This window comes from Marinoscillum sp. MHG1-6, assembly GCF_024714475.1.
Lineage (GTDB): Bacteria > Bacteroidota > Bacteroidia > Cytophagales > Cyclobacteriaceae > JAMZMI01.
The window spans coordinates 1-191,219 of record NZ_JAMZMI010000007.1 but is presented as its reverse complement, the minus strand read 5'-3'; the positions used below and the strand labels follow the sequence as shown (position 1 = coordinate 191,219).

The window sequence follows — 191,219 nt, the reverse complement described above, 5'->3', positions numbered from 1 at the left end:
AGCAGGTACCAAATCGACCAATAGGTCTCAAATCCTGGTTAGCGCTTGGTTCAAAACCTGCCTTTCCTATCTTTAAGTTATTAAATTCAGTTTCTTGGAATATTTATAGGAAGGGAAGCTAAAGGTTGGGGCACATAAAATTCACTCAATGAAAAAGATACCGCTAACTTTCTTTTGTTTGATCTCGTTTTCGCTCTTCCTAAAAGCTCAAGAAGTTGAATTGCCGAGCTTCATCACCGATAGCTTGGAAAGCTACATCAACAAAGGACTAGAAGAATGGAGAATACCAGGACTGGCTGTAGGTATAGCGAAGGATGGAAAATTAATTTATGCTAAAGGTTTTGGTGTTAAGAGCATTGATGGTAGTGAAACTGTAGATGAAAACACACTTTTCATGATTGGTTCAAATACCAAATCTTTTACGGCAATGTCCCTAGCAATTCTAGCTGAATCAGGTCAACTGAGTTTAGAAGATAAGGTTCAAAAATGGATGCCAGAATTTGGGTTAAGAGACACTTTAACCTCTAGAGAACTTAACCTTACGGATCTACTCTCACATAGAATTGGATTTGAGACCTATCAGGGAGATTTCACATGCTGGAACTCAAATCTAACTCGAGCCCAAGTTATTGAGAAAATGGGCCTTCTAGAAGCTCCTCATTCATTCCGAACTAGATGGGGATATTGCAATGCAGCATTCGTTACAGCAGGTGAATTAATTCCTAGAATAATTGGACGCAGTTGGGAAGAAACTGTAAAGGACAGTATTCTGAATCCGTTGAAAATGAATCAAACAATGATGCTGGACTATGAATTTAGGAACGCTCCAAATATAGCAATGCCACATTCTATAGTTAATGGGGAAATTTCAATAATTCCAATTACTAACATGAATAGTTTAGCCCCAGCTGGAAGCATGGCCTCTAATGTTCCTAACCTACTCAAATGGTTAGATTGCCTCATGAATGATGGAAATATTAATTCTGAGCAAATTTTGCCTGCTCGGGCGGTTCGCTCTCTTAAAACCCCTGCTTCGATATTGCGGCTTGATCCGGGCGACAACCAGTTTACGCATTTTTACTTATACGGATTAGGGCTAATGATTAATGATAGAGATGGTACTCTCGTGTATTCTCATGGAGGAGCAGTTGATGGATTTTTAACGCAAATGATGCTAATCCCAGAACTACAACTTGGAATTGTAGTTCTGACAAATTCGGATCAAAACAATTTCTACAACGATCTAACAAATGAAATTAGAGACGCTTTTTTAGGGATACCTTTTAAAAACCATAGTTCCAATTCCCTTGCCCGCTTTGAAGATCGGAGACAAAGAGATCAGCTCCGAATCGATTCACTCCGTCTCGTAGTTCAGGAATCAAATAATCCAACTCTTCAATTGAATGCTTATTCCGGTAATTACTCCAATGAAGTGTATGGTACAATAGATATTTCGAGAAGACAAAATCAACTAATGATTACATTTTCGAACCACCCGAATTTGACCGCAACGCTTGAGCATCTAAAGAAAGATACTTTCCTATGTACCTATTCCAATTCTACATTTGGTGTAGAAGAAATACCTTTTGAGATTGACAATAATGAGGTTCTTGGCCTGTCGCTTAAAGTTGCCGATTTCATAGAATATGGACGATACGAATTTCGAAAAACTAAATAACGTGCCACAACAAGCACTAAAATGAATATGCGAACTGAGCCCTCTGAAAGGACAATACGAGACAGAAACCTCAATGCTTCTAGCAACTGTGGCGCATACTCATTTTATTTGGTCGTTGATGTAATGCAGATGTACTAAAATGAATTAGCAGTTGTAGAAAGCAGGAACATCTAAACTTATTTAAAAGTATCAATTATGAAATATTTAATACTATTGTTTACATTCTTTGGCTTTAGCTGGATTGCTCCTGCTCAAAATAACAATGAAATAATACAAAAGGATAATATTACATTTCCTGAACTCCTGGTTTTTTCAGATCAATTTGAAGAGTTCTTTTCAAGTAAAAACAAAATCGAAAAAATAGTTTCGGATAAATTTTGGCTAGAAGGACCTGTTTGGGTTGACGCCTTAAACGGTATTTTATTTTCTGATATACCTGAAAACAAGATTTATTTCTGGAACAGTAAGACGGGCCTCTCAGTTTGGCTTGAACCATCGGGATTTGCAAATGGATTGTTGCTTGATGGGAATAGAGATTTACTCTTGATGCAGGGAAATTATCAATCAACCAATTACACAATGAGGCAGATTGGCAAAATAATTAATCCCAAATCAAATAAGAAAATTATCGACTTCGTGAAAAGTTATGAAGGGAAAAAATTCAATAGCCCAAATGACATTGCATTAGGTTCTAATGGAATTCTCTATTTTACAGATCCGGTTTATGGATTAACAAATGGGGATTGGGATGAATTAAAAGAATTATCTTTTAACGGAGTTTACAAAATCGAAAACAATAATGTACAGGTATTAATAGATTCATTAAAGTCCCCTAACGGAATTGGAGTATCTCCTGATAATAAGTTTTTATATGTTTCAGATTCAGAAACGGGAAGATTATTATGCTATGAATTAGACGATGCAGGGGATATTGTGAAATCAACTAACTTCTTTAATCTCCAAGAAATGTGGAAACATACCATCCCTTCAACCGTGCTAGCATGGGATGGGATGGCAGTTACAAAGGAAGGCGTAATAGTGGCTGCAGGATGGGGGGGCGTCTGGTTTATTTCTCCAAGAGGAGTTCTTTTAGCTCATATTCAAACTCCTAACTTTACTTCTAATACTGCAATTGATGACAAGGGAGAATATCTTTATTGGACAGCAGGAAAGATTCCATTTACGAAAGGTTCAAGTGTTCTTTACAGATATAAACTTAAATGATTGAAATTAAATCAATTCCATATTTGAGAAATAGAGTAAGAATTGCCAGTAACATATGAAGATACCATCTTACGGACCCGAAAGAAAAGTATTTTGGACTAATCTGGATATTGTAGTGGCAACTGGAAAGCACAACAGCCAACAATGTATATAAAAAATAGAGGGTAAAGTACTTACTATAAACTGATTTTCATAAATTTAAAATCAGTTTAAACTCAAAAAGTCCGTGTTTAAACCGGCTTCTTTTCATATGCCAACCGTTACTTACAATTAAAAAATTATGAACCATTAATTAAATCAAAATGAAAAAGCTTGCACCGTTTATTTGCATTTTTCTAATGGTAATTTCATGTAACAAAGAGAACACTTACAAACAGGCATCTACTTCATCATCAAGCAGTGGAAAAAGTATTATGGCAATTTATTCCCATTCAGATGATGAAAGTCCAATCTTGCCTATTCTGTCAAAATATTCCAGAGACGGTGTAACTATTTATTTGGTGACTGTAACCGACGGCTCTAAAGGGGTGACGCCACATGCTCAAATACCGGTTGGTGATTCCCTTACCAAGGTACGGGAAGATGAAGCAATGTGTATAACAAAAACTCTTGGCATTAATCCACCTATTCTGTTAAATTATGCAGACGATGAATTAGCATTAAGGGAAAACATTTATTCACTAGATGATAAAATCGACAGTTTATTTAAAAAATACCAACCTGATGTTGTAATTACTTGGGGTGCAGATGGAGGATATGGACATCCTGACCATCGAATTGTCAGCGATATTGTTACCGAAGTCTTTCAAGCTAAGGACAGTATTCCCAATCAACTACTTTATGTTGGTTGGCCAACTGAAAATCCACTTTCAGAGCATCAATTCAAAACCGATTTAGCCAATTATTTTGCAGAAAATCTCCATAAGACTCAAATGAAATACTTGACCTATCAAATACCCTATGACGAAAAGGATATACAAGTTGTGAGAGAGGCAATAAGTTGTTATAAATCTCAATTTACAACGGAAGAACAGGAAGAAGTTTTTTCGTTAATAGTTCAACCGGAAAAAACAATATATTTTCGACCTTTCTTCGGCTCCAATATAGTCGTTAAGGATATTTTTGAATAATAATAAAAGTAGGTAACACTGGCTATAATTCAGCGTGGCGATGGTGCAAAAAACAAAGGTAAAACCTATATTTAAACTGATTTCTCTGCGGAACAGTCCTTCGGACGATTCCACGCCGAAATCATAGCCAAACCGTTATCTTGGAGGTGGTTATGCTAATCTTTTATCTAGCCACTGAGGCTTTCCGCTTCTCATCAAGTAGGTCTGAACTAAAGTTGGCGCTTAATCCTCCCAACGCTAGCCCTGTTGGTTTTGAGGAAATGAAACAACGAGGTTTCAAAACCAAGGCCAGACCCACTCCAGCTCCCCGGCTCCCTCTCTTGGGAAAAACTTTAACACAAGCCACTACTTAAGGAAATTATACTGCTAGCTTGCTAATGGGCTTCAAAGTCACGCCCGCCAGGCTTGCACACCCCACGTTGTTCCCTACGCTGTAAGCTTCCCTAAAAATAGGACTGTTTGAAAGACGACAAAAATTGTACATTTAAACAGTCAAAATGAAGAAGCGAAGAATATCCGAAGCGCAGATAGTTAAAGCGCTTAAAGAACATGAATCAGGCAGAGATCAGGAGAGCATCTGCCGTGAATATGGTATCCATAAGTCTACCCTCTACAATTGGAACCGGGTCGCCGGGCGAAAGAAATATGGAGGTATGGAAGCCAATGAGTTAAAGAAACTCAAGGAGTTGGAAGAGGAAAACAGACGGTTGAAGCAGATGTTTGCTGACTTAAGTTTGGATCATCAAATACTCAAAGACGAACTATCCCTGTCCTGATAATTGGGGTACCATCACCCGAATGAGTAGCCGTACTTTTCTATAATGAACTTTTCCTTTTGTTGAACCAGCTTCACAGACTCCTCGTCATAATATTTTCGGTAGTCCTTATCTCTTTCTGAAGTGTTGGTACGTTTGGCAAAACTCCCGAGTACTTTGGTCAATTCTTCCTGGCTGCATTTCAGTTTATCGACATTTTCAAGAAGATCGCTATGGAGGTTTTCATTTCTGATGATGACATCCATGAAGTTTTCTTTTTGGTCAAAGTCTCGAAGCTCCTTCAGGGAATGAACGGAATTGAGCTTTTTGCGATAAGCGTACAGCTGAAAATAGCGAAAGGTCATGAGACCGGCGAATTGGGAAATGTTGCCGATCTTAAAGCCCTCTCCAATACCGTGCTCTTTGCTTTGTAAGACCAGTTTCAGCCAGGCATTAAAGTTTTCGTAATTGTTGACATCTGAATAAACCTGCTGCCATAGCTGAGTATCCAGTTTAGGGTATCGACCATAAGGCCCCGTGTTTATCAAATCCAGGAACCTCTTTTTTGAAAAAAGGAACAGGTAGTTGTTTAACGCCACTCTCCTGTAGAGACCCCCTCGATGCTGGCAGCCGTAGGCCCATAACGAAATATACCAGTCCCACGGGTTACGGATGTTGCCGACCTTGGTTTTGCCTTCAAAATCGCCCAGAACCTTTTTAGGAACCGTATCATAAGCATTGTGCTTTCCAATAATTTGATGATTGTCCGCATAAAGGGTCGATAATATTCTTCTGGTATGCGTGCATCCTGTCTTTTGCAGTTCAAAGAAGATTATCTGATCGGTAATGAGCATGGCGAGATATTCAAATTGGGCTCAATATTAGCGAGAATAATGCATTCGACTGAGAACTATGGAGCATTTTGATCTCAAAGCGTAAGTCCCGATGCTAAGAAGCGCAAGACGATGGTGGACAGAATCATGGAAGCAATTGGCCAATAGCTTCCCAAAGAAAATTTGAAAACGGACCCTGAATCGGTCCATTCGTTTTTGCCCAACCTGATGGCAGATGGAATCATGGTTAAACTTACCACCACTGGCAGGGCGAGGCTAATCGGAGTAGGTGCGGGTAAAGAATTGCCAAGGTTCAGAAAAGTACCAATGACAACAGGAATGAAAAAGAGCTGAATAAAGGCTTGTTGGCCATTCAGGTTAAGGGCCGTTTTGATGGTCACGAGCATTTCTTTTAGTAGTGGTGTGGCTTTTTTGAAGAAGAGGATAATTGCGAAAATAGCCAGTCCCATCAGCGGTAAGGTAACTGCCGGTGGAATCGAAAGCAGTGCATAAACCTTACCGGTGTCGCCGTAGGGAATAAATGGCCCCATCATGACATAGCCCAAAAAAACTACCGTCCCGATTACCGCCATCCACCAAAGAAAAATACCTCCGAAATCTGCTGATTTTCTTTTTCTGATCAGTACAAAGCAGATGACAGCCTGTAGCAGAGAAAACAGCGGACCATTTGCTGCAATGAGCATTTGATGTGTTTTGGACACCTGGTCGTCATCATAGGAAACATAGGAGTGGAACAAGGTAGATTCGATACCCAGGATGTTGGCTGTGAGGGCATGGGCCAGTTCATGAAGAAAAGTAGTGAGCGCAAAAGCTGTTGCAAATAGGCAGGTGAGGTTGATAACCAATAGGCGCTGTTTCATAAATATTGATAGGGGGTGAGAATGAGTAGAAATTTATGAAAATAATCATTCTTAATGCACTCAACTTCCATGAGTGGCTGTGGTAGAATCGGGAAATTTTAACGACGTAGCTCAAATGGGCTGAATGATTTTTGCAAAATATGCAACTGGATGCTGAAATGGACTGGGGTTTTGCATTCTGAACAATTGCTCGCTCTGAAGGGGAATGAATATTCAGTAAATAAGAAAGTTGGGAATGAAGACGTGAAAACCCGTTCGTGGATCACATGATGTTTAGCGTCCTTTGATCAAAAGCCTGGTCGTCATGAAAACTTTATTGAAAATTTTAATAATCTCCATTTTGGTAGCCAAAACCGGGGATTTGTACAGCCAGATTGATCCACATCAATATGACTTTGACACTGTTGGATATTATCTCATTGAGTTGGTTAATGAGGATAAAATTCTTGGAAAAGTTCTTAGCTACGATGAAACCCATGTGGTTCTTCAGACAAGTGCGCTTCTGCGGGTTGAAGTTCCACTGGATCGAATAAAGGAGGTGGAAAAGGTGAAGTCAGAATCGATAAAATCAGGAAGATACTGGTTCGATAACCCCAACCCAACACGTTATTTGCTTTCGACCTCTGCCATTCCCCTGAAAAAAGGAGAAGGGTATTTTCAAAATGCGCTGCTATTCGTCAACTCCATTAATATTGGTGTCTCCAACCATTTTGCTATTGGTGGAGCCACGGAACTCGCAAGCCCTATGAACGGTCAGAGACCACTTTTTGTAGCGCTGACCCCTAAGGTGGGATTAGAGACTACCGAGAATGTGTATCTCGGTGCAGGATTGCTCCATATGAGTTTCTCGGATTGGGAGGGTAACTGGACTCCTTTTGGTGTAGCCTATGGAGTAACAACCCTCGGAAATTTAGATAATAATTTTAGTCTTGGGATGGGATGGGGTTATGATGAAGATGGATTTCAAAGTGGAACCACCGTTACCGTCAGTGGAATGCTCCGAATCGCCCGGAAGGCATCCTTTATTTCTGAAAACTGGATTTTACAGGACGTAACCATCTGGTCGATGGGCGTTCGTTTTTTCGGAGAGAAGATAGCAGTGGACCTGGCTTTTATGGGTGCAGAGGGTGCAGCGTTTCCTTTTGTAGACTTTGTGGTAAAGTGGTGAGCTAATCTTCTATTCGAAGATCGTCATCAAGTTCATTAAAGTCTGTGGATTTTCGCACAAAGCCATTAGCTAAGAGGAGATCTTTACATTGGTTAATGGCTTTAATTAGTCCGACAGAAGTTTGTCCGGACTTAATACCTTCAATGATTAGGTTGACCACTTCTTCCCAGTCACCTGGCTTTACTTTTTCATTGATGCCTTCATCTCCAATGACAAGGACCTGATGCTCCAGTTGGCTTACAAAGATCAGGATGCCAACTTTTTCTTCCGTCTGATATACTTTTTCTGTCAGGAATGCTTCAGCAGCCCTTTGGCGAACTCGTTGTTCCTGCTTGTCTCTTGAAATGATCAGTCTTCGCGATTGAGGCAGAACCACCGGGACTAAAAATCCAATAATAAGAGAGATGAGTATAACGATAGAAACCTCCAGTGGCGTCAGATGAAAGGGAAGCATCCACGTGTAAGAAAGCAAACCCATGACAATTGTGGAAATGGCCCCCAGAGAAGCACTCGAGTACCAGGTAGCTTCTGAATAATCATCACTGCTATTCACGAAGTAGGGCACAATTTCTCCGCACGATACCTTTTCCAGATCTTTTACGGCCTGTTTGACCTGTTCCTTTTCCCCTGATGTGAATGTATATTTCGCCATATTGATTCAAAAAAATTACCAACCGCCGGAAGCGCCTCCACCTCCAAAACCGCCCCCACCACCGGAGAAACCACCGCCAAATCCTCCGCCTCCGGAAAACCCACCACCGTAGCCGCCTCCCATGAAGAAGCCTCCACCTCCGCCACGTCTACCTCCTCCTCCCGATGGAACGGAAATAAATATGCTTACAATAGCGGTGATGAAAATGGCTGCAGCAAGACTTATAAATATCCAGCTCAACAAGAAAATAATCCCTGCGAGAACCCCTGTCACTTTCCCTTTGCCATATTTTTTACCGAGTACTGACCGGGCAATTCCAGCTCCGATAAACACGACTACCATCAAGGGGAAGACAAATGCCCCCAGAGGATTTTTTCCATTGCGATTTGAACTGGAGGTTGAGGTTCTAGTGACTACAGGAGGAAGGGCCTCTCCATTGATCGCACTCAATACTATATCTAGTCCATGGTCGATGCCACGATAAAAATGCCCGGATCTGAAATCGGGGATAATAACATTCGTGATGATTCTTTTTGATAATGCGTCGGTCAAGGCACCTTCTAAGCCGTATCCTACTTCGATTCGCATTTTACGATCTTGCATGGCGAAAAGCATGATGACTCCGTCATCTACTCCATCACGGCCAATTTTCCAATCCTCTGCGAGTCGAATGCTATACTGTTCTATGGTTTCATCCCCGGTTGTCGGTATTATTACAATAACGACCTGGCTACCCTTTGCTGACTCGAAGTTTTTGAGCTTCTGTTCCAGTGCACTTTTTTCGCCACTACCTAGCGTGCCTGTTTGGTCCGTTACTCGTTGGGTGAGTTTAGGGAGTGGAATGTTCTGAGCAAATAGACTGAACCCAAAACAGTATAGAAAGAGTAGAAATAGTATCCTAATTTTCACAAAATCGTTAGTTCTCGTATTCTTGTAAAATTGAAACAAACGTAAGCTAAAAATTAAAGATCGGCCCAATGAATAAAAAATGGATAACCATAATAGTTGTAGTCATATTAGTTTTTATCATCTACAGCTTTTTTTCTGGAAAATATAACGGTATGGTAGCTAAGGACGAAGCGGTGAATACTGCCTGGTCCAATGTAGAAACTCAATATCAGAGGCGTTCTGATCTGATCCCGAATCTGGTGAATACGGTTAAAGGGTTTGCTCAGCAAGAACAGGACGTTTTGGTTGGTGTAACAGAAGCAAGGGCCAAAGCCTCAAGTCTGAATATCAATGCCGATAATCTGACCGAGGAAAACCTTCAGCAATTTCAGGCCGCTCAGGGACAGCTGAATTCAGCTTTATCCCGATTGTTGGTAACTGTAGAAAGGTATCCGGAACTGAAGTCTAATCAGAACTTTCTTGAGCTACAAGCACAATTGGAAGGAACGGAGAATCGTATCGCAGTGGCTAGAAAACGTTATAATGAGATAACACAGGACTATAACACCTTTATTCGGGTATTTCCAAATACGATGTTTGCAGGGATGTTTGGTTTTGAGCGAAAGGCACTCTTTCAGGCGGACGCCGGGGCGGAAAATGCTCCTACCGTGGAGTTCTGATCAGGTATATGATTGAAATTGAAAAAATGGCTTGGTGAAAACTGAGCCATTTTTTTGTGGCCTCCATTTGAATAGGTTAGTGATCAGGCTTCATAGGTGAAGCTTCATTCCTTCGTGAGAAGCTTTGAAACCCAATTTTTCATAAAACCGAAGCGCGCCTGGTCGCTTTTTGTCTGAGGTTAGTTGGACGAGGTGCGCACCGCGTTCCTTTGCTCGATTGATCGCCCATTGGAACATTTTCTCTCCGACTCCCATGCCTCTTTGGTCTTCTCTAATTCTCACCGCTTCAATCTGAGCCCTTACACCTCCCTGGTAGGTCAGGTACGGGACAAAGGTGAGTTGCATCGTCCCAATGATTTTCTTTTCATCATTTTCAACTACAATTAACTCCTGGTTATGGTCCTGATCAATGTTTTCGAACGCTGAATAATATTTATCAGGGAGTGGATTCTTAAAATCTTCTCTTATTTGTCCTAGTTCATCATTGGCAAGCATCCCAACAATATCAACAACATCTTCTCTTTTAGCTCTTCTGAATTTCATTTTCCAATAGTTGAATCAATTTGATAATACGTTCTGCCTTGGTCTCCTCTTTCTTCGCATCATATATCCAGTCCAAATAATACTTACGTTCTCCTTCAGAATGCTTATAAAAGGCCTCTAAAAGGTCAGGGGACGCTATGTCAAAGCAGTCTATCATCTCTTGGGGCAGTTCCAGAGGACTTTCATCGAGAGTAAGAATGATATGGACCGAATCGCCGGCCGATTTTTTGATCGCCTTTCTAATGGATGCTTTAACAGGGAGAAAAAGCTGCCCATTTCCCATTGGCATCAATTTGTAATTGTTGAGTTCGAAGCCATCTATTGAGCCTTTAACTTTCACCCACCCAAAGGGATTGTTCTTGTTTTGAGCTATCTCAGGAATTTCGGCGTAGGTCCATCCACCCTTTCCGGGGAATTTCTGAAGCAAATACTGACCGTCTACCGAAGAATGTCTCACGAATTATTTATATTTATTCCCTTTTAAATCCCAATTGAATTGCAACTATTTTGGTTACAATCGGTTCTATATTAGTATTAACTCTAACAAAACAAACGTTAAAAAAATGAAATTAGCTGCAAAATTTACTCTTGCCCTATTTATTGCCTTTTCCTTTCTGTCTTGTTCAGATAACGAGGGTGGGTCTGCTAAGATCCAAGTAAGTCTTGTAGATGCTCCTGCTGATTATGATTCAGTTTTTGTGGACATCCAGGATGTGCAGGTTAATGCCTCCGGAGATCCAGGTGGATGGATTTCACTTGAGTCCGCAACTATGGGAGTGTACGATCTGTTACAGCTGACAAATGGAGAAGAAGCATTCCTTGGGGAGGTAGAACTTCCTGAAGGGAAATTGGCCCAGGTAAGGTTGATCCTGGGAACTGAAAACTCTTTGGTTATGGACGGCGAGACTTATGCGCTTACCACACCATCGGGTCAGGAATCTGGATTGAAGCTAAATGTCCATGCGGATATTCTGGCGGGTATTACTTACAAACTGGTCATCGACTTTGATGCGGCCAAGTCCGTAGTTTCTGCTGGTTCGTCTGGTAAATACAATCTTAAGCCGGTGATCAGAGCTGTATTTGAAGCTACTACAGGTGCTATCGAGGGTGTTATCAGCCCGGTTGATTCAGCGGCTGTGATCTATGCTATTCAGGGAACTGACACTGCAACTTCAACTTACCCGGATGAAGATGGAATGTTCTTGTTGAGAGCACTTCCGGAAGGAACTTATGATGTGGTAGCTGAGCCTGCTGATAGTACGCTAAATACAGCTATTGAGTCAGGTGTTGGCGTTGTGATCGGCGAGGTTACTTCTGTAGACACGCTGTATATGGATTGATAGAGCATGTAATGCTATAACCAAAAGGGAGCCAATGGCTCCCTTTTTTTGTGTTTGAAGGCTTTATAATCTTGCAGGCTCATTGAGCCTTTTGCAAAAAAAAATGGGTCAATCCGAAACTCTGTGGGGGATAGTAAAGGAATCCAATCTATCTTAAGAATCGATAGCGCTCGTTAAATATTGGAATTTCTGATCGGAATTCCTTCAATGCCGAAGACCTCTATGACGGGTAAAAAGAAATTGTTTGAAAAATCATGATATGACTAGTGTCACTTTTAAGGGCAATCATATACAATGAAGAGATGTAATCAATTCTACATTTCTGTTAGTGGTTTTCACGTATGAATACAATCTCCCCACAATTTTATTGCTTGATCCAAAAAAAATCCCCTTTGGTATACCAAAGGGGATTTTTAAAAACTTTATTATGTGAGGCTTAAGAATTTATTTTCTCAGCCAATACCATTACTTTGTTATTAAGCACCTCTACAATTCCTCCTTCAACTTCCATGTGGATCTCTTCAACTTTCTTATCCACTTGTTTTACCAACTTGATATCACCTTTACCCAGGGTTGAGATCAAAGCAGCGTGATTGTTCAGTACCTGAAATGAACCGTCGCTTCCGGGGAATGAAGCGCTTTCTACTTCTCCTTCGAAAACTTTTTCGTCCGGTGTTACTATTTCTAAAAACATACTTTCCTATTCAATCTTCGGCTCTGTTGTTTGAGGTCGAAGCGTTAATGAAATGTTATTTTCTCAATAAATGACCTGGTGCTACGCCGCTTAAGCGTTAGCCTCAGCCATTAGTTTCTCACCTTTCTCTACAGCCTGCTCGATCGTTCCAACAAGGTTGAAAGCAGCTTCAGGAAGGTGATCGTATTTGCCATCCATGATTTCGTTGAAACCTCTGATGGTGTCTTTGATGTCAACAAGTACTCCCGCCAATCCGGTGAATTGCTCAGCTACATGGAAAGGTTGAGAAAGGAATCTTTGTACCCTTCTTGCTCTGTGTACAACCAGTTTATCTTCATCAGAAAGCTCATCCATACCCAGGATCGCAATGATGTCCTGAAGTTCTTTATATCTCTGAAGAAGCTCTTTTACTCGCTGCGCGCAGTTGTAATGCTCATCACCAAGAATGTCAGCACTTAGGATCCTTGAAGTTGAATCCAAAGGATCCACCGCAGGATAGATACCTAGCTCAGCAATCTTTCTTGAAAGTACGGTGGTCGCATCAAGGTGAGAGAATGTAGTTGCCGGAGCAGGGTCAGTCAAGTCATCGGCAGGAACGTAAACGGCCTGTACTGATGTGATTGATCCATTTTTTGTTGATGTAATACGCTCCTGCATCAGACCCATCTCTGTTGCCAGGGTAGGTTGGTAACCTACAGCAGAAGGCATACGTCCAAGAAGGGCAGATACCTCAGAACCAGCCTGAGTAAATCTGAATATATTATCTACGAAGAAAAGGATATCTCTACCTTTTCCTGTTCCATCTCCATCACGGAAGTATTCGGCAATCGTCAATCCTGAAAGAGCTACACGCGCACGGGCACCTGGAGGCTCATTCATCTGGCCGAATACGAAGGTTGCTTTTGACTCTACAAGGTCTGAAGATTCAACAGATGACAAATCCCATCCACCTTCTTCCATAGAGTGTTTGAATTTCTCACCGTAGTTTACAATACCAGCCTCGATCATCTCACGAAGAAGGTCATTACCTTCCCTGGTACGCTCTCCAACACCGGCAAATACTGAAAGACCAGAATATGCTTTTGCAATGTTGTTGATCAATTCCTGAATCAATACGGTCTTACCAACACCAGCACCACCAAACAAACCAATCTTACCACCTTTGGCATAAGGCTCGATCAGGTCAATTACTTTGATACCTGTGAATAGTACCTCTGTTGAGGTAGACAAATCTTCAAATTTTGGTGCAGGTCTGTGAATTGGAAGACCCTGGTCACCTTTCGGTTGAGGAAGACCATCAATGGCCTCACCCACAACATTGAAAAGACGTCCTTTAATATCTTCACCAATTGGCATTTTAATAGGAGAACCCAGGTCCTCAACTTCCATACCACGGAGCATACCGTCGGTAGCATCCATCGCGATCGTTCTAACCGCTTCTTCTCCAAGGTGTTGCTGTACTTCAAGAACGACAACTGTTCCGTCTTGCTTTACTACTTTGAGCGCATCTAGAATCTTAGGAAGCTTGGATCCCTCAGCGTCGAATGTCACATCGACTACCGGACCAATAACCTGAGTGATTTTGCCTTTGTTAGCCATTATTATTGATTTATAGAAAGTATAACTCGAATCGGATGCGAAATTAAACTAAATCTCTATAAGAGAAAACTAGAATGCGTAAAACTCAGGATTTTAATACGATACGAAAAGTTGTGCCTTTGCCGGCCTCGGTAGATTTCACAAATATTCGTCCGTTGTGATAGTTTTCAATGATCCTTTTGGTCAGCGCCAGTCCTAATCCCCAGCCTCTTTTTTTGGTGCTGAAGCCAGGTTTGAAAATTTGGCCAACATTGGATTTGCTAATGCCTTTGCCTGTATCGGTGATGTCAATCGTTACCTGCTGATCTTTGGCCTTTATGATCCTCACATAGATATAACCTTTACCCTCCATGGCATCCACAGCATTTTTGATCAGATTTTCAATGACCCAGGCAAATAGAGAGGTGTTGATTGCGGCATACACCTGATCATTGGGGATGGATTCTATTTCCATGGTTACCTTGGATGAAATCCTGCGTTCGAGGTAGGTTGCTACTTCACGAATGTGTTGATAGACATTCTCTTCTTTCAGTTGAGGTACGCTCCCGATGCTCGAAAACCGCTCCGTGATCATGCTGAGTCGGTCTACGTCTTTATTTAACTCATTGTAAACCTCTTTATCGTCAGGGTAATTCATTTTCAGGTATTCCACCCAGGCCATCAACGAGGAGAGAGGAGTGCCTAACTGGTGCGCGGTTTCTTTGGCAAGACCTACCCAAACCCTGTTTTGTTCTGCGGTTCGTGAATAGTTAAAAACGGCAAAGGTGATCAGCCCAAAAATGGCGATGATAGAAAGCTGAACATACGGGTAATACTTCAGCTGGGTCAGCAAAAGAGAGTTTCGGTAGTAGATGTATTTATACCCATAGATTCTTTTCTCCTGGTCTGACAAGGTGACCATAATAGGCTCTCGTTCCGACTTCATAGAAGCAATCTCATCCATAAGAAAAAGTTTGCGCTCTTTAGGATCTTCGAGTTTATCTGCCCCGGGAAGGTTTTTATAAAACTCCGGATTACCATTCTGGTCAGCCAATATTACAGGGATCGTATTGTTGGCCTGAATAATATTCTCCAATATCAGGAAGATATTAACCGCATCATTCTCATTGGCGAGGTATTCTAGTGTTTTAGCATAGAGGTCGATTTGCTTTTTCTCGCGTTCCCGTATCTGCTTGACGAGAATATTGGTATAGATCACCGAACCTGCACTGATAATCACAGAGATTGCCAGCACGACCCACTTAAAACCAGCGTTGCTGGTGTAGACATTTATATCACTAGATTCTTTCAATACAATCGATTAATGTATTTGATCGGTAATTTAGAAATTTGCGTCAAATTCATAGAAACCTTTATTGACGGTAGGAGGGGATTCAATCTGAAAGTTAGGTGCAACCTGATGATTAATTGCTCTGAAGTCAACGTAAACCTCTGGTCATCGTAGAACTTAGTCTGTGATGAGTCTGCAATTGTCGGGGCTGTTGGCTAAATTGCAGAGGTTTTGAAAAGCCTGAATATCAATGAACATAGATAGTGAAACCTTACAAAAGATTGCTCATTTAGCTCGATTGGAGTTGGATGCTTCTCATGAAGGGCAGATGAAAAAGGATTTGGAAGAAATCCTCGAATGGGTGGATAAGTTGAATGAGTTGGATACCGATGGAATTGAGCCACTAACTAATATGTCATTTGAGGTTAATTCCTTAAGAGAGGATAAGGTGACAGAACCGCTATCTCAGGAGCGAGGTCTTCGAAATGCTCCGGATAAAGAGGGTGATTACTTCAAAGTTCCGAAGGTACTCGAGTAAACTCAATGTCCTCAGATAATATAACTTCACGCATACTTATTGGCGTCTACCTTGTGGCTATAGTAGCCATGAGTTACTTCTATTTGCAAGGAGCCGAAAATTACATTGACTGGAAAATCACGGCTCATGCGGAAAAGGAGGACTACTCTGCCCTTGTTTTTGATAAAGGACCCTTTCAGCTCGCTATTCCGGGTTCTTTTTATACGATTTCCGAATCCTTTAGTGCAGGCCCTGTTGAAAGGCATTTTACCTTAGATGGCATATTACTTTTTGCTACATGGCTGGGGCTTTGTATGATCCTGGCGTTATCTACGCTTTTGAGTCGAACCTGGTTTACCGGAGTCGCAGCTTTATTCATTTTTTTACTCATTCGCCTTGAACTTTCAGAAGTGTCGCTTTTTGGGTTTGGGTACACCGAAAAAATTTGGAGCAACGCGATACTCATATTGCTCTTTATTGGCCCGGCCTATCTTTTCCAATCCTACCTGAAAAACATCGCATTTGGCTATCGCTTTTTGAGCCTGACTGTGGCTTCGGTGATTGTTTTGATTTTCGGTGGAGTTGATTTGGTGACATTTCAGGAGCAACTGACGGTGGGTCTGCATTTTAGTATGATAGTGATCCTCCTGATTTTTCTGTTGATAGTGGCAGAAGAAAACGTCTTTGGAATACTCTACCTGATTACTAAAAACCGGGGATCAAGCGGCAATGAGAAGCATTTTCCGATTTTCTCGCTTTTCTATGTAGGTTTTATCGGATTGGCTTATGCGAAAAAGGCGGGCATGATCAGGATGGAACTACCATTTTTTGATCCGTATGTTCTTCTGATTATTTCATCTGTTGTGGCCCTTTGGTCACTAAAATATAAAAAGGAGCTTTATCAGCAGATCCTTTCTGAATCACAGGTAAACATATTGCTAACCGGATTGGGGCTGGCAGTATTTGGGTATTTGTCACTGGCCTTTTCCAGAGGCAATGATCCCATCTTTGAAGGCTATCACTATTTCATTCTTTATGCTCACTTAGGGTTTGGTGCCTTCTTCTTTTTCTATGTGATCGTCAATTTTGTGAACCCGTTGGTTGAGGGGTTGCAGATTTATAAGATTGCTTACAAAGAACAAAACTTCCCATATGTGACAGCCAGAATTGGTGGGCTTGTGGCGGTGGTCGCGTTCTTCTTATTGGCAGGGAAGGAGCCTTTCAAGTTGTTCAAGGCCGGGTATTATAATTATGCAGGAGCACAACAAGAAGTGTTGGGTGAATCTGGATTAGCAGAGCGCTACTACACCGAAGCGAGCATTTATGGTCATGACAATCATTTGTCAAATTATAAAACCGGATATCTCAACCTCCAGAAGGACAAGATCAAAGAGGCGAATTACAAGTTTGGACGTGCTACCCTGAGATTCCCATCGGAACAGAGTTATGTCAATCAGGCTGCTACCTATGGAATGCTTGGCGAAGTCACTCCCGCAATTGTGAGTTTGCAGGAAGGCCTCAAGAGGTTTCCAAATAGCGCACCGATGTACAATAATCTTGGGTTGATCTATACAGACCTTGAAAATAAGGAGCAGGCCGCCGACTATTTTGATCAAGCGACTGAGACTGGCGGTTGGAGTCAGGCTAACCTCACCAACCTCTGGCGAATTGGACAGGGCGTGGATGCACGTGAGTCTTATGAAATTGGAAATGCGGGCGTCAAGGCGAATGTGTTGGCCACCTTGCTAAAAGCCAATGAGAAGGAAGGCTCTTTGAAGTTTGATACGGGACTTCTAGCCTACCCAATGCATAAATCAGCTTATCTCATCAATAGTGTAGGATACTTTGGAAATGGAGAGGCTGTTAGTCGACTGCAGGCCACGCTAAGTACACCACAAAATGAGGAAATTTATGGCGTGGCTCAAAATACCCTGGCAGTAGGCAAATACAAATTGGGTTATGTAAGCGATGCTTTGAGACAACTCGATGAAATGGCTTATCACGCTAACCCGAAGGAGCAGGCCACCTGTTTCGATAAAATGGGGTTGATGAGCCTGAACGAACAGGCTATTGAATTGGCAATTGGATTCTTTGAGCGTGCGTCAGCATTAGATACTACTATGCCGCCGGTTAATCTCGCAGTTGCTTATTTTGAAGCACGTCAGTTTGAGGATGGCTTAGGTTTACTAGACAAATTAGGTAGCCCCGAACTTCAACCGTTGATTGATGAATTAAAGATTGTGTTCAATGCAGACAGGGGGCAACTCAATGAGGATCAAGCGGCCTTAAGAGCTTACTATCTCTATGAAGAGTACTCCCTGGCCGAATTGAGCCTGGTACTCAATGGGAAAGGGGAGAAGTACGTTTCCGGTCTTTGGAATAAAATTCTGAAGGAGCAGGGCCAACAACAAAATTACGAGGCGATCAAGGGCTATATTTCCTTATTTCAACCACTATTATCCAAGCAAGAGATTTATGAAGGGATCGCTTTGGTGTCTCTCATGGAAGGACAAAAATACGAAGGAGAAACGGCGCTTGCGAAGCTGATGCTGAGTGATGATACCCTTAAGTCTCAAGGGATGTATCAGTTAGCTAATCGAAATGCGCTGGATGCCGGATTCGTGCTGGCGGTGGCGAATTACCTCAGTGAGGTTGATCCACAAAAGGCCTATGACCTGTTGGTACACGCTATAGACATAAATAATAAGAATGTTGCTTTACTCAAGGCCTATGTATTGGCTGCGGTAAGCATCAACCTAAGTGACTATGCTAAACCCATATTGGAGCGTTTATCATCCCTTATGACCCCGTCCGCATATGATTCCTTTTATGGGGAATACGCCAAAGCCCTGGAGCAATCCAACGCTGAAGGATGGTGATGAGCGCAGGTTGTTACTGTGTTGAACTGAAAGCCTGCGGTGTGACACCCCGATATGCCTTTTGGGAGCAACTAATATTCTGTTAAATATTAGCAAAGAAGGGAGGTGGCATGACTTCTTCCATTGACTCATATGTATTCGGCCATAGGCCGTAATCATCTCAATTTTGTGGAGCTTGACTGACTATGGTACTAATGGAAATCATGTAGTAACTTTTTAAACAATTTTTTCCTGCCTGACATAGAGGTCTTCGGCATTGATGGAATCCCGATCAGAAATTCAAATAGTTGGATGCCCATTTTTGAATCCGTTGTTTGAGTCCCGATAACGTCGGGATGAGTTTCGGATTCATTACCTATTGAATTTGAATTTCCGGAATTACTTCACAGCCTTGATTTTTGGCTTCCCTTTGCATCAAGGCAAATGGAAGGGATATTCCACAGGTTTTCGGATTGATCCCTTTTATCACGAAAGAAAGACGCAACAAAAAAGGCCTGCATTTGCAGGCCTTTTTATTAATGTTTTGATCTGTATTAGTTGCTAAGCTTGAATACAATCGGAATAACCATTCTTTGCTTAACTGGTCTTCCTCTTTGTTTTCCCGGCTTGAATTTAGGACAGTTTTGAAGTACTCTTTCAGCTTCTTCGTCACAACCTGCTCCGATTCCTTTTACCGCCTGCACTTCTGTTACCGTACCATCTTTATCCACAACGAACTGAACATAAACTCGTCCTTCGATACCCATTCTCCTTGCTTGAGACGGGTACTTCATGTTGTCACCAACATATTTGTAGAAAGCTGCCAATCCACCAGGGAATTCAGCAGGATCCTCAACAATGGTAAACACTTCTTCAACTACCTCCTCTTCAGGGCCTTCTTCGAATACGATATCTTCTATTACTGTTTCTTCAGTAATCTCAACATCTAATTCAACCTCAACCTCTTCTTCAATTTCTTCCTCATCCGGCACCTCTATGATTTCAGGTAACTGGATTTTTGGGGGTGGGGGAGGTGGTTGCTCTGTGGGTGGTATCTCGAGGATATCTTCAAAATCATCTGCAACCTGTCCCAAATCAACAAGATCACCGCCTTCATAGGTCTTCCATTCGAAAGCCACTATAACCAGCAGCAAACTCACCGTCAACCCTATATTCATGAATAGGGCCGATTTTTTGGTCAGATCAGCTTTTGGGTTCTTCTTAAGTTCCATATTCTTATAAACTATAAAAGGTCAAGATTTCAAATATATTGCTATTCGTACTTATTATCGACAAGAATCAGCCGCTTTTTTATGGATAAAACCGTGATGATTGCTGCGATAGTTCCCAAAAGGTCAGCGATAAAATCATTCGTGTCCATCGTACGATAGGGAATATAGCTCTGTAACCACTCGGTTCCTATCCCGGTTCCTATTCCTAGCAGTAGTACAATTAGAAGACTGGTGATGCTATACTGATTTTTTTGGGATACAATAACCAGAGAATATAACAGGGTGATCCAGACAGTAAATAGCCCGCCGTGAACCAGTTTGTCTTCACCAGCAAACAGATGAATGGTATTTTTTCCCGAACCGGGCATCAATAACAATACCCCTAAAAGTACTGTCCAGACAATAGACAAAATCAATAAAGATCGCCTAAATGGATTAGCCACCGGTTACTTCCAGGTATTCTGCCGCAGATAGCAGCTTGTCTCCTTTATCTGATACCTTCACCTTGATCATCCAACCTTCGCCATAAGGGTCTGAGTTTACTAGTTCGGGATTGGCCTCGAGCGATGGGTTGATTTCCAGTACTTCACCGGAAACGGGCATAAAAAGATCCGAAACAGTCTTAACTGCTTCTACTGTCCCAAACACTTCGCCGGCATCAAGGGATTCGCCTTCGGTTTCGATCTCCACGTAAACAACATCACCCAGTTCGCCCTGAGCAAAATCAGTTACGCCAATAAAGGCTTCATCTCCTTCGAACCGTACCCATTCGTGATCTTCGGTATAGAATAAATTTTCCGGTGCGTTCATACTTTATCTTGTGATTTAAAAATCCAAAATTAAATTAAAAATGGAGTTCACAAATTACTGAGCCAGACTAAATCTCAGCTGAAATCCAAAAGCGGTAGTAGCAGTCTTATAAGCGGTTCTTCCCTTAGGCTCATTAACCGTTCGCTCAAAGTAAGCGGTCAGGTCAAGTTGATCATTGAATTTATAGGCCACTGTCGGTCGGAACTGAAAACTGGTATTACCGTTTGTAATCTTACTTCCACTTTCCAGGCTTCGCTGAATGTTTTCAGAATCTCGTAATGTCATGGCCATTCGGAAAGTAACGTCATTTTCGATTCCTACGGTTCTTCCTTTGATTTTGAATGGAAGCTTAAAATCAGCCTTGGTAAAACCTAAATCGAAAGTAAAGTCCTGATTCTGTGTTTCGTTCACCTGGGCATTAGACATTTGCAATGATAGATTCCTTCCTCGTTTGTATTCAAATTTGGTTGAGAGATTGTTTTTTGTTCTCAAATTGATACCTAAAAGTGGAGTGAACTGCTCTGCAATTGACACCTGGTTTACGATGTATACCGGAATGAAAACATTGGAGTCCGTAGCATAATATGCTTGTGGGTAATTCAGAATATTATTGTCCAGGGCAATATTTTCGGTATACTGAAGTGAGTTGGTGTAGTTGTTCACATTATAAACCGATCGGTAACCATGAGATATCGTCACGGAGCTAAATACTTCTTCCAGAGCAGGAATCTTGGTAAGCCCCGAATAATCTACTCGCCAGTTCGGAAGAGGTATTTTCGGGAACGGACTGGTTTTGTATTGACTGGCATCCTGATCTGTATATGCTGCCAGAAATGCAGGGATGAGCACGTCCTGTGATAGGGCACTGTAGACGCCAGGGTTTTCATTGGCCTGATTTTGCCTTGATTGCATGATTGCGATATTTTCCACGAATTGATCAAATGTAGCATTGCTATTATCTGCTCGGTTTTTCTTGAATGCTGTCTTAAACGTAATAATGGAAATGGAGTAGCTTCCCGATCTGGACGGCGTCAAGGATCGGAACCCATTATTTGGTGCATTTGCGGTGGAGGCTGTGTCATATCTGAATATCTCCTGGAAGCGTGCACTATTTGTTCTGGTGGCATCAAGCTGAATTTTCAGGTCCTTTAATGGCTCTAATGATGCTCGAATTCCCAAATCCGTGGCGAAACTTTGCTCGAAAGGTGCTGTAAGGAAGGAACTGGTACTCAACCAGTCGTTATTGGCAGCCCTAAAGCGATAAGTCGGATCCTGACTACCAAGCAGGAACTTCCATCCTGGTGCACTCCACGAACTGTCCATTCCTAACAAGAATGGTGTTTTGTTGAATCCTGGCAATGTTGTGCTTTCCCTGATATTATAGCTGACATTAACGGACTTTAATGACATCAAAATTTTCAGGAACCGCTGAGCCGGAGTAGGCTTTTCATCTCTTTTGATATTATTGGCAGCCTGAAGAAAGGTCACTTTATCATAAAGTTTGTTCATATCCACTTTTCCAGTGGCCCCTCTGTTTCTGTTATTCATGATTGTGTGGCCAAAGAAGTTACCCAAAGAGTCATTTTGTGCAAGAGAACCCGCTATCCAGGTGAATCCAGTGCTATATTTCAAATCAGCACTTAACCAATCTGTGAATGGCAGTTTGTTCAATGGCGTACGGTAGGTCGCTGATATGTCCTGATCGAAATTTTTCATTCGACCCAGGTCCGTGATCCGATCAATGATGTAATCTTTTTCTTCCCGAGTGTCAATATCGCCCTCAATGATGTCATTAGGCTCGTCAATTACTGCATTAACTCCGGCACTATAGTCAATCGCCAGGCTTTTGAATGGATTATATCTTAGTCCGTAACTTCTCTTGAAGGTGAAGAGTCTCTCATAGTAAGCATCCTCCAGAGGTACAGGATTTAAATCGTCATCATACAGACGAGTCATCCTGAAGTTTCTATTCAGATTTGCTCTAAATGAGAGGTTGCTTGGCAATGGAGAGAAATTGATGTCTTTGATCAATTTCAAGTATGGACTGCTAAAGGCATCACCTTTCGTAAAAGGTTCAATTCTGAATTCTGGTGGCGAATAATTGTAGGAGACACCACCCGAAACAGTCTTTTGCAGATAGGTCTGAGTATTCACGTTACTTGAAACCGCCTCGCTAAAAGCATAGGAGAAGGCGAGGTTTTCTACGTCATAGAAATGCTGCTTAGCCTCGGGGTTAACTTTTTCCTTTCTGACATTGGTGAAATTGAGACTTCGCCGTTCGGTCCGGTCTTCAACCAGTCTTTTGTAGTTGTCACGTTCCTCCTGTGTATCAAATGCCTCAAGAGAAGCTTCTAAAGGAGTGTCAGGGTCAAGCGGATCAAATTGAGGGGTGGAGGTTGTCTTTTCATAACTGACGAACATCGGTACCACCAATCCTGTTCTATGCGGAAGTAAGAATTTGTCTACGTTCACACTTGCCGAAACGTCATAACCGAGAGTCTCTTCCCTGGTACGTTGCTGAATCGTCTGCTGAATACTACCAAAACCAATAGAGGTGTATCGGGTAGATGCATTAATCGTTGCCACATCAGCTAGTTTGGTACTTACTCTGGCATTGGCGGCCCAGCCTTTATTCGTGTCAAAATCCGTAACTCTCAATTCATTGGCCCAGATACAGGCTGATTTGCTCGCCTGATCCGGGGATTCCGGGTTCCGAACCCCAATCATCATGCTGAGAAGTGTGCTCAAATCCGGGTTACCTCTTACGGTTAATTTGTATCGTTGATTATTTGAAATGGTGGAATATGGGATAGAAAGATCGATATCTCTTCTATTCCTTTCCGATTTAAGCGCCAGTAACTCGTTGATTGAAAGATCCAGTTCGTTTTCTTCCGGCCATACCAGTCTCTGAATGTTGGCTTCATTTGGCGATAATTCCAGCGGAGTTACTTTTAGAGGGATCTCTATTTCGTAATAGTTGTCGGCCTGCTCTGTACCCATTCTTAAGAATGCACTGACCTCCTTATCAAGGAGAGTCTCATTATTGTTAGCGTGCGCATGAAAATACATTTTGAGTCTACCATAGTTCAGAAGGTCGAGTGAGACATTTTTAAAAACCGCTCGGGCATCCTTGTCCTCAAGGTCATCGACACAAATTTGAAGTGACTGCTCATTAAGTAGAATGTTGTAGAATGTGGTGTTGTCCTGATCCCGGTTTACCCCTGGAGGGATTACATACGGAACTTTATCTTTACCTCCTGCGCTGTTTCCTTCAATGTTTACTGCGGAAACCGTAAAGTCGGATTCCGAACCTTCCGGGATAGGGTTAAGGCCTGGCTCAGTCAGGTCACTTTCATATTTCCTCCAGGCACTTTTCACCAGTTGTAGATCTACCATTCGAAGTACCACAGGAGTTCGGAATCCGGTCAGGTACATTCTCATGAATCTTATCGTTTTATATCCCGAGATGCCGCCAAAACTTCTTTCCCATTCTCTTACCGGTATTCTGAATAGGTACCAGGAAGCCTCATTATTGTCACTCTGAACTTTATCCACAATATAATTCTGTCCGATCTGCAATCCGTCAGCATTGAGATTAACAGAATACTCATAATACTCTTCCAGAGAAGTAACGGTGTTGTCCTGGTTCAGGTCTTCATTATCCGGGAATGGATAGGCACCGGTCTGAGGGAACGCGCCGGATGTAAGAGGGGTATTCCCATCCATACCATTAAAATTCTTGTAACGTTCGAGAATTTTAGCGTTGGCAATGTCGTAGGATTCGTCCAGGAAGTGACGGAAGTTGTCCCCGGATGGGTCCTCAGATAAAGAAGGTCGCGTAGCATTGGCGCTAAGGAAGGTAGCATGTTTGTTTACCTCTTCATCATCACGCAATCCATCCAATCCAATATCCTGATTCAATCGCGCGGTACGTCCCGTTTGGAATGCGTTGGTCAGGAATGGTTCAATAGGGGTTTCACCCCAGGCACTCGGGCTTGTTTTGGTATCATCTCCATCTGCCGGCATACCACTCTCAAACATATGGCGATCATCGTCAATCACGTCTTCCGAAACGCTACCCAGGTTGAAAACAAGCTTTCCTCCCGTAGGGCTACTTGAAGTATTAAACTGACCATCCAGTACCCGGCCATTGGCTGACTGAATGAATGGGTCCATGAGCCAGAATTCAATATACTCTACGTTGTTCTTTTCAAAATCGACTTCTGTGCCAATGGATCGGGTGATGCCTGCCCAGTTTTTCTCGGGGTTATTCTCAAAGTTGGAGAGATTGGTGTTGTAGTTGTAAGGCCCTCGCTCCGTGGGGTAATAGGCAATATCAAAGGAGTTTTCATAGCCTGTAGTATAGTTAGGCAGGCTCCTTTGCTCATAGATTTCATTAAACCCAATCGGACGAACGTAATGGTTATTCAGGTCATCTCGGGTGATGTTGTTAGGCTTGTTAATCCCTCCGGTATTATAAAATACACTGGCATCAATGGAATACCAGGCTAGTTTAGCTCGAAAGTCGTTTACAGGAAGCGGAGCTTCGGTAGTGATAGTGGCACCATTGGTGAAACGCTTATCATTGGTCTGAGGAGTGGCTGCTAACCTCCATGCGGCAACTCCGTCCATACTAAGATTATTGACGGCGCCTTCAAAATCGTCGATATAGGAAGTTCCTTCACCATTTACCACATTAGAAGTAGCAGGAATAAGTTGAGCAAATTCCGCATTGACAGTGATCGTGGATGGCTCTTTGGTACTAACCAAAGGGAGGAAGTCCATGGCCTTGGTCAAAAACGGTACCTCTTCCTGGTAGCTGATGTCAAAACCATATTTGGTATTGCTGGTAGGCTCGTCACCAATCTGATATCTTGTAATGCCCCCACGACGTTCGTTGAGGTGCATAATGGTGGCACCAATGTTGAACTTTTCATTGAACTTATAATCAAAGCGAGCGCCATAAAGCCAACGTGCCTGGAAGTTGAAAACATCTGCCTTTTCATAAGCGATATTGATCGTTTTTCCCGAACTCAGAATCCCTTCGTTAAGTATTCTTACACGCCCCAGATTGTAATCTACTGTATAGTCCAGTCCTTCCGTTAAAGGCGTATTACCTGCTGTTACCAGAACTGAACCTTGTGCGATGTTGATCCCGGGCAATGCAATTTCACTGGATGAACCGGCATTGAATCGGCCTGTTATGAAGAATTTGTCCTTTTTAGGTATCTGCTGAGCATCATTTTGAGTCTTGTCATACAGCTCCTGGTATACGTATTTTTCCTTAAACTGGGCCTCGTCATTATCAAAGTAGCTATTCAGGGTCGACCCGAAAGGCTCCAGTACCGGGAAGATGATATATCCACTTTTGGTATTGATGGTGACCCCTTCAATAAAGTCAAAGTTTCCATCTTTTTGATAGTCGTTATTTTGGTTGAGCTGATCAAGTTTTAATAATTCAACCAGTGGGATATCTGTGGTGTTGCGTCCTTCGTGCAAGGAGGGGTTATCGATACCGGAGGCATCATCTCTGTACCTTACCCGAAGGGTAAACCCTTCCCGATCAATTTGGTTGGCATTCAGGTAATAGATGTTTTTCATCATCAGGTCCCAGGCAGGTATGTCCACATTGATCTTGTTGGGACGAAGCATCTTCAGGAAAATGACGTCATTTTCAGATTGGCCGGCGTAGTCTTCGGTAAGCTCACCTACCTTATATACCTCTCCATTGAAGGTATACTCATAAGATACGGCCAGCATTTCATCATTTTGCAGCTTCCTCAACAAGGAGACATAACCGAGTTGCTTGTTGATGGAATATTCCGAGTCATCGAGCTTTCGAGCCGTACCAATCTTAACGTAGTCAGTACTTTCCACCATGTCTCCTAAACCCACTGAAGGTAATTCACTGATCACATTGTCTTTATTCCGGGTCAAGCCTGATATCGCAGTAAAGAGATTGTTAGCAGCGTTGTTATTCGGTGAGCCTCCGGCAGCAGATGAAGTTACATTGGTGCTATGGATCTTAGAAGGTTCTCCAAGGTCCTGGAATGCCATGATCTGTCTGGTAGTCTGAGTCTCGTTGTTTCGGTTGATAACGTAAACTTCTACACGGGTGATGTTTACACCGGATACAATTTGAGGCAGGTTACCATGCCATTTCTGATAATTGTCTCTAAAGAAATGTCCAAGGAAGAAATGCCTGTTTTCATCATACTCAGATCCCCGCACTTCAAATTCTCTTCCCTGAAAACCATTCTCCACTGTAATCACCTCGCTTTGTCCTTGCTGTCTTGACATCACAGTGGTGACAAACAATTTCCCGAATTGCAATTGCGTTTTGAGACCAAATAGCGACTGAGCCCCTGTCATCAGGCTGTTGGACACCGGCATGCTTACGTTACCGATTTCGATCTTCTTGACAATGTCCTCTTCGTACCCGGTGTACTCTATTTTCAGGTTGTTCTGGAAATCGAAAGTGTTGTTATTATCAAAGTTGGCGGTCACCGTCAGTTTTTCTCCCACCTTTCCGACTAAGTTCATAGAGATCTGCTGATCAAAGTTGAAGCCACCGTAACGTTGTTGACGCTGGTTACCCGACGGGTTATCATTACGCTGAAAACGGCCTCCAAAATCGAGGTTTACGAATCCATTCGGTTGGATATCCACATAGCTTCCTCCAAAAAGGCGATCAAGCATTGGGCTGATGTAAAGTCTTGGTATCAATGATCGCCCACTAACGGCACTTTCACCATCCAATCCGGCAGAACGCTCATGGAAATATTCTTTGGTGATCTGCTTGTCATTGTAGTCGTCGTATTCCTCAAACGACATGGTGGTCATGGGACGGAAGTTGGTTTCCCCAATACGCTCGTATACATTGTACTGTACACCCGACGTATCAACTTCCACTTCCAGGTCGATGGTACTAGGATCCGCTAATTGAAGAGGGGACTTGCTTTTCTGGTCGGAGAAAGGGTCGCCATATCGATACTTCTCCTGATGTGTTGGCGTCTTCGAAGGCTTATAGGGTTCTGGTGGAACACTATCTTTTGGTATGGTATCCTGCTGTATTTGAAAATGGCTACTTGTTACCGAATAGGCACGACTTTCCTCCAGAAAGGTGACCAGCCCAACGGCGACAAACAGTTGTAATATGTATGATTTTCCCGTCAATGAATTGGAAATGAATCAGGCCCTCTTCAATACCCTTTTGATTAATTCTTCTAGACTTACCTCGTGACCGGTTTCTTTGAGCACCAAAGCTATATTTTTTTCTGCAACAGCCTTGTTAAAACCTAAAGTAGTCAGGGCGGATAACGCCTCAATTTGCATGGTATTGCCACCTTGCTGGGTGAATTGTGTGGATTTTTCTATTAATCCTTCCTTTCGCATCTTGTCCTTAAGTTCCAGTACGATTCTTTGCGCTGTTTTTGAACCAATGCCTTTAACCCCCTGAATGGTTTTGACATCCTCATTAGCGATGGCTGATTGAAGTTCTTCCGGTGTAAGGGATGATAAAATCATCTGCCCGGTAGACGGCCCCACTCCCGATATTGAGATCAAATCCAGAAATCGGATTTTTTCTGATTCCTCTGCAAATCCATAAAGTGTGTGAGCATCCTCTTTAACGTGAAGATGAGTAAATAAAAGTACGTCGTTCAGGTTTTTGATAGCGCCATAAGTAGCTAATGATATTTTGGCTTCATAGCCTACCCCTCCGTTTGTTTCTACCACGACATGGGTTGGATCCTTTTTTACAAGTCTCCCTTTCAGGTAATTGATCATTTTATCCCCTTTTCTTCAGTGATTTGAGCGTCTAAAACTGCAATGGTAATCATATTAAAGATATCACGCACGGAGCTCCCCACCTGCAGCACATGGACTGGTTTTTTCATGCCCAAAAGTATTGGACCTATGGCCTCGGCGCCGCCTAACTCCATCAGGAGTTTGTAGGCAATATTTCCTGAATCCAAATCAGGGAAAACGAGAGTATTAGCCGGATTTTTCGCCAGATCGCTAAAGGGATAATTTTTACTCAACAACTCCTTATTCAAGGCCACATTGGCCTGAATTTCCCCATCAATGATCAGGTCTGGCCATTTTTCTTTGGCGAGTTTGGTGGCAAGGGCAGTCTTTTCGGGGATTTTTCCCTTAGCTGAACCAAAGTTGGAGTAGGACAATACGGCAATTCTTGGCTCCGAGTCAAAGACCTTGACAGCTCTAGATGTCAGGCCTATGATATCACATAATTCCTCCGCAGTCGGGTCCAGGTTGACAGTTGTGTCGGCAAAGAAAAAGTTACCTTTTGGTGTGCTGATAATATACATGCCTGCTACACGCTTCATACCTGGTTCAACACCGATGATTTGCAACGCAGGAAGGATGGTTTTCGGATAGTCATTGGATAATCCGGATATGAAGGCATCCGCATCATTATGCTCTACCATCATGGCTCCGAAGTAATTCTTGCTACGGGTCATCTGCTTGTAGGCATCATTTAGCGTGACTCCTTTGCGTTGGCGTTTTTGATAATAGGCCTGGGCATAAGTGTCCACCAACTTGTGCTCTTTGAGCGGGTCAACGATCTGACAGTCAAGGAGGCCATCCAGCTCGTTTTCTTTTATCATTTTGATGATCTCATTCTTTTCTCCAATAAGGATAGGAATGGCCACCCCTTCATCCGCAGCCATGTTTGCGGCCTTAAGAATATTGAGATGACCTGCCTCTGCAAAAACCACACGTTTTGGGTCCTGCCTGGCACGAATTACCAGTCTTGAGATTAATCTTTGGTCAATGCCAATACGTTCCTCCAGTTCTCTTTTGTATTCGTCCCAGTCCTTGATTTTTTTCCTTGCTACACCACTTTCGATGGCTGCATTTGCCACAGCAGGAGAAATGGCTGTTATCAGTCTTGGATCCAGAGGTTTTGGGATGAGGTATTCTGGGCCAAATTTCATGTTTTTCACACCATAAGCCTTCAGTACCATTTCAGGAACCGCCTGCTTGGCAAGCTCTGCGATGGCATAAACGGCGGCCAGTTTCATTTTTTCATTTATGGCTGTTGCTCGTACATCCAGAGCTCCCCTGAATATATAAGGGAAACCAAGAACGTTGTTCACTTGATTGGGATGATCAGAGCGTCCTGTGGCCATAATGATGTCCTTCCTTGTTTTTATGGCCAAATCATAGGCGATTTCCGGGTTTGGGTTGGAAAGTGCAAAAACGATAGGCTGATCAGCCATTCCCTCTAACATCTCCGGACTCATGATGTCAGCAATCGATAATCCCAAAAACATATCGGCACCAACGAGGGCATCTTCAAGGGTATGAATATCAAGGGAGGTGGCGTATTTGGCTTTGGTCTCGTCAAGATTGGATCGATCAGCACGAACAACTCCTTTGGAATCTGTCATGATGATGTTTTCTTTTTTCGCTCCAAGAGAAACATAAAGATCCGTACAGGCAATGGCTGCTGCACCGGCCCCACTCACGACAATCTTGATGTCTTCTATCTTCTTCTCTATTACCTCCAGGGCGTTGATAAGCGCCGCACTTGAGATGATAGCCGTTCCATGCTGATCATCATGCATGACCGGGATATTCATTTCCTCACGGAGGGTCTGTTCGATGACAAAGCTTTCCGGAGCCTTGATATCTTCAAGGTTGATGCCACCAAATGTTGGCTCAAGACTTTTAACTATCTGGATGAATTTCTGAGGGTCTGTTTCAGCTATTTCAATATCAAAAACATCAATGCCCGCAAATTTTTTGAAGAGCACACCTTTACCCTCCATGACTGGCTTTGACGCTTCAGGTCCAATGTTTCCAAGCCCTAACACCGCTGTGCCGTTCGAAATTACTCCGACCAGATTACCCTTTGCGGTGTACTTATACACGTCTTCGATGTTATCTGCGATGGCCAGACAAGGTTCCGCAACGCCTGGTGAATAGGCTAGCGCCAGGTCGTGCTGACTGCTAAGGGGTTTGGTTGGATTAACCTCAATCTTTCCGGCTGGCTTTTCAGAGTGAAAATCCAGTGCTTCTTTTTTTCTGATTTTAGCACACATTGTTCCGAAGGTTAGGTGAAAATGGGTTGTTAACTCTTCTGAAGATCAGAAGGGCATCTAAAGGTAGAGATCACAGCTTCAACTTCCCTCACCATTTTCTTCTTTTTTGTGCCCGGAGAATAAACATAACCCTCTACGTAGTAGATCTTTTGATTTTCCTCATCTACAAAGGTGTAACTCACGAATGGTCCACCTCCGGAATTGTCACTGATTTTCCACAAGCCACGTCCCTCCACCGCAAAGTGTCCGTTGAAATTGACTCTTTCAGTAAAAACTGGGATTTCGAATTGTCGGGTAATATGAATGTCAGGTTTATCACTATCGGTCAGGTAGCGCTCCGTAATTTGGTCACGGTATTTCCCTACATCGTTGAAGATGGACTGGTCAGTATAATCCGCTTCGTGAATAAATATGGCCCACTCCATATTATGTTCCAGTTTCCTTATCCAGACAAAATCATTCAGGTTTTTAGCCATATCCCAGCCGAAAGGGATGTTGATTGAATAGCCGTGATCTTCCTCTATGGATTTCATCATTTGCTTTTCCTTCTCCTTAAAAAGCGAAGCTCTGACACGTTCCCGTACGGCGCTTTCGAATATTTCAGTAAGATATTTTTGATTGTCTTTGATCTTCTCGATGAGGATTTCTTCAGATTTGGAGAAGAGATACAGGACAAGCTGACCTTTTGCAAATACGTCTTTTCTCAAAGTCATGTATAACGAAGTGTCACCCTGTATCTTTTTTAGAGAAGCATCCGAAAAGTAAGACCGGGCCCTTTTGCTTTGACTGCTCTCATTGTCCAAAGTCATTACAAACACCATGTTCACCGCCGATCTAAGGGTGGTGTTAAGCTCGGATGGATTTACCTGATGTACACTGAATTTCGGTTCATCCTGCGGTAATCCAATCAGATATGAGCGATAAGTGTCTTTGACAGTCTGCCCAAGAGAGCCATTCCATTGAGTAGAATCCATCACGATGATCATCTCATCGGCCTCGCCTTTGGCATTTTTTTGAAACTCTTTTTGAACCCGCTCTTTCGTCTGTTGACAGCCGAGCAAGTAAATCAAAATAGTGAATAGGGTGATATGGGTTAATTTCATGAATCGCATAGCTACAAAAATAAAATTTTAAAGGGGTGACTATACGTTCACAACGAATTTATTGGGAAGATATGATGAGTGGTTGACCGGGCTTAATGGTATTGGAGGTCAGTTTATTGAGTTCCTTAAGTTTTTCGATGGATAAGCCAGGGTGGTTTTTAGCTATGGTCCACAAGGTATCTCCCGGCTGTACATAGTATACACTTTGCCCATCCTTTAGCACGGGGCCAACTGTGGTGCCTGTTTTTGTAGAAGCGTACAGTTTTTTTGTTTCAGCAGTATAGTTGGGGAGTACCCAAACATTCAGGTGCTGACCGACACGGATCATATTACCGGACAAATTATTCCATGCTCGAAGGTCTGAGATTCTGACTCCATATTGCTGCGCAATTGTGCCTAACACATCCCCGCTTTTCACACGATAAGTCATACGCTGGCGTCCATAGGTGCTTCCAGGAGTATTACGTGCCAGGTATTCAAGGTGTGCTTTCCCTACTTTTCCTGCAGTATCATATAAGAAGCTTCTGTTAGCTACCACATATTCTTTGCTATGCTCTGGTATTTTAAGTGCAAAATCTTTTGTTCCTTCCGGCAGTGCGCCTCTTTTGATTTCAGGGTTCAGATTAAGCAGATCCTCAAAGTTGATCTTCGAAGTGCTTGCGAAGGTTTCCAGGTGCAAATACTGACTTACCATAACCGTATCAAACGGTGGCAGGGTGTGGTAATTTTCTACAAAAAGATTGTGATCCTCAGCATACTGGAAAGCATAAGTCACGGCTACGAATTGAGGAACATAGGATCTGGTCTCTCTTGGAAGATAAGGATAGATATCCCAGAAATGCTTTTTGTAACCGCTTCTTCTGATTGCCTTTCGGACGTTACCCGCACCGCAGTTGTAGGCTGCAAGTGCTAACTCCCAATCATCAAAAATGCGATAGAGATCTCCCAGGTGACGTGCAGCAGCATCTGAAGCTTTGTAAGGATCCATGCGCTCATCCATGTACCAATCATTGCTAAGGCCGTAAATTTTTCCTGTTGCCGACATAAACTGCCAAAGCCCTACTGCGTTTGCTCTGGAGATGGCGTTGGTTCTCAGGCCGGACTCAACGATGGAAAGGTACTTGAGCTCCTCGGGAACTCCGTGTTTTTCAAGCGCCTCTTCAAATATTGGGAAATAAAGCTGTGTCCAGGACATTACCGCCCGGGTATACTCGCGATCACGAACAGTGAAATAATCCACAAAGGATCGTACACGTTCGTTAAAGTTCAAGGGAACCTCTGAGGCTATACAACCTATTCTGTCTTCAATCTCTTCATAGGTTACATCAGGGACATAATCATATGACGGAGCTTCCTGAGCCCAAAGGTTTAGGCTCAGAATAGTTGATAGAAGGAATATGTTGATAGAAAGTCTCATGGTATTAAATAACCTATTTAGCTTCTAATAAGTATTTTGAAAACGCTAAAAGTTTGTCTTCAGCAAAAACCTTCGTCATCACCTGAAGGCCAATAGACATTCCGTCGCTATCTTTTGCAATAGGGATGGATATCGCCGGTGCTCCTGCTACCGATGCCTGAACCGTAAAAAGGTCAGCAAGGTACATTTCCATTGGGTCACTGGTCTTAGCACCCAATTCAAAAGCTGTAGAAGGCGCCGTAGGTAATAAGACGAAATCGTATTCCTTGAATAGCTCTTCTAACTGATTTTTGATCAGTCTCCTTACCTTTTGTGCCTTGATATAATAGGCGTCATGATAACTTGCCGATAAAACAAAGGTGCCAAGCATGATCCTTCTGAATACCTCATGTCCAAAACCCTGCGTACGCGTCTTTTTGTACATGGATTCGAGGTTCCTGGGCTTATCAATTCTGAAGCCATACTTAACGCCATCATACCTTGACAGGTTTGAGCTTGCCTCGGCTGTAGTGAGTATATAATAGGTTGGAAGGGCATATTCCATCAATGGAAAAGATACTTCATCCACCTGATGCCCTTCAGCCTTTAACTTTTCGCCGATTGAAACCACCGCTTCCTTTACTTCCTCATTAAGTGCAGGGCTCTCCAGGGTCTCCTTTAGGTATGCGACTTTTACTTTTCCATCGAAAGCTAACATCCTGGAAAATTCCGGAACTTTCTCTGTGGAAACTGTGCTGTCGTGCTCATCTTCTCCTGCGATCGTCTCGAGGATAAGTGCCGCATCTTCAATAGAGTTGGAAAAAATTCCAATGGTATCGAAAGTGCTGGCATAGGCCGCCAGGCCATGACGAGATATTCTTGAATAGGTAGGCTTTAACCCGATCACATTACAAAATGAGGCAGGTTGTCTTACAGAGCCACCGGTGTCAGTTCCCAATGAGATCGTACACATATCCGACTGGACGGCTACTGCTGATCCTCCTGATGATCCCCCCGGAACCCTCGAAGTATTATCTGCATTTTTCACTGGTCCAAATGCCGAATTTTCGCAAGAAGAGCCCATAGCAAATTCATCACAGTTATTTCTTCCTATGATGATAGCATCTTCAGCAAGGAGACGCTCCACGCAAGTGGCAGAGAACTGCGAATGAAAATCGTCAAGAATTTTACTCCCGCAATTGAGTGGGTGATCCTGGTAACAAAGAACATCTTTCAGTCCTACCACTAAGCCCGCGAGTTTTCCGGCAGATTTATTAGCAATCTTTGTGTCGATCTCGGCAGCCCTGTCAAGTGCTTCCTGCTCATAGATGGTCAGGAAAGCATTGAGCTCATCATTTTTTTGATGGATGTTTTTTAGGTAATGGTTGACTATATCAACGCACGTAAATTTACCTTCATCAAGACCTGCCTTTAGCTGATGGAAAGAGGAATTGGCTTGCAATGGCTATTATTTTTTGTCCTCCCCTTCAGGAGCGTCTTCGATCTCTTTTTTGATTTCCTTGGTGGCATCTTTGAATTCTCTGATGCCTTTACCCATGCCTCGGGCGATTTCCGGTATTTTTTTCGCTCCAAAAAATACTATAAATACAAGTGCGATGACCATCATTTCCCATGGCCCAGGCATCCATACTAACACCGTGTTCATATTAACTAGTCTTTTATATGGGTTCAAAGATAGGGATAAACCGCGCTACCATTAAAAGAAATCGGGGGTATTTATCAATAGGCTGAGTAGACCAACGACCCATCATGCATTGGGCTATTTCATTGATAGCCAGCTCTCAGGGTTGAGTTTTTGGTACTCTTTCCATACTTCGAAATGGACCTCAGAGACTCCGTCCTTGTCACTAAAGACTGTTCCCAATGTCTCATTTGAAGAGACATTCTGACCTTTTTTGACTTTGACATCTTTTAGTCGCGCATAAAGGGTATAATAGTTACCATGCTGAAGTAGCACCACGTTATTCATCCCAGGCACGATGGCCACCGCCACTACCTTACCTTCAAATACGGCATTTACAGGGGCATTTTGGCTGGTTTGAATATCTACACCGGGGTTGTCCTCAATGATCCCTTTAATCACCGGATGCGGGTGCTTTCCGAACTTGGAGCTAATAAATCCGGTGGCAACCGGCCACTTTAACCTGTTTTTATTGCCTTCGAAGAGTGATGAAATTTCTTCTTCACTAGCCGCAGCTGCTGAGGATAAGGCTTTGGATCGCTCCATTTCTTTTCTCACTATTTCAGCAATAAGGTTGTCGAGTTTTTCAACGGCCACTTTTCGCTGAGCCAGCTCTTTTCGAATTTGTTTTTCTTTCTTACTCAGCTCGGTTACCAGGCTGTTCTGTTTGACTTTGAGGCCTAATAATTTTCTGTTTTCTGCAATTTGCTGATCGAGAAGTAGTTGTTGCTCAGATTTTTTGATCTCTACCTGGCTTTTTTGTTTGATCAGTTCTTCTGAAACGATCTCAATTTGCCGTACCTGAAGTTGTCGGGCTTCAGAGTATTGCTCCAGGTATTTCAACCTCATGAATAGCTGATTAAAGGTATTCGCTGAGAATAAGAAAGTCAGCTTACTGAAACCCCTGTTGGCTTTATAAGAGGAATAGATCATTTGAGCATACTCATCCTTGAGATCTTTGAGGTCGCTTTGCAAAGCACTAATAATGATATTAAGATCTCCAATTTCACCATCGAGTAGCCCAACTTCCTGATTTAATCCTGAGATCAACCTTTCTCTGGCTTTGATTTGCTGGTTGAGCGCATTGAGCTGACCGATACTTGCCTTTTTTTGGTGCTCTGTATCCGAAAGGATTTTCTCAGCCTCAGCTATTTTTTTGAGGTTTTCGCGTTTTTCCTGCTCAAGTTGGCTTTTTGTTTTTTGGGCCAAAGAGGGGAAGCAAATGAAGAAAAACAGGAGAAGTCCCAGTACACTAGTAAGCTTCACTACGCTCGTATTTCTGTGGCACATTGAATGGAAACTTGAGTGGTTTGTCTTCGATCTCTGCTTTTGTGTATTCAAGGTCAACACTAGTGGAAATAGTCTCAGAAGTGCCCTTTCTCAACTTTGCTCCAATTTGATGAGGCATGATCTGATCTTCCACGGGTTGAAAACTTCCGTAATTTACATAAATGGAACTTTTTGAAAGGGTATCCTGAACTTCCAATCTTTCTAATTTCATAGAGCTGGATCCAATTCCATTTTTGAAGTAAAAATTATTCTGTTGTTGATCGTAGGTTAAGAGGGTGTTTGACTTTCTCAGCTTCTCCCTGCGATAGGGATAGATGGGGTTGCCTAGGAGTACTGCTTCCACCATTTCGTAGCTGATATCAAAGTCGAACTTTTTACTCAACCCCTTAAAATCCATCACAATGTATTTCTTGTTGAATTTGTCAATTATGGAAATGGAATCTTTATTGATATGAATTCGAGCCACTTCAACGCCCAATCCCGGGGACAAGGAAATCCAGATGAGACTGTCTTTTTTCATCCGCATGTTTGCAGTTCCTGACAATTTCTTGTCTCCATCGTAATCTATTTTGATCTTCCCACTGAAATAATCAAAGGAGACCTCATTGATAGACAGGACTTCTGGATTTCTGGAAAACATCTTACCGATCTTCTTCCCACACCCAAAAGTGCAAATGCATAAAATAATTAATACCAGCGTGCTTTTACTCATAGAGCTTCCTCTCCGCAATCTTCTTTTCAATGTTTTCTGAAGCATCGTCTAGCGAACTGGCTTTCTCCCATTGCTTGACAGCCTCTTCTTCTCTACCCAGTTGATAGAGTACATCACCGTAATGCTCAATGATGGTGCCATTTTTGTCTAGCTTGGCTGCTTTTTCCAGAAATCCCAGCGCCTCCTCGTACTTGCCGAGGGTATACAATACCCACCCGTGCGTGTCCATGTAAGTAGGGTTGTCCGGAACCAGCTGTATAAGTTTGGTACTCATCTCGAGTGCTTTTTCAAGATCGGACTTATCCAAACTCAGGTAATAGCTGTAGTTATTCAGAACATGGTCATTTGTTGGATTGTTTTCTAACGCCAACTCGTAAGACTCGTAGGACTTTTTCTTGTTCTTGAGACTGTTATAGGCGTCTCCCAATTGTCCGTAGAAAATGGTTAAGATGCCCGGCTCAGTAGCATATTTAGTTCCGGCGTTGAGCATTTGAATGGACTTCTTATAGTCTTTAAGTATCAAATGTCCTGTTCCCGAGAAGTAATAGAGTATGGCTTGATTGGGGAAATACTCAAGTGCCTCGTCTGCATGCATTACCAAGCTATCATATTGATTCAACTCTGATTCAATATTCAGGATGTTCTGCCAGACGCTGTAATTGTCCGGGTTGATTTTAAGAGCTCGTAGATAATAATATTTAGCCTGTTGCTTAGCTGTCATTCGGTAGAGCACATCACCGGCATACGCCTGAGCTTCAAACTTGTCTTCATAGGTGTCACCAAGAGAAGTGGCCATTTCGATAGCAGATTCAAACTGCTCAGGGGTGATGGCTTGTTCCAGATAGGTATTCAGAATTTGAATTTTAGCTTCAAAATTGAGGGTAGGGGATTCGAAGGCCTCGGCTGCTAATTTCATGGCCGTTTCATTGTTTCCTCTCCTCATTTCAATTTCACTTTGAAGAAGGTTTCGCTGAGCCTGATCGATAACAACATTTTCCAGTCGTTTTTCCGCTTCATCGATCATACCCTGATTGATAAGGAACTGAGTAAGCTCAATGGTAAAATCGGTTTCATCAGGATTTTCTTTGATAAGTTGATCCCAGTCCTCGATCAAGGACTGGTAGTCCCGCTTAGCCAGATAGATCTTCTGTTTTTCCCTTAGGGCCATTTCGTTCATGCCAAACTTCTCGTCAGCCTTTTTGTAGGTTGAAAGGGCCAGGTCATATTTTTCCAGGTATTGATAGAGAACTGCCAGATCATATAGATATGAGTCAGTATCTGGAACCTTATCAATCATCTCAGCATAGAGATCAGCCGCAGTTTCAAGGTCGCCCTGTGCCTTGTATATTTCGGCAGTAAGCAGATAATAGTATTTGTTTGATCGGTCAAGATTTAAAGCTGCGGTCGCATAGGCCAGCGCATCATTCATTCTGCCTGTTTTGGTTAGTGTCTCTGCAAGCTTGAAATTGGCGGCTGCATTATCAGGGTCAATATCAAGAACAACCTGGAAGAGTTCAGTGGCTTTACCATAATTGTCCAGTACCAGCTGTTTCTCAGCTTCAATTAAGGTGGCTTCCATCTTGATTTGATCCTCTTCTGAAAGCTGCTGCTCCGTCCCTTTTTCTTTTTTATCCTTTTTCTTTTTGGAGACAGACTGCTTCTGTGACCATCCCGGAGAATAGATAATTAAGCTGAATAATATGTAAAGTATGATCCTCATTCCTGACCCTTCATTTCACAGTAGTCCCCCAGACTAAATTCACCGCTGGCGGATGACATAGATACGAAATTTCCAATCATTGAGTTAGCAAGCTTAACAGCTTTTAGGTTTGCCTGTGTTTGAATCAAAGATTTGCTAATCACCGCATCCTCAATGATGCTATTCTTTCCAATGGAAACGCCTGGACCGATTTCAGAGTTGCTGACTTTGCTACCGGCACCAATATAAACTGGTGGATGGATGGTAGTGTTTTGTATCTCTGCGGATTCGTCGATTAGATTATCACCAAGAAATCCCAGGTACCTGCTGTTAGAATCTACGGTTATGTTTTTATTCCCGCAGTCCAGCCACTCATCTACTTTTCCGGAAGTGAATCGAGTACCCTTTTGCTTTAGGTTCTCAAGTGCGGTGGTAAGTTGATATTCTCCACCAGCCATGATCTTGTTCTCAATGATACCTTTCAATTCATGATGTAACTCATCACCGTTTTTGAAGTAGTATATTCCAATGATGGCCAGATCCGATACCGGAGTTTTTGGCTTTTCAACAAACTGGGTAATGACCCCATCCCGATCAAGATTGACCACTCCGAACGCACTAGGGTCATCTACCTGCTTTACCCAGATGATCCCATCATCTTCTGTGTTAAGGGTGAAGTTGGCTCGAAAAAGTGTATCCGCAAAAGCCACTGTAACCTTTCCATTGAGTAAGGGCTCCGCGCAAAAAACGGCATGGGCAGTCCCCAATGCTTCCTCCTGATAAAAAATATGTCCTTTAGCCCCGGCTTCTGCGGCGATCCTTAATAAATCCTCTTCTACTTCACTTCCAAAGTCGCCAATTACAAACCCAATGTTTTCAATCGGTTCCGGAGTTACCCCGGCTATATCCTCAACCAGACGCTGCACGATCGGCTTTCCTGCAATGGGGATCAAAGGTTTTGGGGTGGTTAAAGTATGTGGCCTCAGGCGTTTGCCCATCCCGGCCATTGGAATGATCAGATTCATCTTTTTACTGGCAATTTTATAAATCCGGTGCGTACCTCCATCAACCATACCGCCAACAAATACGCACCTACAGCAAGACTGGCAAGTAAGTATCGAACCAGTCCCTCTAACGCGCAAAAATAGAAAGGCAATATGAATGCAGCTGTTAAAATGATATAAAAACTCCCCCTTCCGGTGTAATAGGGGACAGGATAATGCTTTTTCCCGATGAAATAGCTCGCCAAAGTCATCAAAAGATAGCTCAGAAGCGTAGTTATGGCACTTCCGATATAACCAAGTACCGGAATTAGAAGGATGTTAAAAAGCACTGTAATGATTGCACCTCCAACTGACAAATAGGCGCCATACTTCGTTTGGTCCGTCAGCTTGTACCAAACGGATAAATTGTAATAGATACCTAGAAATAAACCGCCTCCCAGGAGCCATGGTACGATGTCCAGGGCAAAAAGGTAGCTCTCTCTTCTCAAAAAAATCGGTGCGATATCCGGCATGAAGACGGAAAGGACAAGCCAGGAGAAACTACCGAAAAGAATAAAGCCATGCATGGTCTTGGCAAATAGCTCATTGGAATTTTTATCTTTTGATTTTGAAAAAAAGAAGGGCTCAAACGCATAGCGAAAAGCCTGGACTGCTAATGTCATAAACACCGAGAGTTTGTAGCAGGCCCCAAAGATTCCGAGAATGTCAAGGTTTGTCTTTCCGGGGTAGAAACCTTCTGGTAGCAGGTATTTAAGTAAGGCCCGTGAAAACATCTCATTTGTTACCCCGGCAAACCCCATAATCATAAGTGGGGCTGCATAGATGAGCATCGCACTCCATTCTTTACCAAGTGTTGGCTTGAGATTACGGAAATACCCAAAAAAGAATGGAATCAGTAAGGCATTCGCCACCAGATTTGATAAGAACACATAACCTACACGCATGGAGGGGTCATAATATTCTGTCAACTTTGGTAGCATTCCTGACTCAATGCTATACGGGAGCACCACCAGGAAAAGGAGGTTGAGTCCAATATTTATGAGAATATTAAAAATTTTTAGCGAAGCAAACTTCAGGGCTTTTCCTTCCAGTCTGAGCCGGGCAAAAGGGACCGCAAGTATGGCATCAATTCCCAGTATGATGGCCAGCCATTGGATGTATTGTCCTTGATCCGGATACTCTAATAATCCTGCAATGGGATCTGCCAGAAGAAATAACAGCCCGCTCAGCGCAACCGAAGAAACCAGCAGGCTGGTCTGGGTGATGTTGAAGATATTTGAAGACTCATCAGACTTTGTTGCAAAACGAAAGTAGGCGGTCTCTAAACCATAGGTGAAGAGGATGTTGAGAAATGCAACGTATGCATACAGCTCAGTGATGATGGCATAGTCCGCTGGAATAAAAACCGTTGAGTATAGCGGAACCAGTAAATAATTGAGTACCCTGCCAAGTACGCTACTGACGCCATACATCAGCGTTTGATTGGCTAGCTGCCTGAATAGACTCACTTATGATCCGGTAAATTTTGGAGCACGTTTTTCAACAAATGCGGCTGCCCCTTCTTTAAAGTCTTCGGTTCCGCAGCATCTCGCAAATGCATTTGCTTCGGTTTGAAAACCGTTTTCTTCTTTATTAAAATGTGCATTCACGCAATCCATGATCAAGCCGGTTGCAATGGGTGCTTTGTTTATTATTTTTTCTAATAACACATTGGCCTTTTCTAATGCCGCAGTTTTATCTGGCTCAACGTAATTTGCCAGTCCATGCGCCAAGGCCTTCTCTGCGGGAATCATTTCACCGGTCATGAGATATTCAAACGCCAAACCTTTTCCAATTAACTGGGTCAGTCTTTGGGTTCCCCCATAACCCGGGATGATTCCAAGATTCACTTCCGGCTGTCCGAACTGAGCGTTACCGGTAGCGATCCTCATGTGGCAAGCCATTGCCAGTTCACAACCACCCCCAAGAGCAAAGCCATTCACGACAGCAATAATAGGTGTATGACAATTTTCTATCAGATCGAAAATTTCCTGCCCCTCTTCCGCAAACTTGCGCGCATTCATTTCATTCAGCTGTGAAAACTCCGTAATATCTGCCCCGGCTACGAAAGCCTTTTCTCCCGCGCCGGTCAGGATCACTCCGGAGATTTCTTTATCATCATATACTGATTGAATTATTTCTTTCAACTCAGCTAATGTCTCCATATTGAGGGCGTTCAGTTTATTCTCCCGGTTAATGGTGATGGTGAGAATAGAACCATCTGTCGAGAGTTTGAGGTTTTTAAGGGTTGACATCTGGATGGTCGTAGGTTTGAGCGGGGAAAGAAAGAGTAAAATTCAGACTATTTCAAATAATTGGTCAAATATGAGTGCTTACCAGACCTGTTTTGAAAGGTTATTTTCTGATCAAAGAATTGCCTTGGTTTTTATTTGGCTCTGATCAGGTGATGTTTATGTGTTTTATGACGTTAATTTTACCCTATGGAATTCGGTGAATATTTAGAGAGTAAAAAAATCAGTTCAAAATCCTTTGAACAGGGTGAAGGTGAATTGTATAAAAGCTTCGAAAAGGAGTTTATGCAAATGCACCCGAATAGTTTTACAGCTCAAAAGCTCTTCTCGATCAATAAACTGCGACGAAAATATCCTATTCAGGCTCAAACTGAAGAAACTAAAACTTCTTCAAAACCAGCGGCAGCAAAACCTAAAATGAAGCCTCGCCCTAAGCTTTAATCAACTGGCCTGCTTTTCCCTGGACTTTGGTGTAGTCGGTTCTTTAGACTTGGTTTCTTTGGGTACTTGCTTGTTAGAACTGGATGATTCCTTCGCTTTCTGAAGCGCATCGGACGCTGGAACAGCTTTTTTGGAGTCTTCCTCAGCAAGATATTCGGTAATTTTTTTTCTGAGCTCCTGCGCAGACAGGTTATGAAACGATTCGCCATTGCGCATTACTGAGAGTTGTCCGGTCTCTTCGGAAACCACCACTACCAGTGTGTCTGTGCTTTCAGACATCCCAATCGCTGCACGGTGTCTGAGGCCGTACATGGCAGGAACTTCTCTTTCAGTAACGGGTAGAATACATCTCGCTGCGACGATCATGTTATTATACACAATCACAGCGCCATCGTGAAGAGGACTGTATTTGTTGAAGATCGCGAGTAATAGACGTTTTGAAATGATGGCATTCAGTCGGTCTCCGGATTCTACATAAAACTTGAGTTCCGAATTTTTGGAGATGACTATCAGCGCACCGGTATTAGATCCACCTAAGGTTTTACAAGCATCGATTAGTGGAGTGACATCCACCTTATTGTATTTGCCATTGGCGCCCCACATGGATTTGAAATTTTCAATGAGGCTTCCTTCATTGAAGAGACTGGTACGTCCGACCAGCAGCAAGAATTTTCTAATCTCTTGCTGGAAGAGGATGATTACTGCCAATACTCCAACACCCATAAACTGTCCAAGGATGTTACTTAGGAGTTCCATTTTGGCAGCATTAACCACCAGGTAAGTGAGATAAAGGATCAGGAAGCCGGAAAATACCTTAAAGGCCACGCTCCCTTTCATTAGATTATAAACCTGATAGAGTAATACTGATACGAGTAGGATATCCAGGATATCTACCCATTTCAATTCCAAAAACCCTATGTTAAAACCTAAAATCAATCCCTTAATAATTTGATGAGCTGAATAGCCTCAGAGGCTTCTTTCACATCGTGAACCCTGAGTATAGATGCACCTCCAAGCAAAGCTACTGTATTTAATACAGTTGTACCATTCAATGCTTCTGATGGATCAATATTCAGTGATTTATAAATCATGGATTTTCGAGATAAACCAGCTAAAACCGGGTGACCAACCTGAAGCAAGTAATCCATTTGGGCAAGCAGTTCAAAATTTTGACTGATGCTCTTGGCAAACCCAAATCCCGGATCAATGATGATATCCTTTAATCCCAGTTTTTTAAGTGTGCTGATTTTCCTAACGAAGGAATCCGCTATTTCTTTTAACAAATCATCATAAGTAGTCAGTTCCTTCATCGTCTGCGGTGTACCGCGCATATGCATCATGATATAAGGAACTTGCAGTTTGGCCGTGGTTTCGAACATTTTCTCATCCAGATCACCTCCCGAGATGTCGTTGATGATTTCCGCCCCAAGATCTACGGCAGCCTTCGCAACGTTACTTCTAAAGGTATCGACCGAAATGATTAGCTCGGGAAATTCACGTTTGATTTCATAGATGGGGTGTGCGATTCTTTCAATTTCCTCTTCAGTCGGTATGTCGGTGGCTCCCGGTCGTGAAGAGTATCCACCGATGTCGATAAAGGTGGCTCCCTCGGAAAGCATCTTTTCCGCCTGGGTCAGGATGCTTTTTATTTCTGATTTTCGGCTTTCACGATAAAAGGAGTCGGGGGTAATGTTAATAATACCCATGATCCTGGGAGTGGATAAGTCGATCAGAGAACCTCGAACATTGATGGTTTTTTGAATATCCAATTGTGTTAGATTTGTTTGAAAATTAATCTGATCCAATATTAACGAATTCACAAATTGAAAAGCGAAACGATCGAGCAATACCAAAAGATAGTAGGGCAGTGCAAGGAGATTTTTGAGAAAAAGACGAAAGATTATGGGACAGCCTGGAGGGTGCTCCGATTGCCGTCCATGACAGATCAGATTTTTATTAAGGCTCAACGGATCCGGTCCATCCAGGAAAAGGGAACACAAAAGATTGATGAAAATATCGAATCGGAGTTTTACGGTATTATCAACTATTGCCTGATTGCGCTGGTGCAAATGCAACTGACAGATACGGATCCTATGGAGTTGCCTTATGAATTTGTTGGGCCAAAGTACGATGAAGCAGCAAAAAACACTTTGGAGCTACTTACCAATAAAAATCATGACTATGGCGAGGCCTGGAGAGATATGCGCGTTAGCTCTATGACGGATATTATTCTTATGAAGCTTTTTCGTGTGAAACAAATAGAAGACAATCAGGGTAAAACACTCATATCTGAGGGAGTGGATGCCAATTATCAGGATATCATCAACTATTCAGTCTTTTGTTTGATTAAACTCGGCGAGGAAAAATAACATACAATGAAGTACATCTATGAAGCAGCCAGGTATCTGGTAGGAGCATTATTTATTTTTTCCGGATTGATTAAGGTTAATGACCCGGTGGGAACGGCCATCAAACTGGAAGAATATTTTGATGTGTTTGCCTATGATTTCGCACCGTTTTTTGAATGGTTTGTACCTGCTGCCTTATTTCTTTCTGTGGTGCTCAGTGTGTTGGAGATTGTACTTGGGGTAGCACTGATCCTGGGTTTTCAAATGAGAGTCACTGCCTGGGCGCTTCTTGGTCTTATTGTGTTTTTCACCTTTCTGACCTTTTATTCCGCCTACTTCAATAAAGTGACAGATTGCGGTTGCTTTGGAGATGCGATCAAATTGACCCCCTGGGAGTCATTTACCAAGGACATCATTTTACTAGCATTGATCATTTTGATATTTATTAATCGAGGTAGCTATCAATCTCATTTTTCTTCCTGGTTTCAGTGGATGAAAGTTGGGGGGGCAACGTTGTTCTTTGTGTTGTTTGCCATCTACTGCATCCGTCATCTTCCTGTCATTGATTTTAGGGCCTACGCTATAGGGAACCATCTGCCAAGCCTGATGGAGCCATCCGAGCCGTTGGTTTATGAGTACATTATGGAAAAGGACGGGAAGGAATATGCTCTGGAGACCTACCCGACAGGATCAGAATATACTTTCAAGGCTATGAATCTGGTGAATCCGGATGCACAACCGAAAATTACTGATTTGAGTGTCTGGACAGATGAGGGCGAGTATACGGAAGAACTTATGCTTGGCGACAAGCTGCTCATTGTCATCTATAGTGCGGAGAAGGCGAATGTGGATCATTTTGATGAGATCAATGAACTGGTTGGATCATTGGGAAATGTAAAGCCCTGGGTATTGACTGCTTCTGGTTACGATATTTTTGAACCCTTTAGGCATGAGGTACAATTAGCCGTGCCTTACTACTATGCCGACGCAACCGTCCTAAAGACTATGGCCAGATCTAATCCTGCTATTCTATTATTGTCCAATGGTACGGTGCTTGGGAAATGGCATTATAATGACGTGCCTGATATTGCAGAAATCAAAGAGCTATTGAATTGAAATCACGGAACAGAATCTACCTGATTGGACTTCCAGGTACAGGTAAGTCTTATTTTGGAAAAATACTGGCAGAGGAAACGGGGCTTCCTTTTTACGACCTTGACCATATCATTGAGGAGAAGGAAGGGTGTGAGATTACCGAAATTTTTGAGACAAAAGGGGAGGATTACTTTCGTGAAGTCGAGGCCGGGTGTCTTTCTGGGTTCAATAACAAAGAAGGATTCATATTAGCTACAGGAGGGGGAGCTCCGTGCTTTCATGATGGAATTGAGGTAATGAATGCTCACGGGGTGACTATCTACTTAACCCAGGAACGCGCTGTGTTGATCGAGCGCTTGTCTGCAAAATCTCATCGACCGCTACTTCAAAATAATGTAGCCGAAAAGGTAGACAAGTTACTTGAGGTTCGAGGTCCGATTTATGAGCAGGCGAACATCACGATTGCCCATAGAGAGGCCGACAAGGTCATGGCAGAAATTGCATCAAAGTTTTGATGTCTTATTCCGATCGATTATCCTCCCAGATCAATTTTTCGTTAGTACTGTCGTCAAAGAAATTAGGGCATTTGCCATCTCCACCTCCGGTTAATCCTCCGTCAGGGGCGCAGATTGCTTGACAGGATTCATTGTAAAGAGTACCTGGAATGTCGCAACATCTTTGCGGCACGAAATAAACAGTTTCTCCTTCAAATTGGTACTGATAAACCTTAGCTGGAGGATTCCACACCGGCTCAGCTTTTATTTCTTCAATGAGCGCGTTGATGCAATCAGGAACCTCTTTAATATCTGCATTCTCTTCTTTGCACGAGGAGCTCAAGAAAACAATCCCGAGAATTAATAGGCCTACTAGTCTCATTTTTGATTAGAACGTAAATCCTACTGTAGCTGATATAGCGGTGTTTTGATTGTCGAACTGCACCTGTGGTTGACTGTTATCCGGCAAATAATATGGTGAGTAGATGTCTTTATACAAGGTGTTTACCACAGCCAGATCGGTATAGAAATTCTTTTTTCTGATCCCCACACCCAATGTTAAGTTTTGTCTTGACCGATCAAACTCAGCATCACGATACGGATCGGCGGTGTAAGCATATCCCGCACGGAAACGGAAGATGTCCATTCTTACCTCAGCGCCCAGGCGGTAGTTCAGCGTATTTCTATATAGATTAATAATTTCTTGATTATCCGCATTCATATTTAACTCTGGAGTATTGGATTGGAATTGCGCAGAAGAATAATCCACATACTCGACGTCCCCGGTGATAAACCCAAGCTTTCCAAGAAAGAATGCAGCACCTACACTTAATTTGGACGGTGTGCGCAGGTTGTAGTCACTTACAGTAATATCGCTCACATAACTTTCCTGATCTAATATAGTGCTGTCATCATAGGCGAAATTGTTCCAGTCAACATCCATGATAAAACTGGACTCGTCTCTAAGTGCCAAATAAGTTGGGGTAGTATAGGAAATACCCATCGTAAGTACTGAAATTGGTCTTAGGATTAAACCAAACGTACCATTGATCCCTGCTCCATTGATGGTGTATTCATCACTCAAATAGAGTGAATTAATTCGATCATCATCGTAAGCGGTGCCATCCACATAGTAGATGAAATCATCTTCATAATAATATCGGCTTCTTTTGAAGTTCAAAGTCTGCACTCCTAGTCCCGCTCCAAAATAGACCTTGTCATTGTAGTTGCCTCCCCAGGAAAAATTAAGTTGATTCTGTCCGCCGGAAGTAATGATTTTTTCTGTTTGATAAGGTTCAACACCAACGTATGTTTGATATTCCGTAAGGTTGCCACCGCCATCATAAAACGGGTCAGTTAAATATGTATAATATGCAGCATATTCCATTTCCGACAGATTTCCAGGTGCGATGGTGCCTGAGTTAGATAGAAAGGCATCTACGATAGAGCTTTGAGGGCTATATCCTCCATAATTGGATACCTGATTGAAATCATTAATCCGGGTAAAAGAAATCGCAAAAGAGCCTCCCTTGAACTTATCCTCCGGAATGTCACCGATCGTATGGTTTAATACAATTCCAAAATTTGGAAGATTGAAGTTGGGCTGGTAGCTTGGAATGATTTCACCACCATAGTTTCCATCTGAGTTGTGAAAAGTTACTGTTGGGGTAAACGAGAAGACACTTCTGTTAAAGAAACCCAAACCAGCGGGATTTGATCCGGCGGAGCTGATGTCTCCACCCAGAGCGATTTGTGAACCCCCTAAGGCCTGAATTCGTGCTGTGGAACCAAAAGGGTTGGTCTGACTGAAGCGTAGTGCATCTTGATAGTAACCGTATGGTTGACCAAAACCTTTTAGTCCGAACAGAGCTAGTCCTCCTATTAATATTATACTAAGCGATTTCATAGTCCTAAGTCTTAAAAGTTAATAACCCGATTATCTGCCACCACGTCTGGATGAAGAACTGCTACTTGAGCTACGACCTCCTGAACTGCTACCGGAGCTTCTTCCTCCTGAGGAGGATGAACTTCTTGATCCTGAGCTGTAGCTTGATCCCGAAGAGGATGATCTACTGCCACCACCTGAGGAACCTCGGCTGTAGCTGCTACTGCTACCCGAACTTGAGGAAGAGCCTCTATTGTAGTTTGAAGAGCCGGAACTTGATGATCCTCGGTTATAGTTTGAAGAATTTGAGCTTCCGCTACTGTAGCTTCTATTGCTGTTACTGTTTGCCTTATAGGTCCTTCCATAATTGGAATTCCCTGATTTGTAAGATTGGTTTCCAGTGTTGCCTTTATATCGACTCGTATTATGAGAAGAATTGCTTGAACTTCTTACCGTTCCATTACCAGAACTGCGCGTAGTGTTTGGTCTGGTAGTATAGCCCGTTTCACTCGTAGAACCTGAACTGGTAGTTCGGTAGGAGGTTTTACGATTAGTGCTCGTTGATGATACAGAGGTTCTGGACCTGCTGTAGTATTCATTTTGAGTTCTGGAATAATCCCGACTATTAGCAGATGAGACAGCGGTGCTGTTGCTTGCCGTAGAAGACCTTGAGGGTCTGTCCAGATTTGCAGTACTTGTTGACCTGTTCGTAGTGGCTCCACCACGTGAATATCTTGCTCCTTGCACTACTGTTCTGCTATTTCCAGAATCACCATAATAATAACCACCATTATAACCGCTATAATAAAGCCCGTTATAGAAGCCGCTGTTGTAAGCGTAATTGTATCTTCCCCAGTTATTGTATCCGTAGCCATAGTAAGAATAATACGGGCTATTCCAACCCCATCCTCCCCAGTAGGGATCATACCATGAAGAATAGTAGTTATAACCCCATGGATTACACCATGAGTTCATGCGATAAGGGTTCCCCCAACCAAGTGAAACCGAAAAACCGGAATTCCAACCCCAGTAAGGGTCGTTCCAGCCCCAGTAGGGGTCATTCCAACCATTATAACCCCAGTTATTATTCCACCTGGTTTGTGCGTAGCCATTAGTGTAATAGTTGTTATTGATTATGGTCGTGCCATTAGGGTCGTTATTTGTCTGTGTATTGCTATACTCTTCCGGGTAGTAGGAATAGGAAATATTTGAAGCTGATGGAGTGCCATCTTCGTAATATTCTAGTGTGTCATCAGGATTGTAGGAAGAAGCGTCGGTACCCGACTTATATCTGGCGATGTATTCAGGGTTTACCTGGTGAGCCGAATAATTATCCGAATAGTTATTGTTCGTGTATGACTCATAGGTAGTCTGTGCATCATCTTTTTCATCAGTAGATGCCCTTTTGATCTTTTGCCTGTCGTTAGAGTTGAAATACATATCATCATATTCCTGTGCAGTGGCACCGAATACAACAAATAGCATCAAAGAGCCGACAAATACTTGGGATAATTTTTTGATAGCTTTCATGGCATCTTCCTTTATTGATATTACATCTTGCCGGGTCAAAAGATTCAACTTAGTCAAGTTATATTTGCCACCGGCTTTTGGCTAATATAAAAGTAGCAATTACTATACCAAAAAAGATTTTTAAACATGAGCAAGGGACTCCCAAGTCGATCGGAAGATTATTCACTATGGTACAATGAGTTGGTAAAGCGGGCAGGATTAGCTGAAAATTCGCCCGTAAGAGGCTGTATGGTGATAAAACCCTATGGTTTTGCGATATGGGAAAAGATGCAGCAGACCCTTGATAAAATGTTTAAGGATACGGGGCATTCGAACGCCTATTTTCCGCTTTTTATCCCTAAATCCTTTTTTAGTAAGGAAGCGGATCACGTAGAGGGTTTTGCAAAGGAATGTGCAGTGGTAACACACTATCGTTTAAAAAATGACGAAGAAAATGGTGGCGTGACGGTTGATCCGGAGGCTAAGTTGGAAGAGGAGCTGATTGTGAGGCCAACATCTGAAACGGTGATTTGGGACTCATACAAAAACTGGATCCAGTCCTACAGAGACTTGCCATTGTTGATCAATCAATGGGCAAACGTGGTGAGATGGGAGATGAGAACCCGCCTGTTTCTCAGAACAGCAGAATTCCTTTGGCAGGAGGGCCACACAGCTCATGCTACCAAGGATGAAGCTATCAAGGAAACTGAGCAAATGCTTGAAGTCTATGGTGACTTTGTAGAAAATTTCATGGCTGTGCCTGTGATCAAGGGAACAAAAACGGAAAATGAAAGATTTGCCGGGGCGGTAGAGACCTATTGTATTGAAGCAATGATGCAGGATGGCCGTGCATTGCAGGCCGGGACCTCTCATTTCCTTGGTCAGAACTTTGCCAAGGCATTTGATGTGAAGTTTGCAACGAAGGAAGGAAAAGAAGAGTTTGTCTGGGGAACTTCATGGGGAGTGAGCACACGTTTAATGGGAGCCTTAATTATGGCGCATTCAGATGATCAGGGTTTGGTGCTTCCGCCGAACTTAGCCCCAACACAGGTGGTCATTGTGCCGATTTATAAGCGTGATGAAGAATTAGCTAATATTTCTGAAGCGGCCAAAGAAATCATAGACGGATTGAAAGCGAAAGGCATCAGTGTGCAATTTGATGATCGCGACACCCATAAGCCCGGATGGAAATTTGCAGAATATGAACTAAAGGGCGTTCCTGTAAGGATTGCCATTGGGCCAAGAGATATGGAGAATGGTACCGTGGAGGTGGCTAGAAGGGATACCAAAGAAAAGCAAACTGTCAATCGAGATGCTGTGGTTGACCATATAGGGTCGTTGCTTGACGTGATGCAGAAAAGCATTTTTGAAAAAGCGGCCACTTTCAGGAACGAGAATACCCATACGGTGGATACTTACGAGGAGTTTAAGGAAATTCTGGAGACCAGGCCTGGGTTTATTTATGCACACTGGGATGGTACTTCAGAAACAGAAGAAAAAATTAAAACAGAAACCAAAGCAACAATTCGTTGCATTCCGTTAAATTCCAGTCCCGAAGAAGGTAAATGTATTTATTCGGGAAAACCTTCAAAGCAGCGCGTGCTGTTTGCTAAAGCTTACTAATGGACTGGTTGACCGTCATCGGTTTAATAGTATTTGGGATTGCCCTCATTGTGGTGGAGGTGGTGTTCATACCCGGAACCACTGTGGTGGGGATTCTAGGATTTTTGATCTCAGGCTACGGCATCTATTTAGGATATGATTATTTTGGTCAAACCACAGGAAGTGTGGTATTGGCCGGAGCTTCATTGATAGGGTTTGGTATCATCCTGTATGCACTTAAATCTGGAGCGTGGCAGAAGTTTTCGCTCAAAGAAGTAAATGCGGGGCGAACCAATGAAGATCAAAAAGTGGAGCTTAATGTAGGGGATGAAGGCGTGATGGTCTCTTCAGCTAAGCCTGTTGGGAAGGCCCGTTTTGAATTAGGTGATGTGGAGGTTAGGAGTAAAGGAAGTTTCATCACTGAAGAGACACCTGTAAAAATCGTTAGGATTGAATCCAACAAAATTTTTGTAGAACCAATTAATTAAAAATAATGGAAATGTTGCCCATGTTAATTTTCCTCTTTGCCGGTATCATTGGCCTTTTTGTGCTGCTGTATTTTATTCCGGTAAATTTGTGGATCACTGCCCAATTCTCGAATGTGCGGGTCGGTTTGTTCGAGCTGATGTTTATGAGGATTAGGAAGGTGCCACCGTCAATAATTGTTAACTCTCTAATCACAGCGACTAAAGCGGGTCTTACGCTTCAGGAGGTAGTTGATGGTCCGAACAGACCACTCAAAACACAAGAGCTTGAAACTCATTATCTGGCGGGAGGAAATGTTCCCCAGGTGATCAAGGCCTTGATATCTGCAGATAAGGCAAATATCAATTTGACCTTCAAACAAGCTACTGCGATTGACTTGGCAGGTAGAGACGTTTTTGAGGCGGTTCAAATTTCGGTTAATCCGAAGGTGATCAATACCCCATCGGTTGCTGCGGTTGCAGCAGATGGAATTCAGTTGATTGCCAAGGCGAGAGTGACGGTAAGAGCTAACATCCAGCAATTAGTTGGAGGTGCCGGGGAAGACACCATTCTGGCCAGAGTGGGTGAGGGTATTGTGACTTCTATTGGTTCTGCGAATTCTCACAAAGATGTTCTTGAGAACCCAGATAAAATTTCAAAACTTGTACTTCAAAGAGGACTGGATGCGGGTACTGCATTTGAGATCCTGTCAATCGATATTGCAGATGTGGATGTAGGAGCCAACATCGGTGCGAAACTTCAGACTGATCAGGCATCTGCCGACTTGAAGGTGGCCGAGGCGAAAGCTGAGGAAAGAAGAGCCATGGCTGTGGCGGAGGAACAAGAAATGGTTGCGAAAGCGCAAGAAGCCCGGGCGAAGGTGATCCTTGCGGAGGCGGAGATACCTAAAGCATTGGCAGAAGCCTTCAGAAGCGGAAACCTTGGTGTAATGGACTACTATAAATTCCAGAACATTCAGGCGGATACGGATATGAGAGAATCTATTGCGGGAACAGGTAAGAAAAGCTCAGGAAAGAAAAAGGATTCCTGATCAATCAGGACTTCAAAATAAATATAAAGGGCTGTCGCAAGACAGCTTTTTTTGTTTTAGGAGATATCGGAAATGTCTACCTCTACGTCTTCGAGGTCCAACATGGAATTGATCAGGCTCACCTTCGAAAAATAGTTAAGATCTGAAGGGGCTATGAAGGATTCTCTTATGACGCCATGACTTAAATAGAACTGTCTTTTAACCCCATTGAGCAATGGTGTTTTTGGGGTCACCCAGGTTTCTCCATCCCAGAATGCCAGGTTGAAGTAGCTCCCATCGGTAATCCTGTTTTTCTTGATGATAACGATATCATCGGCAGTTCCACGATCTTCATAAAGTACTTCTAAAGCCTTTCGATTTTCGGATTTATAAGCATAATCGATGTCGTCATCTTCCACCATGCGAAGGGATTTGATCGGCCTGGGGCGATATTCTGCAAACTCGACATCAATGGACTCATTGTCGTACAGTACGCGAACCTTGTAAGTTTCCTCAAAATCCAGTTGGGGAAGATGTGATTCAAGATTGAAAGGAATGTAAAGAGGGAAATGCTTTTTAAAGGTCAGATTGATTCGCCTTTGATGAAAATCCAAAAGTTGATAGTTGGCTTTCTTGAAGCAAACACTTTCAATGAATCGGGACATAGACTTTATCAATAAATTCCTGATATTCCTTGTCAGCCTGGGAGAACGAAGTTATTCCACCTCCGCTTTTATAGTACAAATTTCCATCTTCTTTTTCAATAAATCTGATCATCACACCGGAGTTCAGATTTTTTCCGTCAAAATACCCACAAACCCCTGTATAATACCCCCTGTCATAGGTTTCTGCACTTTGAATGATTTCTACTGTTTTTGGTTTCGGAGCTCCTGAAATGGAGCCTGCCGGGAGCAACTTGAAGAGGATAGTTCCCAGATGCTGCAGGTAATCTTCAGGCAAGGTTCCTTCGATCTCTGAGCTGACTTGCAAGAGCTTCTTTTCATGGGTGTTCACCTCGGTAACAAATCGAAATTTGTTCACATTGACCTGCTCCGCCACCTGGCTTAAATCATTTCGTATCAGATCGGTAATGGTTACGTGCTCTGCCAGTTCCTTAGGGTCATCGAGCAACTTCTCTTTGGCGTTGGGTAGAGAGGCATCAATAGTGCCCTTCATTGGATAAGAATAAATTTTTCCGTCTATGATTTTTACAAAGGTTTCAGGCGAGAAGACCACAAACCGATCCTCAAATAAGACCTTATATTTTGCACGGCTGATCCGGTAGATGTCTTTCAGAGAGAGGTCCGTGAAAATAGGTGTTTTGAAGGTCAGGTTAACCAGGAAAGAATTACCGATGTTGATTTGTCTGACCACCTGGTCAAAGCTTTTTTTAAAGGTGATGAAATCGGCGGGTTTCTTTGAAAAGTCGAATGCAGGAGTACTGATTTTTGAGTCAGCCTCATCAAAGTCAAATGATAATTTTTCAGGATCAATTTGGTCTGAAGGCGCAATCCAGGCTTTTGTGCCTAAAAAATCTGTAAAGAAGAAAAAGGGCCTTTTTTTAGGCGCGAGGGTATTGATTTGTGAGATCGCATCATTCCTGCTCAGGATCATTTTGCTTTCTTTTGAATCTGCTAAACATCTTTTTTTCAAACTCCCAGAAGAAGCGGAACTGGCCAAATATTAGTCCGTAGAAAAGGAGCACCACATTATATACTGGTAATATCAACAGGTAGTAGATAACTGAAAACCAGAAGTTTTGATCACTATCCGATGTGAATAAGTCGACTATCGGTTTTTTGAGAAACATGACTGTAAAACCCGTACAGGCAAAGACCACCAAAACCAGTATGACTTGTGTGGTGTTTTTGAGGTTCCATCTTTGCTGTAGTTTTTTAATCCAACTCATTCACGAAGCTGCTGTAGTCAGGCCATTCAGGTTTACAAGTGATTTTTACTGGTTCTTGTTTTACGGGGTGAGTAAAATTAATCTGGAATGCGTGCAAGCTAATGCTTTTGTCAGGATTTGCTTTAGGATACCCGTATCTCAAATCACCTTTTATGGGACAATTGATTTTTGAAAGCTGTACTCTGATTTGGTGAGGTCGTCCGGTTTTAGGTTTCACTCGGAGGAGAGAGTGACTGTCTCCAATGGCTACCACATCGTAAGTGAGTTCAGCCCTTTTGGCGTTAGCTTTTGCCCGAGTGAAGGCCCTTACCGTATTTTTTTTCGAATCCTTTTCTATGTAATGAACCAGTGTTTCTTCCGTCTCTGCTGGCTTGTCCTTAACTATAGCCAGATAAACTTTTTGTACATCGTCGTCTCTGAAAAGCTTGTTCATTCGCTCTAGCGCTTTGGAGGTACGCGCAAAAACGATCACCCCGCTCACCGGCCGATCCAGTCTGTGAGTTGGATGAAGAAATACATCTCCCGGTTTGTCATACTTTCGCTTGACATAAACTTTGGCCCAATCGGTAAGTGTACGGTCTCCCGTTTTGTCACCTTGCACCAACCAGCCTGATGGCTTATTGATGATCAAAAGGTGGTTGTCTTCGAAAAGTACTTTTGGGTCTTTCATGGTGATGTAAATTAAGTCAGAACGTAATACCAACAAATGCGTCTATTTCGCTTTATGATCAAGGTATTACAACAGTGATCCAAATGTTGGATGTTTGGTGTTTGTATTGCTTTAAAACTCGCTGATGTAATGGAAGTCAATGTCCGGAAAGTTTTCCTGAACCATCTGCAACCATGCCTTGCTTTCAGCCATGAAAACTAGTTTACCTTCTTTGTCTTTGGCTATATGACGGTACTTGTCTTTGACGAATGCATCCAGCTTGTCTGAATCCGCCGCACTTATCCAGCAGGCTTTGTAGATATTGACCGAATCAAATCGTGCTTTGGCATTGTATTCGTTCAGCAGGCGGTGTTGAAGTACTTCAAATTGAAGAGCACCGACAGTACCTACCACTTTTCGACTACCCATCTCATAGGTGAAGAGCTGGGCTACACCCTCATCCATTAGCTGATCCAGTCCTTTTTCCAATTGCTTGGACTTCATGGCGTCCAGGTTGGTGACTTCTTTGAAAAGTTCCGGTGAGAAACTTGGGATCCCTTTGTAGAGTCCTTTCTCTCCTTCGGTAAGGGTATCGCCAATTTTAAGATTTCCGGTATCATAGAGCCCCACGATATCTCCTGGGAAAGCCTCATCAATGGTCTCTTTTTGCTGGGCCATAAAGGCTGTCGCATTAGAGAATCTGAAGTTTTTGTTTTGCCTTACGTGAAAGTAATTGCTGCCTCTCAGGAACCTTCCCGAACAGACCCTTGCGAAGGCAATACGGTTTCGGTGCTTCGGATCCATGTTTGCATGGATTTTGAATATGAAGCCGGTAAACTTACTTTCGGTAGGCTCAATTTTTCTTTCTTCTGTTTCACGTGCTTTTGGGGCGGGAGCCAGATCAATGAAACAATCCAACAGTTCACGTATTCCGAAGTTATTAACGGCACTACCGAAGAAAACCGGAGCCACATCTCCATTCTTGTAAGCATCTACATCCAACTCATCATATACACCATTTACAAGTTCCACCTCTTCTCTTAAAGTGGCTACCGCTGATTCCGGCAGGTGCTTTTCGATTTCAGGGTCATTAATCCCCTTAATCTCCACCACATCGGTGACCTTTTTTGTTTTGTTAGGCTCATATAGGTTGAGGTTGTTCTCATACATATTATAAACCCCCCTCAGGGATTTACCCATCCCGATCGGCCAGCTCATCGGACGGACTTTGATACCCAGCTTTTCTTCGATTTCATCCAACAGGTCAAAAGCATCTCGACCCTCACGGTCAAGCTTATTGATGAAGCAGATTACTGGTGTATTTCTCATACGACAAACCGCCATTAGTTTTTCGGTTTGCTGCTCAACCCCCTTCACACAGTCAATGACCATGATCACACTATCGACCGCAGTAAGTGTCCTGTAAGTGTCTTCTGCAAAATCTTCGTGACCAGGAGTATCCAGGATGTTGATCTTAAGATCTTTGTATTCAAATCCCATAACAGATGTAGCCACGGAAATGCCACGTTGCTTCTCTATATCCATCCAGTCGGAGCGTGTACCCATATCGATTTTGTTCGATTTGACGGCACCGGCAGTTTGTATCGCACCTCCGAAAAGCAGAAGTTTTTCGGTAAGTGTGGTTTTACCCGCATCCGGGTGAGCAATAATGCCAAAGGTTCGACGCTTCTTAATTTCCTGTTCTAAAGTCATGGGAATTTGGATTTCAGCGCGAAGTTAATGCTTATCCCTGCCTCGCGAAAATGGGAGTCTAAAAAGCATATTGAATTGGAAATTATTTTGATAATGTTTGGAATGATTAGGTTTACAGTCCTATGAATGTAAAGGCTTATAGATACCTGCTTTATTTTGGCATTGGGGTAATGATGTACTTCGTACTGAAGGAAGAAGGAGGAACGGGGATTCAGGAAATTCATCGTGTGGCTCCATGGATTATTCTTTCGATAGTTGTCTTGATGATGGTGTTGCGTTTCATTGTTGAGAAGAAAAGGAATAAAGATGAGTAAGAAGAATCCCTGGGTCAAAAAGAGTGGTAAACTCATCTATGAAAACCCATGGATCAGACTGGATGAGGATAAGGTGATTAATCCGGGTGGTGGGATCAGCATGTACGGAAAGCTCCATTTTAAAAATCTGGCTATTGGCATTGTTCCTCTGGATGAAGACATGAATACCTGGCTTGTTGGTCAATGGCGATATGCGCTGGACGAGTATTCCTGGGAGATTCCAATGGGAGGTGGTCCATTAGGTATTGATAAGTTGGAGTCAGCCAAAAGGGAGCTCAAGGAGGAGACAGGACTCAGTGCAAATAAGTGGACCGAATTTTTAAAGATTCATACTTCCAATTCTGTGACTGATGAATTGGGCTATGCCTTTCTCGCCCAGAATCTAACCGAGGGAGAAACTGAATTTGATGAAACTGAAGACCTCGAAATCTGGAAATTACCCTTTCAGGAAGCCTATCAAATGGTTCTTGAAGGTAAGATTACGGATGGACTAACAGTTGCGGCTATTCTTCGACTTGCTGTGATCCTGAAAATGGGATGAGCGGTCAAACCTAAGACCCACGCGTTCGTATCCTAAGTGCCATATCGCTACATCGACCAATTCATGAACCTTTCTATAAAAGAGCATTTTAGAAGAAACATTATACTGGCATTTCCTGTAGTTATCAGTCAGCTGGGGCACATCATGGTAGGTGTGGCTGATACAATGATGGTGGGGCGGGTAGGAGTAATCCCATTAGCAGCTGCGACTTTTGGAAGTACATTCTATCATGTCTTGATGGTATTCGGAATGGGAGTCAGTTTTGCGGTTACGCCCCTAGTCGCGGCTACAGATAGCAATGAAAAGAACCTGCTGGCGAAATATTTACAAAATGGGGTTTTCATGAGCATCCTAACCGCTTTAGCACTAACAGGTGTTGGGCTATTGGCTGCACAGTTTCTGGATTACTTTGGTCAGGAAGAGGCGGTAGCTCAAATGGCTCAGCCCTACCTGATCGTGATGACCATTTCACTTATCCCCATGATGTATTTTCAGGCGTTGAGGCAATACTCCGAAGGTTTGAGTGATACATTTTATCCGATGATTGTGTCTATCGCGGCTAATTTGCTGAATGTCTTTTTGAATTATATTCTGATCTATGGTGTATGGGGTTTTCCCGCGCTGGGCTTATTGGGAGCGGGATATGCCACTTTGATATCAAGAGTGATTATGGCCATGGCTATGCACCTGGGGAAGCGGAATAGGATGAGACATTTCCAATGGAAGTTTGACTGGCTGATAATAAAGAGAATGTTTCGAATCGGCGTGCCATCAGGAATGCAATACGTCTTTGAGATTGGCGCCTTCGCTACTTCAGCCATCATGATTGGCTGGATCAATGCAGAGTCTCAGGCGGCGCATCTGATAGCAATCAATATGGCGGCCGTCACCTACATGGTTGCGTCTGGTCTTGGAGCTGCAGGCACGATACGTATCGGAAATCAGATGGGATTGAAAAATAAGCATGACCTACAGGTTGCAGGGTATTCTCTGCTCTTAACTGTTGCGGGATTTATGGGAACCTGTGGTTTGCTCTTTATTCTATTCAGACACGAGTTGGTTTCGCTTTACATTGATGACTACCAGGTTGAAACAATTGCGGCCGGGTTGTTGATCATTGCCGCGGGATTTCAAATCTCTGATGGTATTCAGGCAGTTGGGCTCGGCATCTTAAGAGGGCTGACGGATGTGAAAATACCGACTCTTGTGACCTTCATTTCTTATTGGGTGATCGCCATACCCATGGCCTATTTTTTAGGCTTTATATATGAGCTTGGCGTGGATGGAGTGTGGTATGGGTTGCTTACAGGATTAAGTATGGCAGCATTATTGCACTTCATCAGATTCAGAAAATTGACTCGACAGTTAGATTTTTGAATAATATTTAGAACAGATTAAACTATTTGATGGTTTAATGTGTCAAATAGGTATAGCCCAAGCATCATGAATCGAATTTTGCCGCTCTTGATTTTGATTGCTCTTTCGGCATGCAACTCGGAAGAGAGTCTTACACAGGAGGAGGTTCAGACTATAAGGTATGGAACCTCGTTCGGTCAGTGTATTGGGTATTGCCTTTCCGACATGGAGGTAAGTGCCGAATGGGTTTACTTCACCAAGTATGGTTGGCACGAAGATGTGGACGCTAAATCTACGACTATAAATTTTGATAAAGATGCCTACCAGGAGCTGTTGGCCTCAGTTGACAAAGAAAAATTTCTAGCCTCTGAACCCGTCATTGGTTGTCCGGACTGTGCTGATGGTGGCGCTGAATGGATCGAAATGACCATCGACAATCGAACTAAAAAAGTGACTTTTGAATATGGAAAAGCCCCTATGGGTTTAGAGGCCACTCTTACTGATCTTCGTGTTTTGGCGAAGCAAATCAATAACGGTCTTTAATCTGAGATCGGGATCAATTTGAATATATATCCTGGATTTTCAACGGACACATAAATAAAATCTTCCGGCCCCATTTTCACATTCCTTACCCTGCCGATATTTTCCATCAGTCGCTCTTCCTTAGTAATCTGATTTCCATCCAAATAACAAAGGTTGAGGTATTTGAAACGAAGCGATCCAGCTAGCAGGTGACCTTTCCAGCCCGGATACCGCTCTCCTGTAACAAAAGCTAAGCCACTTGGAGCGATAGACGGAACCCAATAAAGGTTCGGTTGTTCCATTCCTTCTTTCGCTAGCAAGTTGGTAAAAGTGGTGCCATTATAGTTGAGGCCGTAAGAGATGATCGGCCAGCCATAATTCAGGCCGGATGAGATTTCGTTGATTTCATCCCCTCCCCTGGGCCCATGTTCGTGGGTCCATATCTTGCCTGTTTCCGGATTGAGATCCATTCCCTGAGGGTTTCTATGGCCGTATGAATAGATGCTAGCGACAGCGCTATCCTGACCAATAAATGGATTGCTTTCCGGAATGCTACCATCAGGATTGATTCTATGCACCTTACCACAATGGCTGGCTAATGATTGTGGGTTTTGGTCTCTGGCCCCTCTATCTCCAACAGTGACATACAAATACCCCTGATTATCAAATTCTAAACGACTTCCATAATGATGACGGGTGCCTGAATAAGGGGCTGCTTTGAAAATGGTTTCACGGTCATAGATGGTCAGGCTATCGGAAAGTTTCATGCGATCGACCGCGGTACCTGCAGGATCTCTTTCCCCCTCAATGGGTTCAAAATCTGAATAGGACATATAGATCCAGCCGTTTTCGGCATAGTTCGGATCAATGATCACATCCAGTAAACCACCTTGACCATCGTTCAATACCTGTGGTCCTCCGGATACTTCTGTGATCTTTCCGTCAGTTCCTACATGAAAGATGGTTCCCGAACGATCGGTAACAATCATGGCCCCGTCAGGAAAGAAATCCATGCCCCATGGAATTTCCCCTCCGGTGAATACAGTATCCAGGTGAAATGAAAATTGTGCTGTTTTGAAGGTGTCTGATTCCAGTGCTACGTCCTGAAACTTATATGCCTCAACGTTTTCTATTCCATATCTTATGTAATCAGCGAGGCCGGCAATTTGCTCAGGAGTAAATGAGGCCCCGAAAGTGGGCATGCCTGCCTCTACATTACCATTGGTAATGGTGTTGATCAGTTCCTCTTTGCTATTTCCAAATTTCCAGTTCCTGTCTACAAAGGCCTGCATTTGACCTCCGTGACATCCTGAGCAGTAGGTGGTGAAAGTAGTCTCCTCCTCGGTATAGTCTTTTTCCTTTTCCTGCGGTTGGCATTGTACTATCAGAATGATCAATGCCGCGAACGTAAAAATGATTGCTAGTCTGGATTTAGGGTACATAGATCTTGTTTAAATGCAAACCCTAAATATAAAAACATGTTTGGTTATTGTTCCCTTAAAAACTCCTTTAACAACTGGCCGATTTGAGGTGCTTCAACCAAAAATCCATCATGACCGTAATTGGACGTGATTTGTGCAAAAGTTGCATTTGGAATTTCGTTGGCAATTAATTCCTGCTCATGTGGAGGGAAAAGTATATCAGAATCTACCCCAATTACTAATGCCTTTGATTGGATTCTTTTCAAGGCCGCTTGTATCGATCCGTAATGTCTGCCCACATTATGACTATCCATTGCTTTAGAAAGAGTATAATAGCTGTCCGCAGAAAACCGCTTTCTCAACTTTTCTCCCTGGTAGTTGAGATAAGAAGAAGCAGAGAAATCCTCCCACCTGTGATCTACATCCTCCTGGGTATTCTGGAAGGTGTTATAATGTCGGTAGGAGAGCATAGCAATGGCTCTAGCCGCTTCCAGACCTTTGGAAGGGTCAATATTTTCCAACGCCATTCTCTGTGCTTCATTAAAAGCGATACCCCATGGAGAGTGTACGGCATTGGTTGCCATTGGAGCAATATTTTCGAAAAGCTCCGGTTCCTGAACAGCCCACTCAAGCAGTTGCTGTCCGCCCATAGAACCTCCAAGTCCAAGGTGGATCTTAGTTATACCAAGCTCTTTGATCAGAATCTGGTGCAACTTGACCATGTCTTTAATGGTCACCAAAGGAAACTGTCGATTTGAAGGGCCGGTAGTGCCGTAGCATGAACCCAACATGTTGGCGCAGATGATAAAATGATCCTGAGGGTTTATCACGCACCCTTCTCCAACAATCCCGGGCCACCATTCCATCGGGTTGCTATTGGCAGTCAAAGCATGGAATACCCATACAGCATTGGTTTTCGTTTTGTTGAGCTTGCCGTAGGTGGTATAGCGAATTTTAACATTCTGGAGTGCTTCACCGCACTCCAGAAATAGTGACTGTTTTACCTTCAATAGATGAGGTTTTGGCTCCGCTATTTTAGATGGTGACTGTATCGTCTGCATATATTTTTTCAAAAGCTTGTTCGAAATCTGCTACTATATCATCAATGTGTTCTATCCCTACTGATACGCGAAGTAAGTTAGGGGATACACCGGTTGCCAACTGCTCGTCCTCAGATAATTGCTGGTGAGTCGTAGCTGAGGGCTGGATAATCAAGGTTTTTGCATCGCCCACATTGGCCAGGTGACTAATCAATTCTAGGCTATCCACAAACTCGGTGGTTTGATCTTTTTCGCCTCTTAGCTCAAAAGAAAGGACCGCACCAAAACCATGTTTCAAATACTTGTTGGCCAGGCAATGGTACTTATTGGTCTCCAATCCGGGATAATTTACTTTTTTCACCAACGGATGTTCATCTAACCAATAAGCCAGTTTCAGGGCGTTGTCAATAGATTTTTGTACTCTAAGTGAAAGCGTTTCCAATCCCTGCAATAGCAGGAAGGAATTAAATGGGCTCAAAGCCGGTCCGAAGTCTCTCAGTCCCTCTACCCGTGCTCTTATTGCAAATGCAATGTTGGGCAAACCGAGAGGGTTGTTCTCTCCAAAGACATCCCAAAAAACCAACCCGTGATAGCCTTCAGCGGGTTCTGTGAATTGCGTAAATTTTCCATTACCCCAGTTGAAATTACCACCGTCCACGATGACTCCTCCAACGGAGGTTCCATGTCCTCCGATCCACTTGGTTGCAGAAGCGGTTACAATGTTTGCGCCATGCTTCAATGGCTGAAATAGGTACCCGCCTGCACCGAAGGTGTTATCCACGATCAACGGAATATCGTGACGTTGAGCAACCGCTGCAATGGCTTCAAAATCCGGAATATTGAATTCAGGATTACCAATGGTTTCCAGGTAGATTGCCCTTGTTTTTTCGTCGATCAGCGCTTCGAAAGACTCAGGATCGTCATTTGGTGCAAACCTCGTTTCGACCCCAAGCCTTTTAAAAGCAACCTTAAACTGATTATAGGTTCCACCATACAAATGCGAGGTGGAGATAAAATTTTCTCCCGCCTGAAGAATATTATTGAGTGCTATGAATTGGGCAGCCTGGCCCGAAGCTACCGCTACAGCAGCCACACCCCCTTCCAACGCCGCGATGCGTTTTTCAAACACATCGGTGGTTGGGTTCATGATGCGGGTATAAATATTTCCGAATTCTTTTAACCCAAACAGGTTGGCACCGTGCTCAGAATCTCTGAAAGTATAAGATGTTGTTTGGTAAATCGGCACCGCTCTGGAGCGGGTCGTTTCATCTATTTCTTGTCCTGCATGTAGTTGCAGTGTTTCAAATCTTAATTCCTGTGACATTGTTAATGGCTTTTAATTTTGTGTAATTGTTAATGATGGATTGTAAGGTGAGCGTAAGATGGTCGCTCTCATTTGACCACAAAATCCTGAATGGGTCAAAGGTGATTAAAGGCCACACATACAATAACCGTCACTGGTCAGTACGTGATAGAACAATGTGATTGGGCTACATGAGCCAGCAAATGGCGTTACGTTTTTTCTAATTTTCATAATTGTCAATTTATCATTCAGGCATTAGCACCTTCCCTTTTTGGGGTGGGGGTTGCTAGCGCGTCATAGAGCCTGTCTCTCAGCGCTTCTTAATAAATCGATCGTTTACCGATTTGAGATGGCAAACGTAATATGTAAATTTTAGTTTACCAACAATTTTGAATCTGTTATTGTGATGAAGACATACACAGTTGGAGGTCTATTGGCCGGAAATCCGCCTTCCAACTTGTATCTGTGTTTTACCCATTATGATTTTACCGGTTTTACTTAGGCCTTCCACGACCACATCGTAAGAGGTTATATCATCTCCTACATAAAAACTGGCCGTTGCTTTGCCTTCTGCTGTCTTAAGTTCAGGCTTCCAACATAATTGGAGTCTGTAATCTGGTTTGACAATGTCCTGATTACCATAATCCGGAGTGTAAAAAACACGTGCCTTATCGTATCCTGTATGAATTACGTACCGCAGCCCCAACTCCTCAATTTCGGATTCAGGGGTTGTGATACTATTGGTGTTTTTTAAGTAGATATACAATGCCGGTAATCCGAAAACATTGGTTGAACCACTTCGATCCATATCAATGAAATAGACATCCCTTACCAAGGTTGATTGCAAAACATTCATAGCAAAGGAGCTTTCAATCAAATTACCATCAACATAGATCTGCGGGGCCTTACTGCGTATGGTAAATTCCTTTCCTGCAGTTAACTGAACACTGGGCATTCGATAAACCAGATCAATCAGGTAATTTGGAGCGGTTTCAACAGAATCCGGTATGAGACGATATTCGGGTGATCCGTATCGACCTCCTACTGCAGATTGATATTTATTATTCACGGCTTCAATCGTAACTGCCTCCAGTACAGTTACATCGTCACCATATGACTGCTCGATCACAAAATTTTTGTTGCTTTTCTGAATAAAGCCAGCAATTACCTCTTCATTACCAGATGTGTCCTGTGGAACTTTATCGGTCATGGGAGGAAGGTTGGTGTCCATCTCGATATAGTATCGATACAGCCTGTCTGTAATCTTCCTTTTTGATTTCAGGACATATTTTACACTATCGTAATGGTAATTGTTGTTGAAGACGAACCTTCCCTGATCATCGGTATGTGTATCGAAAAAGCCTGGTGAGGAGGAGGTGTTATCCTCCAACGGCAAGGTGGTAAGCTGCACATAGCCCGTTTCTATCTTGTCTCTCATTAAATTATTTTTTAGGCTTCCTGAAAGGGTGATTCCTTGCTCAGCCCTCATTTTTATTTGGGAAGTATCGCTTGCTATTACTTTGTCCCAATCAAACCTTCTCCACCCGTGAGTAAGCATAATGGCATCAAGCTCACGTGGGTTTATGCCTGCACTTTTTGTCACGTAGCTTATAGGTATATTTACATTGCCTGGTATGTCCGAACCAATGAGTAAATAAGTTGCTAAATAGTCATCATTATCTGTTCTGGAGATGACTTTATTGTTAGTGACCGACAGTGTGAGGGTTGCTGCCGTTGTATCAGGCAGGGATATCTCCAGATCAACTTTTTCTCTTTTTCCCAGGGCCATTGGCTGTGCATTGATTTTTGCTTCCTGGATTTGATCATCATGATTTATAAAAACAATTCTCTCTGCTTCAGGCCTTCCTGATCGGCTGAAAAAGGTGAAATGGGCAATGCCCGTGGGCATTATCTTTTTAGGGATGGCAACCATTTTTTGATTGACGGGTCCTGTTCCCTGAAGCTTGAAAGAGGTAAAAATTTGTCCTCTTGTATGTCCGATTAGGTACCCACCTTCAAGTCCGCCAGCTATATCGGTACGAATTGAAAGGCGCAAAACCGGAGCGGCGGGATGGTTGATCAATTGAATATTGTAGCTGTTGGTTTGCGCTTTTGGGAACTCATATTTGACATTGGCTGCTGGAGACTCAAGTTCGACTACATATTCGGCTGATGGGTCAAAAAGAAACAAAGTTCCAATCCCCTCTTCATTAGTTTCAAATTTAACAACTGCTTCAGGGTTATTTCGGTTGACGATCTTTCCCTTAACACTGATTTCCTGTCCAGAATCATTCGTTGACTTTACTCCAACCATGGAGGGGTGTCCCGCGACTAGTTGCCCTCCTTCAGGAAAGAACCCGAGATTAATTACCTGTGATTCTTTTACAGAACTTGCAACAGTGGTTAGAGAACCTGAATTCTCCACATTTAAGGGTTCATTGTCAGGCCATATGTCGTAGATATTAATTTTTTTCTTAAACAGGTATTCTTCAGGAAAGTTGAGCATCCAGTTGGTGTACGCCCTAATCATGTAGGTGCCTGGTTTCTGCTTAACAGATACGGGAAACTCTCCTGGAGATGAGCCCTCATTGCAAAAGAGTGTTTTCTTTGAGATCACCTCCCCCTCAGGAGATATGAGTTCAACATACAACGTATTACTGAATGTAATTGGCTGATGGTTAAAGGCATTGACCAAAAAACTCTCGAACCAAATGGTGTCTCCCAATGCATAGTAAGGCTTGTCAGTAACTATATAGGCCTTTTCAGGCATTGTGGTGGAGATGTATTTGGAGAGCTTGATCCCTAGACTGTCAAGAGAATTCTGGGCGAGTAGTGAGTGAAAAGCAGTACAGGTAAATAGAAAAAATCCCAATACTGAATAGAAACATTTTCTTTTAGACATGAATTTATTGATAACGGTGAATTCTTCATTTCTAAAAAAGGGGAGAAATGGCTTAATGAGTCATGATTTTTTTTAGAAAATTAAAAAAAATTACAAATCATGTTATGGCGATAGCACCTTTAACGATCGATTTGGAATGCTAGATCGTAAAGGTTGATCCGTGCTCATTTCGAATTTAGCCTGTCGAGCACTCACACCAAAAATATTATCAATCGCGGCTTGCAAAAGTGGCTCATCCATACTGCCTAATGGATAGAGAACTTTAAAGCGATCCTCTATTGGGACTTCTGGTGTAAACCCGTTCGGATAATCTTCTTCAAGGTCATTGACGATTTTAACAATTATGGGCTGCAGGCCAATTCGGTTATTGCTATGGTTTTCATCATATATTGTAATTGAGCCTACGTCTTTTCCGACTGTGGTATCTCCGACTACATGGATCGTTTGAAATGGTTTGAGTGAATTCATTAAGGCCTCACTTGCTGAAGCGGTATGATCAGCGGTAATAAACGTAATGCCATTGCCCGAAACCTGATCTCCGATATTAGCTGATTTATTGGAAAATTGAATTTGGAGATAATCCGTACCCAGGCTTGGCTCATTGAGGATGTAATCTTGAACTTCTTGATTATACTGCTTTTTCATCACAAACCTTTCTGTGTAAGCTGACGGAACAAGGTAGCTCGCCAGGTTGCGTATAGAACGCTCGCTTCCGCCACTGTTAAATCTCAGGTCTACAATGATGTGGGAGAGCCCTGCGGCCTGATAATTCTGAAATATTTGATCCATTTGATCAGTATATTCTGAGGACGTCTCTGTGGCTCCCGGTGAGAAAAAGGTATACACCAGGTATCCCACCTTATTTCCACTGATATCCAGAATTGTATCTAAGAGGAATGGGTTTTCAGCAAATTGAATTGGTGTGAGGTCAAGGTCTGGTTGTTTGTCAAAGGTCTGGTTTTGAAAATTATATCGCTCATAGGATAGGGTATAAGGAGCCGACATGGCCTCCCGAATGGAGGAAAAATTGGATTCTGTAATATCCGTCCCATTAACTTGTCGGAACAGGTCACCTCGTTTGAGTCCGGCCTGATCCGCAGGTGAACCTTGTTTGATATAGAGGATCACACCGTATACTTTTCCCGGGTTATCTGAGTCTTTGTAAAGCTGATATTCAAAACCCGATTCCAGACTTACACCATTGAGTAGATTAATCAATGTTTCATAGTCTTCGTAGTAAAATGAAAACCGATCTGCTTCATAAAGAAGAGCGTTGTAAAATGCCGGGGCAGATAACGCATAATCAGGATCTGAGGGCAGGAAATCGGTCCAATAATACCAATCGGTCATTTCGCTGTAGATCCATTCATTAACTTCCGTAGCACTGATTTTATCATTTTCCTTTTTACAGGAGACAAAAGAAATCGAAATGGAGAGGAAAAGAATTAATACAGAATGCTTCATGAAATAACGATCTACACAAAAATATAAAACGAAAAAACCCCGAAATGTTCTTCCGGGGTTCCACTTTATTATTTTCAGATGACTTCTTAAGCCAACGCTTTTTTGATGGTTTCACCAATATCTGCTGGTGATTTCACAACATGAATACCATTTTCAGCCATGATCTTCATTTTTGCTTCCGCAGTATCATCTGCTCCACCGATGATTGCTCCGGCGTGTCCCATTCTTCTTCCCGGAGGGGCTGTTTGCCCGGCAATGAAACCAACGACTGGTTTCTTGTTGCCGTTTTCTTTAACCCATCTGGCGGCCTCTGCTTCATAGTTACCACCGATTTCACCAATCATTACGATTGCTTCAGTTTCAGGGTCATTCATCAGAAGTTGTACGGCTTCTTTGGTAGATGTACCAATGATTGGATCTCCACCAATACCGATAGCTGTTGTGATACCAAGACCTGCTTTTACTACCTGATCGGCAGCTTCATAGGTCAAAGTTCCTGACTTTGATACAATACCCACATTTCCTTTTTTGAAGACGAAACCTGGCATGATCCCAACTTTAGCCTCTTCAGGAGTGATAACTCCAGGGCAATTAGGGCCTATCAAGGTAGCCCCTTTTGACTTTGCATATGGCTTTGCAACCATCATGTCTTTTACCGGAATACCTTCAGTGATAGTAATGATCACTTTAATCCCTGCATCGGCTGCTTCCATAATGGCATCAGCCGCAAATGCTGGTGGTACAAAAATGATTGTTGTATCAGCTCCTACAGCCTCTACTGCTTCTTTTACTGTATTAAATACAGGTTTGTCCAGGTGAGTTTGGCCGCCTTTCCCCGGAGTTACTCCGCCTACTACGTTGCTACCATACTCGATCATCTGTGAGGCATGGAAAGTACCTTCTGATCCAGTGAAACCCTGAACGATTATTTTGGAATTTTTATTTACTAGAACACTCATCGATGATAATTTTCTTTCGCTGCAAAAGTATTTCAATTGGGCTGATTGCCAAATGGTTTCTGAATTTAAACTATTACTATAGTTTTGCGACAACCTACCCTATTAAGATTTAAGAGCTACGAATGCACGTAGAGAGCAGAATTTTTCGGTTGACAGCAAGTGACGGACACCATGTGGGGGCATGTCTTTATCAGGGAAATTATGATGTGAAACATCTGATTATCATTGCGTCAGCAGAAGGGGTTCTTCAATCTTATTATACCAAGTTTGCCCAATATGCGGCTTCAGGTTCAGATTTTGACGTTGTCACTTTTGATTATCGCGAAACGGGTGAGTCTGTGGAAAAGCCGGTTGTGACAGAAGAATCCTGTTTATCCGACTGGGGTAAATATGATCTTGATGCGGTTATTGCCTGGGCCTCTGATAAATATGATCAGATTTTTCTGCTTGGTCATAGTGTGGCTGGGCAGATCTTCCCGCTCGCAGAAAGCAGAAAAAGAATCTCGGCAGCTTACTTTGTAGCTTCACAGGATCCCCATTTTAGTTATTGGACAGGTTTTTCGAAATTGAGAGCTTTGGGTTTTTGGTATTTTTTTGTTCCGGTGCTCACCACAGTTTATGGGTTTCTCCCTGGTTACGCGATCAGAGGAAGATGTTCACTGACCAAAGGGGCAGTTAAGGAGTGGCGAACATGGGGTACGAATAAAAACGGGATCAGGCTGTCCGATCCTGAATCAGATGAAAAATACCATGATCTGAATATACCGATTCACTTTGTCAGTTTGTCCGATGACCGGGACTTTGCTCCTGGTGAATCCGTTCAGGCCTTGATGCGGAAGTATGGCAACGCAAAGACTTCTTACCAGCACATTCGCCCTCAGGACATTGGTTTGAATAAAATCGGGCATTTTGGATTTTTTCGTAGCCGGTACCAGGAAAAGTTATGGTCTATGCCCCTGTTTTACTTCACACAGTTCGTCAATACCTTCTAAACCAGAAGGTTTTACCATTAGTGAACACTTATTGTTCGCTGGTGTACAGCGCAAAGCCGTTTTTCTCAATCAATTGGCATAATTGAGACCTATTTAGCATGTTGGCACATTTTTGGAGTTAAACCCTGTATTAGATTGTTAAAGTCTGTTAATTGGAAAACTACAAATCGTGGTCCGCGTAACAGTCTGATAGTAGAATTCTCTTCATATTATATTGGGCAGCAATCGGGTAGTAGCGGTTGCTGCTTTTTTATGGTCTAATCTTCTCACGATTGACAACCATCCCAACACCAATAAATACCAGGATTGAGGCAATTAAATGTTTCAAGGTGAACAGCTCTTCAAAAAATAATGTAGCTACAAGAACGGCAAATACGGGTTGAACATAGATGTATACCCCGATGGTGGAGGGACTTGTTTTTTGCATGGCCCAAATATTGACCAGGTAAGCAATGATGGTTACCCCAACAACAACATAACTGATGCTAAACCAAATTGTAGTATCAAAAGATGACCAGTCTGTCGTCATGAATTGGGAAAACCCTACCGGGATTACAATAAAATTCCCAAGCGTAAAAGCCCACTTGATGATCGTAATGGGGTGGTATTTATTGAGTAGTGGCTTGACCAGTACCAAATAGCTGCCATAACTCACTGCATTTAGAAAAATCATAAGGTCTCCCAACCAGTCTCCTGTGATAGGGACACCTTTCGGTTGGTAGATGATTATTGATGCACCTACCAGGCCAATCAGAAGTCCACTCACCTTTAACGGAGTAATTTTTTCCCCAATAAGAATAACTGACATGGTAAATACAATAGTGGGGGTGAGGGTCATGATCAGGCTGGCATGAATGGCCGATGTGAGACTTAAGCCTTTAAAGAAAAAGAGCATGTTAATGCCTACCCCGAGAATAGCACATAAGACCAGACGCCTTCCGTCAACCTTCCAGTTGATCTTTTCCCTGATGTTTCGAGAGATCATCCAGAAAAAAAGAGTGGCAACCACCACTCGAATAAAAATTAATGCAAAGGGTCCAATGTGATCGGGAACCGAGATTTTGGCGATAGCAAAATTGGCCCCGTAGAGTAGCCCAACAGTTAGTAAAGCAAGATGTCTCAGGAGCCGGTCTGTATTCATGGCGACAAAGTTATGGACCCGCTTGGCAATTATTGACATGAAGAGAAATGAAGGTTGCAAACGTTTGCTTTTAAATGATCTTTTATATAATTTTTTGATTGAATTTGACACTTATGATATTCAACGATCTGGACAAAGCAGTAACTCGACAATTATGTACACTGGCAACTTTAGTTGGTGATACTTCACGCTATGAAGAGGGATTACTTTACACAGGTCAACAATTAGGAGCTTCGAATGAAGAGATTATGGAGATTCTGAGCGAATGGGATGATCATGATGTGATCTCTTTTAAATCGAAAATTGAAAAGGAAAAATTCGTTAAGGAATGTTTCTTCTTCGTCAGTCAAAATGCGCACAATGCTCCTGAAAATTTACTTTATCAAGAGGTATTGAGGGCGCTTCAATTGTATCAACCCTCTCTCAATTAATATACTTTCGTTCCAGCTTAAATGATTACGGAGGCGTGAACCACATGTCTCCTTTTTTTATTTCAGCCTTTTCTGAGCGTAGACCTGATTAACTTGTGGTTCTCCTGTGGTTTTCTCGTCCAGGTAATAGTTGACAGGGAGTGTTATTTTCCCATCCCATGAAGCAGTGTAAACTTCCAAATGAAGGTGAGGCCCCGAGGCCCATCCTGTTGCCCCACTGAGGCCGATTAGGTCGCCTGCCTTCACCCGGTCACCAACTTTAACTATTGCCCCGTTTTTTTTGAGATGAGCATAGTTGGCAATGCTTCCGTCTTCATGGGTTACGAGTACAAGGTTGTTGTATTGTTCACAGCTTTCGTCCGGACAACCCTTATCATATCGCTCAATAACCTTGGTTACGATGCCATCTCTGATCGCCGTGATTTCAGCCCCAACATCCATATTGAAATCCAGAGCATAGAGGTTTTCATGCGTTTTATTCCCCAGATAGCCCTGGTCTATGTTATATGATGTTCCTTTTGGGTAAGGTAGCAGGTAAACATAGTTATCGTCATGTTTGGCCTGGACATCTCCCTCTACGTACAGTATGGATGTACCGTATCCAAATGGTTTATAAATGTCTTTAGGGGCGAGCGTTGTAAAGAGCACTTTTTCTCCTACCTCCAGAAATTTAGTGATAGGTAATTTTTCAGTGGAAGTCATCCCTTTTAATTCACAATCCAACAGAACCGATTGTCCCTGAAATGTTTGATTATGAATGTAGAGCTCGATTGACTTGTCTTTAAGTACAACGGGAACAATTTTCACCTCCTGTGCCAAAGCACACGAGAGGCTGAGGATGAGCGACAGACAGGTGATTATTTCTTTCAATTTTCTTTTTTTTCTTCCTTAACGAATTTGCCGGTTGGAGGTCGATATTTTTGGAAGGGAATAGCCAATAAGTTTCCCAAATTATCATTTTCCGATGGTTTGGTGTGGGTATCTATCCCGTAAATCAAGTCTCTTGAATCTTCGACCTGAGCGAAGGTGCCGAAAACGCGGTCCCAAATGGAAAACATGTTTCCATAATTTGTGTCTGTAAGTGGCTGGGTGTAATGATGATGTACCTTGTGCATGTTGGGAGTAACAAAGACCCATGAAAGCAACCGGTCTAATTTATCTGGCAAACTAATGTTGGCATGGTTGAAATGGGTAAATAAGGCTGATAAAGACTGGTAAATCATAAGCATCCATATCGGAGCACCTGTGATTATTACTCCCAGTATCGTAAATGACATTCTGAAGATGCTCTCGCCTGGGTGGTGTCTAAGTCCTGTGGTGACATCCACATGGGTATCTGTATGGTGGATTAGATGGAAAAGCCACATCCATTTTATTTGATGTTCCAGCCAATGGATAAACCAGGCCCCAATTAAGTCCATCAGGAGCACACACAATATGGTTTTTACCCACAATGGCGCTTCAAAAAGATAGAGCACTCCGATCTCATGATTGGTCACGAAAACAGAAGATCCAACCAGTAAGCTCGCCAGTCCCAGGTTGATTAAAGCTGTAGTGCCATTGAAAAATAAGTTCAATCCGGCGTGACGGATTTTTCGATAAGGGATGGTGAATAATGGTATTATCATCTCAATGATCCAAAAGAAGGCAATCCCTCCTAATAGCATGGTTAACCGAAACCAAAGGGGTGTGTCGCTGAAAAAATCAACCAGTGAATTCATCATTTTTGAATTTCGATCTATTAAAATAACGAATTTGATTTTGAATTAGTCCCTAATAGGAAAACGATTGTACCCAGGCAATTGTAACTTTGACACTCATTCAAAAGACGAACGACATTTGAACCCAAGTAACTTCAGCCTTAGTAATCTGTTTGTTGCATTTCTTATTTTATTCACTTTCCGGTGCGATTCCCCAGCGACAACTGAAGTGGGGAAAGTCCATTTTGATACGAATGATGATCAGCCATGGGTCTTCTGGTACTGGATGTATGCCAGTGTCTCTAAAGAGGGTATTACCGCGGATTTGGAAGCTATGAAAGAAGCTGGTCTGGCCGGGGCTTACATGATGCCTATACTTGGAGAACTGGACCCACCGGTGTATGAGCCCACAGCCCTTCAGCTAAGTCCTGAATGGTGGGGGATGGTGGAGCATGCCATAAAGGAGGCAGGTCGTTTAGGGCTTGAATTAGGCATTCATGCCTCAGATGGGTTTGCGGTAGCTGGTGGTCCCTGGATTAAACCTGAACAGTCCATGCAAAAGTTGGTTTGGTCCGAAACTGTTGTGAATGGCGGGAAGCAGTTCAATGATACGCTTCCTCAACCTCCAACAATCGAAGGTTACTATCGGGACATAGCTATTATAGCTATTCCGAATTTGGGTGGTGAACCGGTATCTTCTTTTAACCTAAACCCTTCTGTAATAAGTGAAAATGCTGAGAATGTAGCTTTTCTTGGAATAGATCAAACGGAAGAGAAGTTTAAATCTGATGATCCTGTATGGATCCAATTCGAATTTGATGATCCATTTACCTGTCGATCAGTACGTCCCACCGGGCCCTCTTCCAACCTTCAATGGCAAAGGCTGACCATGCTTGCCAGTCAGGACGGTGAACAATTTGATACAGTCGCACAAATGAAACCCGCAAGGCAGGGGTGGCAAAACTGGGATGAAGGCTCTACGTTTTCTGTACCTCCTACCACTGCCAGGTATTTTCGATTTGCTTATAATCCTGAAGGTACCGAACCGGGATCAGAAGACCTGGATGCAGGTAAATGGAAAGCCAAATTGGTTGTTCAGAATATTGAATTAATGAATAGCCCTAAAATCCACCAAATTGAAGGTAAGTCCGGATTGGTGTGGAGGATCAGTGACCGAACTAGTGAGAGCCAAATACCAAAATCTCTGTGCACCAGTCAAAACCAGGTTATTCTACTTACAGATTCCCTGGATGAAAATGGTGTTTTGAACTGGAACGTTCCTGATGGGAGTTGGACAGTGCTCAGAATGGGGCATACTTCTACCGGTCATACGAACTATACCGGGGGAGGAGGTCTAGGACTGGAATGTGATAAATTCAGTAAAGAAGCGGTGGCGCTTCAATTCAAAAATTGGTTTGGGGCCATACAGCAAAAGGCAGGTTCGGAATTAGCCAGAGAGGTAATCACTAGGTTTCATGTGGATAGCTGGGAGTGCGGCAGCCAAAACTGGAGCAGCACCTTTGCTGAGGAATTTCTGACCAGACGGGGTTATGAAATCACTCCATACCTACCCGTTTTAGCTGGAATTCCATTGGAGTCTCCCGAGGTTTCTGAACGTTTTTTGTATGATTTTAGGGAAACCATTTCGGAGCTGTATATTGAGAACTTCTACCAAACATTGTCTGAATTGGCTCATAACAATGGGGTTCAGTTTAGCGCTGAAAATGTTTCGCCAACCATGCTCAGTGATGGGGTAAGACATTTTGCAGAGGTGGATTTACCGATAGGGGAATTTTGGCTTAGAAGTCCTACACACGATAAACCAAATGACATGCTGGATGCCATTTCAGGCGGGCATATCTATGGGAAAAAGATTATTCCTGCTGAAGCATTTACCCAGTTAAGAATGGATTGGGATGAGCATCCGGCTAGCCTGAAGGCGCTGGGAGATTATCAGTATACCCTGGGGATCAACAGGTTTGTCTATCATGTCTTTGCGCATAATCCCTGGATGGATCGGAAGCCGGGAATGACTTTGAATGGAGTAGGGCTTTATTTTCAAAGAGATCAGACATGGTGGAAACCAGGGAGAGCAATGGTGGACTATGCGACCAGATGCCAGGCTTTGCTGCAAAATGGCATCCCGGTCCGTGATATTGCGGTTTTTATCGGAGAAGAGCTTCCAAGGCGCTCTATGTTGCCAGATCGTTTGGTAAGGATCTTACCCGGACTTTATGATCAGGAACTGAGGGAAAGAGAAAGCACTCGGCTAAGGAATGAAGGGACACCCACGATGAAGCAGCCAGCTAATGTAACGCTCACAGCCAATATGGCGGTAAATTTTCCCTGGGTTGATCCGCTGAATGGTTATCAGTATGATTCATTTAATCCGCATGCGTTAATGACTTTGGCTCATATAGAAAAGGGTAGAGTGGTTTTTGCGGAAGGTTCAGGCTACGGGATACTGGTGATTCCACAAAATACTTTGATGAATCCTGAGGGCCAACGAATGAGTGTGGCCGTGGCGAGTAAATTATTGAAACTCATAGAGGAAGGGGCAACGGTTTATTTTCAGGGGGAGATGGACCAAACTTTAGGCTTGAAAGGTTCAGATAAGGAACTCGATGCGGTCATGAACCAGATTTTTGGTGGGAAATTCAGCCAATTGGGAGGTTCCTTAAAAATGAAGGCCCTGGGGCAGGGTAAGGTGCTTACAGGAAAATTTGATATTGCCAGTCTTGAGCCTATTGGTATAAATCGGGACTTTGTGGCGATGGATCAAAACGGGAAGCAGGTTGAGGAAATCTCATGGACTCACCGAAAGGATAAGGGCTTTGATCTGTACTTTCTTTCTAATCAAACAGAAGAGGTTAGGGAAATTTACGCTTCGGTGAATTTGGAGGGATATCAACCTGAAATCTATGATCCTGTGGTGGATGAGCTCATTGAAGCTCGGGATTGGAAAGTGATTGAAGGTCGGATTGAGCTACCGCTGAGGTTAGAGCCAAACGGGTCGCTATTCCTGATTTTCAGTAAGGCAGGAGAACCAACCCGGTCTAAAGGAAAAAACTGGAAGGATTTTACCGAGGTCATGCAACTTCAGGAAAGCTGGCAGGTGCAATTTGATACTGCTGATTTTGGGCCAAAAGGAGTTTTTGACTTTGATCGTTTGATCAGTTGGACCGAGCATGAGATTTTTGATATCAGGTATTTTTCGGGGACGGCTACTTATCAAACAACCTTCGAATTTGATAAGAAGAAAGGGGATGCGAGGTACTGGCTGAATCTCGGGGAAGTAGGCAATATCGCAGAGGTTAAAGTAAATGGAGTGCAATGCGCCATCGCATGGACTCCGCCATATCAAGTGGAAATCACTGATGCTCTAAAAGCGGGTATAAATGACTTGATTGTTGAAGTGACCAATACCTGGCAAAATCGACTCATAGGTGATCAGGAATTACCTGAGGAGGAGCGGGTAACTTTTACACCCAGAGCACCTTATTTGTTGGAAGGTCGTCCTTTAATCAGGTCAGGATTATTGGGACCCGTCAGTATATTAAAGGAAGATTAAGCATTGATTTCAGGCATTCTTTCTTTTTTTGGAGGCTTTGGCGTCTGGGTTGAATAACAGGCATTGATCTATCCAGTATTCAAGGTCTGCTTCCATGTCAAAGCCATCGGGTGTGACAAAAATGTATCCTTTCATCGGTCTTCCGGTAAAATCCATCGGCAGGCAAACTTCTTTCTCCAATTGCTTTTCATAGGATGCCTCACCAATTCTGGCCATCAACAGGGAATGTCCTAATTTTTTATCCGTATGAATTCCACAAAGCATCTTGTCATCCACCAGGAAGCATAGGCCTCCCATCATAGGTTTCGATGAAAAATTGGCTTTTTTGGTCTTGAGTATGTTAGAGATCCGCTCTCCCAGATATTCGTCGTATGCCATGGCCTAAGTCTTTATCTAAAAGTAGTTTAACCCTTTTGAAGTTCCTATGATCCCTGTTATTCATATCTTAAAGAATGTGCAGGGTTAACCTGGGCGGATCTGATGGTTCTCAAGCTGGCGATTGACAAGGATACAACAATGATCGTAATGGCTGGAATGCTGAATGTCAGAGCATCCATGGATTTATAATAGCTGAAAATAGAGGCTATCATTGAATCAATCAGATAGTAACCAAGTCCAACACCTAAACAGCTGGAAATAGCCAGTAGAATAAAATATTCTTTGTTGATGAGGTAAATAATATGCCCCAAACTACCTCCCAGCACTTTTCGGACGCCAATCTCTTTTATCCTTTTGATCAGGTTAATAGAAACCAGTGTAAACAATCCCAGACACGACAAAATAAAGGCAACAGTCCCCAGGAAACTGAAGATCATAATAATATTGCCGTTTACTTCTCTGGCTTCTCTTAACAAGTCATCCTGAAAAAAGCCAGCAAACACTTTGTTTGGAACGTTGGCATTCCAGTCTTTCTCTAAATAATCATACACCTCTCTGACATTATCTAAATCCGTGCGAGCAATCATGTAGCTGTAAGTTCCATCATCTTCAAATTTCAGACTTTTGAGGCGCATGCCCACTGGTTCTATTGGTGCCCAAAAACCATACATATAGAAGTTTTTCACCACGCCAACCACAGTTAATTTGGTGGTGTCATTAATGGCAATTCTTTTTCCAACAGGGTTAGTCCAACCAAATGCCTCTGCCATTTTTTCATTAATCAGCATCGAATGCTGGCTATCTGTGGCTTCCAGTTCTTTTGAAAATGATCGCCCATCAACGATCTTAAGTCCCATTGTTTCAATGTAATCGTTGCCAACATCCAGCATATTCACTTCCAATTCAGTGTCTTCGCTGTTAACAGTTAGACCGTAATCGCCTCTTCCAATATGGTTTTTTGCGCTGGAAATCTGTAAAATATTGGGATTGGATTGCATGGCAGCTCTGGCTTTATGATACTGGTTTTCGTTTAGTATGCTCACCCCAATAATTTGCTGCCTGTTGTACCCCATGTCCAGCGTATTCTGATACCTGGCATTTTGTATAAAAGCAATGCTTGCGAATATGGCAATGACAGTAAAGGTGTATTGCAGCCCTAGAAGGATCTTGGTAAGTCTTCCGGCTCCGCCAATGCTCAAACTTCCTCTGAGAATACGTACCGGCTCATATTTGCTGATGTAAAGAGCAGGGTATAAACCTGCTAATAATGTGGTAATAATGAGCATTACTATAAGAAAAAGATAGATTTGAAAATCTTCGGTAAAACTGAGTTCGAAGTCCATCTCTTCCCACATGGCACTGTATGCTGGCACCAAATAATGTGCAATAGCCACTGACATTAAAACCGCCAGGAAGCACACGGTAAGGTTTTCGGCCATGAACTGCAATATCAATTGTCTCCTGCTTCCGCCCATGACCTTTCTTATACCGATCTCCTTTAACCTCCTGTTGGAAGTGGCGATGGCCGTATTGGTGAAATTAAAACAAGCTACCAGAAGGATTAGAATAGCCATGATTTGAGGAGTGAGGATCGCTGCTTTCGGCATGGCGTTTTGAAGGTTGTCCCATCGGATATCCCGGGAAATGTGCGCATGGTTATTCATCGGGGAAAGCTTGTACTTTGCTATCAGGAAGTCAGGTCTGGCCTCATTTTGGACCGATAGGTACTTATCTAATAATGGCTCAACATCTTTCGCCTTTGCTGGATCCTTAAAATAAAGGAAGGTATTCTGAGCCAGGGCTGCCCAATTGCCTTTGACCTGATCGTCGTACATCCGAAAGCGGTTCTCAAATGACAATAAAACCTCAAAATGGACTGATGTATTTTGTGGAGCTCTTTGGACTACTCCCCCAATGACGAAGTTGAAGCTCATGCCCGTATCATCAAATACGGTCAGTACCTTTCCAACAGGGCTTTCATCACCATAAAACTTACGGGCATAGTCCCGGGTAACAACTGCTTGTTCTAGTTTATGGTAAGCCGAGGGGTCTCCTTCTATCAATGGAAATGTGAAAGATTCTAAAAAACCAGGATCAGCATAGGAAACACTTGTATGAAAAACCTTGTCGAGGGTTACGTCTCTTGCTGTAAAGGCATGGCTTTCAAACCTGAAAACTTTGTCGATGCCGGCAATATCATTTTTGATGGCATCAGCCATGGGCATGGGTATACGCCCATATTCTCTTAACTCCCCCTGGCTTTCTCTAAGGTTGTGAATTTTGTAAATGTGATCGACGTTCACATGATGTTTATCAAAATCCCAGTTGAATTTTGAATTGAGGTAAGCAACGATACAGCAGGCCAATGCAAGTCCAAGTCCAACAATATTGATAGCTACAAAGACCTTGCTCTTAAGAAGGTTTCTCAGTGCAACCTTTAAATAGTTTTTGATCATGAGCGGTTTAGGTTTGGCTTGATAATAAGACGCTTTTGTGGGTCTTTAGGTTATAAAGACTAGAGATTTCGTTCATAGTTGCACCTAGGGGACCGCATTAATTGCATGTCGAGAACAAAAAAAATCCCCCACGAAAAGGTGGGGGATCATTTTGCTGGTTGAACCGAGCTTTTACCTCACCAGAAGAGGTAATGTTTTAGTCACGCCTTCGAATTGAACTTTTGTGATGTAGTATCCTGCCGTCATGTCTTCAATGTTTAATTTGATTTCCTGACGCCCGGCGCTCATTTCCCTCGATTCAGAAAAATGAAGTTTTCCCTGAATATCAAAGATTTTCACATTGACAACATTGGCCCCTGGTAGTTCAAGGTTCATGGTGAACTGACCTTCAGAGACTGGATTAGGGTAAAGATTAGAGATCCCAAATGCAGAGATTTCTGCATTGCTACTTTGTGAGAGATCGACGGGGGAGCCTAAACGAGCACCACTTCCGCTGCTATATTCTACATATTCGTTTGCTTTCACATAAACAGCATAACCCCTTGCAGGAGCTTCTACCCAAACCCGACCATCTGCGTATACCTGAGCAGTATCAGTATTGTCAAATGCATTGACCAGAATGGTGCTACTCCAGTCATCCCAACCAGCAGGTGAGCTATCTACCCAAAGCCCTTTGGTTTGGCTGTCGTGATTGTTGATCACCACAATGGCACCACTTTTAGCCTTAATTCCATTTAATCCATTTTCGTCCCTTCTTGCAACATAGACGTTATAAGCGTCGGCTGAAGGATAGGGGTTTCCTACCTCGCTAAGAACAGATAGCGTACCCCCGAGATAAGTGTTTCTGGCGAAAATTAGCTTTTTGATGTCCTCGTCAAGGTCCGGATCCGGTGTCACGGTATATGAACTGTTATGGCTATCGATCATTATATCGCCGAAGAAATGGTTGTAAAAAACACAAGGCTTTCCTTCATGAGTCAGGAGATAGGCGTATCCCATTTTCCAGTCTTTGGTTACCCACTTGTCATGTTCTTTACCAGTGTCGTGATTTTCCAGCCAGGTAACCACTGACGTGCCCGGTAGGCCGTTGCCCTGATCATTTCTAACCATTCCTGCGTGGTTGAGTGACCTCATGTCAAAGGAGCCATCACCATTACACATCGAAGTCAATGAAAACTTTAAAGGGAAATCGAATCCGTCTACATCTGCTCCGTAACCGGCCACATTGTTAACCCATTCCTTAATTCGGTAGTCAGGACCCCAGTACTCTCCAACAATGAACCTTTGTTTACCTTTCTTTAGTGGGAGGTTGCCTACCCAATCAGCGACATACTGTTCTTGAAAACCTCTTACAAAATCTAGTCGATAACCATCAAAGCCAATTTCATTGGTGAGCCATTCACCCCAGTCCTTATACCTGTCGGTTACTGTAGTATTAAAAGTGTTTAGGTCATTTCCAAAGAATTTGGTGTTGGTGATTATTTCATCCGTTCCTGCATAACCTAGCCAGTCATTATCGTCAGCCGGGTGAAAATGTGTGTAATCCCAGGTATAGTTTGGTTCTCCGATACCCGTATGAGTTACGTAGTTGACCCCCGTGTTCGTGTGTGCTTCAAGTTGTGTGGTAAGTGCTATGTTGGTTCCGTTAAACCAAATGGCTTTAGGATAATAACCGTTAGTCTGGTCAGCCCAGGCCCACTCCCATGGGTTAGTGTTTTCCCTTCTTGCGGTTAATTTGATTTTCACATTTGTGGTCGAAGTGACGGTCACCTTATATTCGTCAATGTCTCCAACTTCAATGTGTCCTCTGACGGTATTTCCAGAAGCAGGAAATACATTGAAATTGCCACTTCCATTGTTGGGTTCGGCTTCCCAGGAATAGTTGCCATTAAATCCGGAGTCGCTGTAATCAATTTCAAGATCGTAGCCACGTTCGGTTTTGGTGGTGCTAGCAAGGTGATATCCGGCTATCTGAATATAGTAGTCACCTGGGGTCGCATTGTTAATTTCCCAGATGATTTCATTAGTTGGGTAAGGTGAGAATTGCTGTCCGTTTCTAAAGGCCTCATCAAAGACATATTGTTTCACAGCAGGGTTGGATTCATCTTCGCTGCTTCCTGTGTAAATATGATTGAGCACAATGTCAGCATAGACATCAATGCCATTGTTATGCATTGCTGTCATCATAGCTTCTAACTCGGCTCTAGAGCCAAATCGTGTTTCAGTCGTTCCCTTTTGATTGTAATTACCCAGATCGTAGTGGTCAAATATTCCATAGCCCATGTCCCAGATTCCAAAGTTGCCTTTAGCGGGAGAAGGGATCCAGATTCCGGTGATCCCGGCATCGTCAAGTGTGGTTGCTTTGCTGTTGAGATTGTCCCACCAGGTGCCGTTGAGGTTTTGATCATCCACGGGTACATCCCAATAGAACGCCTGCATCATGACATCATCCTGTGCGTATCCCTTTTGGATAGCACTGAATAAGATTAGAGCAAGCACTAAGACAGATAGATGTTTTTTCATTTTGCTTGTGTTTAGAGTTACGTTGTTTCTGTTTGCCTTCAAAAGGCGACATCGAAACTCTTACAAGCCACTCTAAAAAACGTCCTAATTTTAAAAATCAGACAAACTACACGCGTTTATTGAGTGTGTTATTGATGAATATTCAATTCAAGAGGCCTATATTTTTATTTATGAGGAGGGTAAAACGGTGATCAATTTTACGAGATGATCAAATGGTACAAAAAATCCCCTGCCTTAAATAATAAGACAGGGGATAACTGCTGGCTTAAAAAGTGTTTTATCTAATTAGTAGCGGAAGAGTTTCTTGTTGGGTGCCATGCTCGACTTTCGTGATATAATATCCCGGTGATAATTCTTCCACATTCAGACTTACATCCTGATTTCCTGCTTCAATCGTATATGATTCAGAAAAGCGAAGTTTACCCTGAACATCATAGATTTTAATATTGAGTAGGCGGGATGTAGGGGTCTTTAGGTTTAGTATTAAACTTCCATGACCCAGAGGGTTGGGGTATAGCCTTGCCATAGCAGATTCGTCAAGGTTTAATATTGAATTTTCCTGCTCATCAATATTCCCTAACTGGACCTTTGAGCTGTCCATGGCGTAGTTTACAAATTCACTTTCCTTAACATAGACCGCATATCCTCTGGCCGGTGCTTCGATCCATACGCGGCCATCTGACATAACCTCGGTGGTATCTGTCATATCAAATGCATTAATCAATTTTGTGTTACTCCAATCTCCCCATCCCTCAGGTGAGCTATCTACCCAAAGGCCTTTGGTCTCGCTGTCATGGTTGCTGATTACGATGATCGCCCCACTTTTGAGCGCTTCTCCTTCCAATCCATTACCATCTCTTCTGGCTACATATACATTATATGCATCCTCAGCAGGGTAGGGGTTTCCAATCTCACTCAAAACTGTTAGGGAGCCACCGAGATATGTTTTTCTTGCAAAGATGAGCTTCTCAATATCATCACGTAAACTAATGGCTGGATATATTTTATAATAATTATCATGACTGTCCATCATTTGATCCCCAAAAAAATGGTTGTAGAATACGCATGGTCTTCCTTCGTGAGTAAGGATATAAGCGTACCCTAACTTCCAGTCTTTGGTCACCCATTTGTCATGCTCTTTACCTGTGTCATGGTTTTCCAACCAAGTTACAACTGAAGATCCGGGAAGACTGTTACCTTGATCATTTCGGACCATACCAGCATGGTTAAGCCATCTCATGTCATAACTGCTTCCATCGCCATTGCACAAATCATTGAGTGACCACTTGAGCGGAAAGTCAAACCCATTTACATTGGCTCCTCCACCTGCAACATTGTTAACCCACTCTTTTATCCTATAATCCGGGCCCCAGTATTCTCCCACAATGAATCGCTGCACATCATTTTCCAATGGAAGATTTTTCACCCAATCTGCTACATATTGCGACTGGATACCCCTCACAAAATCAAGTCGATATCCATCAAAACCGATTTCATTAGTAAGCCATACGCCCCAGTCCTGAAATCTTGTAGCTACGGTTGAGCTAAAGGTATTGATGTCATTACCGAAAAACTTGGTGTTAGTTACGATTTCATCCGTGCCGATGTATCCCAGGTAGTCATTGTCATCAACAGGGTGAAAGTCGTTGTAGGTCCAGGAGTAATTTGGCTCTCCGGTGCCGGTGTGAGTTACGTAGTTAACACCAGTGTTTGTGTGGGCCTCCAACTGTGCTGTTATGGCAATGTTTGATCCTTCATGCCAAATGGCCATGGGATAATACCCGTTAGTTTGATCAGCCCATGCCCACTCGTAGGGATCGGCAATTTCTTTTCTGGCCGTTAGTTTTATTTTAATATCGGTGGTTGACGATACGGAGACCTTGTATTCATCAATGTCTCCCACTTCTATGAAGCCGCGAATGGTATTTCCCGATGCTGGAAAAGTATTATGATCCCCATTCCCATTATTAGGTTCTGATTCTGATGAATAGGAGCCGTTGAATCCTGATCCGGTGTAATCTATTTCAACGTCATAAGCGCGATCTTCTTTATTGGTGCTACCCAGATGGTATCCCGCAATTTGAATATAATAGTCACCTGCTGTGGCATTTTTTACCACCCAAATAATCTCATTGGTTGGGTAAGGGGAGTATTGTTGAGCATTGCGATAAGCCTCGTCAAAAACGTATTGTTTCACCGCCGGATTCGATTCATCTTCACTGTCTCCGGTATACATATGATTCAGTACAATGTCAGCATAAACATCGATGCCCTTATCGTGCATGGTGGATAACATTGATTCGAGCTCAGCGCGAGATCCAAACCTGGTCTCCACGGTGCCTTTTTGATCATAATTACCCAGATCATAGTGGTCAAAAATGCCGTATCCCATGTCCCATATTCCGAAATTACCTTTAGCAGGAGAGGGCACCCAGATGCCGGTGATCCCTGCACTATCCAGGGCAGCTGCTTTGCCACTAAGGTTATCCCACCAGGTACCGTTTTTGTTCTGATCATCTACTGGTACATCCCAGTAAAATGCCTGCATCATGACATCATCCTGAGCCATGCAATATTGGGTGGCCAGGACCTGGGTCATGACAAGCAAGCTGAAATAATATGCTCTTGTCATTAGCTTTAGTTTAATTGAATTGGATATGAAACGCAGACTCGAAAGTCCTAAACGGGGTGTGAAAAAACGTCCTATTTTTTAATATAGGACGAATTAAAGTCGCTGAAAAGGACTCTTGTTGGAAAAGAAAAATGGTCATTTCCTGATTCTTTCCTTGAAGTAATCGCGCGGACTTTCGTTAGTGTATTTCTTAAAGGCCAGGTTAAAGGTGGATTTTGAATTGAAGCCAACCTCATGGGCCAGAGCAAGAAATGTGAATCTTTCTAACTGCCCCTCCTCAGCGAGTTTGATGAACGCCATGATTCTGTAGCTATTGATATAGTCTCTGAAATTCTTACCGTAATAGTCATTGATCATTTTGGAAAGTACGTGCGGCTTGGTGTCGAGGAGTTGAGATAATTCAGCTTTGCTTAATTCCGGATTTTTGAATGCCTGCTCTTCAATCATTAGCTTTTCAAGCTCTTCCTTTAGCTCGAGGGCTATCGGCGCTGATGGTGCAGGGGCTTCACTCAGGATTTCAGGGAACCGCCACAAATAGTACATTTCCACAATGACAAGAGCCGATAGTATTACAAAGATCGGATCATAGTCTTCCATCATTAGTTCAGGGATTTGAAATGCAAATCCACAAAAACCTCCAAAAAGGAGGATTGCTACAAGTAGGTTTAGGTTAAAGAACCATTTGGTGAATTGATTTGTGACTTTTCGATTAGGATTGATATCGAAAATGGTTTTATACGAAAGCCATAAGCAAATAGCCGTGTTGATGGCCGCCGCAGAGCAAATTCCGACGTAGCCATGGTTAAGGCCTCTCCAGTGCGAATTCATAAAATTGACCAGCTCCAAGTTCTTAATTTCCATTACCGTCAACACGATCATGCCAAAAGCAGGCAGAATTAACCAGCTCATTTTGACCTTAAATGGATTTTTTCTGAATCCCAGAAGAAATGAGTAAACCAATGGCCCCCACAAAAACAGAGTAACCTGAAGGATCATTTCCACATGGTTAATCCAAATGGCGTTTGCCACCTGGAGGACGACGGCGGCACTGAAAACGGTCACCATGAAGCCGTTAAAAATGGTAAAGACCTTCATGCGCACCGGATCTTTTTTATTGGTTCTGTAGATTAAAAACAGCAGAATGGAAGCAAGAAACGCTACGGATGAATAATAAAATGCAATCAGGCTTATAGGTTGAGCTCCACCTAAATCCTGCCAGTTGTCAATAGTTGTATACACTACCGGTGACTCCTCGGTCACGACTAGTTTTCGGTTAGGCATGTATTGATTGGATGGGCTTGACTCAACTTTCACCCAACTGCCTCTGGTAAACTTATATTCTATTTCTGTGTACGCAGGTTTATCGAAGCGAAAGGCTAGTTTCCCATCCAGTTGCTTTCGTAGTATATACTCGGGGTCATTTGTTCTCCAGTTGTTAAAATTCCCGGTTAGGAAAATAGTATCTGAAGGTGGTGTTGCATTTGGAATTGACTCAACCACAATGGTTACCTGACCAAAACAAGTCTGGGTGATGACAATGAAAATCGTAATCATGAAAAGACGTAACCCAATCTCAATGAGGTTTCGGCACCAGAGATACTTCTGGTAGTTGGATGCTGGATTGGGGTTGGTGGGGTGTAAATGCACTTTTCTTACTTAAAAGAGAGTGGACTAATGTTTTAGGAGCGGGAAATCAATTCTCAATTTAATGGAGTGAGGACAAAATAGATGAATGGGAAAAGCCATTTCTCTGAGATGTTAACGAATTGTAACCGCCTGACGAACGGTTGACAATATGAAAAAGGAGTCAAAATCGCGCTTAATCTGCGACAGCGAAAGCTCCAATATCCATCGAGCTGAACGATCCAGCCACTGTGTTCGGGTAGGTATCGAACTAATTGACTGTGGCGCTCCCCCAGTAATTAAAGCAGGCGGGCTTCCATCCGGGAATGTACATGGTGTCCAAATGGTTGATTTTAAATCCATTCGCTTTGATTATCTCCGGTATATCCCTGTTCAGGTTACAACCTCCGCCAAGCCTCTTCCATACAGGGTTGATAAGATTTTGCCATTTTTCAACTGCTTTGTCCGGAGCCTTGCCGTGTTCACAAAATATCAGCGTACCATTCGGTTTCATTACTCTCTTGAGCTCCTCGAAGGTGGCGGCCAAGTTCGGGATGGAACAAAGACTATAAGTGACTACAGCAGAGTCAATAGAATGGTTATCAATGGGAGTATGCTCTGCATAAGCCTTAATAAAATGAAATTCAAATGGAAGTGAGTGAGCATCGACCTCATTTTCTCGCCATATTTCCTCGGCTGGATCTACGCCAATGAGACTTTTGACTTTTTCTTGGTCATAAAAGGGGAGATTGAGTCCTGAACCAATTCCAATTTCAAGAACATTTCCGTAGGCGAGTGGGACCACTTTTTCCCTTTGCTTCATGTTGGGCCTTTGCTGGCAGGTCCAGTCTATGACTTTCGGCAATATGTATTTGTCATATAGCCCCATGACATTTTTCGATGATCAGAAGGTCAAAAAGAGGCATACAGATTCGTCTGTATCATTTACTAATTTACTTGATTTAGCTAACTTCTGACTGCCGAAAAGTATACCCAGGCTATGAACAATAACTGTAAGGGTATCCTGAACCATAGGTAGGTGAGCCCGGGCCCCGTGAGTTCCCCTGTTTGGTAATTAACTCCGTCTATTGCAGCTTTTACATTTGCTGGAAGAATAAGAATAAAAAACATGATGAGTAACCAGCCGGTATAGCCCGTGAAATTTGGAAGCAGCAGGCCAATAGCGAAAAGCAGTTCCGCGATTCCGGTAGCGAATACCAATTCGGTTTTATAAGGCAGAAAATCGGGAATCATGGCGGCCATTCCGTCGGTAAAAGCAAAGTGTCCAATAGCCGTGAATACAAGCATACAAGCCATAGCAATTCTGCCTGCAAGCGCAGCATTGAACTGTCCTGAAGAAAGTTTAATGACCCCAAGAGCAAGCAGAAAAACGATAATGAGTAGAATGAACGGTTTCATAGCGGAGTTTTTTGTTCAAAATTCCACTTATGTACGCTAAACCGCAATGAACCTGGGTTAACTAATTCGTTTCCTGATCCTGCTCAAAGCCTGTGGGGTGACTCCAATATAGGAGGCTATATACTTGAGCGGAACCTTCTTCAGCAATTCGGGTCTCTCAGTAAATAGATTTAGATAGCGCTCTTCGGCTGTATTATTTAATAATGAAAGCTCTCTTTTAGATTTTATCAGAAACTGCTCTTCGCTTGCCTCCCTTCCGATCAGGTTTCCGATTTCGCTTTCCACATAAACGGTCTGTAAATCGTCATAAGTTATTCTCCATAGTATGGTATCTGTAATAGCTTGCACGGCATATTTTGAGGGAGATTGGGTGATGAAAGAGTCGTAACCGCTCATGAAGGAACCCTCAAAAACAAACCCAAAAGTGAGATCGTTATCGAGCTTTGGAATATAAAGTCGTACAATACCACTTTCTACGAACGAAAGGTAATTTTCTGTTTGTCCTTCATTCAGAATGGGCTCGTGTTTTGAGAATTTTTGTTGAATCAATTTAGACGAGAATATTCCCCAATCCTTCTCGGATATATCAAAGCGTTCTTTATAGTAGGCGTGTATTTGTTCCAAAGGCTAATCGATCGTCTGTACTTCTTTTAAATCTTGCTTAGGCTACTACATTTTAGCTTTTTCTAGCAAAAGCCAAAGTAATGTTTTCCTGCTAATAATAAATAGCACTTACGAAATAAGGCATTACTCCTGTTTGGTATTTTATAATGCGCAATCATTGCAACTTTTTAATTGACTAACCGTTCAGTCATAAAATGAGTCCAAGGTCTAAACAACAGTTTGAAGAGTTAAGAGAGGCATCTATCAGGAAAATTCTGGATGCTTCACTTGAGCTATTCGGTACTACAGGATATGAAAACACTTCTATCGCCCAAATAGCGAAAGTTGCAGGTGTTTCGAAAGGGTTGATCTATAACTACTTTGAGAGCAAGGAAGCAGTACTAAAGGTGCTCATTGAGGATCTCACGGCGATTGGTGATCAGATGATGGCCGACTTGTTTGATGAAGACCCTAAGCAGACCCTTAAGAATATCTTTCGGATGATCTTTCGATGGCTGAGAGATCATGAAAAAATGAACAGACTCATATTTGGCATGACTCTTCATGTTGATCGATTCGATTTTGTGCACGAGTTGGCAACAACCAAGATGAAAGGATACGTGGAACTCCTTGAGCAACTGTTGCAGCAAATTGGCATGGAGGATTATAAAACGGAGGCCAGGATTTTGTCGACGATTTTTGATGGTATTGGTGTTCAATACCTGGTTATCAAGGAAGATTATCCACTAGACGAAATAGAAGAAATGCTGATCAAAAAATACTGTGCTTAAATAGTAAAGGCCATGAAACGAATATTGATTTTATCCCTGTTTTTTATTGTTGGTCAGCTCGTCTTTGCTCAGTCGGCCAGTGAGATTATAGAAAGAGCCAATCAAAAAATGCAAGGGGAGACTAATCGGGCAGAGATGGTCATGAAGATTATCCGCCCGGATTGGTCACGAGAAATCCAAATGAAGAGCTGGACGAAGGGGACGGAATACAGCCTGGTGTTGATCACGGCTCCGGTTCGGGATCAGGGATCGGCTTTTTTAAAGAGGGAAACAGAGCTATGGAATTGGCAGCCGACCATTAACCGGGTGATCAAAATGCCGCCATCGATGATGATGCAGTCCTGGATGGGGTCAGATTTTACCAATGATGATCTGGTCAAGCAATCTTCGATTGTAGAAGATTACGACCATGAAATGCTTGGGGACACAATTATTGGAATGAGGGAAGCATGGAAAATTGAATTGATACCGAAGCCCGATGCGGCAGTGGTTTGGGGCCGATTGGAGGTATACATTGATAAAAAGGATTATCTCGAGCTACTAATAAAATACTATGATGAAGACGAGTACCTGATAAACACCATGATCATGTCTGATATCAGGGAGATGGGTGGGCGTGTTATCCCAACAAAGATGGAGGTCATACCCGCTGAGAACCCGGACCAACGAACAGTGATTACTTATAAGGATATGGAATTTGATCAGCCAATGGATGATTCCTTCTTTTCCTTACAAAATATGAAACGAGTACGGTGAATCATTTAACTCTTCAGTGATGTACATCATACTGGCATGGCGAAATATTTGGCGAAACAAACGCAGAAGTTATATAACCATTGGTTCTATTGCTTTTGCGGTGTTATTGGCCTGTTTCATGCGTTCGATGCAGCTAGGTTCATATGAGCGTATGATAGAAAATGCGGCCAGATTTTATACCGGGTACGTGCAGGTGCATCAGAAGGGATACTGGGATGAAAAGACGATCGACAACAGTTTTTCTTTTGACAGCGGCCTTATTGATAGCATTTCCCGAACACCGGGGGTTCAGGAAGTGGTGCCAAGGGTAGAGTCTTTTGCACTGGCTTCTTTTGAGCAAAAAACGAAGGGTTGCCTGGTGTTAGGTATCGACCCCGAACTGGAAAACAGGTTGACACAATACGGCGAGAAACTGGTTGAAGGTGCAGGTATCACTCCTGAGGATAAGTCGATTTTGATATCGGAAGGTCTTGCCAACTATTTGAAAGTAAGCAAAGGAGACTCGGTGGTACTGATGGGGCAGGGGTATCATGGAGCCACTGCTGTGGGGATATATCCGGTGAACGGCATCATCAAGTTTCGTTCACCTGCACAAAATAATCAGACCATTTACTTACCTCTCAGGGAGGCACAGTGGCTCTATGCTGCACAAAATCGATTGACCACGCTTGCCTTGGTGATTGATAAGGCTAAGCATGTTGATCGTGTCGTCTCTCAAATTTCGGAGAAGATTGATCCGGAGACCATGGAGGTAATGGGATGGAAAATGTTGATGCCTGACCTGGTTCAGGGAATCGAAATAGATAATATCAGTGGCAAATTGATGACATGGATACTTTATACGGTCATCGGTTTTGGAATGTTCGGCACGTTTCTGATGATGACCGCGGAGCGTATGTATGAATTTGGTGTGTTGATTTCTGTTGGGATGAAGCGCATACAGTTGCAAGTCATCATATTTTTAGAGATGGCCATGATGTCGGCCATCGGAGTGGGGATTGGGGTATTGATCACCCTTCCTTTTCTCATCTACTATCATTATCACCCCATTTATTTCTCGGGAGAATCAGCGGAAGCCATTGAGAAATTTGGGTTTGAGGCAGCCTATTTCTTTTCACTGCAGCCTTCCATTTTTTATAGTCAGGCCTGGGTGATACTGATTCTGGCGATGATCCTTGGGTTGTATCCTTTGATTGTATTGCAGCGACTGAAGCCGGTTAAAGCCATGCGAGAGGCATAAATACTAATAAGATGTTGTTCATAATAGCCTGGAGAAATATTTGGAGAAATAAGGGCCGTAGCCTGGTGGTTATGGGATCCATCGTGGTCGGGATCTGGGCATTGATTTTTGCCACCGGTGCCATGAATGCCTTTATGGTAGGGTATATGGCCGATATTATCAATCATGATGTTTCCAATCTGCAGGTGCATCATCCAGATTTTAAAACGGATAGAGATGTGCAATTCACCATTCCGAATGGAGAACAAAAAGCCGATGAGCTGAGACACTGGGAGGGAGTGAAAGCAACGACCACCCGTACATTGGTAAATGGAATGATCGCCTCTCCCCGGAAAGCATCAGGAGTTCAGATCCGTGGTGTGGATGTGGCTAACGAGACAAGGGTGACCGCTGTGGATTCCCTGATCACCGAGGGGAGTTTTTTTCAGAATGTTCGCCGTAACCCGATTGTCCTTGGAAATCAACTGGCGGAGGAACTGAGAGTGTCCGAACGATCCAAAGTGGTGCTTACTTTCAATGATGCCAACGGAAACATTACCTCAGCAGCTTTTCGTGTGGATGGCATTGTAAAAAGTTCCTCGGTTAACATCAGCAAACAGTATGCATTTGTGAAGCAAGAGGATCTGACCAGATTACTGGGATTGGGTGGGCTGGTTCATGAACTAGCCATACTGACAGAACCACATTTTGATGAAAAAATAGTGGTGGACGAGTATCAATCAAAGTATCCCGACGATTTGATTGAAACCTGGAGGGAGATCTCTCCTGAGATGGATATGATGCAGGAAATGTATGGTAGTATGCTATACGTTTTGATGGTCATTATCATGCTTGCATTGGTCTTTGGAATCATCAATACGATGCTGATGGCCGTATTGGAACGCACAAGGGAATTGGGAATGCTAATGGCGGTGGGGATGTCCAAGGTGCGTGTATATTCCCTGGTGTTATTGGAAACCATTTTCCTTGGAATATTGGGAGCTCCTATAGGTTTAGGCCTCGGGTATCTAACCATTCGTTATTTCTCCGAGACCGGGGTCGATCTTTCTCAATACTCAGAAGGACTAGAGTCATTTGGGTACAGTTCTATCCTATATCCCTACATAGAATCCGGTACCTATTTTCAAATTGTTATTGCCGTATTGATAACGGCTTTTGTTGGAGCCGTCTACCCGGCCTGGAAGGCAGTTAGGCTGAAGCCGGTTGAAGCATTACATATGATTTAGTATCTAATTTTTTGATCATGAGCATCATCAAAGCAGAAAACATCACGAAAATTTATAATCACACTGTAGTTCCCGTACATGCGCTGAATGGCGTAACTCTGGAAATTGATAGGGGTGAATTTACGGCCATCGTGGGGCCTTCCGGGTGCGGTAAAACCACATTACTGAATATTCTTGGGGGACTGGACCACCCCACTTCGGGTAGCGTTGAATTGGCGAATACGGACATCACATCCCTCAATGATGGCCAGTTGATTGACTTTCGGTTGAAGAACATAGGTTTTGTCTTTCAGGCCTACAACCTCATTCCGGTACTGACGACTATGGAAAATGTAGAGTTCATTATGCTACTTCAAAAAAGGACTAAAAAGGACCGTGAGGCCCGGGCAATGGAATTGCTAAGCCAAATGGGAATAGCCGAAAAGGCTAATCAACGACCTTCTCAGCTTTCCGGAGGTCAGCAACAACGTGTGGCGGTTGCTCGTGCCTTGGCATCAAAACCTCAATTCATATTGGCTGATGAACCAACCGCCAATTTGGATTCGAAGTCTACGAGTTCCCTTCTGGATATCATGGCGGACATGAACCGGGAAGAAGGTGCCACTTTTGTTTTTTCCACGCATGACCAGCGTGTGATTGAAAAAGCCAGGCGGGTTATTACGTTGGAAGATGGACGAGTAGTGAAGGATGAGCGAAAATGAGGTATTATCTACTCGTTACGTGCTTCTTATTTCTTTTATCTCTTAGAGGGTATGCGCAGTCTGAAGACGAAAAAAAATGGCTCTTAAAAGGATACCTGAAGGATATGTCCACTTTCAATTTTGTTGATAGTGATTCCACCCTCATTGACAATCTCATTCATCACAGGTTAAATGTGGCCTGGTATCCCAATGAACATCTCACCGGTAAAATAGAATTCCGAACCAGGGTCTTTCATGGAGATGTGGTGGGCCTTATTCCGGATTATGGACGTTTCATTGACGTGAATGATGACTACTTTGATCTGTCATGGATGTCTGTCAATAACAACCGGGTGGTCATTCACACCATGATCGACCGCCTTTATTTACAGTGGAACAAGAATGATTGGGAGGTTACCGCCGGCCGTCAACGTATCAATTGGGGAGTGAACCTGGCCTGGAACCCTAACGATCTATTCAATACCTATTCATTTTATGACTTTGACTATGAAGAGCGCCCGGGAAGTGACGCTTTGAGGATTAAGAAATACACGGGTTTTGCTTCAGAGGTAGACTTTGCAATCAAGGTCGCTGACAGTTTTGAGGAACTCACAGCAGCCGGTCGTTATCAGTTCAATAAATGGAATTATGATATTCAGTTTCTGGGTGGTGTCATGCAAAACCATCTGGCCCTGGGTTCTGGATGGGCCGGGAATCTTGGAAACGCCGGGTTCAAAGGGGAGCTTACCTACCTAAATCAATTTAACTCTAATGAACAGGGCTGGTTGGTATCCACCACCTTGGACTACCTGTTTTCAAATTCACTTTATTTCAATGGTGCGGTATTGTATTCCTCTTTCGGACAGAAGAAATCCGATCTATTTGTTGTGGATACGAGGTCTAACCTCGATATTAAATCGCTTTCTCCCTATCGCATGTCCACCTTTGTGCAGGCTTCCTATCCCGTGCATCCGCTGGTAAATCTGGGCCTTTCGAATATTTTCTTTCCTTCGGACGCATCCGTTTTTATCAATCCTTACGTTACTTACTCAGTTCTGCAAAACCTGGACCTCGATCTTATTAGTCAACTTTACTTTGGTGAGAACCTCAACGGTGATTATCATGCTGTTTCCAAGGTTGTTTATTTCAGGGTTAAGTGGAGTTATTGAATTAGTTCCGTTTAAAGGAAGATTTTGCAACTAACGTCAATGACTTTAAGGAAAAAAGAAATATTTTAACGCAACATTTAACCCAAACCGATCCTATATGTCCGAATGGTGGAGTTCATTAACAAACCTTCAACAAATTTATTGGGGCTTTGCTATTCCATTTAGCCTCATTTTCCTGATCCAAATGATTATGACTTTCGTGGCTGGAGACCTGGATGCCGAGGGTCCGGTTGATACGGATATTGAGGCTGATCATGGAGCGGGTTTTCAGTTTTTTACCCTCAAAAACTTTGTTGGCTTCTTTACGCTTTTTGCATGGACGGGGTTGGCATGCCTGGAGTCAGGTTTTTCAGAATTCAGTTCACTCATGTGGGCCTTTTTTGCAGGGTTGGGTATGATGGTGTTGATGGCAGCTATTTTTTATTATTTCAGTCAATTAAGTGATTCTGGGACCTTGTCAATCAATAACGCAATTGGTGGCGTTGGACAGGTGTACCTCCCCATAAAAGCATCTCGTGAAAATATCGGTAAGGTTCAGATCAAAGTTCAGGGATCGCTCCGTGAGTTGGAAGCCATCTCCGATGACGAACAAGACCTTCAAACCGGAACGGTCGTATCTGTAATCGATGTAATTAATAACAATACTCTCGTAGTTACTAAATCTAAAAAGTAAATGGCAGGACTATTTATCCTCATTGTTGCAGCAGTTGTCATATTTGTTTTCATACTGCTGATAGGACTCTTTCGTCGTTATAAAAGATGTCCTTCTGATCGTATTCTGGTTGTATATGGAAAGGTGGGCAAAGGTGCGGATGACCTAGGAAGATCTGCCAAGTGTATTCATGGAGGGGCGGCTTTTATTTGGCCGATCATTCAGGATTATGAATTTTTGGACTTAACCCCAATATCTATTGAGGTGATGCTGACGAATGCCTTGAGTAGACAAAATATCCGTGTGGATGTGCCATCAAGGTTTACTGTTGGTATCTCTACAGAAGAAGGTGTGATGACCAATGCAGCAGAGCGTTTGCTTGGACTTTCGCAGGAGAGTATTCATGACCTGGCTAAGGATATCATCTTCGGTCAATTGCGTTTGGTTGTAGCCACTATGGATATTGAGGAGATTAATAGTAATCGGGATAAGTTCCTGGCGAATGTCGCGTCAAATGTGGAAGCCGAACTCAAGAAGATTGGTTTGAAACTGATCAACGTGAACGTTACGGATATTAAAGATGAGTCAGGATATATTGAGGCACTTGGAAAAGAAGCAGCAGCAAAGGCGATCAACGATGCTCGTAAAAGCGTAGCAGAGAAAGAAAGGGATGGATCAATTGGTGAGGCCAATGCTCATCAGGACCAAAGAGTGAAAGTGGCATCAGCGGACGCCATGGCGGTGGAAGGAGAAAATACGGCCAAAATTAAAATCGCACAATCCGATGCGGCGAGAAGAGAGAAGGAGGCTGAGGCGCAAAAAATAGCGATCGCTGCTGAAAAGGTACAATCTGCGAAGGCATTGGAGGAGGCCTATGCAGCGGAACAAGAGGCGGAAAGAGCCAGAGCAGAGAGAGATCAGGCAAGTCAGACCGCTGATATAGTCGTTCCGGCGAGGATTGATAAGGAGAAAGTAGAGATTGCTGCTGAGGCGGAAGCGGAAATGATCAGACGCCGGGCACGAGGTGAGGCCGATGCGATTCTATTTAAAAAGGAAGCAGAGGCGAAGGGTATTTATGAAGTTTTGACGAAGCAGGCGGAAGGGTTTAAACAGCTGGTTGCAGCCGCAGGAAATAACTCGAGGGATGCCGTGCTATTGATTGTTGCGGATAAACTGGATGAACTGGTTAGACTGCAAACAGAAGCGATCAAAAACATTAAAATCGATAAAATCACTGTTTGGGAGAGTGGTAATGGAACCAATGACAAGTCTTCCACTGCCAACTTCATCTCCGGACTTTATAAGTCAGTGCCGCCGCTTCAGGAAATGTTTGGAATGGCGGGGATGGAGTTGCCGGAATACCTGAAAGGTAAGTCTCCGGATGAAATCAAAGCCATGGCTGCAGAGGTCAAAGAGGCTCAAGAGGTGGTAGCGCCACCTAAGGAAGAAAAACCTAAACCTCCTAAACCGAAGGAGAGTGGGGATAAGAAATAATGAAAGGGGCGAGAGCCCCTTTTTTATTGAGATAATTTAAAAAATTTTCTTGAGCTTCCTTCCGCAGGCTACGGAGCAACTTTCTGTTCATTTTTGGCTTGACCCAAAAAGAACCAAAAAAATCGAGGCTGTGAGAAAATTGGCTAAAATTTCCTTCGCTCCGCTGAAAATTCATAAACTCCCTTTGGTCAGACAGTATGAATTTTCGACGCTCTGCTCGGAACTTTCTTAACGCATTTTCTCAAGGCCGCTTATACCTTTTAAACCAAAAGGCGTGATGTTCTTTGATCGACTTATCTCGTCGTGCGATTAGCTGATTTATTAACACAAATAATAAGAATACAAGAAGGAGTATCTCCATACAATCAACCCGCTGATAATGAGTGTTTTATGATAAAAAATCATAATTTTTTCATATTTTATAATAAAGGCGAATAATCGATATATCAATCTGTCATGAACCTCAAGGCCTGCCTTTCTCACAACAAAAAACCCTCTATCAACGATAGAGGGTTTGTGATTTATAACATTGGTTTACTTCGAGAATTTACCCACCGAGGTGGGACGATCCGGTTTTGACCTATGTATGGTCTGAAGTATTCGTGTCGCGTTGCGACTTACTTCTTCTCGTCGTTAACCTCTTCGAATTCTACATCTGATACATCAGAGTCAGAACCGCCAGCAGCATCTCCTCCTCCTTCTGCATCGGTAGATTGAGCTTTCTCAGCGCCTTCAGCAGCCTGTTGTGCTGCGTAGATTTCCTGAGAAGCAGCTTGCCATGCGTTGTTCAAAGCTTCCATTCCTGCATCGATACCTTCAGCATCCTGAGCAGCATGTGCTTCTTTCAACTTGGTCAATGCCCCTTCGATAGCCGTTTTATTACCATCAGAAAGTTTATCACCATAGTCTTTCAACTGCTTTTCAGTTTGGAAGATCAATGAATCAGCCTGATTCACTTTCTCTACCTTTTCTTTTGCCGCTTTATCAGAGTCAGCGTTGGCTTGCGCCTCTTGCTTCATTTTTTCGATTTCCTCATCTGACAATCCGGAAGAAGCTTCAATTCTGATTTTCTGCTCTTTACCAGTTCCTTTGTCTTTAGCTGATACATGAAGGATACCATTCGCATCAATATCAAAAGTCACTTCTACCTGAGGTACTCCTCTAGGTGCCGGTGGAATTCCATCCAGGTGGAACCTTCCGATTGATCTGTTGTCTTTTGCCATCGGACGCTCTCCCTGTAGGACGTGAATCTCTACAGAAGGCTGGTTATCAGCGGCAGTTGAAAATGTCTCAGATTTTTTACTAGGGATTGTCGTATTCGACTCAATCAATTTGGTGAATACACCACCTAGTGTTTCAATACCCAGAGAAAGTGGAGTCACATCTAGAAGAAGTACATCTTTTACTTCACCCGTTAGTACACCTCCTTGGATAGCTGCTCCGATTGCAACCACCTCATCCGGGTTAACTCCCTTTGAAGGCTTCTTACCGAAGAATTTCTCAACTTCTTCCTGGATCTTAGGAATACGAGTTGAACCACCCACAAGAATCACTTCGTCGATTTCTGAAGCAGAAAGTCCGGCATCAGCCAAGGCTTTTTTACAAGGCTCCATAGATCTTCTGATCAGGTCATCACTTAGTTGTTCAAACTTGCTTCTGCTCAGGCTTCGTACAAGGTGCTTTGGCACTCCGTCTACCGGCATGATGTATGGCAAGTTGATCTCCGTAGATGAAGAAGAAGACAACTCGATTTTAGCTTTCTCCGCAGCTTCTTTTAGTCTTTGAAGGGCCATTGGATCTTTTCTTAGATCAATTCCTTCATCGCTTTTAAATTCTTCTGCCAACCAGTTCATGATTACAGAGTCGAAGTCATCACCACCAAGGTGAACATCTCCGTTGGTAGATTTTACTTCAAATACGCCATCACCAAGCTCTAGTATTGAAATATCGAATGTACCACCACCAAGGTCATACACCGCGATTTTCATGTCAGCATTTTTCTTATCCAAACCGTAAGCCAGTGCTGCAGCAGTAGGCTCGTTGATAATTCTTTTTACATCAAGTCCTGCGATTTGACCAGCTTCTTTGGTTGCTTGACGCTCAGCATCGTTAAAGTATGCCGGAACGGTGATCACAGCTTCTGCTACTTCCTGACCCAAGAAGTCTTCTGCGGTTGACTTCATTTTTTGAAGGATCATTGCAGAAATTTCCTGTGGTGTATAATTTCTGTCACCGATTTTAACTCTTACCACGTCATTGCTGCCAGACTCCAGTCCGTATGAAACGTTTTTTCTTTCTTCTGCAACCTCACCAAATTTCTTACCCATGAAACGCTTCACTGAGCTAATGGTGTTTTGTGGGTTAGTGATCGCCTGACGCTTAGCCGGGTCACCAACTTTTCTTTCGCCGTTACCATTGTCCAGGAACGCGACGATAGATGGTGTGGTTCTTCGCCCTTCGCTGTTTTGAATCACTACAGGCTCGTTACCCTCCATTACCGCCACGCAGGAGTTGGTGGTACCTAGGTCTATGCCGATAATTTTTCCCATGTCCGTTTATTTATTATTAAGATTTTCTAAAATTCAAATTCAATTCCAATTGATCAATGGTTGTGCCAACCGCGTTTTGATTGGTTTATGTCAGACAGATTGTGACACATTGTCAGAATTTATTACTTAAATGCTGCTCCAATGCGTCCAATTGTCTATACCTGAAGGCAGGTTTAGGTGCTGACAAATCAGTATTGTCATTTCCACTTTAGGAGGCGGATGGCTAGTGGAATCTTACTTTAAACTATCGGTTTATCGAAAGAGGAAGATCCCTCATTTTTGGATAAACCAATAAAGTTGCGGGGCGATTGTGCTTTTTTAATAGAGACATTCTGAGATGAGAATTCCCTCCTTTTCTCTCACCACGGAGATGGCCGAGAGAACAGAGACGGTGGTGACTAAAGTCTTATTGGAGAATTACAGCCTTCTTTCTCTGAATGAAAAGTGGTTTTATCTAATAAAGGAGAATCGAGATTTACCAAAAAATAGTCCTTTGCGCCCTTAGTGTTCTCGGCGGTAAAAAGGCTGATTGTGCTTTTTCAAGTTACACTAAAGGTTTCCAGATTGATTCCTCATTCTTCGGGGTGACAAATAAAGCGTAAAATATAATATAACTGAATTGTTATTTGGATAACAAAAAATCCCACCCGATCAATCAGGTGGGATTCGATTATTAACGGTCACATTTCAACCAGCCGATTCATGGCAGCTCAATGTGACATTGCTTCCTAAATTTTATAAACCCATCCGTGTTTATCTTCAATTTCTCCGGTCTTGATCTTGTTGAGGGTGTCAAGAAATCCGTTAGAATATTTTCTGGTCTCGATAGCAGGTAGCTCGTAATCAATACCATCATTGCTGATCGTTTGAATTTGCGCCACTGTCGCAGCAGTACCCGCACCAAATGCCTCCTGAAGTGTACCTTTTTCAATGGCAGCCACGACTTCCTTCACGCTCACAGGCCTTTCTTCTACCTCCATGCCCATATCTTTGGCAAGGGTAAGAATACTATCTCTGGTGATCCCATGAAGAATAGTGTCTCCCGCAGGAGCTGTCACCAGAGTGTCATCAATTACAAACATCAGATTCATGGTGCCTGATTCCTCAACATACTCATGCGTTTTAGAGTCCGTCCAGATCAATTGGTCATAACCCTGTTTTGCCGCATCGACAGCAGGCTTCAATGCCGCAGCATAATTTCCACCTGTCTTGGCAAAACCAGTACCACCTTCAGCAGCACGGGTATAATGTTTTTCAATCTTCACCTTTACAGGCTTAGAGTAGTAAGCACCTACTGGGCCTGTAATAATGATAAATGAATACGTGTCAGACGGGCGAATGCCAACGTAAGGATCCATCGCAATTTCGAACGGACGAATGTACAAGGAGGTGTTCGGCTCACCTGGCACCCACGAAGAATCCAGTTTCAGAAGCTCAGTCATAGCTTGCATGAATAGCTCTTCCGGAACGGCCGGCATGCACATACGTTCCGCACTTTTGATCAAACGCTTTGCATTTGCTTCAGGTCGGAAAACAAGTATTTCATCATTTTTTCCTCTGTAGGCTTTCAGTCCTTCAAAAATGGTTGAAGAGTAGTGCAGTGTGGTGTTGGCCGGGCTGATACTCAGGTTGCCATAAGGAACAATCCTTAGATCACCCCATTCGCCATTGGCGTAGTCTGCAATAAACATGTGGTCGGAATAGACTTTCCCAAAAACAGGATTAGTCAGATCCGTACTCTCCAATTTGGAATTGGTTGTCTTCTTGATTTTAATTTCCATTGTCTCAGTCATACCACTAAATTTTAATCGTCGAGCTGTGGCTTCCACGGAACTTCAGCGATTTGTAATATCTGACTCATTTTTCTTGACATCACAAAAAAATAATCCGAAAGTCGGTTAATGAACGGAATGATATGTTCATCAACGGGCTCCTCGGAATGGAGTTGGGTAATGCTGCGTTCCGCCCTGCGACATACAGTACGACAAACATGACACAAAGATACAACTTGGTGACCTCCCGGAAGTATAAAATTCTTTAATTCAGGCAGTTCAGTAGTGTATTTGTCAATCCAAACTTCTAGTTGTTTAATATGTGTTTCCCCAATTTGAGGTAATTCAAATCCCGAAAAGCCATTTTCAGAAGCCAAAATGGAGCCGATGGAAAACAAATGCTCCTGGATCCAATAAAACTGCTGTTTGATTTTGGCTTCCACCTCGGGTTGATCTTTGAGTAGTCCGATAAATGAATTGAGCTCATCGATATTGCCATATGACTCAATTCTTATACTCGATTTGGCCACTTTTTTTCCTCCGAGTAAAGATGTCTGGCCTTTATCGCCGGTTTTGGTATAAATCTTAATGGACATAGAGGGTTAAACAGGTACAGCCTGTCTGATGTTTTCGTTTTTTATATCGGACTCTATTAATCCGTCTTTGAGTCTGATAATGCGATGAGCATATTCTGCAATATCTTCTTCATGCGTAACCATGATGATCGTGTTGCCTCTATTATGAAGTTCTGCGAAAAGATCCATAATACTGTAGGAGGTCTTGGAGTCCAGGTTTCCGGTAGGTTCGTCCGCAAGGATAATACTTGGATTATTAACCAAAGCCCTGGCGATAGCCACACGCTGTCTTTGTCCCCCGGAGAGCTCATTGGGTTTATGGTCTGCACGGTTTTCCAAATCCACATTAGCTAAGGCCTTTCGAGCCATTTCGTCACGTTCTTCTTTGTCGTATCCTGCATAAATGAGCGGTAATGCCACATTTTCCAATGAAGTTGACTTTGGCAGCAGGTTAAAGGTTTGAAAGACGAATCCTATTTCCTTATTTCTGATTTCGGCCAGTTCATCATCACTCAGATCACTGACATCGTGTCCATTGAGGATGTATTCTCCCGAAGATGGCGTGTCCAGACAACCTACAATATTCATAAGGGTGGATTTGCCGGAACCGGATGGTCCCATGAAGGCAACATATTCCCCTTTTTTGATTTGTATTGAAATAGATTCCAGAGCATGAATGGTCTCACTACCCATTTCATACATTTTGGAAATGCTTTTGGTATCAATAATGTTCATTGCGTGATAAAGCTACTAAGAATTATATTTTTCAGTTATAAAGAAAAGTACGACGAATGATTAGTTTTGAATATCTCAGATAGGCTATGAGGTTAATTTTTCTTTTGTTTTTAATGCTGGCTACCGATCCTCCCTTTGAGGGTTGGGATACCTTAAGTAAGCTCAAGATAGACCGTCAATTTGATGAAATTTTGAGCGAATCAATTGATGTTCCTATCTTCTCAGATGACCTGAAAGCATTTGACGGTAAAATTATTGAGCTTGAAGGTTATGTCATTCCGCTACAGTCCAGGGCCAATCAAGAGTACTTCGTACTTTCCCGTTTCCCATACAGCTCTTGCTTTTTCTGTGGTAATGCCGGGCCGGAGACGGTCGCAGAGGTCTATACCCCGGAAACTACTCGCTTTAAAGACGAAAAGGTGAAGATCAAAGGACGTCTCCGTCTCAATGCAGGCAGCCCTTTACATCTTTTTTATATAATCGAAGAAGCTGAAGTTGAGAAGGTAGACTAACTATTACCATATAACTTAAGCACCGTGTCCCGTAGCTTATTTCCCTTTTCCGAGATGAGGAAATAGATACTTTCAGCGATAGATTCGGGAGTCACCCAGTCAGAGAAATTGGCTTTTGGCATAGCTTCACGGTTGACCGGTGTATCGATGATGCTTGGGATGATGACAGAGGTTTGAATATAATCATCCTGACCGGTTTCATTGAGCAGCTCAGCTAATTTCATGACGGCATTTTTCGAAATCGTGTAAGGAAGCATAGCGGCACCGCCCCCTTCCAATGCAGGTTTGGCTCCCACCACCACCATCTTTCCACCTCCGTACAATTTCAAGTGAGGATATAAGTTTTTGGTGCAGTGAAAGGCAGTCAAAAAATTGAGGTTAAACATCTTGTGAATGTCTTTATCCTCAGTGTTTTCGATATTGCTCATTCCGAAGCCCCCAACCAAAAAAATACCCGCAATTATCGTATCATATTTCTTAAATGCTCTTTTAAAGAATTCCTTTGATGAATCTGGGTTGGTGAGATCCGCCTCGAAATAGTCTACACCATCGTCAGGTGTGCTTCTGCCTGGTGTAGAAGAGCCAAGGACGTGATAGCCTTCGCTGATAAATTTTTTTGCCACGGCTGATCCGAGATTGCCAGTGGTACCGGTTATAATTATGTTTTTGCTCATCTTTGAATTGTTGGGTGTTATTCAAAGTTATGGCAAAAGATCAATCCGGTTTTTTCAATGATATCTATGAAGTCGCAAAGCTCATTCCCAGAGGGAGAGTGACCAGCTATGGGGCCATCGGGGAATACCTTGGATTAAAAAGTAGTGCCAGAATGGTGGGTTGGGCCATGAACGGCGCTCCGGAGGGCGTGCCCGCACATCGCGTGCTTAACCGAAAGGGACTTTTGACCGGAAAGCATCACTTTGCTACTCCAACCCGAATGCAGGAGTTACTCGAGGCTGAAGGAATTAATGTGATAGACGATCAGGTGGTGGGTTTTGAAAAACTATACTGGGAACCGATCAAGGAGTTGTTGTAGCGTCAATACCTGAGAATATCATCCAAACTATTTTTGAGTTGTGTCAACTGGTCCTGCGTGATTTTTCCAACTTTTCTGACCAACCTGAATTTTGAAACAGATCGAATATGAAAAATAAGTGTTTCAGAAGGAGAAGTAAGGTTGTTAACATTGTCCGGCTGGAGTATTATATTTCCTTTATAGCCTTTTACATTGGAGGTCAATGGGCATACAATCACCACTTGCAACAACTCATTCATCATATTACCACTCAGAATGACTACAGGACGTGTGCCGTTCTGTTCGGACCCTTCAGTTGGGTCAAGCGAGGCAATCCAGATTTCTCTTTGCTTCACTCTTCGATTTGTTTGAAATAATCTGCCATGCCCTCTTCGGCGATATTCATAATATCAACATCCTGACCGGCCTGCTTGTAAGATTTGATGTATTCAGCTTTATTGAGTTGATCCAGGTAAATAGTCAGCGCTTTTTCAATCAGCTTATTTTTTGGAATAGAGAGTTCAGTAGCCTTTTTATTAAGCTCTTGGAGTAGGCGATCCGGTAGTGAACTGGTGAATGTGGTCATTTTATATTTATAAAATGTAAATATAATTAATACTTACGTATTGTAGCTAATCCCACAAAGGTCAACAGTCCATTTAGGATCAATATCTCAAAACCGAATTTATAGCCGCCTAGCCAGGCCACAGAGTTTAGATTGATGATATAGGAAAGTATCGGGCTGATCAGACAGACGGCAGGCACATATTGATCTTTGAGTTGCCATTTGGTGAAAATCCCAAAAGCAAATAGTCCCAATAGGGGGCCATAAGTATACCCGGCAGCTACAAAAACAGCGGTGATCACACTTTGGTCATTGACGGCGTGAAATACCAGAATCACCAAAAACAACACGATTGAAAACCCAAAATGAATGAGCATCCGAAGCTTTTTCCTTTCACCGTAATTTTCTTTGGTGAAGCCCAGGAAGTCAACACAAAAGGACGTGGTCAATGCCGTCAATGCTGAGTCAGCACTGGAATAAGCGGCTGCTACAATCCCAAGAAGAAAGACCACAGCCCCAAGCATGTGAAAATGGTCAATGGCGATGGTAGGGAAAAGGTAGTCGGTCCTTTCGGGAATGGCTATCTGATTGGTCTCTGCAAATTGGAAAAGCAATAATCCCATGCTCAGAAACAGGAAGTTGACTATCACCAGTATGATACAAAACCAAAAGATGTTTTTCTGGGCATCTTTGAGTGTGCGGCAAGTGAGGTTTTTCTGCATCATATCTTGATCCAGTCCTGTCATCACAATGGCTATGAAAGCTCCTGCAAAAAACTGTTTAAAGAAATTTCTGCCGCTTTGCCAGTCCCAATTAAAAATAGTACTTCGCTGATCTTCCATTAATCCGTAGATCATTTCACCCATGCTAAGGTTCATTTCGCCGGTTATGAAAGAAATGCTGATCACTACTGAAGCAATCATAAAGGTGGTCTGAAGGGTGTCTGTCCATACTACTGTTCGAATCCCCCCACGAAAAGTGTAGATCCAGATCAATACCACCGTGGTAAGCACAGAAACCCAAAATGGGAGTCCAAAGGCATCAAAGAATGATATTTGCAGCACCCCTGCCACAAGAAACAAGCGGAAGGAAGAGCCTATGATTCGACTAAGGAGGAAGTAAAACGCACCTGATTTATAGGACCAAAAGCCAAAACGCTGTTCCAGGTAAGTGTAGATCGAAACCAGATTCAAACGGTAATAAATAGGGAGCAGAATATGGCTGATGACCGCATACCCAACCAGGTAGCCGAGGACGACCTGAAAGTAGTGAAAACTACTCGTGCCTACTTCGCCCGGAACGGAGATAAATGTGACCCCCGACAGGGAAGCCCCAATCATTCCAAATGCTACAAGGTACCAGGGAGACTGTCTTTGGGCTGTATAAAAATCCTCATCCGATCCCCCTTTGGATGTAAAATGGGAGATGATAATGAGGATAAAAAAGTAGGTTAATATGATTGTGCCGACGAGTATTGGGCTCATTTGATCAAGGGCTTACGAAACGAAGTTTGCAATATAGATTCTTGTAAGTTATCCACATGCATTAAATTTGCAAGATGGTCACAACTATGGAATTTGATTACGAAATAGAAGAGCTTGTTGAGGTTCTGGAGGACCAGGATAGCGACGAATTTAAGGATCTGGTAGTTCATAATGACGATTTCAATACCTTCGAGCATGTTACCAATACGCTGATCAAGGTATGTAAACACGATGTCCACCAGGCGGAGCAATGCACTTACATTGTTCATTACAAGGGTCGGTGTTCTGTAAAAAAGGGCCCCTTTAATAAGCTGAAGCCGATGAAGGACGGCATAACCGATGCAGGTATCAAAGCCACAATAGAATAGATGGAATATCCGTCCAAGTTGGTCGAAAAGGCCGTAGAAGAAATAGCCAAACTTCCGGGGATTGGCAGAAAGACGGCGCTAAGGCTGGTATTACATTTATTGAAGCAACCAGAAGAGGCCTCAACTTCCCTATCCTCATCACTTACCGAACTTCGGAAAAACATAAAGTACTGCCGTACCTGTCACATCATAGCAGACACAGAAGATTGCACCTGCAAAACAATGTCTCGTGATGTGTCTACAATCTGTGTGGTTGAAGATACCCCTGATGTGCTGGCTATCAGGAATACAGGTCAATACACCGGGCTTTTCCATGTGTTGGGTGGCCGCATTTCTCCTATTGATGGTATTGGGCCTGACAATGTTAAAATAGACTCGCTGGTAGAACGGGTAAAATCCAGTAATGAAGAAGTTAAGGAGATCATTCTAGCCCTTAGTTCTACCATGGAAGGTGATACCACCGCTTTTTATATTACTAAAATGCTGAAGGAAACCGGAGTTAAAGTGACTACCATTGCTCGCGGAATACCGGTGGGTGGTGAGCTGGAATATGCAGATGAGCTGACACTTGGTCGTAGCATCGCTACAAGAACGGCCTTCGAGACAGACTAATACTCTCTTTTCTTTAGTAGGTTGATCCCTAAGAGGATCGCAATACCGAAGCCCAGAATGACAAAGTTATACTTGGGGTCACCTTCAGAATAGCTTTTATAGCTATACCACAGGCTAACAATCATCACGATAGTCAAGCCCACATAACTCAGCTTCTTTAATGTATTTGGATTCATTAGCTGTAAGATACTACCAAGTTAGGGAAAATGGATAGGTAGAGGTATTTCTCCTGCCCGCCACCATGCCGCACGTCCCCTCGGGAATCTTCGATTTGGAACTTAATGAGGGGTTAAGGCCGATCAGATTGGTGTTACAATACCTGAAAACAGGTATTGTACTAACATTGATTAAGCCATACCTTTATTATGCTGATAATATTCTACCGCTTAACTTATCTTACCATGAAACCTCATATTCTACCGCTATTTCTATTGAGTTTGATCTTATCAATTTACACCGTCAGATCTCAGGATTTCGATCGCGATGGTGTAGATGCTGCATTGGATTGTAATGATTCAAGTGCTGCGATTTTTCCAGGTGCTCCCGAAATATTGGATGGAGTAGATAACAACTGCAATGGAGAGGTTGATGAAAATACTGCTCAGGTGTTGGAAAAGCATCTTCCTTCTGTATCAGGACCAGTGTTCTCAATGGTTCATGACTCCGTCAATCACCTGCTATACCTTGGAGGAAGTTTTGCAAAGGCCGGGAGATTTGGTCAATATGGAGTCCCTGTCAGCAAAGAGGAGGGTCAGGTTCCTCTGATATATCCTTATCCGAATTATGCTGTCAACGCTGCTTCCCCGGATGGCTATGGCGGATATTATCTGGCCGGAGGGTTTTCGATCCTGGGGGACTCCACGAGAAGTGGCATTGGTCACATTGATGAAAATGGAATGGTGACAGACTGGGCTGCCGATACAAAAATAATAGGGAGTGTAACTTCAATGCAGATGAATGGAGATAGTATTTTATACTTGGGAGGTTCCTTTTCATCAGTAAATCCTTTAGAAAATACAAGAGGCGCTTTTTTGGATCCTTTAAAGGGAGAATATCTCCCTGAGACTCCGATGTTTAACTCAACCGTACAAGTGTCGAAAAAGGATGAGAAGGGCGGTTTATATGTTGGAGGTTCATTCACTTCAGTAAGTGATTCATCGATTAATAAAATTGTTTATCTAGATGAATTTGGAGAAATAAAAAATGAGGTAGTAGGACTTAATATTGATGGGGCAATTAATAGTTTGGAGGTTGTTGGCGATATGCTATATGTGGGAGGTAGTTTTAAAAATGTAGGTGAAGAGAAGTACGATCGAAGAGGGGTTGCTGGGTGGGATAATCATGGGCTTTTACTACCTGAAACTCCAATTGTCTATGGAACAGTTAATAAAATTATTGATGATAATAAGGGAGGCCAAATCCTTGGAGGTGATTTTTCATATGTTAATGCAGTTCCCGTAGTTGATGTTGCTCATGTAGATTCAACCGGTAAGGTTACAGCAATGCTTAATGATTTCAATCTTGGATATGGAAGTGTAAACGATATCCAATTGTATAATGATACGTTGGTGATCGCCGGGAACTTCAATTTTCAAGATACTCTTGGGACCTACCGAGATTCTCGTGTTGTACGGTTGAATGATTCATTTGAAGTGGATAAAGGTTTCCCAAAAGTGAGTGGTAATGTAAATTCAATAGTTTCAGACAAAAATGGAGGATGGTATCTGGGAGGAAGTTTCAATAAGGTGGGAAATACTAACCAACGTGGTATTGCACATGTTGATGCGGAGGGTAATGTGACTGATTTCATGAGTGATGTGAATTTTTCAGGTCAGGTGAATAGCCTGATTTTGCAGGATCAAGACTTGTATATTGGAGGCAGTTTTAACATTGCTGATGCAACTAATGCAACTACAAACACTCGATCGGGAATAATTTCAACTCGCTCTGGATTATCAATGCCAACATATCCTAAGAGCAATAATTCGGTTAATGCGGTGATTTCTGATGGCAATGGTGGCTGGTTTATGGGGGGGAGATTCGGTTATGTTGGTAACCAGTATCGAAATAAACTTGCACATATCGATAGCGAGGGACGAGTAACTGATTTTTTTGAGGGTCAATATTTAAATAATGATGTAAATGCCCTGGCGCTTGATGGATCAACGTTGTATGTCGGGGGAGCATTCAATATTAACGATACACAAGGAGCTCTAACAAGTTCAAATGGAGCCAAAATAGATAAGAATGGACTTCCGGACTTAGCCTTTCCACGAGTAAGTGGCACGGTAAGGGAGGTTATCGATGATGGAAAAGGAGGGTGGTACTTGGCCGGGGATTTCTCTCGAATTGGTTCTGCCACCACATACAAAGTGGCACGTATCGATGCTTATGGTAACGTGAAGCAGTTTTTAGATGGGGAATCACTTAATGGGTCTGTTGAGTCGCTGGCACTTCAGGATAGTCTGCTTTACATAGGAGGCTCTTTTACCTATACAGATAATCAGAATGGTTTGTCAGGGACTTATGGAACAAAGATTGATGGGATCGGTCTAATTGATAAATCATTTCCAAAGGTTAATGGCTCGGTTTGGGATGCCATTGAGGATGGCAATGGGGGGATTTTCATCGGTGGGCAGTTCAGCAATGTAGGAGGTGTTTCAAGAGATGGTCTAGCGCATATCAACTCCAATGGAGAGGTAAGCGAACTATTTGATAACACGCCACTAGGCGGTGGAGTGTATACCCTAGCCTTGAAAGGAGACAGTCTATTGATAGGAGGTAATTTCAATTTTTCCGGAGATTCCTTGACATTTCCTGACAGTAATGGGGCATTAATTGATCCGGATACAGGTATTCCAATTCAGTCACCGTTTAAAATCAATGGTGACATCAATGCAACCATACCTGATGGCAATGGAGGATGGTATATAGGAGGCAGTTTTTATTCCTCCTCATATGGCTCAGCTAGGTTAGCACATATTGATGCCCAGGGAAATCAGACCGGTTTTTTTCGTTCAACGACTATCGATGGTACAGTATATGATTTGGCACTTTCCGGCAATACGCTTTATGTCACCGGTTCCTTTAGGTACATTCAGGATAGCGAATCGGCGGCGGTGGGGCCTGCAATTAATTATAACAATGGCTCTTTAACCAATCTATTTGGCTCAATTACCTCAGGATACATACAAGACGCTGTTAAAGGGCCGGACGGTTCTTGGTTTTTAGGAGGACGAGATATTCTCATCAGCGGGAGCTCAAATTCCAATGACATTATAAAAATTTCTGCGAACGGTACTCCTCAACAAAATTGGGTCTTTGATACAGATGGACAAATTACTGATCTTATAGTCAGTGGGGATACTGTTTTTGTGGCCGGATCCTTCAATAAGGTAAATGGAGTATCCAAAACTGGCCTTTTGGCATTAGATGCAAATACCGGTCAATTATTGAGTTGGAATCCATCCATTAGCGGATCGGTGAATGAATTTGTGATTAATAATGGATACCTCTACGTTGCGGGCTCATATAGTGCTATTGCCGGCCAATCCATACCTTATCTGTCCAGGTTTAACCTTTCTGATGGGCAGTTGGATGAATCATGGAATATGGCCTTGAATCAATACGTTTTTACCATGGCCTTTAAAGGTGATACCTTGTATATTGGTGGCCAATTTTCAAGTTTAGCGGGTCAATATCGATACAGATTGGGGGGACTTCGTTTGTCGGACAATTCAGTCCTGGACTGGGCACCAAATCCAAATTCTTCCGTAAATGACCTTACGATTTCCGGGGATACCTTATTTGCGGGGGGACACTTCAGTTTTATTGATGGGCAGGAAAGAAAGTATATAGCCGCATTCGATGCCAATACGGGCAATCTGAATGATTTTAATCCCGGAGTTAATGGCGCAGTAAGCGAATTATATGCCAGTGGAAACCTTCTTTATGTCCGCGGAGGGTTCGGATATGTTGCAGGCAGCAGTCGAAATATCGTGGCCGTCATTGATCGAACAACTCAGTTAGCAACTGATTGGAATCCCGGACTAAGTTCAGCTAATCGTATGTATGTTGATGGATCCTCGGTGAGTATATTTAGTGCTTATTCCAATAGAATTAATTTAAAGACTAGAAGTAATGCCTTCTCCATAGATGTCACTTCCAATATCATTTCGGATTGGGATCCCGCGATGGATGCCACCGGTTACAGTATTACGCTGGATAATAGCAATGTTTTGATCGGCGGAGATTTCAAAAGAGTTGGGGTAGATAGTGTCTCAAACTTGACAGCGGTTAATGCCCTAACAGGAATTGTTCAAAATTTTCCGGAAGCAAATGGGCGTGTTAATGATATTATCTATGATGGATCCAACGTTTATATTGGGGGCTCATTTACGGAGGTGGCTGGTAATCTACGGAATCGACTGGCAGCTATTGATGGTGCCTCAGGGAACGTTACTTCATGGGATCCAAATGTTTCGGGGACTATCTATTCCTTGGATACTCTGGCAGGGACGCTGGTAGTCGGAGGTAGTTTCTCACAAATAGGAAGCAATACACATACCAACCTGGCAAAAATTGATTTAGGAACCGCTATCTCCACTGATTGGGCTCCCATTGTTGATCATCCAGTGTTGACGCTGGATGTCGATGGACCAATATGGGTGGGTGGATCATTCACTGAAATTGATGGTAGCAAACGAGAGGGCCTTGCTCGATTTGATCCTTCATCAGGTTTGCTTTCAAGTTGGAATCCAGGAGCTTCTGATAAGGTTAATACTATTCAGGCGAGTGGGAACCTGGTATTCGTTGGTGGAAGTTTTAGAGCTATAGGAGGAAAGCGGACTCAATTTGTTGCTTCATATGATTTGGTCAACGAAGAATTTCATGACTGGTTTCCAATGCCACAAGGTGAGGTTTGGGAAATAGAACATAAAAATAATGATATCTACATAGGTGGGTCCTTTTCATATGTGGGAGGGGAATATAGGAGGAGTTTAGCGTCGATAAACGGTCAAACAGGAGCATTGAATGATTGGAATGCTAATTTTAATGGAAGTCAGGTAAGAAGCATGCTTCTTTCCGGAGATACACTTTATGTAGGTGGATATTTTTCGAGCCTCCAAGGACAAACAAGATATAACCTGGCAGCAATTGATGCACCTACTGCTACCCTGATTGACTGGTCTCCCGATGTTAATTCCTATGTTCACAGTCTGCAAAAATGGGGAAATAGCCTGTTTATTGGTGGACAGTTTAATGTGGTAGACGGTTCGTCCAGAGAAAGAATTGCTCAGTTTGATTTGTCTACCGGATCATTGACCGATTGGGATAAAGGATCAAATGGATCAGTGTATGATTTGCATATAAAAAACGACACCCTCTTTGTTGGAGGATATTTTTCATTTTTAGCTGGATCAAGTCGAAAAAATGCCGGGGCATTTGATGCTCGTGATGGCAAATTATTGGATTGGAATCCATCTTTTTCAAATAACGTCTTGACCATTGAAAGCTTACAAAACCAATATTTTGTAGGTGGAAATTTCAATACGACAGGTGTATTTTATTATCACAAACTGGCTGCCCTGGATACTTCAACAGGAAGGTTTATTAAATGGGAGCCTGTTGTGAATAATACTGTTCAGGCATTAGAGGTCAAAGGAGATACGCTTTTTATTGGCGGGATATTTACCACTGTAAATGGGCAAAATGTTGGCAATTTTGCAGCATTGAACCGCAACTCTGGGGCTACGGTCGGAGGCTTACCTCAAATCTCAAGTAACTACGGTACCCGGGTGAATTCGTTGTTTTTGGATAATAACCTTTTATATGTTGGCGGTGAGTTCACAGCCATTGGAGGGTCATCAAAGTCTAATTTAGCTTCAATAGATATATCTACAGGCACTCTCACCGATTGGGCCCCTCAGTTGGATGGTGGTATCCATGCCATTCAGTCACGTAATGATACCATTTTTGTTGGGGGTGAATTCACACAGGTCAATTTAATGTCACGTGGAAATTTTGCTGCTTTTAATAGGCAAACCGGAGACTTAAGTGATCTTTTGATAAATGCTAATGGTCCGATTAATTCTTTCTCTTTGCAAGATAATTACCTGTATCTAGGAGGAGACTTCAATTCAATCAATGGTATTGGCAGATCAAAATTGGCTGAATATGATTTAATGAATGAGACCTTAAACGATTGGAGTCCCGGTGCCAATGGAGAGGTACTCAGTGTAAGCGCCAATGACTCTGTAATTTTTGTAGGGGGAGCATTTAACCAAATAGGTGGAAGCCAGAAAAAGTATCTTATCGCCATAGATACGACAACATCTACCGTTTTAGATATAGACCTCAGTACAGATCAAGTTGTAAAAACGCTGCATCGAGATGATAGTCATTTGTATATTGGTGGTGATTTCACTCAGTTTCAGGGGCAATCGAGACCATATGTGGCTCAAATGGATCTAAATGAACTGTCAGTGACCTCCTGGAACCCACTTCCGAATGCGTCGGTCAAAGCCATTAACTTGGAAAATGGCATGGTGCATTTAGGCGGTGATTTTACCGAAGTGGGAGGGCAATCACGTAGTCACTTTGCAGAGGTGCAGGCCTCGGATGGTGCGGTTACTTCTTTTGCTCCGAACCCCGATGGCTCGGTCAATGCGATAATAACCACTCCGGATCAATTGGTACTAGGTGGTCATTATGCCAATATTGATGGGGCTACAAGCGGCGGTCTGGCAGTATTTGATCTTACCACAAAAAACCGTGATCCATGGACTCCATCAATTTCCGGAGCCATTCAAACAATGGCATATCAAAATGATACACTGTATTTGGGAGGTGAATTTTTGGACATTGATGGTGAATCCAGGGCACGTCTCGCTTCCTTTGACTTATCGACAAAACAACTTTTAGATTGGGATCCTGGGGTCAACGGAACTGTCAATTGCCTGGAAGTCTCTGATACCGTTGTTTTCTCCGGAGGAGATTTTTCGCAAATAGGAGGATTTGTACGGTCTAATTTGGCAAAATATGACCTATCAAAGGGAGAAATCAGCAACTGGTCGCCCATAACAAATAGCACGGTTTTTTCAATGGCCATCAATAATGATCGGTTGTACATTGGAGGCTATTTCAGCCTGGTTAATGGAATAAGCCACAATCGAGCCGCGGCCCTTGATATACAAACCGGGAATGTCCTTCCATGGGATCCCCAAATTACTTCTGGTTATTATTCTTACTATGATCGTGTTGAGTCGTTTGTACTCAAATCTGACACCGTTTTTTTAGGAGGGTATTTTACAAATCTGGCGGGTTCATCACGCGCGCATCTAGCTGCCGTGAATGACTCGTCTGGCACCCTGTTGTCCTGGAATCCGGTTGTAAATTCTGTCGTTGAAGCGATGGAGCTTAAAGGTGATAGTCTAATTATTGGAGGATCATTCAGTCAGGTGTCCGGCCAACCCAGAAGTCGATTCGCAATGTTTGACTTAAAGTCGGGTAACCTGATTGGGGAGGATATTCCATTCAATAACACAATAAACGCCTTTGACATTTCTAATGACACGCTTTTTGTTGGAGGAACCTTTACTACAGCTGATGGTGAAGAGAGAAGGGGAATAGCCAGTATTGATCTAAAAAATAGCTCGATTTTATCAGCTATTACAACCACAAATGGTCAGGTATTATGTATTGATAAAACAGGTGATGACTTGATGTTGGGTGGCTCCTTTTCTGTAGTTGGGGCAACTTACTACCAAAACCTTATAGCTTATGATATGGGTGATTCCATGGTTCTATCAGGATGGCGGCCTAACCCAAATCAAATTGTTAATGACCTTGAAATTACAAATGAGGAGCTCTTGATTGGCGGGAATTTTACTTCGATTGCCAATGAAAACCGATCTTATCTGGCCAGTTTTAACCTGCCATCAATGGATATTTCCGGTTGGGCACCACAGGTAAGTAGCCAGATTATGGATATTGAAACAACATTTGATCGGATATTTGTAGGCGGTTATTTCACGGAAGTTGATGGGCTTAGTAGAAGTCGAATGGCATCCTTTGATCGTGCATCAAAAACTCTGGAAGACTGGGTTTTCGATGCGAACAATTATGTTCTTAAGCTGGAAAGTTCGGCCAACTCACTTTTTATCAGTGGGGCTTTCACGGAGTTAAATAGCATGTCGCGAAACTACATGGCTGAAATTGACCTGACAACAGATAATATCACCACTTTTAATCCTTCACCAAGCGGTATAGTCAGAGACATGTTTGTTAAAAATGATACTTTATATACCGGAGGAGATTATACTGTTTTCGGTGGCAAATCTAGAAATTATGCTTCTGCCTTAAAGCTTTCGGATTATTCATTACTTCCATGGGATCCATGCATGAATCAAAGAGTATTAACAGTCAGCTCAATAGGGGAGGAAATATATGTTGGTGGGCAATTCAGTTCGGTTGGTGGTGTTTCCAGATCAAATTTATTCGCATACGATTTGGTTGAAAAACAAGTTACCGACTGGGATGTCCCTACGAATGGAGTAGTCACATCTATTTTGAGATCAGCAGATAGCTTGTTTGTTGGAGGAGGTTTCTCTTTCGTCGGGCAGGAACCTAGAGGGAGACTCTTTTCTGTGAATTTGTCCACCGGAAACATCAGCGATTGGAATCCGGCATTAAATAATACTGTTACCTCAGGGGTTATTTGGGAGGATCAACTGATTGTAGGCGGGTCTTTCACGGATGCGAATGGAACTGCCAGGTCGAGGTTGGCGGGGTTTGACCTCTTGACAGGCCAATTGAATTCGCTTGATTTTCCTGTTAGTGGCAGTGTTGAAAAAGTGGCCATCAAGAATGACAGTTTAATAGTAGGTGGATATTTTTCTCAAATTGCAGGTATTGCACAAAACCACTTGGCTGCTATTGACTTGGGAGATAATCTGCTATTACCATGGAATCCTGAGATTGATAATCGAGTGAGAGCAATTGATTTCCAAGACAGTGATTTATATATCGGGGGTGATTTTACTCAGGTATCTGGAATAAATCGAGGTCGAGGAGCTGCATTTAATGGAAATGAAGAACTCACAAAATGGAATCCATCAGCTAGTTCATCGATTTATACAATTACCGGTTTGGGTAATAAAATATTCGTTGGAGGATCATTTAATTATATAGGAGGGAAAAGTGCAAATAACTTCATGGCACTTGATCTTGTTGAGGGTGATTTTGTCCCTACGTCAATTGAAACTAATGGTGTGATCAATGATATGGAAATCGATGGAGACACTTTATACCTGGGTGGCAATTTTACAAAGGTGAATTCAGCCGACCGATTGCGTGCGGCTTCTTATAATTTAAATTCCGATGAATTAACGGACTGGGCCCCAGAGGCCAATGGGAATATTAACACCATTGCTGTGGCAGGGAATCAAGTATATCTGGGCGGCCAGTTTTCGGCTATTAATGGGGAGCCAAGGAATCGACTGGCTTCAATTTCAATCCAGGATAGTACGCTTAATGCCTATAGTCCAATAGGGACTATATACTCAGTCAGAGATCTTGAAGTCCATAATGATCTTTTGTATGTGGCGGGTGATATCTATAGTTATGAGGGACAGAACCGGACAGGTCTTGTAGAAATAAATACTGAAACGGGTGAACTTACAGACCGGGATTTCCAATTAAATAGTTCGGCATATAAAATTGAAGTAGCTAATGACACCCTTTATGTTGGTGGATGGTTTAACTATGCTCGCAATGAACAGCGGAGGTATTTGGCCTCTTTTGATTTGATTGAGGATACGTTATTAGCATGGAATCCATCACCAAGTTATGCTCCAACTGTATTGGAGTCTGGAGTTGAGGATGTTTTTGTTGGAGGAATTTTTATTAACATAGGAGGAGTGTCCAAAAGTGGACTGGCAGCAATTGATCTCGTAACAAGGGAATTAATAGATTGGGAGCCTGCCGTTTCGGGAATCGTGAAACAAATGGTTTTGGCTAATGATCAACTATACGTCGGAGGGTCTTTTGTCTCCATAGACGGGCAATCAAGGAATAATATCGCTTCATTTGATACTTCAACAGGGAATTTGTTGGAATGGAGTCCGCAAATAAATTCTAATGTTGAAGCCATGCATCTGGTTGATGACCAACTTTATGTTGGAGGTGGATTTACACAGATTGATGGTAATGAGCGCCGATTTCTGGCTTCCTTTAACGCTGTAGACGGAGGACTTAATTCACTTTCAAGCAATATTAACTCTACGGTATTGACCATTGGAGCCAAAGGAGATTCGTTGATGATAGGAGGATATTTTAATCAAATTGATGGTGAAAGTCGTAACTATTTGGCGATGCTAAACCGCGCTAATGGGGCATTGCTGGGATGGAATATATCTCCAAATAATGTTGTGTTTGATCTCTCGGTAAGAGATGATATGGTATTTGTTGGTGGAGCTTATTCCCAGATAGGTGGAGAGGCACGTACTTATTTGTCTTCATTTGACCTTTCTAGGGATACTTTGACAGGCTGGAGCCCGAAACCGAAAAGTTATGTGTATAAAGTTGAAGCTTTGGGAGGTCATCTGTATGTTGGCGGGGTGTTTAGCCATATGAACAACCAATATACCGGTAATGCAGTGAGATTTGATAAGGACTCCTTGTTACTCTCTTCCTGGAGAGGTGGTTCTACTAGCTCTTATTACAATCCTGCTAGAGATTTCGAATTGATGGGTGATACTCTGTTTGTTGCTGGTGAGTTTAGAGATTTGGCAGGAATTCCTGGTACGGAATATCTGGGCGCAGTGAGAGATATTTCAATAAGGCCTCAACAGATTACATTTGATTCCCTCAGTGATCAGGTTTATGGTAATGGTTCATTTGTGCTTTCTGCTTCAAGCTCCTCAGGATTGCCGCTGGTATTTAGCAGTACCGATGAAAGTATCATTGCCATAGGTGGTGATACAGCTACAATTAAAGGAGCAGGATCGGCGGCTATTATTGTTAACCAGGAAGGAAACGATCAATTTGCCCCAGTTCGATCGGTACAGGATATTGTAGTAGATAAAGCCTTATTGACGGTTACTGCCAGTGATGTGACGGTTGGTCAGGGGGATTCGTTTCCTGAGTTGCTAATCACAATAGAAGGTTTTGTTCATGATGATGATGCGCTGGTAATTGATGAACTTCCGGTAACCTCTACATCGGTGACTTCTACTGAAACTGATGGAGTATTTGATATTGAGGTGAGTGGTGGATATGATAATAACTATAAGTTCAGCTATGTGAATGGAACTTTAACTATTGAAGTATCAGCGGAAGAAGTGCTGGACATGATCGCTGAATCGAATATTTCAATTTATCCAAACCCTGTTTTCACTACATTTTCATTAAATGGCCATGGTTCTGAAATTAAAAAGTTAATGATCATTGATATGAACGGTAAGATTCTAAGGCAGTTCATGGCCAATGCGGAAAATAGCTATGACCTGTCAGATTTTAATCCGGGTATTTTTATGCTTGTGATAGATAATGGAGCTTCACTCAAGGTGGCAGGAAAATTGATAAAGGATTAAATCCGACATAAGGGGACTTTAAATTAGATAAAACCCCGTGAGCCTCGCCGGTTTTTTTACTTGCCCGGTTGGTTAAAAGCCAAAAGAGGATGCTGAATGAGTGTTTCATAATACATATTGGTTCAAAAGGGTGAATTTTAGCGTATTTGAGAGGGATCGAGGGTTTGAATCCCTATATAAATAGGATCAAGCAATAAAGTTGTTGGAAGGTTGTACTTATCAATGAAAACCACTGGAAGAACTATAAGAAATCAATTTACTAATTTGGAGTCAACCTATTTCAGGACGGTACACTATTGAATTTGAATTTCCGGAATTACTTCACAGCCTTGATTTTTGGCTTCCGTTTGCATCAAGGCAAATGGAAGGGATATTCAATCTTGGGAGGAGATGTGGAAAAGCGATATCCCACTATCCATAGGATATCCTCACTGACACTGGATGACCCAGTGCAGAATTTATCCTGCTTTTTTAAAATATTAAGTTTCTTAGACAGTCCACAGGTTTTCGGATTGATCTCTTTTTTGCTTCTTTCCATTCCTAAAACACGTTTTGAAATGTTCAGAAACAAAAAACCCTGACAAAATTTGTCAGGGCTTGCTTGCAGAGGCGGAGGGATTCGAACCCCCGGTACCTCGCGGTACAACGGTTTTCAAGACCGCCGCATTCGACCACTCTGCCACGCCTCTGTAGTCTCTGCAATGTTGTTAGTAACCTTCTGTTACTCTAATATTTTATTAAGGCGGGTCCGCCGCATTCGACGGGGACGCCTAGTCCACTCTGCCACGCCTCTGTAGTCTCTGCAATGTTGTTAGTAACCTTCTGTTACTCTAATATTTTATTAAGGCGAGAACGCCTTTGCTATCTTTGCAAATCAGCGATTGAACAATAACTGCCGCTCAATATCCGATTTGGGAACGCAAAAATAATGGATCAGATGAATTAGGCAATTACTGAGCGTAAAATCTTTCTTAATCTTTTTCCTTATCGTAAACTTCACTGCTAGCCGCACGATCAATACTCGCATTGAATTCAAAGCCCAACAGCAAAATGGCTGACATTAAGTACTGCCAAACCATCAAGCCGATCATACCTCCAATGGACCCGTACAGCTTATTGTACGTTCCAAAATTGGTGATGTAATAAGAAAAACCAAAGCTTGTGGCAAGGCACAACAGGGTAGCCAAAAAGGATCCCATCGAGAAAAACCTCCACTTGTCATGTATGGCAGGTCCCCAGTAATAGATGGAGGCAATGGCCGAATAAAAGGCAGCCATGATGACCACAAACCGTAAGGGAAGTACAAAATAATTTATAAAGTCGGTTGAAATGTTCGTAAAGTCCAGCAACCAATCAATCACTAATTCCCCAACGATTAGCAGTAGGATGGATAGTATAAAGGCAGTCGCCAAAAGCAATGTGATGAAAAGTGCAATGAACCTGGTCTTAACAAAGGATCTCCTTTCAACTGTTTTATAGCTCACATTAAAAGAATTCATCAATGAATTTACCCCGTTTGTGGCCAAAAACAATGCGAAGAGTACACCGAAGGAGATTAGTCCTTCACGCCGTATTTCCAGGGTGTCATTGATCGTGCTTTCCGTGACCTCCCAAAGACTGGCAGGCAATACACCCTCTAGAAAGACCTTAGTTTCTGCCGCCGAAATACTCGGTATCATCGTATGAACAAAAGGTATCAGGGCGAACATGAAAATGATACTGGGAAAAAGCGACAGCGTAAAATTGAAAGCTACGCCATAGGCCCGTTCAAATAGGTGGTGGTCTCCGACCTTATCTATGAAGATAACACAGGTACGGTACAAAGAAGCTTTACCATGTCTCAAATGGATGGACTTCAGTAGTTGTACCAACCGGATATACCATCCCGTATAGCTAAGATGGCGATGAAGCTGCTGGCGGGTCCTTAAATGTCTTTTACTAGTCAAAATAGGTCTTTAGAAGTTTATTTACTTCCGCTGGTATGCGTGTCGCTTTTCCGGTTTCCATATTCATAAAAACCAGGGTTGTCTCTCCAGTATTTATCAGTGCTCCATGTTGGTTGGTTACTTCGTAGGTGAACCGAATTCGTGCCTTGGGCATTTCTGGTATGGCCAGCTTAATGGTCAGAAGATCATCGTATTTTGCCGGTTGCAAATATTTAATCTGGTATTCCAGAACCGGCATCCCAACACCCTCTTCCTCCATTTTTTTATACGGATACCCCAAATGTCTAAAGGCTTCCACACGGGCTACTTCAAAATAGGTAGCATAATTGCCGTAATAAACATAACCCATTTGATCCGTTTCTGCATATCTGACGCGTATTTGTGTGTCGTGATGGTACATCTATCTGTAAATTCTTTGCTTGTTAAGTGCCTGTTGAAACCTTCTTGCATTGGCGTTATGCTCACTCAGGGTTTTGGCAAAAACGTGATAACCTGAAAAATCCTCTTTTGCGCAAAAATATAAATAGGAATGCTCTTCTGTATTTAGCACGGCTTCAATCGCAGAAATAGAAGGCATCATGATTGGCCCCGGAGGCAACCCTCTATATTTATAAGTATTGTATGGAGAGTCTATCTTTTTGTGGACATCGAGTACCCGGCGAATGGTAAAATCTCCTACAGCAAAAACGAGTGTCGGATCAGCCTGAAGATGATAGCCTCTTTCCAGGCGATTCAGGTAAACACCTGAAATTCGGGGAGCTTCATCCATAAAGTTCGTCTCACTATCAACAATACTGGCCAATGTGGAAACCTTTACCGGCGTTAAGTTTAAGGCTTGGGCTTTATTTCTTCTTTCCTCATTCCAGAACTTATCATATTCGGATTTCAGTCTGTTTAATATTTCCGTTGCCGAAGCGGTCCAGTAAACCTCATAGGTGTTCGGCAGGAACATGCTAATAAAAGTTTGCTTATTAAACCCATAAGCTTCCGCTACGCTGTCAGAGGCCAATAGTGCTTGCATGTCCACCGAGTCGATCGCCAGGTTGTCAGTCAGTTTGGATGCCAGGTCTTCGAGTTTCCTTGCATTGCTGAAAGTCAACTTGATAGGGGTTTGCATTCCGGCTCTGAGCATGTTGATTGCATCATTATTGGACATGTCCTTTTTCAAGAGGTACATACCCGGCTTAATCAACTTGTCATAGTCTTTTAATCTTGCCAAAAAGCTAAATGAAATGAGATCATTGACTATATTCTGTTTGTACAATTGGTCCTGGAGCTCCTTAAAAGTAGTGCCAGGATAAATTGGGAAATATTGATCGCCCTTATCTACCAGTATATTAGGTGTAAAGAAGATTTGGTAAGCATAAAATGAAAATGACGATAAAAAGATGGTAAAGACCACTATGGCTATCGACAAAATTTTGATCCTTTTCATACAGAGGGGTTCAAATGATAGCGGCAAAAATAGACAAGACTTTTTTGTTTGGGATGTAAACCAAGCCGTGTAATTTTCCGGTATAAATATTTAGCTGATGGCTGAGTTCATAAAAATGTATCAGGAAAATCCGGACCCGAGGAAAATTGCTCAGGTCGTGGATGTCCTACGCGATGGCGGGGTGATTATTTATCCCACAGATACAGTCTATGGTCTGGGCTGTGATATTTTTAATCAGAAGGCGATCGAGCGTATTCGGCAAATAAAAGGACTCAAAGGCAAAAGCCTGAACCTTTCGTTTATCTGTTACGACCTCAGCCACATTTCAGAGTATGCCAAACATGTGGATACGCCCATATTCAAATTAATGAAGAGTACCCTTCCGGGGCCCTATACTTTTATTCTGGAGAGTTCCAGTAAGACCCCGAAGATTTTGAATGTGAAAAAGAAAACTGTAGGTATTAGAGTGCCTGACAATAATATCCCAAGAGCCATTGTGAAAGAATTGGGTAACCCGATCATATCCACCTCAGTACATGATCACGATGAGATCATTGATTATGTCACAGATCCTGACCTCATTTATGAGGAGTTTGGAAGCAGGGTAGATTTGGTCATTGACGGAGGAAATGGAGGAGTCAAGCCCAGTACAATCATAGATTGTTCCTCTGGTTATCCGGAAGTGATCCGGGAAGGGTTGGGAGAAGTTGATTTTGTGGGTTAATGGGAGATAAGTTACTTATTGAACCACATTATTTAGGAAGTCTGGAGTACTACACACTGCTCACCAAATACCAGGAAGTCACCCTGGAGATTCACCAAAATTTCACCAAGCAATCCTATAAAAATCGTTGCTACATCCTCACCGCTCAGGGAGTTATGCCCCTGATGGTTCCTGTGAAGTTTGGAAATCGAACGCCCTACAAGGAAGTGAAAATCGACAACACCCAAAGCTGGAAACGAGATCATTGGGGAGCGATCTATTCGGGCTATGGCAAATCCCCTTTCTTCGAATACTTTGCTGATGACCTTCAGCACATCCTTCAGATCAAGCATGACTTTTTGCTAGACTTAAATGTAGATTTCATGACTTTCTGTCTGAAAGTTCTTCGAGTGAATATTACATTTGATTTTACAAATGAGTATATTCAAACGTCAGAAAGCTCATATACTGACTTTAGGGAAGTATTGCACCCCAAAAAACACTTCGCCGACCGAAAAATTTATATCCCTAACTCATATGGGCAAAACTTTGGCAATGAATTTGCCCCAAACTTGAGTATCCTTGATTTGATGTTGATGATGGGAACCGAGTCGGTTGACATTTTGCGAAAATCTGAATTTAGCAAAGGCTGAACATTTCCGAAACGCATTGTGTTTTTAACCTCAGATGATGATGGGATTTGACTTATTTAAGTCTTAAATTTACTTAAACCACTTATTGACTAAATCCATGTCTATGGAAGCAAAGTTTTCAAATAGAGTAAAAGAGGTCATCAGTCTGAGTCGCGAAGAGGCGCTTAGATTGGGACATGATTATATTGGGACAGAGCATTTGCTGTTAGGTATGATCCGTGAGGGAGAGGGCGTAGCTGTGGGGCTACTGAAGAAGCTTGGTGTTTCCCTTGAAGAATTGAGATCAGCCATTGAGCAGGCCACTAAAGGTACTGCTACCAGCAATGTGAAAAACCTTGCCAATATACCCTTAACAAGGCAGTCAGAGAAGGTATTGAAGATCACCTACCTGGAAGCCAAAATATTCAAAAGCCAGTTAATTGGTACTGAGCATCTGTTGCTTTCCATACTAAGAGATGAGGATAATTTGGCTACACAGATACTTGACAAGTTTGATGTGAGCTACGACGTGGTGAAGGAGCTATTGGAGTATCAAACCGAAAACCCAATGGCCCAATCTGACACAGATGACGGGGATGAGGATTCAGGAAGAATTTTCGGAGGTTCTTCATCAGGTGGAACCGGTGCAGGAAAAGAGTCAAAAGGTTCTGAAAAATCAAGGACTCCGGTGCTTGACAACTTTGGAAGGGACCTTACGAAACTTGCAGAAGATGACAAGCTTGACCCGATTGTTGGCCGTGAGAAAGAAATTGAACGTGTTGCGCAGATTCTAAGTCGACGTAAGAAAAATAACCCGATCCTCATTGGGGAGCCCGGTGTGGGTAAAACAGCCATTGCTGAAGGACTGGCTTTAAGAATTGTTCAAAAGAAAGTATCCAGAATCCTGTTTGGGAAAAGAGTTGTCACACTCGATCTGGCATCTCTTGTTGCCGGAACAAAATACCGCGGACAATTTGAAGAAAGAATGAAAGCGGTTATGAACGAGATTGAAAAATCTCCGGATGTGATCCTATTCATAGATGAGCTTCACACTATCGTTGGTGCAGGAGGGGCTTCCGGTTCTCTGGATGCTTCTAATATGTTCAAACCGGCCCTTGCAAGAGGAGAAATCCAATGCATCGGGGCAACCACTTTGGATGAGTATCGACAGTACATTGAAAAGGATGGTGCGTTAGCTCGTAGATTTCAAATGGTGATGGTGGATGCCACCACTCCTGAGGAGACAATTCAAATACTTGAAAATATTAAGGATAAATACCAGGATCACCACCATGTCAATTATGCTGATGAAGCGATCAAGGCATGCGTGGCATTGTCGGATCGATATATCAGTGATCGATATCTTCCGGACAAGGCGATTGATGTGATGGATGAGGCGGGAGCCAGGGTGCATATTAATAATATTAACGTACCTACTGAGATCGTACAGCTAGAGGCTCAGATTGAGGATATCAAAAAGGAGAAAAATCAGGTTGTGAAGAGCCAAAAATATGAAGAGGCCGCACAGCTTAGAGATAAAGAAAAAAAGCTCATTGCTCAACTCGAGCATGAGAAAAACCGATGGGAAGAAGAAACCCGAACCAAGCGTTATGATGTCACGGAAGATAATGTGGCGGAAGTAATCGCGATGATGACGGGTATTCCAACCAAACGTATCGCTCAGAATGAAAGTGAGAAGTTGCTCACTATGAATACCGAGCTTACAGGACGAGTCATCGGTCAGGAAGATGCTGTGAAAAAGCTGACAAAAGCGATCCAGCGTACGCGTGTAGGATTGAAGGATCCTAGAAAACCGATTGGTTCATTCATCTTCCTGGGACCAACTGGTGTGGGTAAAACGGAGATGGCCAAAGTGCTTTCTTCTTATCTTTTTGATAAGGACGATTCACTCATCAGAATTGATATGAGTGAGTACATGGAGAAATTCTCGGTTTCAAGATTGGTAGGAGCGCCTCCGGGATATGTGGGATATGAAGAAGGTGGTCAGCTAACCGAGAAGGTAAGAAGGAAACCTTATTCAGTGGTATTGCTTGATGAGATTGAAAAGGCTCACCCGGATGTCTTTAATATCCTGCTTCAGGTATTGGATGATGGGATATTAACAGATGGTCTGGGAAGAAGAGTTGACTTCCGAAATACCATTATTATTATGACTTCCAATATTGGGGTCAGAGACTTGAAGGATTTCGGAGCAGGTATTGGGTTCAGTACTCAATCCAAGCGTGAGTCGACAGATGAGATTATGAAGTCTACGATCCAGAATGCCTTGAAAAAGGCCTTCAGCCCGGAATTCTTGAATAGGCTAGACGATGTGATTGTATTCAACTCACTTGAAAGAGAGCATATTCATAAGATCATTGATATCACGTTGGGTAAACTATTCGTGAGAATCACTGACCTTGGATACAATGTTGAATTGACACCGAAAGCGAAAGATTTCTTGTCTGATAAGGGATATGATCCACAGTATGGAGCAAGACCTTTGAACAGGGCCATTCAAAAATATTTAGAAGACCCTGTGGCAGAAGAGATCCTTAAAGGAGAAATCCAGGAAGGTGACACGATTGTTGCAGATTGGGATGGTAAATCTGAGGAGTTGAAACTGAAGGTGAAAAAGAAAAAGGCACCACAGGAAAACAAAGAGAAAGAATAATTACTACTGATTAATAGAAAAGGGATCTTATGATCCCTTTTTTTATGCTCTTGAGTGCATTAACTAAAGTTAGTTGGTGTAATGATGTTGATCATAGTTCATATTAATACCGGATTTAATTTTGCTCTGGGTCAACAACTAAAGTCATGAGAATTGTAGTCATCGTTACTTCACTTTTATTTTTGAGTGCCATTATGATTCACCATAAGGTTGATTCAAATCTTCCAAAAGTGGAAAATAGCGTTTATTGGACCTATTCAGGTGATCAGGGTCCCGACCATTGGTCAGAGCTGAATCCTGAATACTCAGATTGCTCAGGTGAACGACAATCACCTGTGGATATAGATGCGACGCATTGTATCAATCAACAGAAAGAGCTATATTTTAGTTACCATCCTTTTTATGCCGAACTTTTCAATAATGGCCATACACTAATGGAAAGAATCATGGAGCCCAAGTCGATGCATTTTGATGGTGAGGAATATAGCCTTGTTCAATTTCATTTTCACACCCCATCCGAGCATCATATCAATGGTCGTGAATTCCCAATGGAAATCCATTTTGTACATAAAAATGTAAAGGGTGATTTTGGTGTAATCGGTATATTGATCGAGGAAGGTGCGAGCAGAAATCATTTTCTTGATCATTTTAAGAATTGTATTCCAAGTCATGCGAGCGAAGTAAAAAGAGGAGGTGAAATGGTGTCAATTTCTGAGGCCTTCCCTGCCCACACCAATAATTTCTACTATTATGATGGATCACTCACTACCCCTCCATGTTCAGAAAATGTGCATTGGATCATTTTTGAGGAATCTATCACTGCTCAAAAGGATCAAATTGAAGCAATACACCGTGTGATAAATGATGATAACCGTCCTATTCAACAGCTGGGCAGCAGAATGGTGTATCATTCCGTGAGTATGTGATCTTGGGTGATTGATTGCTCGTTGAGTGTTCAATTGGTTTGATAGGAATAAAAAAAGCCACTGTTTTGAGTGGCTTTATACTTTCAGAAATAATGACTATTAACTTCCGCACATTTCGCAACCTTCAGGATCATCTAGTGAGCACTGCATGGCTGATTGATTCTGTGCTTTCTCAGCCTCAATATCTGCAGATGTCTTAGCTGTAGGTTGAGCTTGCTGTTCTTTCTGTACAGTGAATTTGATAGCGTCTGTTGCTGCTTTAGTTCTCAAGTAGTACATACCTGTTTTCAAGCCTTTCTTCCATGCGTGGAAGTGCATTGAAGTCATTTTGCCAAAGTTGGCATCCTGTAAGTGGATGTTCAAACTCTGGCTCTGACAGATGTAAGCACCACGGTCAGCAGACATATCAATGATAGATTTCTGAGAAATCTCCCATACTGTTCTGTATAGCTCCTTGATATTCTCCGGGATCTCTGGAATGTTTTGAATAGAACCATTTGCTTCCATGATTCGGTTTTTCATTCTTTCATCCCATAGATTCAACTTGATCAGATCGTTCATCAGGTGCTTGTTCACAACGATGAATTCGCCGGAAAGCACTCTTCTGGTATAAATGTTCGAAGTATATGGCTCGAAACATTCATTGTTTCCAAGGATCTGAGAAGTAGAAGCTGTTGGCATTGGAGCTAGAAGCAATGAGTTTCTAACACCGTGCTTTCTTACTTTTTGTTTCAATGAGTACCAATCCCATCTTCCACTATCCGGAGTTACGCCCCACATATCGAACTGGAAAATTCCTTTTGATACCGGAGAACCTTTGAAAGTTTCGTACGGGCCATGCTTTTCAGCCAACTCCATTGAAGTTTCCATAGAACCATAGTAAATGGTCTCGAAAATTTCTTTGTTGAGTTTTCTTCCTTCTTCAGAGTCAAAAGGCAGTTTCATCAACATGAAGGTATCTGCAAGTCCCTGTACACCAATACCAATCGGTCTGTGTCTCATGTTTGAGTACTCAGCTTCAGGAACTGGGTAGTAGTTTACATCAATAACCTTGTTTAGGTTTTTGGTGACTACTTTGGTGACCTGGTAGAGTTTCTCATGGTCATAAGTACCGTCCTCTTTCACGAACTTGTTCAGAGCGATTGAAGCCAGGTTACATACTGCTACCTCGTCAGGAGAGGTGTACTCCATGATCTCGGTACACAGGTTACTGGATCTGATCGTTCCAAGGTTTTTCTGGTTAGATTTTCTGTTAGCATGGTCCTTAAACAACATGTAAGGAGTACCGGTCTCAATCTGAGATTCCAGAATTTCAAACCAAAGGTCCTGTGCTTTGATGGTTTTTCTGGCACGACCTTCTTTTTCATATTTTTCGTAAAGCTTCTCAAACTCGTCGCCGTACGTGTCATAAAGGTTAGGTGCCTCATCAGGGCTGAACAAAGACCAGTCTTCGTTGGCTTCTACACGCTTCATGAACAGATCCGGGATCCAAAGGGCATAGAATAGGTCTCTCGCTCTTAACTCTTCCTTACCATGATTTTTCTTCAATTGTAGGAAATCGAAGATATCAGAATGCCATGGCTCCAGATAGATCGCGAAGCTACCCTTTCTTTTACCACCTCCCTGGTCAACATAACGCGCAGTCATGTCGAAGTTTCTTAGCATTGGTACAATTCCATTAGAAGTACCGTTAGTGCCTTTAATGTAAGCGCCTGTTCCTCTCACATTATGAATACTCAGACCAATTCCACCAGCAGACTGAGAAATTTTAGCACATTGCTTTAGCGTATCATAAATTCCATCTATGCTATCATCTTTCATGGAAAGAAGGAAGCAAGATGAAAGTTGTGGCTTAGGTGTACCAGCATTGAATAGGGTCGGAGTAGCATGTGTAAACCACTTCTCTGACATCAGGTTGTAAGTCTCGATCGCCGAATCAATGTCATCCATATGGATACCCACTGAGACCCTCATAAGCATATGCTGTGGACGTTCTACTATTTTTCCATCAAGCTTCATCAGGTATGATCTCTCCAGAGTTTTGTAACCAAAGAAATCATAATTGTAATCCCTGTTGTAATCTACCGCCTCATCTAGTCTTTTCGCGTTGGCACGAATGATGCCATAAACTTTAGTCGATAACAATGCAGCATTTTCATCAGTTTTAGGATTGATGTAGGTATAAAGACGCTTCATTGTATTAGAGAATGACTCCTCTGTAACCTTATGCAGGTTAGAAATCGAGATCCTTGCAGCCAGTTTTGCAAAGTCCGGGTGACGAGTAGTCATAGTTGCCGCTATTTCAGCAGCCAGGTTGTCCAGTTCTACGGTAGTTACGCCATCGTAAAGACCGTCGATTACTTTTTTAGCGATTTCTACCGGCTTTACAAAGTCGGCATTTAGCCCGTAACATAATTTTTCAATGCGGGCGGTGATTTTGTCAAATTTTACGGATTCTCTCCGTCCATCTCTTTTAATTACTAGCATAAGGCATCAGGCGAATTTAGTAGTGGATAATAGTAGCATTAAAAATCTTCGTCTAGGCTGAATTTGGACTTATTCTCTTCTTGGGTCTTGGTGCCATCCATGACACCGGCCTTCTGATATTCTCCAACTCGTTTTTCAAAGAAGTTTGTTTTCCCCTGAAGGGAGATCATATCCATGAAATCAAATGGGTTGGTCGAATTAAATATTTTAGGGCATCCAAGCTCCGCAAGAAGCCTGTCAGCGACAAATTCAATGTATTGGCACATAAGGTCGGCATTCATACCGATCAGTTTTACCGGAAGTGCATCGGTAACAAATTCCTTCTCTATAGACACAGCATCTTTAATAATGTTAACAACTGTATCCACAGGAAGTTTGTTGATAAGGTGATTATTATAAAGAAGGCATGCAAAGTCACAGTGTAATCCCTCATCTCTTGAGATGAGCTCGTTAGAGAAGGTAAGACCAGGCATCAAACCTCTCTTTTTCAACCAGAAAATAGAACAGAAACTTCCTGAGAAAAAGATACCTTCAACAGCTGCAAATGCAATCAGACGCTCAGCAAAAGATCCTTCATCAATCCATCTAAGGGCCCAGTCCGCTTTCTTTTTCACGCAGTCCATGGTGTCGATTGCGTTGAAAAGCTTATCCTTTTCCTTATTATCCTTAATATAGGTATCTATAAGTAGACTATAAGTCTCTGAGTGGATGTTCTCTATAGTAATTTGAAAGCCGTAGAAGAACTTGGCCTCAGTATACTGAACCTCTGCCACAAAATTCTCCGCAAGATTTTCATTTACGATGCCGTCACTGGCAGCAAAAAAGGCTAATACATGAGAAATGAAGTGTCTCTCTCCGTCGTTTAAGTTGTTCCAGTCCTTTAAATCCTGGCCAAGGTCAATTTCCTCCGCGGTCCAAAAGCTGGCTTCAGCTTTTTTATAAAATTGCCAAATGTCACTATGGACAATGGGGAATAGTACGAATCGGTTTTTGTTCTCTTTTAGTATTGGCTCTTCTTGTTGACTCATTTTGACCTTTACTTATTAACAGTAATAACTATAATTCCACAGTGTTATCCACACTAATGTTAAGTTATCCACAAATACATAGAATGCAATAGCCCTAAGGCCATTTTCTGTCTTTTTGCTGGATTTTCTAAGATTTGGGATACAGGCGAGAACGAAATGTGGTTTATATTTTCCTCGCTGCGTCTACAAATGTGTACAAATTGACCTAAAAAAACAAAGCCCAAAATCGCTTGAAATAAGTGTGGAAAACTTTTTTGAAAACACCTATAACTGTCTGTAAAAAAGGGTGTTAAAAGGAATTTTACTAATAATTACTTAAGGGAAAAACGGCCCTGAAGGCCGAAAAAAAAGTCAGAGAAAAATTTAATTTTTTTTTAACCTGTTTTTCTGCTAGTTGAACGTTTGGTTTTGAGGGGAGTTGGTGTATCTTTGCAGTCCTTTTTCAGAAAGACAATTAGAAAAGCATGTACGCAATAGTAGATATCGCCGGAAAGCAATACAAAGTTGAGAAAGACAAATTTGTATACGCTCCATTAATAGAAGGAGACGAGGGATCTAAAGTAGATTTCAAGAATGTTCTCTTGGTAGACAATGACGGCAAAGTAAAAGTGGGTACGCCTACAGTGAAAGGTTCGGTTGTGTCAGGTAAAATACTTGAGCACGTACAAGGCGACAAAGTGATCGTATTCAAAAAGAAAAGAAGAAAAGGATACAAGAAGAAGAACGGTCACCGTCAACAATTTTCCAAAGTTTTAATCGAAGACATTAAATAAGATAGACCATGGCTCATAAGAAAGGTGTAGGTAGCTCTAAAAACGGTAGAGAATCCGAAAGTAAAAGACTTGGTGTAAAAATATACGGAGGTCAATCTGCTATTGCAGGTAACATCATTGTGCGTCAGCGTGGTACAAAGCATCACCCTGGTGAGAATGTTGGAATTGGTAAAGACCATACCTTGTTTGCCTTGGTGAATGGAACGGTAAGGTTCCAGAAGGGGAGACAAGATCGTTCATACGTTCACGTGGATCCTATTGCTGAATAATTTAGTTTTAGGTTAGTTATATAGGAAATAGAAAGGGCTCCAATGGAGCCCTTTTTTTATGCAGTTTCTTCTGATTTGACTTTCTTAGGTCTGCCCGGTAATACAGTTTCCGGCTTAAAGCCATTCTTATATCTTTTCTTCCTGGTTTTCCATACTTTGAAGTTGTTCTTGTTACCAACTTCAAACTGCCATTTCATGTGGTCCGAAGCACTCATCCATTCAAGGTTCTCTGCTTTGTTGTTGCGTGGATTATTATCCTTATGGATGATCATGGTCAACTCAGAGGGATCGTCGTTAGAAACAAATGCTTTTGCCACTTCCTTGTGTGGGTATACTGTGCGACGCTTTTTCTCATCGTCAATAAGATCAAGGAAATAACACTTGCAGGTTTTGTTCCAACGCTGCTTCATCATTTTTCCTTTGATTTTCATGTGGGTCTGACTGCCCTTGTGCCAGGAAGTTCTGGTCTTGCTTCTGATTTTACCTTTGGAGGAAATCTCGTAGTTTCCGAACCCTTCTATGGGGCTCCATTGTTCATTCTGTTCGCTCATCTCGCTTGTTATATTTGGTTATCGATACAACAAGCTGGTTCTCAATATAAGTTCAAAGGTAGCTGGTTCGCGCTATGCGTAATAACTGGTAAGGAAATTTACATCTTTTTTTTGTAGAGTCGCATGATTCCGTGAAGAATCTTTTTTCATTTATTATAAATCACGGTTACGTACAATTTTCTCAGAAAAAAGCTATTGATTTCAACCGTAGACATGCAAATCGTCCTTCAAAAATTTTCGAGCGATGTGAATCCTGTTTTTCACGGTTCCTATAGGAATGGATAATTTTTCAGCAATTTCATGATACTTGAAACCCCTGAAGTGCATTAAGAATGGGATCTTGTAAGACTCTTGTAATTCCTCGATAGCCTGATTGATATCCCTAAGCGTAAAATTTCCAAAGGCACCATTTTGAATGGTGTTATTAGAGGAATTCAGATAATGCAAATTATCTGTTGTATCGATAAAAGTGTTGCGTCTTACCATTCGTTGGTAGTTGGTGATGAAGGTATTTCTCATGATAGTATACATCCAGGCTTTCAGATTCGTACCGTCGGTGAATTTATCTCTATTGGTGTACGCCTTCATCATTGTTTCCTGAAGTAGGTCATTGGCATCCTCCGTGTCCCTTGTGAGTTTTAGGGCAAATGGCCTAAGGGTAGATGTTAGGTTGTCGATTTTATAAGTGAACTCATTGCCAGTCATAACTACAGGGTTTTGGTTTCTTGCTTTAATTGTTTAACAATTTACTAAAAAAGTTAAACAAAACAACATGTATATACACGAAAAATCATGCGAAGGGTTTCATGACCTACGTGGTTACAGGCTTAATTGGATTTACAGTGTGGAGAAAAAGCAGCTATTAACGCTTGCCGTCACTTTCGAGTATCGCAATGAGATCCTGTGGTTTGACGATGATTTGGGTGTTTTGGGGAAGATTCAGGTCCTGACCTACAACCCGCTGACCTGACACGATGATTTTTGCATTTGGTGCAATATCCGAGAGTTGTTTAAGGTATTTCTGAACGTCAGATGGGCCTGGGTTAGAGGTGATGACCGTAAGTATATGGCTTGGCTGATGATATCTGTAGACAATTCCCAGGTCAGAGAGAGGGAGTGATTGTCCAAGATAGACGGATTTGAAGTTTCTTTTTTTGATTATGAGGTCAGAAAAGAGCAAGCTGAGCTCATGCAATTCCCCTTCCGGAAGGAAGAGAAGAAATTTCATGCCGTCATCCGTTTTGTTGACAGGAATCTGGTCAATGGCCACAATGATCTTTTGTCTGATGAGATTGGAAATGAAATGTTCCTGGGCCGGGTTGATTGATCCCGTTTGCCAAAGTATGCCGATTCGGGTCAAGAAAGGGAATAACACATTAAGCATGCAATTCTCAAAACCAAGCTTGTTGGTCACCTGGTTGATGATGTATTCAAAATGAGCCTCATCCATATCCATCATGGACAAAATGAGCGCCTGGATTTGGTCGTCATACAGGGTAGGGTCTTCTGTGATCTCATCAATTGCCCCTGCGATTTCCTCATCGGTCAGCTTTGAGATTTTCGAAATCTTGATACCATGTTTATTGAGAAAAGCTACATTTAATAGCCGCCTCAAGGCATCATTGTCGTAGTAGCGAATGTTCGTTTTGGTACGCCTGGGTTCGATGATTCCATAGCGCTGTTCCCAAATCCTGATCGTGTGGGCTTTGATGCCTGAGAGTTGCTCTAAATTTTTGATTGAAAATCTGCTCATTAAGTTGAGTGATTATGGCGACTGTATAGGGAAACCCGCTGTATTTTTTTTTGTTTTGCGATATTCATAAATAATTACCTTAATCTTAAATCCTTGAGGAGATTTTAGGGGATTTATATCTAATACCTTTGTTCAAGAATCAATCTGAGATAAATGATAATTTATAATGTAACCGCCAATGTGGAGGAAGACATCGCCGAAGAATGGCTGATGTGGATGCGTGAAGTCCATATTCCGAAAACCCTGGAGACAGGTTGCTTTCATGATCATAAGGTGCTTCGTTTGATGAATGAGCGGTCAGATGTTCCGGGGATCACTTATGCAGTACAATACTTCGCCAGGGATATCCGGGAGCTCACCCGTTTTGCTAGCCAGCATGAACCGGGACTTCAACAGGATGTGTTTCAAAAGTATGGAGAAAGAGTAGTGTTTTTTAAGACACTGTTAGAGGAGCTCTAGAAATTGATGTTACAGTTTACCCATTCCTTGTCGAATTGGGTATTGTATTTCTTATAAAAATTGATGGCAGGCTCGTTCCAGTCCAGAACCTGCCACATCACGCCTGTACATCCGGTGGATTTGGCCGTCTCAATGGTCTGTTCAAATAACAACTTCCCAATTCCTTTCCCCCGAAATTTCTCGGTGACAATGAGATCTTCCAGATAAAGTCTTTTGCCTTTCCAGGTAGAATACCGAAAATAGTAAAGCGACATCCCTACAATCATGCTTTCAGATTCCGCCATTATAAATCCGAAAACCGGCTCTTCGCCAAATCCATCTCTTTCCATCATCTCCAGAGTGTTCGTCACCTCTTCAGGCGCTTTTTCATAAAGGGCCAATTCCCGAATCAGCTCAAGGGCTGCCGGCAGATCATCTTTAGTGCCTTTTCTGATATTGAAGGAAGACATTGTTTATTTTTTGATAGACTCGAAACCGGTGTATCGGTGCAAAACCTGAGGAATATGTATTTCGCTTTCAGTTTGATTGTTTTCCAATATGGCTGCCAGGATTCGGGGGATCGCCAACGCACTTCCGTTCAACGTATGAGCGAGCACCTTTTTACCATTCTTGTCCTTGATTCGAAGCTTCAACCGGTTTGCCTGATAAGTCTCAAAGTTAGACACGGAGCTTACCTCCAGCCACTTCTGCTGTGCAGCAGAGTACACCTCGAAATCATAAGTCAACGCCGACGTGAATCCCATGTCTCCACCACATAACCTCAAAATACGATAAGGTAACCCCAGTGATGCAACCAGTTTTTCAACATGACCAACCATTTGCTCCAACGTTTCGTAGGACTTATCAGGTGTTGTCACCTGAACGATCTCTACCTTATCAAACTGATGCAGGCGATTCAAACCGCGAACATGGGAGCCCCATGAGCCGGCCTCTCTTCTGAAGCATGGTGTATACCCAACGTTTTTAACTGGAAGTTGATTTTCTTCTATAATGACATCCCGATATAGATTGGTTATAGGTACTTCAGCAGTAGGGATCAGGTACATATTGGTATCCATCGCCTGATACATTTGTCCTTCTTTATCTGGAAGCTGTCCTGTGCCATAACCGGAGTCTTCGTTGATGAGGATTGGAGGTTGAACTTCCTGATATCCAGCCTCAAGCGCCTGATCCAAAAAGTAGTTGATCATCGCTCTGACCATTCGGGCACCTTCTTTTTTGTAGACAGGGAATCCCGCCCCTGTTATTTTATTTCCCAGGCCGAAATCAATGATGTCATATTCTTCGATAAGGTCCCAATGAGGTTTAGCTCCTTCGTTAAGTTGCGGAATGCTGCTATCCTCCAGCTTGACTACTTCATTATCCTCGGCATTTTTTCCCGCTGGCACGGATGAATGAGGGATGTTTGGAACATTGTATAGCTTGGATTTCAGTTCTTCCTCCAGGGCGCTTAATGATTCACCAAGTGCCTTGCTCTGCTGTTTTAACTCAGAGGTTTTGGCCTTTGCTGATTCGGCCTCTTCCTTCTTGCCCTCTTTGAGTAGTTGTCCGATTATTTTTGCTGATTGATTCGATTCAGAAAGAATTTCCTCCAGACTTTGCTGTGTGCTCTTTCTTTGATCATCAATTTTCAGGAGTTCATTCAGGATATCAGAAGCATTTTGAATACCTCGCTTGTTTAACCCTTCCACATAACTTTCAAACTGCTCCCTGATCGCAACTACTTGTAACATTTTTCTGTGTTTTTTAAAGAGACTGCAAATTAAAGAGCTTAAGGTGAATAACCGAAATAGATCGTGCACACAGATCACATTGGTCGTTTATTTTTTCACCTTTATTTTGTTAAATATGTGGTGATACGATATACTTGTGCTGCAATTCAAGTGTCATTCACTTCGTTTTCAATCCTTATCTTATTTTACTACAAGCTATCCGCCGCATTCTTGAGAACGGATAACCAGTTATTAAACCTACATTTTTGATTTTATGTACACCCTTGATGATTTGAGTGTGAGACTTCTCTCGGAGCTAAGAGAGATAGCCGAAGGGCTAGGCGTTAAGAATGCCAAGAAATCCCAGAAACAAGACCTTATTTACCAAATTCTCGACAAGCAGGCTACAATGCCAGATAGCGAGATCAAAAAAATCAAAGGGGACACTGAGCCAAAGGCACAAGTTGAGCCCAAAGAAAAAGAGCCTAAAAAACCTGTCCGCAAGAGAAAGAAAGTAGAGCCGGAAGCCAAAGCCGAAAAGGACACTAAAGGACAGGATGCAGAAGATTTGCTTAAATCACTTGATATAGAGATTGAAGCATCTACAACAAAAGCCAAGGAAGAAGTCGCGGAGATTTCTGATTCTGCAGGAACAGAGCGTAAAGCTCCAAATCCAAAACCTCAGGACACTCCCAAGCAGGAGCACCCAAAAGAAAATAGAGGCAGGGATGATCGAAAAGAGGGTAAGTCAAAGAGAGCTCAGTTCAACGAGGACATTAAGGATTTTGATGGAGTAATTGAAAATGAAGGAGTTCTTGAAATCATGCAGGATGGATATGGTTTCCTTCGATCAAGTGACTACCATTACCTGGCTTCACCTGATGATATTTATGTTTCTCCATCGCAGATCAAATTGTTTGGTCTGAAAACCGGAGATACTGTAAAAGGTCAGATCAGACCACCTAAAGACGGAGAGAAGTACTTCGCTTTACTTCGTGTATCAAGTGTAAATGGTAAGACTACTGAAGAGATCAGAGACCGGGTAGCCTTTGAATACCTGACGCCGCTTTTCCCTGAGGAGAAACTTAAGCTAAGCGGTAGACCGGATAATTATTCTACCCGAATCCTGGATTTGTTTGCGCCGATCGGTAAAGGACAGCGTGGTATGATCGTGGCACAGCCGAAAACCGGTAAGACGGTGCTATTGAAGAATGTGGCCAATGCCATTGCTGAAAATCACCCGGAGGTCTATTTGATGATCCTTTTGATTGATGAAAGACCTGAGGAAGTGACCGATATGGCACGTTCAGTGAAAGCTGAAGTAATAGCTTCGACATTCGATGAACAGGCTGAAAAGCATGTTAAGGTTTCAAGCATAGTTCTTGAAAAGGCTAAAAGAATGGTGGAATGTGGGCACGATGTGGTTATCCTACTTGATTCGATCACTCGATTGGCCAGAGCATACAATACTGTAGTGCCTTCATCAGGTAAAATCTTATCCGGTGGTGTGGATGCGAATGCATTGCATAAGCCAAAAAGATTCTTTGGAGCAGCAAGAAATGTAGAGAACGGAGGGTCATTGACCATCATTGCGACTGCATTGATTGAAACAGGATCGAAAATGGATGAAGTGATCTTTGAAGAATTCAAAGGTACAGGTAACATGGAACTACAGCTTGATAGAAAACTTTCTAACAAGAGAGTTTACCCTGCTATTGACGTTCCGGCATCTGGTACTCGTCGTGAAGATCTATTGATGGATAAGGAAGAGTTGAGTCGAGTTTGGATCTTGCGTAAATTCATGTCTGACATGAATAGTAATGAGGCCATGGAATTCTTGCTTAGCAGGATGAAAGGAACCAGAAACAATGATGAGTTCCTCATCTCCATGAATGGATAATAATTATCATAAAATTATATAATGAAAACCCTGGCATTGGTCAGGGTTTTTTTTGTTTGTACTCAATGCCTCCAGGCGTTAATTGGGATCAATCCGGAAACTTGTGGGGTAACTAAGAAACTTAATATTTTAAAAAAAAACAGGGTGAATATCCCTTCAATGCCGAAGACCTCTATCACAGATAGGAAGAAATTGTCAAATTGTCACTACATGATTTCTTCTATTAGCGCTCTAGTCAGTCATGACATGACTATCATAACTTTTAGGGGGAATTGAAAGAGGGCAATCATGTACAATGAAGAGATGTAATCAATTGTACATTTCTGCTAGTGGCTTTCACTGATGAATACAATCTCCCCACAAAAATTTTGCTTCATCTGTTAATTGCCGTTTATCACATTCTTTAGGATCGCAGCCGGGACTTTCGTTTAATCAGGTAAACACAAACCTAATATTTAAATGAAAGTCTTTTTACAATCTAAAATGGTGCTACTTCTGATCTTCATGAGTGGCACGGTGGTTATCTCTAATGCACAGACGGTGACCACTCCCAGACCAAGTCCAAAGGCCACATTAACGCAGCGAATCGGATTGATTGATGTGAGCATTCAGTACTCCCGACCTTCTGTAATCCGCGGAAATAATGATCGTACGGGTCAGATATGGGGTGTTCAGGTTCCTTATGGGCTGGCTTCTAATTCTTTTGGGAATCAGGAACCTATGCCTTGGAGAGCCGGAGCCAATGAGAATACGATATTTTCTACCACGGGACCAATTCAGGTAGAGGGTCAGGCCTTGGCAGCCGGAAGTTATGGGCTTCACATGATCCCGCAGGAAAACGGTACGGTTACATTGATTTTTTCATCCAACACATCGTCCTGGGGCAGTTTTTGGTATGAAAAGAGTGAAGATGTAATGAGGTTGGATGTACAAATGGAAGATGCCCCATTTACCAATGTGTTAACCTATGAATTCACTGATCTTACGAACAGCTCCGGTACACTTGCTTTGATTTGGGAGAACAAGCAAATTCCTATTCAAATTGCTTGTGAACAGGAGACTATCTTGCAAAGCTTCCGGGATGAGCTCAGGGGCGTAGCCGGTTTTGGCTGGAGAGGCAAGTTGTCAGCGGCTCAGTACTGCTTCCAGAATAATATGAATCACGAGGAAGCGATTGAGTGGGTGAATGCTTCCATAGCGGATACTAAGAATGCACAGAATTTATCCGTTAAGGCCGGCCTTTTATTTCAAAATGGACAAAAAGAGGAGGGTATCAAAGTGGCAGATGAGGCGGCTGAGATGGCCAATTTACAACAACTCAATTTCCTGGGTTATCAGATGCTAGGTGCAGGTGAAGTGGATAGGGCCATTGGGTACTTCAAGCTCAATATAAAAAATAATCCTACCGATGCGAATGCGCACGATAGTCTCGGAGAAGCTTATATGGCGAAAGGGGAGAATAAGAAGGCAATAAAGGAATTTCAAAAATGCCTGTCCATGAATCCGCCAAAATTTGTCAGGGATAACTCGATTAAAAACCTAAAAACATTGGGTGTCGACTATGAAAGTTGATCCCGAATGAATCGAGATGAACCCCGAATTATTCGGGGTTTTTTGTTTTATATAATTGAACTTTGAGTAAAATGCTTACCGGTGAATAATGACAGTGATTAGATTAGATGCCTGATTCATGACTTTAACTCCAATTACCCTGAAATGAAATTTTCTAGTCAAAGAAATATTTGGCTGAGCTGTGTACTGCTGATCAGCATGTCAACCCTCGCAGCGCAATCAAGAATTTATGTCAAACCGGGAGCAAAGAATGGCTCAGGGTCGAAAAGCAAGCCGTATGGGACCATTCAGGAAGCGCGTACAGCAGCTGTCAAGGCAAGTAAAAAGAAGGATGGAGATGTAGAAGTTCTACTTCGGGGAGGAGTTTACACCATAGATAAGCCCATTGAATTCAGCGAAAAACATTCGGGTGTAAACGGGAAGATCATATTCAAGGCCTACGAGGGAGAAAAAGCGGTGATCAGCGGTGGTGTGAAAGTAGAAGGTTGGCAGCATGTGGAAGGACCCATTTATAAAGCCCGATTGGACCGGGATACTAAGCTACGGTCTCTTTATGTCAACGGAAAGAGAAAACGCATGGCGGGTACCGATATGCCGGTCGCAGGTTTGGGAGATTGGGGGAGGTTTGAGATTGACGGATCAGAGGAGTGGTCCTTTGGTGCGGGTTCAGGCATAGAAGGGATTAAGTTTTCATCTGCTGACATTGATGTCTACAAAAACCCTCAAGATGTGGAGTTGGTCCAGTTCAATATTTGGACCGAAAAGATCCTTTGTGCCAAAGATATAGTGGAGCACGACGATACAACGATCATTAAATTTCAACAGCCTTATGGCGCCATTGCGACGTCAATGGCCTGGGCCGGTAAGATTAACTACAAGAAGCTCTTTGTGATCAGGAATGCGTTCGAATTACTGGATAGTCCCGGAGAGTTCTACTTCGATCGCACCACGAAGACCCTTTATTATTACAGCGAAGGGGAAGATATGACTCAGGTTGAGGTTTATGCATCAACTAGCATGGGACTGATTAAGCTCACCGGTTCATCGACAAGTTCAAGGGTGTCCAATCTCAGATTTGAAGGTATTACCTTTTCTCATGATGACTGGCAATTAATGGAAGTGGCAGGTTCTCACGGATTTGCTGGTATCCAGAGTCTTGGTTTGGCGGTAAAATTTATTCCGGATGGCAACTGGCACCCAACAAAATACAACAGTACCGACATCCCCACAGGAACCATACAGGTGACTAACGCTTCCAATATCTCATTTGTGAGGAATTATTTTGAGCGTAATGGATCGGCTATTTCCATCAATCTTGCAAATGATGTAGTCGATACTGAAGTATCCGGGAATTCATTTCAGAATCTGCTAGGTAATGCGGTCAACATCGGACATCCACAGCATTATGAGGTTGGCGATGGGGAACTGTTTAAGCCGGGTGTTGAAGGGGTTTGCAAGAATGTCCTCGTTTCCAATAACTACCTCAGAAATGTATGTCTGGACTATCGCCAGGTGGAGGGGATTACTTCCTTTTTTGTGGAGAATGTGACCATTACGCATAATGATATTGCGGGTACTCCATATGGTGCCATTACATGCGGCTGGTGGTGGGGTAACTCCGGTTTGCCGCCATCTACAGTTGCGAGAGGCAACCTGATCAGTTATAACAAAGCAGGAAATAGTCATCAGGTGCTTGATGATGGAGGAATAATTTATGTACTTGGAGAACAACCCGACTCTTATATTGAACATAACTATGTGTTTAACGGCCCAAGATGTATCTATCCTGATGATGGTTCCGCCTATTGGACCATACGTGATAATGTGGTCGGAAATCCGAGCTATAAGCATATGTGGCTGCATCTATGGACCAAGAGATGTCACGATATTATCGCTTACCGCAACTATGTGAAAAACCATTTCTACATGGACAATGGCACCAATGATATTGTTGAACAAACATATTCATTTCGTGAAGATGATTTTTCAACCAATCCGGATGCTCAGCAGATCATTGATGAAGCCGGTATCGAGGAGGCTTTTCAGGATATGGTTCCTGATTCCGAGCCGGAGGTTATTAGCATTTTCCCGAAAGGTTTCAAAGAATCTGATAGGTTCCATTGATATGAATTCATTAAGCAAAAGTCTCTACCAGCTTTCATTTGTATTCCTATTGTCAAAGGGTTGCTCTCAACCTCAACAAAAGGAGCAGGGCACATCACGGGAGGAAATCAACTATAGAGAAGCTATAGAATTCATTGCTCCGAAGGGAACAACTGTGGATTCCCTGATAAAAGCCAATGTGAGTAGCGAATTGGGAGTTTATTCATGGAAGAACCATACAGTTGTTTTCGGTGAGATGGAGGATGTAAAAAGGCTAGAAATGCAGGTTTCTGAAGTTATCTCCAATATCAAAATTAAGGAGTACCTGGAGCCGCTCTATGTGTATGATAAATCATTGCATTGTTCTGACTCAACCTTGGCAGTCGAATGGAGGGATTACCTACTTACTGCCAATCTGGTGGAGGATAGTGTAAAGCAACAAGAGTATGTAGCATATCATGATACCCAGTTTGAGGAATGGCCTGAGATAGCACAGGGCTTTTGCAATGCCCGTTTCCAGCAATTACTGGTGTATCGATCCGGCCGTCAACTGTTGCTGGTGATTTCAATTCCGGCAGATAAAACGCTCGATGAGTTGAATCCAAAGACCGTCGAAAATAACCCTCGCGTAGATGATTGGAATGCGCTCATGGCTCAATATCAGGAAGGAATTCCGGGCACTTCAGAGAGTGAGGTTTGGGTGTTTTTGGAATAATTAAAGTGCTTTCAAACACTCTTTTAAGCTGTCTCTCCAATAAGGTATTTCAATATCGAATGTGTCTTTGATTTTTGATTTGTCCATTACGCTGTAGGCCGGCCTTGCCGCTGGAGTTGGATATTTTTCCGTTGGAATCGGATTCACCGGGATGCTAATGTGGGCGTATTCAAAAATGGCTTTTGTGAAATCATACCATGAGGCAATTCCCTCATTGCTGTAGTGGTAGAGGCCATAAGCTTCGGATTTATCCTGAATGATTTTGATAATCACCTTCGCCAAATCCCGGGCGTAAGTGGGCGTCCCAATTTGATCCGAGATGATATTGAGTTCGGGCTTAGAGGTTCCAAGCTTGAGCATGGTTTTAACAAAATTGTTCCCAAATGTGGAGTACAGCCAGGATGTCCGGAGGATGAAGTGTTCTTTCAGAACCTCATTCACTTTTAGTTCTCCATTCAATTTAGACTCTCCGTAGTAGTTAATCGGCGTGGTAGGTTGATCCTCATTCAGAGGTCTGCTTGTAGTACCATCAAAAACAAAATCCGTAGAGATGTGGATTATAGGGGCACCTGCTTTTGAGCATGCCAATGCCAAATTTTCTGCGCCAGTCACATTAATCAGGTCTGCCTTTTCTTTCTCTGATTCGGCCTTGTCCACTGCTGTATAGGCCGCACAGTTGATGCAATAATCGGGACAGTTTGATTGAAAGAATGCAGTGACTGCCTCTTTATTGGTGATATCCAACTCCTGGTAATCTGTGAAAATAAAATTCCAGTCAAGTCCCTTTGCTAAGGTTTTCAACTCATTACCCAACTGTCCGTCCGATCCTGTTACGATGATTGTCATTTTCCTTCTACGTAATCTTGTAAGTAGCTATATTTTTCTGTGAGGGCCCCGTCTTTGGCAATCGTTGCGCGTTCAATTATTTTCTTTCCATCAGACCCGAGCAATTCCGGAAGTACATTCGTCAGAAGCTCATGACCAAAACTTTCTGAAGCATCTCTCGGAAGTTCACAAGGCAGGTTGTCCACCGCCATAACAGTGATGTTGCCCTCATCAGTAAAGGCTGCCTCGACACGATTATCGCTTGGGTTGTAATCATATACAGGGTCTTCAATCGTGCTTGGTTGTTTGGTTGAAGGAATAGATCCCTCAATGTCACAGGTAATGTCTGCAATGATGTTAATCTTGAAGTCATTTTTCAGTACATCCTTTCGGTCAAATAGGACCGGAGCCCGAGGATCCCAAAAAGCTGAAGCGATGAGGATATCCGCATGCTTGGCATACTGAAGAAATTGTGACTCGTATTTTTCCGGGTGCGAATAAAACTCAACCCTACTAAACGCTCCGCCATCACTTTTCTTATTGTAATCCCTGGTGTTCAGCTGAGCGAAGATTGGAAATTCGTATTGTTCCGTCATGAACTGGTGCGGGCTTACTTTTCGAGCGCCCAGTGCCATCAGCACTTCCATTGAACCTTTGGCCACTCGGCCACCACCGGTAAGTAATATTTTTATCGGAGGGAGTTTGATCTTCTCAAATTCCTTCTTCAGATCGTCCAGATCAAAACATTCATGGGCGCGCCGGGTATGAAACAGGTTATACCTCTCCCCATAGGTCCAAATACCATTATATGCCCCTACAATTCCTGCCCATCGACCAAAGGCAATGATGCGTTTACCATCGGGATTGGTGAGGGTCTCATAATCGATTAGGGTAATCTTCTTCGCCAGAATTTCTTGCAGAAGGCCTCGGTTATAAGGCTGCTTTTTGATGGTATGGCTGAAGAAGAAGTAAGTCTTGTCATTCATCAATTCAGGAATCGGCACCTCCTTGACACCCAGGATAATGTCACAATCACTAAGGTCTTGGGTGATGGCAATGCCTGCGTTAAGATAATCCTCATCGGAGAAGCATCTGATTTCACTGCTTTGTACCACAAGCTCTACCCCCGGAAACTGTTCAATCACGGATTTTGCCTGAGCAGGAGTCAATGCCACTCGCCGATCGATAGGAACTTTCCCTTCTTTGATGATCCCAATTTTAACCTTGCCCATAATTTTCACTAATTTGACGCAGCAAATCTAATTAACACAAACAGGTTGAGTAGTTATATCCCTTTAATTATTGGTTGGACGGTTTATTTGGGTCTTCACAGCGTTTTTGCTGCTGAAGGAGTGAAGCGAAGGATCCCTTTGGGAGAACAAGCCTATCGTCTTATCTATTCAACAATGAGCACTATCGGACTTATTGTATTGATTGGACTCATGGCCGTAAGTAAATCTGTGTATTTCTACGAGCAGACTTTTGTAACCAAGTACCTGGGATTAGGGCTTGGCGTGTGGGGTGTAATGCTCATGGTTGCCGCCTTTAGGGAGATTTCGCTCAAGTCATTTTTAGGAGTCCATCCTGCTGAGAATAAAGGGTTGGTTACCACAGGAATACACGCGAAGGTAAGGCACCCCATTTACTCGGGTGGGCTGCTGATCTTGCTGGGGATGTTGATTTCTGTTCCGAGCAATATTGTATTGGTTTCTATAGCCTGTATTTGCGCATACCTACCCATTGGCATCCACTTCGAGGAGAAGAAGCTTTTAAAAGATTTTGGAGATGACTACCGTGAGTATAGGAAACAGGTAAAAGCAATCATACCCGGGGTTATGTGATTACTTTTTAAGATCGTCTAGATCTTCTCTGTCACGCAGCTTTTTGTCATCAACGTTTTTATTCAAAAACTTATTGATGTCGTCAATATTCAGGGCACTTTTTACTTCTCCGAAGGAATCGATAGAAATATCAAACCCCTCAAGGTCTTTGTGGACCCTTGCTTTTTCTTTTTCTGGTTTTTGATTTTTAGTCATTGTATCAGGTTTTAGTTACCTAATACTTCTACGGAATATTGGATGCGTTCGTTCACTGCTTTGCCACCCATGATGGAAATGATCGACATTAAGTCAGGTCCGGAACCTTCCCCTGTGATGGATAACCTTAAGGCTTGCATGTTTTTCCCTGCTCCAATTCCATTTTCTTCCATAAGCTTAAAAAATAAGTCTTTTGCAGCCTCCGGAGAGATGTCTCCTACTTCGCTCAACTTTTCACCGTATAGGGTCACAGCCCTCACAGCTTCCTCTCCCCATTTTTTGCGTGCTACTTTTTCATCATATTCTTTTGGATGTCCAAATAAGAAAAGACAGTTGTCGGCAAATTCAAATGGATAGGTGACCCTTTCTTTTAGAAGGTCTACAATCTGAAGCGCCAATTCCTGATCACATTTAATGTTGTATTTCACCTTAAGATCTGAAATGACAATCTCAGCCAGTTTTTCTGGATTGTAGGTTTTGATATACTGTTGGTTGAACCAACGTACTTTTTCAATGTCAAACTTGGTTCCTGCCTTATTGACACGCTCCAGGCTAAATTGTGAGGCCAGTTCCTCAAGGGAAAAAATTTCTTGTTCTGTTCCGGGATTCCATCCAAGGAATGCAAGGAAGTTGATCAATGCTTCCGGTAAAAAACCTTCTTCTCTAAAACCCTTGGTGAGTTCTCCGTTCAACTCCCAATTCAATGGAAAAATGGGGAAACCTGCTTTGTCTGCGGCTCTTTTACTGAGCTTACCATTGCCATCAGGTTTTAAGATCAATGGGAGGTGAGCAAATTGTGGCATCTGATCTTCCCATCCCAAAAACTTGTATAGCAATACGTGAAGTGGGGTAGAAGGTAGCCACTCTTCACCACGGATGACGTGAGAAATTTTCATCAGATGGTCGTCAACTACGTTGGCCAGGTGGTAGGTTGGCATTCCATCTGATTTCATGAGTACTTTATCGTCCAGGGTGGCGCCATGTACCATCACCCATCCCCTGATGAGATCATGAAAACGGACATCATCTTTAGCCGGTATTTTTACTCGAATAACGTATGGCTCTCCCACATCCAGCTTACTTTGGACCTCCTGATCCGTAAGCGTTAGCGAGTTTTTCATGGTCATACGGACGCTGGCATCATATTGAGGGTTGGTCAGGCCGCCTTCTTTCAGACGTTCCCTCATGGCCTCTAATTCCTCGGGTGTATCAAAAGCGTAATAGGCATTACCTTCTGCGATAAGCTTATCTGCGTATTGTTTGTAAAGGTTTTTTCTTTCCGATTGTCGGTAAGGACCATATTCCCCTTCCTGTAGCACGCTTTCATTAGGTGAAATACCACACCATTCAAGAGCATCCAGAATATATTTTTCGGCTCCTTCCACAAATCTGGTCTGATCGGTATCCTCGATCCTCAGGATGAAGGTTCCATTATTTCTTTTTGCAAATAAGTAATTGAAAAGAGCCGTACGAACTCCTCCGATGTGTAATCCTCCGGTTGGGCTGGGGGCAAACCTTACTCTCACATTATCCATGCTTTCTTATTCCTTTAGGGGTCGCAAAAGTAACGAAGAGATTCGAGTGTGGAAAGTCTAATTAAAGCTCAGCGATACAGCTAATCTCCACATTCACACCTTTTGGAAGTTGGCTGACCTCTACCGTTTCCCGAGCAGGGGGATTTTCTTTAAAAAATTCGCCATAGACCGCATTGATCTGGCTGAATTGACTCATGTCGCTAATGAAGATCGAACACTTGATGATATTCGCAAATGTCAAACCGGCTTCTTCCAGGATATATCCGATATTAGTCATCACCTGCTTTGTTTCTTCTTCGATCGTAGTGGAGATCATTTTTCCGGATTGCTGGTCAATGGCGATCTGTCCGGAAACGAATAAGTGGCTCCCTGAAATTACAGCCTGACTGTAAGGTCCAATGGGTTCCGGGGCTTTTTTGGCGAAGATTATCTTAGACATACCTATTCAACTGTAACAGACTTGGCAAGGTTTCGTGGTTGATCAACATTTGCCCCTCTCATCACAGCGATATGGTAAGAAAGAAGCTGAAGTGGCACAACTGATACCAATGGCATTAACGCCTCGTGAGTGGCTGGAACTTCGATAGTATAATCTGCCATACCAGGAATTAATACGTCTCCTTCCGTTACTACTGCAATCACTTTTCCTTTTCTCGATTTTACTTCCTGAATATTGGAAATGATCTTGTCATAAGAACTATCACGAGTAGCAATGAATACTACAGGCATATTTTCGTCAATCAAAGCGATCGGTCCGTGCTTCATCTCTGCGGCCGGGTAACCTTCAGCGTGTATATAGGAGATTTCTTTCAGTTTAAGTGCCCCTTCCAGTGCAACGGGGAAGTTGTAACCTCTACCTAGGTAAAGGAAATTGTGGGCATCCTTAAATGTTGCTGATATCTCTTTGATTTTGTCATTGAGCGTCAGAGCCTTAGCCACTTTAGCCGGGATATCATTTAATTCATTCAGTAGCTCCCTGAAGGTGCTGTCTGTGATGGTTCCTTTCAATAAAGCTGCTTTGATGGCCATCATGCTTAGCACGGTCAGCTGCGCCGTAAATGCTTTGGTGGATGCGACCCCGATTTCGGGTCCGGCATGGAGGTAGGCACCTTCATCCGTAACTCTGGAAATAGAGGACCCGACAGCATTGACAATTCCCAGAACAATAGCACCACGTCTCTGCGCGATCTCTATTGCTGCGAGGGTGTCTGCCGTTTCACCGGATTGAGAAATTGCGATGACAATTTCACCGGGTTTTACGATTGGGTTGCGATAGCGATACTCTGAGGCGTATTGAACCTCCACTGGTATCCTGCAAAATTCCTCAAAAATGTATTCAGCAACCAGTCCGGCGTGCCATGACGTACCACAGGCAATAAAGGTGATTTTTTCTGCCTGGATCAGGGCGTCAGTATACTTTTGGATTCCGCCAAGTATTAGTGTCTGTTCAGGCATTTTCAGGCGCCCTCTCATACAATCCGCTATGGATTTAGGCTGTTCGAAAATCTCCTTTAGCATGAAATGCTCGTATCCTCCTTTCTCAATTTCATCCAGGGCAATGTCTATCTCATGGATTTTAGGAGTGAGCGGGATGTCTTTCAAATCCGTTATCTCCAGGCTGTCACTTTTGATAATGGCCACTTCCTCATCATTGAGGTAAATAACGTTATTGGTGTACTCTACTATAGGTGTAGCATCAGAGGCGACAAAATACTCACCCTTACCAACCCCAATTACCATAGGGCTTCCCTTGCGAGCAGCAATCAAGGTGTCAGGCTCTTCCTTTGAAAGAATGACAATGGCATAGGCGCCAACAACCCGACTAAGAGCAAGGCGTACAGCATCCTCCAGGTTTAGATCATTAGAGGTTTTAACGTCTTGTAGGAAAGTGGCGAAAACCTCAGTATCTGTATCACTTTTAAAGGAGTATCCTTTTTTTTGAAGCTCCGTTTTTAGGGAGCGGTAATTTTCAATGATCCCATTATGAATCACCGCCAGGCTTTGATCAGCTGAATAATGAGGGTGAGCATTTACGTCATTGGGTTCACCATGAGTGGCCCAGCGAGTATGCCCGATCCCAATGGAGCTTTTGAAGGATTGAGCACTTAGTTCAGTCTCGAGCTCAGCAACTTTACCTTTCTTCTTATGAACCTGAAGCTCATCGTTTTCGATTAATGCAATTCCGGTACTATCGTAGCCCCGATACTCAAGTCTCTTGAGACCCTTGATCAGTATTGGCTCCGCTTTTTGTTTTCCCAGATAGGCAACAATTCCACACATAAGTCGAAGTCTGAATTATTTGAGTTTGGTATAGAATACTCTCAATTTAATATCAGATTTTGGAAAGCTACTATACCCTACCTCATGAATATTGACATTGGTTATGGCCAGCTTGGCACTAATGTAATCGGTGTCTGATAATTTTTGATCCAGAAGCACCTGACTGAATAGGGTTATTTCATTGGCGTACTGTAGATCATCCTCCGAATAAGTACCTGTTAGCAAGGAGGCTGAACCAGTAGAGCCGGTTAAGTATCCGCTGTTATTCAGCACCGCATGAGCTCCTGAAGCCCCTGAAATTCCCAGGGCTCCCTGTGCATCGATTTTGTTCATTTCGTCCGCAAACAAATACCTGATTTGGGAGACTGGCGGAATAAATTCACTTAACTCATTATTCTTAATGGTTACTTCCGCTTTGTTGATGATGATGTTTTCTGATGAGTCCAGGAAGTCCAGATAAGGTTGTAAATCCACCAACGGGTAAAGCCCCGCAGCAGCATTCAGTTTAACAGTGGTTTCTGGTTGATCGTAGACATCGTAACTCTCTGTCAGGGTTGCATATTTGCTTCCGGTCCTATCTCTGATGACTTGAGAATAATTTTTTTCCTGCAGACTGAATTTATAGTAGTATTTGTTAATACCAGTCGAGTCTTGCATTTCAACAAAAAGGCCTACGGTGTCCAATGTCATGTCAAAAGTGAGCAGAGCTTCATTGTCATCTCCGGGTTCAAAAACCAAGGCTGGGTAATAATATTTCCTGTTATTCAATGAATCGAGGTAATCAGGGTCACTACTCGTAGCCAGTTCCAACTTTGTGAAAAGGGAATTGGCTAATTCTGTGCTAAGGTCAATCTCCGTCAATGAATCGCTGTAAATATCCAAAAGCTCTGATACAGAACCAATTGGATTGGTGCCGTCAAATGGTGTTGGTGTATTGGCCAGATAAGTGACTGAACTAAAAAGGGTGTCCTTGGCTTCGTAGATAGTAAAATCATTACGAGGAATATCCGATGCCAGTAAAGCTTTGGAATATTTAACACGGACAAAGGCCCTGACTAATTCCAGAGAATCATCCGGCAAGGTGCCGCCATCTGGTTGGTATTTCACAAATGAACGGGCACGAACACTCCCGAAGGTAGAATCGTTTTTGATCCTACCCAGTAAAAGAGCCCTCGCATTATCCGTGAGCAAACTATCAATGAGCATAGTCAGGGATGGGAGCGTGAATTCTATAAACTTGAGTTCAGTTTTTGAATTTTGCTCATCCAATTCCACTCCGAGTTCGTTCGGGTCATTGCAAGCAAAAAAAAACGGGATTAACGCAAGAAGCATTAATCCCGGTTTATATGAGTTTTTAAGTTTAGCCAACAAGGTCGTTGTAAAGGTTGAAGTAAGATTCTTCAGCATCATCTCCATTCTGAATGGTGTCAATTTTGATTTTATTTGAAATGTCGGCGATAACTTTCTTGAAACTGTCAGAGGATTCTTCGTCTGCGTTGATTACAGCATCAGCAAATTCAACACCGATCTTAATAAATCCTTCGTAATCAGCAGTTTTAAGCGGGTGAAGCATACTGTCGTCGATATCGATCATCTTCACCTTGTCCAACAAATCGTCGCCAAATTTATGACTAAATCTATTATTGTGAATAGTAAATACAGTTTTTGAATCCTTGAAAATCGGATCGTTTTTATAAGTACTCTGTACGTACAATGGAATCAAACTTGTCATCCAGTCATTACAGTGAATGATGTCAGGAGACCATCCCAGTTTTTTCACTGTCTCTAAAACGCCCTTGCAGAAAAATATTGCTCGCTCGTCATTGTCTTCATAAAAATTATCTTCCTTATCGAAGAAAACGGATTTTCTGTGGAAGTAATCTTCATTATCAATAAAGTAAACCTGCAGCTTAGCATTAGGAATAGATGCTACTTTAATGATGAGCGGTTTTTCCTCATCCCCAATAGAGATGTTGATACCAGACAAACGAACTACTTCGTGTAGTCTGTTCTTTCTTTCGTTAATTAATCCAAATCTTGGAACTAAAATCCTAATTTCCATACCTCGCTCCTGCATGGCTTGAGGGAGCCTTCTCACGAAATCAGCGACCTCAGTTGTCTTCAAAAAAGGATTGATTTCGCTCGCTACGTAAAGGATTCTTAAATTTGACATAGATTTATTGCTATTTTGTTGAGGATACTCGAAAATGAGCTCAAAATTACCATATTTTTGCTATATAATCAACATTTTCAGCCAGTTAGAAATCATTAACTCTATGCTTGATGCAGGTAGTTAGCTCACCCCGACTCATTTACCGTACTATACAAAAACTGCGTTTACAGGGTAAAACAATAGGTTTTGTGGCTACAATGGGTGCATTGCACAATGGTCATTTGAGCCTGATCAGGCGTAGTAAAGTAGACAATGATTTTACGGTGGTAAGTGTCTTTGTCAATCCGTTACAGTTTAATAATCCAGACGATTATTTGAAATATCCCCGAGTGATTGAGGAGGATATTGCCTTTCTAAAACGGCATGCAGTTGATTTCTTATATGCACCATCTGAAGAGGATATGTACCCTGAAGAGCCCAAGATCAATCTTACTTTTGGATCCATGACGGCAACCATGGAGGGAGCCTTTAGACCGGGCCATTTCGAAGGGGTGGGCTTGGTAGTGAATAAGTTGCTCAATCAGGTGAGTCCTGATCGCTCCTATTTCGGCTTAAAAGATCTTCAGCAGTTTTTGATCATTAGGAGAATGGTAACTGACCTGTCTATACCTGTTGAGATCATTGGTCTGCCAATTGTAAGAGAGGAATCTGGTTTGGCCATGTCGTCCAGAAACAGAAGGTTGAGCCAAACGGGGCTCAAAATTGCAGATCATTTATTTCAGGGCCTGAAAATGGTCAAGAGGGGTATTGAACAAGGGAGAGAAGGACAGGAATTGAAAGATGAGGCAATGGAGTATTATTCAGGAATTGACGGTCTGAAGATGGAATACCTTGAGATCGTTAATGCACACGATCTTACTTCAATAAACGGTAAACTGAAGGACGTGTCGGAACTGGCAGTATGTGTGGCTGGTTATGTAGAGGGTATAAGACTCATTGATAACCTATATTTGCGGCAAGATTGATACAGGAATGTTTATAGAAGTACTAAAATCCAAGATACATCGAGTAAAAATCACCCAGGCAGAACTTCATTATGTAGGTTCTATTTCCATAGATGAGGATCTCATGGATGCTGCCAATATTGTGGAAAATGAAAAGGTGCAGATCGTTAACATTAATAATGGGGAGCGATTAGAAACGTATGTAATTAAAGGTGAGAGAGGATCTGGTCAAATATGCCTCAATGGACCTGCAGCCAGAAAAGCGCAGGTAGGTGATGTTATCATCGTTATTTCCTATTGCTCTATTGATGCGGCTGAAGCCAAAGCGCACAAACCTGTTCTTATTTTTCCTTCGGAAAATAACAAACTCTCTTAATTGACACATGGTCAAAAGAGCTGCATCCATCCTCAAGTATAGTTTGTCTTTAGTGCTCGCCGGAGCCCTGATGTATTTCGCTTTTCGAAATGTACATTTTGGTGATTTCATGGAAAAGGCAAAGTCCGTTGAGTACGCCTGGGTCATCGGTTCCATCATCTTATCAATTGTGGCCTATTATGCAAGGGCTTACCGATGGAACATCCTCATTAGGCCAATGGGGTATCAAAAGCTCTCCATCCACAGAACAACTGTGGCTATTTTGGTGGGGTACCTGGCTAATCTGGCCCTTCCGCGTTTGGGGGAAATTACACGATGCGGAATGCTTAAAAGGAGCGACGACGTACCGGTTTCTACCTCCTTGGGTACAGTAATTAGCGAACGATTAATAGATGTCCTTACATTATTAATGCTTATTCTTTTCACTCTGGCGATTGAACATGAAAAGCTGGTGAGCTTCTTAGAGGATCTTTTTACCTCTTTTGTTGATTTGGAAGGACTTTGGTGGAAACTGTCGATCGCGGGAGTCGTCTTACTGGTACTGATTGGGGTTGGGTATGTGTTAATAAGAAGAGCGGGACCAAAAATCAGTCAATTTGTGCGAGAACTGGTCGAAGGAATTATCTCGCTGAGGAAAATAGACAATTGGCTTGGGTTTGTGCTTTCTACCCTGGTTTTATGGGTAGCTTATTATTATATGTCATACATCATTGTGTTTGCGCTGGAAGAAACCTCTCACCTGGATTGGGCTGTTGGAGTGATGCTGCTGGTGACGGGTGGTATTGCACTGGCTATTCCCGTCCAGGGAGGATTTGGCACTTATCATACCCTCGTCAGTGTCATGTTGTCATTATATGGCATAGAAATGACTACTGGCGTTTTTCTTGCTACACTGCTACATACCTCGCAGGTTGTGGCAATTGCCTTGTTCGGATCGATTGGTGTTTTGATTTCCATTTTTATGAATAAATCCAGGAAAAAGGAACATCAGGAGAATGAAAGAGCAACACTGTAAAGGGAATTTCGTAATTCTCGATACTTTTATCATTGAGTTTGCGCGTCATTCTAAATTGAAAACTTACTCAGAAGGAATATGCTGTTTGTTATTATTATAACATTTATGATAGCCAGTCTCATAGTGAGCACAAGGCTAAAGAATAAGTTCAAAAAATATTCTCAGACCCGGTTGTCTTCAGGACTGTCAGGTCGTGAAATAGCAGAACTAATGCTGGCGGATCATGGTATCCGGGATGTGAATGTGACTTGTGTTCCAGGAAAACTCACAGATCATTACAATCCGGCCAACAAGACGGTCAATCTCTCTCCGGAGGTATACGAGGGAAGAAATGCTGCAGCCGCAGCTGTTGCTGCTCACGAATGTGGCCATGCAGTACAGCATGCTACAGCGTACACCTTTTTAGAGTTTCGCTCCGCAATGGTACCGGTACAAAATGTCAGTGCGAGCATCATCAATGTCGTATTCATGATGATGTTTTTTGGGGCGTGGCTTTTGCCATCTGTGATCCCTTTCCAATTGGCAATATTGGTGATCATCGCTTGTTATTCTGTGTTTACACTTTTTGCTTTTGTGACTTTACCGGTTGAATTTGATGCTAGTAAACGGGCGCTGGCCTGGGTGCAGGACCGGAACATAGTAACTCAGGATGAACATAAAATGGCGAAAGATGCTCTGGACACTGCAGCTAAGACTTATGTTATTGCTGCACTTAGTGCCCTGGCTACATTGCTCTATTATGTGATGATTTATCTGGGTGGTAGTAGAGATTAAAAAAATAAGGCCTATCATGCGATGGGCTTTTTTTATACCTATATAGTATGCATGCAGAGTAAAATTTGTAAATTGATTGGCTAACAAATACCCGAAATGGACTTTCAACTATCTGAAGAGCATTTGGCTGTCCGCGAAGCCGCGAGAAATTTTGCGCAGCAAGAACTCCTTCCCGAAGTGATAGATCGTGACCGTGAGCAACGCTTTCCCGCAGAGCAAATTAAGATGATGGGGGAACTTGGTTTCATGGGGATGATGGTCGATCCTAAGTATGGAGGAGGAGGGATGGACACGATCTCTTATGTGCTGGCCATGGAAGAGATTTCCAAGGTAGATGCCTCAGCTTCCGTATGTATGTCGGTCAATAACTCCTTGGTTTGTTGGGGAATCGAACATTTTGGTACGGAGGAGCAAAAGGACAGGTACCTGAAACCTCTGGCTAAAGGGGAAATTATTGGAGCGTTTTGTCTTTCTGAGCCGGAGGCGGGTTCGGATGCTACTTCGCAACGAACCACAGCGATAGACAAGGGAGACCATTACCTTTTAAACGGGACAAAAAACTGGATCACCAACGGAAAATCTGCTTCTGTCTATATGGTAATGGCCCAGACTAATCCTGAGCTCAAGCATAAAGGAATTAATTGTCTGATCGTAGAAAGAGGTCAGGAAGGATTTGAAATAGGGAAAAAAGAAGATAAATTAGGGATAAGGGGTTCTGATACCCATTCTCTGATGTTTTCGGGTGTCAAGGTTCCAAAGGAAAATAGGGTAGGTGAAGAAGGCTTTGGATTTCAGTTCGCTATGAAAACGCTGAATGGGGGTAGGATTGGAATTGCTTCACAGGCTCTGGGAATAGCTTCTGGCTCACTAGAACTTAGTTTGAAGTATGCAAAGGAAAGAAAAACATTTGGTGTAGAAATAGCGAAACATCAGGCGATCCAATTTAAGCTGGCTGAAATGGCTACTAAAGTGGAGGCAGCCAGGTTATTATGCCTTAAGGCGGCCTATTTGAAAGACAAGGGCGAGGACTATGCGGAAGCAAGTGCCATAGCAAAATTGTACGCATCGGAAGTAGCTATGCACAATTCAGTGGAGGCGGTTCAGATACATGGGGGCTATGGTTATGTCAAGGAATATCACGTGGAGCGTCTAATGCGGGATGCTAAGATCACACAGATCTATGAAGGAACTTCAGAGATTCAAAAAATGGTTATCGCTCGTAGTATATTGAAATAGTATAAATATTGTAGTGGCATAACAAGAGGTAATATCTTGTTAATCCATGGGATAAATATTAGATTTGTACAATTATTTCTGAAAAGAAACATCATTAATCCATAATTAATCATATCGCCGGCCCGTGGAAGATTATAATAAAATCATAGAATCGTTATCAATTCGATTTGTAAAAGCTAGAAATATTAACATTTTGGAGCCTGTCACGGTTGAAAACAACTATGATATTGAAAATACGCTTTTCATTGTCAATAAGGGCTCTATTAGGTTCGGGAAGGAAAAAGAGGAGATTTTCAAGGATGATATATTGTTTGTACCGGGAGGAAAGCAGGTTTCTATCAGCTACGGATCTAATGATGGTGACTATTTATCGAAAGATGCATTTTTAAGCACACGGGAAAAATATTTCGAATCTTTTGCCCTCAACAACGGCAATGGCGAGATGGAGGAAACTTACAGTTATGTTTCTTTCGAAGCCAAAGCCTTTGATTCAGTCAATTTCTTTGCTTCTCTTGATATTCCGGCTTTTAAGATAGGGAAGAACAGTCGAATAGCTGAGCTTATTCGAGGGGTTAATGGAGAGGTGACTTCCAATGCACCGGGTAAGGACCGCATCGTGAAGCTGATGACGGAAGAGCTGGTCATTGAACTGATCAGGTTTATTTTGAAGCAGGGGATGTTTGTGGAGCAGTTTGCTACCAATAGCTCCTATTTTAAAGACCCTAGATTGATAGATATCTTCACGTTCATTAAGGAGAACCTTAGTAGTGACCTGTCAAATAAAGTGCTTGCCAATGTGGCCAATGTCTCTGAGGATTATGTCGGCCAATATTTCAAAATGCTCACAGGAATCAATCCGCAGGATTACATAGAGTATCAGCGAATGGAAGAAGCTGTGAAGCTACTACGTACCTCTAAGAAAAGTATTCGTGAAATTGGTAAAGATGTAGGGTATAAGGATACTGCTTACTTCTGCCGTAGATTCAAAATGATGTTCGGCATCCCGGCAGGTAAGATGCGTAGGAGGGAAACCCTTATCCAGGTTTAACCCTTGTTCTTTTTCCCTTTCGATTCGGTTTTCATTGATTGACCCAACTGATGACCTAAATAAGCCAGAAGGGCGCTTAGGATTCTTTCAGTAATCAAAGTTTTTAGCACTGTTCTTTTGGGAGGTTTTTTAACCTTGACATTTACAGGATCGGCAGCAATTTCAGGCTTTAACCTGGAGAAACTTTTATAAATCAGGTAAAAGATCAGGAAGGCTCCGCCGGTGGCGAGAGAAATAAATAATATGGCTTTTGCCCGACCCTCAAATAAATTAGATACGTCTTCAAGTTCTTTCTTAAGTGCTTCTTCTCGCTCGCTTAATTCTTGTCTTTTCCGGGTCCAAAGTTTGGCGTGTTTACTCATCGGACATGTTTTCGCTTAGGTTTATGAAAAAGGTTTCCATCCATTTTTGTATTCTATTGGTCTTCAGCAACAGCACAATCACAATCAGCAGCAGTAAATAGAACCCTGTGAGGATGAGATAGCCCAGATAGGTGCTTTCCATCACTTCATTTAGATAGGCACCTAAAGTGATTGACCCGAAGATGAAGAAGAAAAAACCGATTAATCCGACGAGTAAAAAGGCAACGAAATGGGCAAGAAGCTTTGAAACCTGAGCAATAATATCAAGTTTCAATTTTTCACCTTTAGCCTGTATATAGCCGGAAATTTTGTCCAACAAATTATTGATCAACGACATGCCTGCTAGTTTGTTTGGAATCTAAATTAGGCAATTAGCCTTAGCGATAGAACAGTTTAGAGGAATTATTGTTTTTTGTCTTCAGCTAGCTCAATCTGAGGATTTTTTACGGTCAGGGCATTTTTCTTCGTGCTAAAGTAAATGAGCGTAAAGGGAAGCAAAAAGAAGATGATGATGATGTAGGCAAAACCAGCAATTCTGTATCGTAGTGTAAGTGATCCAAGCTTTTTTGCAAGGAAGGTTGGTATGGACGACAAATAAGGGATGGCCAGGAATAGGAGTACACCAATGGCATTGAATAGAAAATGGGCGAAGGCCAGACTGATCGCCGATTCGCTTTTGAATATGGCAGCCAATAATGCAGTGATGGTAGTACCTAAATTGGCTCCTAGTACGAACTGAAAGGCTCTTTTCAATTTCACTTTATTAGTTGCGACTAAGGGCACAATTAGCGAGGTAGTAAGAGAGCTGCTTTGGATAATCGAGGTCAACAATATTCCCCAACCAAATGATCGAAATGTATTATTGAAAACGACCATTTTGAACTGATCCTGTGTCTCTCCAACCATTTTCGTGTAAAGAATGGAGGAGATAGCCTTTACAGTACCAAACAATAGAATGATAGCAAGGACGACTGAAACAAAGGGTCCAATCAGCCCGACTAATTTCTCCAATAACGAGCTTATAAAAGACAAACCAAACAAGTAGGTTGTTAGTCCTTTTCCACTCTGATTAACGGATATCAAGCTTGTCATTTGTTGACTGAGCTGGGTTAGAAAGCCGTATTTTATTTCCAGTGGAAATAAAATCAATGCAACAAGGATATTGAAAATATCATGGGAGACACCGGCACTTAATGCTTTTTTAAACTCTGCAGCCTTGGTAATATAACTCATGGATACAATCGTGCTCGTGAGGGTGGTCCCGATATTTGCACCCATGACTATAGGGATGGCATTAGGCAGTGTGAGAGATCCCGAGGCAACGGCTGCTACAGCCAGAGAGGTAGTGGTCGATGAGCTTTGTAGAATAGCGGTAGTAAGCAGACCTATGAACAGCCCAATGTATGGGTTTGCTGTGGCCAGGTTGATGGTAGAGATGATGTCCTTACCTAAATAGCTAAAGGAAACACCCAATAACTGAATTGAGACAAAAAAGGCCACAATAATCCCAATAAGGATTAGAATCTGACCGTATGTCGTTTTTGTCGTAGTCATGGGTTAATTAATAGCTTTTGAGGCTAATGCCTATTGTGCTAAATCCTGTGTTTCACGAAGATCTCTTTCAGACTCTCCGGTGATAGCTTCGGTGACGTTGATCACGTGATCACCAATTTTTTCCAGTCCCTGGAAGATGTCTTTGTAGAGTGAGCCCATAGGGATGACATATTTTTTATCCTCCATCTGTTTCAGCAAATCCTTCCTAAGTTTGTTTTTTAGGTCATTGATTTTTGTCTCAAGGACCATCGCTTCATCCATACTGACAGAAGAATAATTGTCCCCCAGATTGCCGGCCATAACGCTGAGACTTTTTTTAACGAGGTTGACCATTTCGGATAGGTTCTTCTCCTGTTTATTGGTGAAACCTACTTCGCTGTCATACCTGCTTTCAAAGTCTTTGGAAATTTGATAGAATACATCCCCAACTCTTTCGAGGTCGTTGATAATACTTAGTAAACTCACCAGGCGAGTAGAACTGGCAGCACTCAAAGTGTTATCCGGTAATTTGAGCAGGTACTTATAAATCTCCTCCTCAAACTGATCTGAAAGCTCTTCGTATTTGCGTATTTTCTTAAGAAGTTTTTTCTGCTTCTTGGCCTTGTTTTCCGATAGTAAGTCCTCTAGAAAAGTGGCCATCTTTTCCATCTTCTTACCAAAAAGTGCTGTTTCTTTCCTTGCTTCTTCAATGGAAAGCTCCGCTGTACTCATGAATCCGGTACCAATGTATTCTAATCTGAACTCCTCATCATCTCCCTTCGGCTTCACTGCCTTTGAAACTATTTGAGCAATAAATGGAACAAACCAGATCAAAAGGAAAGTGTTGGTGATATTAAATGAGGTGTGGAACAATGATAACGCAATCGGAATAGCCGTGGGATCCGTGTAAGGAGAAACCCCCTGAGAGGTTGTGAGGTAATGGTTGATTACACCGAGCACAGGATAGATCAATAGGCTGATCCATATCACCCCAAATACATTAAATATAAAATGGGCGAACGCTGCCCTTTTGGCATGAACATTTCCTACAATGGCCGCCAGGTTGGCCGTAATTGTGGTCCCAATATTTTCTCCAAGGACCATTGCTGCTGCCAGTTCAAAGGGAATCCATCCATTATTGGCCATTACCAGCGTAAGTGCCATAGCGGCACTTGAGGATTGAACAACAATAGTTATCAAGGTGCCAATACCCACAAACATCAATATCGACAAATAACCGAGGTTAGTATATCTAGAAAGGAAAGAAAGAAGTTCAGGGTTGGACTTGAGATCCGGAACCGCATCTTTAAGAAAGGCAAGTCCCATAAAAAGCAATGCAAATCCAATTAGCACCTCACCCCATGATTTGACTTTGTCGCGGTTGAAAAATAATAATGGGAATCCAAGTGCAATGATTGGTAAGGCGTAACTGGAAATTTTCACCTTGAAACCAATAATTGATATGAGCCATGCGGTGATTGTCGTACCAATGTTGGCACCCATGATCACACCTATAGATTCGGTAAGTGATAGCAGTCCGGCGTTCACAAAGCTCACAACCAAAACAGTCGTGGCACTGGATGACTGAACCAAACTCGTAATGATGAATCCTGTAACGACCCCTTTGAATCGGTTTGAAGTCATAGAGCTTAGGATCTCTCTCATTTTTGAGCCCGCCACCTTTTGTATGGACTCACTCATGATTTTCATACCGTAGATAAAAAAGGCAAGCGATCCTAAGAGATTAAGCGCCTCAATTACACCGAAGTTCATATAGAATTTATTTAGGTAGTAGATGCCTGAACAGGCGTAAAATTAGGATGCCGAGATTAAGACATTGTTATGGAATTGGTAATGTTCAATCAATTTATCCATAACACTGCGGTAATATATTAAATCCCTATCATGTATAAAACTGAGAGTGGGTCAGTATGAAGCTCTTATTTACGCTTTATTCAGCTCGCTAACCGCCAGCCAGCTCATCAATCCCATTCCCGTTTTGAGGGCATCTTCATCAATATCAAAAGTAGGGGTATGCACTCCTGATACGATGCCACGTGACTCATTTCTTGTGCCGAGTCGGTAGAAGCAAGCGTCAACATGGTGTGAATAGAAGGCAAAATCTTCTCCGGCAAGCCACAAGTCGATCTCCTCGACCTTGTCATCTCCAAGGTATTCTTTTGCCCTGTCCATATTGAACTGGGTGTATTCAGGGTGGTTTTTTAGGTGAGGATATCCTTTGTGGACATCAAATTCACATGATCCGCCCATTGCTTTGGCAATGCCTTGCGCCATCTCAGCCATAATTTCGTGGGCCTCTGCACGCCATTCTTCGTCGTAAGTTCTGAAGGTACCCTTTACCTTCACTTCTTCCGGAATGACATTGGTTGCACCATTGGCATGAACATCTCCAAAAGACAGCACACACGGTATTTTCGGGCTTGACCTCCTGCTCACCACCTGCTGTAAGGCTACAATAATGTGACTGGTAATCAACACCGGATCAATGAGTGTTTCCGGCATCGCAGCGTGTCCTCCTTTACCTTTTACGGTGAAATAAATTTCATCCGCACTGGCCATATACATCCCTTTACGGAACCCAACTTTACCTGAGTCAATGAAAGGCATAACATGCTGTCCCAAAATTCTTTCCGGCTTAGGGTTTTCAAGAATGCCTTCTTTGATCATCAAGGAGGCACCTCCCGGAAGTTTCTCTTCCCCAGGTTGAAAAATGAATTTTATTTTCCCTTTGAATTGATCTTTTAAATTGGATAAGATGTGCGCAGCACCAAGCAATGAGGCCGTGTGCACATCATGCCCGCAGGCATGCATGACGCCCTCATTTTTTGATTTGTAATCAACGTCATTGGCTTCCAGGATAGGCAAGGCATCGATGTCAGCTCTCAAAGCAATGACTTTACCGTTGTCCTCACTTCCATCCAGTATGAAAGTGATGCCCGTATCGGCCATTCTTTCATAATTAGTAATGCCAAGTTTCTGAAGTTCGGTTTCAATGAAATTGGCAGTGTTATGCTCCTGAAAGGAAAGCTCAGGATTGGCATGCAGATGTCTTCTTATGTCAAGAACAGACGAAAAATGCTCTTCGGATAAGCTCTTTATCCTGGCGATAAGATCACTCATAATTTATTTTGATTCTTTCAGGGATTAGCAAAGCCCTTGGGAAATATTCTTTCAGACTTTCATATACCATATGTGCCTCCAAACGGCTGGTATACTTACCGACACGTACTTTGTATGTTGGTTGATAATAGGAAATGACGGGTTTTAGGTCTTCATCAATCGTTTCGGCCAGCGTTTTTGTTTCATCTGCCTTATTTCGATCATTTCCTGTATACAGTTGGATGGTGTAACCGTCCACAAAATAACCTGCCTTGTTTCGTTCAATCATCTTTTGATTGACAGAGTCAAGCTCGGTTTTGAAGGTTGAGTTAATCGAACCGGTCACATTGTTTTCAGCCGCGTTAATAGTATTAGATGGTTTTTCATCTTCTGCTATCGATAGCTCTGGTCGCAGGTAGGTCAGGTCTTCGCTGTAGGCACTGGTGCTTCCACTGGAAGTCTGCGAGCCCTTGCAGCCAATCATCAACAGAGGTAAAACAATGAGTGGTATGATTAATCTATAAGTATGCATTTGTTGTTCTTAAGGTCATCTTCTACCGTCTTATACTTAACGTCCTTCTTCACTGAACCGTCCTGATACTGAACATTGACGCGGGCATTTCTGCTGGCCACTTTTTGAGACTGTGCAGGAGCTACTTTTTCAACTGGTCCTCTGTTTGTGTTCACTCGAGAAGCTAACGCTGATGCAGATTCCTCTTTTGACTCCTTATAATCCCTTTCAGATCTTTGTTGTCTGGCTTCCTGAACTTCAGCAGCATCCTGAACAGGTATCTGTGCCTTCATCAGGAAAGAGATGCATTCCTCATTCACCTTACCAATGAAAGATTTGAACATTTCAAAACCTTCAAACTTATAGATGATCAATGGGTCCTTTTGTTCGTAAACGGCATTTTGAACGGATTGCTTCAGGTCATCCATATCCCTCAAATGTTCCTTCCACATCATATCAATGATGGAGAGGGTAATCATTTTTTCCATGGCCCTGATCATCTCATGACCCTCGGAGGTAATGGATTTGTCTAATGGTGCAGAAACCCCAATTTGCTTCTTACCATCGGTGAATGGAACGAGCACATTCTCAATCGTTGCTCCTTTTGTTCTCTGAATTTGGTTCAGAATTGGTAAAGCCTTATCAATAATGGACTGGTTTTTTCTGTGGTAAACCGCAAATGCCTCATCATAGAGCTTTTGAACCAGATCTGTATCTCCGATTTTTTGGAATTCATCAGCCTCGATATGGAAGTCCATGCCCAGCACGCTAATGGTGTTCAACTTAAGACTATCAAGGTCAGAAGCAGCTTTGGCATTCAACACAAGATCTTCACATGTTTCGAAAAGCATGTTCATGATGTCGAGCTCCAGACGCTCACCATAAAGGGCGTTTCTTCTTCGTTTGTAGATTACCTCCCTTTGGGAATTCATCACATCATCATACTCGAGGAGCCTCTTTCTGATGGCAAAGTTGTTTTCTTCAACTTTTTTCTGCGCTCGCTCGATGGACTTCGTGATCATACTATGTTGGATCACTTCACCTTCCTGTAATCCCAATCGGTCCATGATTTTAGCTACACGATCGGAACCGAAAAGTCTCATCAGGTTGTCCTCCAGAGAGACAAAGAACTGAGATGATCCTGGGTCACCCTGACGTCCTGAACGACCTCTCAACTGACGATCTACACGACGTGACTCGTGTCTTTCCGTACCGATGATCGCCAAACCGCCGGCTGCTTTAGATTCCGGGGTCAATTTGATATCTGTACCACGACCGGCCATGTTGGTTGCGATGGTCACAGTTCCGGGTTTACCAGCCTCAGCTACTACTTCAGCTTCCCTGGCGTGTTGCTTCGCATTTAGGACCTGGTGCTGGATGTTTTTCATCTGCAGCATGCGGCTCAGTACCTCGGAGATTTCCACTGAGGTAGTACCTACAAGGATAGGCCTGTTTTGATTCCTCATTTCCACAATCTCATCTACTACCGCATTGAATTTCTCCCTTACGGTCTTGTAGACATAGTCTTCTCGGTCATCACGCTGAATCGGTCTGTTCGTAGGGATTACGACAACATCCAATTCGTAGATATCCCAAAACTCACCTGCCTCGGTCTCTGCCGTACCAGTCATACCGGCAAGCTTATGGTACATTCTAAAGTAGTTCTGCAAGGTGATAGTAGCATAGGTCTGTGTGGCATCCTCGACCTTCACATTTTCTTTAGCCTCTATGGCCTGGTGCAAACCATCTGAATAACGACGGCCTTCCATCACACGGCCGGTTTGCTCATCAACGATTTTAACTTTACCGTCTACAACGATGTACTCAGTGTCTTTTTCATACAGACAGTAAGCGCGAAGCAACTGGTTGACACTGTGAATTCTTTGAGCTTTGACTGAATAGTCTTGAATGACCTCTTCCTTCTGCTTCAGTTTTTCAACTTCCGGAGCTTCGGCTTCTTCCAGTTTAGCAATTTCCACTCCGATGTCTGGTAGGATGAAGAAAGACGGATCTTCGCCAGAACCGGTGATCAGGTCAATTCCATTTTCAGTCAGGTCGATGCTGTTGTGCTTTTCATCAATGGTGAAGAAAAGTGGCGCATCAGCCTCAGGCATCATTTTTTGATTGTCCTGCAGGTAAAAGTTCTCTGTTTTTTGAAGAATGGCCCTTACACCGGTCTCACTTAAGAATTTAATCAGCGGCTTGTGCTTTGGAAGGCCTCTGTAAGCTCGGAACAACGGAAGCCCAGCTTCTGCCTCGTTACCTTCTTTGATCAGCTTTTTGGCCTGAACCAGGTAGTCCGCAACAATTTTTTTCTGTGCTTCTACCAGCTTAAAGATACGTGGTCTGAGGTCGTAGAATTCATGCTCATCACCTTTAGGGATCGGTCCTGATATGATTAATGGTGTACGGGCGTCATCAATCAAAACTGAGTCCACCTCATCCACCATTGCAAAGTGATGCTTCTTTTGAACCAGCTCCTGGGGGTTGCGGGTCATGTTATCCCGCAGGTAGTCAAAACCAAATTCGTTATTGGTACCGTAAGTGATGTCCGCTTCGTAGGCCTGACGTCTTTCTGTAGAGTTTGGTTTGTACTTGTCTATGCAATCAATCTTCAGGCCATGGAATTCAAATAAAGGTGCATTCCATTCTGAGTCTCTTTTGGAAAGGTAATCGTTCACCGTTACCACGTGAACGCCACGTTCTGCGAGGGCATTCAAATAAGCAGGAAGTGTGGCGACGAGTGTTTTTCCCTCACCAGTGGCCATCTCTGCAATCTTACCCTGGTGAAGGACAACACCACCGATAAGCTGCACGTCGTAATGAACCATATTCCATTCTACTTCGGTTCCGGCCGCAATCCATTTGTTATGCCAGATGGCAGTTTCACCTACGATCTCCACGTTGGATTTTTTCGCTGCCATCTCCTTGTCGTGAAGCGTGGCCGAAACTTCCAGTTTTTCATTCTCAGCAAGTCTTCGTGCAGTCTCCTTTACCACGGCAAAGGCCTGAGGTAATATGTTGAGAAGCGTTTTCTCAAGTTCCTCGTCACGATCAGCTTCTAGCTTGTCAATTTTGGAGAAGATTTCCTCTTTCTCATGGATACCCATGGTAGGATTTTCCTCTATTTCCTTGTGATAGGCTGATAATTGATCATCTATAGACTTGAGCTCAGTTTTGATGATCTCTTTTAATTCCGTAGTCCGGTTTCTGAGCTTATCATCGCTGATACCGGTTAATTTTTGATATTCTGCGTTGATTTTCTCAACGTAGGGACTGATTTCTTTTAAGTCTTTTTCGGTTTTGGTTCCGAAAATTTTAGCTAGTCCTTTTGATACAACATCAAACATCTATCTTCTTCTTAATTGCTGTTTAAATCTAAATCCAATCAAATAGTATCCAAAGTGATCCTTCCTTCAAATACTTTCTTTGCCGGCCCCGCCAGGTAAATGTTGTCGAAGGTCTGGTCGTCTTTTTTATTGAAAGAGACCGACAATTCCCCTCCCTGAGCATGAATTTGTACCGGGCTTTCGTATCCCAGAAAACTGGATGCCAAAGCACAGGCCGTCACGCCGGTTCCGCAAGATAACGTTTCGTTTTCTACTCCCCGCTCATATGTCCTTACTTTGATTCCATCTCCTGCTTTTTCCACAAAATTCACATTAGTGCCGGCTGGGGCATAGTTGTCGCTATAGCGTATTTTTTGTCCTTCAGCGATGATATCGATTCCCATCACATCATCGACAAATACCATGTGATGCGGTGATCCTGTATTGATAAACCAATCTTCACCCAATTGATTCGTTCCCATGACATCGTGCAGGTGGAAGTGAACAATCTCCCCGTCGAAATAAGCGTCGTGAACACCATCCGTCGTTTCAAACGAAGTGCTATCACCAATGATTCCTAAGGCTTTGGCAAATGCAATAGCGCATCGACTACCATTTCCACAGAGGCTTTCGCTTCCGTCAGGATTATAGTAAACCATTTTGAAATCCAGGTCTGGGTGATTTTGGATCAGGATGACACCATCTGCTCCCACACCCATTTTTCTATCGCATAAAAATGAGATGACTTTTTTGTTTCCCAGAGGGAAGTTTCCTGACCGGTCATCGATCATGACGAAGTCATTGCCGGTGCCTTGATACTTATGAAATTGAATGGTCACGTGCTCAAAATTTTTCTGGTTTGGAACAAAAACCGTACGAATCGAAGTAAGACTCAAATATCTGCCAATTAGTCAGCAATTGGAAAATGAGCGCATAAAAAAAGCCATCCTACAGAGATGGCTTTTGAATATTTTATGAGCTGATGATCAAAGTTTTTCTTTGATTCTTGCCGCTTTACCTTTTCTTCCTCTCAAGTAGAATAGTCTGGCTCTTCTAACTTTACCTTTTCTTAGGACTTCTACCTTTTCAATGTTTGGAGACATTACAGGGAAGATCCTTTCTACACCAACGCCACTAGACACTTTTCTTACAGTAAAAGTTTCACCAGTAGATCCACCATTTCTGATTTGCATCACGGTACCCTGGAATTGCTGAATTCTTTCCTTGTTACCTTCTTTGATTTTATAATGAACGTTAACAGTGTCACCAGGGCCGAATTCTGGCAGGTTTCTAGCCGTCAACAAATCTTCTTCAACAAATTTTAATAAATCGCTCATGTCTTGACTCGTTTAGAGTGTTTTCCAAAAAGGAGTGCAAATATAGAAAATAGTAATTAAAAGTTATATTGATAATGCAAAACTATTTTCAAATTATTTCAGCAGGTCAGGTCGTCTTTCCTCGGTCCTTTTCACGGCCTGATCATGCCGCCATTTTTCGATGTTCGCTTCGTGTCCGGAAGTCAGCACATCCGGCACATTCCAACCTTTGTAATTGGCTGGGCGGGTGTATACCGGAGGGGCCAATAAATTATCCTGAAAAGAATCAGTGAGTGCTGAAGATTCATCATTTAAGACACCGGGAACCAATCTGATGAGTGCATCTGCAAGAACCATAGCTGCGAGCTCTCCGCCTGAGAGAACATAATCTCCGATACTGATTTCCTTTGTGATCAGGTAATCCCGCACTCTTTGATCTACACCTTTATAATGCCCGCACAACATAATAAGGTTTTGGTTGAGGGAAAGTTGGTTAGCTATGCCCTGGTTGAGAGTCTCGCCATCCGGAGTGAGGTAGATCACTTCATCATAATTTCTTTCAGCCTTTAATGCACTAATGCATTTATCAATAGGCTCAACCATTAGTACCATTCCTGCGCCACCTCCGAAAGCATAGTCGTCGACATTCTTATGCTTTAGCGTCGAATAGTCTCGCAGGTTATGAATGACAATTTCCACGAGACTTTTGTGTTGAGCTCTTTTAACAATGCTTTGATTGATTGGCCCATCAAATAGTTCAGGCAAACATGTGATGATGTCTATTCTCATGGCTCGTCACTCAAATAGATGTCCAGGAGTCCTTCTGGTAGAATGGCATAAATTTTCCTTTCCGTAAGATCTACCCGTTGCACGATTTCGTCTTCTAAAGGAATAAGAACTTCCTGCCCCTGATGATCTACGGATAATAAATTATTCCCGGTAAGTTCAATGACGTTTTGAACGGTTCCCAGGAGATGATCCTGATCATAGATCGGTAGGCCCACCAGTTCATGATAATAGTATTGACCGTCCAGTAATTTGGGTAGGTTGTCAAGTGTTAGGTATAAGGGACAACCGGTAAGTGTAGCTGCCTCGTCACGACTCTCGATGTCCTCAATGGCCAGATAGGCCTTATCGCCTCTGATGGCGAGGGATTCAATAAAAAAAGGAACCAGCTTGCCGTTGAGGTCAACGAAAACTGATTCCAATTCTTGATATTGTGTGGGGTCATCCACATCCAAATGAGCGACTAGCTCACCGGCCAGACCATGTGTCTTGAGAATTTTACCCAGAAGGTAGCACTCGTCAAAACCCATGATAGTGGATTATTCCGCTTTTGCTTCTTCGCTATCGTCAGATGCAGCTTCTTCTGCAGGAGCTTCTTCCGCGGTAGGAGCCTCTTCTTCTGATGCTTTAGCTTCAACTTCGCCAGCAGCCTCTTCGCCTTCTTCTGCCAATGCAGTTTCAGCTTCATCAGCATTTGCCTCAGCTACTTCAGCAGCCAGTGCAGCTTCTTCTTCTTTCTTTTTAGCAAGTTGAGCATCAATTCTAGCCTGGTTAACTTTAGTTTCAGCTTCAAGAGTGGCTTTTGCCTTATCTGCTTTTGCTTTTGCTAACTTGTCTACTTTACCCTGGATTTGAGCTTCTTTACCAGCTACCCAGTCCTGGTATTTTTTATCAGCTTCTTCCTGAGTGATAGCTCCTTTGTTTACACCAACCTGAAGGTGCTTCTTGAAAAGGATTCCTTTGTAAGAAAGGATAGCTCTTGCAGTATCTGTAGGCTGAGCTCCATTCATTACCCAGTTCAATGCTCTATCTTCACTTAGAGTGATAGATGCAGGGTCTGTGTTTGGGTTATAAGAACCCAGTTTCTCAATAAATCTACCATCTCGTGGTGATCTTGAGTCAGCTACTACGATGTCGTAGATAGCTTGTCTTTTGCGTCCTCGACGCGCTAGTCTGATTTTTACAGGCATAATTTGTTTTGTTTATGGAACACGTCCATTCAAAATTTTACTTTAAAAGGAGCGCAAAGATAAGTAAATAAACCTAAAAACAATAGGGGCTGTATTTAATGTTAATAGGCTGTTTTTCTGTGATTTATTGGTGGTGATGAACATGAAGCTTTTAAAGCACAATTTATACAGAATTCGCATATTCGCTTACACGGTTTTCAAATGTAAAACTATGTGCATACCTTTGAACCCTCAAACAATGAGACCCGAATGTCCCACATATCAAAATGGATAAATTTTCATACATAGCTAATGCTGATGTAAGCTCTATAGAAGCGCTTTATCAGTCATTCAAAGAAAACCCCGAAAGTGTCGATCCTTCCTGGCAGAAATTTTTTGAGGGTTTTGAGTTTTCACAGGTTCATGGCAATGGCGGTCCTGTTGCAGCTGATCAGGTCGTTGTAGGTTCAAAGGAAATATCTGTTCGAAACTTGATCTATGCTCACAGATCAAGAGCTCATTTGAAATCAGATACCAACCCGGTTAGACAAAGAAGACAGCACGTTGTGCGGTTGGAGCTTTCTAATTTCGGTCTGTCAGAGGCTGACCTTGAAGATGAGTTCGAGATCGGAACTGAGATCGGACTAGGAAAAGCTAAACTCAAGGACATCCTTAAGCGACTGGAAGATGTTTACCTGGGACATATAGGGTATGAGTATAACCACCTGAGGAATTCAGATATTTTCGAATGGATGAAAACCAAAGTGGAATTAGAAGGTGTTGATGTCATGCCTCCAACGGTTGAGAAAAAACGAATTCTTACTAAGCTGAATGAGGCTGTGGTATTCGAAAACTTCCTTCATACGAAGTTTTTGGGACAAAAGCGATTTTCACTTGAAGGTGGAGAAAGCACCATTCCGGCCCTGGATAAAATTATTAATAAGTCTGCAGAGCTCGGTGCCGAGGAGGTTATCATTGGTATGGCTCACCGTGGAAGACTTAATGTGCTCACGAATATCATGGGTAAAACCTATGATGAGGTGTTTGCTGAATTTGAGGGTAACGCAGAGCTTGATTTGACGATGGGAGATGGTGATGTTAAGTATCACCTGGGTTACTCCAGTTATATCCAAACACCATCAGGTAGAAAGATATATGTGAAGCTGGCACCAAACCCGTCACACCTTGAGGCGGTGGATCCGGTTGTTTTGGGTTATACCAGAGCGCAAATTGATGATGAATATCGTGGTGATGCCTCTAAAGCTATTCCAATCCTGATCCATGGAGACGCGGCAGTCGCCGGTCAGGGTATTGTTTACGAATGTATCCAAATGTCCATGCTTCATGGTTACAGAACAGGAGGAACCATTCACTTTGTCATCAACAACCAGGTAGGGTTTACCACTGACTACGATGATGCGAGATCAAGTATCTATTGTACAGACCTTGCAAAAATTGTCGATGCACCGGTACTCCATGTTAATGGTGATGATGCAGAAGCAATCAACTTTGCGGTGGGTCTTGCGGTGGAGTACAGACAAAAATTCCACAAGGATTTCTTCATTGACCTGCTTTGTTACAGAAGACACGGACACAATGAAAGTGATGAACCAAAATTCACACAGCCGAAGCTCTATAATGTGATTGCCAAGCATCCAAACCCTCGTGAGATCTATGTGAAGAAACTGATCGAAAGAGGTGATGTCAGCGACTCTGAAGCGACCAAGCTGGATAAAGAATTTAAAAAGCTCCTTCAGGATCGACTGGATGAAGTAAAGCAAAAACCACTTCCATATAAACCTCAGAAAATTGAGGAGGAATGGCATTTCCTACGTAGATCGAAAAAAGAGGACTTTGATCAATCCCCGGAAACGGGAATTTCTGATGAAGTTCTGGGTAAGGTATCGAATGCTTTGATGAGTATTCCTAAGGGCTTCAAACCTTTGAGACAGATTGAAAAACTGTTGAAAGAACGTAAAGCCAACTTTACAGAAAAGAAAATACTTACATGGGCTGACGCTGAATTGCTTGCTTATGGTTCAATACTGGCGGAGGGTAAAATCGTGAGGATGTCCGGACAGGACGTGAAAAGGGGAACCTTCTCTCACAGACATGCGGTATTATTCGATAGTAATACGAATGAGCCATACAGTAATCTTGATCATATCCAGGAAAAGCAGGAGCCGTTCAGAATTTTCAACTCTCTGCTTTCTGAGTATGGTGTATTGGGCTTTGAATATGGTTATGCCATGGCGACGCCAAATGCATTAGTGCTGTGGGAAGCGCAATTCGGAGACTTCTCTAATGGTGCTCAGGTAATGATCGATCAGTTCATTACCTCTGCCGAAACCAAATGGCAAAGAATGAATGGTTTGGTGATGTTGCTGCCTCATGGATATGAGGGGCAGGGTCCGGAGCACTCAAGTGCCAGAATGGAGCGTTATCTACAGATGACCGCTCAGGAAAATATGGTTGTTGCGGACATTACAACACCGGCTAACCTCTTCCACTTGTTAAGACGACAAGTTACCTGGGAATTCAGAAAGCCATGTGTGGTATTCTCACCTAAGTCATTGCTTCGTCACCCAAAAGTGGTCTCGCCACTTGAGGATTTCACTAAAGGGTCGTTCCAGGAGGTAATTGGAGATGATTACGTGACCAATAAGGAGGTGAAAAAGGTGCTACTATGTACGGGTAAGATTTACTTTGACTTGTTGGAAGAGCAACAAAAACAGAAAAGAAAAGATGTGGCAGTAGTACGTCTTGAGCAGTTATATCCTTTCCCTAAAGTTCAGTTGAACAAGATTTTGAAGAAATACTCCAACCCTAAATTGGTATGGGTACAGGAAGAGCCTGAAAACATGGGAGCTAAGGGCTTCATGATCAGGGTTTCGGGACTTGATCTTGAGTATATCTCCAGAAAGGAATCTGCTTCTCCGGCGACAGGTTATGCCAAAGTGCATAAGGATGAGCAATCAGGAATAGTTAAAAAAGCATTTGAAATTTAATTGACAACAATATCATGAGCCTAGAAATAAAAGTACCTACAGTAGGTGAATCTATATCAGAGGTTACGATCGCTCAATGGGCAAAAGCAGATGGTGATTATGTAGAGATGGATGAGGTGATCTGTGAGTTGGAATCAGATAAAGCGACATTTGAAGTAACAGCCGAAGCTGCTGGTGTGCTTCATATTAAAGCGCAGGAGGGTGATACACTTGAAATTGGTGGATTGCTATGCGAAATAGATGAGTCTCAAGCGAAGGAAGCTCCTGCTCCTAAGAAAGAAGCTCCAAAAGAGTCCAAGGCAACCGGAGAAGTCATTGAGATGAACGTTCCGGCTGTTGGAGAGTCCATCAATGAGGTGACAATCTCAGCATGGCAAAAGGCTGATGGAGACACTGTGGAACTTGATGAGGTGATCGCTGAGATTGAATCCGATAAGGCAACATTCGATCTGACTGCAGAAGCAGGGGGTGTTCTAAGAATTATTGCTCAAGAAGGAGATACCCTGGAAATCGGTGCACCGCTTTGTAAGATTGAAGTTGCTGAGGGAGCTTCATCTGCTGCAAATGAATCAGCGCCAGCCGCAGCATCGAGTGCTCCGACGGCTTCAAGCGATTCTTATGCCGCTGGTCATGCTTCCCCGGCAGCAGCCAAGATTCTCAGTGAGAGAGGTCTATCTCCCGCTGATGTGAATGGAACAGGCAAGGACGGACGTATCACGAAAGAAGATGCGCTGAAAGCTGAAAAGGCAGCTCCGGCAACAAAACCTGCGGCGTCACCGGCTCCTGAGAAGAAACCTGAGATAGCCCCACCAGTAATTAGCTCTGGCGCTACTCGTGAGCAAAGACGTGAAAAAATGTCTTCCCTTCGTAAAACTGTATCGAAGAGACTAGTTTCTGTGAAGAACGAAACAGCCATGCTGACCACTTTCAATGAGGTGAACATGGCACCGATCATGGAGCTCAGAAAAAAATACAAAGAGCAGTTCAAGGAGAAATATGAAGTAGGTCTGGGCTTTATGTCTTTCTTCACGAAGGCTTGTACCATGGCACTTCAGGAGTGGCCTGCGGTTAATGCCATGATCGATGGCGATCAGATCATATACAGTGACTACTGCGATGTTTCGATAGCAGTATCTGCTCCAAAAGGGCTGGTGGTTCCGGTAATTCGAAATGCTGAATCGCTGAATTTCAATCAGATCGAAAAGGAAGTTGTGAGACTTGCGATGAAAGCTCGTGATAATAAGTTGAGCATCGAAGAAATGCAAGGTGGTACGTTCACTATCACGAATGGTGGGGTGTTCGGTTCAATGATGTCAACACCTATCATCAATGCGCCACAGTCTGCGATTCTCGGAATGCACAATATCGTTGAGCGACCGGTAGCAGAAAATGGTCAGGTGGTGATCAGGCCGATGATGTATGTTGCGTTGTCTTATGATCATAGAATTATCGATGGACGTGAGTCTGTGAGCTTCCTGGTGAGAGTTAAGCAACTATTGGAAGATCCGACTCGCCTTTTGCTTGGAGTATAAAGTATTTGGTACGTTAGTACAAAGTACATAGATGCACAAGTATAAGAATCTGGAGGTATGGAAAATGGCGATTAAATTGAGTGAAAAGGCTATCGGTTAACTGAAGGCTTTCCTTCTGATGAAAAATTTGGTCTGATAGCTCAAATGAGGCGATCATCTGTTTCTGTGCCTTCCAATATTGCAGAAGGAGCTGGAAGAAATACTAATGGAGAATTCAGGCAGTTTTTAGGGATAGCTGTTGGGTCTTTGTTTGAGTTAGAAACGCAACTGATACTTTCTGCCAGATTTGGGTATTCCAGTACCAGCAAAGTGGAAATATTGAATGATAATGTGGACTTGGTTCGTAAGATGATTTTCGCATTACAATGTTCATTAAAATAAATATTCATCCCTGTACCAAATACCTAAGTACCTGGTACTAAAAATTGAAAAACATGCAATACGATGTAACAGTAATCGGGTCAGGACCCGGAGGATATGTGGCCGCAATCAGATGCGCCCAGCTTGGCCTGAAAACTGCCATTATTGAAAAATACGACACATTGGGAGGTACCTGTCTCAATGTAGGTTGTATTCCGTCCAAAGCACTTTTGGATTCCTCTGAGCATTTTCATAATGCAGAGCATACGTTCAAAGAGCATGGCATTGATATCGCCAAACCAAAGGTGAACATCAAGCAAATGATTGCCCGTAAGACGGATGTAGTAAAGCAAAACACTGAGGGCATCAACTACCTGATGAGCAAGAACAAGATCGATGTTCATCACGGTCTGGGATCATTTGTGGATAAAAACACTATTAAGGTTACAGGTCAAGAAGAAAAAACCATCTCTACAGATAAAGTGATTATCGCAACAGGTTCCAAACCTTCGACACTTCCTTTCATCAAATTGGATAAGAAAAGAGTAATCACGAGTACAGAAGCACTTGAACTCAAAGAGGTACCCAAGCACCTTGTGATTATCGGAGGAGGAGTGATCGGTCTGGAATTGGGGTCGGTATATGCAAGATTAGGTGCTAAGGTGTCGGTAGTGGAGTTTCTGGATAACATTATCCCGACGATGGACAGCACGCTGGGTAAGGAACTTCAGAAATCTCTGAAAAAACTGGGTTTTGATATCTATCTAAGCCATAAAGTGACTGCGGTTGAGGCCAAAGGAAAAGAGGTGACAGTTACGGCAGATACACCTAAGGGAGATAAGTTGGAGTTGAAAGGAGATTATTGTCTTGTCTCAATTGGTAGAAGACCCTACACAGATGGGCTTGGATTGGAGAATGCCGGCGTAAAAGTGACAGAAAGAGGCCAGATTGAGACTGATGAGCACTTGAAAACTAATGTGGACAATATCTGGGCAATTGGCGATGTTGTGAAAGGAGCTATGCTTGCGCACAAGGCTGAGGAGGAAGGCGTTTTTGTTGCAGAACAGATGATGGGTCAAAAGCCTCATATTAATTACAACCTGATCCCGGGAGTCGTTTATACCTGGCCGGAAGTGGCAGGTGTAGGTTTTACCGAAGAGCAGCTAAAAGAGCAAAAGAGAGCTTATAAAACAGGTAAGTTTCCATTTAAGGCCCTGGGAAGGGCTCGCGCCTCAATGGACGTTGATGGGCTTGTGAAGGTGTTGGCTGACAAGGAGACGGATGAAATTCTTGGCGTCCATATCATTGGAGCCAGAGCTGCAGATATGATTGCGTCGGCAGTTACCGCGATGGAATTCCGGGCATCAGCAGAGGATGTTTCGAGAATGTCTCATGCTCACCCAACCTACATGGAAGCGGTTAAGGAAGCTTGCCTTGCAGCTACTGAGAACAGACCATTGCATATTTAATTCTTTAGATATAATCAGAATAAGAGGGACTCGTTTGGGTCCCTTTTTTTGTATCAGGCAACTAGGCAGAAGGCTCAATATGGATCAGTACTTCTCCCACCTGAGGAAGTTGTTCCTTCAAAGTATCTTTCAATACATGGGCCAGGCTATGTCCTTCTTTGACGCTAATTTCAGCATTGACTATGGCATGTAGGTCGACATGAAAGACCATTCCCGTTTTTCTAATATAGCATTTTTCAGTGCCGAGAATTCCAGGCACATTTCCTGAGATGATTCTGATTTCGTCTACCAGATCTTCATATCGGTGTTCATCCATTATCTCACCGAGTGCAGGTCTGAATATAAGGTAACTATTGTATAGTATAAATCCTGAAGCAAAAAGAGCCGCCCAATCATCAGCTGTTTCATAACCTTCCCCCATAATAAGGGCTATAGCAATACCGATAAATGCAGCCACAGATGTAATCGCATCACTTCGATGATGCCATGCATCTGCCTTGAGGGAAGAACTATTCGTTCGTTTGCTTTTTCTCAAGACGATTCTGAAAGAAACTTCCTTCCAAATGATAATGAGCCCTAGTATGATCAGGGTCCAGGGTGCAGGTGTTTTGTGTGGTGTTTGTATCCTTTCAATGCTTTCATAGGCGATAATAGTCGCAGAGGTTACCAGAAAGGCAACTACGATAAATGTTATCAGAGGCTCAATTTTACCATGACCGTAGGGATGGTTTTCATCTGCAGGGCGTTTGGCATATCGGAGTCCAAGCAACACCAAAAAGGAGGAGAAAATGTCCGAGGTTGATTCAATGGCATCTGCTATCAGCGCATAGGAATGACCGAAGAAACCGGCAGCACCTTTGACTATAGCCAACAATGAGTTACCTATGATACTGAAATAGATGGTTTTTATGCTCTCTTTTGCTCCAGTCATTATTAGTATGCCTCAAACAAAAAAGGAAGACCTTCCGATCTTCCTTTTAATAAAAGGGTTGATATTTTATTTCATCGATTTGTAAACTCTCAGAAGTCCAAGCAAACCCAGAATAGCCCCGGCAATCAGGGAGGCATAATAGGAGCCTGAACTCATTGTGTAAGAACCAGAGAGTTCATTGTTAATGATTTGTCCAAGTCCCGCTTTTGGTGAATGCGTAATAGCCCAGTAGATTACAAATCCGCCCACCAGAACCAATACAAGTCCTCTAATAAGTCCACTTTTCATATTTGAATTCTTTTTTCGGAAAGATAATAAAATTAGCCTATTCAGCCCTCCAGTGATTGTTACTGTTAATGGCGTCTGGGCCATTCATAGTTTTAAGTTCAATATTCTTTATTTTGATTGAATTGCTAATGGTGGTAGTGTAGAGGCTTTTATTTTTCCAAACCTCCGGACTGGTCATGATTTTAAGCCGACTATCGTCCTGATAGGTAATATGAATTTCTACTGCAATGGGACGCCCGCCCACATTTTCAATTACCAATTTCCCATCTTTAAAACTTTTTATGGCCACGTCAGGATATCCCCAATCAAAATACCATGCCTTCCAAAACCAGGTAAGGTCCTGTCCGGACACGTCATCGAAAGTGAAGAAAAAATCATAAGGTGTCGGGTGTTTATTCTTCCAACGATCCATGAAGGTGTTTAGGCAGCGAGTAAACGTATCTTTTCCTAGTAAATGAAGTAGTGCATGGTAGGATTGTGAAGCAATGTCATAAGAATTTACTCCGTAATTTTTTGGGATCGAATAAGTCTGAACCATCAGTGGAGGATTGTCATAGGAGGCGAATCGTTCACGACTTTTGTAAGACTCAAGGTTAACATTGGTGAAGTAGTCTTCTGCAAATTCGGCCATTCCCTCATCCATCCATGCAAAGCGTTTTTCATTGATGCCCATGAGAAAGGGAAAATACATGTGCATCATTTCATGAATTGTCAATAGTTTGTTGGCTTCATAGTCAGAATAGGGAACACCTTCTGCTCGATAATTTGCTCTGGCGTGGTCATTACACATTCCCGGAAATTCCATTCCACCACCGATCTCGCCATTGAAAGCCACAAAATGTTCATATGGGAAGGGATGAACAGGGAAATCGTTATGAAAGGTTTGGAGTCCCTCTTTTTCAATATCCAGCACCAATCCGAAACTCTTATTTTTTGGATGGTATGCTGAATTCAAAAAGTAGGTCCCCATTTCATCGGTATAAGTGCAGGCCTCCCACAAGTAGTGATCGCTAAACGAAAAGACGAAATCCGGGAAATCTTCAAGGCTATATTTCCATACATTGGTGCGCATTTTAAGACCTTTTTTGATGTCTTTGTTACTTACAATAACTACTTTTTCATTGGATTTTTTAGCTTGTCCTAGCCTGTTCTGGATTTTACCCGGGAATATTTCATATCCATTAGATGGTGCCGCAGATGCCCAGATGATATAATTGTCCGGGATGGTGATTTCGATATTAAAATCTGAAACGTCATGATAGAATTCTGCTTTTCCGTCAAAATCAATCATATCCCATCCGAAGACATCATCAAACACGGCAATTTCCGGATACCAGTAGGCCACCAGCATGCTGGTTTCATCATAGGCACCATCCCGATCTACTTTTTCAGGAATAGTAATGCTCCAATCTACTTTCAATACCAGGGAGTCTCCTGGGATTAATGGGTTGTTCTCAAGAGATATGTTGTAATAGGTTGCACTTTTTTTGACCCTTTTACTGTCATTAATATCTATTTCCTGACCGTCGATCTTCAGCTTGGAGATAATCATCCCGTCATCATATAGGTCTTTATAGGAATGGAAAACTATTTTATCTAAAGCCACATCCTGATAATTGAAATAGGTGATTTTCCCGGAAGCTGTCAGTTGTCTGGTTGCTGGGTCTACTACAGCGCTGATATCATATCGGCTACTATTTTGCTTGTAGGTAGAGGATACCGTCCCATCCCAGGTTCTGGTGCCATTATCATAGGCTCTTTTGAATTCAATAGGCATGTACAGCCCGGGTTGAGCCAGGGCTCGATTTACCAGAATGGATAATGAGGTGAGGAGAACAAGAATCAAGAACTTTTGGTGGAGCATAAAAAGCAGGATAAGTAAAATCTGAAAGCTGGACCTAACATCGCCATGCGAGAAAAAGCCAGTGTCCTCTGGCTTTTTCTACATGACAATTTTCACACTAATAAAACAACGTCAAATCATGTACAATGTAAGGTAACCGAGGCGTTAGTAAAAATCAGGCTTTTTGATCAGTCTATATTCCGTTTAAGCGGTCGTGATTTTGTTGGAACCACCCAAAGGAGCACTTCAATTATTGCGGTAATGCAGTAAAGATGCGCCTGATTTATACCTTTTGTTCTCTATTAATTGGAGCCGTTTCATTGATTGGTGATCTGAAAAAAGCGGTATTCCCTTTCCTAAAATAATCGGCATGACAAATACCATGTATTCATCAATGAGATCAGACTGGTTCAAAAGTGTATTGACTTCCGCTCCTCCAATTAACCAGATATCCTTTCCGACCTGTTGTTTGAGTTCTTGTATGAAGGTGATATGATCGCTAAAAACGAAAGTGGCATATTCATCTTCCACCAGCTCTGCATTTCGAGTGATCACAAAGTTCTTTTTGTCTTTGTAAGGAAATTCGATTGGGAAAGACAGCACCTGCCGATAGGTTGCGTTTCCCATAATGGTGGTGTCCACGCGATCAAGCAAAGCGGGGTAACCATAATCATTTTGATCAGGATTGGGGAGTGATTCGAGCCAGTCAACGCTTCCCTCAGTATCCGCTATTTTACCATCGAGGCTTATCGCTATGTAAAGGACTATTTTTCTCATCTCAATTTTTTTCATCTCTAATGTAAGGTAGTAGTCAAGGATAAGCTATACCTATTTAAACTTTTAGCCTTTTTGATGGTTTAGCCTGCAGTTGCAATCGTAAAAGGATTTTCTCAGGACAGGACATAGGTAAGAGTAAAAATAATTTTGGCAACTGAAGTGGCATTAGGGCACTTTTTAGAATGCATAATTTGGCACAATGCTAAATTTTCAAAATTTAACTTTTCCTGTCTCGGACTCGTGACTTACTTTTGCGTCAATTTGTACTTTTAGTAACCACCACATCTACACTAATGCCAAAAGATTCAAGTATTAAGTCAGTTCTAATCATCGGGAGTGGTCCCATTATTATTGGTCAGGCGTGTGAGTTTGATTACTCAGGCTCTCAGGCTTCAAAGTCTCTTCGTGAAGAAGGCATAGAAGTAACCCTGATTAACAGCAATCCTGCTACGATCATGACTGACCCGGTAACGGCTGACAACGTTTACCTCAAGCCATTGACCAAGCAGTCTATCAAGGAGATACTTGAAAAACACCAAATCGATGCTGTGCTCCCTACTATGGGAGGGCAAACTGCGCTTAACCTGGCTATCGATTGTGATAAAGCTGGAATTTGGAATAAATACGGAGTCAAAATGATCGGGGTCGATATCGGCGCGATTGAAACCACTGAGGACAGGGAGAAGTTCCGTCTGAAAATGCAGGAAATCGGAGTAGGGGTTTGTAAAGGTGAAACAGCCACTTCATTCCTGAAAGGAAAAGAAATTGCACAGGAGATTGGGTTTCCTTTGGTTATCCGACCTTCTTACACACTTGGTGGTTATGGAGGAGGATTTGTGAATTCTCCCGAAGAATTTGATAAAGCTCTGAATGCCGGATTACAGGCATCCCCAATCCACGAGGTATTGGTGGAGCAAAGTATTCTGGGCTGGAAAGAATATGAGTTAGAGCTTCTTCGAGACAATCTGGGCAATATCATCATCATTTGTTCTATTGAGAACTTCGATCCAATGGGTGTTCACACGGGTGACTCTATTACCGTAGCGCCTGCGATGACGCTTCCTGATACTGTATATCAGAGAATGCGTGACATGGCAAAAACGATGATGAATGCGATCGGTCAGTTTGCCGGAGGGTGTAACGTGCAGTTCTCTGTTCACCCTGAAACAGATGATATCATTGGTATTGAGATCAATCCAAGGGTATCGAGATCATCAGCGCTTGCTTCGAAAGCAACAGGTTATCCGATTGCTAAAATTGCTGCAAAGCTTGCAATTGGATACAACCTTGATGAATTGAAAAACCAAATCACGAAAACGACTTCTGCTTACTTCGAACCGGCATTGGATTACGTGATTGTAAAGATTCCACGTTGGAACTTCGACAAGTTCCAGGGATCAGATAGAAAATTGGGACTTCAGATGAAGTCAGTGGGTGAGGCCATGGGTATCGGTCGAAACTTCCAGGAGGCATTACAAAAGGCTTGTCAGTCACTTGAGATCAAGAGAAATGGTCTTGGTGCTGATGGTAGAGAACTTAAAGACCAACAAGCCATTCTTTATAGCCTGGAGCATCCTAGCTGGAACAGACTTTTCCATATTTATGATGCGTTCAAATTGGGCATTCCGTTTAAGACGATCCATAAGCTTACGAAAATTGACCCTTGGTTCCTGCACCAGATAGAGGAGTTACTCTTGTTGGAAAAGGAGATCGAGAAGTTTTCACTTGACGAGCTTCCGAAGGAACTTTTGAAGGAGGCCAAAGAAAAGGGCTACGCTGACAGACAAATCGCGCACCTTTTGAATTGTCTGGAGAGCCAGGTTTACGCTAAAAGGAATGACTTAGGCATCAAGCGTGTCTATAAACTCGTGGATACCTGTGCTGCTGAGTTCGAAGCTCAGACACCTTATTATTACTCTGCGTTTGATGAGGAAAATGAGTCTGAGGCCAGTGATAAGAAAAAGGTAGTGGTACTTGGGTCAGGTCCTAACAGAATCGGGCAAGGTATCGAGTTTGACTACTCTTGTGTTCATGGGGTTCTGGCTGCAAAGGAATGCGGTTATGAGACGATCATGATCAATTGTAACCCTGAAACGGTATCAACTGATTTTGATGTTGCGGATAAGCTTTATTTCGAACCTGTTTTCTGGGAGCACATCTATGACATCATTCTTCATGAGAAGCCAGTTGGAGTGATTGTTCAGTTGGGAGGACAGACAGCATTGAAATTGGCTGAGAAGCTGGAACGATATGGTATCAAGGTTATTGGTACCAGCTATGATGCGCTTGATCTTGCAGAAGATAGAGGAAGATTCTCAGATCTATTAAAGGAGCAAGGCATCCCCTATCCAAAATACGGAACGGTTGAGGATGGTGATCAGGCAATCGAACTTTCAAGAGAGATCGGGTATCCTATGCTTGTAAGACCAAGTTATGTTCTTGGTGGTCAAAGCATGAAAATTGTGATCAACGAGCAGGAGATGGAGGAACACGTGGTGAACCTTCTTAAGGACAAGCCTGACGGCCGGATCCTACTGGATCACTTCCTTGAGGGAGCTATCGAAGCGGAATCTGATGCGATCTGTGATGGAGAAAATGTGTACATCATTGGAATCATGCAGCATATAGAGCCTGCAGGTATTCATTCCGGTGACTCATATGCAGTTCTTCCACCGTATAACCTGGGAGACCTTGTTATGAGACAAATCGAGGAGTACACTGTTAAGATCGCGAAAGCATTGAAGACAGTCGGTTTGATCAATATCCAGTTCGCTATCAAGGATGATAAAGTTTACATCATCGAGGCCAATCCACGTGCGTCACGTACTGTGCCGTTTATTTGTAAAGCCTACCAGGAGCCATATGTGAATTATGCGACGAAGGTGATGCTGGGTGAGAAGAAGGTGACTGACTTTGACTTCAAGCCGGTTAAGAAGGGGTATGCCATCAAGGAGCCCGTATTCTCATTCCATAAATTCCCGAATGTAAATAAGGAGCTTGGACCAGAGATGAAATCTACCGGAGAGGCGATCTATTTTATCGATGATCTGATGGACGACTATTTCATGGAAATTTACGCAGAACGAAACCTCTACCTGTCTAGATAAGTTAGAAGGTTACTATGATTTGGGTATTAATTAAATTTCTATTGATCGCTTACCTCATTTACAAACTCGTTGGGTTTGTAGTGAGGTTGCTGTTTGCGAATGCATTTCAGCAGCAAAAAGTATATAATCAAAACAATCATCAGGCGCCAAAGCACAAACCATCAGGAGGTAATGTGAGTATCGATTATGTGCCTGATAATAACACCAAAAACCCGGGGAGCATTAAAGGAGGAGAGTATGTGGATTATGAGGATGTTAAAGATTAACATTCTTAGACGATCTTCAACTTTTCACTTAGCTTTGCGACCCTGACAATTTGATCTACTTATGGCTTGGTTTAAAAGACAAGACAAAGGAATCCAAACTCCTACAGAGCACAAGAAAGAAGCACCTGACGGACTTTGGTATAAAACACCTAAAGGAAACATCATTCATATGCGTGAGCTCAAGAACAACGCATATGTGTGTCCCGACGACGATTATCATGTGAGAATCGGATCTGCAGAGTATTTTGAAATACTCTTCGACGGAAACAAATTCAAAGAGTTGGATGAAAATTTGAGCTCGGCTGACCCTCTAAAGTTTGTGGACACTAAGAAATACCCGGACAGAATCGCAGCTAGCCAGAAGAAAACCGGTCTTAAGGATGCGGTAAGATCTGCGCATGGTAAGATGAACGGTCTTGATCTCGTGGTTTCTTGTATGGATTTCGCTTTCATCGGAGGATCAATGGGTTCTGTGGTGGGAGAGAAAATCGCAAGAGCGATAGATTATTCATTGGAGCACAAGATACCATTCCTGATGATTTCGAAATCAGGTGGTGCACGTATGATGGAGGCAGGCTTCTCATTAATGCAAATGGCAAAAACTTCTGCCAAACTTGCATTGTTGTCGGAAGCTAAAATTCCTTACATCTCTTTATTGACTGATCCAACTACCGGTGGTGTGACAGCATCTTTTGCTATGCTGGGGGATTTCAATATTGCAGAGCCGGGTTCCTTAATTGGTTTTGCCGGACCTAGAGTAATCAGGGAAACGATCGGTAAGGATCTCCCAAAGGGCTTTCAAAGTGCGGAATTTGTTTTGGATCATGGCTTCCTTGATTTTATTGTGGATAGACGCCAGCTTAAAACAAAGCTTACTTCGCTGCTTAATCTATTAAGCAAGTAATCCAGGATTGATTTATATCGAACGAAAATAGTTGAAAATCAACGAGACATTTAGGAAGTATGGGCTTTCACTCTCTATGGTTATCAACTATATTTGTCGCGTTTTAATAAACTCATAAAGGTTTTTACCTATGTCATCAGTAGTTATCACAGCGGTTATCGCTTTTACAGCAGTAATCCTCCTTTTGGTGTTGATCCTTCTGTTTGCTCAGTCCAAATTGGTGCAATCAGGCCCGGTCAATATTATTATTAATGGAGACGAAGCCAATCCTGTTACCGTTTCAGCTGGATCTTCCCTTCTATCTACTCTTTCTGGTCAAAAGGTTTTCTTGCCATCTGCCTGCGGAGGTGGAGGAACCTGTGCCCAGTGTAAGTGTACTGTAGTAGAAGGTGGCGGAGAAGTATTACCTACTGAGTTGGGCCACCTGAGTCGTTCTGAACAAAAGGAAGGAGTTCGATTAGGATGTCAGGTCAAGGTAAAACAAGATATGAGAATCGAGATACCTGAAGAAATCTTCGGTATCAAGAAATGGGAAGCGACTGTGGTAAGAAACTACAACGTGGCTTCATTCATTAAAGAATTTGTGGTAGAGATTCCTGAAGACATGGATTATCAGGCTGGAGGTTATATCCAGATTGAAATTCCTGAATGTGAGGTACATTACAAAGACATAGATATTACGGCTCACCCTGAGGAGCACGATGATCCAAAGAAATTCCAGATGGAATGGGACAAATTCGGTCTTTGGGATCTGAAAATGAAAAATACTGACATCGTTGAACGTGCATACTCCATGGCTTCTTATCCAGCGGAAGGAAGAGAGATCATGCTGAACGTTAGGGTGGCAACCCCACCTTGGGATAGAGCTGCGAATAAGTGGATGGCTGTTAATCCGGGTATTGCATCATCTTATATTTTCTCAAGAAAACCTGGTGATAAGGTAACAATTTCAGGACCGTACGGTGAATTCTTCATCAATCCTTCTGAAGCAGAGATGCTTTACGTTGGTGGTGGAGCAGGGATGGCACCAATGAGGTCTCATTTGTATCACCTGTTCAAAACTTTGAAAACAGGAAGAAAGGTAACTTACTGGTACGGTGGTAGATCAAAAAGAGAGCTGTTCTATCTAGATCACTTCTACGAACTTGAGAAACACTTCCCGAACTTCAGTTTTTACATAGTGCTTTCAGAACCACTTCCTGAAGATAACTGGAAAGTGAAAAAGGATGTTGATGATAAAGAAGGAGATGGCTTCTTAGGTTTTGTTCACCAGGCGGTGATTGATCAATACCTTAGCAAGCACGATGCTCCAGAAGAAATTGAATTATATTTCTGTGGACCACCATTGATGAATGCGGCGGTTCAGAAAATGGGAGAGGATTTTGGAATCCCGGATGAGAATATTCGATTCGATGATTTCGGTGGATAATCATCAGATAAAAAAAGGGAAAGCAACGCTTTCCCTTTTTTGTTTATTTGTAACTGGTTCTTACATCAGTTAGGGTTCTGTAAAGGTACTATTGGATGGTTTTAAAGTTGGCCTATCTGTTGTTTAATTAACAGTTCTATGTAAAGAAATGATGGATAAACAATAAATGATGGGCTCCATTAAAATTGCATCTGCTAATATTTCACAGTTTTATTTAGTTTGCTGTCATGCAAGACCTGGACTTAAAACTTTTCTTTGATCCCATTCCCCCTTATGTTGAGATAGATACTTCTATTCAAGGTAGTATAGGACAATCCATTTTTATTAATCAGGGTTCAATGCCTGATTACGATGGGCTGGATATTGCGTTAATTGGTTTGGTTGAAGGCAGAGGAGAGAAGGAGGACCACCGGGAGGGGATAGCTAAAGGTCCGGATGCCATCCGGCAGAGCTTTTATTCCCTGAAAAAAGGCTCTGATGGACTGAAAGTGGTTGATCTGGGTAATTTTCGAAATGGACCGGATCTGGAAGATACCTACCTGAGGTTGAAAGAGGTATGTAGCTTCTTGATGAGGCATAACATTGTACCAGTCTTTTTTGGAGGGTCACATGATATGACACTGGGACAATATTTCGGATATGAAGATGCGGATAAGCTGATCACCGTTTTGAATGTTGACAATAAACTGGATCTGGGTGACCCTGCTAAAGGTCATTTACCATCTGGTTCGCATATTCAAAGGATTATCAAACATGATCCGAACTATCTTTTCAACTATTATCACCTCGGCTACCAGTCGTACTTAGTGGGATCAGCAGAATCTGATCTAATGGAACGATTAAGCTTTGAGGCTATTCGCCTGGGAGTGGTCAAAGAAAACATTAAGGACCTGGAGCCTGTGGTCAGGGATGCCGATATGATGAGTATTGATGTCTCCGCACTGCAAGCACAATACGCTCCTGGAGCATTGGATGCCAAGGTTTATGGTCTGACGGGAGAGGAAGCATGCCAAATTTGCTGGTATGCCGGATTGAACGATAAGTTAAGCTCAGTAGGTATCTACGGATATGATCAATCAAGGGATGATCTCAGTATGAAAACCTCCTTTGTGATAGCAACCATGGTATGGTACTTCATTGAAGGCTTTTACAATCGCAAGGGAGATAAGAACTTCAGGTCAAACGACTACCTGATCTATGAAGTACCACTTGGTGGAGACCCGTCTTCTATTAAATTCTTTAAAAGTAAAATTTCAGAGAAGTGGTGGATGGAAGTCCCTCACCCGGAAGAAACCGATGGTTTTATGCGGAGCAGGATGATCCCATGCAATTATTCGGATTATGAAAAGGCGTTAGACGGAGACGTCCCCAATCGTTGGATTACAACCTATTCCCGGTTTACCTGATCAGGCTTCTGGCATGATGATCCACAGGATCAGGTAAATCAATACCCCAAAGCCGAAGCTGAAAATCGTAAGGATGACATAGGCGATTCGTATAATAGTAGGATCCAGATTCAAATATTGTGCGATTCCGCCGCAAACTCCTGCGATCATCCTGTCTTTGGATCGTGTTAATCTCTTTGTCATAGTATTGATTTTGTTGTATGAAAAGTTAATGGATTATTACGGTTCTAATGAACTGAATACTTATTTTCTTAGATCGTTGAGTATAATAAGAAGCTGCTTATGGAAAGTTTTCGTTGCACTTTCAATTGCTGCTGAACTATGGGTTTGCTGTTGAGCTACTTGTGGTAGGTGGCCAAGCCTGTTGGATATCAGGTTGGGAAAAAGCTGAGAATGCAAGGATATCAGAATTGCAATGAGGATTCCTAAAATAAGAACCCATGTCCTTACTCGGTTTTTGTTAGGTTTTTGTTCGGAGGTGATCATAGCACGTGATGAAAGCCAATCCCTATGCCAAAAAATGTAATTGTCTGAAAATCAGGAATATAATTTGATATTTACGATCAAAATGAAAAAGAATGTCCGTTTTTGAACGACAAATTCTAAAATCTGGACAGTTGAGACTGCAACGAGTCGCAGGTGATGGGTGGCCCGGTGAGGTGGTTTAATTTTATGTTAATTCTGAAAGCTCTATTATTGTCGCTTTGACAATAAAAAAATGAAGAGATATTATTTCAGAACCCTCTGGTGTGTTGTGATGATTGCCTTATCTGCTTGTGGTGAGCATGCCGGGGATAGCAATACTGACTGGGTAGAGAAGAGCATACACATGGCCGCAACGCAATATAAAGAGTTGATGTCCGATTTACCGGAAGGCCAGTTTCCTAAGACCTATGAAAATAGTGAATTGAAAACCAGTAGTTCTGACTGGTGGTGTAGTGGATTTTATCCAGGGACGCTTCTGTATCTTTATCAGGCTACGGGAGATGCCGTTCTCTACCGGGAAGCGCTTAAAAAACTGCGTGTGCTTGAAAAGGAACAGTTTAACACGACAACCCATGATCTGGGCTTTATGATGTTTTGCAGCTTCGGAAATGCTCTTAAGGTAAGCGGAGACAAACGTTTTGAGGATATTATATATACATCTTCGAAGTCCCTTGCCACCAGGTTCAACCCCTCTGTAGGAACCATACGTTCCTGGGATCCCGCCCCCTGGAATGATAAATGGGCGTACCCGGTAATCATCGATAACATGATGAATCTGGAAATGCTGCTATGGGCAGGTAAAAGCTATGAAGATAGTGCTTTGATCAAGGTGGCAATCACTCATGCGGATACCACTTTAATCAATCATTTTCGTCAGGATTACAGCAGCTATCATGTTGTGTCATATGATACAATTACCGGGGAGGTAGAGATGAAAAATACGGATCAGGGGTATGCGGATGAATCATCATGGGCACGAGGACAGGCGTGGGGTCTGTACGGATTCACAGTGATGTATCAGTATACAAAGGACCCAAAATACCTTGAGCACGCTACAGGCATTGCAAATTTCATCTTAAATCATCCAAATCTTCCGGAAGACAAAATACCATACTGGGATTTTAACGCGCCCGACATCCCCAATGCAAAAAGAGATGCCTCGGCGGCAGCAGTGATTGCTTCAGCGCTTTTGAAGCTAAAGGATTATGTGGATCAGGAGTACTCTGAGCAATTATTCACGGAGGCTGAGAAAATATTGAGAACACTTTCATCTCGGGAGTATTTTTCTGAAGATGGTACAAACGGTGGTTTCATTTTGAAGCATTGCGTGGGTAACATGCCTGACAATACGGAAGTGGATGTGCCACTGTCGTATGCAGATTATTATTATGTAGAAGCATTGTTGCGCTATCAATCGGATCGATCAGAAGAAGAATTTAAAAATGAGTAAACTGCATAAACAAGTTTTACCTGGGATCGTGCAAAAGGAAAGGTGGTCTGCCTTGTTGGTTTTGGCTGTTCTGAGTGCTGTGGAGATTTTGTCGGGGTGTACTGTACAACATAATCTTTCAGTCTCAACACTGACGGAAGTGGGTAATGGATGGGCAAAAAATTCGGTGAATACCGTGATATTTAGAAAGAATTCCCTGGTATCAACAGAAAGCACCCAATACATTGCTTATTATGACCCCGAGGCCAGGCTGATATTGGGGCAACGTAACTTAAAGGGCTCTACGTGGCATACTCAGGAAACTCCATTCCAAGGCAATGCACGAGATGCACACAATTCGATCAGCATTGCTGTAGATGGAGATGGCTATCTCCATGTTTCATGGGACCACCACAACACTCCTCTTCGTTATGCACGGAGTATTGCTCCTGGATCGCTCATACTAGGGGAGGAAATGATCATGACCGGGCAAAGGGAACAATTGGTTTCCTATCCGGAGTTTTACCGATTTCCGGATGAGGATTTGCTTTTTTTCTATCGTGATGGTGGTTCGGGAAATGGTAGCCTTGTCATTAATAAGTACAGTTCTGCGAATCAGCAATGGACCCGCTTACAAGACATGTTGATTGACGGGGAAGGGCAGCGAAATGCCTACTGGCAGGCTTGTGTGGATCAGGATGGAGTTATTCATGTTTCCTGGGTGTGGAGAGAAAGTCCGGATGTGGCTTCCAACCACGATATGTGTTATGCCCGTTCACTTGATGGTGGAGTTAGCTGGCAAAGATCAAATGGAGAAGCTTATGAATTACCTATCACCGAATCTTCAGCAGAGGTAGTTTGCAGGATTCCAATGAATAGCGAACTGATCAATCAGACATCCATGGCTGTTAGCAGAGATGGTGAAGCATATATTGTGAGTTATTGGAAACCGCCGGGTAGTGAGGTGCCTCAGTATCATTTGGTTTATCAAAACCAGGGTGAATGGGAAGTGGAGAATCTCGGTTTTCGATCCCAACCCTTTAGTCTCAGCGGAATGGGAACAAAAAAAATCCCTATTTCCAGGCCGCAATTGGTATTGGGTGAAAAATCGGTGGTTTACGTCATTTTTAGGGATGATGAGAGGGGCAATAAAGTGTCAATAGCACAAAATGTTGCTCCCTTCAAAGGAGAATGGACGCTTACAGATTTGACGGATGGCGGCTATGGTTCCTGGGAGCCTACCCTTGATCATTCATTTTGGGTGACAGAAGGGGTTCTGAGCCTTTTGCTACAAAAAAATGAACAGGTTGATGGAGAAGGACTGTCTGAGATAGGTAGTAGTGTTATTAATGTGCTAGATCTGAAAGTAGCTCATGATAAAAAAGAAATAAAATAATTATGAGGAATAGAGGATGTATAGATGTTCTTACAATTATTACTAGTCTCATTCTAACCAGCCTGTTTTCACATGCGCAGGTTCAATCTATTATTTCGGAGGAAAATGAGAAGGAGGTATTCTCGGTAACAGATCCAGATTATGAGTTAAGTCCTTATACAGGGGTGACAATGAAGCATTGGTATGATGCTGCGTCATACCTTCTTGAAGGAGCTTTCGGTTACATAGATGATATAGATGATCCTATGCAGTTTCCTAAGCTTTCAGGGAAAAGCTACCCAACAAGTGAAGATCAAATTCCCACAGAAAAACTTGAAGGGCTATGTAGGACGTTATTCATTGCGGCTCCTTTGCTTCGGAAGAATCCAAGCCTGGTTGTGAATGGGGTGAATGTTTCCGAATACTATCGTCACCAGATATTGAATTTGCTTGATTCGACCCATGCGTCTTTTATCAGACCTCGAGCCCATGATGAAGGACCAAGTCAAATTTTAGTTGAATTTGGGGCATTGGCTATTTCATTATTTGTTGCCCCGGAGGCCCTTTGGGATCCACTTTCAAAGCAGCACAAAGACTTACTGGCTTCAACCATGCTGAGTTATGGAGATGGACCTACTATTCCTTCGAACTGGCGTTTTTTCAATATTTTCATTTTGAGTTTTTTCAAGGAACAGGGATACGAAATCAATGAAGTTCTGATGAAGGACTATCTTCAAAAATCCCTGGAGCATTATCGGTCAAATGGTTGGTATAATGATGCGCCTGCTTATGATTATTACAGTATGTGGGCCTTTCAGCTTTATGGCATCATTTGGGCAGAGTATTTTGGGAAAGAAAATTACCCTGACATAGCCGGTCAATTTGTAAGTAACTTCAAGGATCTGGAAGGCAATTACCCATATCTTTTCTCCGAAGACGGAAAAATGATCATGTGGGGAAGAAGCATTAGTTATCGATTCGCTTCCATCAGTCCGTTACCATTTACAGGATTGCAAGGCGAATCTTTCAATTATGGTTGGATGCGCAGGATTTCTTCGGGGGTGTTGCTTCAGTTTTTACAAAACCCAAGCTTTCTAAAAGATGATGTGCCGACGTTAGGTTTTTATGGCCACTATGAACCTGCAGTTCAGATATACAGTTGTCGTGGAAGCGTCTATTGGATGGGCAAGGCATTTTTAGGGCTTTTGATTCAGCAAGACAATCCTTTCTGGACATCTATAGAAAATAATGGGCCCTGGGAATCGGATTTTGAAAGCGATCAGGTCTATAATCATTTTCAAGGCAAAACGAACATCCTGATTACCAATTATACCGGGATTGGTGCTTCAGAAGTAAGGGCGTGGTGTCATGAAAAAGTAGCGGACGACTGGCAAAAGTTCAGGTCATCTGAGAATTACAACCGTCTTTCCTACAACAGCTCCTTTCCGTGGCAAGCCGATGGTAGTAATGGAGAAGTGGCAATGAATTATGTTGTTAAGAATGCTTTAGGTAAATGGGAAGCTTTTCGCCTTTATGACTTTAAGAAGTTTGAGTCAGGAGTATACTACCGGGATGTTGAACTTGAGACAGACTCCGAAATTAATATACAACTGGCTGAAATGCCCATGCCAAACGGTGTTTTGAGGGTTGATAGGAATTTGAGTAGTAAAACAATGGAGGTGCGACTGGGACATTATGCATTACCGAAACTGGATGATGAAATTCGGACTACAACAAGAGACCTGGGGAAATACAAGGCTACCATTATTGACAATGGCGTGTATCAGTTGGCCATGGTTCCTCTTGCGGGATGGGATGAGGTTGAGATAGTCAACTGTTCAGGGTTGCATCCTGAGAGTGATCAGAGTACTGTTCTGAATGCTACCTCTCAGTTTAGTCCCGAAGGAGGAAATATTTACTCCACCTTATTGCTTTGGAAAAAGTCTGGTGAAAAATGGAAAAAAAGTGAGCTTATGCCAGTAAAGAAGTTTAGTCCTTCGGATGGGGGAGTTTTAATTCGATTGAGAAAGGGGAAGGAAAAGGAATTAAAGGTTAACTACTATAATAACTAATAAGCATCGAACTCATTCATCATAACCTCCGCAGGATTGCTTTCAGCGATCCTTTGTTATCCGAATTCCGAAAGAAAAAACTGTTTGCACCCGTTTTCATTTTTCAGTCTAATCTGGAATGAATTCCGATTGCTCCAAAAAACGAAAACCCATCGCCTTCGCAATGGGTTTTTTCTTTCATAGTGACCTCCGCAGGATTCAAACGCGGGCGGCCAGCCCTGCAACCGGGGTTGCGGTTTGCTGAATATTGTTGATCATCAGGATTGCTTTCAGCGATCCTTTGTTATCCGAATTC

At 42.7% G+C, this 191,219-nt stretch carries 161 protein-coding genes, 1 tRNA gene, 1 pseudogene and 1 riboswitch; of the genes and pseudogenes, 66 read left to right on the top strand and 97 right to left on the bottom strand.

Annotated features, from left to right (window positions below; translation table 11 throughout):
• The first annotated feature begins 148 nt into the window (after window positions 1-148).
• The 4 genes and pseudogenes from NXR94_RS15065 to NXR94_RS15050 form a co-directional block, all read left to right on the top strand.
• Window positions 149-1,678 (top strand): serine hydrolase, encoded by a 1,530-nt coding sequence (locus NXR94_RS15065; protein WP_258105487.1) that lies wholly within the window; start codon window positions 149-151, stop codon window positions 1,676-1,678.
• Window positions 1,679-1,873: 195 nt separating this feature from the next.
• The gene (locus NXR94_RS15060) at window positions 1,874-2,902 is read left to right on the top strand and encodes an SMP-30/gluconolactonase/LRE family protein (protein WP_258105486.1); all 1,029 of its coding nucleotides are present in this window, start codon (window positions 1,874-1,876) and stop codon (window positions 2,900-2,902) included.
• Window positions 2,903-3,204: 302 nt separating this feature from the next.
• Window positions 3,205-4,032: a PIG-L deacetylase family protein gene (locus tag NXR94_RS15055; RefSeq protein ID WP_258105485.1), complete on the top strand. Its 828-nt coding sequence runs from the start codon at window positions 3,205-3,207 to the stop codon at window positions 4,030-4,032.
• Window positions 4,033-4,529: 497 nt separating this feature from the next.
• Window positions 4,530-4,790, top strand: a pseudogene (locus NXR94_RS15050) (transposase); the annotation flags it as partial.
• 32 nt (window positions 4,791-4,822) lie between these two features.
• On the opposite strand, the gene NXR94_RS15045 reads toward NXR94_RS15050, so the two are convergent.
• The gene (locus tag NXR94_RS15045) at window positions 4,823-5,641 is read right to left on the bottom strand and encodes a sulfotransferase family 2 domain-containing protein (protein WP_258105484.1); all 819 of its coding nucleotides are present in this window, start codon (window positions 5,639-5,641) and stop codon (window positions 4,823-4,825) included.
• A gap of 74 nt (window positions 5,642-5,715) precedes the next feature.
• Entirely contained in the window at window positions 5,716-6,501 is a 786-nt protein-coding gene (locus NXR94_RS15040; RefSeq protein ID WP_258105483.1) for a hypothetical protein, read from the bottom strand.
• Between the two features lie 304 nt (window positions 6,502-6,805).
• On the opposite strand from NXR94_RS15040, the gene NXR94_RS15035 reads away from it, so the two are divergent.
• Window positions 6,806-7,669: a hypothetical protein gene (locus tag NXR94_RS15035; RefSeq protein ID WP_258105482.1), complete on the top strand. Its 864-nt coding sequence runs from the start codon at window positions 6,806-6,808 to the stop codon at window positions 7,667-7,669.
• Between the two features lies 1 nt (window position 7,670).
• Here the strand turns inward: NXR94_RS15035 and NXR94_RS15030 are convergent, their stop codons facing one another.
• Both NXR94_RS15030 and NXR94_RS15025 read right to left on the bottom strand, forming a co-directional pair.
• Window positions 7,671-8,321 (bottom strand): TPM domain-containing protein, encoded by a 651-nt coding sequence (locus tag NXR94_RS15030; RefSeq protein ID WP_258105481.1) that lies wholly within the window; start codon window positions 8,319-8,321, stop codon window positions 7,671-7,673.
• A gap of 15 nt (window positions 8,322-8,336) precedes the next feature.
• A complete protein-coding gene (locus tag NXR94_RS15025; RefSeq protein ID WP_258105480.1) occupies window positions 8,337-9,230 on the bottom strand; it encodes a YgcG family protein in 894 nt (297 codons plus the stop codon).
• A gap of 68 nt (window positions 9,231-9,298) precedes the next feature.
• On the opposite strand from NXR94_RS15025, the gene NXR94_RS15020 reads away from it, so the two are divergent.
• On the top strand, window positions 9,299-9,889 hold the full coding sequence (locus NXR94_RS15020) for a LemA family protein (protein WP_258105479.1): 591 nt from the start codon (window positions 9,299-9,301) through the stop codon (window positions 9,887-9,889).
• Window positions 9,890-9,979: 90 nt separating this feature from the next.
• Here the strand turns inward: NXR94_RS15020 and NXR94_RS15015 are convergent, their stop codons facing one another.
• Both NXR94_RS15015 and NXR94_RS15010 read right to left on the bottom strand, forming a co-directional pair.
• A complete protein-coding gene (locus NXR94_RS15015; protein WP_258105478.1) occupies window positions 9,980-10,432 on the bottom strand; it encodes a GNAT family N-acetyltransferase in 453 nt (150 codons plus the stop codon).
• Window positions 10,413-10,889 (bottom strand): YdeI/OmpD-associated family protein, encoded by a 477-nt coding sequence (locus NXR94_RS15010; protein ID WP_258105477.1) that lies wholly within the window; start codon window positions 10,887-10,889, stop codon window positions 10,413-10,415. Before NXR94_RS15010 ends, NXR94_RS15015 begins: the two co-directional genes overlap by 20 nt.
• A gap of 106 nt (window positions 10,890-10,995) precedes the next feature.
• Here NXR94_RS15010 and NXR94_RS15005 point away from each other — a divergent pair, with 106 nt between their 5' ends.
• A complete protein-coding gene (locus tag NXR94_RS15005) occupies window positions 10,996-11,772 on the top strand; it encodes a DUF4382 domain-containing protein (protein ID WP_258105476.1) in 777 nt (258 codons plus the stop codon).
• Window positions 11,773-12,208: 436 nt separating this feature from the next.
• Here the strand turns inward: NXR94_RS15005 and atpC are convergent, their stop codons facing one another.
• The 3 genes from atpC to NXR94_RS14990 form a co-directional block, all read right to left on the bottom strand.
• Window positions 12,209-12,466 carry an ATP synthase F1 subunit epsilon gene (atpC, locus tag NXR94_RS15000; protein WP_258105475.1) on the bottom strand — a complete coding sequence of 86 codons (258 nt, stop codon included), beginning with the start codon at window positions 12,464-12,466 and terminating at the stop codon, window positions 12,209-12,211.
• Window positions 12,467-12,556: 90 nt separating this feature from the next.
• Window positions 12,557-14,065 carry a F0F1 ATP synthase subunit beta gene (gene atpD, locus NXR94_RS14995; protein ID WP_258105474.1) on the bottom strand — a complete coding sequence of 503 codons (1,509 nt, stop codon included), beginning with the start codon at window positions 14,063-14,065 and terminating at the stop codon, window positions 12,557-12,559.
• An 85-nt stretch (window positions 14,066-14,150) separates the two neighbouring features.
• A complete protein-coding gene (locus NXR94_RS14990) occupies window positions 14,151-15,356 on the bottom strand; it encodes a PAS domain-containing sensor histidine kinase (RefSeq protein ID WP_258105473.1) in 1,206 nt (401 codons plus the stop codon).
• 229 nt (window positions 15,357-15,585) lie between these two features.
• On the opposite strand from NXR94_RS14990, the gene gatC reads away from it, so the two are divergent.
• Window positions 15,586-15,873, top strand: coding sequence for an Asp-tRNA(Asn)/Glu-tRNA(Gln) amidotransferase subunit GatC (gene gatC, locus NXR94_RS14985; protein WP_258105472.1), 288 nt, complete (start codon window positions 15,586-15,588; stop codon window positions 15,871-15,873).
• 5 nt (window positions 15,874-15,878) lie between these two features.
• Entirely contained in the window at window positions 15,879-18,731 is a 2,853-nt protein-coding gene (locus NXR94_RS14980; protein ID WP_258105471.1) for a hypothetical protein, read from the top strand.
• A 533-nt stretch (window positions 18,732-19,264) separates the two neighbouring features.
• Here the strand turns inward: NXR94_RS14980 and NXR94_RS14975 are convergent.
• The 16 genes from NXR94_RS14975 to NXR94_RS14900 all read right to left on the bottom strand — a co-directional run bounded on the left by NXR94_RS14975 (window position 19,265) and on the right by NXR94_RS14900 (window position 42,022).
• Window positions 19,265-19,942 carry an energy transducer TonB gene (locus tag NXR94_RS14975; protein WP_258105470.1) on the bottom strand — a complete coding sequence of 226 codons (678 nt, stop codon included), beginning with the start codon at window positions 19,940-19,942 and terminating at the stop codon, window positions 19,265-19,267.
• A 41-nt stretch (window positions 19,943-19,983) separates the two neighbouring features.
• A complete protein-coding gene (locus NXR94_RS14970) occupies window positions 19,984-20,352 on the bottom strand; it encodes a VanZ family protein (RefSeq protein ID WP_258105469.1) in 369 nt (122 codons plus the stop codon).
• A gap of 25 nt (window positions 20,353-20,377) precedes the next feature.
• The gene (gcvH, locus tag NXR94_RS14965; protein ID WP_258105468.1) at window positions 20,378-20,752 is read right to left on the bottom strand and encodes a glycine cleavage system protein GcvH; all 375 of its coding nucleotides are present in this window, start codon (window positions 20,750-20,752) and stop codon (window positions 20,378-20,380) included.
• Window positions 20,753-20,806: 54 nt separating this feature from the next.
• Window positions 20,807-27,928, bottom strand: coding sequence for a cell surface protein SprA (sprA, locus tag NXR94_RS14960; protein ID WP_258105467.1), 7,122 nt, complete (start codon window positions 27,926-27,928; stop codon window positions 20,807-20,809).
• A 15-nt stretch (window positions 27,929-27,943) separates the two neighbouring features.
• On the bottom strand, window positions 27,944-28,540 hold the full coding sequence (gene ruvA, locus NXR94_RS14955) for a Holliday junction branch migration protein RuvA (RefSeq protein ID WP_258105466.1): 597 nt from the start codon (window positions 28,538-28,540) through the stop codon (window positions 27,944-27,946).
• Window positions 28,537-30,822, bottom strand: coding sequence for an NADP-dependent malic enzyme (locus NXR94_RS14950; RefSeq protein ID WP_258105465.1), 2,286 nt, complete (start codon window positions 30,820-30,822; stop codon window positions 28,537-28,539). The genes ruvA and NXR94_RS14950 overlap by 4 nt, the downstream gene beginning before the upstream one ends.
• 29 nt (window positions 30,823-30,851) lie before the next feature.
• Entirely contained in the window at window positions 30,852-31,925 is a 1,074-nt protein-coding gene (locus tag NXR94_RS14945) for a DUF4837 family protein (protein ID WP_258105464.1), read from the bottom strand.
• A 58-nt stretch (window positions 31,926-31,983) separates the two neighbouring features.
• Window positions 31,984-33,342, bottom strand: coding sequence for a lytic transglycosylase domain-containing protein (locus NXR94_RS14940; protein ID WP_258105463.1), 1,359 nt, complete (start codon window positions 33,340-33,342; stop codon window positions 31,984-31,986).
• Window positions 33,343-33,355: 13 nt separating this feature from the next.
• Window positions 33,356-34,783 carry an Asp-tRNA(Asn)/Glu-tRNA(Gln) amidotransferase subunit GatA gene (gatA, locus tag NXR94_RS14935; RefSeq protein WP_258105462.1) on the bottom strand — a complete coding sequence of 476 codons (1,428 nt, stop codon included), beginning with the start codon at window positions 34,781-34,783 and terminating at the stop codon, window positions 33,356-33,358.
• Window positions 34,784-34,789: 6 nt separating this feature from the next.
• Window positions 34,790-34,987, bottom strand: a complete 198-nt coding sequence (locus NXR94_RS14930) for a twin-arginine translocase TatA/TatE family subunit (RefSeq protein ID WP_258105461.1) — start codon at window positions 34,985-34,987, stop codon at window positions 34,790-34,792.
• 114 nt (window positions 34,988-35,101) lie between these two features.
• Window positions 35,102-36,289: a murein hydrolase activator EnvC gene (locus NXR94_RS14925; protein ID WP_258105460.1), complete on the bottom strand. Its 1,188-nt coding sequence runs from the start codon at window positions 36,287-36,289 to the stop codon at window positions 35,102-35,104.
• The gene (locus tag NXR94_RS14920; RefSeq protein ID WP_258105459.1) at window positions 36,276-37,025 is read right to left on the bottom strand and encodes a DUF4292 domain-containing protein; all 750 of its coding nucleotides are present in this window, start codon (window positions 37,023-37,025) and stop codon (window positions 36,276-36,278) included. Before NXR94_RS14920 ends, NXR94_RS14925 begins: the two co-directional genes overlap by 14 nt.
• A complete protein-coding gene (locus tag NXR94_RS14915; RefSeq protein ID WP_258105458.1) occupies window positions 37,018-38,745 on the bottom strand; it encodes a tetratricopeptide repeat protein in 1,728 nt (575 codons plus the stop codon). Before NXR94_RS14915 ends, NXR94_RS14920 begins: the two co-directional genes overlap by 8 nt.
• Window positions 38,742-39,749 carry a sugar phosphate nucleotidyltransferase gene (locus NXR94_RS14910; RefSeq protein WP_258105457.1) on the bottom strand — a complete coding sequence of 336 codons (1,008 nt, stop codon included), beginning with the start codon at window positions 39,747-39,749 and terminating at the stop codon, window positions 38,742-38,744. The genes NXR94_RS14915 and NXR94_RS14910 overlap by 4 nt, the downstream gene beginning before the upstream one ends.
• The gene (locus NXR94_RS14905) at window positions 39,746-41,236 is read right to left on the bottom strand and encodes a polysaccharide biosynthesis C-terminal domain-containing protein (protein WP_258105456.1); all 1,491 of its coding nucleotides are present in this window, start codon (window positions 41,234-41,236) and stop codon (window positions 39,746-39,748) included. Before NXR94_RS14905 ends, NXR94_RS14910 begins: the two co-directional genes overlap by 4 nt.
• A complete protein-coding gene (locus tag NXR94_RS14900) occupies window positions 41,237-42,022 on the bottom strand; it encodes an enoyl-CoA hydratase/isomerase family protein (RefSeq protein ID WP_258105455.1) in 786 nt (261 codons plus the stop codon).
• Window positions 42,023-42,208: 186 nt separating this feature from the next.
• Here NXR94_RS14900 and NXR94_RS14895 point away from each other — a divergent pair, with 186 nt between their 5' ends.
• A complete protein-coding gene (locus NXR94_RS14895; protein ID WP_258105454.1) occupies window positions 42,209-42,460 on the top strand; it encodes a hypothetical protein in 252 nt (83 codons plus the stop codon).
• On the opposite strand, the gene cdaA is transcribed toward NXR94_RS14895, so the two are convergent.
• Entirely contained in the window at window positions 42,461-43,396 is a 936-nt protein-coding gene (gene cdaA, locus NXR94_RS14890; RefSeq protein WP_258105453.1) for a diadenylate cyclase CdaA, read from the bottom strand. It lies immediately after the preceding gene.
• Window positions 43,393-44,229, bottom strand: a complete 837-nt coding sequence (gene folP / locus NXR94_RS14885; RefSeq protein ID WP_308706278.1) for a dihydropteroate synthase — start codon at window positions 44,227-44,229, stop codon at window positions 43,393-43,395. The genes cdaA and folP overlap by 4 nt, the downstream gene beginning before the upstream one ends.
• Before the next feature lie 54 nt (window positions 44,230-44,283).
• On the opposite strand from folP, the gene NXR94_RS14880 reads away from it, so the two are divergent.
• From NXR94_RS14880 to NXR94_RS14870, 3 genes are read left to right on the top strand one after another with little or no spacing between them, the layout of a single operon-like run.
• Window positions 44,284-44,829 carry a DUF1599 domain-containing protein gene (locus NXR94_RS14880; RefSeq protein ID WP_258105452.1) on the top strand — a complete coding sequence of 182 codons (546 nt, stop codon included), beginning with the start codon at window positions 44,284-44,286 and terminating at the stop codon, window positions 44,827-44,829.
• Window positions 44,830-44,835: 6 nt separating this feature from the next.
• Window positions 44,836-45,924, top strand: a complete 1,089-nt coding sequence (locus NXR94_RS14875) for a BT_3928 family protein (protein ID WP_258105451.1) — start codon at window positions 44,836-44,838, stop codon at window positions 45,922-45,924.
• Complete coding sequence (locus tag NXR94_RS14870; RefSeq protein ID WP_258105450.1) at window positions 45,921-46,418, top strand: shikimate kinase; 498 nt, start codon at window positions 45,921-45,923, stop codon at window positions 46,416-46,418. Before NXR94_RS14875 ends, NXR94_RS14870 begins: the two co-directional genes overlap by 4 nt.
• Window positions 46,419-46,422: 4 nt before the next feature.
• Here NXR94_RS14870 and NXR94_RS14865 read toward each other — a convergent pair whose 3' ends face one another.
• From NXR94_RS14865 to NXR94_RS14855, 3 genes are read right to left on the bottom strand one after another with little or no spacing between them, the layout of a single operon-like run.
• Window positions 46,423-46,779 carry a DUF6970 domain-containing protein gene (locus NXR94_RS14865; protein WP_258105449.1) on the bottom strand — a complete coding sequence of 119 codons (357 nt, stop codon included), beginning with the start codon at window positions 46,777-46,779 and terminating at the stop codon, window positions 46,423-46,425.
• 6 nt (window positions 46,780-46,785) lie between these two features.
• Window positions 46,786-48,303: an OmpP1/FadL family transporter gene (locus NXR94_RS14860; RefSeq protein WP_258105448.1), complete on the bottom strand. Its 1,518-nt coding sequence runs from the start codon at window positions 48,301-48,303 to the stop codon at window positions 46,786-46,788.
• Window positions 48,304-48,333: 30 nt separating this feature from the next.
• Window positions 48,334-49,812 (bottom strand): hypothetical protein, encoded by a 1,479-nt coding sequence (locus NXR94_RS14855; protein ID WP_258105447.1) that lies wholly within the window; start codon window positions 49,810-49,812, stop codon window positions 48,334-48,336.
• A gap of 126 nt (window positions 49,813-49,938) precedes the next feature.
• On the opposite strand from NXR94_RS14855, the gene proS reads away from it, so the two are divergent.
• From proS to floA, 3 genes are read left to right on the top strand one after another with little or no spacing between them, the layout of a single operon-like run.
• Window positions 49,939-51,414, top strand: coding sequence for a proline--tRNA ligase (gene proS, locus NXR94_RS14850; RefSeq protein ID WP_258105446.1), 1,476 nt, complete (start codon window positions 49,939-49,941; stop codon window positions 51,412-51,414).
• A complete protein-coding gene (locus tag NXR94_RS14845) occupies window positions 51,414-51,881 on the top strand; it encodes an NfeD family protein (protein ID WP_258105445.1) in 468 nt (155 codons plus the stop codon). Before proS ends, NXR94_RS14845 begins: the two co-directional genes overlap by 1 nt.
• An 11-nt stretch (window positions 51,882-51,892) precedes the next feature.
• A complete protein-coding gene (gene floA / locus NXR94_RS14840) occupies window positions 51,893-52,909 on the top strand; it encodes a flotillin-like protein FloA (protein ID WP_258105444.1) in 1,017 nt (338 codons plus the stop codon).
• Window positions 52,910-52,965: 56 nt separating this feature from the next.
• On the opposite strand, the gene NXR94_RS14835 is transcribed toward floA, so the two are convergent.
• From NXR94_RS14835 to NXR94_RS14815, 5 genes are all read right to left on the bottom strand, one after another.
• Window positions 52,966-53,553 carry an aminotransferase class IV gene (locus NXR94_RS14835; RefSeq protein ID WP_258105443.1) on the bottom strand — a complete coding sequence of 196 codons (588 nt, stop codon included), beginning with the start codon at window positions 53,551-53,553 and terminating at the stop codon, window positions 52,966-52,968.
• Complete coding sequence (locus NXR94_RS14830) at window positions 53,537-54,502, bottom strand: aminodeoxychorismate synthase component I (RefSeq protein WP_258105442.1); 966 nt, start codon at window positions 54,500-54,502, stop codon at window positions 53,537-53,539. The genes NXR94_RS14835 and NXR94_RS14830 overlap by 17 nt, the downstream gene beginning before the upstream one ends.
• A complete protein-coding gene (locus tag NXR94_RS14825; RefSeq protein ID WP_258105441.1) occupies window positions 54,483-54,797 on the bottom strand; it encodes a DUF6787 family protein in 315 nt (104 codons plus the stop codon). Before NXR94_RS14825 ends, NXR94_RS14830 begins: the two co-directional genes overlap by 20 nt.
• Window positions 54,784-55,467 (bottom strand): RluA family pseudouridine synthase, encoded by a 684-nt coding sequence (locus tag NXR94_RS14820; protein ID WP_258105440.1) that lies wholly within the window; start codon window positions 55,465-55,467, stop codon window positions 54,784-54,786. The genes NXR94_RS14825 and NXR94_RS14820 overlap by 14 nt, the downstream gene beginning before the upstream one ends.
• A gap of 111 nt (window positions 55,468-55,578) precedes the next feature.
• Window positions 55,579-57,159: a peptide chain release factor 3 gene (locus NXR94_RS14815; RefSeq protein WP_258105439.1), complete on the bottom strand. Its 1,581-nt coding sequence runs from the start codon at window positions 57,157-57,159 to the stop codon at window positions 55,579-55,581.
• Window positions 57,160-57,281: 122 nt separating this feature from the next.
• On the opposite strand from NXR94_RS14815, the gene NXR94_RS14810 reads away from it, so the two are divergent.
• The 4 genes from NXR94_RS14810 (at window position 57,282) to NXR94_RS14795 (ending at window position 59,913) form a co-directional block, all read left to right on the top strand.
• On the top strand, window positions 57,282-57,473 hold the full coding sequence (locus tag NXR94_RS14810; RefSeq protein WP_258105438.1) for a hypothetical protein: 192 nt from the start codon (window positions 57,282-57,284) through the stop codon (window positions 57,471-57,473).
• Window positions 57,466-58,014, top strand: a complete 549-nt coding sequence (locus NXR94_RS14805) for an NUDIX hydrolase (protein ID WP_258105437.1) — start codon at window positions 57,466-57,468, stop codon at window positions 58,012-58,014. The genes NXR94_RS14810 and NXR94_RS14805 overlap by 8 nt, the downstream gene beginning before the upstream one ends.
• Window positions 58,015-58,077: 63 nt before the next feature.
• On the top strand, window positions 58,078-59,391 hold the full coding sequence (locus NXR94_RS14800) for an MATE family efflux transporter (RefSeq protein WP_258105436.1): 1,314 nt from the start codon (window positions 58,078-58,080) through the stop codon (window positions 59,389-59,391).
• 66 nt (window positions 59,392-59,457) lie between these two features.
• Window positions 59,458-59,913 (top strand): hypothetical protein, encoded by a 456-nt coding sequence (locus NXR94_RS14795; protein WP_258105435.1) that lies wholly within the window; start codon window positions 59,458-59,460, stop codon window positions 59,911-59,913.
• On the opposite strand, the gene NXR94_RS14790 is transcribed toward NXR94_RS14795, so the two are convergent.
• The 6 genes from NXR94_RS14790 to sucD all read right to left on the bottom strand — a co-directional run bounded on the left by NXR94_RS14790 (window position 59,910) and on the right by sucD (window position 68,981).
• Complete coding sequence (locus tag NXR94_RS14790; protein ID WP_258105434.1) at window positions 59,910-61,334, bottom strand: PQQ-dependent sugar dehydrogenase; 1,425 nt, start codon at window positions 61,332-61,334, stop codon at window positions 59,910-59,912. The two genes, NXR94_RS14795 and NXR94_RS14790, sit on opposite strands and share 4 nt — an antisense overlap.
• A 44-nt stretch (window positions 61,335-61,378) precedes the next feature.
• The gene (gene metX / locus NXR94_RS14785; RefSeq protein ID WP_258105433.1) at window positions 61,379-62,323 is read right to left on the bottom strand and encodes a homoserine O-acetyltransferase; all 945 of its coding nucleotides are present in this window, start codon (window positions 62,321-62,323) and stop codon (window positions 61,379-61,381) included.
• Window positions 62,324-62,348: 25 nt separating this feature from the next.
• Window positions 62,349-63,677, bottom strand: coding sequence for an O-acetylhomoserine aminocarboxypropyltransferase/cysteine synthase family protein (locus NXR94_RS14780; RefSeq protein ID WP_258105432.1), 1,329 nt, complete (start codon window positions 63,675-63,677; stop codon window positions 62,349-62,351).
• 217 nt (window positions 63,678-63,894) lie between these two features.
• Window positions 63,895-63,986, bottom strand: a riboswitch (SAM riboswitch).
• Window positions 63,987-64,086: 100 nt separating this feature from the next.
• Window positions 64,087-66,558 carry a hypothetical protein gene (locus NXR94_RS14775; protein ID WP_258105431.1) on the bottom strand — a complete coding sequence of 824 codons (2,472 nt, stop codon included), beginning with the start codon at window positions 66,556-66,558 and terminating at the stop codon, window positions 64,087-64,089.
• Between the two features lie 102 nt (window positions 66,559-66,660).
• On the bottom strand, window positions 66,661-68,022 hold the full coding sequence (locus NXR94_RS14770; RefSeq protein WP_258105430.1) for a S41 family peptidase: 1,362 nt from the start codon (window positions 68,020-68,022) through the stop codon (window positions 66,661-66,663).
• 86 nt (window positions 68,023-68,108) lie between these two features.
• Window positions 68,109-68,981, bottom strand: a complete 873-nt coding sequence (gene sucD, locus NXR94_RS14765) for a succinate--CoA ligase subunit alpha (protein ID WP_258105429.1) — start codon at window positions 68,979-68,981, stop codon at window positions 68,109-68,111.
• Between the two features lie 122 nt (window positions 68,982-69,103).
• Between sucD and NXR94_RS14760 the strand changes: the two genes are divergently transcribed.
• Entirely contained in the window at window positions 69,104-69,973 is an 870-nt protein-coding gene (locus tag NXR94_RS14760) for a hypothetical protein (RefSeq protein WP_258105428.1), read from the top strand.
• A 250-nt stretch (window positions 69,974-70,223) separates the two neighbouring features.
• Here the strand turns inward: NXR94_RS14760 and NXR94_RS14755 are convergent, their stop codons facing one another.
• Window positions 70,224-71,114: a DMT family transporter gene (locus NXR94_RS14755; protein WP_258105427.1), complete on the bottom strand. Its 891-nt coding sequence runs from the start codon at window positions 71,112-71,114 to the stop codon at window positions 70,224-70,226.
• A 113-nt stretch (window positions 71,115-71,227) separates the two neighbouring features.
• Between NXR94_RS14755 and NXR94_RS14750 the strand changes: the two genes are divergently transcribed.
• The gene (locus NXR94_RS14750; protein WP_258105426.1) at window positions 71,228-71,545 is read left to right on the top strand and encodes a hypothetical protein; all 318 of its coding nucleotides are present in this window, start codon (window positions 71,228-71,230) and stop codon (window positions 71,543-71,545) included.
• A 57-nt stretch (window positions 71,546-71,602) separates the two neighbouring features.
• Here NXR94_RS14750 and NXR94_RS14745 read toward each other — a convergent pair whose 3' ends face one another.
• Window positions 71,603-72,415, bottom strand: a complete 813-nt coding sequence (locus tag NXR94_RS14745; protein ID WP_308706276.1) for a M23 family metallopeptidase — start codon at window positions 72,413-72,415, stop codon at window positions 71,603-71,605.
• Window positions 72,412-73,269 (bottom strand): sterol desaturase family protein, encoded by an 858-nt coding sequence (locus NXR94_RS14740; protein WP_308706275.1) that lies wholly within the window; start codon window positions 73,267-73,269, stop codon window positions 72,412-72,414. The genes NXR94_RS14745 and NXR94_RS14740 overlap by 4 nt, the downstream gene beginning before the upstream one ends.
• Window positions 73,270-73,474: 205 nt before the next feature.
• On the opposite strand from NXR94_RS14740, the gene NXR94_RS14735 reads away from it, so the two are divergent.
• The gene (locus tag NXR94_RS14735) at window positions 73,475-76,816 is read left to right on the top strand and encodes a glycosyl hydrolase (RefSeq protein WP_258105425.1); all 3,342 of its coding nucleotides are present in this window, start codon (window positions 73,475-73,477) and stop codon (window positions 76,814-76,816) included.
• A 9-nt stretch (window positions 76,817-76,825) separates the two neighbouring features.
• On the opposite strand, the gene NXR94_RS14730 is transcribed toward NXR94_RS14735, so the two are convergent.
• From NXR94_RS14730 to NXR94_RS14695, 8 genes are all read right to left on the bottom strand, one after another.
• Window positions 76,826-77,194, bottom strand: coding sequence for a TfoX/Sxy family protein (locus NXR94_RS14730; RefSeq protein ID WP_258105424.1), 369 nt, complete (start codon window positions 77,192-77,194; stop codon window positions 76,826-76,828).
• A 56-nt stretch (window positions 77,195-77,250) separates the two neighbouring features.
• Window positions 77,251-79,650 (bottom strand): FtsX-like permease family protein, encoded by a 2,400-nt coding sequence (locus NXR94_RS14725; RefSeq protein ID WP_258105423.1) that lies wholly within the window; start codon window positions 79,648-79,650, stop codon window positions 77,251-77,253.
• Window positions 79,651-79,821: 171 nt separating this feature from the next.
• On the bottom strand, window positions 79,822-82,173 hold the full coding sequence (locus NXR94_RS14720; protein ID WP_258105422.1) for an alpha-amylase family glycosyl hydrolase: 2,352 nt from the start codon (window positions 82,171-82,173) through the stop codon (window positions 79,822-79,824).
• A gap of 277 nt (window positions 82,174-82,450) precedes the next feature.
• The gene (locus NXR94_RS14715) at window positions 82,451-84,805 is read right to left on the bottom strand and encodes a T9SS type A sorting domain-containing protein (protein WP_258105421.1); all 2,355 of its coding nucleotides are present in this window, start codon (window positions 84,803-84,805) and stop codon (window positions 82,451-82,453) included.
• 135 nt (window positions 84,806-84,940) lie between these two features.
• Complete coding sequence (locus NXR94_RS14710) at window positions 84,941-86,452, bottom strand: helix-turn-helix domain-containing protein (RefSeq protein WP_258105420.1); 1,512 nt, start codon at window positions 86,450-86,452, stop codon at window positions 84,941-84,943.
• Between the two features lie 247 nt (window positions 86,453-86,699).
• A complete protein-coding gene (locus tag NXR94_RS14705) occupies window positions 86,700-87,317 on the bottom strand; it encodes a class I SAM-dependent methyltransferase (protein ID WP_258105419.1) in 618 nt (205 codons plus the stop codon).
• A 77-nt stretch (window positions 87,318-87,394) separates the two neighbouring features.
• Complete coding sequence (locus NXR94_RS14700; RefSeq protein WP_258105418.1) at window positions 87,395-87,847, bottom strand: hypothetical protein; 453 nt, start codon at window positions 87,845-87,847, stop codon at window positions 87,395-87,397.
• 57 nt (window positions 87,848-87,904) lie between these two features.
• Window positions 87,905-88,471, bottom strand: a complete 567-nt coding sequence (locus NXR94_RS14695; protein WP_258105417.1) for a Crp/Fnr family transcriptional regulator — start codon at window positions 88,469-88,471, stop codon at window positions 87,905-87,907.
• A gap of 194 nt (window positions 88,472-88,665) precedes the next feature.
• On the opposite strand from NXR94_RS14695, the gene NXR94_RS14690 reads away from it, so the two are divergent.
• The 8 genes from NXR94_RS14690 to NXR94_RS14655 all read left to right on the top strand — a co-directional run bounded on the left by NXR94_RS14690 (window position 88,666) and on the right by NXR94_RS14655 (window position 96,458).
• Window positions 88,666-89,241 (top strand): TetR/AcrR family transcriptional regulator, encoded by a 576-nt coding sequence (locus NXR94_RS14690; protein WP_258105416.1) that lies wholly within the window; start codon window positions 88,666-88,668, stop codon window positions 89,239-89,241.
• Window positions 89,242-89,253: 12 nt separating this feature from the next.
• Window positions 89,254-89,997, top strand: a complete 744-nt coding sequence (locus NXR94_RS14685) for an outer membrane lipoprotein-sorting protein (RefSeq protein ID WP_258105415.1) — start codon at window positions 89,254-89,256, stop codon at window positions 89,995-89,997.
• Window positions 89,998-90,016: 19 nt separating this feature from the next.
• The gene (locus NXR94_RS14680) at window positions 90,017-91,237 is read left to right on the top strand and encodes an FtsX-like permease family protein (protein ID WP_258105414.1); all 1,221 of its coding nucleotides are present in this window, start codon (window positions 90,017-90,019) and stop codon (window positions 91,235-91,237) included.
• 11 nt (window positions 91,238-91,248) lie between these two features.
• Window positions 91,249-92,463, top strand: a complete 1,215-nt coding sequence (locus tag NXR94_RS14675) for an ABC transporter permease (protein WP_258105413.1) — start codon at window positions 91,249-91,251, stop codon at window positions 92,461-92,463.
• A 17-nt stretch (window positions 92,464-92,480) separates the two neighbouring features.
• A complete protein-coding gene (locus NXR94_RS14670; protein ID WP_258105412.1) occupies window positions 92,481-93,164 on the top strand; it encodes an ABC transporter ATP-binding protein in 684 nt (227 codons plus the stop codon).
• Entirely contained in the window at window positions 93,161-94,312 is a 1,152-nt protein-coding gene (locus tag NXR94_RS14665) for a hypothetical protein (RefSeq protein ID WP_258105411.1), read from the top strand. The genes NXR94_RS14670 and NXR94_RS14665 overlap by 4 nt, the downstream gene beginning before the upstream one ends.
• A 97-nt stretch (window positions 94,313-94,409) precedes the next feature.
• Window positions 94,410-94,985, top strand: a complete 576-nt coding sequence (locus NXR94_RS14660) for a hypothetical protein (protein WP_258105410.1) — start codon at window positions 94,410-94,412, stop codon at window positions 94,983-94,985.
• Window positions 94,986-96,458: a flotillin family protein gene (locus tag NXR94_RS14655; protein WP_258105409.1), complete on the top strand. Its 1,473-nt coding sequence runs from the start codon at window positions 94,986-94,988 to the stop codon at window positions 96,456-96,458.
• 617 nt (window positions 96,459-97,075) lie between these two features.
• Here the strand turns inward: NXR94_RS14655 and dnaK are convergent.
• The 4 genes from dnaK to NXR94_RS14635 form a co-directional block, all read right to left on the bottom strand.
• Window positions 97,076-99,007: a molecular chaperone DnaK gene (gene dnaK, locus NXR94_RS14650; protein ID WP_258105408.1), complete on the bottom strand. Its 1,932-nt coding sequence runs from the start codon at window positions 99,005-99,007 to the stop codon at window positions 97,076-97,078.
• Between the two features lie 728 nt (window positions 99,008-99,735).
• Entirely contained in the window at window positions 99,736-100,800 is a 1,065-nt protein-coding gene (locus NXR94_RS14645; protein ID WP_258105407.1) for a branched-chain amino acid aminotransferase, read from the bottom strand.
• Window positions 100,801-100,811: 11 nt separating this feature from the next.
• Entirely contained in the window at window positions 100,812-101,375 is a 564-nt protein-coding gene (locus NXR94_RS14640; RefSeq protein WP_308706274.1) for a cob(I)yrinic acid a,c-diamide adenosyltransferase, read from the bottom strand.
• A gap of 6 nt (window positions 101,376-101,381) precedes the next feature.
• Complete coding sequence (locus tag NXR94_RS14635; protein WP_308706273.1) at window positions 101,382-102,089, bottom strand: ABC transporter ATP-binding protein; 708 nt, start codon at window positions 102,087-102,089, stop codon at window positions 101,382-101,384.
• A gap of 86 nt (window positions 102,090-102,175) precedes the next feature.
• Between NXR94_RS14635 and NXR94_RS14630 the strand changes: the two genes are divergently transcribed.
• Entirely contained in the window at window positions 102,176-102,601 is a 426-nt protein-coding gene (locus NXR94_RS14630; protein WP_258105406.1) for a hypothetical protein, read from the top strand.
• Here the strand turns inward: NXR94_RS14630 and NXR94_RS14625 are convergent.
• Complete coding sequence (locus NXR94_RS14625) at window positions 102,598-103,275, bottom strand: SDR family NAD(P)-dependent oxidoreductase (protein ID WP_258105405.1); 678 nt, start codon at window positions 103,273-103,275, stop codon at window positions 102,598-102,600. The two genes, NXR94_RS14630 and NXR94_RS14625, sit on opposite strands and share 4 nt — an antisense overlap.
• A 29-nt stretch (window positions 103,276-103,304) precedes the next feature.
• Here NXR94_RS14625 and NXR94_RS14620 point away from each other — a divergent pair, with 29 nt between their 5' ends.
• Window positions 103,305-103,634 carry an MGMT family protein gene (locus NXR94_RS14620; RefSeq protein WP_258105404.1) on the top strand — a complete coding sequence of 110 codons (330 nt, stop codon included), beginning with the start codon at window positions 103,305-103,307 and terminating at the stop codon, window positions 103,632-103,634.
• 2 nt (window positions 103,635-103,636) lie between these two features.
• Here the strand turns inward: NXR94_RS14620 and NXR94_RS14615 are convergent, their stop codons facing one another.
• From NXR94_RS14615 to NXR94_RS14605, 3 genes are read right to left on the bottom strand one after another with little or no spacing between them, the layout of a single operon-like run.
• The gene (locus tag NXR94_RS14615; protein ID WP_258105403.1) at window positions 103,637-103,969 is read right to left on the bottom strand and encodes a type II toxin-antitoxin system PemK/MazF family toxin; all 333 of its coding nucleotides are present in this window, start codon (window positions 103,967-103,969) and stop codon (window positions 103,637-103,639) included.
• Window positions 103,966-104,199, bottom strand: coding sequence for a ribbon-helix-helix domain-containing protein (locus NXR94_RS14610; RefSeq protein WP_258105402.1), 234 nt, complete (start codon window positions 104,197-104,199; stop codon window positions 103,966-103,968). Before NXR94_RS14610 ends, NXR94_RS14615 begins: the two co-directional genes overlap by 4 nt.
• A 26-nt stretch (window positions 104,200-104,225) precedes the next feature.
• Window positions 104,226-105,662 carry a sodium:solute symporter gene (locus tag NXR94_RS14605; RefSeq protein WP_258105401.1) on the bottom strand — a complete coding sequence of 479 codons (1,437 nt, stop codon included), beginning with the start codon at window positions 105,660-105,662 and terminating at the stop codon, window positions 104,226-104,228.
• Between the two features lie 86 nt (window positions 105,663-105,748).
• On the opposite strand from NXR94_RS14605, the gene NXR94_RS14600 reads away from it, so the two are divergent.
• Window positions 105,749-106,030: an ATP-dependent Clp protease adaptor ClpS gene (locus tag NXR94_RS14600; protein ID WP_258105400.1), complete on the top strand. Its 282-nt coding sequence runs from the start codon at window positions 105,749-105,751 to the stop codon at window positions 106,028-106,030.
• The gene (recR, locus tag NXR94_RS14595) at window positions 106,031-106,642 is read left to right on the top strand and encodes a recombination mediator RecR (RefSeq protein WP_258105399.1); all 612 of its coding nucleotides are present in this window, start codon (window positions 106,031-106,033) and stop codon (window positions 106,640-106,642) included.
• Here recR and NXR94_RS14590 read toward each other — a convergent pair.
• The gene (locus NXR94_RS14590) at window positions 106,639-106,818 is read right to left on the bottom strand and encodes a hypothetical protein (RefSeq protein WP_258105398.1); all 180 of its coding nucleotides are present in this window, start codon (window positions 106,816-106,818) and stop codon (window positions 106,639-106,641) included. The genes recR and NXR94_RS14590 overlap by 4 nt on opposite strands.
• 225 nt (window positions 106,819-107,043) lie before the next feature.
• Here NXR94_RS14590 and NXR94_RS14585 point away from each other — a divergent pair, with 225 nt between their 5' ends.
• Window positions 107,044-118,236, top strand: a complete 11,193-nt coding sequence (locus NXR94_RS14585) for a PQQ-binding-like beta-propeller repeat protein (protein WP_258105397.1) — start codon at window positions 107,044-107,046, stop codon at window positions 118,234-118,236.
• A gap of 604 nt (window positions 118,237-118,840) precedes the next feature.
• On the opposite strand, the gene NXR94_RS14580 is transcribed toward NXR94_RS14585, so the two are convergent.
• The 4 genes from NXR94_RS14580 to mltG all read right to left on the bottom strand — a co-directional run bounded on the left by NXR94_RS14580 (window position 118,841) and on the right by mltG (window position 121,617).
• A tRNA-Ser gene (locus tag NXR94_RS14580) sits at window positions 118,841-118,925 on the bottom strand.
• Window positions 118,926-119,207: 282 nt separating this feature from the next.
• Window positions 119,208-120,182 carry a YihY/virulence factor BrkB family protein gene (locus NXR94_RS14575; protein WP_258105396.1) on the bottom strand — a complete coding sequence of 325 codons (975 nt, stop codon included), beginning with the start codon at window positions 120,180-120,182 and terminating at the stop codon, window positions 119,208-119,210.
• Window positions 120,175-120,582 carry a thioesterase family protein gene (locus NXR94_RS14570; RefSeq protein ID WP_258105395.1) on the bottom strand — a complete coding sequence of 136 codons (408 nt, stop codon included), beginning with the start codon at window positions 120,580-120,582 and terminating at the stop codon, window positions 120,175-120,177. Before NXR94_RS14570 ends, NXR94_RS14575 begins: the two co-directional genes overlap by 8 nt.
• Window positions 120,583-121,617, bottom strand: a complete 1,035-nt coding sequence (mltG, locus tag NXR94_RS14565) for an endolytic transglycosylase MltG (RefSeq protein ID WP_258105394.1) — start codon at window positions 121,615-121,617, stop codon at window positions 120,583-120,585.
• Between the two features lie 94 nt (window positions 121,618-121,711).
• On the opposite strand from mltG, the gene NXR94_RS14560 reads away from it, so the two are divergent.
• The 4 genes from NXR94_RS14560 to NXR94_RS14545 all read left to right on the top strand — a co-directional run bounded on the left by NXR94_RS14560 (window position 121,712) and on the right by NXR94_RS14545 (window position 126,552).
• On the top strand, window positions 121,712-122,341 hold the full coding sequence (locus NXR94_RS14560) for an L-threonylcarbamoyladenylate synthase (RefSeq protein ID WP_258105488.1): 630 nt from the start codon (window positions 121,712-121,714) through the stop codon (window positions 122,339-122,341).
• Window positions 122,341-122,973: a WbqC family protein gene (locus NXR94_RS14555; RefSeq protein ID WP_258105393.1), complete on the top strand. Its 633-nt coding sequence runs from the start codon at window positions 122,341-122,343 to the stop codon at window positions 122,971-122,973. Before NXR94_RS14560 ends, NXR94_RS14555 begins: the two co-directional genes overlap by 1 nt.
• A 103-nt stretch (window positions 122,974-123,076) precedes the next feature.
• Window positions 123,077-125,626: an ATP-dependent Clp protease ATP-binding subunit gene (locus tag NXR94_RS14550; RefSeq protein WP_258105392.1), complete on the top strand. Its 2,550-nt coding sequence runs from the start codon at window positions 123,077-123,079 to the stop codon at window positions 125,624-125,626.
• Window positions 125,627-125,772: 146 nt separating this feature from the next.
• Entirely contained in the window at window positions 125,773-126,552 is a 780-nt protein-coding gene (locus tag NXR94_RS14545; protein ID WP_258105391.1) for a carbonic anhydrase, read from the top strand.
• A gap of 99 nt (window positions 126,553-126,651) precedes the next feature.
• Here the strand turns inward: NXR94_RS14545 and NXR94_RS14540 are convergent, their stop codons facing one another.
• Complete coding sequence (locus tag NXR94_RS14540; RefSeq protein ID WP_258105390.1) at window positions 126,652-129,039, bottom strand: ribonucleoside-diphosphate reductase subunit alpha; 2,388 nt, start codon at window positions 129,037-129,039, stop codon at window positions 126,652-126,654.
• A gap of 38 nt (window positions 129,040-129,077) precedes the next feature.
• Window positions 129,078-130,067: a ribonucleoside-diphosphate reductase small subunit gene (locus NXR94_RS14535; protein WP_258105389.1), complete on the bottom strand. Its 990-nt coding sequence runs from the start codon at window positions 130,065-130,067 to the stop codon at window positions 129,078-129,080.
• Window positions 130,068-130,531: 464 nt separating this feature from the next.
• Here NXR94_RS14535 and rplU point away from each other — a divergent pair, with 464 nt between their 5' ends.
• On the top strand, window positions 130,532-130,840 hold the full coding sequence (gene rplU / locus NXR94_RS14530) for a 50S ribosomal protein L21 (protein ID WP_258105388.1): 309 nt from the start codon (window positions 130,532-130,534) through the stop codon (window positions 130,838-130,840).
• Between the two features lie 8 nt (window positions 130,841-130,848).
• Window positions 130,849-131,109 (top strand): 50S ribosomal protein L27, encoded by a 261-nt coding sequence (gene rpmA, locus NXR94_RS14525; protein ID WP_258105387.1) that lies wholly within the window; start codon window positions 130,849-130,851, stop codon window positions 131,107-131,109.
• A gap of 56 nt (window positions 131,110-131,165) precedes the next feature.
• On the opposite strand, the gene NXR94_RS14520 is transcribed toward rpmA, so the two are convergent.
• From NXR94_RS14520 to NXR94_RS14510, 3 genes are all read right to left on the bottom strand, one after another.
• Window positions 131,166-131,660, bottom strand: a complete 495-nt coding sequence (locus NXR94_RS14520; RefSeq protein WP_258105386.1) for an NUMOD4 motif-containing HNH endonuclease — start codon at window positions 131,658-131,660, stop codon at window positions 131,166-131,168.
• Window positions 131,661-131,861: 201 nt separating this feature from the next.
• The gene (locus NXR94_RS14515; protein WP_258105385.1) at window positions 131,862-132,365 is read right to left on the bottom strand and encodes an RNA polymerase sigma factor; all 504 of its coding nucleotides are present in this window, start codon (window positions 132,363-132,365) and stop codon (window positions 131,862-131,864) included.
• 157 nt (window positions 132,366-132,522) lie between these two features.
• A complete protein-coding gene (locus tag NXR94_RS14510) occupies window positions 132,523-133,413 on the bottom strand; it encodes a MerR family transcriptional regulator (RefSeq protein WP_258105384.1) in 891 nt (296 codons plus the stop codon).
• Between the two features lie 153 nt (window positions 133,414-133,566).
• Here NXR94_RS14510 and NXR94_RS14505 point away from each other — a divergent pair, with 153 nt between their 5' ends.
• Entirely contained in the window at window positions 133,567-133,872 is a 306-nt protein-coding gene (locus NXR94_RS14505; RefSeq protein ID WP_258105383.1) for a DUF4286 family protein, read from the top strand.
• On the opposite strand, the gene NXR94_RS14500 is transcribed toward NXR94_RS14505, so the two are convergent.
• Together NXR94_RS14500 and serS are read right to left on the bottom strand one after the other, a co-directional pair.
• Entirely contained in the window at window positions 133,869-134,321 is a 453-nt protein-coding gene (locus tag NXR94_RS14500; RefSeq protein WP_258105382.1) for a GNAT family N-acetyltransferase, read from the bottom strand. The genes NXR94_RS14505 and NXR94_RS14500 overlap by 4 nt on opposite strands.
• A gap of 3 nt (window positions 134,322-134,324) precedes the next feature.
• The gene (gene serS / locus NXR94_RS14495; protein WP_258105381.1) at window positions 134,325-135,605 is read right to left on the bottom strand and encodes a serine--tRNA ligase; all 1,281 of its coding nucleotides are present in this window, start codon (window positions 135,603-135,605) and stop codon (window positions 134,325-134,327) included.
• Between the two features lie 253 nt (window positions 135,606-135,858).
• On the opposite strand from serS, the gene rho reads away from it, so the two are divergent.
• From rho to NXR94_RS14475, 4 genes are all read left to right on the top strand, one after another.
• The gene (rho, locus tag NXR94_RS14490; protein ID WP_258105380.1) at window positions 135,859-137,484 is read left to right on the top strand and encodes a transcription termination factor Rho; all 1,626 of its coding nucleotides are present in this window, start codon (window positions 135,859-135,861) and stop codon (window positions 137,482-137,484) included.
• Between the two features lie 459 nt (window positions 137,485-137,943).
• Complete coding sequence (locus tag NXR94_RS14485) at window positions 137,944-139,056, top strand: DUF2911 domain-containing protein (RefSeq protein WP_258105379.1); 1,113 nt, start codon at window positions 137,944-137,946, stop codon at window positions 139,054-139,056.
• Window positions 139,057-139,200: 144 nt separating this feature from the next.
• A complete protein-coding gene (locus tag NXR94_RS14480) occupies window positions 139,201-141,180 on the top strand; it encodes a right-handed parallel beta-helix repeat-containing protein (RefSeq protein WP_258105378.1) in 1,980 nt (659 codons plus the stop codon).
• 1 nt (window position 141,181) lies between these two features.
• Window positions 141,182-141,874: an L-rhamnose mutarotase gene (locus NXR94_RS14475; protein WP_258105377.1), complete on the top strand. Its 693-nt coding sequence runs from the start codon at window positions 141,182-141,184 to the stop codon at window positions 141,872-141,874.
• Here the strand turns inward: NXR94_RS14475 and rfbD are convergent, their stop codons facing one another.
• Both rfbD and NXR94_RS14465 read right to left on the bottom strand, forming a co-directional pair.
• Entirely contained in the window at window positions 141,875-142,720 is an 846-nt protein-coding gene (gene rfbD, locus NXR94_RS14470) for a dTDP-4-dehydrorhamnose reductase (protein WP_258105376.1), read from the bottom strand.
• A complete protein-coding gene (locus tag NXR94_RS14465) occupies window positions 142,717-143,931 on the bottom strand; it encodes an NAD(P)-dependent oxidoreductase (protein ID WP_258105375.1) in 1,215 nt (404 codons plus the stop codon). The genes rfbD and NXR94_RS14465 overlap by 4 nt, the downstream gene beginning before the upstream one ends.
• 45 nt (window positions 143,932-143,976) lie before the next feature.
• Between NXR94_RS14465 and NXR94_RS14460 the strand changes: the two genes are divergently transcribed.
• Complete coding sequence (locus tag NXR94_RS14460) at window positions 143,977-144,540, top strand: NnrU family protein (RefSeq protein WP_258105374.1); 564 nt, start codon at window positions 143,977-143,979, stop codon at window positions 144,538-144,540.
• Here the strand turns inward: NXR94_RS14460 and NXR94_RS14455 are convergent, their stop codons facing one another.
• From NXR94_RS14455 to NXR94_RS14430, 6 genes are all read right to left on the bottom strand, one after another.
• The gene (locus tag NXR94_RS14455) at window positions 144,541-144,735 is read right to left on the bottom strand and encodes a hypothetical protein (protein ID WP_258105373.1); all 195 of its coding nucleotides are present in this window, start codon (window positions 144,733-144,735) and stop codon (window positions 144,541-144,543) included. It lies immediately after the preceding gene.
• A gap of 11 nt (window positions 144,736-144,746) precedes the next feature.
• Window positions 144,747-146,270, bottom strand: coding sequence for a glutamate--tRNA ligase (gltX, locus tag NXR94_RS14450; protein ID WP_258105372.1), 1,524 nt, complete (start codon window positions 146,268-146,270; stop codon window positions 144,747-144,749).
• 61 nt (window positions 146,271-146,331) lie between these two features.
• Window positions 146,332-146,709, bottom strand: coding sequence for a RidA family protein (locus NXR94_RS14445; RefSeq protein WP_258105371.1), 378 nt, complete (start codon window positions 146,707-146,709; stop codon window positions 146,332-146,334).
• A gap of 2 nt (window positions 146,710-146,711) precedes the next feature.
• The gene (gene glmS / locus NXR94_RS14440; RefSeq protein ID WP_258105370.1) at window positions 146,712-148,550 is read right to left on the bottom strand and encodes a glutamine--fructose-6-phosphate transaminase (isomerizing); all 1,839 of its coding nucleotides are present in this window, start codon (window positions 148,548-148,550) and stop codon (window positions 146,712-146,714) included.
• Between the two features lie 15 nt (window positions 148,551-148,565).
• Window positions 148,566-149,882, bottom strand: a complete 1,317-nt coding sequence (locus tag NXR94_RS14435) for a hypothetical protein (RefSeq protein WP_258105369.1) — start codon at window positions 149,880-149,882, stop codon at window positions 148,566-148,568.
• Between the two features lie 28 nt (window positions 149,883-149,910).
• Window positions 149,911-150,723 (bottom strand): glycogen/starch synthase, encoded by an 813-nt coding sequence (locus NXR94_RS14430; RefSeq protein ID WP_258105368.1) that lies wholly within the window; start codon window positions 150,721-150,723, stop codon window positions 149,911-149,913.
• Window positions 150,724-150,833: 110 nt separating this feature from the next.
• Here NXR94_RS14430 and panC point away from each other — a divergent pair, with 110 nt between their 5' ends.
• The 6 genes from panC to NXR94_RS14400 all read left to right on the top strand — a co-directional run bounded on the left by panC (window position 150,834) and on the right by NXR94_RS14400 (window position 156,116).
• A complete protein-coding gene (gene panC, locus NXR94_RS14425) occupies window positions 150,834-151,688 on the top strand; it encodes a pantoate--beta-alanine ligase (protein ID WP_258105367.1) in 855 nt (284 codons plus the stop codon).
• 7 nt (window positions 151,689-151,695) lie between these two features.
• A complete protein-coding gene (panD, locus tag NXR94_RS14420) occupies window positions 151,696-152,043 on the top strand; it encodes an aspartate 1-decarboxylase (RefSeq protein ID WP_258105366.1) in 348 nt (115 codons plus the stop codon).
• A 7-nt stretch (window positions 152,044-152,050) separates the two neighbouring features.
• Window positions 152,051-153,058 carry a lysylphosphatidylglycerol synthase transmembrane domain-containing protein gene (locus NXR94_RS14415; protein WP_258105365.1) on the top strand — a complete coding sequence of 336 codons (1,008 nt, stop codon included), beginning with the start codon at window positions 152,051-152,053 and terminating at the stop codon, window positions 153,056-153,058.
• 78 nt (window positions 153,059-153,136) lie between these two features.
• The gene (locus NXR94_RS14410; protein WP_258105364.1) at window positions 153,137-153,832 is read left to right on the top strand and encodes a zinc metallopeptidase; all 696 of its coding nucleotides are present in this window, start codon (window positions 153,137-153,139) and stop codon (window positions 153,830-153,832) included.
• A 96-nt stretch (window positions 153,833-153,928) separates the two neighbouring features.
• Window positions 153,929-155,068, top strand: coding sequence for an acyl-CoA dehydrogenase (locus NXR94_RS14405; RefSeq protein ID WP_258105363.1), 1,140 nt, complete (start codon window positions 153,929-153,931; stop codon window positions 155,066-155,068).
• 124 nt (window positions 155,069-155,192) lie between these two features.
• Window positions 155,193-156,116, top strand: a complete 924-nt coding sequence (locus NXR94_RS14400; protein ID WP_258105362.1) for an AraC family transcriptional regulator — start codon at window positions 155,193-155,195, stop codon at window positions 156,114-156,116.
• Here NXR94_RS14400 and NXR94_RS14395 read toward each other — a convergent pair.
• The 12 genes from NXR94_RS14395 to NXR94_RS14340 form a co-directional block, all read right to left on the bottom strand.
• Window positions 156,113-156,478 (bottom strand): hypothetical protein, encoded by a 366-nt coding sequence (locus NXR94_RS14395; RefSeq protein WP_258105361.1) that lies wholly within the window; start codon window positions 156,476-156,478, stop codon window positions 156,113-156,115. The genes NXR94_RS14400 and NXR94_RS14395 overlap by 4 nt on opposite strands.
• Window positions 156,471-156,815 (bottom strand): phage holin family protein, encoded by a 345-nt coding sequence (locus tag NXR94_RS14390; protein ID WP_258105360.1) that lies wholly within the window; start codon window positions 156,813-156,815, stop codon window positions 156,471-156,473. Before NXR94_RS14390 ends, NXR94_RS14395 begins: the two co-directional genes overlap by 8 nt.
• A 65-nt stretch (window positions 156,816-156,880) precedes the next feature.
• Complete coding sequence (locus NXR94_RS14385; protein WP_258105359.1) at window positions 156,881-158,032, bottom strand: Na/Pi symporter; 1,152 nt, start codon at window positions 158,030-158,032, stop codon at window positions 156,881-156,883.
• A 30-nt stretch (window positions 158,033-158,062) separates the two neighbouring features.
• Window positions 158,063-159,784, bottom strand: a complete 1,722-nt coding sequence (locus tag NXR94_RS14380; RefSeq protein ID WP_258105358.1) for a Na/Pi cotransporter family protein — start codon at window positions 159,782-159,784, stop codon at window positions 158,063-158,065.
• Between the two features lie 171 nt (window positions 159,785-159,955).
• Complete coding sequence (locus NXR94_RS14375) at window positions 159,956-161,152, bottom strand: M20 family metallopeptidase (protein ID WP_258105357.1); 1,197 nt, start codon at window positions 161,150-161,152, stop codon at window positions 159,956-159,958.
• Entirely contained in the window at window positions 161,145-161,663 is a 519-nt protein-coding gene (locus NXR94_RS14370; protein WP_258105356.1) for an SPOR domain-containing protein, read from the bottom strand. The genes NXR94_RS14375 and NXR94_RS14370 overlap by 8 nt, the downstream gene beginning before the upstream one ends.
• Complete coding sequence (gene secA, locus NXR94_RS14365; protein WP_258105355.1) at window positions 161,645-164,992, bottom strand: preprotein translocase subunit SecA; 3,348 nt, start codon at window positions 164,990-164,992, stop codon at window positions 161,645-161,647. Before secA ends, NXR94_RS14370 begins: the two co-directional genes overlap by 19 nt.
• A 38-nt stretch (window positions 164,993-165,030) precedes the next feature.
• Window positions 165,031-165,867, bottom strand: a complete 837-nt coding sequence (dapF, locus tag NXR94_RS14360) for a diaminopimelate epimerase (RefSeq protein ID WP_258105354.1) — start codon at window positions 165,865-165,867, stop codon at window positions 165,031-165,033.
• A gap of 90 nt (window positions 165,868-165,957) precedes the next feature.
• Window positions 165,958-166,308 (bottom strand): 50S ribosomal protein L19, encoded by a 351-nt coding sequence (rplS, locus tag NXR94_RS14355; RefSeq protein ID WP_258105353.1) that lies wholly within the window; start codon window positions 166,306-166,308, stop codon window positions 165,958-165,960.
• 93 nt (window positions 166,309-166,401) lie between these two features.
• Window positions 166,402-167,076, bottom strand: a complete 675-nt coding sequence (trmD, locus tag NXR94_RS14350) for a tRNA (guanosine(37)-N1)-methyltransferase TrmD (protein ID WP_258105352.1) — start codon at window positions 167,074-167,076, stop codon at window positions 166,402-166,404.
• Window positions 167,073-167,603 carry a ribosome maturation factor RimM gene (gene rimM, locus NXR94_RS14345; protein ID WP_258105351.1) on the bottom strand — a complete coding sequence of 177 codons (531 nt, stop codon included), beginning with the start codon at window positions 167,601-167,603 and terminating at the stop codon, window positions 167,073-167,075. The genes trmD and rimM overlap by 4 nt, the downstream gene beginning before the upstream one ends.
• 9 nt (window positions 167,604-167,612) lie before the next feature.
• A complete protein-coding gene (locus NXR94_RS14340) occupies window positions 167,613-168,263 on the bottom strand; it encodes a 30S ribosomal protein S16 (RefSeq protein WP_258105350.1) in 651 nt (216 codons plus the stop codon).
• Window positions 168,264-168,529: 266 nt separating this feature from the next.
• On the opposite strand from NXR94_RS14340, the gene NXR94_RS14335 reads away from it, so the two are divergent.
• From NXR94_RS14335 to lpdA, 4 genes are all read left to right on the top strand, one after another.
• Window positions 168,530-171,250, top strand: coding sequence for a 2-oxoglutarate dehydrogenase E1 component (locus tag NXR94_RS14335; RefSeq protein ID WP_258105349.1), 2,721 nt, complete (start codon window positions 168,530-168,532; stop codon window positions 171,248-171,250).
• Window positions 171,251-171,264: 14 nt separating this feature from the next.
• Entirely contained in the window at window positions 171,265-172,782 is a 1,518-nt protein-coding gene (odhB, locus tag NXR94_RS14330) for a 2-oxoglutarate dehydrogenase complex dihydrolipoyllysine-residue succinyltransferase (RefSeq protein WP_258105348.1), read from the top strand.
• Between the two features lie 144 nt (window positions 172,783-172,926).
• Complete coding sequence (locus tag NXR94_RS14325) at window positions 172,927-173,163, top strand: four helix bundle protein (protein ID WP_258105347.1); 237 nt, start codon at window positions 172,927-172,929, stop codon at window positions 173,161-173,163.
• Between the two features lie 53 nt (window positions 173,164-173,216).
• Window positions 173,217-174,611 (top strand): dihydrolipoyl dehydrogenase, encoded by a 1,395-nt coding sequence (lpdA, locus tag NXR94_RS14320; protein ID WP_258105346.1) that lies wholly within the window; start codon window positions 173,217-173,219, stop codon window positions 174,609-174,611.
• A 61-nt stretch (window positions 174,612-174,672) separates the two neighbouring features.
• On the opposite strand, the gene NXR94_RS14315 is transcribed toward lpdA, so the two are convergent.
• The 4 genes from NXR94_RS14315 to NXR94_RS14300 form a co-directional block, all read right to left on the bottom strand.
• A complete protein-coding gene (locus NXR94_RS14315) occupies window positions 174,673-175,542 on the bottom strand; it encodes a cation diffusion facilitator family transporter (RefSeq protein ID WP_258105345.1) in 870 nt (289 codons plus the stop codon).
• A gap of 66 nt (window positions 175,543-175,608) precedes the next feature.
• A complete protein-coding gene (locus NXR94_RS14310; RefSeq protein WP_258105344.1) occupies window positions 175,609-175,830 on the bottom strand; it encodes a hypothetical protein in 222 nt (73 codons plus the stop codon).
• 37 nt (window positions 175,831-175,867) lie between these two features.
• On the bottom strand, window positions 175,868-177,694 hold the full coding sequence (locus NXR94_RS14305; RefSeq protein ID WP_258105343.1) for a M1 family metallopeptidase: 1,827 nt from the start codon (window positions 177,692-177,694) through the stop codon (window positions 175,868-175,870).
• A gap of 225 nt (window positions 177,695-177,919) precedes the next feature.
• Window positions 177,920-178,450, bottom strand: a complete 531-nt coding sequence (locus tag NXR94_RS14300; RefSeq protein ID WP_258105342.1) for a dihydrofolate reductase family protein — start codon at window positions 178,448-178,450, stop codon at window positions 177,920-177,922.
• A gap of 293 nt (window positions 178,451-178,743) precedes the next feature.
• On the opposite strand from NXR94_RS14300, the gene carB reads away from it, so the two are divergent.
• From carB to NXR94_RS14275, 5 genes are all read left to right on the top strand, one after another.
• Window positions 178,744-181,557, top strand: a complete 2,814-nt coding sequence (gene carB / locus NXR94_RS14295) for a carbamoyl-phosphate synthase large subunit (protein WP_258105341.1) — start codon at window positions 178,744-178,746, stop codon at window positions 181,555-181,557.
• 14 nt (window positions 181,558-181,571) lie between these two features.
• Window positions 181,572-181,823: a DUF4834 family protein gene (locus NXR94_RS14290; RefSeq protein ID WP_258105340.1), complete on the top strand. Its 252-nt coding sequence runs from the start codon at window positions 181,572-181,574 to the stop codon at window positions 181,821-181,823.
• A 61-nt stretch (window positions 181,824-181,884) separates the two neighbouring features.
• Entirely contained in the window at window positions 181,885-182,727 is an 843-nt protein-coding gene (gene accD / locus NXR94_RS14285; RefSeq protein ID WP_258105339.1) for an acetyl-CoA carboxylase, carboxyltransferase subunit beta, read from the top strand.
• A 130-nt stretch (window positions 182,728-182,857) separates the two neighbouring features.
• A complete protein-coding gene (gene nqrF, locus NXR94_RS14280; protein ID WP_258105338.1) occupies window positions 182,858-184,156 on the top strand; it encodes an NADH:ubiquinone reductase (Na(+)-transporting) subunit F in 1,299 nt (432 codons plus the stop codon).
• Window positions 184,157-184,383: 227 nt separating this feature from the next.
• Window positions 184,384-185,562: a formimidoylglutamase gene (locus tag NXR94_RS14275; RefSeq protein ID WP_258105337.1), complete on the top strand. Its 1,179-nt coding sequence runs from the start codon at window positions 184,384-184,386 to the stop codon at window positions 185,560-185,562.
• On the opposite strand, the gene NXR94_RS14270 is transcribed toward NXR94_RS14275, so the two are convergent.
• A complete protein-coding gene (locus NXR94_RS14270) occupies window positions 185,563-185,745 on the bottom strand; it encodes a PspC domain-containing protein (RefSeq protein WP_258105336.1) in 183 nt (60 codons plus the stop codon).
• A gap of 535 nt (window positions 185,746-186,280) precedes the next feature.
• On the opposite strand from NXR94_RS14270, the gene NXR94_RS14265 reads away from it, so the two are divergent.
• The 3 genes from NXR94_RS14265 to NXR94_RS14255 are packed head-to-tail and all read left to right on the top strand — an operon-like array spanning window position 186,281 to window position 190,924.
• Window positions 186,281-187,498 carry a glycoside hydrolase family 88 protein gene (locus NXR94_RS14265; protein ID WP_258105335.1) on the top strand — a complete coding sequence of 406 codons (1,218 nt, stop codon included), beginning with the start codon at window positions 186,281-186,283 and terminating at the stop codon, window positions 187,496-187,498.
• Window positions 187,491-188,873 (top strand): BNR repeat-containing protein, encoded by a 1,383-nt coding sequence (locus NXR94_RS14260; RefSeq protein WP_258105334.1) that lies wholly within the window; start codon window positions 187,491-187,493, stop codon window positions 188,871-188,873. The genes NXR94_RS14265 and NXR94_RS14260 overlap by 8 nt, the downstream gene beginning before the upstream one ends.
• A gap of 2 nt (window positions 188,874-188,875) precedes the next feature.
• Window positions 188,876-190,924 carry a DUF2264 domain-containing protein gene (locus NXR94_RS14255; protein WP_258105333.1) on the top strand — a complete coding sequence of 683 codons (2,049 nt, stop codon included), beginning with the start codon at window positions 188,876-188,878 and terminating at the stop codon, window positions 190,922-190,924.
• The last annotated feature ends 295 nt before the right edge of the window (window positions 190,925-191,219 follow it).

Coding starts and splice junctions, on each gene's coding strand:
- NXR94_RS15065 (WP_258105487.1), top strand. CDS start 149: ATGAAAAAGATACCGCTAACTTTCTTTTGTTTGATCTCGTTTTCGCTC.
- NXR94_RS15060 (WP_258105486.1), top strand. CDS start 1,874: ATGAAATATTTAATACTATTGTTTACATTCTTTGGCTTTAGCTGGATT.
- NXR94_RS15055 (WP_258105485.1), top strand. CDS start 3,205: ATGAAAAAGCTTGCACCGTTTATTTGCATTTTTCTAATGGTAATTTCA.
- NXR94_RS15045 (WP_258105484.1), bottom strand. CDS start 5,641: ATGCTCATTACCGATCAGATAATCTTCTTTGAACTGCAAAAGACAGGA.
- NXR94_RS15040 (WP_258105483.1), bottom strand. CDS start 6,501: ATGAAACAGCGCCTATTGGTTATCAACCTCACCTGCCTATTTGCAACA.
- NXR94_RS15035 (WP_258105482.1), top strand. CDS start 6,806: ATGAAAACTTTATTGAAAATTTTAATAATCTCCATTTTGGTAGCCAAA.
- NXR94_RS15030 (WP_258105481.1), bottom strand. CDS start 8,321: ATGGCGAAATATACATTCACATCAGGGGAAAAGGAACAGGTCAAACAG.
- NXR94_RS15020 (WP_258105479.1), top strand. CDS start 9,299: ATGAATAAAAAATGGATAACCATAATAGTTGTAGTCATATTAGTTTTT.
- NXR94_RS15015 (WP_258105478.1), bottom strand. CDS start 10,432: ATGAAATTCAGAAGAGCTAAAAGAGAAGATGTTGTTGATATTGTTGGG.
- NXR94_RS15005 (WP_258105476.1), top strand. CDS start 10,996: ATGAAATTAGCTGCAAAATTTACTCTTGCCCTATTTATTGCCTTTTCC.
- atpC (WP_258105475.1), bottom strand. CDS start 12,466: ATGTTTTTAGAAATAGTAACACCGGACGAAAAAGTTTTCGAAGGAGAA.
- atpD (WP_258105474.1), bottom strand. CDS start 14,065: ATGGCTAACAAAGGCAAAATCACTCAGGTTATTGGTCCGGTAGTCGAT.
- gatC (WP_258105472.1), top strand. CDS start 15,586: ATGAACATAGATAGTGAAACCTTACAAAAGATTGCTCATTTAGCTCGA.
- NXR94_RS14980 (WP_258105471.1), top strand. CDS start 15,879: ATGTCCTCAGATAATATAACTTCACGCATACTTATTGGCGTCTACCTT.
- NXR94_RS14975 (WP_258105470.1), bottom strand. CDS start 19,942: ATGGAACTTAAGAAGAACCCAAAAGCTGATCTGACCAAAAAATCGGCC.
- gcvH (WP_258105468.1), bottom strand. CDS start 20,752: ATGAACGCACCGGAAAATTTATTCTATACCGAAGATCACGAATGGGTA.
- ruvA (WP_258105466.1), bottom strand. CDS start 28,540: ATGATCAATTACCTGAAAGGGAGACTTGTAAAAAAGGATCCAACCCAT.
- NXR94_RS14950 (WP_258105465.1), bottom strand. CDS start 30,822: ATGTGTGCTAAAATCAGAAAAAAAGAAGCACTGGATTTTCACTCTGAA.
- NXR94_RS14945 (WP_258105464.1), bottom strand. CDS start 31,925: ATGAAATTAACCCATATCACCCTATTCACTATTTTGATTTACTTGCTC.
- NXR94_RS14940 (WP_258105463.1), bottom strand. CDS start 33,342: ATGAGACTTTCTATCAACATATTCCTTCTATCAACTATTCTGAGCCTA.
- NXR94_RS14930 (WP_258105461.1), bottom strand. CDS start 34,987: ATGAACACGGTGTTAGTATGGATGCCTGGGCCATGGGAAATGATGGTC.
- NXR94_RS14920 (WP_258105459.1), bottom strand. CDS start 37,025: ATGAGTAAAAGCACGCTGGTATTAATTATTTTATGCATTTGCACTTTT.
- NXR94_RS14915 (WP_258105458.1), bottom strand. CDS start 38,745: ATGAGGATCATACTTTACATATTATTCAGCTTAATTATCTATTCTCCG.
- NXR94_RS14910 (WP_258105457.1), bottom strand. CDS start 39,749: ATGAATCTGATCATTCCAATGGCCGGGATGGGCAAACGCCTGAGGCCA.
- NXR94_RS14900 (WP_258105455.1), bottom strand. CDS start 42,022: ATGTCAACCCTTAAAAACCTCAAACTCTCGACAGATGGTTCTATTCTC.
- NXR94_RS14895 (WP_258105454.1), top strand. CDS start 42,209: ATGGAATTCGGTGAATATTTAGAGAGTAAAAAAATCAGTTCAAAATCC.
- NXR94_RS14875 (WP_258105451.1), top strand. CDS start 44,836: ATGAAGTACATCTATGAAGCAGCCAGGTATCTGGTAGGAGCATTATTT.
- NXR94_RS14865 (WP_258105449.1), bottom strand. CDS start 46,779: ATGAGACTAGTAGGCCTATTAATTCTCGGGATTGTTTTCTTGAGCTCC.
- NXR94_RS14860 (WP_258105448.1), bottom strand. CDS start 48,303: ATGAAATCGCTTAGTATAATATTAATAGGAGGACTAGCTCTGTTCGGA.
- NXR94_RS14855 (WP_258105447.1), bottom strand. CDS start 49,812: ATGAAAGCTATCAAAAAATTATCCCAAGTATTTGTCGGCTCTTTGATG.
- proS (WP_258105446.1), top strand. CDS start 49,939: ATGAGCAAGGGACTCCCAAGTCGATCGGAAGATTATTCACTATGGTAC.
- NXR94_RS14845 (WP_258105445.1), top strand. CDS start 51,414: ATGGACTGGTTGACCGTCATCGGTTTAATAGTATTTGGGATTGCCCTC.
- floA (WP_258105444.1), top strand. CDS start 51,893: ATGTTGCCCATGTTAATTTTCCTCTTTGCCGGTATCATTGGCCTTTTT.
- NXR94_RS14835 (WP_258105443.1), bottom strand. CDS start 53,553: ATGTCCCGATTCATTGAAAGTGTTTGCTTCAAGAAAGCCAACTATCAA.
- NXR94_RS14830 (WP_258105442.1), bottom strand. CDS start 54,502: ATGATCCTGAGCAGGAATGATGCGATCTCACAAATCAATACCCTCGCG.
- NXR94_RS14825 (WP_258105441.1), bottom strand. CDS start 54,797: ATGAGTTGGATTAAAAAACTACAGCAAAGATGGAACCTCAAAAACACC.
- NXR94_RS14820 (WP_258105440.1), bottom strand. CDS start 55,467: ATGAAAGACCCAAAAGTACTTTTCGAAGACAACCACCTTTTGATCATC.
- NXR94_RS14815 (WP_258105439.1), bottom strand. CDS start 57,159: ATGACTTTAGAACAGGAAATTAAGAAGCGTCGAACCTTTGGCATTATT.
- NXR94_RS14810 (WP_258105438.1), top strand. CDS start 57,282: ATGAATGTAAAGGCTTATAGATACCTGCTTTATTTTGGCATTGGGGTA.
- NXR94_RS14805 (WP_258105437.1), top strand. CDS start 57,466: ATGAGTAAGAAGAATCCCTGGGTCAAAAAGAGTGGTAAACTCATCTAT.
- NXR94_RS14800 (WP_258105436.1), top strand. CDS start 58,078: ATGAACCTTTCTATAAAAGAGCATTTTAGAAGAAACATTATACTGGCA.
- NXR94_RS14795 (WP_258105435.1), top strand. CDS start 59,458: ATGAATCGAATTTTGCCGCTCTTGATTTTGATTGCTCTTTCGGCATGC.
- NXR94_RS14790 (WP_258105434.1), bottom strand. CDS start 61,334: ATGTACCCTAAATCCAGACTAGCAATCATTTTTACGTTCGCGGCATTG.
- NXR94_RS14780 (WP_258105432.1), bottom strand. CDS start 63,677: ATGTCACAGGAATTAAGATTTGAAACACTGCAACTACATGCAGGACAA.
- NXR94_RS14775 (WP_258105431.1), bottom strand. CDS start 66,558: ATGTCTAAAAGAAAATGTTTCTATTCAGTATTGGGATTTTTTCTATTT.
- NXR94_RS14770 (WP_258105430.1), bottom strand. CDS start 68,022: ATGAAGCATTCTGTATTAATTCTTTTCCTCTCCATTTCGATTTCTTTT.
- sucD (WP_258105429.1), bottom strand. CDS start 68,981: ATGAGTGTTCTAGTAAATAAAAATTCCAAAATAATCGTTCAGGGTTTC.
- NXR94_RS14760 (WP_258105428.1), top strand. CDS start 69,104: ATGCACGTAGAGAGCAGAATTTTTCGGTTGACAGCAAGTGACGGACAC.
- NXR94_RS14755 (WP_258105427.1), bottom strand. CDS start 71,114: ATGAATACAGACCGGCTCCTGAGACATCTTGCTTTACTAACTGTTGGG.
- NXR94_RS14750 (WP_258105426.1), top strand. CDS start 71,228: ATGATATTCAACGATCTGGACAAAGCAGTAACTCGACAATTATGTACA.
- NXR94_RS14740 (WP_308706275.1), bottom strand. CDS start 73,269: ATGATGAATTCACTGGTTGATTTTTTCAGCGACACACCCCTTTGGTTT.
- NXR94_RS14730 (WP_258105424.1), bottom strand. CDS start 77,194: ATGGCATACGACGAATATCTGGGAGAGCGGATCTCTAACATACTCAAG.
- NXR94_RS14725 (WP_258105423.1), bottom strand. CDS start 79,650: ATGATCAAAAACTATTTAAAGGTTGCACTGAGAAACCTTCTTAAGAGC.
- NXR94_RS14720 (WP_258105422.1), bottom strand. CDS start 82,173: ATGAAAAAACATCTATCTGTCTTAGTGCTTGCTCTAATCTTATTCAGT.
- NXR94_RS14715 (WP_258105421.1), bottom strand. CDS start 84,805: ATGACAAGAGCATATTATTTCAGCTTGCTTGTCATGACCCAGGTCCTG.
- NXR94_RS14705 (WP_258105419.1), bottom strand. CDS start 87,317: ATGGGGCTATATGACAAATACATATTGCCGAAAGTCATAGACTGGACC.
- NXR94_RS14700 (WP_258105418.1), bottom strand. CDS start 87,847: ATGAAACCGTTCATTCTACTCATTATCGTTTTTCTGCTTGCTCTTGGG.
- NXR94_RS14690 (WP_258105416.1), top strand. CDS start 88,666: ATGAGTCCAAGGTCTAAACAACAGTTTGAAGAGTTAAGAGAGGCATCT.
- NXR94_RS14685 (WP_258105415.1), top strand. CDS start 89,254: ATGAAACGAATATTGATTTTATCCCTGTTTTTTATTGTTGGTCAGCTC.
- NXR94_RS14680 (WP_258105414.1), top strand. CDS start 90,017: ATGTACATCATACTGGCATGGCGAAATATTTGGCGAAACAAACGCAGA.
- NXR94_RS14675 (WP_258105413.1), top strand. CDS start 91,249: ATGTTGTTCATAATAGCCTGGAGAAATATTTGGAGAAATAAGGGCCGT.
- NXR94_RS14670 (WP_258105412.1), top strand. CDS start 92,481: ATGAGCATCATCAAAGCAGAAAACATCACGAAAATTTATAATCACACT.
- NXR94_RS14665 (WP_258105411.1), top strand. CDS start 93,161: ATGAGGTATTATCTACTCGTTACGTGCTTCTTATTTCTTTTATCTCTT.
- NXR94_RS14660 (WP_258105410.1), top strand. CDS start 94,410: ATGTCCGAATGGTGGAGTTCATTAACAAACCTTCAACAAATTTATTGG.
- NXR94_RS14655 (WP_258105409.1), top strand. CDS start 94,986: ATGGCAGGACTATTTATCCTCATTGTTGCAGCAGTTGTCATATTTGTT.
- dnaK (WP_258105408.1), bottom strand. CDS start 99,007: ATGGGAAAAATTATCGGCATAGACCTAGGTACCACCAACTCCTGCGTG.
- NXR94_RS14645 (WP_258105407.1), bottom strand. CDS start 100,800: ATGACTGAGACAATGGAAATTAAAATCAAGAAGACAACCAATTCCAAA.
- NXR94_RS14640 (WP_308706274.1), bottom strand. CDS start 101,375: ATGTCCATTAAGATTTATACCAAAACCGGCGATAAAGGCCAGACATCT.
- NXR94_RS14635 (WP_308706273.1), bottom strand. CDS start 102,089: ATGAACATTATTGATACCAAAAGCATTTCCAAAATGTATGAAATGGGT.
- NXR94_RS14630 (WP_258105406.1), top strand. CDS start 102,176: ATGAGGTTAATTTTTCTTTTGTTTTTAATGCTGGCTACCGATCCTCCC.
- NXR94_RS14625 (WP_258105405.1), bottom strand. CDS start 103,275: ATGAGCAAAAACATAATTATAACCGGTACCACTGGCAATCTCGGATCA.
- NXR94_RS14620 (WP_258105404.1), top strand. CDS start 103,305: ATGGCAAAAGATCAATCCGGTTTTTTCAATGATATCTATGAAGTCGCA.
- NXR94_RS14610 (WP_258105402.1), bottom strand. CDS start 104,199: ATGACCACATTCACCAGTTCACTACCGGATCGCCTACTCCAAGAGCTT.
- NXR94_RS14605 (WP_258105401.1), bottom strand. CDS start 105,662: ATGAGCCCAATACTCGTCGGCACAATCATATTAACCTACTTTTTTATC.
- NXR94_RS14600 (WP_258105400.1), top strand. CDS start 105,749: ATGGAATTTGATTACGAAATAGAAGAGCTTGTTGAGGTTCTGGAGGAC.
- recR (WP_258105399.1), top strand. CDS start 106,031: ATGGAATATCCGTCCAAGTTGGTCGAAAAGGCCGTAGAAGAAATAGCC.
- NXR94_RS14590 (WP_258105398.1), bottom strand. CDS start 106,818: ATGAATCCAAATACATTAAAGAAGCTGAGTTATGTGGGCTTGACTATC.
- NXR94_RS14585 (WP_258105397.1), top strand. CDS start 107,044: ATGAAACCTCATATTCTACCGCTATTTCTATTGAGTTTGATCTTATCA.
- NXR94_RS14570 (WP_258105395.1), bottom strand. CDS start 120,582: ATGTACCATCACGACACACAAATACGCGTCAGATATGCAGAAACGGAT.
- mltG (WP_258105394.1), bottom strand. CDS start 121,617: ATGAAAAGGATCAAAATTTTGTCGATAGCCATAGTGGTCTTTACCATC.
- NXR94_RS14555 (WP_258105393.1), top strand. CDS start 122,341: ATGGGAGATAAGTTACTTATTGAACCACATTATTTAGGAAGTCTGGAG.
- NXR94_RS14550 (WP_258105392.1), top strand. CDS start 123,077: ATGGAAGCAAAGTTTTCAAATAGAGTAAAAGAGGTCATCAGTCTGAGT.
- NXR94_RS14545 (WP_258105391.1), top strand. CDS start 125,773: ATGAGAATTGTAGTCATCGTTACTTCACTTTTATTTTTGAGTGCCATT.
- NXR94_RS14540 (WP_258105390.1), bottom strand. CDS start 129,039: ATGCTAGTAATTAAAAGAGATGGACGGAGAGAATCCGTAAAATTTGAC.
- NXR94_RS14535 (WP_258105389.1), bottom strand. CDS start 130,067: ATGAGTCAACAAGAAGAGCCAATACTAAAAGAGAACAAAAACCGATTC.
- rplU (WP_258105388.1), top strand. CDS start 130,532: ATGTACGCAATAGTAGATATCGCCGGAAAGCAATACAAAGTTGAGAAA.
- rpmA (WP_258105387.1), top strand. CDS start 130,849: ATGGCTCATAAGAAAGGTGTAGGTAGCTCTAAAAACGGTAGAGAATCC.
- NXR94_RS14520 (WP_258105386.1), bottom strand. CDS start 131,660: ATGAGCGAACAGAATGAACAATGGAGCCCCATAGAAGGGTTCGGAAAC.
- NXR94_RS14515 (WP_258105385.1), bottom strand. CDS start 132,365: ATGACTGGCAATGAGTTCACTTATAAAATCGACAACCTAACATCTACC.
- NXR94_RS14510 (WP_258105384.1), bottom strand. CDS start 133,413: ATGAGCAGATTTTCAATCAAAAATTTAGAGCAACTCTCAGGCATCAAA.
- NXR94_RS14505 (WP_258105383.1), top strand. CDS start 133,567: ATGATAATTTATAATGTAACCGCCAATGTGGAGGAAGACATCGCCGAA.
- NXR94_RS14500 (WP_258105382.1), bottom strand. CDS start 134,321: ATGTCTTCCTTCAATATCAGAAAAGGCACTAAAGATGATCTGCCGGCA.
- serS (WP_258105381.1), bottom strand. CDS start 135,605: ATGTTACAAGTAGTTGCGATCAGGGAGCAGTTTGAAAGTTATGTGGAA.
- rho (WP_258105380.1), top strand. CDS start 135,859: ATGTACACCCTTGATGATTTGAGTGTGAGACTTCTCTCGGAGCTAAGA.
- NXR94_RS14485 (WP_258105379.1), top strand. CDS start 137,944: ATGAAAGTCTTTTTACAATCTAAAATGGTGCTACTTCTGATCTTCATG.
- NXR94_RS14480 (WP_258105378.1), top strand. CDS start 139,201: ATGAAATTTTCTAGTCAAAGAAATATTTGGCTGAGCTGTGTACTGCTG.
- NXR94_RS14475 (WP_258105377.1), top strand. CDS start 141,182: ATGAATTCATTAAGCAAAAGTCTCTACCAGCTTTCATTTGTATTCCTA.
- rfbD (WP_258105376.1), bottom strand. CDS start 142,720: ATGACAATCATCGTAACAGGATCGGACGGACAGTTGGGTAATGAGTTG.
- NXR94_RS14465 (WP_258105375.1), bottom strand. CDS start 143,931: ATGGGCAAGGTTAAAATTGGGATCATCAAAGAAGGGAAAGTTCCTATC.
- NXR94_RS14455 (WP_258105373.1), bottom strand. CDS start 144,735: ATGACTAAAAATCAAAAACCAGAAAAAGAAAAAGCAAGGGTCCACAAA.
- gltX (WP_258105372.1), bottom strand. CDS start 146,270: ATGGATAATGTGAGAGTAAGGTTTGCCCCCAGCCCAACCGGAGGATTA.
- NXR94_RS14445 (WP_258105371.1), bottom strand. CDS start 146,709: ATGTCTAAGATAATCTTCGCCAAAAAAGCCCCGGAACCCATTGGACCT.
- glmS (WP_258105370.1), bottom strand. CDS start 148,550: ATGTGTGGAATTGTTGCCTATCTGGGAAAACAAAAAGCGGAGCCAATA.
- NXR94_RS14435 (WP_258105369.1), bottom strand. CDS start 149,882: ATGCTTCTTGCGTTAATCCCGTTTTTTTTTGCTTGCAATGACCCGAAC.
- NXR94_RS14430 (WP_258105368.1), bottom strand. CDS start 150,723: ATGTCAAATTTAAGAATCCTTTACGTAGCGAGCGAAATCAATCCTTTT.
- panC (WP_258105367.1), top strand. CDS start 150,834: ATGCAGGTAGTTAGCTCACCCCGACTCATTTACCGTACTATACAAAAA.
- panD (WP_258105366.1), top strand. CDS start 151,696: ATGTTTATAGAAGTACTAAAATCCAAGATACATCGAGTAAAAATCACC.
- NXR94_RS14415 (WP_258105365.1), top strand. CDS start 152,051: ATGGTCAAAAGAGCTGCATCCATCCTCAAGTATAGTTTGTCTTTAGTG.
- NXR94_RS14410 (WP_258105364.1), top strand. CDS start 153,137: ATGCTGTTTGTTATTATTATAACATTTATGATAGCCAGTCTCATAGTG.
- NXR94_RS14405 (WP_258105363.1), top strand. CDS start 153,929: ATGGACTTTCAACTATCTGAAGAGCATTTGGCTGTCCGCGAAGCCGCG.
- NXR94_RS14395 (WP_258105361.1), bottom strand. CDS start 156,478: ATGAGTAAACACGCCAAACTTTGGACCCGGAAAAGACAAGAATTAAGC.
- NXR94_RS14390 (WP_258105360.1), bottom strand. CDS start 156,815: ATGTCGTTGATCAATAATTTGTTGGACAAAATTTCCGGCTATATACAG.
- NXR94_RS14385 (WP_258105359.1), bottom strand. CDS start 158,032: ATGACTACGACAAAAACGACATACGGTCAGATTCTAATCCTTATTGGG.
- NXR94_RS14380 (WP_258105358.1), bottom strand. CDS start 159,784: ATGAACTTCGGTGTAATTGAGGCGCTTAATCTCTTAGGATCGCTTGCC.
- NXR94_RS14375 (WP_258105357.1), bottom strand. CDS start 161,152: ATGAGTGATCTTATCGCCAGGATAAAGAGCTTATCCGAAGAGCATTTT.
- NXR94_RS14370 (WP_258105356.1), bottom strand. CDS start 161,663: ATGCATACTTATAGATTAATCATACCACTCATTGTTTTACCTCTGTTG.
- secA (WP_258105355.1), bottom strand. CDS start 164,992: ATGTTTGATGTTGTATCAAAAGGACTAGCTAAAATTTTCGGAACCAAA.
- rplS (WP_258105353.1), bottom strand. CDS start 166,308: ATGAGCGATTTATTAAAATTTGTTGAAGAAGATTTGTTGACGGCTAGA.
- trmD (WP_258105352.1), bottom strand. CDS start 167,076: ATGAGAATAGACATCATCACATGTTTGCCTGAACTATTTGATGGGCCA.
- rimM (WP_258105351.1), bottom strand. CDS start 167,603: ATGGGTTTTGACGAGTGCTACCTTCTGGGTAAAATTCTCAAGACACAT.
- NXR94_RS14340 (WP_258105350.1), bottom strand. CDS start 168,263: ATGCCTGTAAAAATCAGACTAGCGCGTCGAGGACGCAAAAGACAAGCT.
- NXR94_RS14335 (WP_258105349.1), top strand. CDS start 168,530: ATGGATAAATTTTCATACATAGCTAATGCTGATGTAAGCTCTATAGAA.
- odhB (WP_258105348.1), top strand. CDS start 171,265: ATGAGCCTAGAAATAAAAGTACCTACAGTAGGTGAATCTATATCAGAG.
- NXR94_RS14325 (WP_258105347.1), top strand. CDS start 172,927: ATGAGGCGATCATCTGTTTCTGTGCCTTCCAATATTGCAGAAGGAGCT.
- lpdA (WP_258105346.1), top strand. CDS start 173,217: ATGCAATACGATGTAACAGTAATCGGGTCAGGACCCGGAGGATATGTG.
- NXR94_RS14315 (WP_258105345.1), bottom strand. CDS start 175,542: ATGACTGGAGCAAAAGAGAGCATAAAAACCATCTATTTCAGTATCATA.
- NXR94_RS14310 (WP_258105344.1), bottom strand. CDS start 175,830: ATGAAAAGTGGACTTATTAGAGGACTTGTATTGGTTCTGGTGGGCGGA.
- NXR94_RS14305 (WP_258105343.1), bottom strand. CDS start 177,694: ATGCTCCACCAAAAGTTCTTGATTCTTGTTCTCCTCACCTCATTATCC.
- NXR94_RS14300 (WP_258105342.1), bottom strand. CDS start 178,450: ATGAGAAAAATAGTCCTTTACATAGCGATAAGCCTCGATGGTAAAATA.
- carB (WP_258105341.1), top strand. CDS start 178,744: ATGCCAAAAGATTCAAGTATTAAGTCAGTTCTAATCATCGGGAGTGGT.
- NXR94_RS14290 (WP_258105340.1), top strand. CDS start 181,572: ATGATTTGGGTATTAATTAAATTTCTATTGATCGCTTACCTCATTTAC.
- accD (WP_258105339.1), top strand. CDS start 181,885: ATGGCTTGGTTTAAAAGACAAGACAAAGGAATCCAAACTCCTACAGAG.
- nqrF (WP_258105338.1), top strand. CDS start 182,858: ATGTCATCAGTAGTTATCACAGCGGTTATCGCTTTTACAGCAGTAATC.
- NXR94_RS14275 (WP_258105337.1), top strand. CDS start 184,384: ATGCAAGACCTGGACTTAAAACTTTTCTTTGATCCCATTCCCCCTTAT.
- NXR94_RS14270 (WP_258105336.1), bottom strand. CDS start 185,745: ATGACAAAGAGATTAACACGATCCAAAGACAGGATGATCGCAGGAGTT.
- NXR94_RS14265 (WP_258105335.1), top strand. CDS start 186,281: ATGAAGAGATATTATTTCAGAACCCTCTGGTGTGTTGTGATGATTGCC.
- NXR94_RS14260 (WP_258105334.1), top strand. CDS start 187,491: ATGAGTAAACTGCATAAACAAGTTTTACCTGGGATCGTGCAAAAGGAA.
- NXR94_RS14255 (WP_258105333.1), top strand. CDS start 188,876: ATGAGGAATAGAGGATGTATAGATGTTCTTACAATTATTACTAGTCTC.